The organism is Ochrobactrum sp. AN78 (genome assembly GCF_029909885.1).
GTDB lineage: Bacteria > Pseudomonadota > Alphaproteobacteria > Rhizobiales > Rhizobiaceae > Brucella > Brucella quorumnocens.
This window is the reverse complement of sequence record NZ_JASAMU010000005.1, coordinates 1-230686: the sequence shown is the minus strand read 5'-3', so window position 1 is coordinate 230686 and position 230686 is coordinate 1. Positions and strand designations below refer to the sequence as shown.

The following is a 230686-nucleotide window of genomic DNA, read 5'->3' as shown; positions in this document are numbered from 1 at the left end:
ACGCGGACAGATCGAAGCAGCACTTTCTATCGGTATGAGCCGGTTCAAGATTTTGCGCCGTATCACCCTGCCGCTGGCCTTCCGTCATTGTATGCCGGTCCTGACCAGTGATCTTATCATCCTGCTCAAATCCACTTCGCTTGCTTCCACAATTACGATCATGGAAGTGATGGGAACCGCACGCGCGTTGCAACGCAGTTCCCTGTCGATATTCGAGCCGTTGATTGCGGCAGGCATCCTCTATTTCACAGTTGTGTTCATCCTCACCCGGATCATGAATGTGATCGAACGGCGCATGAGTGGCTCACGCGCCTCGATGGTCTGATCTGTTTCAGGAGCAATTCAAAATGACTTCCATGGCACTGGCCGTCAAAAATATTCACAAGAGCTTCGCAGGCGTCGAAGTTCTCAAAGGTATCTCCTTTGAAGCGAAGAAAGGCGATGTCATATCGCTGATAGGCAGCAGTGGCTCCGGTAAGAGCACATTGCTTCGTTGCATCAACTATCTGGAAACGCCTGACGAGGGAGAGATTTCCGTTGCAGGCGAGGTGATCCGCACGAAAGTTGGGCGCGATGGAAAATCGCATGCCGCCGACCCGCGCCAGCTTGAGCATATCCGCACCCGTCTTGGTATGGTCTTCCAGAGCTTTAATCTCTGGTCCCATCGCACCATCCTCGAGAACATCGTCGAAGGACCGATCCACGTTCTGGGCATGTCGAAGGCGGAGGCGCTGGCCGAGGCTGAGGTTCTGATGGAAAAGGTGGGTATTACGCCCAAGCGCGATCAGTATCCGAGCCAGCTTTCCGGTGGTCAGCAGCAACGTGCCGCGATTGCGCGCGCGCTCGCAATGAAGCCCGAGGTTATGCTGTTCGATGAGCCGACCTCAGCACTCGATCCGGAACTTGTGACAGAAGTGCTGCAGGTTATCAAAAAGCTCGCTAGAGAAGGCCGGACAATGGTGATGGTGACGCATGAAATGGCACTCGCTCGCGAAATTTCGAGCGAAGTCATCTTTCTGCATCAGGGACTGGTTGAAGAGCGCGGTTCGCCTGATATCGTGATGCGCAATCCGCAGTCACCGCGTTTGCGCCAGTTCCTGCATATGAGTTGAGGGGGAGATCATGACGGACAATAAACTGGGTACATTCGGCGATGAACTGAGAGCTGTCCGCAGGCATCTGCACAGCATTCCTGAGTTGGGCCTGGAGGAAGTTGAGACTTCCGACTATATCGCCTCGACGCTTGAAAAATGGGGTTATGAACTCAGCCGTGGTCTTGCGAAGACTGGCATCGTTGCCTCTCTGCGTCGCGGCAATTCAAACCGTTCCATCGGTTTTCGCGCTGATTTCGATGCACTGCCAATTCTGGAAGAAACTGGCCTGCCTTATGCGAGCAAGAACGCTGGCAAGATGCATGCTTGTGGCCATGATGGCCATACGGCAATGCTGCTGGGTGCTGCGTGGTCGCTTGCGCAGGATCCTGACTTTTCTGGAACCGTTCATTTCATCTTTCAGCCCGCCGAAGAAAACTTCGGTGGTGCGCAGATCATGATCGAAGAAGGCCTGTTTGAGCGCTTCCCCTGCGATCAAGTTTTTGCTCTGCATAACTGGCCGGGTCTTCAAGCCGGCAAGTTTGCCTCGAAGGCTGGACCAATTGCGGCGTCCATCGATGCGTTGACGCTCACGGTAAGGGGCAGCGGCGGGCACGGTGCAGAGCCTGAAAAGACGATTGATCCGATTGTGGTCGCTTCAAGTATCGTCATGGCGTTGCAAACGATCGTCGCGCGTAATGTTTCGCCGCATCAGCCAAGTGTGATTACGGTCGGCGCGTTTAATTCCGGTGCGGTTTGCAACGTTATTCCCGATACCGCCAAGCTTGAAATCTCGATGCGTGCAACCGATCCGGTTATCCGCAAGACATTGCGCGATAAGCTCGAGCAAGTGGCCAAGATGCAGGCCGCAAGCTATGGCGCAGATGTGAGCTTTGAATGGATGACCGGCTATCCCGCAACCATCAATGATGCGACAGCTTTTGAGCAGGCAAAGGCAACAGTGGTTCAGCATTACGGCGAAGACGCATTTGAAGAGATGGACAAGCCGCTGATGGGCAGCGAAGATTTTTCCTTCATGCTGGAAAAGGCTTCCGGTGCTTATCTCCTAATCGGAAATGGTGAAAGCTCAGGCTTGCATACGTCAAAGTATAATTTCAACGATGAAATTCTGGAGCGCGGCGTGTCCTTCTTCCATAATTTGGCTAAGGACAGCCTCAAAGTCTAGCATTCAATGAGAGGCGCGGTATTCCCCGCGCCCCTTTTTTAGAGTGCGCGGGAATGTTGCTCAAGGTTTCCGTGCTGCTCACGACGTGACTCGCAAGAGTGAATGTCAGAGGGAAATTCGCTTCAAATCCTTGTCGAGAGCGAGAAGCTCGGGCAGCTCCGTTCCGGAGCCGAGGTTTGGTGCAGCACATCCCATCACATCGGCAGGCACGACACAGGCGGCGCGGATCGCCTCTTCAAGCGGCACGCCGACTTGTTGAACCAGATTGGCGAGACAGCCGACCATATCGATATGGGCACCAGCAAGTGAACCGGCGGCATTGACGAGGGCACCATCGCGCACTTCGATCCGTTCGCCGTAAAGCTCGAAATGATCTGGCCCGCCAATGGTGGACATAGCGTCAGACACAAGAAACATGCGATCACGCCTTGCGCGCGCGCGCCATGCAATGCCAACCATTTCCCACGTCACATGATGTCCGTCGACGATGATGCCGACGAATGCATCGCTGCCAATTGCTGTGCCAACCACGCCCGGCTCACGTGAGGTCATTGGCGGCATGGCATTGTAAAGATGGGTGAAGCAGCTGATCCCAGCTTCAAGCCCCGCTTTTGCCTCATCGGTCGTGCCATTGGTATGACCGGCGGAAACCACGACGCCCATATCGACGATCTGACGGATCGTGTCGCCAGGCACCATTTCTGGCGCGAGTGTAAGCATCACCGGCACATCCGCCTTGCGCAGAATTTTTAGCGCTTCGAGCGTGGAGGCATCCATAGGGCGGATAAATTCGACGCGATGCGTGCCCTTGCGTGCAGGGTTCAAATGCGGGCCTTCGATATGCAGGCCGAAGAAGCCGTCCATGCCCTTGCATTCGACGGCGGCGTGAGCCGCCTGAATGATACGCTCCGGCTCGCAGGTGATCAACGTTGGCAGAACCCAGCCAGTGCCGCGTTTGCGCAGTGTCGAAATGATATGCGCGATACCCTTGGCGTTGGTGTCAGAATTGAGCATGACGCCGCCCGCGCCATTGACCTGCAGATCAATACAGGCAGGCATCAGGATATGCGGGGTGAGGTCCGGGGTCTCATCTGATTTACGCGGGCGCAGGCGATCAATGCCCCTAGCCCCGATCTCGGCCACGAGACCAGTCTGAAGCCGCCCATTGAGGAATACAAAGTCTGGGGCGACAAGACGGCTCATCGGGGTTCTCCTGCTTTATTAGAGCGCATCCCGAAAACTGTGAAACGACTTTCGGATAAGATACGCGTTAAAACAAATAGTTAGAGGGTATTTGAATCTGATTCAAGCTGGTTCAAATGCGCTCTAAGTGCGTAAAGTGCAACGCCACGCGCGCCGGAACTGTCGCCGAAACGGGCTGTTCTGATCGCTGGTATGCGGGTTGGCCCGAGCTTTTGTTTTTCGAATGCTTTCGATACACGTTCGGCAACACCGTCCATGTTGGAAAGGCCTCCGCCCAGCACAATGCAATCGGGATCGACGACGAGCTGCATCGTCAGGAGCGATTCCGCCATCAGTTCTGCCCAGTCATTGAGAACCTGTTCTGCCGCCGCATCACCATTGGATGCGCGTAGTGTCAGCTCCTGATTGGAAATTGTTTCACCAAGCTTGATCTTTGAAATATCGGCAAGGCCTGTGCCGGAAACATAGCGTTCCATGCAACCGGTCTTGCCGCAACCGCAAGGGATCAAGGGCAGGTTCTGCTGGCTTAAAATACGTGCTGGCATGCCCGTATGGCCGACTTCCAGCGCCAGACCATTATAGCGTGGGGGAATATCGCCATTGATCACAAGACCTGCACCCATGCCAGTGCCGACAATGAGGCCGATCACGACGTCGCCGCCTTCGCCTGCACCGCCGTGAACTTCCGAATAAGCGAAAGCCATACAATCGTTCATCAATGGGAAACTGCGTCCGAAACGCGCCACAAGTGCTGCACCCACATCACGTCCGGTGATGGGAATGTTGGAAGCAAAGCCGTGGCCATTGGCCGGGTCGATCCAGCCGGGAAGGCTGATGCCAACGGGCAATTTCGGACTACCGGATGTTTCGCTCAGCCATTCAATCTGTGCCGCCAGCCCTTCGATGAAATCCTCGAAACTGCTCACAGGAGTTGGAATCCGCCGCGTCAGAACGGTTTCCATATTTGCGTCGAACAGGCGGCCCTCAATTTTGGTGCCGCCCAGATCAATGGCGCCGCAGATCATGCTGACCTCATGCTTCATGCGTTAAAGGGGTAAATCTTAACCCCGGAAACGACGCGTGTCAGGTTGCCTTGATCGATAAATGGATTGTCGATGTTGAGATCGAGTTCCGCGGACCAGCGGGCAGACCAGATTTGCGCCAGAAGCACATAAAGCACAGCATCCCAGCGGCTGTCACCTTGATGATTGGCAGCAGTCAATTGATGCGCAAGGTCACAGCCTTCGCCGCCAACGGTTGTGACGGTTGCGAGCGGAAATTGTTGTGCGATTTCGCGTGCGATATCGAGATCATAGCGCGCGGTATGCTGGTCTGGATGGATGAAGACCACGACGCGGGTGTTGCCAACGACTGAAGCCTTCGGACCATGACGAAAACCGAGTGTGCTGTCCCAATTGGTCATGACCTGGCCTGCGGTCAGTTCCAGCACCTTGAGTGCGCTTTCGCGCGCGACGCCGGTCAATGCGCCGGAACCAAGAAAAATGGCACGTTCAGGATGCGGTGCAGGGGTGGCGTCAAGCTGGGCGATTGCTTTAGCAGCCGCAACCGAAAGATTGCCAAGCTTTGACGCCACGTCAGCCGTAGGGTCGATGCAGGCGAGCGCCGACAGAAGCATCGTCGTATAGCTCGAAGTCATGGCAAAGGCGCGATCATGGGTTGCTTCAGGCAACACAATCACGCGTTGTTCGCCAGGCCCCTTTGCCGGGCGGACTGCCAATGCGCTTTCACCGTTGCAGGTGATGTTGAGACGATGGACCTTGGGGAAATGCTCATCCAGCAGATCGAGCGTTGCGATGGTTTCCGAGCTGTTGCCGCTGCGGCCAAACTGCACGACGAGGAGTTCTGCGTCATTGATCAATGTTTCAGATGGATTAGAAACGATGTCGGTGGTTGCAATAGATGCCAGCGAAATCGCGCCAGTCTTGGTTGAGGCTAGGGCCTGACCGATGAAGGCCGAGGTGCCGGCACCACTGAACACGATACGCTTGATACCTTTGGCGGCAATCCATTCGCGGATTTCAGCCGATTGCGCGGCAAGCGGCTCGGCCCATGCCTGCCAGATGCCGGGCTGTGCGTGAATTTCCTGCCAGGTGTGGCTCGTTTCCAGCTTAGTCATTAACGCCGTCCTCTTGAGTACTGATGAAACGCACACCACGTTCGCGGATGCGGTTGGCTATTTCATGGTTTGGCTCAAGATCGGTCACGATTGCTGAAATCCGATCCATTGCGCAAATACGATGCAGTCGTGGTTTGCTGAATTTCGTTTTGTCGGCCAGCACGATAACCCGGCCAGAAGCTTCAATCATCGCGCGGTTCTGATGGGCCTCGTCTTCGAGAAATGTGCTGACGCCGGTTTCCGGGTCGATGCTGTCGGCCCCCATGAAGAAGGTGTCGAAGCGCATTTCGGATAGAGCTGAATCAACCAGGCGTCCGGTCACGGACATGGTTTCACGACGAATATTGCCGCCGGTCAGCATCACCTGATGCTGTTTGTGGCCGAGCACGGTCCGCGCCACATCGAGGCTGCGGGTCATGATGACAAGCGGCGCAAGATTGCCAAGATGCGCTGCAAGACGCTCAGTGCTGGAACCATTGTCGAAGAGCACAGCCGTATCACCTTCAAGGAGGTGGGCTGCCTTGCGCCCGATTGTATCCTTTGCGTCGAAGTTAACGGCGCGTCGATCAACCGGATTGGATTCAACACCAAACGGGGTGAGGGCAGGTTTTTGGGCCAGTGATAAAGCAAGATCGATACGAAAATCGGCAAGACCGGCATAGCCAAAGCGCTGACAGAAACGGATAAGCGTTGGCTCCGAAGTGCCGAGTTGGCCGCACAATTCGCGCGCAGTGGAGCGTATAAAGCCAACCGGATCGCTTTCGATCAACTGACATATGCCGCGTAGCTTCGGAGTAAGCTCCGCCGCCGCTGCCTGCACAGTCTGATAGAGATCTTCGGTTTGTTGCAACTTATCCCTTTTCAAAACTGGGTCCCATTTTCGGGCGATATGCTTCAGCGTCAGGATTTTCTATTCGAAAGAAAATGTTACTTCAACACAAATATTATGTGCTGAATGTTTATTCGAACACAATTCATATTAGCTACGCTCAAGTGCCGTGCGCAATTCAGCGACTTTGTTTGCTGCTGTTCGAGTGGAACCGGCAGCGGCAAAGCCGAAATGCAAGAGTGTCTGATCGGCAATCAGCGGCGCGCTGCATGACGCGTGAATTTCGGTGATATCCGGCAGAGCCACAAGGATTGTGGATAGCGTGTCGATATTAACGCCAGAACCCGGCATGATGACGATCTCGTTCCCGGCTGCTTTCTGCATTGTCGCTAATCTTTCCAGGCCAGATACGGCCTTCTGAGCGCCGCCGGAAGACAGAATGCGGTTGATTCCAAGCTGTTTGGCAATCTCAACAGCTTCCACGACATCTGGCGTCAGATCGATTGAGCGATGCAGGGCTATATCAAGGCCATCTGCCGCTTTCACCAGTCGTTGGAGCGCGGGCTGGTCGAGCCTGCCTTCGGGTAGATTGGCACCGATCACCACACCGGCGAGACCAAGGGCGCGTGTTATTGCAACTTCGGCTTCCATGATCTGCAATTCATCGTCACTCCAGATGAAGCTTCCCGCGCGCGGGCGTATCATCGCCATGACTGGGATGGAAGCTTTTGCGGAGAGCTGCATGAGGCCAATGGATGGTGTCAGTCCGCCAATGGCAAGCGCCGAGCAGAGCTCGATACGATCGGCGCCGCCTTCGATTGCAGCGGCCAAGCCCTCTGCATCATCGACACAGACTTCCAGCAATATTCTGTTCAAGCGCATTCTCACTTTGTCAGTTTCTTTTGTGCTCGACCTTAGCCAGAACCGCTACACCAGCCAAGCCTACAATCGCACCCATGATGGTTACAGTCCCATATCCGGCAAAGCTCGTGCCGATTGCAAAAAGTGCTGTGCCAATGCCACCGGCGATGAACATGTTGATCGCGATCAGGGAAGCCGACAGACCGGGCCGGTCGTGAATGATGCCAAGCAGATAGCTGATCGGCTGGCTTACGATTGCCGCAGCTCCGATGCCGCCAATGGCCGATGCTGCGTAAATTTCCCATCGGGTGGTCAGGAATGCGAGCCAGACCAGATAGATTGCGTAAAGCAACGATGCCACGAAGAAAATGCGGATCTGGCTGGTTGTGCGTCCAATGCGGGCCCAGACCAGCATCAGCACAGCTTCAAGCGCTGCGACAAAGCCCATGACCATACCGACATCTTTAATCGTTCCGCCGCCTTGACCGGTAACGATAAGCGGTAGCGCTATGGCGTTGAGGTGGAGGACGGATGTGATGAGCGCTGTACCGATAAGCCGGGCGATGACATCGGGCGAAGCCAGACGTCGCAGGTCTGCGAGACTTGATGGTTTTGTGCTGCTGCTCTCGATGCTCACTTTGCGATCGTGCGGCATCATATAGACGATCGAGATGAAGCAGCAGAGCGAGAGCAATGTCGCAAAGGCATATGCGGTTAGCGGCGACCCAGTTCCGGACAGGATCAATCCGACAAGGCCAGGGACAAGAATCCAGGCAATTGACATTGCCATGCGAACGATGGTGATCGAGTCACCCAGTTCCAATGGCGTCATGCCGTTTGAATGATTGCGGATATTGGCAAAGAGAAGCGTGCTGATGACATTGAAAAGTGCAATGGGCCCAATCGTTGCCAGCGCGAAAATCCATGAAGAGGGAAACAGCCAGACAACACCAAAACCCAAGATACCGAGCGATGTGACGACGAGCATCGGTGCGCGATACCGACCGACCCGATCCGAGATGAGGCCGATCCCGATGCTCGCCACCAGATTGGCTATCACCGCACAGAACGCGATAAGTGAATAGGTGAAATCGCTCAGGCCGATAACGCGAATGCCGACCAGCGGCTGGTAAGGCGTGGTGGCAGCACCCGCGAAACCGTAAAATAGAATGGCAAGCGTGCTGGCGCGCACGATTGGATATTGCCGGACAAGATCAAGGCTTGAATTCGACATTGATTGCTTCGCGCTTTTGCGGGTGCCCTATTGTGATAATAGAGCATTAGACTGTATCCCGGAAAGTGCGAAACGATTTTAGTGCCGATGCGCTAAAGCATGTCGCAGTTAAATGGATTCATTTAACGTTCGCGAACATGCGACAATTAAAAGAATCTAGAGCGAGCACCATGGGTGCAATTAAACGCGACACGCTCTAGCCGAAGTTGCGCCTGTCGGATGGGTAGCTGTAATGAAGCGGAAATATCAGCCCATAGGGGATGATGGAGATTTCCGTCGCAGGTTCTTGTTCGGGGCCATTATAGGTCCCGGACCGGCTTTGTTGTCTCGCTTGGCTTTCATTGGACAGGGCAACAATGATCGATCCCCAGACAATGAAGGGAAGCAAGGCTATCGCGATATAAACATAGCTTGTGTAATCCATCCCACCATGATGACCCGGCTGATTTAGCTGAACAAGAAATTCGCTTCTCAAAGGCAGACCGTTTTTAGCTTTGTTTTCTCAAAACTTCCTATGGCCGCTATTCTGCGGCCACCATGGCAACGCCCGTGTCGATCGTGAAATGGGTTGGACGTAGCGAGACATAGCCATTGCGGATTTCAAGAACATGCGAATAGACGCTTTCGCCATTTTCCAGTGTCGGCAGCTTTTCTTCATGCATGATGCTGATAACAATCGCGTCAGGGCAACGTGTCTTGAGTGTTGTGTGGAAACGCAGCTTGGATGCAGGGTCGAGCGCGCCTGTGGCTTCATCAAGGAAGATGATCGCAGGCTTGTGGAGCAGGATACGCGCCAGCACCAGCTTCTGCTTCTGTCCGCCAGAGAGCACCATGTCCCATGGAGAGCCGTCGGCATCTGGATTGTTCATGCGCTCGATAAATTCACCAAGCCCTGCTTCATGAAGAACTACAGCGATAGACAGATCGTTGAAGTCGCTCGCGTCATCCGGGAGGCAGACAAGCTGCTTGAGCGACACGGACGGGAACTTGGCTTCCTGCGGCGCATAAACCGACTTGGCCTTCTGCGGATAGATGATATCGCCTGTGCCATAAGCCCAAAGCCCGTTGAGCGCTTTGATGAAAGAGGTTTTACCAGAACCCGATTCACCACGCATATAGACCCAGTCACCGCTGCGGATATTGATCACACCGGAACGCAGGAAAGGTGCTTCACTTTCAGGCCCCTGCATCAGTGTGAGGTTACGAACAGAAAGACCAAAACGAGGATGCTGCTTGGAGAAGGTGAAGCGGTTGACGCCAGAGCTTGCATAAAACTCGCTCGGTTCCTGAACATTGTCGATAGCTTGCGCCAGGCCCGTAACACGACCGGCGTTGGCCCGCAGATTGGCAATCGCTGGCATGACCTGAATAAACCACGAGCAGTCATTGATCATGGCTGCCACAAGTTCGGCGCCTGTAACATAATTGCGGAAACTGACTGCACCGCTCATATAGGGGACGAGACCCGGAATATAGGCGATGATGCGGTTCGACATGAAGCCATAGGCCTGCGAGAAGGCCAGATAGGCAGCATCGAAACGGTTGAGCTTGTTCCAGGTGCCATCAACATCCTTGTAAAGACGCTTGTTGACGGAACGCTGCACAGCTTCGCCTTCTGACGCTGAAATCTGGAAGCTGCGACGCAGAAGTGTCGTCCACTCGCCACGATAGGAGCCTTCTGCTTTCTGCATGCCGAGGTTGAGGCGTTCCAGCTGGCGGCCGATCTTGATCGCGATCAGTGTACCAATCGGCACATAAATAATGATTGCCGCGAAGGCGAGAATGGCACCGCCATAGGAGCCAAGGAATTCCAGTCCGGTTACTTCGGTCGAGATTTCGAGCAGCTTCTGGCCCACGAAGAATGCGGAAAGCACTACGCCGACAACACCCATGACAAGGCCAATGGCCCCGCCCGTCATGCCCTTAATGGATTCCTGCAGGCGCTGATCGACATTGTCGGGAAGGTTTGCGCCTTTCCCTTGCTGCAGATGAAAATGGGTGTGATTGCTATCAAGCAGGGCGTTGGAAAAGCTGTCATTGAGCCACTTGCGCCACTTGCGATGCAATGTCGTGGACAGGAGGTGGCGAAATCCAACCAGCATCACATCCTTGGCCAGCATCAGCAGGATCAAAAGGCCCGCATTCATGGCGATTGCCATGAGCGGATTTTGAACTGGTGCGCTTTTAACATTGACGATCGAATTCATCAGCAGGCCGGAAGCTTCAGCCACCCAAACGGTGGTCTTGCTGATGAAGGCCGTGAAGATGAAGATCGCAATCGTAAGGCCCCAGGCTTCCTTCCAGCGCTCCGATACCCAATAGGCGCGCATAAGGCCCCAGAAAGATGTCATCTGAGACACGGCAGAGCTGTTCCTTGGCTGCAAGGACTGCTGATCTATCTGCCGTGTTTTTTCCAATATGCACCTCTTATCGATAGGACCTGCCATAGCGATTGTAACGCTTTGTAACAGATTGCAACAAACTGTGGTTAACGAAGTGTTAATAGTCAACACAAATGGCGATCACATTTGCGGGCGCGTTTTGAAACACATTGCAAGGAGCTGAAATCATTGCGCTAATGAGAACGACGAATTTGTGTGAAATCCGGGTTTTGCGCTTGGTGTGGCGGGCGGGTCACGCCAATTTTGGCGTGCAATCTTGCGAATTTGCCGAAGCAGCATTTTACGAAGCAGCGCAACTCAGCTGGATTTCGTGAACGGAGGTTGAGCGCTTGTCCGGCCTCTCGCGATATCTGACTGTCATAATCAACTATATTGAATATGTTTGATCCCAATCAAAGAGTTGGAAAGCAAGTCAGGCTAAATCTCCATTAGCACGGTTTTTCGGGCACCATCGTGATGCTGCAGAAACCGGCCCATGGAGATGAGATTAAATGCGTAAGTTTGCAATCCCGTTCGCAGCATTCGGACTTTGCTTTGCGATGGCTGCTCCCGCTTTGGCCGAGAATATTGAAGTTCACATGCTCAACAAAGGCGCTGAAGGTGCAATGGTTTTTGAGCCAGCCTATATCAAGGCCAATCCCGGTGACACGATTACCTTTATTCCGGTCGATAAGGGACACAATGTCGAGTCGATCAAGGATATGATCCCTGCAGCCGCGGAAAAGTTCAAAAGCAAGATCAACGAAAACTACGTCCTGTCCGTCACTGAACCGGGTGCATATTTCGTGAAATGCACGCCGCATTACGCCATGGGCATGGTTGCCCTGATCGTTGTTGGCGACAATCCGGCCAATCTCGAAGAGATCGTTGCTGCCAAGAAGCCAAAGCCCGTTCAGGCGCGCTTGGAAAAGGCAATCGCCAGCGCGAAATGATAGGTTTCAAATATGTGGCCATACTGCATAACGCTTTATCCCCAGAGCGCAGATAAATTGCGCTTTGGCTGTGGTTCCATGATGAGGATGCCATGACAACACAGGCAGGCCTGCTTGCCACCCCCGCAGCAATGCCCTCCGAACGCCGTGGTGCGATAGCTCGCGATTTTAAAACAACTGGCCCGGCAATCTTCAGTTATGGATTTCGCCCATTCTTTCTGGGCGGTGCCATATGGGCTGTTCTGGCCATGCTGCTCTGGATACTCTCCCTCACATTCGGCCTGTCGGTCGGTGGCGCTTATGGCGCGCTCAACTGGCATGCACATGAGATGGTGTTTGGATTCTCATCAGCAATTCTTGCTGGATTTCTTCTGACCGCCGTCCCGAACTGGACTGGCCGTCTGCCCGTTTCAGGAACGCCGCTTGCCATGCTTTTCGGTGTATGGTTGGCCGGGCGACTGGTTTTTCTGGTTCCTGATCTGATTAATCTCTATGTCGCAATCGGCATCGAGAGTCTCTTTCTACCTTTGCTTCTGTTTATTGCCTCACGCGAAATAATTGCTGGTCACCAGTGGAAGAACCTCAAGGTCCTGATTGGCGTCTCCATCGTCATGCTCGCCAACTTTTGTTTCCATTGTCTGGCGATCACGAACGGCGATATTGCCGCTGCCAATCGCGCCGGGGTCAGCGCTTATGTTTTATTGGTGATGCTGATCGGTGGACGGATTATACCGAGCTTCACACGCAATTGGCTTAATCGTATGGGTGCAACGCGCTTTCCTGTTCCTTTCAATCGTTATGATGGCCTTACCATTCTTGTCGGTGCTATCGCATGCGTGAGCTGGATTGCTGCACCTGAACATTCATTGACGGCCATCATCGCAATCATTGCAGCGGTCCTGCATCTTGTGCGGCTTTATCGTTGGCGTGGATGGAGTGTGGCAAAAGACAGGCTCGTGCTCATCCTGCACATTGCCTATCTTTTCGTGCCTGCAGGTTTTGTCGCCATAGCGCTGGCAGCACTTGAACAGCTCAACCCTTTTTCAGCTCTGCATGTGATGACAGTTGGGGTCATTGGCTGCATGATGCTGGCAGTCATGACCCGTGCCACCCGTGGGCATACGGGCCGTGAACTGGTGGCTTCGCCCACGACTCAGATTGCCTATCTCTGTCTGATCCTGTCAGCTCTGATCCGCCCATTTGCGGAAATGACGCCGAATTTCTTTCATACCTTCCTAGCAGCATCGGCACTTTTGTGGATGCTGGCTTTCGGCCTGTATGTTCTCGAATATGCACCCATGCTGATGACCAAACGTCGTCAACGTGCGGAATAGCACTTGTGGAATGGGCCGTTAAACGGCCCATTCCACATCGGTTGTGAAAGCAATCGTCAGCCAACGATCGGGACCTTCGCCCCCAAGCGCATCGCCGATCTCATCGCGCAAGGCATCCCACTCTTCGAGTTTCTTGGCAGGCTGATCAGTCGGTACGATGAAATAAAGCTCAATCTGCTTGCCACGTCCAACCTTGGCGACATAGGCGCGATAAGACTTGAATCCGTTGCGTTCAACGACCTGTTTTGCGACCCGATCCACATGTTGTTTGAGATCGATGGGCGTCACCAGCAACATATCGGAAAGTGCCTGTTTGATGGTCCCGAGCGGCATGGGAATGATGACGATACAGACCAGCGCAAGCACTGCAGGATCGATATAGGGCGTTAACCAATCAAGCTCGGTTCCCTGAATCACATAGCCCACCGAAAAAGCGATGAGGAGTGCTGCCGTGATACCACCAGACATGATCCACGCTTTGGCATCAAGTGCGATAAAATCGGATTTGAGCCTACGGTTGGCACGTGTTTCAAGCCAAGCCATTCCGAGACAGGCTATAAGAGCGACGACCGCATAGAAGATCGCATAGCTGAATTCGAGATCACGCCCGCCATCCATCAGACTGCCGATGGCATTGATAAGCGCATAGATTGCAACACCGGTCAGCATGATACCGTTGAGGCCTAACACCATCGGTTCAAGATGCCAGAAGCCCATGGTGAAACGATCACGGAGCTTTCCGCGCGGCGGTTCCGCTAAGGCTGACAATGCAATTAGTCGGGCAACAACAAGTGCGAGGCCGCTCATTGCAGCGTCGGCAAGCATGTAAACACCGTCAAAGACAATAGAAAATGAGCCAGACAAAAGGCCAAATACGACACCAAAACCTGCAACAAAAATAGTAACTGCTATGGATATTTGAAGAATAGATTGTTCACTACGCAATTTTTACTCCGAATTGACACGCAGCGTGCGGCAATAGACGTCAGGAGGAGAAAAGCGATTGCCGAGCTGCAGCCGAAATCTATAGGAATATTCAGGTAGAGGCAAATCGGCCTCGGTTTAAATTATTGCGAGCAAAGGCCTCCCGGCAATTTTCCGGGAGGCTTTCGACAGAACTACTGCGACCGTTGGTCCTTGACGAAGGTGCTATCGGTTTCACCTTTGAAGAAGTCACGACCATAAATGATGAGGCAGAGAACAACGCCGGTAGCGAAGGCCCAGCCTGCACCACGCGTTGCAAGAACAGCACCTGTAACACCGGCAATGCCAAGATCGCGTTGTGAGCGAGCTTCCATCACACCGATGCGTACCGAGACGTAGCCTTGGATGAGCAAAGTCAGGGTCAGCGCAACACCGAGAATTGGCTGTACCAATGTAACAATCGGCATCAGGAACAGACCGGTATTGGTGCCCCAGCGGAAAGATCCTGCACCACCGAAGATGGAATGCATAGATTTTTTGCCCTTGGAGAAGCGCTCGCAGATAACGACCTGCATAGCTGCCCAGACCGGGCCACACATGGTGACATCGGGACCAAGCACCGACATGCCGGTGTTGCGCATACCGAAAACAAGATGTGCGCGGTCGGCATTGTAATCGATCTTTTCATCAGGACGCTGAAGCTGGGCTTCACCTAAGATCGACTTGGTTTTCAGCACGTCGCCGAAGAGAACGATGTAAGTCGCGAGAACTGTTGGCAGGGCCGTTAGGAACATCGAAAGCGGCGGCAGGCCAAGTCCGAAGATCGTGTATTCACCCCAGAGCGTGCTGAAATCAGGAGACGAAATCGTCCATTGGAATTCGGGCCATTTGGCTTCACCAAACAGCGGAGCAACGATAACGGCAAGCAGAATGCATGGCAAAACGCCCAGTTTCCCGATCAGGCCGAAAATGCCGCCATTGCGCGAAAGGCGAGCGAACTGCGGCGAGAACATCAGATAGAAGCAAAGGCCGATCGAGATAGCGATGGTGAACGGGAAAATGTCAAAGTTGCCGCCAACCTTGAACACGGAAATGACTGCTGCAAAGCCAGCACCGATGATAATGCCGGATTTGATGGCCTGTGGAATTGCCGTGATGACGCGATTGGCGATGCCCGTCGCACCTATCAATATCGATAGCAGCCCCAAGGTCATCTGGAAGGAGACAAGGGCATGCACACGCTCTGGACCTTCAGGGAAAGTGGCGCAATAAGCCATGATCAGCGGGACGGCAGGTGTAATCCAGCCCGGAACGACCGGATCGCCGAGCAGGTGATGCGTGAGGTAAAACAGGCCGTTGAGAACGACCACAGCAAGAGCAACTTCAAAAGGCATGCCCAGCAGTTCAGCCATCAGCGGGATGGCTGAAAGATCGACAGCGCACATCAGAAGGCCCTGACAATAATCAGGCCACTCGAATTTATAATGAACGAAAGGCAGACGGATTTTGAACGGTCCGGCAGGCCAATATGGCTGCTCCTGACCGTCGATGCGTTCAGTGCTCACGATTTTACTCCGAAAGGACGAAACAGAGCTTTGGAAGAGTGGCTAATCAAGCCTGCTCTTCCGGGATGTGCTCTTAAAAATGGTTGTTGGTTCAGAATGCTTCGCGATAAAGCGCGAGGGCATCCGCTTCGGTAACATCTACTGGATTGTTACCCAGCAGACGTGTCTGAAGCATCGCATCGCGTGCTAACATTTCGAGGCTTTCTTCTGTCACATCAACATCGCGCAGACGACGCGGTGCACCAGAGCGGTTCATCAGGTCTTCCATGTAATCCACGAAATTAGCCGAGCGCTCTTCTGTCGTGCCGTCCGACGTGCCGAGCAACAGGTCTGCCAGTTCTGCATAGAGATTTGCAGCGCCTGCCATGTTGAAGCGAAGGACGGGGCCAAGCATCAGAGCATTGGAGAGGCCGTGCGGCACGTGATAGTGGCCACCAAGCGGGTAAGCCAGCGCATGAACGGCACCAACCGGCGAGTTGGAGAAAGCCTGACCTGCATAGTTTGCCCCAAGCAGCATGGCTTCGCGGGCATGACGGTCTTTGCCGTTCTCGCAGGCTGCAACCAGATTGGCTGACAAGAGCTTCAGCGCTTCATGCGCAAAAGCGTCGGATAGCGGGTTTTTCTTGAGGCGGCTGGTATAGGCTTCAATGGCGTGAACCATGGCGTCGATGCCGGTGGCCGCTGTGTGGAGCGCTGGCAGACCGCAGGTCAATTCTGCATCCAGAATGACGAAATCTGCATAAAGTTGGCGGGAAACGACTCCCATCTTGGTGGTTTCGCCGGTGGTCAGGATCGTGATGTTGGTCACTTCCGAGCCGGTACCTGCTGTGGTTGGGATCTGGATCAGCGGCAGACGCGTGCCCTGCACTTTGCCAATACCATAAAGCTCCGACAGTTTCTGCTCGGAGACAATCAGCACGGCAGCAAGTTTGGCAATATCCATGGAAGAGCCGCCGCCGAGGCCCAGCACGATATCGCAGCCAACCGCCTTGGCCTGATCGACACAGTCAAACAGAACTGATTCCGGTGGGTCAGCAACGACGGCATCAAAAATGCTGATGCCGAAGCCTGCCTTTTCAAGCGAAGTAAGTGCTTCGTTGAGAACACCAGCCTTGTGCAGGCCCTTGTCGGTTACAATGAGGATTTTGCGTTCGGAGAACCGTTCGCCCAGAACTTGGCCGAGGCGCTTTGCAGCTCCCCACTCGACAAGCATCGAGCCGACCGTGTCGAACGAAAATGGCTTGATCCCTACAGTCATAATTTCCACCCTTATTCAAAGTTCCCCAGAGCTGAGGTCTCTCATTCCTCGCCGGCACACAGGCACTGGGTTTATGAGCGGACTGGCTTTCGCACGAGGGAAAGCCAGTCCGACAGTTTCCCGGTGCAGCCGATGCACCGGTCGTTTGAAGAGATGCTTGGGAGGATCTCTTCCTAATTGTTCAGTATATTGAACAATGTTCAGGATTTTATAGATCGATACAGGATATGAAGCCTGGCTGTCAATTTATCCCTTCGACCAAGACACTTGGTCTTGATCCAGAAATGGAAGGTGGACGGTTTTAGGCTGTGGCTTGTAAACTAGCTTATAACGTTCGTGCGTATCAGCTTGGGAGGGTTGTCGTGGAAGTAACAATCATAACGGGTGCATCGGATGGCATAGGTGCAGAGACAGCGCGCCAGATCGCTTCGCGGTACGGCAGCAAGGCGGCGATGGTGCTGGCGGCACGAAATTTGGATAAATTACAATTGCTTGCCATAGAGTTGCAGCAAGCGGGCAGTAAAGTCCTTGCTGTGCCTACCGATGTAACTGATCGTGATGCTTGTATTGAGCTTATCGAGAAGTCTGCTGCCGCATTCGGACAAATTGATACGCTGATCGTCAATGCAGGCATGTCGGCACACGCCAACTTCGCCGAAATCAAGCCGGAAAATCTACAATGGATGCACGATTTGATGGAGCTGAATTATTGGGGCAGTGTCTGGCCTATCCATGCGGCGCTACCATATTTAGCGAAAACAAAAGGCCGTATTGTTGCTGTTTCTTCTGTCGCAGGGCTGATAGGCGTTCCAGGGCGAACGGCCTATAGCGGCACCAAGTTTGCGCTCTCCGGGTTTTGTGAGGCGCTGCGCTCGGAGCTTGAGCCGAGCGGCATATCGGTGACAATTGTCTATCCAGGTGTGGTGAAAACTGACATTCGTAAAGTCGGATATGGCGCGAGTGGTGGTGCGCTGGGTATCAGCGGTGTTCGCGAAGATGATATGATGTCCGTCCAGCAGGCGGTTGAGATGATGCTTGAGGGAATCAGTCGTCGCAAGCGCGAGGTGTTGATGACACGGCAGATGCGATTCGGTCGCTGGCTGAAGCTGATTGCACCACATCTGGTGGATCGGATGGCATTGAAGGCCATAAAAGCTGAGTTCCGGCCAAAGCCCATCGGACCAAAGGAGTGAACCCTGATAGATATCCCTGCTATTCACAGGCGTCCTTCATTAAAGCCCATATTTAATTTTTTTGAACCGTCTATCCATTGACGACTTTTTAACTTCGGATACTATATCTTGTGTTCAAGGTTCTTGCGATTCGTGAGAATCAAAAAGCGAAGATGGGAATACGGTGCGTTGCATCCATGATGGATGTGGTTATGCCGTAGCTGCCCCCGCAACTGTAAGCGATGAGCTTTAAGTCCATATGCCACTGGTTAAAACCGGGAAGGCGGACAAAAGCGGTGAGTCGTGAGCCAGGAGACCTGCCTTGAACGTGAACGTCCACGGGCGGGGTGTCCGGTTGGTGCGTAATGGAATGTGGCAGCGTTTTGCCATGTCTGTTGCTGCCCCCGAATATCCCCTCCAAAGCTTCGGGGTGACAAGCATGTCGAGTAATTTGAGACCAACCACTTCCGGTCCGCCCTTTACGGGCTAGTACTTTTGGTTTGCCATTCGGGCGAGCCGCATTTCTCCAGTTTCCGAGTCTTTCTGCACGCATTCCATAATGCGTGAGCGTTATTTTGCGTCTTCATCCCAGTAAGTCGCAACCGATACAACCGATCCCCAGTGAGGAAAAAATGAACGTCACCGTCTATAGCAAGCCCGCCTGCGTCCAGTGCACCGCCACCACTCGCGCACTCGACCGTCAGGGCATTGAATATGATGTCATCGACATTTCCGCCAATGCCGATGCGTACGATCTCGTTCAGGGTCTCGGCTACCGTCAGGTGCCGGTTGTTGTTGTGGGTGAAACCCATTGGGCTGGTTTCCGTCCGGATATGATCAGCTCGCTCGCATAAAGCCCAATCGCTGTCGGGATTTCGCAATGGGCCAGATCGTTTATTTTTCCAGTCGTTCAGAGAACACGCATCGTTTTGTGATGCGTCTGGGAATGCGCTCAAAACGCATTCCGCTGGAAAGCTATGAAGACGATGCTGGCTTGTTACGGGTCAATGAGCCGTTTGTGCTCGTAACCCCCACCTATGGCGGCGGCGGTGCGAAAGGCGCTGTTCCCAAGCCGGTCATTCGGTTTCTCAATGATGCCGATAACCGATCCCTCATTCGCGGTGTCATCGCCGCAGGAAACAGCAATTTCGGTGAAGCCTTCGGCCTCGCCGGTAAGATCATTTCTACCAAGTGTCAGGTTCCCTACCTCTATCGTTTCGAGCTTTTGGGAACTGACGAAGACCTTGGCAATGTTAGAGACGGGATGGAACGATTTTGGACACGGCAGACACAACCTTGACCCGTGAGCGCGAGACGGTCGCCTCATCGGAAAAGCAGGAGCCATCGGCGTCGGCAGCAAGCAAGGCAGCAAAGCTGCCTGAAACCGGGCTCGATTATCACGCGCTCAATGCGATGCTGAACCTTTATGACGATGAAGGCAAAATCCAGCTTGAACGCGACCGTCAGGCCGCGCAGCAGTATTTCCTTCAGCACGTCAACCAGAACACGGTGTTCTTTCACAATCTGCGTGAAAAACTCGATTATCTGGTCACCGAAGGCTATTACGAGCGCGAAGTGCTGGACCAGTATTCCTTCAATTTCGTGCGCGATCTCTTCGATTATGCCTATGACAAGAAGTTCCGCTTTCCGACTTTCCTTGGCGCGTTCAAATATTACACCAGCTACACGCTGAAGACCTTTGATGGTCAGCGCTATCTTGAGCGCTATGAAGACCGTGTCTGCATGGTTGCGCTTGCGCTTGCGCGCGGCAATGAACAACATGCGCGTGAAATGGTCGATGAAATCATTGCGGGCCGTTATCAGCCAGCGACGCCGACCTTTCTCAATGCAGGTAAAAAGCAGCGTGGCGAACTCGTCTCGTGCTTCCTTCTGCGTGTTGAAGATAACATGGAATCGATTGGCCGCTCGATCAACTCCGCCTTGCAGCTTTCCAAGCGCGGCGGCGGCGTGGCACTGAGCCTGACCAATATCCGTGAAGCCGGTGCGCCAATCAAGCAGATCCAGAACCAGTCGTCGGGCATCATCCCTGTGATGAAGCTGCTGGAAGACAGTTTCTCTTATGCAAACCAGCTTGGTGCACGTCAGGGTGCAGGCGCCGTTTATCTGAACGCGCATCACCCCGACATCATGCGCTTCCTCGACACCAAGCGTGAAAATGCGGATGAGAAAATCCGCATCAAGACGCTGTCGCTTGGCGTCGTAATCCCGGATATCACCTTTGAACTCGCCAAGAACGATGAGGATATGTATCTCTTCTCGCCGTATGACGTTGAACGCGTCTATGGCGTGCCGATGACGGAAATCTCCGTCACCGAAAAATATCGCGAAATGGTCAATGATGGCCGTATTCGCAAGAAGAAGATCAATGCACGTGACTTCTTCCAAGTTCTGGCGGAAATTCAGTTCGAGTCCGGCTATCCTTACATCATGTTCGAAGACACGGTGAACCGCGCCAACCCGATCGATGGCCGTATTACCATGAGCAATCTCTGCTCGGAAATTCTTCAGGTCAGTGAAGCCAGCGTCTTTAATGACGATCTGTCTTATGAATATCTGGGCAAGGATATTTCCTGCAATCTCGGCTCGCTCAATATCGCAGCAGCCATGGATAGCCCCGATTTTGGCAAGACGATTGAAACCTCAATCCGCGCGCTGACGGCTGTTGCCGACATGAGCCACATCGGTTCAGTTCCATCTATTGCACGCGGCAATGACGAGAGCCATGCCATTGGCCTTGGTCAGATGAACCTGCACGGCTATCTCGCTCGGGAGCGTATTTATTACGGTTCGGATGAAGGCGTCGATTTCACCAATATCTACTTCTATACGGTGGCTTATCACGCTATCCGCGCTTCTAACCGCCTTGCCATCGAACAGGGCAGCTCGTTCAAGGGCTTTGAGAAGTCAAAATACGCCTCTGGCGAATATTTCGACAAATATACCGATCAGGTTTGGGAGCCTGCGACCGATAAGGTGCGCCAGCTCTTTGAAGATGCAGGTATTGCCATCCCGACGCAGGAAGATTGGCAGGGACTGAAGAAGGCCGTCATGGAAGGCGGACTTTATAACCAGAACCTGCAAGCCGTGCCGCCGACAGGCTCGATCTCCTACATCAATCATTCGACCTCTTCGATCCATCCGATCGTTTCCAAGATCGAAATTCGTAAGGAAGGCAAGATTGGCCGCGTTTACTACCCGGCTGCTTTCATGACGAATGATAATCTGGAATATTATCAGGACGCATACGAGATCGGACCGGAAAAGATCATCGATACCTATGCTGCGGCTACCCAGCACGTCGATCAGGGCTTGTCGCTGACGCTGTTCTTCCGTGATACCGCCACCACGCGCGATATCAACAAGGCACAGATCTATGCCTGGAAGAAGGGCATCAAGACCATTTATTACATCCGCTTGCGCCAGATGGCGCTAGAAGGGACGCAGGTTGAAGGCTGCGTATCCTGCGCCCTATGACCAAGGTGAAACCAATGAATATGCAATTCAAATCCAACCCTTCCAAAAAGCCTGGTCTCGTGCGCGCTATCAACTGGAACCGCATCGATGACGATAAGGACCTTGAGGTCTGGAACCGTCTGACCGGCAATTTCTGGTTGCCGGAAAAAGTGCCGCTGTCGAACGACATCCAGTCGTGGGAAACGTTGAAGCCGGAAGAGCAGCAGCTCACTATCCGCGTTTTCACCGGCCTAACCCTTCTTGACACGATCCAGAATGCCGTCGGCTCGGTGAAGCTTATGGATGATGCCGCGACGCCACATGAAGAGGCCGTTCTGTCGAACATCTCTTTCATGGAAGCGGTTCATGCGCGTTCCTATTCGTCGATCTTCTCGACACTGTGTCTGACGCCAGACGTTGATGACGCTTATCGCTGGTCGGAAGAAAACGAGTTCCTGCAGAAGAAGTCGCAGCTCATTCTCGATAATTATCGCTCTGACGATCCGCTGAAGAAGAAGATCGCCAGCGTGTTTCTGGAAAGCTTCCTGTTTTATTCGGGCTTTTATCTGCCGATGTATTGGTCGAGCCGTGCCAAGCTTACCAATACGGCCGATCTCATCCGTCTCATCATCCGTGATGAGGCCGTGCATGGTTATTATATCGGCTATAAGTTCCAGCGCGCCATTGAGACACTCAGCGAAGAAAAGAAGCAGGAAATCAAGGATTTTTCCTTCGATCTTTTGCTGGAGCTCTACGACAATGAAGTGCGTTACACCGAGGCACTTTATGATGGCGTTGGCCTGACCGAGGACGTGAAAAAGTTCCTGCATTATAATGCGAACAAGGCATTGATGAATCTGGGCTACGAAGCGCTGTTTCCGGCAGAGGCCTGCAAGGTCAATCCGGCGATCCTCTCAGCACTGTCACCAAACGCTGACGAAAACCATGACTTCTTCTCAGGCTCTGGTTCGTCTTACGTCATCGGCAAAGCTGTCGCGACCGAAGACGACGACTGGAATTTCTAATTTATAAAAAAGCGCGCTGTGAAAACAGCGCGCTTTAATATTTGCGATTTTATTAAGAGATCAGCCCTTTGGGCTTAGATCCATAGAGAACCATTTTTCAGACATTTTCGAGAGCGTGCCGTCGGCTTGCATCTCGCCAAGTGCCTTATTGAGCTTGGCTTTAAGTTCCGGTTCATCCTTACGCAGCCCAATGCAAACATTTGTCGCCTGAATGCCACCGACAAGCAGCGGACCGGTGATCTTGAGCGCGCCATTGCTTTTCTCCGCACGATCCCGCGCAAAGACGACGTTGTCATATTGACCGTCGAGGCGACCGGATTGCAGATCAAGCTTGACCTGTTCGGAGCCTTTGTATGAGCGGACCTGAGCGACATCGCCGAAATTCTGCTCGACAAATTGCAGCTGGCTGGTTGAAAGCGACGCGCCGAGTGTCGTGCCTTTTACCGCTTCCTTAAGGTCCGCGAGGGCTTTTTTGCCTTCTTCGGTATCGGTGTTAAGGCTCTCGCCGGAATGCGGGAGATTGGCAAGTGGACCTTCAGCGGGCACGAGGAATGTATTGGGCGTGATCACATAAGGGTCGGAGAAGTCGATAACCTTACGGCGCTCTGGATTAGGGCCCATTGTCAGGACCACATCGAATTTGCCAGCAAGAAGCGACGGGATTTGGCCGTCCCAGTCTTGTGCCACGATCGTGCAATCGAGTTCGGCGCGCTTGCAGACTTCCTTGACAACATCAAGATCAAGTCCCTGAAGTTCGCCACTGGGTGTGGTGAGGTTGAAGGGCGGAAAGGCACCTTCGACGCCAACGGTCACGGATTTCCATTCCTTAGCAAGTACGCTGCCGCTGTAAAGAACGGACAGTGTGCACAGGCTGATAGCTGCGATTTTTTTGAACATAGTTCCCTCGTTCTTGGCGCGGTTCTTGTTGAGATTGAATCCTTGGAAACCGCGTCTCAATATTTGTTTTTACGCATCATCCGACGCAAAAGCGCTCCGCACTTTTGCTGGAAATGCCTTACCCATTTTGGGATGCGCTCTTCTTCTGAGAACTAATTTTTGCACCCGTCTCACCAATCAGTGTGGACCTGCAATCTGGTGATGAAAAGCGGAATTTGGTTCACATATATGAATTGCATTCTGATTTTATTCGCGAATTCATGCTGTCGGGCAACACAGAAACACCCGGTCCGAATCCCGAACCAGGTGCAAAACTGTGACAAGAAAATACTATTCTTATCAGCTATTTAGCGTCGCATAACGCGCAATGTCGGCATGGTTTGCGAACCAGATATCCTTGTGCTGGCGAATGTGGCCAATCAACTCTTTGAGTATCCATATGCGGGAACGATGACCGATGATGTCGGGATGCATGGTCAGCTGGAAAATCCCGCCTTCTTCATAGGCCGCATCGAACTCACGAATGAATATCTGCAGAATATCATGCGGCGCAATTTGCGGACGCAAGCCACCCCAACGATCCATAACCAGATAGGCGGCATCGTCGCGAATCCATTCGACAGGTAGTTCGGTCACGCCACACGGCTCGCCGTTTAGCAATAGCTCGTAGCAATCGACATCGGCCATCAGGGACGAGTCATAAATCAAGCCCATGTCGGCTGTGATTTGCAGCGTGTTATCGCTGAAATCCCAGGATGGTGTCCGGATGCCAACAGGACGAACGCCGGTAATCTTTTCCAGCGCATCTGCAGAACGGTGCTGAAGATCGCGTTCTGTATCGCCATCAAGCAGAGCATTGCGCTCATGAATCCAGCCGTGAAGCGCAATTTCATGTCCTTCATCGATCAGCGCGCGCTGTTCTTCGGGATAATGTATCGCCGAAACCGCCGGTACAAAGAATGTCGCAGGAATGCTATTGTTGCGCAGAAGCTCGCGAATGCGTGGAATGCCTTGTCTTGGTCCAAACTGGCCTTGCGAAAGCGCTGAAATGGATTTGCCACCATCGCGTAATTCAAACGTATCGTGATCAGAATCAAACGACAGGCCCACCGCGCATTTGCCACCTTCTGGCCACGCGGATGGCTTCAGGCTGCGACCAGCGCGGGCGCGATTCATGATGGTTTGCAGCCGTTCTTCTGGCCATGTCCACGTTGGAACGAGTGCTTCGGTTGTCATGATGTAGGTCCTCCACTGACCGACAAAGTCTGGCCGGTGATCCAGCTCGCATAGGGGGAAGCGAGGAACAGCACGGCATTTGAGATATCTTCCGGCAACCCGATCCGGCGCAGCGGAATTTCATTGAGCATGGCGGCCTGACCATCTTCTCCATAAGACGCCCATTGGCGCTCATAATCTGGGCTTGTGCGCAGGAAGCCGGGTGCGACGGCATTCACATTGATGCCGAAAGGGCCAAGTTCATGGCCGAGCTGGCGTGCGAGGCTGATGAGAGCCGCCTTGGCGCTGGCATAGGCCTGAATTCCGGTCAGGCTTACGCCCAGGCCGGCACCACTTGAAATGAAGACCATTTTGCCTGCGCCACGGCTTTTCATCGCTGGAACAATGGCGCGCGCAACGAGAAACGCTCCGCGCACATTGATGTCATAAATACGATCCCAGTCTGCTGCCGGAACGTCTTCCAGCGGGCGTTTTTTCTGACCCAGAACGCCGCCTGCAACATGCACGAAAACGTCAAAACCGCCTTCGGCTTCGGCGTCAGTTGCCAGTTTGGCAATTGCGGCCTCATCGGTGACATCAAGATGAACTGCCCGGATCGATCCGCCGCGTGCAGGAAGCGCTTCGCTCACAAGGCTTGCAAGTTCGTCGTCAAGAACATCGGTTGCCGTTACAAATGCGCCATCGGCGGCAAACGCCTCGCATATTGCACGGCCAATTCCCCTTGCGGCCCCAGTGACCAGGACTCTTTTTTCTTTGAAATGAATATCCATTTTACTGCTTGTCTGTTGTGGATGGTTTGTGTCCGAGGCGCGCGCTCAATTCGGCGGCATGTTTGACCACCGCGTCGATCATGCGCTGTCGGCAGGCGGTAAAGCGCGATGAGATCGTTGCCATATTGAGTGTGGCGATAACTTCGCCGCTGGCATCAAAGACCGGCGCAGCAACGCCCGAGCCGCCAATGACTGCCTCTTCATCGCAGATTGCGTAACCAGCTTCACGCGCAGCGTCGATGATGCGGCGGATCTGCACGCGGTCGATAACCGTCTTGTCGGTCAACGGGATAATGCGCTCTTTGGCGAGATAGCTTGCAGTCTTTTCCGGCTGCCAATGTGCGAGAAGAACGCGTCCCATTGCCGTGCAGTAGGCAGGATCAGAGCCAGTAAGGTCGGAATCGAAGCGTACCACCTGATGGCTGGCACTCTTTGCCAGAAGCTTGACCCGGCCATCCTTGCGGCGCGTACCGAGAAACACCGTTTCTCCTTCGCTGTCGCGCATGGCGTCCATGATCGGCTGTGCGGTGGCTATCAGATAGGCGTCGCTGCCGCTGCACCAGCCGGGGCCGTTTCGGAAAGTATCGTGAATTTTATAGGATTCAGTGTCGTCGCGAACGACATAGGCGCGTGCCACTAGAGTTGCGAGCAGATTGAAGGTGCTGCTCTTGGGATAACCCAGCTCCGCAACGATTGCCTTCAGCGTCACCGGTTTATGGGCGCGGGCAAGGAACTCGAGGATTTCGAGAACCCGAACCGCGGATTTCACTTCGCCACTATTTTCAATGTTCATATATGTGAACCAAATTCCTGTTGTGGAATAATGTGACAGACATACCATCACATGGCAACACAAAAGGAGCACGTTTTGAAATGAACACTGAAAACAAGGTTGCCATCGTCACCGGAGGCGCACGAGGCATCGGAAAGGCTTGTGCTCTTGATCTGGCGCGTGCCGGATATCACGTCACACTGGTCGATTTGCTGGAGGCGGAACTGGCGGATACGGCCGCCGAAATCGAAAGCCTTGGCGTGCGTGCGCTGCAATGTGTTGCGGATGTCTCAAGCCATAAGCGGGCTGGCGAAGTTGTCGCCGAAACGGTGGCTGCGTTTGGTCGCGTCGATTTCCTTCTCAACAATGCCGGGCGTTCCGCGCCTGTTGGCATTCTTGATATTTCGGAAGACGAGTTCGACCGCGCCATCGCGATCAATCTGAAAAGCTGTTTCAATTACATTCAGCATAGCGCACCACATATGCTGAAGCAGGGCGGTGGCCGGATTGTTTCGATGTCGTCACTGAATGCCTATTCGGGCGGCGTGACGGCTGCAGTCAGCAAATTCGCTTATGCGGCGGCAAAGGCCGGTATCCTTGGCATGACTCGTTCCCTTGCCAAGGAGCTGGGACCAAACATTGCTGTAAATGCTATTTGCCCCGGCGTCATTCGTACCGAGATTGATACGAATGTCACTGAACGTGCAGATGAGGTTATCAGGGGTATTGCGTTGGGACGGCTCGGCTGTGCTGACGATGTTGCCCGCCTTGTAACTTTTCTGGCGACCTCCGAGCCTTGTTTCATCACGGGACAAGCATTCACGGTTGATGGCTTTCAGTTCAATGTTTGAATTTTTGCGCACGAGACATGGATGAAGCTGAGCTCGAAAGCGCTCGCCTTACCCATCGGAGGCTGTGCTGGTTCTCACCGGCGCGGCCTCCAGTCGAGGACTTATCGATCTTCCCTTACAAGAGGTTTCGAACGCGTGTTTGCGCAAATGCTTATCAATCCGGCAACTCTTGCTGGCCATAATGTCGATTATAATGAGGCTTTTGTGCAATTTCACTTATATCTGTTGCCACAAGTTTAGAGTACCTCTAGGTACAGCTCGGGAGGAGCGCTCTCTTCTGTGGCAGCAGTCAGCTTGGATTGTTTCAGCCATAAAAGCCGATAAAGCAGAAGCCAGAATGCAGGTCTTCTCTATTGTCCTTGATCTGCTTCTCCCGTCCAAAATGTTAAAACCTGAGCCGAGAGCGTGAACCCCAAGTTGAAAAACCACCACGACATCTGGGATATCGTCGACGCGAAAAGCGCCGCCTATTTCGAACTGAGCGATACGGTTTGGGACAACCCGGAAACGAACTACGAAGAATATAAATCCAGCGACGCACATGCAGCCATGTTGCAGTCGGAAGGTTTTTGCGTAGAGCGCGGCATTGCTGGCCTGCCAACCGCTGTAATGGGCGAGGCGGGCGACGAGGGGCCGGTCATCGCTATTCTGGGTGAGTTCGATGCGCTTCCAGGGTTGAGCCAGATTGCCGGTGTTGCTGAAGAACGGGCGATTGAAGCCGGTGGTAATGGTCACGGATGTGGTCATAACCTGCTCGGTTCGGGGTCTTTGCTGGCCGCTGCAGCGGTCAAGGATTACCTTGCTGCCAACGGCATCAAGGGCCGCGTGCGCTATTATGGTTGTCCTGCCGAAGAAGGCGGATCGGCCAAGGGCTTCATGGTGCGCGAAGGCCTGTTCGACGATGTCGATATTGCTTTCTGCTGGCACCCGGCACCTTTTGCAGGCGTAAACGATCCGGTTTCACTGGCCTGCAATGAAATCAATTTCCACTTTACCGGACGGGCCGCCCATGCTGCCGCTGCACCCCATCTTGGACGCAGTGCGCTTGATGCGGTCGAGCTGATGAATGTCGGCGTCAATTATATGCGGGAGCATATGCCGTCCTCGGCGCGTATTCATTATGCTGTCACTGATACGGGTGGTTTTGCGCCCAATGTCGTGCAAGCCAAAGCCAGTGTGCGTTATCTGATCCGCGCGCGAAACCTGCCGGAGATGCAGGTTCTGCTTGAGCGAGTTAAAAAGATCGCCGAAGGCGCTGCCTTGATGACGGAAACTTCGGTCAAGAGCGAGATCGTCAGCGGTGATGCCAATCTCGTTGGAAATGCGCCGCTGGAGCAGCTGATGCAGCGTGAGCTTGATCGCCTTGGACCGCCAGTTTTCGATGAGCAGGACCGCGAAACTGCGCAACGGTTTCAGTCGACACTGTCAAAAGAAGATATTTCCGACGCATTCCGCCGGTTCGGTGTTGAACCCAAGGCAGAACTTGCACTTTGCGAAGGCGTATACGAGCTTTATAAGGGCGATAACTCGCTCGTCGGTTCGACGGATGTGGGAAGTGTAAGCTGGGTTGTTCCGACTGTGCAGATGCGAGGCGCAACTTGTGCAATCGGTACGCCGCTTCATTCATGGCAGATGGTGGCGCAGGGTAAACTGCCTGCGGCGCATAAAGGCATGGCACATGCGGCAAAGATTATGGGAAGTACGGCTATCGAGCTGTTCCTGAACCCGGAGCAGATTATCGAGGCCAAAAAAGACCTTGAGAAAAAGCTTGGCGGTGCTGTTTTTGTGAATCCTATCCCCGATAGCGTTCAGCCTGCCTTGCCTGTTTCTGCTAAAACGCATCCCGAAAAGTGAATCGGCTCTCGGATAAGATGTGATTTGGATCAAAATATAGAGATGCGCCCGAAGTGAAGCACCAGCCTAAAAGAGATTTCCGGAAAACAATATGACGTTCATTTCCTTATGCCCCACAAGGCCTGATGTATCATGAAGGCCTTTCTCGATATCTTAAGCTTCGGGCCGGACGGCTGGGGCCATGTGCTGATGATGGCCGCAATGGTGAGCGTGTCGCTTGCTGTTTTGGGCTTTCTTCTTGGCGCAATCATCGGCGTGTTTGCAGCTTGGGCGAAGATTTCGGGTGGTCTCGCGCTGCGCGGTATTGCCGATGGTTACACGACAATCATCCGCGGTATTCCTGATCTGCTGGTGATCTATCTGTTTTATTTCGGTGGCAGTGCTGCTGTTACCGCGATAGGCCGGATGTTCGGCGCGCAAGGCTTTGTCGGCTTTCCGGCATTTCTTGCGGGTGTGCTGGCAATCGGCATTTCCTGTGGCGCGCATCATACGGAAGTGTTTCGCGGTGCATTCAGAGCGGTTTCCAAAGGCGAGCTTGAAGCAGCTTCCGCTTGCGGCATGGGACAAGCACTCAAGTTTCGCCGTATCATTGCACCCCTGGCACTGCGTCACGCTTTGCCGGGCCTCGGCAATGTCTGGCAGGTGGCACTCAAGGAATCTGCACTGATCTCTGTTGTCGGCGTGGTTGATATTCTGCGTCAGTCACAGATCGGTGCCGGCTCGACCGGCCTGCCGTTCAACTTCTATCTCATTGCCGGTGCGTTGTACCTGCTGATTTCATCGGTCTCAGGCACCATCCTGCAAAGAGCTGAACGCCACTTCTCGCGTGGCGTCAGGAGGGCAAAATGAACCTCGAATTTTATTCTGAAGCCTTCATGCAGATGTTGAGTGGCGTGCCACTCACGTTACAGCTCGCTGCAAGTTCGATCGTGTTTGGCGCAATTCTGGCACTGCTTTTTGCCATGATGCGTCTGTCGGGCATCACTGTCCTCGACTGGATCGCCCGTCTCTACGTGTTCGTGTTTCGCGGTACGCCGCTTCTGGTACAAATCTTCATCATCTATTACGGCCTGAGCCAGTTCCCGGTCATCCGCTACTCGTTCCTGTGGCCGATCCTGCGTGAACCTTACTGGTGTGCGATCATTGCGCTGACTTTGAATAACGCGGCTTACGCCAGCGAAATTATTCGTGGCGGCCTTCTGTCAGTACCAAGCGGTCAGATCGAAGCTGCTAAAGCCTGCGGCATGTCGCGTTTCACCTGCTTCCGCCGTATCGTTATGCCACTGGCGATCCGTCAGGCACTGCCCGGTTATGGCAATGAAATGATTTCCATGGTCAAGGCAACCTCGCTGGCCTCCATCATTACACTGATGGAAGTGACCGGCATCGCCGCCAAACTGATCGCGGAAACCTATCGTGCGATTGAGGTATTCGTCATTGCGGGTGCCATCTATCTCGCCATCAACTTCGTTCTGACGCGCGCACTGATGTTCGCGGAATACAAGCTGACGCCATATCTGCGTCAGCCCGTCGTCAAGATCACCACCGAAGGAAAAACATCGTGAGTAAAGTCGTATCTCCAAATGCCCCGGTGGCTCTGAAAGTCGAAAACCTGCGCAAGAGCTTCGGCGCGAATGAGGTGCTCAAGGGTATTTCACTTGAAGCACGTGAAGGCGAAGTGATCTCGATCCTCGGCTCTTCCGGTTCCGGCAAGTCAACCTTCCTGCGCTGCATCAATCTGTTGGAAATCCCGACTTCGGGCACTGTTACCGTCTCAGGCGAGACTATTCGCATGGCGAAGAATTCAAAGGGCGAAGCCTATCCGACAGACAAGAAGCAAGTCTCGCGCATTCGATCCGAGCTTGGCATGGTGTTCCAGAGCTTCAATCTCTGGTCCCACAAGACCATTCTCGAAAACATCATCGAAGCGCCGATCTATGTTCAGGGCCGTTCGCGCGCTGAATGCGTGGAAGAAGCGGAAGCACTTTTGGCCAAGGTCGGCATCGCAGACAAGCGTGACTTCTACCCTGCACATCTTTCCGGCGGTCAGCAGCAGCGCGCGGCAATTGCGCGTGCGCTCGCCATGAAGCCGAAAGTCATGCTTTTTGATGAACCAACATCGGCGCTCGACCCGGAACTGGTCGGCGAAGTGTTGCGCGTTATGCGCGGTCTGGCTGAAGAAGGTCGCACCATGTTGGTCGTAACCCATGAAATGGGTTTTGCACGTGATGTGTCCAATCGTGTGGTGTTTGTGCATCAGGGATTGGTCGAAGAAGACGGCGCGCCTGAAGAAGTGTTCGGAAATTCGAAATCCGAGCGTTTCCGCAAGTTTATCAGCCACGAAAATGCAGCCTGATTATTTCAAACACCGCTGATTTGTGCCACAAGGCGCGTCAGCAAATAACTGCGTAAGGTAATTCAAATGAAGACCCTGGGATTGTTCAAAGCCCTGTTCGTTTCTGCGCTGGTTCTCACGACCGCTTCTGCCCACGCAGAAGAAAAGAAGTGGACCAAGATCACTATCGCAACGGAAGGTGCTTTCCGTCCGTATAACTTCACCAAGCCAGATGGCACGCTGGATGGTTATGAAGTTGATCTCTACAAGGATCTCTGCACCCGCATGAAGGTCGAGTGCACCATGGTTGCACAGCCATTCGACGGCATCATTCCGGCACTCAATGCTGGCAAGTTCGATGCGATCATGGCTGGCCTGACCGCAACGCCAAAGCGTGAAGAAACCATCGATTTCACGGTTTCCTACGGCTTGACGCCACAGACCTTCGCAACGCTGAAGGATAGCCCGTTCGCCAAGCTGCCACACACCGGCGAGACGCTTTATCTTGCCAAGGATGAAGAAGCGAGCCAGAAGGCAATCGACGAGATCGCTGCCGAAATCAAGGGCCGCACGGTTGGTGTTCAGACCGCTTCGCTCGGCCTTTCGCTTCTCGACAAGTATTTCAAGGATTCAACCGATATCCGCGAATATAAGACCACAGACCAGCATGACCTTGACCTCAAGTCTGGTCGCGTCGATCTGATCGTTGCTTCGTTGGCCTATCTTAGCGATGCAGCCAAGAAGCCAGGCAATGAAGACATCGTCATGACCGGTCCTTACTTCAAGGGCGGCATTCTCGGACGTGGTGTTGCTGTTGGCATCCGTAAGAACGAACCTGAACTTCAGAAAATGTTCAACGAAGCCATCGAAGCAGCCAAGGCTGACGGCACGATCAAGAAGCTTTCCGAAAAGTGGTTCGGCTTCGACGTAACGCCGTAATCGCGACAGTTTTAGTCCGATTGAAACGCCGCCCATTGGGCGGCGTTTTTTTATGGCGGATAGCTTATAACGACGCCAAGCTTTTGAATTGATTTTATCTGTTATCCAACGCACAACCATTCAAAGGGTTCTGTATGCCTCTGGGCGTTGAGCAAAGAAAGAAGCTGCCGCATTGACTGACGATATTGCCCATACCGAGCTGATCGCTGTTTTGACCGCTGTCACAGGTGAGCAGCCGCGTGTCATGACTGTGCGTCAAGGGCAGGCTTTGCCGTCCGGTCCATTTGAGACGGAACACCGTTCATTGCAGGCTGGGTTGCGAGCCTGGGTGCAGACGGAAACCGCACATCCCGTCGGTTATCTGGAGCAGCTTTATACATTTGCCGATCGCGACCGTCACAGGCAGGGAGAACGCACAATTTCGATCAGTTATCTTGGCCTCGTGCGCGAGGACGATGTGGCTGGTCAGCAGGCCAGCTGGCGCGGCTGGTATGACTATCTGCCATGGGAGGACCATCGACAGGGTGTGCCGGAGGTTGTCGGCCATTTGAGCAATGGTCTGCGGGTCTGGTCACATCAGGCGGCATCTGCTGATCTGACGGCGCAGCGCTTGCGGCGCATTGCATTTTCGTTTGGACTGAATGGCGAGCGCTGGAATGAAGATCTTGTGCTTCAGCGCTATGAACTGCTCTATGAAGCCGGTCTGGTGAGCGAAGCCGGAAAGGGCGACGAAGAAAACGGTCGTCATATGTTTGCCGATCATCGCCGCATTCTTGCGACAGCCATCGCGCGGTTGCGGGCCAAGATCAAATATCGCCCCGTTGTTTTTGAATTGATGCCCGACAGTTTCACGCTTCTGCAGTTGCAGCGCACCGTTGAGGCATTGGCAGGATTGCGGCTGCATAAACAGAATTTCCGCCGTCTGATCGAACAGCAGGACCTCGTTGAAGAAACCGGTGAAAGCGACAGCGAAACCGGCGGTCGCCCGGCGAAACTGTTCCGTTTCCGCTATTCGATTGTTGAGGAACGCGCGCTTTCTGAGCGCCATCTCGCAGGAACAAAGCTCCCCATCTCTCGTGATTGACAATATACTCGAATCGAGTATAACTGCGCATCTATGAAATACTCATATTGAGTATAATCGGATATTCCGCAACAGCGGAATTTTATGCGCTGCTCGGGAGGCCGCCATGAATGAATTCGTTTCCGTATCAAAGCTTTATGATCGTGTGGCGTCGGTGCTGCCCAAAGCCGAATGGATGGGTTTCGAAGACGATGTCGCGGCAATCCTGGAGCTGAAGCGCAAGCGCAACGCGGTTATTCTCGCGCACAATTACCAGACTCCTGAAATCTTTCACTGCGTCGCGGATATTGTTGGAGACAGTCTCGCACTCGCTCGCAAGGCGATTGATGTTGAAGCTGATGTGATTGTGCTAGCCGGCGTCCATTTTATGGCCGAGACGGCCAAGCTGCTAAACCCCAAAAAGACTGTGCTGATCCCCGATATGGCCGCGGGTTGCTCGCTTGCGGATTCGATCACACCGCAAGATGTAGCACTTCTGCGCGAGGCGCATCCGGGCGTGCCAATCATCACCTATGTCAATACCTCGGCTGCGGTTAAGGCAGCGTCTGATATTTGCTGCACATCGGGCAATGCGAAAAAAGTGGTCGAGTCGCTTGGCGTACCGCGTGTGCTGATGATCCCCGACGAATATCTCGCGCAGAACATTGCGCGTGAAACCCATGTTGAAATTCTCGCTTGGCACGGCCATTGCGAGGTGCATGAGCGCTTCACCCCTGATGATATCCGACAGTTGCGTGAAAACCATCCCGGCGTGATGGTTTTGGCGCATCCTGAATGCCCGCCGGAAGTGGTAGAAGCTGCGGATTTTGCTGGGTCAACGGCTGTCATGTCTGACTTTGTCGGTGAGAAGAAGCCGCAACGTGTGGTTCTGCTTACTGAATGTTCGATGAGCGACAATGTTGCCGTCGATCATCCCGAGGTCGAATTCATCCGGCCTTGCAATCTCTGCCCACACATGAAGCGGATCACGCTTGCCAATATTCGGCAGGCGCTTGAAGAAAATCGCCATGAAGTGACAGTTGATCCTGCTATTGCCGAGCCTGCACGCTGCGCGGTCGAACGGATGCTTGCAGTATGAGCGCCACTCCTGTGATTGTTATCGGCAGTGGTCTCGCAGGATTGATGACGGCGCTGACCCTTGCGCCGCAACCTGTGATGCTGGTGACCGCGGGAACCTTTGCGTTCGATGGCTCAAGCCCTCTGGCGCAAGGCGGTATCGCAGCAAGCCTTGGTGACGATGATAGCGCAGCTCTGCATCTGGCGGATACGCTGGCAGCGGGTGCTGGTCTTTGCGACGCCGCAGTTGTAAAAGACATAATTGACGCTGCTCCCGAAGCGATTGCAGCGCTTGAACATTATGGCGTTCGCTTTGATCGAAAATCGGATGGATCTTATGCGCTTGGCCTTGAGGCAGCACACAGCCGACAACGCATCGTCCATGTTGATGGCGATGCGACGGGCGCAGGCATTATGCGCGTGCTTGCCGCTAAAGTGGGCGCCACCCCATCGATAACAATTAAAGAAAATACCCGCGCGCTGCGGCTTATCAAGCAAGATGGGCGCATCGCGGGTGTTGATCTCGAAGGCTTTGGGCCCGTTGCGGGCTGTGCTGTAGTGCTCGCAACAGGCGGTGCCGGTGGGCTTTATGAAGCGACCACCACGCCGCTTGGCAATCTCGGTCAAGGGGCAGCACTAGCCGGGCGTGCTGGTGCAGTGCTTGCCGATATGGAGTTTGTGCAGTTTCATCCGACCGCATTGGCGGTGTCCGCATCGCGCTTGCCACTGATCAGCGAGGCTGTGCGTGGTGAAGGGGCGATACTTGTCAATGATCGCGGCGAGCGCTTCATGCAGGATATTCCGGGACAGGAGCTGGCTGCGCGTGATGTGGTTGCGCGGGCAATTGGGCAGCAACTAGCGCAAGGTTGCAAAGTGTTTCTCGATGCACGCGCATCATTGGACAAAGGCTTTGCAACGCGGTTTCCCGGCATTGATGCGCTGTGCAAACAATACGGCATCAATCCGTCTTGCGACGTGATGCCGGTTCGGCCTGCCACCCATTACCATATGGGCGGTGTGGCAACTGATAGCGATGGCCGCACCAGCCTTGCGGGGCTTTGGGCTGTGGGTGAAGCCGCCTGCACCGGACTGCATGGGGCAAATCGTCTGGCGAGCAATTCGCTTTTAGAAGCTGCCGTCATGGGCCTTCGAGCAGGCCGCGCTATTGCAACTATGCTGCATGCTGCCACGCTGCCGCTTGTTTCGAAAGCCAAGTGCCCATCTTCCAGTCTGCCTTATGTGCGATCGATTGCTTCCCGGCATTTGGGTTTGTTGCGCGATGACGACGGCTTACGTTCGGCGATTACAGCACTTCTGCCACTCGCACAGACGGATGACGCGGCTGCTGTAGCACTCATTATGAGTGTCGCAGCATTTGAGCGGCGCGAGTCGCGCGGCAGTCATGCCCGAACAGATTATCCTGAGAAAAGCGCGCAACCGGAGCGCAGCTATTACACATTCGAGCAGGCTTTTTTGCTTGCACGCAAAATCGCTCTGGCTGAGCCTTTATCGAGGATCGCATGATGGATCTACCACGCCTTTCACCTTTGCTCATCGAACCGCTGGTGCGGGCCACACTTCTTGAAGACCTCGGACTTGCGGGCGACATCACCAGCAATGCGGTTGTGCCATCAGGTCATCACTCGACCATGGTGTTCAGCCTGCGTCAGCCCGGTGCCATTGCCGGCCTGGACGTTGCCGAAATGGCGTTTCGGCTTGTTGATCCTTCGGTTGCCTTTAAGCGAATGGTCAATGACGGCGATTTTCTGGCAGCAGGCACGACGCTCGCTCGCGTGTCTGGCTCGTCGCGCAGCATTCTTGCAGCCGAACGAACCGCGCTGAATTTCCTCGGCCATATGTCGGGTGTTGCCACTGCAACGGCCAATCTGGTCAAAGCCGCTCAGGGCACGAAAGCTGCAATCGTATGTACGCGCAAAACTATGCCGGGCCTGCGAGCCTTGCAGAAATATGCTGTTCGGGCAGGCGGTGGCATGAACCATCGCTTCGCGCTTTATGATGCGGTGCTTATCAAAGACAATCATATCGCAGTTGCAGGCGGCGTTGGTGAAGCCATCCAGCGCGCCAAAGCGAATGCCGGGCATATGGTCAAAATTGAAATTGAGGTCGATACACTCGAACAACTGTATGAAGCAATGGCAATTGGCGTCGATGCAGTCCTGCTCGATAATATGTCGCCCGCGCAATTGCGCGAAGCGGTGAAAATCATCGGCGGTCGTGCGATTGCTGAAGCCTCAGGTGGTATTACCCCGGATACGGTTGCAACTGTGGCCGCAAGTGGCGTCGATCTTATTTCGGTTGGCTGGACGACACACAGTGCGCCCAACCTCGATATCGGCCTCGACTTCAGCTTCGCCTGATAGCTATTCGCTCAGGTGGTGAGCGAACGTGTTGCCGGTATAGTCAGATCGCAAAAGCCCCGCTTCGCTCAACCTCGGCATCAACTCGTCAAGTGCCATATGCATTGACGATGTCGAGCCGCCGGGTGCGGTGATGAAGCCGTCAATCGCTCCAGCTTCAGACCATTGGCGGATTTGCGCAACCGCATCATCGACCGTTCCGATGATCTGCCAGTGCGCGGCACTGATAACTTCCGGTCGGCGGAGCAAATCATCAAGGTGGAGCGTCTCTTTTTGCAGAAGGCGTTGGAGCAATCCGGCGTGGGTTTTGCTGCGCACTTTTTCCGGTGGCGGCGGTAAGTCGGACGGGCGGATCAATCGATCTTCCGGCCAGTCTGTGAGATCAAGACCAGTCATATCTCGAATATAGGCAATCTTGCGGGTGCGGTCGCCACGCGCATGGGTATAGGAAAACAGCTCTTCAGCTTCCTTGCGTGTAGGCGCGAGATAGAGGCTGAGGCCGGGTAGCAGGCGCACATCATCTGCATTGCGGCCATGGGATTGTGCAAGGGAACGCAAATCTTTGCGCAGATTGATGGCCACGTCGATGTCAGGCGTTGCGGAAAAGATTGCATCGGCCACCGAGGCCGCGAAGCTGCGACCGGCAGGTGAGGCGCCAGCCTGAACAAGCGGGATTGGCACATTCTCAATAGAAGGAATGTTGAGCGGTCCTTTGACTTTGAAGAAATCGCCCTCGTGATTGATCGGCTGAATACGCGCCGTGTCTGCATAGTTTCCGCTAGCCCGGTCGCGCTTGAGGGCCGAACCGGGAAAGCTTTCCCACAAGGCGCGTACGACTTCGGTAAATTCTGCCGCTTTCGCATAGCGCTCGTTGGATGTCGGCATCTCATCAAGGCCGAAATTTACATTGCCATCAAGTGCTGTGACGATGTTCCAGCCTGCGCGCCCATTGCTCAGATGATGCAACGATGAAACCTGCCGTGCCACCGCATATGGCGGCATGAAGGTGGTCGAAATGGTCGTAAGCAACCCGATCTTTGACGTTTCGCGGGCAAGTGTTCCCATCAGCAAAGTCGCGTCCAGACTGGCAAAGCCGGGCGTTGTCTCCATGATCGGACTGTTGAGAAACAGACTGTCAGGTCGAAACACGAAGTCGAGTTTGGCAGCTTCCGCACGTTTGGCAATATCGAGATAAAAGTCTGATCCGAAGACACCTTCAATATCGCTGTTTGTATGTCGCCAGCCGTCACCACTTAGCCAGGTGGGAGCGAGTGACATGCCGATATGGAGCGTCTTGCGAGAAGCCATGATCAATTTCCGTCAGTTTTTAAGCCAAAAACCGCGAGCAAAAAGCCCACGGTTTGATTGATTGAAGTATTTGCGCCAAACGTGCGAAGCGGTTCCAACGATTCAATCTTCACTGGAGCCGCTCTAAAGCAAGAGCTCAGAAGCTGCCCTTGATGCCTATGCCGAAAGTGCGTGGCATTGTCATGCTGGCTTGCGTCGTTGCTCCGCTGATGCCGCGCGTTGCTTGCAGAGACGTTGGCGCACGTTCGTTGAAGATGTTCTTCACAAAGCCATAGAGCTGGAACTTCTCAGTGAAATCATAGCTCATGCGGGCATCGGCAATCGTATAGGCCCCGACCCAGTAAGCCTTCGTGTTCGCAACATCTGAATAATAACCGTCTGTATGGCGGACATTGCCAGAAACATTGAATTTTTCGGTCACATCCCAGCTCGCGCCGAAGCTCAGCATATAGCCGGGAGACTTTGCGAATTCATTGTCTTCATACGAAGCATTGCTGGAAATCTCATCGATCTTGGTGCGCAAAATGCCCGCACTCGATTTGAGCGTCAGATTGTCGAGCACTCGATAGTCTGCACCAATTTCAAGGCCATAGGCGTGCGCTTTTTCGGCATTGATGGTGTAGGACTGGACGATGTTATTCGGCAGGACAACTGGAATGTTATACTGCGCATTTTTCATGTCCATGTAGAACACGTTGGCGTTCAGAACGAGCTTGTTATCCAGCACTTCAGCACGCGTGAACAACTCATAGTTCCACAAAGTTTCTTCGTCGAATTTGTTCCACTTGCTCGATGCAGGGTTGGTCGTGTTCATATAGAGCGACACGCCGCCGGGATTATATCCGCGGCTCACCAGTCCGCCAACTGTCAGATCGGGCGTGATAGCGTAGGCCAGCGAGACTTTTGGTAGGAACGCCGAGAAGGTTTCGTCGAAGTTGACTGGCACATACGAATAGACGGAAACACCATCACGCTGAATGTTATCCTGCTGGTAGCGCATACCCCCGGTCAGGGTCCATTGATCATTCATGCGCCAGCTTAACTCACCGAACAGGCCGAGATTTGTCTTCTTGTCGTCGAATGTCGAGAGATAATTATTGGCGGTTTTATTGCTCGCGTTCAGCAGATAAAGCGCTTCGTCCGTTTTGGTGTGAGCGTAATAGATGCCTGCTACGCCGCTGATGACATCTTCCTGGTCGCCATAGGTAATGCGAGCTTCATTGGAAATATTGGTCTGATCGATATTGGCATCGCCACCGTTTACAATACCTGTCGAGCGTTCGACGCTGGAGTCGGAAAATTGCGTCTGGTTAAAGAACTTAAATCCATTATCGAAATCATAGCTGACGTCCAGAATGCCGGTATTGGTACGCTGATCCCATGTCGGCATACTCTGGCCGTTATAATCCAGCTCATAATAAAGAGGCGTGGCTGCCTCGTAGGTCGGGCGATTGCTCTTGTTGAAAGAGTAGGTGAGCTTTGCTTCAAGGCCGGGGATTTCGGCAGGTTGCCACAGAAGCTTTGAACGGATGTTCAGCGACTGGAAATCGTGATCAGTGCCCGACGAGTAGAAGCCTGGATTGATATAGTCGATGAAAGTATCGCGACCGGAATAATCAATCGCGAGACGGCCAGCAATCTCGTCTTTATAAAGCGGGGTATTGAGCATGATCGATGTGCGCTTGGCATTGTAATTGCCAATCTCGACCTGATAAGCGCCCTCCTGCTCGAATGTCGGGTCCTTGGTGTTGACGACAATCGCACCGGCGATTGCATTCGCACCCTGCGATGTGGTTTGCGGGCCACGGAAGACTTCGATGCTGTCGACGTCCCAGATGGGGGCAGAGCCAAAAATGAACTCATTATAGTTCAGATAATGGCCGTCGAGATTGATCGTCGCGCGGGGGACGGTGCCCGAAAAGAAGGCCGTTGCACCATTGTTTGGGCCTTGGCTGTCCTGACCTCGAATAACGGGTGCACCGACTGTATCGGAGTAAACGACGTTGGGGGTTCCGCGTACCACTTCCGCTACCGAAGAATCACCGGTTTTTTCCCGAGCAATTTCCTTGGCGGTAATCACGGTGACAGACGATGCGGTGTTTTTGATATCACGCGCGACTTTTTCACCGGTAATGACCAACGTATCGAGCACCAATGTTTTGGATTCGCCTGAAGGCTGCGCATCCTGCGCAAGGGCAGGAGATCCAGCAAGTGCCGCAAGCGTCAACGCGCTGACACTATAGAAAAAGCCACGGGTAGAACGGATATTCATAGGTCGCCCCAAACATGAGTGTGTAAGTCATGTTCTGTTATCGCTATGATTTGGATTCCGCAATAAGGAATGCGTACCGCAATACAGTATGAGTGCAAGCTGATTATCGATGTTGCACATTAGCAACGCATGGGCCACATGGCGCGCGCGAAGCACAGAGTTGTGACGCCCGTTCATGGAAATAGGTTTCATGCCAGACATGACTTTGTGTGAGCTTGACGCTAAACATCGCTCAAAGCGGAACAGAATGATCGAATGGTTTTTATAATCTGGAACCATTCTGACGGGAGGCGGAGCATTTGAAAGAACAGGATGGGTTTCCGGCTGATGAGGCTGAGGCTGCGGGAGATAAACGTTCCGGCACGATTCAGTCGGTATCAATTGCAGCACGGTTTCTGAAAATTCTGGCCAATGCCGAAAACGAGCTTCCATTGGGTGAAGTTGCGAAGCGGGCAGGAACAGGCGGATCGACAGCGCATCGCTATATGCAAAGTCTCGTGAAGGAAGGGCTTGCGAAGCAGGACCCCGTCAGCGGATTTTACGATCTCGGACCAACCGCACTTAGCATCGGCATAGGCGCGCTGAAGCGTGTCGATGCGGTGGAAATCGCAGCGCAGCATATGAAAGCTCTGGCGCAGCGTCATGCCATGAGCGGCGGCGTGGCGATCTGGACGGATAGAGGTCCAACTTTGGTGCGATGGTATCGCAGCGCCTATTTTTCGGTAAACCCACTGGCGCTTGGCGATACGCTGCCGGTCGATAATACGGCCTGTGGTCTGGTTTTTCAGTCTTTCCTGCCGAAAAGCAGCATTGATGCAGTTCGCAAGGTTCAGCCTGCCAATTTTCGTGGCACGCCGCCGACCAAAGCGCTTCTCGATAAGGTGCGTGGCGACCGCTGGTCGGAGATGACGAGCCATCTTTTGTCGAATGTTACCGGGCAGGCATCGCCTGTGCTGGATGCTCAGGGCGAAATCGTCTGCGTCATGACGACGGTCGCTGATCTTGGCCAGCTTCGCACTGATGAAGAACGCAGAGCGCTTTTTCATGAAGCCTGCATAGTCAATCAATCCACAGGCGGCCTGATTGTCGATACACAGCTTGAAATGCCGGAAAGCTAGAGCATTTCCTGTTTAAACTGAATCATTAGAAAGGCTCTAGCTCTTTGCTTTTACGCGCATTTTCTCCCGAAAACCGGTTCCCACTTTTCGGGATGCGCACTAGGCCGCGCTGCTCTTCGGAACGATGAGTGGCGTACCGGAAACCGGGTCTGGGATGATGATGGAGGTAAGGCCAAATACGTCTTCGACCAGTTTTTCCGTGACGATATCGGCAGGTCTGCCCTGGGCAATCAAGGCGCCATCGCGCATTGCGATCAGATGCGAGGCATAGCGGCAGGCATGATTGAGTTCATGCAAAACAGCGACGACTATTCGTCCCTGCTTGTTAAGCTGTGCTAGAAGATCAAGCAATTCGATCTGATGCGCGATATCGAGATAGGTCGTTGGTTCATCGAGAAGCAGGATCGGCGTGTTTTGCGCCAGCGCCAAAGCGATCCAGACGCGCTGGCGCTGTCCGCCTGAAAGTTCATCTACAGGCCGGTCTGCAAGTTCGGTGATCTTGGTCGCTTCCATGGCCTGCGCCACGGCCACTTCATCAGCTTCGGACCATTGCCGCAAGAAGGATTGATGTGGGTAACGGCCACGCGCAACGAGATCGGCAACCGTAATCCCTTCCGGTGCAATCGAGCTTTGTGGCAGCAGGCCGAGCCGGCGCGCTGTTTCCTTCGCGGGTAGGCTTGAAATGTCACCACCATCCAGAATGATCTTCCCGGACGTTGGTTTTAACAGCCGCGATAAAGCCCGGAGTAGTGTTGATTTTCCACACGCATTCGGCCCGACAATAACCGTGAAGGATGCATCAGGAATAGCCACGGACAAGTCGGTCGCGACTGTTCTCTCATCATATTTCAACGTCACGGTATCAGCGTGAAGGCGATGCATCATTTGCTTTGGGTCCAGTGGCAAGTCAGTGGAAATCGTCGGTGTGCGGCAAGTGATCTGTATTGCATTGCAGAATGCGTTCTGCAATATGGAGTGGAATAATCATATTTTAGCAGAGTGCTTTCACTTTGCCAGAACCGCAGAAAAACGATCTCAGGTAAGGGTCGACCGTGAAATCCTGGAAAATCCTCTTTTCATTCCTGATTATGCTTGCAGCCTTCGCGTTGCCTTTTAAGGTCGCACAGGCACAAGATGATCAATGGCCCCGCACGATCAGGCACTATTCTGGCGAGCTGATGCTAAAGTCAAAGCCTGTGCGGATTGTCTCGACCGCTCCAAGCCTCACCGGAATTCTGCTTGCGATCAATGCGCCGGTTATCGCAAGCACAGCGACCACACCCAGCATGTTGACCGACGACAAGGGCTTTTTCTCGCAATGGGCAAAGGTCGCGGATGAACGCGGTGTTGAGGTGCTCTATTCCAACCTCGATTTCGATATTGAAGCAATTATTGCACTGGAGCCAGATCTTGTCGTGGCATCAGCGACGGGCGCCGACAGTGTTCTTCAGCATTATCCTGAGCTGAAAGCGCAGGGCATTCCAACGATGGTCGTGAATTATTCCAATCAAAGCTGGCAGGATATTGCAGCCGAGTTTGGCAAGGCTACCGGCCTGGAAGACGAGGTTGTGGCAGCGGTTGCGCGCTTTGATGATTATGCAGCCAAAGCGGCCGCCACCATAACGCGCTCCGATGCACCCGTCAGCATTGTCGGTTATAATATCGGCAACAGCTATTCGATTGGTAAGGCAACAAGTGCGCAGGGGCAATTGCTTGAAGCGCTTGGTTTCAAGGTCGATGGGTTGCCTGAAGCGCTGGCAAAGCAGGTGACGCGCAGTTCCGATTTTGATTTCATTTCTCACGAGAACCTGTCCGCAGCTATCACCGGCAAAACCGTGTTTTTGCTGCGCGGCGTCGATGCTGATGTAACAGCCTTTTTGAATGATCCGGTTCTGGCAAATCTACCTGCTGTCAAAGAGAAACAGGTTTACCCATTGGGTGCCACGTCTTTTCGGATTGACTATTATTCAGGGATTCAGCTGATTGATATTGTCGCCGCGCATTTTCGTAAATGACGTCTGATCCGACTTCACTTTCTGATCGAAGCCGGGCTTTGCGCGTCTCGTTACGCCAGCGGCGAACGTGGGGTCTTTGTGCCGGTCTGCTTGTGCTTGGCATAGCGGTTCTCGCCAGCCTTGCGCTTGGCTCCAGGTCAATACCTCTTGGCGATACATTGCAGGCTTTGTGGTCGCCGGATATCCAAAACGACCAGCACCTGATTATTCGCGAGTTGCGTATCCCGCGCACAATTGTTGCTATCCTCGCGGGCCTTGCCTTGGGTGTCGCTGGCGCGGTGATGCAGGCGGTCACGCGCAATCCTTTGGCAGAACCGGGACTGCTTGGCATTAATGCGGGTGCGGCGGTCGCCGTCATCCTTGGTATTGTTGCCTTCAATCTGACATCGATGGTGCAATATGTCTGGTTTGCGTTTCTTGGCGCAGGTCTTGCAGGGGGTGCCGTGTTTATTCTGGGGCGAAGCAACGGAACCGGCACCAATCCGGTGAGGCTGGTTCTTGCGGGTGCTGGCGTATCCGTAGTCCTCGCATCCGTTACTGGGATCATCATTATCAATGCGCCATTGGCCGTTTTTGATCAGTTTCGCCACTGGTCTGCCGGTTCGGTCGAGGGCAGAGGCTATGATGTGATTGCAGTCCTGGCCATTTCCGTTGTGCTTGGATTGATCATTGCCTTTTCCATAGCAGGCAAACTGAATGCGATCGCTTTGGGCAAGGAGCTGGGAGCCGCACTTGGTGTCAATGTCTATTCAACGTGGCTGCTATCCTGCCTGACTGTGATGCTTCTGGCAGGTGCTGCCACTGCTGGAGCCGGGCCGATAGGTTTTGTCGGTCTTGTCGCGCCGCATCTCGCACGTGCAATCGTTGGACCGAACTATCGTTGGATTTTGCCTTACGCGGCGTTGTTTGCAGCCATTCTTTTGCTTGGTGCGGATATCATCGGACGAGTAATTGCAGCCCCTTCAGAAGTGGCGGCGGGCATCGTTTCAATGCTGATCGGTGGACCGTTCTTTATTTTCGTCGTTCGTAGATTCAGGTTGTCCAAGCTATGAGGGACGTGAAGAAATCTGTTTTGCGCATTGGCAGCTTCTCTATTCAGTGGCGGAAGAGGGCACTTATTGTCTGCGGCCTGCTACTGCTTACCGCTCTGGTACTTGGCATCCTGCATATTGGCACAGGCACAATGTCTTTCACGCCAGCCGAGATCGTCAAAAGTCTTGTGGGTGAAGGTGCCAGTCCGACAGTCGACCGTATCATCATGCGTGTGCGTCTTCCGCGTCTTGTGACCGCACTTTTTGTAGGTGCATCGTTGGGAATGGCCGGATCGATTTTTCAGTCGATATCGCGTAATGCACTCGGATCACCGGATATTATCGGTTTCACGACTGGGGCTGCGACAGGCGCAATCGTTCAGATCATCCTGTTCAATGCAGGCCCTTTTGAGACGGCCTTGGCCGCAGTTTTGTCGGGCATAGGCACAGCGCTTATTGTGTTTCTGATGTCAATGAAGGGGCGCACGACGGGCGGCTACAGGCTTATTCTGGTGGGCATTGGAATCGGAGCGGTGCTCTCGGGCATCAATACGGTTTTGTTGGTGGTGGGTGATTTGGATCAGGCGGCTTCCGCACAGCTCTGGCTGGCCGGATCGCTGAATACGAGAACGTGGTCGCATGCGATCCCGGCTATTCTGGGCTTTGTCGTCGTTGTACCGATTGCGATCTATCATGCGCAGCGCATTAACCTGCTGGAAATGGGTGACGACGCTGCGAGCCAGCTCGGCGTTCGGGTCGAAACCACCCGTCTGATTATGGTTCTGGCGGCGGTTGGACTGACATCGGTTGCGACGGCCGCCGCCGGACCAATTGCCTTTATCGCACTTGCTGCTCCGCAACTTGTGCGACGCTTGACCCGCTCATCGGCAGTGCCTTTGCTTGCCGGCGCTTTGATGGGCGCGGTTCTGCTTGTGGGAGCCGATCTCGTCAGCCAGCACTTTCCGTTCAATGTAAAAATGCCGATCGGACTGACAACAGGTTTGTTGGGCGGCGTGTATCTTCTCTGGGTGCTCGCGCGTAATCGCCGGATTTCCTGAGAACATATCTTGCAGCTGAATTGCCACTGATCAGGAATCAATAGAAATGCACTTCACGTGCAGGCTGAACTGCTCGATCATGCTTATCTTTATGATTTTTGGAAAGATCTGATCGGAAAACTGGAGCGGGCGAAGGGATTCGAACCCTCGACCCCAACCTTGGCAAGGTTGTGCTCTACCCCTGAGCTACACCCGCTCGCGCCAGTCATTTCCGTCAGGCAGGCGCTATATGGACTAACGACTTTGAGATTGCAACAGGGAAATTAGCGGAAAATGCTGTTTGTTGCGAAGAAACTACCGAATTCGATCTAATTAATTGAAATTATTATATTTATTTTCCTTTGAGGAGTTGTTGATCAAGTGCCGACGGGTAGACGGAGTGCAGCTTATGCGCTTTCTATTGGGCGACATCCACACTGGAGCGCAAGAGATTCTAGATTCTGAGTGATTCACTCATGCGAAGCGAAACCCGCCCTTTCGGCCTTTGAAAATGTCTACGATATTGCGTGTTCAGCTGGGTGCATTATGAGTGTATAAAATCACGAAACAGCGTGAGACAGTCTGACTACTTGGGGAGTAGGGTTAAGCATGCCTCTGACATCGCATGAACTTCACGACTATCTGAAAAGCCTCGATATCGAGGTTACAACAGTCGAGCATCCGCCATTGTTCACGGTTGCTGATTCACAGCATCTGCGTGGGGAAATCGCCGGTGGGCACACCAAGAACCTGTTTCTGAAAGACAAGAAAGACAATTTCTTTCTGGTGACGGTAGACGAGGAAGCGGTTGTCGATCTCAAGTCGATCCACCAAATCATTGGTGCCAGCAGCCGTGTTTCGTTCGGCAAGCCTGAAAAGCTGATGGAATATCTCGGTGTCGTGCCCGGCGGTGTGACGGTGTTTGGTGCGGTGAATGATACCGACCATAATGTTCAGATCATTCTGGATGCTGGGTTGATGGAAAACGGCATCATCAATGGCCATCCTTTGACCAATGAAGCGACGACATCAATCAAACGCGATGATCTGATCCGATTTCTTGCCGCCACGGGGCATGAGGTGCGCATATTGGCTGTATCAGAGGATGCGAAAGCGGCATCATCGGTATAGACTGCGCTTTGACGTCTCGATTGTGAAAGCGACTTGAAATTGGCCGCTGTAAATACGAACTGAAATATCGAAACCAGCTTGGTGCTGTCCTATATGCATGCTGGAAGACATAAGGAATATCAGATGACGAGCCAGAACAATCCTTATTCGAGTGCAAGCGGACAAATGACCGGCAATGTGTCGTTCGGCACCGCAACGACAGCCGTTGGTGGTGGCGATCTTATCAAGGACACCACGACTGCGGGCTTTCAGGCGGATGTTCTGGCGGAATCGCGCAATCAGCCTGTGCTTGTTGATTTTTGGGCGCCATGGTGCGGCCCTTGCAAGCAGTTGACGCCGATTATCGAAAAAGCCGTGCGTGAAGCGGGCGGGGCGGTCAAGCTGGTGAAGATGAATATTGACGATCATCCGTCAATCGCGGGCCAGCTCGGCATTCAGTCCATTCCAGCGGTCATTGCCTTCGTCAATGGCCAGCCAGCAGATGGCTTTATGGGCGCTCTGCCGGAATCCAAGGTCAAGGAATTCATCGCCAAGATTGGCGGCCCAAGCGATCAGGAAGCAGCGATTGCCGAAGCGGTGAATGCGGCCAAGGAATTGGTTGAGGCAGGCGATTTTGTTCAGGCTTCGCAGATATTCTCGTCGATCCTGCAAGTTGCACCGGATAATTTGGATGCAGTAGTCGGCCTTGCGACGTGCTTGCTTGAATCAGGTGATGCAGACAAGGCGCGGGAAATTCTGACAAGCTTGCCCGAAGACAAACATGATGCAGCGCCTGTACGCGCGCTCGAGGCCCGCCTTGCGCTTGCAGATCAGGTGAAGCTCATCGGCGATCCAATTGAACTGGAACGCCGCGTGCAGGCCGATCCAAAAGACTATCAGGCACGGTTTGATCTTGCGCAGGTGCGCAATGCGCAAGGGCGACGTGAAGATGCGGCTGATGAATTGCTGGCAATTATGAAAGCCGATCGCACCTGGGAGGACGATGGAGCGCGCAAGCAGCTTTTGCAGTTCTTTGAGGCTTGGGGCAATACTGACCCGGCAACTCTGGGCGCACGGCGCAAGCTTTCGTCGCTCCTGTTCTCCTGAACAGGCGCGGTGCAATCATTTATCGAGACGCTCCGAAACAGTTCTACCTCTTCGGAATGCGCTCTAAGGGAGAGTGTAATGCAAGTGGGCAATGCCCGTTACCGGACGGGCGCTGATATACCGGAGCTGGTGTCGATCTTCCCATTGAGAGGCGCGCTGCTTTTGCCTGGTGGACAGCTGCCGCTGAATATTTTCGAGCCTCGCTATCTGGAAATGGTGGAAGATGCGCTGGCCGGAAAGCGGATTATCGCCATGATCCAACCGCGTATTGAAGAGGGTCAGGATGACGAGGACGACAGTGTCAGATTTGACGAGACTGCGCGACCGCAGTTGAGCCAGGTCGGATGCCTCGGGCGTATCACTACATACGCAGAAACCGGAGATGGGCGTGTCCTCATTACGCTACAGGGCATATGCCGGTTCAGGGTGCTGGATGAAATCAACTGCCGCAAGCCTTATCGTCAATGCCGGATTGCACCGTTTTTGGCGGACTTGGAAAACGCACCTGATCTGGGTGAAATCGACCGTGATGCGCTGCTCCGAGCTTTCCGAGATTATCTTGAAGTGCATAGTCTGGAAGCTGATTGGGACAGCATTTCGCGTGCGGGCAACGACACATTGGTCAATGCTTTGTCGATGATGTCGCCTTTCGGACCCGCCGAAAAGCAGGCATTGCTGGAAGCGCCTGATTTGAAAACACGCGCAGCGACGCTAATCGCCATTACAGAAATGGTCCTTGCCAAGGTCAAGGATGATTACGGTTCGCGCCTGCAATGAATGCATGAGTGCTTAGAGCATGTCTCCCAAAAGTGGGAACCGCCTTCGCGGGGAAGTCAGTCCACCGGACTGATTTCTGGCCCCGCTACGATGGGATAAAGACGTGCGTAAAAACAAACAGTGAGACGCATTTCTAACGATTCTGCTTAAACAGGAAATTCTCCAGGAAAAGCCAATGACTGAAAATGAAAACACCGGCAATATCGACGTCAAGCTGCTTGAATTGCTTGTGTGCCCTTTGACCAAAGGATCACTGAAATATGATGCAGAAAACAGTGAGCTGATTTCCGAGAAAGCCAAGCTTGCCTATCCGGTTCGGGGTGGCATCCCGATCATGTTGCCGTCGGAAGCGCGTGCGCTGGAATAGGGTCTAGTCGGTCTCTGATCTCGACTCACAATTGCTGTTATATAATTTCTACATATCCTCTGTTCTTTTTCATAAATTTCACGTTGCTGGTTGTTGCTTGCCACGCGAGGGGGCTCTATAACCCTCGCGGAACTTGAAAGCACGATTTCGGAATCTGATTTCCCTGCCGTTATTGTGCGAGAAAAAACAGAGGCTTGGCATTATGGCATCCAGAAAACTCCTTCTCCTGCCCGGTGATGGCATCGGTCCTGAAGCAATGGCTGAGGTCCGCAAAATTATCGCTTTCCTCAACTCCGGTCTTAATCTCGGTTTTGAAACCGATGAAGGTCTGGTTGGCGGATCGGCATATGATGCGCATGGACAAGCTATTTCTGATGCCGATATGGAAAAGGCGCTTGCTGCGGATGCTGTGCTTTTCGGTGCCGTTGGTGGTCCGAAGTGGGACAGCGTGCCTTATGAAGTGCGCCCGGAAGCAGGCCTCCTGCGTCTGCGCAAGGATTTGGCACTCTATGCCAATTTGCGCCCGGCAATCTGCTATCCAGCGCTTGCTCACTCATCGTCGCTGAAGCCGGAAGTGATCGAAGGTCTCGACATTCTGATCCTGCGCGAACTGACCGGCGGTGTTTATTTCGGTGAGCCGAAGGAAATCATCGATCTGGGCAATGGCCAGAAGCGCGGTATCGACACACAGGTTTACGACACTTACGAAATCGAACGCATTGCCGATGTGGCTTTTGAACTTGCGCGCACCCGCCGCAACAAAGTCACGTCGATGGAAAAGCGCAATGTGATGAAGTCGGGCGTCTTGTGGAATCAGGTCGTTACGGCGCGCCACAAGGAGAAGCATTCCGATGTTGAACTTGAGCACATGCTGGCCGATGCTGGCGGTATGCAGCTCGTCCGCTGGCCAAAGCAGTTCGACGTGATTGTCACCGACAATCTGTTCGGCGATATGCTTTCTGACGTTGCAGCAATGCTGACCGGTTCGCTCGGCATGTTGCCATCGGCTTCGCTTGGCGCTGCCGATGCCAAGACCGGCAAGCGCAAGGCGCTCTATGAGCCGGTACATGGTTCCGCACCTGACATTGCAGGTCAGGGCAGTGCCAATCCGATTGCAATGATTGCCTCGCTTGCCATGTGCCTGCGCTATTCGTTCAATCTGATCGATGAAGCTGATCGTCTGGAAGCAGCAATCGCCGGTGTTCTCGATGATGGTCTGCGCACGGCCGACATCTGGTCGGAAGGCAAGACCAAGATCGGCACCGTCGAAATGGGCGATGCGATCCTCGCAAAGTTCAAGGCGCTTTCCGCTTAATTACTGGTTGAATAATTATTGACGAGCCGTCGTGTGAACACCACACGGCGGCTTTTTTGTTTTGCGCTCTAATCCAACTGCAACGTAAAATCTGCAAAGACGCCAGCGATCAGCAGCGAGATAAAGAAATACTGAAATCCTTTGCGTTTTAAGCGCATGGCAAAGAGTATGGCCGCAGTTTCAACCGCAAACAGGATGAATTCGCCCAGATAGGACTCTTTGTGGTCAATTGAGAATTGCGGACCTGTGCCATTCAAGAATTGTATCAGGTTGAGAAAGATGAAAAGCGAAAAGAGCCATATCTTTCTCGATAGAAAATAGCTCTCGTAGTCGCCATATTCTTTAATTTCGTCGGGAGTTAGTGTAACGCAGACGAAGAAGAGGCTGAAGACATAGAGCAGGTCAAGCACATAGGTGTAGACATTGTAACTCTTTGTTCCGCTTTGGAATAAATACTCCCACCAGAACTGGATGATCCAGAGAAATACAACGACGACCCACCCAATATGCATATAGGATATCTTATGCTTGTTGGGATGCTGGACGAATTTGGACGCGAAGATGAGCAGTCGTGACAGGCACAGGCTGATGCCCATGCCATTGATAATTCTCATATGAGAAAAAGCATCAGCGGCGCTGATGGTGGTTTCAACTCCAGAAGGCAATTTCCACCTGTATCTATAGCTTCACGACGATGATCAATAACTACCGTTTCTTGATGAATAGCGCGTTGTTTATTGAAAATGAAACGAATTGTTCTGTTGTGGTAAAGCGGTTGTCAGTACATGACAGTTGATTGTGTAGTGGAAAATAAACGCCCGATTTCCGGCTGCAATTTCCAGCGTAGACACTAAGAATGGTAAGTATGTTAAACACGCTTCCAAATCCGAGCGTCTTGTATGACGCATTGCTTGCCCGTGACGCTGCTTATGAGGGCAAAGCGTATGTTGGTGTCCTTTCAACTGGCATTTTCTGCCGGTTGACCTGTCCGGCAAGAAAGCCGCTCAAAGAAAATTGCAGGTTCTTTGCTTCTATTCCCGAATGCATAGCCGACGGTTTCAGGCCGTGCAAAAGATGTCATCCGTTGCAGCCAGCGGCGGAAGCAGACGCATCTGTGGAACGTTTGTTGAAGGCACTGGAGGCGCAGCCTCAACGCCGTTGGAGTGAAGATGATGTGGCGGGCATGGGGCTTGACCCATCCACGGTGCGCCGCAGTTTCAGAAGACATTTCGGTATTACGTTTCTGGAGATGGCGCGACAGGAGCGATTGCGGCAAGGATTTCAGGCTTTGGCTCAAGGTGATCGTGTCATTGATGCGCAGGTGGATGCCGGTTTTGAATCGCCCGATGCTTTCCGCAATGCCTTCGCCCGGATTTTGGGACTGCCGCCTGCGCAGTTGCAAAAAGGTGGGTTGCTGCGTGCCGACTGGATCAGAACGCCGCTCGGAACGATGATCGCGGTATGTGATCAATCGTCCCTACATCTACTGGAATTTGCCGACCGCAAAGCTCTGCCGCAAGAGCTTAAAAAGCTGCACAAGGCTTGTCATGGCGCAATCGGTATCGGGCGCTATCCCGTTCATGATCAGCTTGAGCAGCAGCTTGAAGCATTTTTCGCAGGTCGATCTGCTAAATTCGATATTCCGCTGGTCTATCACGGTAGCGAGTTTACGCGCGATGTCTGGCGCGAATTGCAGAACATCGGAGCAGGCGAGACCCGAAGCTATAGCGAGATCGCAAGGGCGGTAGACAAACCGCTTGCAGTGCGCGCCGTGGCCCGCGCGAACGGTGCCAATCAGATTGCGATCATCATTCCTTGTCATCGCGTGATTGGCGCAGACGGATCATTGACGGGCTATGGTGGCGGGCTTTGGCGCAAGCAAAAGCTGATCGAGATCGAAGCGCAATATCGCTGATAGAGCGCCGTGCGCTCTATTGGGCGCTACACAAGGTCGCTCCATCAGGCTAAATTATACAGTCGTCTTCACAAAAGAAAACGCCGCCCATGAGGCGGCGTTTCCGTGTTTTGAACACCTTACAGATTAAGCGATCTTGTTGAGATCGACATCTTTGGTTTCCTTAACGAACAGGATGCCAATAACCAGTGTGATCGTTGCAATGATGATCGGATACCAAAGACCGTAATAGATATCGCCCTTGGCGGCACTCATCGCAAAGACGGTTGCTGGCAGAAGACCACCGAACCAACCGTTGCCGATATGATATGGCAAAGACATGCCTGTATAGCGGATACGGGTCGGGAACATCTCAACAAGGATAGCTGCGATCGGACCATAGACCATCGTGACATAGATCACGAGGACAGTAAGAATTGCGATCGTCATGACCCAATTGATCTGCGATGGGTCCGCAACCATCTTGAAAGCACCGGCATTCGGGATGGTGTAGACAGCCTGCTCAGGCTGAGCTGCCGCATCGGCTTCTGCCTGCGTGATGATCTTGTTCTTGACGAGATCTGCACTCGACATGCTTGCTTTTTCGCCCGCACGAATGGCTTCCGCATTCAGTGCCAGTTCCGGATTGGCTGCGATGAATGCATCGAGCTTGGAATCTGCAACTTTTGCCGGGCTACGAACCAACGGCCAACCTGCCTTCTGCAAAGCTAGATTGATGTCGTGGGTCAAGCCAGCCTGCTTGGCAGTTGCTTCTGCACCAGCCTGGATCGCATCGAAGGACGTCACTGTTGAGTCGCCGATTTTGATGGTTGCGGGCTGTCCTGCAGGACCGGTTACGACATCATAGGGAACAGCACTGCGCGACAGGAAGCTCGTTGCGATATCGCAGGAACTGGTAAACTTCGATGTGCCGGTTGCGTTGAACTGGAAGTTACAGTCGCCCGGTGCCGCAGTAACCGTGGCGCGGATTGTTTGTTCAGCTTGAGCAAGTGCAGGATTGGCAGCCTGTGTCAGTGCCTTGAACAGCGGGAAGTAGGTGACTGCTGCAAGAAGCAGGCCCGCCATGATGATAGGCTTGCGGCCAATCTTATCCGAGAGCCAGCCGAAGACGACGAAGAAGCCGGTGCCGAGAATAAGCGCCGCCGCGACCATGATGTTTGCCGATTGGTTTTCGACTTTCAACACGTTCTGGAGGAAAAACAGTGCATAAAACTGACCGCAATACCAGACAACGGCCTGACCCATTGTAAGACCGAACAGAGCGATAAGGGCAATTTTAGCATTTTTCCACTGACCGAATGCTTCCGTAAGTGGTGCCTTGGATGTTTTTCCTTCTTCCTTCATTTTTTTGAATGCCGGGGATTCGCTCATCTGCAAGCGGATCCAGACCGAAATACCCAAAAGAACAATCGAAACCAAGAAAGGAATACGCCAACCCCAAGCCGCAAAGGACTCAGTGGTCATGACATTCTGAATGCTAAGGATGACCATCAGCGAAAGGAACAGGCCCAGTGTCGCTGTTGTCTGAATCCAAGACGTATAGAAGCCGCGACGGCCATTTGGTGCGTGTTCGGCAACATAAGTTGCAGCGCCACCATATTCACCGCCGAGCGCCAGACCCTGCAACATGCGCAGAATGATCAGGATTGCGGGTGCGACGATACCAAGAGTTGCCGATCCGGGCAAAATACCGACGAGAAAGGTCGATGCGCCCATGATGACGATGGTCACAAGGAAGGTATATTTACGACCGACGAGATCGCCGATGCGTCCGAAGACGAGCGCGCCGAACGGGCGCACGAGAAAGCCTGCTGCGAATGCGAGCAAGACGAAGATATTACGGGTTGTTTCAGGATATTCATTAAAGAACGCCGCGCCAATAAAGGCAGCCAGTGTTCCGTAGAGATAAAAGTCGTACCATTCAAATACTGTGCCGAGTGAAGAAGCGAAAATGACCTTCTTTTCTTCACGCGTCATTTTTTGCGCGCCGACCTTGGCGCTCGATTGAACTGACATAAGGTTCCTCCCAACAGCATTTTTGCTGACGTGCGTGGACGTTCTCCTCCAACTTCCGCGCACTTTTTCCACGAGAGCATGATGAACTGAATCGTTTAATCCGTTTATTATCTTTTAGTATGAGAAAGGCGCGGCCTTAACTGAAAGCCGAAAGGTCATGTGCAGCGGCTCCAAGACAAATTGGACGGGCACGGCTGTTCGCAGTAGCATTTCACTTGGGCATTATTCTGGGAGAGAAAGAAATGGACCGTTTTACAGGTGGTTGTCTGTGTGGCGATGTTCGGTTCGTCGCTTTCGGGGAACCTTATCGCGTAGGCATTTGTCACTGCCTCGATTGCCGCAAGCAACATGGAGCACTGTTTCATGCCTCAGCGATTTTTCCTGAAGCTGGGGTTACAGTGGATGGAGAGACGCGCGATTATGAAGGGCGGTTTTTCTGCCCGCGCTGTGGCTCGTCTGTTTTTTCTCGTTCAGGGGATGAGGTTGAGATTAACCTCGGCTCGCTGGATGACATTGATCAGTTTACCCCGACCTATGAGCTCTGGACTATTCGCCGTGAGTCCTGGTTGCCACCGTTTCCCCTCCAGAACCGATATGATCGCGACCGTACAACAATGAGTCGCTCCGAAGACTAGGCTGTTGAACCGGGGTTAAGGTGCATTCTGGGCACTCCGCACTACTCGTTAGCGGACAAATTGGAATGATTATCCAAATACGACGCAAATCAGCCTGTTTTCGTCGAATTGGCTTTTTTCCTCGGGCTTTGGGTGCTAAGTCGCTCTCGCGACAAATGCCGACAAACTTATATGGCGAAATCATCAACATGCCCCAAAATCTCGCGGCGACGACATTTGTGGATTGATCTGGAGCACATCCCGAAAAGTGGGAGCCGGTTTTCGGACCAATTAATCCAGAAATGATCTATGTCGCTGAGAGAGCACTGTGCCCCTGCCGCATAATCCTTAGATCCGGATCGGTTTAAGGTAGAATTACGCGGCAAATTTAAATTATTAGAGCGTCCTTTGTGCGCCCGGTAGCACACACTGCGTTCTAGGCCTGGAAGCCCCAACTATGACTGCACGTCTTTCATTCGCGCGTGAGCGTATCAATGTTCTTCTTCTCGAAGGCATCAACCAGTCTGCTGTCGATTATTTCAAATCGACTGGCTACACCAACGTCGTTCATATGCCGAAGGCGCTCGACAAGGCCGATCTGATCGAAGCGATCTCATCGGCGCATATCGTCGGCATTCGCTCGCGCACACAGCTCACCGATGAAGTGTTTGAAGCAGCGCAGCGCCTGATCGCGGTCGGTTGTTACTCGGTTGGCACCAATCAGGTTGATCTCAAGGCTGCACGCAAGCGCGGCATTCCGGTTTTCAATGCACCTTTCTCCAACACGCGCTCTGTGGCTGAGCTGGTGATTGGTGAAATCATCATGCTGATGCGCCGGATTTTGCCGCGTTCCAATGCGGCTCACACAGGTGGCTGGGACAAGAGTGCAACCGGCAGCCGGGAAGTGCGCGGCAAGACGCTGGGCATCGTTGGCTACGGCAATATCGGTTCGCAGGTCGGTAACCTCGCCGAAAGCCTCGGCATGACGGTTCGTTATTTCGACATGACCGACAAGCTGCAATACGGCAACGTAATTCCGACCGAGACACTCGACGAATTGCTCGAAATTTCGGACGTGATCAGCCTGCATGTGCCATCGACCAAGTCGACTGCCAAGATGATTACCGAAGCGAAGCTGCGCAAGATGAAGAAGGGCGCCTTCCTTATCAACAACGCGCGCGGTTCCGTGGTTGATCTGGAAGCCTTAGCGAAGGTTCTGAAAGAAGGCCATCTGGCCGGTGCCGCGATTGACGTGTTTCCGGTCGAGCCCGCTTCCAATAAGGACCCTTTCGTTTCACCATTGCAGGGCCTGGAGAATGTCATTCTCACCCCGCATATTGGCGGCTCAACCGAGGAAGCGCAGGAACGTATCGGTCTTGAAGTCACCCGCAAGCTGGTGGAATATTCCGATGTGGGCTCGACGCTTGGTGCAGTCAATTTCCCACAGGTGCAGCTGCCTGCACGCCCAAGCGGCACGCGTTTCATGCATGTGCACGAAAACCGCCCGGGTATTCTCAACAGCCTCGTGAATATTTTCTCCTCGCATAACATCAATATCGTCAGCCAGTTTTTGCAAACCGATGGCGAAGTTGGTTACGTTGTGATCGAAGGCGACGCGATGGAAGATCATGCCGAAGATGTACTTCAGGCGATGCGTGAAATTCCGGGCACCGTGCGGACGCGTCTCCTTTATTGATTTTAATCAGCTTTAATCAAAGGCCCGCGCAGCATTCACCGCGCGGGCCTTTGCGTTTCAATATCGCAACGTAATAAGCGGGATTGTTCCTGTATTTTCGAGCAGTTTTGTTGCGCTTCACTTCGAGAAATCATTGACTCTTTCTTCAAAGGGCTTAAAAGCGCAATCGGAAAAGGAGACAATCCCGTGAACGCTTCTTGCGCATCACATAGCCTGTGTGGACTGAATGGCCTCATCGCCATCGGTGCCCTCATGGCGTCCGTTTCCAAAACTACCACGGCCACTTGCATTAAAACGACCACCAAAACGGTCTGACCCCTTGGCCTGCTCGCCCTCTCTCCCCGGGTCCGGCCCAGGGAAAAGGCCCGCTGGTCGCGGGTTTTTATGGAAGCGGAGAGGACAGGAGAAGGTAAATGGGTTTTAAGATTGCAGTCGTCGGCGCCACCGGAAATGTCGGTCGCGAAATGCTCAATATCCTCGAAGAACGTGGCTTTCCGGCTGATGAAGTCGTAGCTCTCGCTTCGCGCCGCAGCCAGGGTACGGAAGTGTCCTATGGCGACAAGACGCTGAAGGTAAAGGCGCTCGACCAGTACGACTTCTCCGATACTGACATTTGCCTCATGTCCGCTGGTGGAAATATTTCCAAGGAATGGTCGCCAAAGATTGGTGCGCAGGGTTGCGTCGTTATCGATAACTCGTCCGCATGGCGTTATGACTCCAATGTGCCGCTCATTGTTCCGGAAGTGAACCCTGACGCTATTGAAGGCTTCCGCAAGAAGAACATCATTGCCAATCCGAACTGCTCCACAGCGCAGCTCGTTGTGGCACTCAAGCCTTTGCACGATGCAGCCACGATCAAGCGCGTTGTCGTTTCGACCTACCAGTCCGTCTCGGGTGCTGGCAAGGAAGGCATGGATGAGCTGTTCCAGCAATCGCGCGCTGTGTTCGTTGCTGATCCTGTGACGGCACAGAAGTTCACCAAGCGCATCGCGTTTAACGTGATCCCGCATATCGACGTCTTCATGGAAGACGGCTACACCAAAGAAGAATGGAAGATGGTGGCCGAAACCAAGAAGATGCTTGATCCGAAGATCAAGCTCACCGCGACAGCTGTACGCGTTCCGGTGTTTATTGGGCACTCTGAAGCGGTCAATATCGAGTTTGAGAACCCAATCAGCGCTGAAGAAGCTCGCGAAATTCTGCGTGATGCACCGGGTTGTCAGGTCATTGATAAGCACGAGGACGGTGGTTACATCACGCCTTATGAATCGGCAGGCGAAGACGCCACCTATATCAGCCGTATCCGCGAAGATATCACCGTCGAAAACGGTCTCGCCATGTGGATTGTTTCTGACAATCTGCGCAAGGGTGCTGCTCTCAATACGATCCAGATTGCAGAACTTCTGGTCGCTCGCGGCTTGATCACACCAAAGGCGCTGGCTGCTTAAAGCATTTCCAGCAAAAGTGGGAACCGGTTTTGCGTTCGGAAAAGCGTAAAAAGAAATAGTTACAGCGGTTCCAACGATTCAATATGAACTGGAACCGCTGTAATCAGTCATTATGATTTGAAAACAAAAGCGCCGGGAAGCCGGCGCTTTTTTGTTAGCGCGGCACACTATCCGTAAGATTGCCGCGAATATCGAGCAATCGCGCACGCATATCTTTCAGTTCTTCCAATGGTTGGCCCAGCGCGCAGAAAATCTGTTCAGGGATACTTTCCGCAGCTTCACGCAATGCTCGGCCTTCATCTGTCAATGTGATGCGCACCTGACGCTCATCCTGCGGATCGCGGCGGCGCTTGATGCGGCCCGCCGTTTCAAGGCGCTTGAGGAGCGGCGTCAATGTGCCGGAATCAAGATTAAGCTTACCGCCAATTTCCGAGACCGTCTGATCGTCCTTTTCCCAGAGGACCAGCATGACCAGAAATTGTGGATAGGTGAGGTCGAGCTTGCTCAGGATTGGCTGATAGGCGCGCGTCAGTGCGTTCGCGGTCGAATAGATCGCGAAGCAGACCATATCTGATAGGTGCAAGTGGGAATCTTTGCGGTCGCTGTTCATGATCCACCTTCCTTATCTCGACTATAGGCTATGCACAATTGAATTGCGCGTCACATAATCGTGAAAATATATTTTGCAAAATTAGATTGCGAACAATTTAATTATTTGCAACTCTGTCGGCGGAGATAAGTTCACAAACAGGAGAAGTCATATGTCCATTCTCTATACCACACAGTCGACCGCAACCGGCGGACGGACCGGCAGTGCAAAGACCGCTGACGGACGTCTTAGTGTCGTTCTTGATACACCAAAGGAACTGGGCGGTTCAGGCGGTGAGGGTACCAATCCGGAACAGCTTTTTGCTTCCGGTTATGCGGCCTGCTTTCTTGGCGCACTGAAATTTGTGGCTTCCAAGGAGAAGGTTTCGATTTCAGCTGACAGCACCGTGACCGCAACTGTTGGCATCGGCCCGCGTGAAGATGGCACGGGCTTTGGCCTTGATGTTGCTCTTGAGGTTGACCTGCCGGGTGTTGACAAGGCCAAGGCCGAAGAGCTGGTCAATGCTGCACACATCGTCTGCCCGTATTCGCACGCAACCCGCGGCAACATTGATGTTCGGTTGAGCATAGCCTGATCTGAAGAAATAAAGGCGCCCGTCGGGGCGCCTTTTGTTTTGTGATATCCTGCATATTTTTAGCAGGAAGTTATTTCGATGGGTACTCTGCCGGAGATTGATAAGTTGCGTGCTACCTGTGCGAGAATGGAGCGACGATATCTTTTGAATCAAGCAGTCGATGCGCAGCCCTTATGGCCATCAAATTTTTGATCGAAGAAGGCGTTATAAAGTCAAAAGTTTAATGCGTTGATTTTATTGAGTGCAGCTTCCACTTGCCCACGTGGCTCTGCTGCCAGTGGCCGAATGGGACGCGGCGGTTCGATCTTTGCAAGGCCAAGAAGGTCAGCAATCACATACATGACGCGGAAGCTGCCGAAGATTTTGAACAGTTCCCATAGCGGCTCAAAAGCGGCATTGAGACGCTCTGCTTCTTTGTGATTGCCGCTTTGTGAAGCGCGTGCCACCGCCAACGATTGAACCGGCAATAGCCCGGCTGCGACGCTGTAGAAAGCGTCGGCCCCTGCGAGCAGGGCAGCCTTTGCGCCCCAATCGCCGCTGTAACCGATGGCGAAATCATCGGGCGTTGCTGCCCGCAACTTCGCGATTTCTGCAGCGTAATCATCATTGGCGGGCAACGGCATTTTAATCGCCTTGATATTTTTGACATGCGCCAGTCGCACGATCAGTTCATCACTGAACACGAATTTGGTGGTGCCGGGATTGTTATAGATGCAAAGCGGCAGCGCGGTTGTCTCAGCCACCGCTTGGAAGTGTTGGAAGACTTCTTCCGGGGTCAGTGGCGTATAGGATACCGGAGCAAGCAAAAGCCCGTCTGCGCCAGCATTTTCGGCATCACGTGCTAAGGCCTGCGCATCGTCAGTGCGCAGTGCACCCACGCCAACGATAATCGGCGTCTTGCCACCGATGCATTTAACGGCTGTCTGAACCGCGTGTTGCCGCTGTTCGCGTGTGAGAAAGGCATATCCGCCAGTGCTTCCGAGAAGGCCGATTGAATCTGCGCCTGCCGCGTGAATGCGCTCAAGGAAACGGCACAGCGTCTCCTCCATGAGGTTGCCTGCTGCATCAATGGGTGTGAGCGGGAAAGCGGAAAGGCCCTTGAAAAATTCCATATAGCGTCTCGTTTCTCAAACAGTTTCAGCGTGACAGAAGCAGACGGATACCGGCCAGACCAAAGACTGCTGCCAATATACCTTCGATCCAGCGACGAGCGCTGCGATACAAACGCACCATGGGTGCCGTTGAAAACACAATGGCGTAGCCGCAGAAAATTGTGATGCTAAGCACAATACAACCGCCAAGAAAAGCAACCAAATGTGACCATGACGAATTAGTACCAAGACCGAGTGTCACTAAGGCAATCCAGGACAAAATGGATTTGGGATTGGAGAGATGCAGCAGCAATCCACGCCGGTACAGTTCGCCGCCTGAGAGAAATGCCTCACCATTGGGCGCCCGGGTCGCGATTTTCGCATCCGATGTCATGGCGGCGCGTCCGGCGTTGAAGGCTAGATAGAGCAGATAAAGACCGCCGAAGATTTTAAGAATAATCAGTGCTTCCGCGAAGCGTGTGAGGATGGCCGAAACGCCAGTCGCAGCCATCAAGCCCCAGAAGATCGAGCCGGTCACAACACCTGCGGCGAACATAAGTCCCGCCTTTCGACCCTGATTCATGGCGACTCCCATAATGCGCATATTGCTTGGGCCGGGACTGCCGGCGGCAATGACATAGGTCGTGTAAACGAGGAGAAGCTGGTAGATGGCCGGGGACACGCTCATGATCGCTACTCTTATTGCTTTGCGAGAAGCTATATCATTCCCGCCAAGCAATATCTGTACGCGATTGTATCGAAATCTACGGAAAAAACGCCGAAATTGTCACCATTTTGGTCCGATGTGACAAAACGCAGCCATTCATCACGTCCGCGTTGCTCTAATCAGCATGCGCTTCGAGCGCTTCCATATCGTCATCTGAAAGGCCGAAATGGTGGCCAATTTCGTGAATGAGCACGTGGGTGATGATATCGCCGAGCGTTTCTTCGTGCTCAGACCAGTAGTCGAGAATGGCGCGACGGAAAAGTGTGATGCGGTTAGGGCTATCACCCGTTTGCAGGCTGAAACGCTCACCAATGCCCACACCTTCAAACAGGCCAAGGAGATCGAAAGGCGTTTCCAGCCCAAGGTCTTCGATGATCTGTTCTTCAGGGAAATCAGCGATCTGAATGATGATGTCACCGCAAAGCGCGCGGAATTCCTGCGGAAGATGCGCTAACGCTTCGATCGCAATGGATTCGACTTCATCAAGCGAGGGCGAGAGACGTCCCGCCCAGTCGCCGCTTTGATCTTCTCGGGCCATTTCAGCCAACCGGGTCCTATTCAATGATTCAGGCCGCCGGGCTCTCTGGCAATGAGCTTGTAATACTAAAAGCCATTATGCCCAGGGACGCTGTTGGGCGTTCTGTGCCTCAAACGTGTCGATGCTGGTTGCCTTTTCCATGGTCAGACCGATGTCATCGAGGCCATTGAGCAGGCAGTGACGCTTGAAGTCGTCGAGGTCGAAGGAAATCGTGCCACCATCGGGGCCGTGAATTTCCTTGGCGTCAAGGTCGATCGTCAGCGTTGCGTTGGCACCGCGCGATGCATCGTCCATCAGCTTGTCGAGATCTTCCTGGCTCACCTTGATCGGCAGAATGCCGTTCTTGAAGCAGTTGTTGTAGAAGATGTCGGCGAAAGAAGTCGATATTACGCAACGAATGCCGAAATCAAGCAGTGCCCATGGCGCATGTTCACGCGAAGAGCCACAACCAAAATTATCGCCTGCTACCAGAATCTGCGCATTGCGATAGCCAGGCTTGTTCAGCACGAAATCCGGGTTTTCGGTTCCGTCTTCGTTGAAGCGCATTTCAGCAAACAGACCCTTGCTCAGACCCGTGCGCTTGATCGTCTTCAGATAATCCTTAGGGATAATCATGTCCGTATCGATATTGACGATCGGCAGGGGGGCGGCAACGCCCGTGAGCTTGGTGAACTTATCCATATCTGGAGCCTGTCAGTTTGGTATTTGCAAATTTGAAGACTGGTTTACATCAGCATGACACAGAGTCAATGTTTCTGGCCACAAGTGCCCAATAGGTCGCAACCTAGAGCATGTCGCGTTTTATCGCCCCCATCGCTCTAGATTCATTTAATTGGCGCATGCTCGCGAACGCTAAATGAGCCATTTAACTGCAACATGCTTTGGCGGCCTGTTCTTGGAACGGGCCGCCATGTGTTTAAAGCTTGAGCGCAATACCACCAGCCTCGACACCTGTGAGGCGGCGCGACTTACCGTCAGCACCCACCACAACGGTAAAGCGTCTGCGCAGCATCGACAGGTTCGGTGAAACTGCGACATTGATCGCAGGTTCAAACTGCAGTGTAATGCGCCACAAGTCACGTTTGATCGTTTCTTCCACACCAACGATGCGCGCATCGAAAGGCGTAGTGTGGAACATGCCAGAGACACGTTGTCCAACGCGATAAGGCGCTGTGTCGTCCTGAGCAGGCGTCGCTGCTTCGTTTTCGTGGCTTGTGGCAGCAAGCGTATTCCAGTCACGCGTACCCGATTGGCGGGCGACGAGGTCGAGCGCCTTTCCGTGGCTGATGGTGATACCTTCTTCGCCTAAAGCCTGACGTAATCTACGGGCCTGATGCTTGAAGTCAGTCGTCATTTGCCCAGCAGTTGCTGTGGTCATTGTTTTCGCTCCTGATTGTGAGCGGCGTTTTCATGAACGGGTGCCCGCATTGCCGTTTCTGCCGTCACCGGAACAAAAACGAAATCCAGAATGCTTTACCATGGCCTAGGGCTGCGGACGGCAGGTGCATTCCAACCGATGGCTTGAAAATAGGCGGCCATGAGGCGGAATTCAAGCCCCATGAATGTGTGGGGATGGCGCTTGCACCTTGACGCCGTTCAGTGCACAAATTGTGTATGAAAACAATTGCTCGTCCGCGTCGTTCTGTATTGTTCGTGCCTGCTTCCAATAGCCGTGCGCTTGAAAAGTCACTGACGCTTGCAGCTGATTGTGTGATTTACGATCTGGAAGATTCCGTCGCGCCCGAAGCTAAAACGACTGCACGCGACGCGCTTGCTGCGCATTTTGCAGAGCATCCGAGGGCTGGTTTCGAACGGGTTGTGCGGGTCAATGCAGCCGATACTGAATGGGGCAAGGCTGACGTGGCTGCTGCGGCTAAAATCGGGGCTGATGCTGTGCTTCTGCCGAAGGTGGAACGACCGCAGGATGTTATCGATGCGGCGAACCGGCTTGATCGCAACGATGCGGATCTCGATGTGCGTGTATGGGCAATGATCGAGACGCCCCGTGGCATTCTCAATGCAGATGAAATTGCAGTTCTCGGACATCGTTCCGCAGCAAGGCTCGGCTGCTTTGTGGTTGGGCCGAACGATATTGCGCGGGCGACTGGTGTACGCCCGCAGGCCGGGCGGCCGTATCTTATCCCATGGCTCATGCAGATCATTCTCGCGGCACGCGCTGGCGGTATTGATGTGCTTGATGGCGTTTATAACGACTTTCGCGACAGCATTGGCTATGAAGCCGAGTGCATACAGGCGGCTTCAATGGGCTTCGACGGCAAGACGCTCATTCATCCTTCGCAAATTGAAGCGGCCAACCGGGCCTTTTCACCATCAGACGAAGATGTTGCGCATGCCCGCGCAGTGATTGCCGCCTTCGCGCAGCCAGAAAATGCGGATAAGGGCGTGGTGTCGCTGGACGGACAGATGGTCGAGCGCCTGCATCTCGAAATGGCTGAGCGTCTGCTCGCGAAATCCAATTCATAATCATGACAAAGGAAGAAAGACTATGAAGCTCTATCGTTTCATCACTGGCCCGGACGATTCTGCATTCTGCCACCGCGTTACCGCAGCGCTGAACAAGGGTTGGCAGCTTTACGGCTCCCCGACCTATGCATTCAACGCGGCAACGGGGGTTCTGCATTGCGGTCAGCCAGTGGTGAAAGAAGTCGACGGCGTCGATTACACGCCAGACATCAAGCTCGGCGAATATTGATGGCCGTCCGCCGCATCGTTTCCAATATAGCCGCTGATAATCTGTCGGCCGCGAAGCGTTTCTATGGAGACGTGCTGGAACTCGATGTGGTGATGGACCACGGCTGGATCGTGACCTATGCCGCCGATGCGGAAGCGCGGGTGCAGATCAGCTTTGCCACTGAAGGCGGATCGGGCACGCCAGTGCCCGATCTTTCCATCGAAGTCGATGATGTTGATGCAGTGCTTGAGCGGATGACTGCTGCTGGGTTTGCTGTCGAATATGGACCGAGTGATGAAGAATGGGACGTGCGCCGTTTCTTTGTGCGTGATCCTTACGGGCGCCTTGTGAACATTCTCAGCCATAAGAACTGAAACGGCCAGTTTCCCGGCGTTTCCATTGAAAATGCATGTCTTTATCCCAGAACCGGTGCTCACTTTTTGGAGACATGTTCCTAATTCAATCCACGTTTTTCAATCATCGCATCGGGTGTCGGCATCTTGCCGCGGAATGCTTTGTACAGCTCTTCTGGATCGCGGCTGCCACCAGCCGAATAGATATACTGTTTGAGCTTTGCCGCCAGTTCAGGGTTGAAAGCGTCTCCGGTTTCCTCAAATGCCGCGAATGCATCAGCATCCAGCACTTCTGACCACATGTAGGAATAGTAACCGGCTGAATAGCCATCACCGGAGAAGACGTGGGTGAAGTGCGGCGTGCGGTGGCGCATGATGATGGCATCGGGCATCGACAGCTTTTTCAGCGTTGCCGCCTCAAAAGCCAGCGGATCTGCGATCTTTTCATTGCCCGTATGGAAAGCCATATCAACAAGCGCTGACGAGGTGAACTCAACCGTGTTGAAGCCCGCATTGAAGGACCGCGCTGCAAGTACCTTGTCGAGCAAGGCCTTTGGCATGGCCTCACCGGTGCGATAATGCACGGCATATTTTTCCAATACGGCTGGCACCGTCAGCCAATGCTCATAAAGCTGCGACGGCAGTTCGACAAAGTCGCGCGAAACGGCAGTGCCGGATACTGCAGGCCAGGTCACATCAGACAGAAGCCCGTGCAGCGCATGGCCGAACTCATGAAACAGTGTTCGCGCATCATCCAGTGAAAGCAGGGCAGGTTCACCAGCCTTTGGCTTTGCAAAGTTCATCACATTGTAGATGAACGGCTTCTGTCCGGCATCAAGTTTATGGCTCGATTGCAATGCGCTCATCCAGGCACCAGAACGCTTGGAGGTACGGGCAAAATAATCGCCAAGGAAAAGGCCACGTTCGCTGCCATCGGCATTCAGCACCTGAAACACCCGCACATCGGGGTGCCAGGTGGTAATGCCTTTCTTCTCTTCAAAACGAATGCCGAAAAGACGGGTGGCAACATCAAAGCTTGCTTCGATGATTTTTTCGAGCTGCAAATATGGCTTTAATTCTGCTTCATCGAAAGCAAAACGCTCGGCGCGGAGCTTTTCGGCATAAAAACGCCAGTCCCATGGCGCAACCTTGTGGTTGCCGCCATTGGTCACAATCAGCCGCTCTAGCTCGATTTCTTCTTCGTGCGCTTTGGCGCGCGCCTTGTCCCAGACGGGCTCCAGCAGGTCCATAACGGCTTTCGGTGTCTTGGCCATGGTGTCGTCGAGCTTATAGGCTGCGAAGTTGGCGTAGCCGAGCAGATGCGCCTTGCGCTCGCGCAATTCCACCATCTCGCGCACGATCTCGCGATTGTCGGTATCGCCGCCGTTTTCGCCGCGCTTGCCCCACGCATTGAAGGCCTGTTCGCGTAGTTCGCGGTTTTCCGAGAAGGAAAGGAATGGCTCAACAATCGAGCGTGACAGCGTAACCGCCCATGCGTCGGGCTGACCACGTTCAGCGGCAGCACTCTGCATCGCGTTCTTCAGAAAATCCGGAAGCCCTGCAAGGTCGGCTTCATCGGTGATGAAGAGCGCCCAACTGGATTCATCCTTCAGCACGTTCTGGCCAAAGCGCGCACCAAGCCCGGCAAGCTTTTCATTGATGCCTGCCAGTTCCTTCTTGCCAACTTCGTCAAGCTTGGCACCAGAACGGACAAAACCTTTCCACGTCTTTTCCAGCACGCGCTTGGTTTCGACATCAAGATCAAGATGGTCGCGATTGTCATAGAGCGTATCGATGCGGGCAAACAGCGCCGGGTCCATCATGATGCGCGAGTAATGACGCGACATTTTTGGTGCGATTTCGCGTTCCAGCGTCTGGATATCGTCGTTGCTATGCGCGCCAGCACGCATCCAGAAAATCGAAGATACACGGTCAAGCGATTTGCCGGTCAGTTGCAGAGCCTTGAGGGTATTTTCAATGGTTGCATCGACAGTTGCGTTGGCAATAGCCTCGACTTCGGCAAGATCTTCCGCAAGTGCTACATCAAAAGCCGGTGCGAAATCATCATCCTTGAATGCGGCGAAATCCGGCAGCCCCAGAGGTCCATTCCATTCGGTCAGTGCGTGATTGTAGGTGGGCTTGGCGGACATGAGAAAACTCCGGATCAAATGAATTCGATATGCACCAGACTTAGGAGTTCAGTGTCGTTGGGGCAAGGGTATGTCCCAAGCTTTCGGTCTGCAGATGAGCCTTTGCTTGACCGTACCCCATACAGATAATAGGGATGAAAGACATCCTGCTCCAATGAAAACGCGAGCGCTTATAAATTCCTCGAAGATTAGGCTTTCTGGTTGCGGTTTTTCGCGCTGTCGGGCCGAGAGCGATTGTTGCAATCCATGAATGTGGCGCCTGATCCTCGCAGTGCTCAAAACGCACAACCCGTGATGAGCGAATTGAGGGTCGGCGTTATCGGCGGTCTTCTGGCTGCATTGGGTCTGATGTCGATGGCGCTTTATACGCCCGCCATGACTGAAATCGTCCATGCATTCGGCACAACCGAAGCGCTGGTCAAGCTCACCATATCGGTCTATCTCGCGGGCTTCTGCTTTTCGCAGCTTGTCTGCGGGCCGCTATCCGATGGTTTTGGACGCAGGCCCATCACCATCGCTTTTATGATGATTTATCTGGCCGCAAGCATCATGGCCTTGTTCTCGACCACCATCGATATGCTGTTGGTGGCACGGTTCCTGCAAGGCGTGGGAGCGGCTGTCGGGGTCACGATTTCACGCGCAATCGTGCGCGATATTTTCACCCATGACGCATCGGCTCGCGTGATGAATCTCATCGGCATTGTGATTGCTGTGGGGCCCGCTGTCGCGCCGACACTGGGTGGTTTTACGATGGAATTTTTCGGCTGGCAGGCGATTTTCATCGTGATGGTCTGTCTGGGCATCCTGGTTGTCCTGATGGCGATCTTTATCATCAAGGAAACGGTCATTCGCGATCTTAGCCGCATTAGACCGAAGGAATTGCTGCGCTCTTACCGCACATTGCTGACCAGCCGCCAGTTCATTTATGCGAGCCTTGGGGTGGGCGGCACGACAGGCGGGCTTTATACGGCGGCGACCATTCTGCCCTTCATTCTGATGGGGCGCGTGGGCATGACGGCTACGCAATTTGGCATGGGACTTCTTCTGCAAACGAGTTGCTACTTTGCGGGCAGCCTGCTGTTTCGGCGGTTGATGCGGGTCTATCAGCCGCGCCAGCTTACAGCAGCAGGATATGTGGCTATGGTCATTGCCAGTATTCTTATCGCAACGTTGCTGCGCATTTTCGAGCCGTCCTATTTGCTTGTCATGCTGCCGATGGCGCTCTTTGCTTTTGGCGTTGCACTGGTGATGCCTGTAATGACATCAGCGGGCATGGCACCGTTTCCCAAAATGGCGGGTGCCGCGTCAGCAATGATGGGCTTCTTTCAAATGGGCGGCGGGCTCGCGGGTGGTGCAATCGCAGCTCTTATGGGTGATCCGGTGATTGCTTTTGCAACGCTGATCCCAGCTCTTGGTTTCATCGCTGCGATTGCTTTCGTGTTGTGGTTACGTTTGCAGCAGGCAAGCTGAAACGAGCATGAAAAAGCTTTCATCATTGCTTGCCGGGGGCTTGACTTTGAGGGCTGTCGGGGGCACATCACACTCGCAGCCGCATTTATCTGGCCGCATTTCAACCGGAGCTTTATTCTCTTATGCCAAGCGACAGTCACAGTCGATTGTTTCAGCCGTCAAGGCAGTTCGTGATCTGATCGCTTGAGGTCGGCTTGCACGGTCTGTCTTTGACGGCGGATCGACAGAAAGGCAAGCCCTTATGACCGACAACAACTTCGTCTCTGAAGTGCTCAATGTTGCCGACCTCCCTGCTGCAGCAATTGCCAGCCGCATCGCCGATATTCGTACAGGCGACGCGGTCGAGATCGTCAATGAACTGGATGCCGATGATGCGGTCGCAGTTATCGCCCAGCTTTCGCACGAAGATGCCATCCGACTGCTTGATCAGCCGGAACTGGAACGTGCAACCGAAATTCTGGCCACCCTTCCACCCAACATTGCTAGCCAGTTGCTGGATGGAATGTCGGCTGACCGCGCTACTGACGTCTTTCAAGAACTCGAAGATGCCGACCGCGCAAGCTTGTTTCCTATTCTCGCGCCAGAAACCAAGGCCGCGCTGAAAAAGCTGATGGGCTATCCGCCAAACACGGCTGGTAGCTTGATGACCATCGAATTCATCACTGTGCCTTCGAATTGGAATGTCGGGCAGACGCTCGATCATATCCGTAAGGTCGAGCGCACGCGTGAGACGGTTTACGCGATCTATGTGGTTGATCCGCAAAGCCGGGTTCTGATGGGTGTCGTCAGTTTGCGTCGTCTTATCATTCGCGAGCTGGACGAGCCTATCCTGTCGCTCGCTCGCGATGATGATCCAATCACGATCTCGCCGCATGCGGATCGCGAGGATGTGGCGCGCCTGTTCCGTAAACACGATCTGCTTGCTGTTCCTGTTGTCGATGACAGCCGCCACATCATCGGCATTGTCACTGTCGATGATGTGCTGGATGCCATGACAGAAGAAGCAAGCGAAGACGCTTATCGTTTCGGCGGTATGGAAGCGCTCGACAAGCCTTATATGCGTATCGGCTTTGGCGAGATGCTGAAGAAGCGCGCCGGCTGGCTCGGCATTCTGTTCCTGGGAGAAATGCTAACCGCAAGTGCCATGCAGCATTTTGAACTGGAGCTGGAAAAAGCACTCGTTCTGACACTGTTTATTCCATTGATCATGTCTTCAGGCGGTAATTCCGGCTCGCAGGCAACTTCACTGATCATCCGCGCGCTTGCACTTCAGGAAGTCAGGCTGAAGGACTGGTGGCGGGTAGCAATCCGCGAAGTGCCGACTGGTCTGGCGCTGGGCAGTTTTCTGGGCTTGATTGGTATGGTGCGTATTGCGCTATGGCAAAAGCTCGGCATTTACGATTACGGCGAACACTGGATTCTGGTGGGCGCAACTGTCGGTATGGCGCTGGTCTGCATCGTGACATTCGGCTCTGTAACGGGGTCAATGCTGCCATTCATTCTCAAACGACTTGGCTTTGATCCAGCTAGCGCATCGGCACCCTTTGTTGCCACTTTGGTCGATGTGACGGGCCTGGTGATCTATTTCAGTGTCGCGCTGGTCATTCTTTCCGGAACGCTTTTATGAGTTTCAGGCATGTGGCGAAAAAGTGGCAACCGGTTTTTCGATAACGACACGCCAAAGAAATTCAAAAAACTGTCAGAATTGCAGTGTAAAAAAGCAAATAAATCCGGCCTTTTCGGGTTAATTGAGGGGCAGTTTCGCGCTGCCCCTTTCTAAAACGCAAAAAAACCTGTAAGAGCGCCCCATTGATTTTCCGTGCATCTATCTTGGCGCGGCTCCCAACTCATATAGAAGTGATCTCCATATGGAATTGCGTAATATCGCTATTATCGCACACGTCGATCATGGCAAAACCACACTGGTCGACGAACTGCTGAAGCAGTCCGGCTCTTTCCGTGACAATCAGCGCGTTGCCGAACGCATGATGGACTCCAACGATATCGAGCGTGAGCGCGGGATCACGATTCTTGCAAAGGCGACCTCTGTTGTTTGGAAGAACACCCGTATCAACATCGTCGACACGCCAGGCCACGCCGACTTTGGCGGTGAAGTTGAGCGTATCCTTTCGATGGTGGATGGCGCTATCGTTCTCGTTGACGCTGCTGAAGGCCCAATGCCACAGACGAAGTTCGTTGTTGGTAAGGCGCTCAAGGTTGGCTTGCGTCCGATCGTTGCGATCAACAAGATCGACCGTCCGGATGGTCGTCATGAAGAAGTCATCAACGAAGTGTTCGACCTCTTCGCAAATCTTGATGCGACTGACGAACAGCTCGACTTCCCGGTTCTTTACGGTTCAGGCCGCAATGGCTGGATGGCGCTGAACCCGGAAGGTCCGCAGGACGAAGGTCTTGCTCCTTTGTTCGATCTGGTTCTTAAGCACGTTCCGCAGCCTAAGGTCGCCGAAGGCCCGTTCAGCATGATCGGTACGATCCTCGAAGCTGATCCGTTCCTCGGACGCATCATCACCGGTCGTATTCATTCGGGCTCAATCAAGTCCAACCAGGCCGTCAAGGTTCTCGGTCAGGACGGCTCGCTTCTGGAAACCGGTCGTATTTCCAAGATCCTCGCGTTCCGTGGTATCGAGCGTCAGGCGATTGATGAAGCCCATGCAGGCGACATCGTTGCAATTGCCGGTCTTTCCAAGGGTACGGTTGCTGACACGTTCTGCGATCCATCCGTAAGCGTGCCGCTTGAAGCACAGCCAATCGATCCGCCAACAGTGACCATGTCCTTTATCGTCAATGACAGCCCTTATGCTGGCACCGAAGGCGACAAGGTAACGAGCCGCGTTATCCGCGATCGTCTGCTGAAAGAAGCCGAAGGCAATGTTGCGCTCAAGATCGAAGAATCAAGCGAGAAGGATTCCTTCTTCGTTTCCGGTCGTGGCGAATTGCAGCTTGCTGTTCTGATCGAAAACATGCGCCGTGAAGGCTTCGAACTTGGCGTTTCGCGTCCGCGCGTCGTCATGAAAGAAGGCGAAAACGGCGAAATGCTAGAGCCGGTAGAAGAAGTCGTCATCGACGTTGATGAAGAATATTCTGGTACCGTTGTTCAGAAGATGTCCGAGCGCAAGGCCGAAATGGTCGAGCTGCGTCCTTCGGGCGGCAATCGCGTTCGTATGGTCTTCTACGCACCGACCCGTGGTCTTATCGGCTATCAGTCGGAACTTCTGACCGATACACGCGGTACGGCGATCATGAACCGCCTGTTCCATGATTATCAGCCATACAAGGGTGAAATCTCGGGCCGTAACAATGGCGTTCTGATTTCCAACGATCAGGGTGAAGCCGTTGCTTACGCGCTCTTCAACCTTGAAGATCGTGGTCCGATGATCATTGACGCTGGCGTCAAGGTTTATCAGGGCATGCTGATCGGCATCCACAGCCGCGATAACGATCTTGAAGTCAACGTATTGAAGGGCAAGAAGCTTACGAACGTTCGTGCCTCGGGCAAGGACGAAGCCGTGAAGCTGACGCCGCCGATCCGTATGACGCTGGAACGCGCTCTGTCTTGGATTCAGGATGACGAACTCGTCGAAGTGACACCGAAGTCGATCCGTCTTCGTAAGCTCTATCTCGATCCAAATGAGCGCAAGCGCTTTGAAAAGAGCGGTAAGTCGAGCGTTGCTTGATCCGCTTTAATTCTGCAAAAGAACGGCGCCTTTAGGCGCCGTTTTTGTTTCTAATTTTAAGTAAATTCGAGGATGGAATGAGTGGGCAATATATTAGGTAAATATAATATAAATTAGTTTTCTAATTTTATTTGCGTATTTGTGTTTTTTGTTGTTCCTTTTGATGGGTAAGGCAAAGTATTCCCCATTTATAGGAAATGCGACCCATGTGTTTAGCCTGCAATCCTGGACTGATAGCTGTATTTAAGCATACCACTTCACGACGCGACTTCCTTAAGTACATGGGCGGTGCTGCTGTTTCAGCCTTTGCTGCAACCGCCGTGGAACCAGCTATGGCCAAGGGCAACCTGTCGAGCGCCAATGCCCCGGCTGATGTGATCTTTCGTCGTGGAACCATTCTCACGCTCAATGGTGAAACACCGAAGGCCGAGGCAATCGCTGTACGTGGAAACCGTATCCTTGCAGTCGGCACGACAGATCATGTCGATAAGTTTCGCGATAAAACCACCCGTATCGTAGAACTGGATGGCAGAACGCTGATGCCGGGTCTAATCGATCCGCATATGCATTCGGTCTTTGTCGTCATGGACGACTGGATCGATGTCAGCCCTATCACCACGCCAACATTCGAACAGGTCTGGAGCACGCTACGCAGTGGCGTCAGCAAGGCCAGTGAAGGCGAATGGGTGCGGGCCAAGCAATTCGATCCAAGCATCACCAAGGGGGCGCATGTTCCGACATTGGCGGAGTTGGATGAGCTGGCACCGAACAATCCATTTTTCATGATGGAGAGCAATGGTCACATCGCTTATGCCAATAGCAAGGCCTTTGCACTTATAGGTATCTCCGATTCGACACCGAATCCTGCTGAGGCGCGCTACGTCAGAACACCTGCTGGCCAGTTGAGCGGTCGCCTTGAAGAGCCGCCTGCATTCAATGCCTTCATTGAGAAGATGCCTCTGCCAACGGCTGCTGACGTTTCGACCAGCATCCGACGTATGCTCGATAAGGCCGCATCGGTTGGCTGCACATCACTGCATGACTGCGGCGTAGGAATGATGGCACCGGCTGAGCATCTGGCATTGCTGGATCAGGTAATGTCACAGAACCCGCCGATCCGATATCGCGGCATGCTGGTCTCAACCGCGATGGACCAGTGGGAGAAAATGAACATCAAGCCGGGACGTGGCAGCGATCTCTATCGTTATGACGGTATCAAGGCCTGGGCGGACGGTTCCAATCAGGCACGCACCGGCTATCAGCGCGAAAACTATCTCGGAACCGATGATCGTGGCGCGATGAATTACACGCCTGAACAGCTGACCGCTACGATCCGCCGGGCGCATCAGGGCGGCTGGCAGGTCGGTGTTCACGCCAATGGCGATGCCGCGATCGATGCGACGATTGCGGCCTACGAAACTGTGTTGAAGGAAACGCCACGCGACGATCATCGTCATCGTATTGAGCATTGCAGCATCTTCCATCAGGAGCAGATGCAAAAGGCAAAGGAGCTGGGGCTGCAGCCGTCATTTCTCATCGGACATGTGCGTTGGTGGGGCAAGGCGTTCCGCGATGAAATTCTAGGGCCTGATCGCGCAAAATTCTACGATCCTTGCGCAACCGCACTGGCCGAAGGCTTGCGTATCTCTTTCCACTCCGATTGGAACGTGACGCCGATTGAACCGCTGCGCTATGTCGAGGACGCTGTTGCACGTGTCATGAATGACGGTGGTGAAGTGTTCTTTCCGGATGAACGTATCCCGGTCGAGCAGGCGCTGCGCGGTGTAACCATTGATGCAGCCTATCACTGCAGAATGGATGATATCGTCGGAAGTCTCGAAGAAGGCAAATGTGCCGATTTTGCAATTCTTGAGGAAGATCCGACAACGGTTGACCCGACAAAGATCAGCAAGATTAAAGTCAGTGAAACCTGGATGGATGGTCAGAAGCGCTTTAGCGCATAATATCGACGTCGCAAATAAAATGGGCGGCTGCAATTTGCAGCCGCCCATTTTATTATCTTTCGCCGCGGCGATAAGGCTGCATCAGCGCCTGTGGTACGCGTGCACGGCGTGCCATGACGATAAGCGCCACGATTGACATGATATATGGGATCATCAGGAAGAGCTGATATGGCACGGCCTTGCCATAAACCGTTTGTAAGCGCAGCTGGAACGCATCGAAGAGCGCGAAGAGCAATGCACCCAGAAGTGCGCGCGCTGGCTTCCACGAGGCAAATACGACGAGTGCAATGCATACCCAGCCGCGACCCTGCATCATGGTTGGGAAGAACGAGTTGAATGCAGAGAGTGTGAGGAACGCGCCACCCACGGCCATCAGGGCACTACCGAACATGATCGTGAAAATACGAACCCGGATCGGATTGATGCCTTGCGCTTCGGCAGCATGTGGATTTTCGCCGGTCATGCGGATAGCAAGGCCGAGCGGCGTGCGAAACAGCACATAGCCAAGCAGGAGCGCCAGCGGAATAGCAAGCCAGGTGAGCGCGGTCTGTGTGCCAAAAACCTGTCCGATAAACGGAATATCTGCAAGCCAGGACGGATTAACCGGCTGGAATGGTGTAATCGTCGGTGGGGTCGAAGAAAGGGGCACCAGAAGACGGAACAGAAAATAGCTGAGGCTCGATGCAAAAAGCGTGATGCCCAAGCCTACCACATGCTGCGACAGACCAAGCGGGACGGTGAGCGCTGCATGAAGAAGGCCGAACAACGCGCCGGAAGCCGCAGCGGCAAGCACACCCACCCAAAGGTCCGCACCATTATAGACAGTCAGCCAGCCGATCATCGCGCCAAAGGTCATGATACCTTCGATGCCGAGATTGAGAACGCCAGCGCGTTCGCAATAAAGCGCACCGAGCGTGCCGAAAATCAGTGGCGTTGCGATGCGCAGCACTGAAACCCAAAGGCCAGCGGAAAGCAGGATATCCATCAACTCGTTCATCGGGCGATCCTGTATTGGGTGAAGAACAATGCGACCAGCATGGCGAGCAGCGAAAGGGCGACGGTGACGTCGGCAATGAAGCTAGGAATGCCGATAGCACGGCTCATCCCATCAGCACCGACGAACATGGCGGCAGCAAAGAGTGCCGAAAAGATCGCGCCGATAGGGTTGAGATTAGCAAGCATGGCGACAATGATACCTGAATAGCCAAAGCCTGGCGACAGATCGGTCGTCACATAGCCCTTCACGCCCATCACCTGAATTGCGCCTGCAAGCCCTGCAAGACCACCAGAAATGCAGGCGACTTTCACCAGTGTTTTTCCAAGTGGCACACCAGCAAACCGCGCCGCGCGTGGATTAAGACCGGCGGCCTTGGTTTCAAGGCCAAAGACAGTACGCTTCTGCACATAGGCAATGATGAGTGCGAGCGCGATGGCGATCACGATGCCGATATGTAGGCGCATGCCTGTCATGATTTTCGGCAGCACGGCTGCATCGGGAACTGGTTCTGACTGCGGCCAGCCAAAGGCAAGCGGGTCTTTCATCGGTCCTTCGATCATCATCGAGACGAACAATACGGCGATGAAGTTCAGCAGCAGCGTAGTCACGACTTCATCGACACCGAAACGCAGGCGAAACCCAAGCGGGATCAGCAGAAAGATCATGCCCGCAATCGCGCCAACGATCAGCAAAAGCGGAATGAGCAAGGGGGCTGGAAGCTGCAATTGCGTACCGAACGCGACCACTGCAAGAGCGCCCATATAAAATTGGCCTTCCGCACCGATATTCCAGAGCTTGGATCGGAAAGCGACAGCTGCAGCGAGGCCGGTCAGCATCAAAGGCGTGGCGCGCGTCAATGTTTCAGTGATCGAGAGCTTGTTGCCGAATGCTCCAATGGCGATCTGGCGAAAAGATTCGAACACTGGTGCGCCAGCACAGGCAATCAACAGGCCAGCAAGCACGAAAGCAACCAGAACCGCGATAACCGGAGCGGTTGCCACCAAAGCCACGGGCCGTGTCTCGCGTCGTTCAATACGCATCAGTTGAGCCCCTTTGCTTGATTGAGCATAATCTTATCCGAAAACCGCTTCACACTTTTCGGGATCATGCTTTGCTCCACTCACCGGCCATCATCAGGCCCAGTCTTTGCGCATTGGCTTCTTCCGCATCAATCGGTGGTGAGAGTCGGCCTTTGACGATAGCCTGTACGCGATCGGCAAGTCCGATAATTTCGTCGAGATCTTCCGAGATCAGCAGCACGGCAGCACCCTTGGCGCGGGCTTCCAGAATGCGGGCATGGATGGCTGCGACGGCGCCCTCATCGAGCCCGCGTGTCGGCTGTGCGGCAATGAGGATGCGCGGCGCAGTTTCAAGATTGCGGCCCAAAATGAGCTTCTGCATATTGCCGCCGGAAAGCAGGCGAATGCGACTGTCAGGTGTTCCGCCGCGCACATCGAAATCCTTGATAATGCGGTCGGTAAATTCACGCGCAGCCGTTCGGTTGACCAGAAGCCCACTGGAGAACTGTGGATCACGCACGCGTTCAAGCACGGCATTTTCCCAAAGTGTGAGATCGCCGATTGCGCCTTCCGCATTGCGATCTTCCGGGATGCGGCCCACACCGTCCGCCACAAACTGCCGTGGATCGAACTTTTCGACCGGTTGCCCAAACATCACGAGGGTGCCCTTGGAAGGTTGACTGAGCCCCGAAACCAGACGCCCAAGCGCTGCCTGTCCATTACCGGAAACGCCGATGATGCCAAGTGTTTCGCCAGCGCGCAGGTGAAAATCGAGGTCGGTCAGGCGCGTTGCGCCGTCTTCCAAGACGGTAACAGTTTTAGCTTCAAGCAATGTTTCGCCTGGTGTTGCAGCGGCGCGCAAAGGGCGGGAAACACGGCGACCGACCATCAGTTCGGCCAGTTCTTCCTTGGATGTTTCCGTGGCCTTGCGTTCAGCCACGAGCTTGCCACCGCGCAGCACCACGACGCGGTCAGCGGCCGACATGACTTCATGCAGCTTGTGCGAAATGAAAATCAGTGACAGGCCCTGACGCGCCATCTCTTTAAGCGTCGCAAACAGACCCTCCGCTTCCTGCGTGGTCAGAACGGCGGTCGGCTCATCGAGGATGAGAATGTCGGCGTCGTTATAAAGCGCCTTGAGAATTTCCACCCGCTGCTGTTCGCCAACCGATAGGTCGCCAAGCCGCGCATCGGGATCGACCTGCAAGCCAAAGCGCTTTGCAATTTGGGCGATCTTGGCATGAGCCGCGCCTTGCGACGATTTCAGCTTCCAGAGGCTTTCGGTGCCGGTGATGATGTTTTCAAGCACTGTGAGGTTCGGTGCAAGTGTGAAATGCTGGTGTACCATGCCAACGCCCGCATCGATTGCAGCGCGTGGCTTGCCCTGTGGGATTTCGATACCTTTGACGAAAACGCGGCCTTCATCGGGCACATAATGACCGAAGAGAATGTTCATCAGCGTGGTCTTGCCAGCGCCATTTTCGCCGAGGAAAGCGAGGATTTCGCCGCGTTCAAGCTTTAGTGAAATATCGTCATTGGCGGTTAATGCGCCAAAGCGCTTGGTTATGTTTTGCAATTCAAGAACTGTTGTGGTCATGTGTTTAACCCCGCAACGGGAAATTTGTGCTGCCAGCGATGGTCCTCTTCCATCACCTCGCCAAGGTTCAAGAGAAGATTGTCCGCTCCCATTCGTCCAATCAACTGAATTGCAAGTGGCATACCATCCGCATCCGTTCCAAAAGGCATCGAAAGCGCCGGGAAGCCGGAAATATTGGCCAGTGCCGCATAAGGCGCAAAGGCGTTCATCTTATGCCAATGCGCATCCACATCGTCGTGATCCATTGGATATGAGCCGATTGGCTGCGGCGCACGCGCCAGCATGGGTGTGATGAGCACATCGATATCGTGGAAAATCTGCCAAAGTTGATAGGCGGTCATCACGCCACCATTCATGGCGTCGTAGAGTGCGACAGCGCTCATCTTGCGACCGCGTGAAGCCACCGCACGCGTCAGCCGTTCTAGCTTGTCTTCATCAATCGAAAATGCATCAATTGCCGCTGCCAGATTGGCAGAAATGATCCTGTCGAAGGCGATGGCGCTGGCATCAATAAATGGTGCGAGCGTTTCCGCGTCGATGTTACGGATCACATGGCCTTGAGCTTCGATGAAACGTGCGGCGTCAGCAACCACTTGTCTGCGTTCAGTCGTCACCGGATATTTGGCAAGATCTCCTGAAATGATGCCGATACGCAATTTTTGAGGCATGGCTCCTGATGTGAGTGCCACATCGGGAATGAAGCTTTCGCAATTTCCGGCCACGAATGGGAACAGCGTTTTTGCATCGCGAATCGAGCGGCAAAGGGCGAACTCGCTTGCTATACCTGCAAGATAATTGCCGAAATGCGGACCCGCAGGCATGGCACCACGACTTGGCTTGAGCCCGATAAGTCCGCATGTGGCGGCCGGAACGCGAATCGAGCCAGCTGCATCTGTTGCATGGGCTATCGAAACGATGCCTGCAGCAACGGCTGCTGCTGCACCACCGGAGGAACCGGCAGGGGACAGTGCCTCATCGAAAGGATGACGTGCGACAGGCCCGTCTATTGGCTCGCTTGAAAGCGCCATGCCAAACTCGGGCACTGTGGTCGTTCCGAAGAAATTGAGCCCGGCTTTGCGCAGTCGTACTGCCAGTTCTGAATCAAGCTCCGGCGATACATTCATACAGGCACGTGAGCCGAGACGGATCGGCAAACCGGCGCAAGGTCCGCCCAAATCTTTGAACAGTGATGGCACACCAGCGAAGGAGGCTTTCTCCGGATTGATATCGACGGCGGTCGCATTGCGACGCCCAAGTTCTGCATCGAGATATGTAATGGCGCCCAGAGGGCGCCATATTTCTGCGGCTTCAATGGCAGCATTCATGGCCTCTTGCGCAGTCAAAACGCCTTTCGCGATCGCATTGGCGAGCGCCGTTGCATCCTGTTGCTTCATGTCGAGTGCCACTTCTGCTGCCCTGAATGTTTATTACTTAGGCTCAGCCGGATTTGGCTCGATCTTGAAAGTGCCAGCTTTGATCTCGGCGCGGCGCGCTTCCATCTTGGCTTCGACTTCTGCAGGAGCTGCGCCCTTGACGTAAACGATATCGTTGCCGCCTTCTTTCATGAGGCTAAACGGGGTGTAATCCTTGCCGGTTGGCGTTCCTGCCTTCACATCAGCAATGGCCGCGTTGAGGATCGGGCGGAAATACCACATCGCATTGGCGAAAACGGTGTCTGGATAACGGGGCGTGTAGTCGATCAGCGAGCCAATTGCCTTGATGCCACGTTCCTTGGCTGCGTCTGCTGTACCGATACGTTCGCCAAACAGAATGTCTGCACCCGCGTCGATCTGGGCGAGACCAGCTTCGCGTGCCTTCGGCGGGTCGAAGAATGTGCCGATGAACGAGGCATTGAACTTCGCATCCGGGCGTGTTTCTTTGACGCCATCCTGGAATGCGTTGATGAGCATGTTGACTTCCGGGATAGGCACAGCGCCAACTGAACCGAATGTGCCCGACTTGCTCATGCCGCCTGCCAGCATGCCAGCGAGGTAGGCTGCTTCAAAATTCCACGTGCCAAACACGCCGAAATTATCGCCCTGTGCCTTTCCGGACGAACCCATGATAAAGGTGGTCTGCGGATAATCGCCTGCAACCTGACGCGCCTCGCGTTCAACGGCATAGGATTCACCGACGATCAGCTTGATGCCTTGTTCGGCATATTCGCGCATCGCGCGGGGATAATCGCTGGCCGAAACGCCTTCCGAGAAAACATACTCGATGACGCCTTCGTCATGAGCCTGCTTGAGCGCTTCGTGAAGACGCGAGTTCCACGCGTTTTCGACCGGCGAAGCGTGAATGCCAGCTACTTTGAGCTTCTCGTCTGCAGCAAAAACGCGCGTCGAAATTGCGGTCGCACCGAGAGCCGCAGACATCGCAAGAATGTCGCGGCGAGTGAATTTTGATGTTCTGTTCATGAGAACCCCTCTTGAGTGTTTTCAGCGCGCCGGAAAGTGCAGCCGGTTGCTTCGTTTTGTGTGAGTAGATTGACTGAGCAACGGTTCATATCTTTGCTCAATCTGCCTCGAATTCAAGCGAATTAGCTTGCGGCCTGAAAATTAGGCATGGGTTTTCCGCCGCGACTGTTCCGGTTCTTTTATCCAGCGACATGTCGGATAGGTCGAAACTCTTGATATTGTTAGCCGATGGGCGCGTATTCCGCACCGTCAACCGAAGACGGACGGCCTTCGAGGTTGAGAGTGCTGATCCGTTGTGGGGTCTCGGCGATGATCTTGCCGCGCTTGACCACCGTCAGGCGGTTGGCCTTAAGGCGCAGCGCTTCCAGCGGGTCGCGTGCCTGAAGCACCACGAAATCTGCATTGCAGCCTTTTTCAAGGCCGTAGCCTTCGAGGCCAAGCGCCTTCGCTGAATTGACAGTGAGAGAATTGAAGACCTGCTTCTTGCCTTCAATTGATGTCATCTGCGCCACATGAACGGCCATGTGTCCGACTTCGAGCATGTCACCAGAACCCATTGAATACCAAGGGTCCATAACGCAGTCGTGGCCGAAGGCGACATTCACGCCTGCCGCGATCAGTTCCGGTACACGGGTCATGCCACGACGCTTCGGATAAGTGTCGGCGCGACCCTGCAACGTGATGTTGATCAGCGGGTTCGGAATAGCGTTCATCTGAGCTTCCGCAATCAGCGGAATGAGCTTGGAGACGTAATAATTGTCCATGGAATGCATGGAAGTGAGGTGCGAGCCGGATACGCGGCCCTGAAGACCGAAACGCATTGTCTGCGCCGCCAGCGTCTCGACATGGCGTGACATTGGATCGTCGGTCTCATCGCAGTGGATATCAACGGGCAGGCCACGTTCGGCAGCAATGCGGCAGAGTTCTTCAAGTGATGCTGCGCCATCGGCCATGGTACGTTCAAAATGCGGAATACCACCCACAACATCAAGGCCCATATCGAGTGAACGATTGACCAGATCAACCGCACCCGGCGAGCGGTAATAGCCGTCCTGCGGGAAAGCCACGAGCTGGAGGTCGATATAAGGCTTCACCTTTTCGCGCACTTCGATCATCGCGGCGGCAGTGAGCAGACGCGGATCGCTAACATCGACATGGCTGCGGATGGCGAGCAAACCTTGGCTGACCGCCAGATCGCAATAGCGCAAAGCGCGCTCGACCATGGCTTCAACGGTTAGCATGGGCTTCAATTCGCCCCAAAGCGCGATGCCTTCCAGTAGCGTGCCAGAACGATTGAGGCGTGGCAGACCGAGCGACAAGGTCGCGTCCATATGGAAATGCGGATCGACGAAAGGTGGCGTCACCAGACGGTTGGAAGCATCAATTTCCTTGGCTGCCTGATGCTCGCCTTTTGATCGTACGATATCGGCAATCTTGCCGTCCTTGACGAGAATGTCTTGCTTTTCACGTCCGTCGGGAAGATTGGCGTTTCTCACAATCAATTCGAACATCGGCGGACCTTTCATATTATCGGCAGGGGTGAGCGGCAGGCAGGAAGTGCGGCTCATTTTTCATTGCCTTATACCCAAGTTTGCATGTGTGCAATGCTAACGCGGGCATAAGGGGTCGTCATCCGCAACGTAAAATGCTAGGCCCCCGAAATACCTTTTGCAGGAAAGCCATGTTCACCATCAGCCGCATTGAAACTGTCACGCAGGAGATCAAGAAGAGCCGGTTTCTGGCCATTGCTGCACCCGTGGCGAATGAGCAGGCTGCGAAGGATTTTCTGACTGAGCATTCCGATCTTGCCGCGAACCATAATTGCTGGGCCTGGCGCATCGGGCAGAATTATCGCTTCAGCGATGATGGAGAGCCGAGTGGTACGGCGGGTAAACCCATTCTGCAAGCGATTGATGGGCAACAGCTTGATAATATTGCTGTGGTCGTAACGCGTTGGTTCGGGGGCATACTGCTGGGCAGCGGCGGTTTGATGCGGGCTTATGGCGGTACGGCTGCGATGTGCCTGCGGCAAGCCGAGAAAACTGAAGTGATCCCGGTGATCGGCTTCGCGCTGGCTTGCGATTTTTCAGATCACGCACTCCTCAAGGCTCGCCTGACCGCAGTCGAGCACGTCACGATTGCGAACGAAAATTTCACAGGAACCGGTGTGGAAATGATGGGCGCCATGCCGCTCGTTGTTCACGGGGAACTGGCCCAGCTCGTCACCGATCTCACGCGTGGCAAGACGGTCATCAAGTTTGATGATGAGAGCATTTGAGCCAAAAGAGTGAACTGCTCTACAGCGGCAGCTGCGACTTTCGCAGAGCTTCCGCCGAGTAATGCTTGCGCTTGTCCTCATACATCAGAAGATCGGCGCGCTTGGCGACTGTTTCCAGTTTTTCGCCGGGCATGCTGGTGGCAGATCCCATCGAGAGTTCGATTTTCAGCTGTGAATAATACTGATTGTTGATATCGACCAGCCGACGAATATCTTCCATGACGGCCTCTGCACCGCGTTCATCGACATAGGGCAGCACGACTGCAAACTCGTCGCCGCCAATACGGGCCGCGTGGCCTGGCAGCTTGACGGCCTCATTCAGCACTTCACCGATGCGGCGCAACAAGCCGTCGCCACTCGCATGTCCAAGTTGGTCATTGGCCGCTTTCAAGCCATTGAGATCGATGATGATGATTGAGACAAGTGCGTGTCCCTTGCGCTCAAGACGGTTCAATTCATCAACATAGAAGGCACGATTATGCAGCTTGGTCAGCACATCATGCTTGCCAAGATATTCAAGATAGGCTTCGGCTTTCTTGCGTGCCGTAATGTCAGCAAGTGCGACCTGAACAAGCGACCAGTCTTCTTCATGGCCCGGTAGGACTGAAAATTGTAGAAGCAAATGCCGTTCGGTTCCGTCGAGTGCATAATTGACAACTTCACGGCGCTGAAACAGCACGCCATTCCAGAGATCAATCAGTTGCTCACGGAAATTGGTTTCCATATCGGCTTTGAAAACATTCGGCAGGTTTTGCAGAAGTGTCTTTTTGTCCGGTGCAAGAAACAGTTCGAGCGTTTCCCGATTTATATCCAAAACACGGATTTCGCTCATGCATTGGCGGACGAATTCCGGATGCACATCGGTGAAAACACGGAAATCAACAATGCCGCGCTCGCGGATATCGTTCATCAGCTGTTTGATACGGCTGAAGTCTTCCACCCAAAGCGAGACAGGCGAATGCTCAAACAGGCCTTCTGCATGCTGCTTGTGCTTGTTTTGCTGGCGTCGCGCCTCTTCACGCGCTGTCACGTCTTCGATGGACAAGAGAACGCGATCCCAGCTTTCCTCATGGCCCGGTAAAACCACGCCTTTGAGCTGGATGTCGAGACGCTTGCCGCCTAGCGAATAATTTACCGTATCGCTCATGAACGCGTTGCCGCCGTTCCAGAGCTGAACCATTTCATCAATATGCGGATCGAGCATGTCATCGCGGAACACGCGTTCCAGGTTTTCAATCAGATGATTGATGTCTCGCGCCTCATACAGAGACAGGGTCTTGCGATTGACTTTGATGACACGGATCAGGCTCGTGCAGATGCGCAAGCGGCTAGTGTCTTCTTTCAGAAAGGACTTAAGGTCCGTAACGCCGAGTGCACGCCATTGTTCGAACTGCGCGCGCAATCCGCTATAGTCCTCAAGCCACAGGGAAATTGGTGCCAGTTCGAAGACATTGGAACCGTCATTCAAGGCAGATTCAATATTCATGGTCGGCTCTAAACCTGAGGCGTTCCTGCTGTAAGCGCAGATCAAGCTGGAAAATAATCAACGCCTTATATTACGCGATGAAAAGATAGACCAGCGATTATGTAGGATGGCGCGTTTATTAACCAAAACTCGTAGCGATTGCTTAAAGGGCAGTTTGGTAGAGACAAGCCCATCAATAACAATTATCGATTGTAGAGAAGACTAATCATTGTTCATTTGTACTTTCGTCTTTTGTGTTGCCAAGGGGGCTTGGTCGACGAGAGTTGCCGGGGCGGGTTTGAGGGTAATGACGAAAAATGGATGAGCGGCTAAAGAGCCAGGAATTGCCTTTGGCGGTGGATCTCGACGGGACGCTCGTCGCTACGGATTTGCTTTGGGAGAGCGCTTTCGTTCTTCTGAAGCAGAACCCGCTTTATCTTTTTCTGATGCCGATCTGGCTCTTGTCCGGCAAGGCCTATCTCAAGCAGCAAATTGCGCGCCGCATCGTTATTGATGCTTCATTGTTGCCGTATCGTCAGGAGTTTCTTGATTATCTTCGTCAGGAACATGCCAACGGGCGCAGACTGGTTCTGGCGACCGCAGCAGCAGAGCCACTGGCGCAAGCGGTTGCTTCGGAGCTCGGTATTTTTGAGGCTGTTTTGGCCACGACAGGCAAAAACAATCTTTCTTCGCATCGCAAAGCGCAGGCTCTTACAGAACATTATGGCCCGAAAGGTTTTGACTATGCGGGTAACGACCGCGCCGATATAGCCGTCTTCGAAGCTGCACGGGACGTGATTGTCGTTGCCCCGGATCGCGCAGCTGCGCATTTTCAGAAAGCCAATGGTAGTCGGCTTTTTGAGAAAAGGGCAGCGGGCATCAAGCCGTATTTGAAAATGCTGCGAGTTCATCAATGGCTCAAAAACCTTCTGGTTTTTGTTCCCGCAATCCTCGCTCACACCATCTTCTTTCCCGAGGTGTTTCTGGCTTCTATCCTCGCGTTTATTGCGTTTTCTGCGGCTGCCTCGGCGATCTATATTCTTAATGATATCATTGATCTGCCGCTTGATCGCCAGCATGCCAGAAAGCGTTCGCGCCCCTTCGCAAGTGGTGCAATAAGCATTCCATTCGGGCTCAAGGTGTCAGCGCTGCTTTTGTTGATCGCAGCTGCAACCTGCTTTTTCCTGCCGCCGATTTTTGCGCTGGTTATCGGTCTCTACCTGGTTGCCACGACGGCCTATTCACTGGTGCTGAAGCGGGCGTTGCTGGTTGACGTCATCTGTCTTGCAGCACTTTATACTTTGCGGCTGTTGGGCGGAACAGCAGCGACCGAAATTCCACAGTCGTTCTGGCTGACGGCGTTTGCAATGTTCTTCTTCCTGTCGCTGGCGCTGGTGAAACGTTATGTCGAATTGCAGCATTCGACAGTTACAGAAAAAGACCGTATCGCTGGTCGCGGTTATCGTCCCGAAGATAGAGACATTGTTGGCCAAAGTGGCGTCGCTTCCGGCTTTACGGCTGTGGTGGTTCTGGCGCTTTACATCAACAGTGCCGCGGTTCAGGAGCTCTATACCTATCCATGGCTGATCTGGCCGCTGGTGCCCATCGTTCTTTACATCATCATCCGCGTATGGATCTTGGCGCATCGCAAGGAAATGGATGACGATCCCGTCGTGTTTCTCGCCAATGACTGGCGCAGTCAGGTAGTGATAGCCATTGGTGCAGTCTTGCTATTCGTATCCGGGATGCGATGATGGACCAATCGTTTGACAGTTTTGGACGCATAGATCGTCACAGGCGAAACGCCATTGCGTTCGATGATGTGTTTTCCAAGCTGGAAGGCCCGGAAAGTCTGCTCGCTTTTGGCAATGGCCGTTCTTATGGCGATAGCTGCCATAATGACGCAGGATTGCTTGTATCGATGCGGACCCACGCTAGGATCATAAGCTTCGATGTCCATACCGGCATTCTTGAAGCTGAATCCGGTGTGTTGTTGAGTGAAATTATCGAGGCAGTTGCTAAACAGGGTTATTTTCTGCCCGTAACCCCAGGCACGCGTTTTGTGACACTGGGCGGCGCGATTGCCAATGATGTGCATGGCAAGAACCATCATTTACGCGGCACTTTCGGTAGCCATGTGGAGAGCCTGGAGCTCCTGCGCTCTGATGGTGTGCATTACATCTGTTCGAGCGCCGAAAATGCCGAACTCTTTGCAGCAACAATTGGTGGCATGGGCCTGACCGGGCTGATCCTCAACGCCCGTATCCGTCTGATGCCGGTTGGCTCTCTCGATGTCGAGGAACGCATTACGCCGTTCCAAAACCTGTCCGAGTATTTCGCGATTGCGGAAGATTGCGACCGCCACAATGAATATGCGGTTGCCTGGGTGGATCAATTGGCGAGTGGTCGATCTGAAGGGCGTGGCGTGCTGTTGATTGGTAATCATGCGATCAACGGTAATCGTGCGGGGCAGAGCGGTGAGGCCAAACTTGGCGTGCCATTCGACTTACCGTTTTCAATGCTGAACGGGCCGAGCCTGACTGCGTTCAATAATCTTTATTACCATGCCAAACGCCGCAAACAGGCGCCACATCTGGTCAGCTTTGCGAGTTTCTTTTATCCGCTCGACGGGGTTAGGAACTGGAATAGGCTTTATGGCCCTGCAGGGCTTTACCAGCATCAGAGCGTGATACCGTTTGACCATGCTCAACGTGTTATTCCAGCCATGCTGGCTGCAAGTCGCGCGGCAGGTCAGGCGTCTTTCTTGACGGTATTGAAACGGTTTGGCGATCTGCGTTCGCCGGGACTCCTGTCGTTCCCGAAACCGGGCTATACTCTGACGATGGATTTCCCCAATCGAGGGCAGAAGACGCTCGCACTGCTTGGGCAGCTCGACAGCATGACGATTGAAGCAGGTGGGCGCGTCAATCCCTACAAAGACCAGCGCATGAGTTCTGAAACACTTAAGGCGGGCTTTCCAGAGTGGCAGCAGCTTGAAGACATGCGCGATGCGCGGTTCTGCTCCGATTTCTGGCGGCGTACCGCATTAAAAAATTAAATCACGGGACAGACGATGAAATATATCCCATTCATTCTCTTCACAGTCATGACCAACGCGGCAGCACAGCTGCTGCTCAAATATGGCATGATGTCATTTAGTAATGCCAGCTATACCGCGGATACGCTGATTTATAGGATATTTCAGATTGTCTTTAATCCGTGGGTTTTCGCTGGTCTGACCATGTTTGTGATTTCCATGGCATCACATATGTATGTGCTCTCAAAAGTCGATCTGTCTTTTGCCTATCCTTTTTTGAGCCTTGCCTATGTTGCCGTGGCAGTTTTCGCGTGGCTTTTGTTCAAGGAAGAACTGGGCGCCTACAAAATCGCGGGCATCGCTTTCATTTGCATCGGAACAGTGCTGATCGCACAGAGCGGTAAGACGCCGAATGCCGAACACAATGCGGCCGTTCACGACCGCTCACCAGTTTAGAGCGCGTTTCGATCTGATACGATCAGATCGGCGTTCTAGCTATTTGCTTTAACGCGCATCCTATCCGAAAGCCGGTTCACACTTTTCGGGATGCGCTCTAATTTTAAAGTCGGGGCAGGATTATGAGACATATTATTTTTGGTGGCGATGGCTTTGTGGGGCGCTATCTAGCTCCAATGCTTTTCGCCGATGGACATGAAGTCATTGTCGCGGATATCGTGAAAAGCGATCTTGCGCATTATAACGATGTGACATTTGTCCATACCGATGTGACTGACCCAGAGGCGATCCGCAAACTTGGCATTCGCGCCGATGACATGGTCTATAATCTGTCTGCCAAGATGCTGTCACCCCTTCAGGTGCGTGCCAAGCGTCACGATTTCTTCTTCCCGGTCAACTATTACGGTACGGAAAACATTATCAAGGCGATGGACGAAGCGGGCGCAAAACGCCTCGTGCATTTCACGACAGATATGGTCTATGGCCACACCTATGTCTGGCCGCAGAAAGAAGATCATCCCTGCAATCCGCTTGGTGAATATGGTTTGTCGAAATTCAAGACCGAGGAGCTGGCCGCTGAGTGGCGCACGCGCGGCATGAATATTTCGCTGTTCCGTCCACGTCTCATTATCGGACCGGGACGCCTTGGCATTCTCGAAAAGCTGTTCATGCTCATCGATAATAATCTGCCGGTTCCGATGATCGGCTCGGGCAAGAACCCTTATCAGTTTATTTCGGTGTTTGACTGCGCGTCGGCGGCTTATGCTGCCTATAAGGCGGGCGTTCCAAATGAGGTTTATAATCTCGGCTCGCTCAATCCGCCGCCGGTGCGTAAACTGCTCGGTGATCTGGTCAAGCATGCAGGATCAAAATCCATTCTGGTGCCGACCCCCGCATGGGCCGTGAAGCGCACGTTGGACTTCCTCGATTGGCTCAACAAGCCATTGATGGACCCGGAGCAATATCTGATTGCCGATGAAATGTGCGTTCTCGATGTTTCAAAAGGCCAACGGGAATTGGGCTGGATACCGCAATATCGTGATGAGGACATGCTGATCGCAGCCTATAGCGAATATCGCAAGAAACTTGCCGATGCATCGAAGGCGGCGTGAGGACCAAACCATGACAAAGACAGTTACGACACATGACACGGTTGCTGTTGCCAACCACACGCCCAAGCCCAAGCTTCTGACTGTAGAAGATGCCAAGGCGCTCGATCTGCCGCGCATGACCGAGCTTTTCACCGGACATCTTAACCCGGGACAGTTGCATTTCATGAAGCTGCTCGGATTTCACAAGGTGAAAATCGAACGTGCCGAAGGCATGTATTACTTTGATCAGAACGGTCGCAAGATACTTGATTTCTTCGGTGGCTTTGGCTCGCTTGCTCTTGGGCATAATCACCCACGCATTCTCGAAGCGCGCCGCAAGTTTCAGGAAGAAATGCGGCACGAAATTGCCATCGCCTTCATGTCGCAATATGCGGCCGCATTGGCTTATGACATTGCGGCCTGTTCGCCAGGCGATCTTGATATGGTCTTCTTAGGCTCGTCCGGTTCGGAAGCCATGGAAGCTGCGATCAAGGTTGCAGAACGTGCCGCAGGCCCTAAGAAGCCGAAGATTGTCTATGCTGAAAACTCTTTCCACGGAAAGACTAAGGGCGTGCTGTCGATCACCGATGGTGGGCTTTACCGCGGTGAGTTCAAGCTGGTCGATAATACGGTTCGCGTACCGTTCGGCGATATTGATGCCATTGAAAACGCGTTCCGTTCTGATCCGGAAATTGGCGTTATTGTGCTAGAAACCGTTCAGGGCGGCGGCGGAATCATTCAGGCCGATGCTGCCTTCTGGCAGAAGTTGCGTCAGCTTTGCGATCAGCATGGCGTGATCTGGGTGGCGGACGAAGTGCAGTGCGGTTTTGGCCGTACAGGCAAGTTCTATGCCTTTGAGCATTACGGCGTCATTCCCGATGTGACTGCCCTTGCCAAGTCGCTGGGAGGCGGCAAGACAGCGATGGCCGCGATGATTGCCAAGCGCGACGTCTATATGAAAGCTTACGGAACGCCGAAAACGGCGATGATCCATGCCATGGCGACCTTCGGTGGCATCGGTGAAGCCTGCATTACCTCGATTGAAACGATCAATGTGCTTTACGATGAGCATCTGATCGATAACTCGGCAGAAACCGGCGACTATCTGCTTGATCGTTTGAAAGAGCTGCACGGACGATATCCGACGCTTATCAAGGATGTCCGGGGCAAGGGCATGATGGTGGGACTTGAGTTCCATGACTTCTCTAAGGCCATGCCAATGGTACTTCGCCCTGTGCTCGCCATGCTTGACGACAAGTTGAAAGGCTCGCTACCTGGCTTTATTGGTAGCCATCTCTTGCGGGACCATGGCGTGCTGGTGGCTTTCACCGAGTATAATCGCAACGTGATCCGCCTTGAGCCGCCACTTATTTGCGGTCGCGCGCATGTTGATGAGTTCATCGCAGCGCTTGATGAGATTCTAGGGCGCGGTATCGTCGGTATCGTCAAGGATTTCGTGAAAGCGCAAATCAAGTAAAAAGAAAGGCCGGGTGGGTTCATCCGGCCTTTCGCTTTTCTTGCTCTATTTTTGCAAAATTCCGGGACGCAACAATAAGTCCCAGCATGCATCAAGTGGCACGACTTGGCGATCTTTGAGCGCGTCAGCGTAAATTTCCTGCAGGGCCAGACGGGTTGTTGTCATCGGACATTTGGGCTTTAGAACGCCGTCGGTTGCTTCGACCGCCGCTCTGGTTTCAGGCGTCATCGCGGGAACCGTGCGGAATGGATCAGCGCCGATCTGGATTTTCCGCGTGGCATCGCGGTTTAACAGCCACGGAAATGGATCGGTGAAGTCGAGTGTCATCAGCGTTTTGATATAAACGCCGGTCTTGCTCTCGAATTCTTTGAAGGCTTTGACTGCTTCATCGGCGGAGATGATCCAGTACATCTGATAATCGAGCTCTGAATAAAGCCGCCAGCTTGGCAGTTGTCCTTGCGTCGCCAATGCTTCGTAAGGCGCGGAATAATCGGCATAATGCACGGGTAGCAATTTCGCACGATCCATGATGTCCGGTCTGGCGGCCACCTGGCGCATGTTTTTAAGCTCCGTCACAGGTGGCTGGACATAGGTGGGTGCCACCGCAATTGCGCGCAAAGTCTTGTGTGTGACCTTGCTAAAGGTCGGGATAACGCAGAAGGCTGCCAGCACCAGAAACGCAATCTTAGCCTTGCCTTCAACATTTTTGACACGGTGGTAAATCATCAACAAAACCGGCCAGATGAAGATGAATTCCTGACTGCCAGTGTTTTGGGTTTCGAGAATGATGCCGCCGAGCAAAATGACTGCGAGCCATACGGAGTTGCGGTCAAAAAAATGAACAGAGGCCGCGCCGCGTGTCATTTCAATCCAGAAAAGCGCCAGAACAAGAATTGCGGTTGGCAGAATGACGTCCAGCTTACCCGATACGACCGTCAAAAATCGCGGCAGCAGCGCTCCTTCATTCAAAGCCAGAAGCTGCTCGATATCGGCAAGATAGGCCGAGATCATGTGGCCGTTTAGTTCGAGCGCAGCCAACCCGATCAGTGTTATGGCGGCAGCAATCAGAACTGTTTTCATGGACAAGCGTCCTGCAAGCAGTGCCGTCAGTCCGAATAGACCGCCAACCAGAAAGCCGGTGATCTTTGTGAGAAACAAAGCAAGCATTGCAACGGCGCAAAAGACTGCGAGCTTGCGGCCGTCGGCAATGAACATCAGACCGCATGTCAGTACATAAAGCAGTAGAGACACTTGCCGGTTATAGATGCCGAAGCCGTCGAGACCGGGATAGGACGTATAGGTTTGCACATTGGCAGGGAATATGGCGAAGGCCAGAAAAGGAATGAGAAGCGCAAAGGCGATGACGCGGTTTCTGCTTCCGACCTCGGTGAGAACTGCCGCCATGAGTGGAGCCGCCACGGCAAGCGTAGACCACTGGACAAGCAACAAGGATTGCGCTTGTGGAAATAGCTTCATGCCCCAGGAGAACAGGTAATATCCCAGCGGGCCTACCGGAGTGAAAAAATCAACCGAAGGAATCTGCCCGGTGTTGATGCGCTGTGCCGCATCAAGATAGAGATATGTATCCCAATACATAGGGCCAATTGGGACTGTCAGCGGGATGCTCAACAGGCCAATCAACGCGACAAGTACAAGCAACATCCAGAAGACTGGACCGCCGACAAAGCGGGTTCTTCTGTTCTTTATATCAGGCGCTGACGAGACTGAAACTTTCAAATTCTGCCCCCGCTCCTTTGAAATGGCTCTGTGTTATACCCTTTATAACGCGGATATGTTTAAAAACTCCGAAACACGCCTTGCGCTCACAATTTACGGCAATATGGTGCCGCAATCTTTTTAAATCGGAGTTGAATGTTGCAGAGCGTCGATGTTTTGGTGATAGGCGCTGGCGCTGCTGGCATGATGTGTGCGATCGAGGCCGCAAAGCGCGGCCGTTCGGTGGTGGTGCTGGATCACGCGAGAAAGCCCGGTGACAAGATCCGCATTTCTGGCGGCGGACGCTGTAACTTCACCAATATCTATGCAAGCCCGAAGAACTTTCTGTCGCAAAATCCGCATTTCTGCATCTCGGCATTAAGTCGTTATACGCAGCGTGATTTCATCAAGCTCGTAGACAAGCACCGTATCGCTTATCACGAGAAGACGCTTGGCCAATTGTTTTGCGATGGATCGGCCACGCAGATCATCGATATGCTGCTTGATGAAATGCACCGTTACGGCGCACGCTTATTGCTCGAAACTTCTGTCGAAAGCGTTGAGAAAACCGAGAGAGGTTTTGTTGTCCGGCATTCCGGCGGTACGGTTTCAGCGAAGTCGCTGGTCATTGCCACTGGCGGAAAATCAATTCCGAAGATGGGGGCGACGGGTTTTGGCTATGATGTTGCCACGCGTTTCGGCCTGCGTATTGTCGAAACACGCCCCGGGTTGGTACCGCTGACTTTCGAGCCGAATTTGCTCGAGCGTTTGAAGCCGCTTGCGGGTGTTGCCGTCGATGCTGTCGTTTCATGCAAGAAGACGAAATTTGCCGAGGCGATGCTGTTCACGCATCGAGGCATCAGTGGTCCCTCTATTCTGCAGATTTCATCTTACTGGCGTGAAGGCGACGAAATTGTCATTTCGATGCTGCCCAAGACAGATCTGTTTGAAGCTCTCAAAGAGCAGCGATCTAAAAACGGCAAGCAGGCACTGCAAACGGCTCTGTCGTTCTTTATTCCCAAGAAACTCGCCCAGCTTATCGCTGCAGATTTTCCCGCGACTAATCTTGCCGATCTGTCGGACGCCGTATTGCGGCGTGCTGCATCTGCGGTCAACGGCTGGCACGTGAAGCCAGCCGGTTCGGAAGGTTATCGGACGGCTGAAGTCACATTGGGTGGAGTTGATACGCGCGATCTCGATTCCAAAACCATGGAAGCCAAAAATGTACCGGGCCTTTATTTCATCGGTGAAGTGGTTGATGTCACTGGCTGGCTTGGCGGCTATAATTTCCAGTGGGCTTGGTCGTCCGGTTGGTGTGCGGGGCAGGTAGCTTAAGGTTTAACCAGACTGTCGGCGAGCTTCGGCGGATATTCGAGTTCGATTTCATTCTCGCCGTAGATGAAACTGCCGAGGCCGGGGCCTGTGATTATTGGGCGGACACGATACTTGCCGGGCATAAGGTTCGTCGGGAAGAATAAAGGATAGGCGTCCTGCCCGTCATTATCGTGATAAATCACAAATTGTCCGTCGCGCTTCTCAATCGGATTGTCGTCGAGCATATGGCTTTCGCCGGGCGTGAGCGTCGTGTCGGAGATATCGTAGAGCTTATGAGCTAGTCGCGTGCCGTTATCTCCGTTGAAGAGAAGAAAAAGCTCAGCATTCGACAATTGGATTTCCGTATCGCTGGTGTTCTTCATCGTCAGCGTGAAGAGGTTGCGATAATAATCGGGGTTTTCCGTTGTATCTTTGTAGTCGGAAAGGCCGAGGGAAGCCGTTTGCGGTTTGGTTCCGTCAGCATCATAATGGGCGACGAGGTCATAGGCTTCTTTAAGCGATACCCAGCCGCCGGGCAGGTTGTCGCTGCCTTCGCGGGCGAATTTCATGAAGTCGCCACTGAAAGCAAGGATACGAACGCTTTCGCCTTTGACAAGATGGCCAGGCGTTCTGCTTTGCAGATCAGCTGCACTATATATTTCGAGCGTAGTTACTGGGACTTCCCAGCTGTTCTCTGCTTCATCGCTGGCAATGACTGTTTCCAGAGTGATGTTGCCCTGCCGGTCATACGAGACCATGCGGGCGGGGCGGTCGAGATAGGGCCAATGCCAGATTTCTTCCTTCGGGCTCGATTGTTCCAGCAAATTTGCACCGCCGTTGGGGTCGATCCGCACAACATCGATGCGCGCATCTTCGCCCTCAAAACTACAGCTGCTTTTGATCGCTTCCCTGCTTTCGATTAACTCAATATTCCATAGAGCGCCGCAGTTAAGCCGCTCGCTGAAATCTTCCGTAAAATTGAGCGCCGCATAAGATTTTGTTGTTGGCTTATAGAGAAAAAGACCAAACCCAATATCGGGACTCTCGCTTGTACTTGCGCCAAGCGCCACATCGGGAAATCCATCGAAATTGAAATCTGCAACTGTGAAGCTTGGTTCACCGTCGAAATTTGCGGCCCATTCGGCATCAATCATCATGAGTTCCGACCCATCGGGCTGAACAATGACGTAACCATTCTCGGTTGTAGCAATTTGCGCTGCGACACCCGCCTCCGGCGTCAGTCGCGGCAATTCCTCCGCAGCGAAAGACGCGGTTATTGACCCAACAGTGAAACAAACAAGGGCAAGTCCAAACAGAGAAGGGCGGGAAAGCTGTGTCATCTTGAACGCATTTTTATCAAAGGATTAAGCCTGTTTACATGATCCCGCCATAAAGTGGGAGTGACAGCTTTCATTATCTGCATGCTGATTCAAATGTTTAAGTGTGTCGTCCGGTCGCGCTTGATGGAAGCTGCTTGTTCCCTGGGTGCGATTCGCGTATCGCCTAGAAGAACGGATGAGGATGGAGGTCGTCCGAATGCCGCAAAGAAATTCCCCCCTAGCGCCGTTTCAGTATGGAACTTTTCGCGCCTTATGGTCTGCAACGCTATTTTCAAACCTGGGCGGTCTTGTGCAGACTGTCGGTGCGGGCTGGATGATGGCCACCATTGCGCGTTCGGATGATATGGTCGCGCTGGTTCAGGCCTCCACTACTTTGCCGGTGATGATCTTCTCGGTTGCGGCAGGCGCGCTTGCGGATAACTTCGACCGCCGCCGCATCATGCTCACCGCCCAGATTCTCCTGCTCGTCATCTCGGTTGCGCTTGCAGCTTTCGCCTATCTGGGCATGCTGACACCATGGATGTTGCTCGGCTTCACCTTTCTCATCGGTTGTGGTGGTGCTTTGCATAATCCGTCGTGGCAGGCATCGATGGGCGACATTGTTCCCAGAACAGATTTGCCTGCAGCAGTTGCTCTTAATTCCATGAGTTTCAATCTGATGCGCAGCATCGGTCCGGCAATTGGTGGCGCTATTGTTGCGGCAGCGGGTGCCGCGTTTGCTTTCATCTTCAATGCCTTCAGTTACTGCGCGCTTATTCTAGCGCTTTGGCGCTGGCAACCTCAGACGACGAAATCCACGTTGCCGCGCGAAGCATTAGGGCCTGCAATGGTCGCCGGGCTGCGCTATGTGGCTATGTCGCCAAATCTTCTAAAAGTCATGTTTCGCGGCTTTCTGTTCGGTCTGTCTGCGATTGTCATTCTTGCACTGTTGCCGCTTGTGGCACGTGACCTCGTTAAAGGCACAGCGCTGACATATGGCATCATGCTCGGTTTTTTCGGGATTGGTGCGATCGGTGGCGCTCTTTCAAGCGCCCGACTGCGCGAACTTCTCGGCAATGAGTGGTTGGTGCGGGGCGCTTTTGTCGCTTTTGCGCTCAGCTGTCTTTTGCTCTCGGTGAGCCGCAGCATCTGGATGAGCTGTATTTTCCTGCTGCCTGCAGGATTGTCATGGGTTCTCGCGCTTTCCCTGTTTAACGTGACTGTGCAGCTTTCAACCCCGCGATGGGTGGTTGGCCGTGCGTTGGCACTCTACCAGACGGCCACGTTCGGTGGCATGGCGGCGGGCAGTTGGCTGTGGGGTTCGGTTGCCGATGAATTCGGCGTTCCGGGAGCCTTGTTGGCGGCAGCCGGCGTTTTGCTCTTCGGTGCGCTCGTCGGTTTTTTGCTGCCACAGCCGGAATTTGAATCGCTTAATCTCGATCCGCTCAATCGCTTCAGCGAACCGCAGTTGCGCTTAGACCTACGGTCGCGCAGTGGCCCGATCATGATCATGGTCGATTATAAAATCGCTCAGGAAGATGTGCAGGCGTTTCTTGGGGCAATGGCGCTGCGGCGACGCATTCGCATTCGCGATGGCGCACGACAATGGGCCTTGCTGCGCGATCTGGAAAATCCGGAAACATGGACGGAAAGCTATCACGTTCCGACATGGGTGGAATATGTGCGCCACAATCAGCGACGTACGCAATCTGACGCGGAAGTGTCAGAAAGACTGCTTGCTCTGCACAAGGGGACAACGCCCCCTCTGGTCCATCGCATGATCGAGCGGCAGACTGTGTCTATCCATGATGACATGCCGCTAAAGGCACATCTCGATTTGACGTGATGCGGGCATACCAAGGCGCTAAGATATAGACGCATCATGTCTGGCAAATATTCATTCTCTACAAAGGCTTACCAACATCCAATGACTTGCACGCATCGGATGTTGGTATCAGTTTCAGGCCGTTGAAAATTCGGTCTTTGCAATCTGGTTGCGACCACTCTTTTTGCTCGTGTAAAGCTGATGGTCGGCGTGCTGCAGCCAAAGTGATCCGCCCATATCAGGATGGGTGCGTGCAGATGCGATCCCCATGCTGACGGTTACGTTCGTGCTGACTTCCGAGCCGGGATGCGGAATATTTAGCGACTGGATCTGAAACTGGATTTCATGTGCTGTGGCTAAAGCGGTTTCGGGGTCCGCACCGGGCAGAACACAGGCAAATTCTTCGCCGCCATAGCGCGCCGTCATACCCGAAACCTTATGCACAGCACGGTTCAGAGCGGCCGCAACCATGGCAATGCATCGATCGCCTTCAGGATGACCATAGGTGTCATTGAAGAGCTTGAAGAAATCGATATCGAGCATGATGACCGAAAGCCATGCGCCCGCAGGCGCAAGACGCGAGATTTCTCCTGCAAGAATGACTTCCAGCTGACGGCGGTTGCTAAGACCCGTCAAAGCATCGGTAACAGCCATCTGGGCCAGCTGGTCGCGTAGACGCTTGAGCTCGATATGATTGGACACGCGCGCGCGCAACACGACCGGATTGATCGGTTTTGTTACATAATCGATGGCACCCAGCGAAAGGCCGCGAACCTCTGCTTCCTGATCATCAAGACCTGTCGTGAAGATAACCGGCACGTCAGCCAGCAGGCGATCATTCTTCAGGCGGATGCAGACTTCATAGCCATCGACACCCGGCATCATGACATCCAACAAAATCAGATCGGGTAAAACTGAGCGCGCAACTTCCAGCGCCTGTTCACCAGATGTGGCAAAACAGATTTCATAATGGTCTTCCAGCACCGCGTTCATGATCTCGATGTTTGAAACTTCGTCATCGACGATCAGGACGGTTGCACGATCAGGCATTTAATTTACTCCGGTAGTGTTTAGATCGCCGCTTGGTTTTTATGATCTGGGGCGAATTCTAGAACGTCGATCCGATTCAATCAGATCGACGTTCTAACTCTTTATTTTAACGCTCATCTTGCCCGAAAACTGCTTCGAACTTTTGCTGGAACTGTTTCAGTTTGCTGGAGGAAGTTCTTCGGCAAAGGCTTCGTCCAGACTACGCAGGGCCTGCTCATAATCGAGCTTGTCCAGCGCAGCTTTTGCCGTGCGTAAAGCTTCCGCTTTGTTGCCTTGCTCGGCGTTTGAGCCGAGCATTTGGAGCAACGCATCGAAACTGCTGCGCGCGCGCATGCTCCGGCGCGTGAGGTAGTCGCGCAGCATCGTCACTGCGGATGCAATATCTGCGGTCTGAGCGCTCGTATTTGTCTGCTGTTGCGGCGCGGTCACCTTATCCTTCAGGCTGGCTGCAGCCTTCAAGGCGGGCTTCATGGCGGAGTTGAGCGCCGAAAGCGTGGGCTCCAGACCGACCAGCTGTTCATTGGCTATTGCCAGTTCCACCTCAGCAGAAATACGCGCAATTTCTGGTAATTCCAGAGATGCTGCAACACCTTTGAGCGTATGGGCAAGGCGTCGTGCTCCAGTCAGGTCACCCTTGGCAATCTGATCCATCAGGGATTCGATGACATTCGCAAAATCATCATGGAAACTTATGATGAGGCGACGCAGAAGAGCCCGTTTTCCGTTCACCCGCACGAGTGCTCGTGTGAGGTCGAATGGCGGAAGGCGGTCAGGAAGATCGGTCTGAGTGACCTCGATCTGGCTGTCCTGCGGTTGGGCGACGGTAAGATCCACCCGGCGTGGCTTCATCCAGCGCTCAAGTGTTCCGATAAGCACGCTTGGATCGATTGGTTTGGCCACATGATCGTTCATGCCAGCTTCGGCACATCTGCGGCGCTCTTCTTCATAAGCATGTGCGGTCAGAGCGATGATTGGCAGGGCATCAGGGCTCCAGTCGCGACGAATATGACGCGTGGCTTCCAGACCGTCCATTTCGGGCATTTGAACGTCCATCAGCACGGCTGAATAGAGCGAACCAGATCGCGCAACGCTTTCGCAGGCAATACGCCCGTTCTCGGCGGTATCAACATCAAGGCCTGCATCACAAAGGAGCTGATAAGCGATTTCGCGATTGATCGCATTGTCTTCAACGAGCAAAACATGCGCGCCACGCAGCGGCTCTGCAATCAATTCTGAATCCCGTGCAGCTTCCTTGGCATCTTTCGATAGCGGGAAAAGCATATTCAGCGTTTGCAGTATCTGCTGAGCTTCGATTGGCTTTGGCAGATAGGCTGCGATACCGGCGCGCGAAGCTTTTTCCTTGAACTCATCACTACCATAGGCAGTTATCAGAACGATTTCGGGCAGTTTGGCGAGCTTTGCATTGGCATACAGGCTACCCACTGTTTCCATGCCATCCATACCGGGCATTTTCCAGTCGAGCAGCAACAGATCATAGGGCTGGCCGCGCTGGAATGCTGTTTCCAGTGCGCCAATAACCTCGGTACCTGATGCGACCAGATCGACCTGGATCGACCAGTCCGCGAATATGCTCTGTAAAATTTCGCGAGAAGCCGGATTGTCGTCCGCTACAAGTATCCGAAGCTTCTGGATATGCGCTTGTGGCTTTTCGACAATGGAATGCGCGCGATCCACATTACTCAGAGTGGTTGTAACGGTGAAGACGCTGCCCTTGCCGGGGGTGCTGAGTACGGTGATGTCACCGCCCATCTGCTCGGCAATTTGCTTGCTGATGACCAGTCCAAGTCCGGTGCCGCCAAAGCGGCGTGTGGTGGAGCTATCGGCCTGCGAGAAAGAGCTGAACAGCTTGGATTGCTGGTCAGGTGTCATGCCAATGCCGGTATCTGCAACGGCAATCTGCAGGCTGTAATCGCCACTATCCGTCGGCTTGCCGCTTACGCGCAGAGTAACGGAACCATTCTCGCTGAACTTGATGGCATTGCTCATCAAGTTGAGGAGCACTTGCCCAAGGCGCATTTCATCGCCGACAAGGCGTTCCGGTACGCCCTGATCAATATGCAGGCTCACTGCCACGTTCTTGGCGCGGGCATCGGCACTTGTAATCTGCAATTTGCGATCAAAGAGGGCACGCAATTCGAACGGCCGGTTTTCCAATGTGAGTTTGCCCGCATCGTTCTTGGAAAAATCCAGAATGTCATTGATCAGGCGCAGCAGCGAGCCACTGGCACCATTGATCTTGGAAAGGTAATCGCGCTGGCGCTCGGTCATGTCGGTGCGGAGCATCAGATGGCAAAAGCCCAAAATCGCATTGAGCGGCGTGCGGATTTCATGGCTCATATTGGCCAGGAACATGCCCTTGGCCTTGTAAGCCTGTTCAACTTGGGCAGAGCGTGTTTCAATCTCGGCATTTTTAATCATGATCTCATCGCGCATCTTGCTGATGCTGTTGACGCAAGCGACAAGCATATCGCAGAACCAGACAAGAACGGCTGCCTGAAAGGCTACAATCACAGCGTGAATCATCACTCGGCGAATATCGCTGCCCGTTGGGAAGACGAGGGATGGCAGCAGATAGTCGAGGGTCAGATGGTGCAATGCAACTGCGACGGCTGCAATGATGGTTGCTCTGCGGTCGCACCAGCCAATGGTGAGTGCGAGCATGGCAAAGAAATACATATGCATGTCCATCTGCCAGATGTGCCCACGAAGCAGATAGAGCAGAATTGCAGGCTCAGCCACGAGAGCTACAGCAGACAAAAAGCGGGTTGCGGGCGCGATATCGGCGCGCCACCACATCAGATTATAGCTTGCGGCAAGGAAAGCTCCTGCAAGCGCCCCGCCGAGGATGGAAGCACCGGTTCCATATGCGATGACCGCGAACAGCGGAACATGCAGCCAGAAAAGAATCACCAGAAAGCGCGCAAAGCGTCTGCGAATATCATCAAGCTCAATGATCATGGATTAGGCCCCGGTAACAGCAAGGTCAAAACAGCTGGACAGCTGTGTGGGTTCAAAGACGAGCCACGCGCCTGCATTGTAAAGTGCGTCGATTGCGTCAGGTCGTGCGGCATGTACAACCACAACGTTCATTCGCTCATTGAAGGAAAGGATCTGTACATCGGCTTTGCTAAGCAGCGTTGCCACTTGTGAGACATTCGCCCATGGCTGCATGAGGACGGCAAACTGACCGTTCTCGCCACTTGGGGAAAGCATCGCATAGATGAGTGCTGTGAGGCCAATCACGAAAAGGGCTATGGCTGGCAGCATGTCTAACATGCGCCATTTTGACTGCGCTAAATGGGAGCTCATGTGTCTGTATCCGCAATTCAACACGCCTTTGACGTTACCGCTTCATAGTATATAAAAAAGCGCGTGTCTTGCTGTATGTGCTAATTTAAGATTGTATTATTTGGTGATCGCCGAGGCGTAATTAACCACTCGTTTAAGAACGCACTCCGAAAAGTGTGCGACCGTTTTTTGGATAAGATTCGCGTCAGATCAAATGCGCTCTATTGGTCCTGTAACGCGGCAAGGGACGTCGTACATCGAATTTACGGCCTTTCAACATAATGCTTTGCGCTTTGTCTTTTCATTTTTGAGTGACGAGCGGTACGCTGAATATCAGCCCAAATTATGATTTGAGTATACCCTTTAGTTGAATGCCTCCAACTGTCGCCTTGCATTTTACGTGAATCGGACCGCTATTAATTGTCAATGACTTTTATGTTGTGCAGAATTTTGCTTTACGTACCTCAAAGCCGACGTTAAGGTTGCACAGTGAAGCTTTGGGAGGAGTTCACATGCAATTGGAAATTCAAACAATCAGAAGTCTCGACAGGCGCTTAAGCTTTAGTGCTTGCGCTGGTGCGCGCGTATGAACGCGAGCCGAAACGAGCATGGCGTGCCGCTTCTGGAGGCGGTTTCGCTGTCGAAATCGTTCGGACCTGTTCAGGTTCTGAAAAGTATAAATCTCAGCATTTATGGCGGCGAAGTTCACTCAATTATCGGTGAAAACGGTGCGGGTAAATCGACGCTGATGAAGCTGCTTGCGGGTAATGAGCGCCCAACCAGCGGTGAAATCCACATCGATGGCAAACCGATCTTGTTTTCGGGTCCAGTGGAAGCAGAAGCGCAGGGCATTGTTCTGGTGCATCAGGAAATCCTGTTGGCGCCTGATCTGACTGTCGCCCAGAATATTTATCTGGGACGCGAACTTTCCAAAGGCCTTGTTGTTGATGACAAATCCATGCGCGAAGGCGCACGCAAAGCTATTCATGATCTTGGTGCGGATATCAATCCCGATGCCATCGTGGGGAGCCTTTCCATCGCACAGCGCCAGCTTGTGCAGATCGCTCGCGTTTTGCTCGTGCCGCATCGTGTGGTGATCTTTGACGAGCCAACGGCTTCGCTTACTCCGGTCGAAACTGAGGCGCTTCTGAAAGTCATTTGTGACATTCGCGCCAAAGGCGTCGCGGTTCTTTATATTTCGCATAGACTGCCGGAAGTGAAAGAGATTTCGGATCGCGTGACAGTCTTGCGCGATGGTACGCTGGTGGCTGCGCATATGGCATCTGAGCTGCAGCCAAACGACATGGCCCGGCTGATGGTTGGGCGCGATGTTGCTAAGCTTTACCCTGATCGCGCTGCACGTCACGGACAGGAGCCAGTGCTCGAGGTCGATGATTTCAGCGTTCCTGGCCATGTTAAAACAGCAAGTTTTACGTTGAGCAAAGGCGAAATCCTGGGCTTTGCAGGGTTGGTCGGTGCGGGTCGAACGGAATTGATGGAAGGCATTGTTGGGCTGCGGTCTGGCAAGGGTCAGGTCCGTCATAATGGAAAGCCTGCAAATTTCCGCAATGCTCAAGAAAGTCTTTCCGCTGGCATCGCCTATCTGAGCGAAGATCGCAAAGGCAAGGGGCTGTTGCTTGCCAAGGACCTCGGGATCAATCTGACGCTCGCTTCGATCAGCAAATTCGTCCGGGGCTTGCAGATTGATCGGCGTAAAGAACGCACGGCACTCGACGATGCAATCAAAGAGTTCGATATCCGCACTGGCCGCAAGGATATTCTTGCCGGGCAGCTTTCTGGCGGCAATCAGCAAAAGCTTCTGTTGGCAAAGATGATGATGCTCAACCCGTCTATCGTCATCATTGACGAGCCGACCCGAGGCATCGACGTGGGCACCAAAGAACAAATCTATCAGTTCATTGCCAATTTGGCCGACGAGGGTAAATCGATCATCGTCGTATCGTCTGAAATGCCTGAACTCATTGGCGTATGCGACCGGATCGTCGTCATGCGCGAGGGCAGAGTTGCAGGCGAAGTGACAGGCGAACGCATGACCGAAAATGACATCGTTGTCTTAGCAACTGGCGTCAGCACAGAAGCAGCGGCTTAAATAAAAAAGGGGAGTAAATGACTGACGTAGTTACCGATAAAAGTAGAGTGCCGAAAACGTCCAAAGATTGGGATCTGAGGGCTGTTGCGCCTTTTATTGCGCTGCTTTTGCTGCTTGTTCTGGGGACAATTGCCAATCCAAATTTTATCAGCATCGACAACTTGTTGAATGTTGCGACGCGTAGCGCCTTCATTGCAATCATCGCGCTTGGTGCCACCTATGTAATCTCATCGGGTGGGCTGGATTTGTCGGTCGGTGCTATGGCGGCCTTTGTTGGCAGTATCATGATCATGTTCATGAACAGCGGCGTTATTGCCGATCCTGTGATGATGCTGATCGCAGCTGTGCTTCTGGCCGTTGTAGTGGGCGCGCTTTGCGGTCTGACAAATGGATTGATCACAACGCTTGGTGGCATAGAACCGTTTATCGCTACGCTGGGTACGATGGGTATCTACCGTGGTCTGACGACTTGGCTGTCGCAGGGCGGAGCAATCACCTTGCGCAATCCTGACATTCAGGCGCTTTACAGACCTGTCTATTTCGGTTCCGTTTTTGGTGTTCCGATCCCGGTTATTGCGATCTTTGTAACGGCAGCGATAGCGGCGTTCGTACTCTACCGCACCCGCTATGGTCGCCATGTGATTGCAGTGGGTTCCAGTGAAGATGTTGCGCGTTATTCCGGTATTTCCGTCAAGCGTGTTCGCACTATTGCCTATATTGTGCAGGGTCTTTGCGTGGCAGTTGCAGTGCTTCTTTATGTACCGCGACTGGGGTCCACATCGGCAACAACAGGCATGTTATGGGAACTGCAGGCGATCACGGCAGTCGTTGTCGGCGGTACGGCGTTGCGGGGCGGCGTGGGGCGTGTCTGGGGCACGATCTGCGGTGCATTCATTCTGGAAATTGTCGGCAATATCATGCTGCTTTCCAACTTCATCAGCGAATATCTGATCGGGGCCATTCAAGGGGCGATCATCATCATAGCCATGCTGGTGCAACGGTCGCTGTCGCGACGATAAAATCCAAGGCGTGATAGGTAACTTCATCGCGCCTTGGACAATGAGTTTGACGGGATTGAAGGGGCGGTCCGGTCACAGAGGGATAAAGCCCCCTGAACATTTGGGAGGAAATAATGCGAGGAAAACTTTTAGGCGTTGCTTTTGCAACATTGGCGGCCGGTGCGCTGGCCTTTACAGGCATTGCAGGCGCGCAGGACAAGAAGGTCACGATCGGCGTATCTATTCCAGCAGCCGACCATGGCTGGACTGCTGGTGTGGTCTATCATGCCGAACGTGTGGCCAAGCTTCTGATGCAAGAGCATCCGGGCCTCAACGTGATCGTCAAGACATCGCCGGATGCGGCCAGTCAGGCAAACGCATTGCAGGATCTTGCCGTTCAGGGCCTGGACGGTCTGGTCGTTCTGCCATCCGATCCCGATCCACTGGTAAATGCTATCAAGGAGATCAAGGATAAGGGCACGTTTGTGGCATTGGTCGATCGCGCACCAAGCAACAACGACAACTCCATCCGTGATCTTTATGTGGCGGGTAACAATCCCGCGCTTGGTCAGGTTGCTGGTGAATACATCAAGAAGACCACGCCAGACGCACAGGTCGTCGTCATTCGCGGCCTGCCGATCCCTATCGATCAGCAGCGTCAGGACGGCTTTGACAAGGGTATCGAGGGTTCGAATGTCAAGATTCTTGATCGCCAGTATGGCAACTGGAACCGCGACGATGCATTCCGTGTGATGCAGGACTTCCTGACGAAATATCCTAAGATCGATGTTGTCTGGTGTCAGGATGATGACATGGCCGTTGGCGTGCTTGAAGCAATCAAACAGGCTAACCGTGAAGATATCCAGTATGTTATCGGCGGTGCTGGTTCCAAGGATATGATCAAGAAGGTCATGGATGGCGACAAGCTAATGCCCGTCGATGTTCTTTATCCACCTGCGATGGTTTCAACTGCTATGCAGCTTGCTGCCGGTCACTTCTACGACCAGATTCCAGTAAGCGGCAACTATATCCTCGACGCCACATTGGTGACCAAGGATAACGCCGAGCAGTTCTACTTTCCGGATTCTCCGTTCTAATATTCATATACGCGTCCGCTTTGGCGGACGCGTAGTTTGTCGCTTGATTTAGAGCGCATCCCGAAAAGTGTGAAACGGTTTTCGGACAAGATGACTCTAAAACAGATACTTAGTGCGTTTCCCCTGATTCAAAGAAAATTGAAAACGCTCTAAGCCCTTATTCCCGATATCGGGTCGAATTTTCAGTTGGAGGACTTTTGATGAAGACGATCAAAGGGCCGGGGATATTTCTCGGGCAGTTTGCGGGCGATGAAGCGCCGTTTAATACATGGGACGGCATCACCAAATGGGCCGCAGAAAAGGGTTATGCCGGTGTTCAGGTGCCGACATGGGCGAGCCAGCTGATCGATCTGAAGAAGGCCTCGGAATCCAAAGATTATTGCGATGAATTTGCCGGTGTCGCGCGCGAAAATGGCGTTGAGGTGACAGAGCTTTCGACGCATCTGCAAGGCCAGCTTGTTGCCGTGCATCCGGCTTATGACGAAGCTTTTGACGGATTTGCAGTGCCAGAAGTGCGCGGCAATCCCAAAGCGCGTCAGGCATGGGCGGTTGAGCAGGTGAAGATGGCCATCAAGGCATCGCGCAATTTGGGCATTGGCGCACATGCGACCTTCTCGGGCGCTTTGGCATGGCCGTTCATCTATCCATGGCCGCAGCGCCCCGCCGGTCTGGTTGAAACGGCATTCGATGAACTCGCTCGCCGCTGGACGCCGATCCTTGATCATGCTGACGAGCATGGCGTCGATATTTGTTATGAAATTCATCCGGGCGAAGATCTTCATGATGGCGTGACATTTGAGATGTTCCTGGAGCGGGTTAAAAATCATCCGCGCGCAAACATGCTCTATGATCCGTCGCATTATGTGCTGCAATGCCTCGATTATCTTGACAATATTGATATCTATAAAGACCGCATCAAGATGTTCCACGTCAAGGATGCGGAGTTCAATCCAACCGGACGTCAGGGCGTCTATGGCGGTTATCAGGGCTGGGTTAATCGCGCTGGTCGCTTCCGTTCACTGGGCGATGGACAGGTTGATTTTGGTGCTGTGTTCTCGAAAATGGCCGCCAATGATTTCGATGGCTGGGCAGTGGTCGAATGGGAATGTGCACTGAAGCATCCGGAAGATGGAGCGCGTGAGGGCGCTGAGTTTGTTAAACACCATATCATTCGCGTGACCGACAAAGCATTCGATGATTTTGCCGCTGGCGGAACCGATGATGCAGCCAATCGGCGCATGCTGGGGCTCTGAGGGAAAACAGACACAATGACCATTGAAGCAAAAACCAAAGAAACCGCAAACCCGCGCATTCGGCTAGGCATGGTTGGCGGTGGTGCGGGGGCATTCATCGGTGGTGTTCATCGTATGGCTTCGCGGCTCGACAATCGCTTTGAATTGGTGGCGGGGGCGTTGTCTTCGTCACCTGAAAAAGCGCAAGCCTCGGGTCGCGAGCTTGGCCTTGCGGAGGATCGCACCTATTCGAGCTATAAGGAAATGGCAATTCGCGAAGCGCGCCTCAAGAATGGCATTGAGGCCGTGGCCATCGTAACGCCAAATCATGTGCATTACGATGCAGCGAAGGAATTTTTGCGCCGCGGTATTCATGTGATTTGCGACAAGCCACTGACTTCGACACTCGCTGACGCAAAGAAGCTCAAGAAAGTGGCCGACGAGAGCGGCGCGCTGTTTGTGCTGACCCATAATTATACTGGCTATCCGATGGTTCGTCAGGCACGCGAAATGATCGCGAATGGCGAGCTGGGTGATCTGCGTGTGGTTCAGGTTGAATATGCGCAGGATTGGCTGACGGAAGCGGTTGAGGAAACTGGTGCCAAGGGCGCCATTTGGCGTACCGATCCGGCCCAGTCTGGCATCGGTGGTGCAACAGGTGACATTGGCACCCATGCCTTCAATCTTGCGTCGTTCGTGACTGGTCTGACGCTCGACAGTCTCGCGGCGGATCTCGATAGCTTTGTTTCTGGGCGTAGACTTGATGACAATGCGCATGTGATGCTGCGTTTTGCTGGCGGTGCCAAGGGTATGCTGTGGTGCAGTCAGGTCGCACCGGGCAATGAGAATGCGCTGCGTCTTCGCGTTTATGGCACTAAGGGCGGCATCGAATGGGCGCAGGAAGACCCGAACCGGCTTTGGTTTACGCCGTTTGGAGAACAGAAGCGGTTGATTACCCGTGGTGGTTCAGGCGTTGGAGATGCCGCAACTCGTGTTACACGTGTGCCGGGCGGTCATCCGGAAGGCTATCTGGAAGCGTTCGCGACTATCTATGTGGAAGCCGCTAATGCCATTCAGGCGAAGCGCGATAACAGTAAACTTGACGGTGCGGTCATCTATCCAACCGTGGACGACGGTGTAAAAGGCGTCGCGTTCATCGATGCTTGCGTAAGATCTTCCAACAAAAATGGTGGGTGGGTTAGTCTCTAAAATAAATTCAAACTCGAAAACGCCGCCAATTTTGGCGGCGTTTTGTTTGTGCGTTAAGGCTTGCAAGTGGCCCAATTCGTTCGCCGTAGAAAAGCCATCATGATTTCATGTTTGACTGAGATGTGCCTGATATAGCTGACCCATCGCATCTGTCGGCCCTGTAAGGCGCAAATTCAAAGCGTTCGAAAGCGTGTGTCATGCAGAAATTTCGTCCCACAATTGCCAGCGGGCCGCTGTGCGTTTTAACAACTCTCTACATCCTCATTTTCACAAACAGGTCCTTCTGGCACGCGATCAGCACCTATTATGCTGATGCGCCGATGAGACTCGCGGGCATAGTAGCCACGCTTTTGCTGCTGCACGTGGCTCTGTTTATTCTGTTCTCGGCAAAATATATCATCAAGCCAATACTGATATTTTTCGTGATCATTGCTGCAGGTGGCTCCTATTTCACCGACACATTTGGCACCATCATCGACAAGAATGTCGTTGAGGCAGCGTTGACCACGACACAGGCTGAGTCCGGTGCATTGTTGACGTCGAGCTTCCTTTGGCACATGCTGCTTTATGGCGTTATTCCATCGTTGCTGATCGCATGGGTGCGCGTCAAACACCGCCGGTTGCTCGGAAAGCTGATGGTGAACACAGGCGTCATTCTCACCTGTCTGATTGCAGCTATCGCCATACTCGGCACGAACTATGCTGCCTATTCATCCATGTTCCGTGAGCATGGAGCCGATATCATGCAAAAGCTTATGCCAAGCACTCCGATCACCAGCACGGTCCAATATGTTTCGCACATCGTCAAAAATCGCGACATTCCGATGGAGCCGCTTGGGCTGGATGCCAAGCAAGCGCTGACGCAATTGCCAGCAGGCAAAAAGCTGGTGACAGTGGTGGTTGTAGGCGAAACAGCGCGTGCCCAGAATTTCAGCCTCAATGGCTATGCGCGGGAAACCAATCCGGAATTGAAGCAACGCGACGTTGTTGCTTTCACCGACACGACCAGCTGTGGAACCGAAACCTCGGTATCCGTGCCCTGCATGTTTTCACCTTTCACTCGCGAGGACTATTCCAACACCAAGTTCCGTGGGTCTGAAAATCTCATGGACGTTCTTAAACATGCAGGCGTTGAGGTCAGCTGGTACGAGAACAATACCGGCAGCAAGGGCGTTGCCGAACGGATCAAGCTGATTGATTTGCAGGGTGCTCAGGACAAACGCTATTGCGAAGGCGGTGAGTGCATCGACCAGATACTGGTCAACAGCCTGTCCAAGGAGCTGAACGAAGTTACTGGCAATGCAACCATCGTTCTGCATATGACCGGCAGTCATGGCCCGGCCTATTATCGCCGCTATCCGGCTGAATATGCGCGGTTCACACCGGATTGCCGTTCAAATGATTTCGCCAAATGTTCACAGGAAGAAATCGTCAACGCCTATGACAACTCGATCCTTTACACTGATCACATTCTCTCTGAGGTGATTGATCTTCTCAAAGCACATGAGAATAAATTTGCATCGGCGATGATCTATATGTCTGACCATGGCGAGTCGCTTGGTGAGGATGGTCTTTATCTTCACGCAGCACCTTATTTCATCGCGCCATCGCAGCAGACCCATATACCGTTCATCACCTGGTTTGGGACGGAATATGCAGCGGACACCGGTCTTAATCTCGATTGCCTGCGCAAGACGACAGCTGAACCATCATCCCACGACAATCTGTTTCACACAGTGCTTGGCATGATGGCGGTAAAGACTTCGGCCTATGATCAAAGTTTGGATCGTTTTGCGGCCTGTCGGATGCCGCGTAGTGTGGCGTTGAACTAAAATGAGAACCCCGCTCATTGAGCGGGGTTTTGTGTTTTGATAATAATTAAACGTAGCGATTGACCACGTTCTCCAGATATTCCTGACGACCAGATCTTGGCTGCGGATTGATGTCTTTAGTTTCGACTTCAGACGTAATCTGCTCAAGCGAAAGACCGGTCTCGACTTGTTTGCCGAAATCGCCAGACCAACCGGCGTAGCGCTCATCAAGTGGTTTGCTCAATGCGCCGTCATGCAACATGCGGGCGGCAGCTTTGAGGCCACGCGCACAGCAATCCATGCCGCCGATATGGCCGATCAGCAGGTCATGCGGGTCGATTGATTGGCGACGCAATTTGGCATCAAAGTTGGTGCCGCCATTTTTGAAGCCACCGTCGAGCAGCACCTGATAATAGGCAAGCGCCATTTCCGGCACGTTGTTCGGGAACTGATCTGTATCCCAACCCGACTGGTAGTCATTGCGGTTCATGTCAATGGAACCGAGAATGCCAAGGCTGCGGGCCAACGCCAGCTCATGCTCGAACGAGTGACCGGCAAGAATTGCATGGCCCTGTTCGATGTTGAGTTTCACCTCATTTTCCAGACCATAGCGCTTGAGGAAGCCGTAAACCGTTGCGACATCATAATCATACTGATGCTTGGTTGGTTCCTGCGGCTTTGGTTCGATCAGGATTGTTCCCTTGAAGCCGATCTTGTGCTTGTACTCAACCACGAGATTGAGGAAACGTCCCATATTGTCGAGTTCGCGGCTCAGGTCAGTATTGAGCAGGGTTTCATAGCCTTCACGACCACCCCAAAGCACGTAATTGTCACCACCAAGACGCTTGGTTGCGTCGAGACAGGTTTTGACAGTCGCTGCTGCAAAAGCAAAGACTTCCGGATCAGGATTTGTCGCAGCACCCGACATATAGCGGCGGTGCGAGAAGAGATTGGCTGTGCCCCATAGAAGCTTGATGCCGGTTTGGGCCTGCTTTTGCTCAAAAACATCGACGATGGCTTCAAGGTTCTTTGTGTTTTCAGCAAAGTTATTGCCTTCGGGGCGCACATCGGCGTCGTGGAAGCAATAGTAAGGCGCGCCAAGAAGCGAGAAGAATTCAAATGCCACATCGGCCTTCAGCTTTGCAGCTTCGAGGCTGTCCTTATACCACGGACGGTCGAAGGTACGGCCGCCAAAGGGATCGCCGCCTTCCCATGCAAATGTATGCCAATAGGCGACCGCAAAGCGCAGGTGATCTTCCAAACGCTTACCAAGAACGATCTCGTCCGGGTTATAGTGACGGAACGCCAGCGGATTGTCGCTGTCGGGGCCTTCGTAACGTATTTTCTGGATGTCGCCGAAAAATCCGGTGCTCATCATGCTCCTCCAATGTTGATGCTGGTGACGCTGTCGCTTCGCTTTTTAGGCGAGTGGGTGCAGCGCCGGATAAAGTGCGTGATAACGCTGATAGGCCTCGTCGTAAGAAGAGATCAGCGCTTGTTCGGGTTCGACGGTGCGGGCTGTGCGAGGCGGTGTGCAGATTGCAAATGGATCAACGCCGCTGGCGGCGATCAGCCCAAGGCGCGCAGCGCCGAATGCAGCACCGAAATCGCCTTCTTCAGGCAGCGAGATTGGCACATTCAATGCGGTCGCGATTGATTTCAGCCAATAGGCTGAGCGCGAGCCCCCCCCCACAGCAATGAGCGATTTGATCTCTGTGCCAGCCGATTGCAGCGCCACGAGATTGTCACGAATGGCAAATGCCACGCCTTCAAGCACGGCTTGAGTCATCGCGTTGCGGTTGGTTTCATGCTCAAGGCCGCTGAAGACACCGCGGATTTTCGCGTCATTATATGGCGTGCGTTCGCCAGAAAGATAAGGCAGGAATGTCACGCTGCCGGGTGCTTTGAGTTTGTCGCCAAGTCCCGTGTCGAGCGCATGCGGAGTTGCCCCAACAATGCGGGAAAACCAGTCGAGTGCGCTGGCCGCTGAAAGGATAACACCCATCTGGTGCCATGTGCCGGGAAGCGCATGGCAGAAGGCGTGTACGGCACTTTCAGGCTTTGGTTGATAAGCACCATTGGCTGCAAACAGAACTCCCGACGTTCCGAGTGAAACGAAGGCATGTCCGGGCTGGACTGTACCCATGCCACAGGCAGACGCGGCATTGTCACCAGCCCCACCTGCAACGACAGGCGCATTTGTAAGGCCCCAACGCGCGGTCAATTCAGCACGCAAAGTACCGGTTGCATCGCTGCCTTCAGCGAGCTTCGGCATATGGTCTTCAGTCAGGCTGGTCTTTGCGAGAAGCTCACTTGACCATTTGCGCGCGCCGGTATCAAGCCAACTGGTGCCTGCCGAATCCGACATGTCGGACACATATTCGCCGGTAAGCCAGAGCCGCAGATAATCCTTCGGCAAAAGAACCTTGCGCGTGCGTGCAAAAATATCCGGTTCATTGCGGGCAACCCAGACCAGCTTCGGCGCTGTGAAACCCGGAAAAACGATATTGCCGGTAATCGCGCGGAAGGCCGGATCAGCATCAAGTTCTGCCGCTTCCTTATAGCTGCGCGTGTCATTCCACAGGATGCATGGGCGAAGCACCTGATCGTGTTCATCAAGCAATGTCGCACCATGCATCTGGCCGGAAAGGCCAATACCTGCAACGGTTGCGAACTCTTTTGGATGCGCCGCGCGCAGACCGTCAATAGCTGTTTCGCATGCCTTGATCCACTGTGCCGGGTCCTGTTCGCTCCAGCCGGGGTGAGGGCGGGAAACATCAAGCTCACCATGGGCAGAGCCAACCAACTTCTGGTCGCTGTCGATCAGAAGCGCCTTTACGCCGGATGTTCCAAGATCAAGGCCGAGATACATAATCGCTCCTGTGGAGTTGTCGTTTCGCCTGCGCTTCAGTCGAGCTGGGGCAGGTTGTCTTTGAGAAAGATTTCGATGCGGATATGTTCCTGTCCCGGCACGATGGCCAGGCGATCCGCCGTTGCTTTGAGAACACGAATTGCACTGCGGATTTCATGGCCCGCATCTTGTGCAAGGACTGCGTGAACGAGCCCGTCTTTCAGAGCTTGCGATGTGACATCGTCACGTTCATGGGCGATGACAAGTGGCTGGTTGTCATGTCGGGAGGCTGCAAGCGCTCGTACAAGCCCACTGTTGCCCGCACCTAAACAATAAATTCCTGCGAGGTCTTTACGCTTTTCAAGCAATTCCAGAACGAGCTTTTCAACGCGTGCACCCTCATCGAAACCTTCCAGAACCGGCAGAATCTCGCGTCCGGAAAAATCGGTTTCCATGGCGCTTTTGAAACCTTCGAAGCGCTCGTGATGGTCGTGCACTTTCAATGAGCCAGCGATAACCGCAATGGCTCCATTGGTGCCGCTTGCAAAAAGGCCCAGTAAGCGCGCAGCGGTCCGTCCGGCAGCGCCGTTATCGATGCCTACATAATGCGCGCGGGATGAATTGCCGAGGTCTGAAACGAGAGTAATTGCATGAATACCTTGTTCTGCAAGCTGCAAGCAGGCGTCGCGCACTGGGTCGGTATCGACCGCAACAAACGCGACACCATCGGGTTTGCGTTCCGCACTCGCGTCCAGTGCCCTAACAAGAGCTGCTTCATCAAATGCCGGAACCAACACGAGATTGATCAGAATACGCTCGGAAAGTCCGCGCTCTGTTGCTGCTTCCAACTCTGCCCGAAGGCTCTGCATGAAGGTGTTTTCATTATCCGGCAAAATGAAATCGAACTGATAAAGCCTGCCGCGTGCAAGATTGGCGGCACCGACATCTCGCACATAGCCGAGCGTGTTCATCGCCTCCGTCACACGGTCGCGCGTCTTAGCTCTCACACCGGGGCGATCGTTCAGCACACGGTCTACCGTGGCGAGGCTGACGCCCGCAGTTCTGGCTATATCATGCACGGTGGGTTTCATTTTCACTCCTCGGAGCGGAACATAGGATCAAAAATGAGGTACGTAAATCAAAAAATGCTTGCTATTCATTTTTGTTCACGTATCAATTGCATCCGAGGATGAGATCTTGCACCTTCATGCGCAAGACTCACTGGAGTGATCTTGGTGCATAGCACCGCAGGGAGGATCAACCAGATATGAAATCAAGCAGCTTCGTTAGGGGCTGCTTTGTCGTGCCAGACTCCGGGGGCGGGTTCGTTCGGGGCGAGGATTTGTATCAACCGGCATAATGCCGGCGGTGATTGGAGGAACAGTGCATGAAACGTCGTAATTTTCTAACTGGCGCGCTGGTTGCAGCAGCTCTCGGCATTGGGGCAATGAGCGCAACACCAGCGTTTGCATCGCCGGAAAATCCGGTTATCGGTTTTTCCATTGATGATCTGCGCGTTGAGCGCTGGGCGCGCGACCGCGATTATTTCATCGCGGCTGCAGAAAAGCTGGGTGCCAAGGTCAACGTTCAGTCGGCTGACGGCAACGAAGAAAAGCAAGTCAAGCAGGTGGAAAACCTGATCTCGCAGGGCGTTGATGCCATCGTGATCGTACCAATGAATTCAAAGGTTTTTGACGCAGTGGTTGCCGATGCAAAGGCTTCCGGCATCAAAGTTCTTTCCTATGACCGCCTGATCCTCAATGCCGATATCGACGCTTACATTTCGTTCGATAATGAGCGCGTTGGTTTCATGCAGGCTGAGGCTGTGCTGAAGGCAAAGCCAGAGGGCAATTATTACCTGCTCGGCGGTTCGCCCACCGACAACAACGCGAAGCTGCTTCGCGCTGGTCAGGAACGGGCGCTGAAAGAAGCTGTTGATTCAGGTAAGGTCAAAATCGTTGGCTCGCAGTGGGTCAAGGAATGGAGCCCGACTGAAGCGCTTTCGATCATGGAAAACGCGCTGACTGCTGCGCAGAACAAGATCGATGCAGTCGTTGCTTCCAATGACGGCACCGCTGGTGGAGCAATTCAGGCACTTGCAGCGCAGGGCCTTGCGGGCAAGACTGCTGTTTCGGGTCAGGATAGCGATCTGGCCGCCGTTAAGCGTTTGGTTGATGGCACGCAGACCGTTACGGTTTACAAGCCACTCAAGCTGATCGCTGAAGAAGCTGCAAAGCTTACCGTGCAAATGGTCAAGGGCGAAAAGCCTGAGTTCAACGGCAAGATCGACAATGGTTCCAAGGAAGTTGATACGCTTCTGCTCACGCCTACGGCCGTGACCAAGGACAATATCGATATCTATGTAACTGATGGCTTCTACACCAAGGAGCAGATCGAAGGAAAATAAAGCCCTTCGGTGATGCAGACTTGAGAATAAATTGCGGGGCCAGACACTGGAAACTTATGCTTCCAGTGTCTGGCCTCACATAAGGCAAGCCAGGCATGCTTCTGACAGCGTTGTCGGCTAAAATTCTCCAGATGAGCGGCTTTCAGGAGTCGCTTCAGGGCTTAGCCCGAAGCTAATTTCCTATGTAAATACTGCAAGGTCATTGTTGATGTCCGAATATCTTTTGGAAATGCGAAACATCGGTAAAGAGTTCAACGGCGTGAAGGCGCTGGATGGCATTTACCTGAAAGTGCGCGCGGGAGAATGTGTCGGGCTCTGCGGTGAAAATGGTGCGGGCAAGTCGACGCTGATGAAGGTGCTTTCTGGCGTATATCCCTATAGCACCTGGACCGGTGAGATATTCTGGGAAGGCGAGGCGCTGAAGGCTGCTGGAATTCGCGACACGGAAGCCGCCGGCATCGTCATTATTCATCAGGAACTGATGATGGTTCCGCATCTGTCAGTGGCTGAGAACATCTTTCTGGGTTCAGAGCCAACCAATGGTGGCTTCATCGATTACGATCAGATGAATGCGCGGGCGACCGAGTTGCTCGCACGCCTTAAGATTCATGACATCAATGTTGCGCTCCCCGTTTATCATTATTCCGGCGGTAAGCAGCAACTGATCGAGATCGCAAAAGCGATCAACAAGAACGCCAAGCTTCTGATCCTTGACGAGCCAACCTCGGCGCTGACTGCATCCGAAACGCGGGTCCTGCTTGATCTGATTAAAGACTTTAAAGCGCAAGGCATGGCTTGCGTATATATCTCGCACAAGCTCGATGAAGTGGCGGAGATTTCCGACACAGTGACAGTCATTCGTGACGGCGCGCATATCGCAACGAGGCCAATGTCTGAATTGACCACACCTGACATCATCACAATGATGGTGGGACGCGAAATGAAGAACCTCTTCCCGCGCGAGCCGCATGATATTGGCGAGGTGATGTTTGAAGCCCGTAACGTGAGTTGCTGGGATGTTACCAATCCCGACCGCAAGGTGGTCGATAATGTTTCCTTCGCGCTCAGACGCGGCGAGATTTTGGGCATTGCGGGTCTTGTAGGTGCGGGGCGCACCGAACTCGTATCGAGCCTGTTTGGTGTGTGGCCTGGTGCCTATGAAGGCCAGGTCTTTCTTGACGGCAAAGAAATCAAAATCCGCACGCCGCGTGATGCCGTGCGACAGGGCATCTGTATGGTGCCGGAAGATCGCAAGCGTGACGGCATCCTTCCAATCATGCCGGTCGGTCATAATATGACGATCTCTGTGCTGGATCGCTTTTCGCTGCGCGGTCTGATCGATAAGGAATCGGAGCTCGCAACGATTCAGCGTGAAATTTTGCGGCTTAAAGTGAAAACCGCAGATCCAATGTTGGCTATTGCCTCGCTTTCAGGCGGCAATCAACAGAAAGCTGTGCTTTCTAAAATGATGTTGCCAGACCCCAAGGTTCTCATTCTCGATGAACCGACACGTGGTGTCGATGTCGGCGCAAAATATGAAATCTACAAACTGATTTTCGCGCTTGCCAAACAGGGCGTCGCGATTTTGATGGTTTCGTCGGAAATGCCTGAAGTGCTTGGCATCAGCGATCGTGTTCTGGTGATTGGCGAGGGCAAATTGCGTGGCGATTTCCCGAATGAAAATCTCACCCAGGAGAAGGTTCTTGCCGCTGCAATCGGCAAGCCGGCAACCAATGCGGCCTAGTTTCCTGGAATCTGGAGCGGCTCTAATTATTTGTTTTTACGCATTCTCCAACGCAAAAGCCGCTTGGCACTTTTGCTGGAAATGCTCAATCCGCAGCTAATCTGAACTGGTGCATGACATGACGTTGACAGGCAAAAGCCTCAGAAAATTCCTTTCAGAATACAAGATTGTGGCGCTGCTGATTGTGGTTGCCCTTATCTGGGCATTCTTTGCCGTGATGACCTATGATCCGGAAATGGGGCGGTCGCAGTTTCTGACGGCGCGCAACTTCTCCAATCTTCTGCGTCAGATGGCAATTACCGGTATGTTGGCGTCAGCCATGGTGTTTGTCATCGTCGCAGGTGAAATCGACCTGTCTGTCGGGGCACTGCTCGGGCTTCTTGGCGGCGTCGCCGCGGTGCTCGACGTGGTCTATGGCTGGCCGTTATGGGCTACAGTCAGCACGGTTCTGGTTCTCGGTGTAATATTGGGCGGCTTTAACGGCTGGCTCACAGCCTATCTCGGTATACCGTCTTTCATTGTCACGCTTGGTGGACAATTGGTGTTTCGCGGCATTGTGCTGGGCATCATGGGCGGCGTCACGATTGCGCCGATTTCGGCGGATTTCAAATATATCGGGCAGGGATATCTTCCCGGCTGGCTCGGCAATGTCTGCGCCATGGTGCTCTTTACAGTGCTCATTCTGATCACATTGCGAACCCGCGCCAGCAAACGCAAGCACAGTCTGCAAACGCTGTCACCAGCGATGGAAACGGCTCGCCTTCTTGGCACAGGCATCCTGATCCTGGGCTTTATCCTGATCCTCAACAGCTATCAGGGCGTCCCGGTGCCGGTTCTGGTGCTGCTGGTCATTCTGGGTGTTTTCACAGTCATTTCGCGCCAGACGGTTTTCGGGCGGCATATTTATGCGGTCGGATCCAACCTTGAAGCCACACGCTTTTCGGGCGTGAATGTGAACTTCGTCAAAATGGCGGTGTTTGCTTTGATGGGCTTGATGGCTGCAGTCGCCGGGTTGACGACAACGGCACGCCTTGCGGCAGGAACACCATCGGCAGGTTTCGGCGGCGAATTGGATGCCATCGCATCCTGCTTTATCGGCGGAACATCCATGCGCGGTGGTGTGGGGTCGGTCATTGGTGCGCTGGTGGGTGCGCTGATCATGTCGAGCCTCGACAACGGCATGTCGATGTTGGGCGTCGATACCTTCTGGCAGCAGATCATCAAGGGTAGCATTCTGGTGTTGGCGGTTTATCTCGATATCGTTTCGTCAGGTACGCGTCGCGCTTGATAAGAGCGGGGCGCTGGATGTCGGGCGGGGGAGTGTCGCGCAGAGCCATAACGGTTCTGCGCGACGCTATATTTAGCTTTTTTCGTCGCCGCTTAGACGACCAATGCTAAGCAGCTGATAAATGATCAGAGCTGCAAAGGTGGACGTACCAATTCCGCCCAGCGCAAAATCTCCGATATTGACGGTGAAATCACCGGCACCAAAAATCAGCGCTACGCCCACGGTGAAGAGATTACGCGGATCGGCGAAATTGACCTTGTTCACCACCCAGATGCGCGCCATCGCGGAGGCAATAAGCCCGAAAACAGAGACTGCAAGACCTGCGAGAACTGGAGCCGGGATCGTCTGCAGGATTGCACCAAACTTTGGTGACATGCCCAACGCAATGGCAACGAAAGCTGCGATTACGAAGATCAGCGTCGAATAGACTTTGGTCATGGCCATGACGCCGATGTTTTCGGCATAGGTGGTTACACCTGTGCCGCCGCCAGAACCGGAAATCATGGTTGCAAGGCCATCGCCCAGAAAGCCTCGACCGATATAACGATCCATGTTCTGACCGGTGATCGAACCAAGCGCTTTGATATGCCCGAGGTTTTCAGCAACAAGAACAATCGCAACCGGCGCGATCAGTGTGATAGCGAGCCAGGTGAAAACAGGTTTTGCAAAAGCGGGCAGACCGAACCATGGGGCTGCACTCACAGCCCCAAAATTGATACCAGGGACCATGCCCAAGCCATTGCCGAAAATCAGCACAAGGCAATAGCCAAACAAAAGTGCCAGCAGCACAGCGACACGCTTGGTGGCGAGCGGACCATAGGCCGAAATCATCGCCATGCAGAGGACCGTCAGCATTGCGATGCTCATATGCGCGCCTGTGCCCTTGAGCTGACCAACTGCCACAGGGGCGAGGTTTAGGCCAATAGCAACACCGATCGCACCCGTGACGGCAGGGGGCATGAGTTTTTCAACCCAGCCTGTGCCGATCGTCATAACCACCAGTCCAATAACGGCATAAAGCGCGCCACAGGCAATAATGCCCCCAAGTGCCAAGCCAATATTGGGATTGGGACCGCTGCCAGAATAGCCGGTCACAGCAATAACGACCGCAATGAAGGCAAAGGAAGAGCCGAGATAGCTCGGAACCCGGCCACCGGTCATCAGGAAGAACAACAATGTTCCGATACCTGAGAAGAACACCGCAACATTCGGATCAAACCCCATAAGAAGGGGTGCGACGATCGTCGAGCCGGACATTGCTAACAGATGCTGGATGCCCATCGGCACAGCCGCAGCCGTTGGAAGCCGTTCATCAGGCAAAACTACGCTGTTATTTGTAAGACGCCATTTCGGGAAGTAAGACATAGACCCCTCATACTCATATTTATCAAAGTGCATTTATCCGCATTCTATGCGGATCGCCAGTGTCTATGAGCATGCGAGAATACGACCGTTGTGATCGCACGATATTTTCTTTTGGAAACGGATTTGGGAGGCGATTTTAAGACCGTCTCCCAAATTGGTCTGTTTAAACACCAACCATCTGTCTGATCTCCCGGTTCCCTCCAATTCTGAAGCCGAAATTATCAGACATCTGACTCCGAATGACGAAGTAGATGTAATGGAAAGCATCAGCTCTTCCGCCAATCAAGCAGATGTCCTGACGGCTCCACTCCCATTCCAAGGTGTCGAGTGTTTTTTCAAATTCTGAGGATGCCGTTGCAGACCAGAAACTCGCTATACCATTGGATGTGAGGGCATTTTCAACCACAGTCAGACCATGGTCCGCGTAAATTGCGTCATTGGTGCTTCGGACCAGAAAATCCGGACCATTATCCGTATCCATCAAGATCAGATCATATGTGGCTGGGTTCTGATTTAACGTATCCATTACATCGCCGATGAGAATTTTCACGCGGCGGTCATGAAGTGGGAAACCCGCCAAGTGGCCAATACGAGAGTGATTCCACTCAACAATTTCAGGCACGAGTTCACAGACGGTGACTTCGGTATCAATTGGAAGGTAATCTAGAGCGGCCCGGAGCGTGAAACCCATGCCGAGCCCGCCAATCAATACCCTCTTCGGCGAACGGCCGAGCAGTCTTAATGAGCGTTCTGCCAGAACGGTCTCGGATTGGAAGTTGATGTTAGACATCAGTTCTAGACCATTATATCGGATCTCGAAAATGTTGTCTCTTTGACGCAAGAGGATTTCGTCGCCAGCATCATTGCTGGCACGCGCCAATTCAGTCCAGATAGCCATAAATAAATCCCAAACGTTGGAGCTACCGGTTGCCCGGCAGGACTTTTCGCATTCAGTGTGACTGGAATTTGGGGGTCGCTACGGGGTTAAACGCGCAGCAACCCGATGGCATCGTCCGATTTGGCATCCATCATCAGGGGGAAGGCCGACTGGTTATTCGAGATAACGAGTGAAAGCAGCGTATTTCGAGAGTTACCCGTCATGTCCCCAGACTGAATTGCTCACCACGATGGTATGGTTCCGGCCCAAGTCTAGGAAATAGCCGGACCTTTTGCAAGTTTGTCGAACTGCAACCTCTCACTGCTATATATTGAGACCATTGAGGTCCTCACGTCAGGGTCACATGACTGGTCACTTTTATACTTTGATCTGGATATGCGAATATAATACATGATCGCTTTTTGTTGGAACAAAGAGGACTGTTTTTCCCCGAAGAAGAAGCGGAATAAATTGCAGGAATGTCCTGTGGTCTCCTTAAACGTATGAGAATTTTGTTCTGCAGACTTAATATTTAGCTGGAGCTATATCTGCAAACTTACTGAGCGGATCAATGATGCGTTTAAGCAGAAGACTGTGCACACGATGGGTGCAATCTTTAATTCGATCTGGGGATAGCCTCCGCACTTCTGCGCGCTATCTACCTCCTTGCACTGGATTGGTTTCAAGGAGGATATGACAATGCAGCACAGAATCCACGAGAACATGGAAGTTATTGGAGCGGATGGCGTCCATGTCGGAACGGTAGATCGTCTTGATGGAAATCGCATCAAGTTGAAGAAAACTGATAACTCGGAAGCCCACCGAAATCACCATCATTACATCGAACTTGGCTTCGTTGCTGATATAGAGAGCGATGATAAGGTCAGGTTATCGGCCAATGCCGATATAGCTGTGACTCTCGAAGAAGAAGAGTCTGGGAAGCCGGTCGATCTTTGACGGTCTGATCTTCCCGGAAAATGAGGCAACATTTCCGTTGTTGGAATTGCTCGGCATTTATCGTTGCTGATAAATTGCTGTGTTGTTGCATGCGTCGTAACAGGGGTGAAAACTTCAGCGGACCCTTTGTGGTCTCGAACAGTAACATAGAGATCGCATTTCGTGACTTGCTCTCCTTCATCAGAAGGCAGATTGTGATTCACAAACATTCAGCAAAGAAGGCAGGAAACCTATGGCCATTTTCAAAGCATTTACGTCTATGGGCGTGATCGCCTTGCTGTCATTTGCTCTGTCTGGATGCGTGAGCGAATCCTATTCCTACGATGGCTATCGTGACTACGGCCCAGCATACGGCGGTTTCTATTCTGGGCCTGAAGTTATTTACCGCAGCGGACCGAGGTATAATTCAAGGTATTATAGAGATAATCGTTACTATCGCGATAGATCATACCGCGATAGAGCATATCGAGAAAGAAATCGCCCAAGACCGGAGGGGCGCGCTGATTATAACAGACCGATTAATCGCTCCGATAAACGGCTTATCGTTGTGCCGACCAATAACCAGCCAAACGGCTCTGCCGAGAACCAAGGAAGAATGCGTCTCTTCAAAAGAGAGTCTCACAACTAAAGTCCGTTTGAACATCGTTCTTGTAATTGATTGTACTTGCGGATAAATTAAGTGGAAGCCACAACTAACGGGCCAAGGTTCCCATTAGTTCGCTGAAATAAAACGGCGGCTTCTGTGCTCGTCTCAATCAATAGATCGGCGTTGAAACGCAACCCGTTTGAGACGAGAGGTGTCTGGTGGCAAATTTGCGCATGCAAGTAGTCAGATAATTCTCGCGCCTATGTATAATTCGCCTTGCGTCGATATTTTCTTGGCATAATGACGAACTATATCAAGTGAAATAGATTGAGCTGCCAAAAGCTAAAGCTTTCTATATGTGAAAACTGATAACTTTCTACTCCAATTCTGCGATAGATTCCGCACCTGGCGCGTGTTCAAGCATCAGTGGTAGTCCCGACATTTGCTCGGCACTTGTAATTGAGGGGTGTACATGCAGTAATCAGACCATTAGAATTTGATCGTTGTTTCGCGCAACTTGATTGTAGGTGTGAGCAGAATTGAACGTTGCGGTACATCGGTTCCCAGAAGTGCGACGACTGCGTTCTCGGCTATTGCCTTAACAGGTTGCACGATCGTTGATAGGCGCGGTGTGGTAAGGCGAGCCAACGGAATGTCGTCAAAGCCAATGATGGAAACATCACGGGGAATGGAGATGCCGTAATCCGACGCCCCGCGCATAATACCAATTGCCTGCTGATCGCTCGAGGCCGCGATTGCTGTCGGCAGCTCCTCGCGCTTTCGCATAAAGAGTTGTGCGGCCAGCGCCTCGCCGGAATTATAGTCGAAACCAGCTTCCAGTAGTTCAGGCATAGGCATCTCTGCCTCGCCAGACTGAATGGCGCGCTGGCAGTAATCCAGAAACCCCTTCCGTCGCTCAGCAGAAATTGTGAGGTTGGATGGACCCGAAATATAGGCAATCTTTCGGTGTCCTAGTCCAAGCAGGTGGCGCGCTGCCAATTCTCCACCTGCGTAATGATCGACGGCAACGAACGGGTGATTGCCATAGGGACGGTCAAGGGCAATTGTTCGAATTGAACCAGTCAAAGAGCTGAGAGAGTGTGCATTGACGGGAATAATAAGAAAGCCTGCAGGCAGGTGAGCTCGGAGCCCGAGTATCTGTTGTTCTTCACGTGCCGGGTCGCCATGGGTATCCGCCAAAACCACAAGATGCCCGTAGCTATAGGCGGCAGCCTCAATACGCTGGGCAAGCTCGGAGAAATATGGATTGGTTATATCCGGCAAGACAAGAGCAATCATGTTGGTGCGGTGCCGCCGCAAACCGCGTGCTAGGTTGTTGGGTCGGTATCCAAGTGCTGCGACGGCTTCGCCGACAGCTTCGCGCATTTTGGATGTGACGGAAGGATTGTTGCTCAATACGCGCGAAACTGTGCCGACCGATACGCCTGCCTGTTTCGCAACATCCTTTATCGTCGCCATTAATGCCTGCCCCACAAATTGCATTTGCCTCCCGGCAAATCCCGAGAGGCAAGAGAATAAGGCATTTCCAGCAAAAGTACGAAGCGGTTTTTTGTTGGATAATGCGTAAAAACAAATAGATAAGCCGATACCAGCGATACAACCTTAACCGGAGCCGCCTTTATCTTTATTTTTCGAACTTGATTGGCACCGGACGCTGCATCAAATCCACATAGAGATCAAAGAAGCGCTTTTTGTCGAACTCTTTTACTACTTTCATCTTTTGCAATAGTGGCGTTGGCTGCTTCTGCCAATAGCCAAGAGTGCGGCCATAGCCTGGGCCAAAAGCGATATCGACGTCCATATAGAGATCGTCCACTTTTGTTGCGTAACTTGGGTCGATGGCATAGGCTAGGGCGAGGGTATCAAAGACGCTTGCGCTGGCTTTTGGATCTTTTGCAAAGGTCTCGGCCATCCAGCTATCTGCAAAGAGTTTTTGAACTGGGCCGTCACCGGCGATCACCCGGTCAAACGTCTCTTTATCAAGTTGTGTAATATCGGTCACATCCAATGGAATCATAGCTTGTTCAACTGGCGCGCGCATGACGATACGTGCGGCTTCCGGATCGACCCAGACATTCATTTCTGCTGCAGGTGTCGTGTTGCCTTTGACATCGACAGCACCCGCCATGTAGACGATACGCTTGATAAGCGGCACGATTTCTGGGTTCTTGCGGATGGCGAGAGCGACATTCGTGACAGGTCCAATAACCAGAAGCGTTACTTCATTCGGGTTGGCCTTAACCGTATTGACTATAAAATCGACAGCGTCTTCTTTCTCGAGCTTTGCCTTCTTTGCAAAGCCATCGGGCGGAGCAATCAAGTCTTTTTCGGTTGGTTCAGGACGATGAAAAGCAGTCTTGTAGCTTTCGCCAAAACCGAACAGCGCTCGCTCGCTTTCAAAGCTGCGGGGATCATGCACCAACGGTAAGTTGGCTCCCGCATAGACGCCAACTTTGTCCTCAATGCCCAACCGCTCCACGGCGCGAAGCGCATCGGCTACTTCCTGCTTCAGCCAGTTATTGCCAGTGACAACAGTGACGCCAAGGAGATCAATTGCGCCTTGTTTGTAGAGCTGTGCGGCCATGATCAAGACCTGACCATCATCACCAATTGTGCTGAAATCGGTATCAATGATCATTTTCTCAGTGTCGGCCTGCGCCGGTAGCGCGAGTAAAGTGCTCGCAGCGATACAAACAGCGGCTAAAACTCGTTTCATCGAAAACTCCTCCTCTTCTCCCAAAGACTGAACCGCAATTTTCAGAAAAATGTTACATTATCGAAATGAAACGGTTCATCTTGGAAACGTAACAACTGACAATCCTCTTGTCCAGCCATTCAAATGGTTCATCATGGCAGGAAAAACGGGTCGTTGCGTCAGTTATGTCGCCAAAATACGGAGGCTATTTGATGAAATCACGATTGATATCAATGAACCGTTTCATATTGACTCGAAAATTCTATTCTGTTTTTGATTGAGTGTATGGTGGTCATGTTACAAGAATGGCGACCGTTGGGTAGGAGACATGTTTCTCGGGCAGGCTGCTCGAGAGACAATTATTGGGCCAATCGTCAACACCGCCGCGGATCTTGCTTAAGACGAAAGCGGCGGACGGGGAGGAAAGAATGCGCTTTAAAGCTTTTGTTGCCGCAGCGACTGTGGCGAGTGGATTGATCGTAGCTCCGGTAGCGAGTTTCGCTGCCGACAAACCTGTCGTCGGTCTTGTGATGAAATCACTCGCCAACGAATTCTTCAAGAATATGCTCGAAGGTGCCCAAGCCCACAACAAGGAAAAGGGCACTTATGAGCTTAAGGCCGTGGGTATGCAGTCCGAAACGGACATCGAAACCCAAATCAACGCAGTCGAGAATTTCATCACTCAGGGTGTGAATGCGATCGTTATTGCTCCGGCAGATTCGCGTGCATTGGTTCCCCCGCTTAAACGTGCAGTCGATGCGGGTATTGTGGTTGTGAACATCGACGTGGAACTTGATGCACAGGCCAAGAAAGACGCGGGCCTTGAGTTGGCGTTTGTCGGCCCAGACAACCGTGCTGGTGCTAAAATGTCTGGTGACGAACTGGCCAAGGCGATCGGCAAAGGTGGCAAGGTCGTGATGCTTGAGGGAAATCCCGGTGCGGATAATGCCGTGCAGCGCAAACTTGGTTTTGACGATGCCGCAAAAGAGGGCGGTCTGGACGTGCTCGACTCTCGTACGGCTCACTGGGAAACTGAGGAAGCCAATTCGGTATTTACGAATATGCTAACCGCACATCCCGATATCCAGGGCGTAATGGCAGCAAATGACTCGATGGCACTTGGTGTTGTTAAGGCACTCGATGCAGCCAAGCGGAACGATATCAAGGTCGTAGGCTTTGATAATTTGCCAGCAATCCAGCCCGAAATCAAAGCCGGAAAGGTTCTGGCGACCGTTGACCAGTTTGGATCACAGATGGCTGCCATGGGTATCGATAAGGCGCTTGAAGTGGTTGCCGGTGGCGCACCACTTACAGGTTGGGTGAAAACCGATCTGGAGCTGATCACGGCTGATAAGCTGAAGTAATCTCAGTCGATGGTGGTTCCATACGAGTGGAACCACCATCATTCAACCGGAGAAAAGCCATGGGTGAGACCAGCGCTGGCGCGCAATCTGCCCCGATCCTTTCACTCAAAGGAATTCGGAAACGCTTTGGTGGCGTTGTAGCCCTTGATGGTGTTGATCTAGAACTAACACCCGGTGAAATTCACGGGCTCGTGGGTGAAAATGGTGCAGGCAAATCAACGCTTATCAAGATCATGAGCGGGATTATCAAGCGCGATGACGGTACCATGACGTTGGATGGCCAAGCCTATGAGCCAGCTTCGCCACGCGAGGCAAAACACGCAGGCGTTCAGGTCGTTCATCAGGAATTCAGTCAGCTTCCATATATGTCTGTCGCAGAGAATATCTGCTTCGAAAATCTGCCAAGAAATGCTTTTGGAATCCTTGATCGCTCGACCTTAAAGCAAAAGGCACGTGCTGCCCTCGATACTATCGGCCTTGGTGAAGTGGATGTAGCTATACCGGTTGAGCGTCTGGGTATTGCACATCGTCAGCTCGTTGAAATTGCTCGGGCATTGATGAGCGACAGCCGTATCTTGATCCTTGATGAACCAACAGCGACTCTGACTGCACATGAAGCACGCCGACTTTTTGAACTCCTCGACCTTCTGAAAGCCCGCGGTGTGGCTATCGTCTTCGTTTCGCATCATTTGGATGAAATATTTGATCATTGTCAGCAAGTAACCGTCATGCGCAATGGCAAGACCGTGTTTACGAAGCCGATTAGTGAAACCAACAGCGACGATCTCATCCAAGGTATGGTTGGGCGCAATCTGGTCGACCCAATGCACGCGAAAGTTCCCTCCGCGGCGACTACAGACATACTGCTACGCGTGGAGAGCCTAAGACATTCAAGGTCTCCCAATCCAAATGGCGTGAGCTTCACCCTGCACAAGGGAGAAATTCTCGGTATCGGTGGACTGATTGGTGCCGGTCGTACTGAATTGCTGCGCGCGATCTTCGGGATTGATAAAGCTCTTTCAGGCGATGTGTTCATCGAAGGTGCAAAGACCCAGCTCCGCTCTCCAGCCGAAGCAATTGAAGCGGGAATAGCCTTCGTAACCGAGGACCGCAAAGACGAGGGACTGATTCTCGAGATGCCGATTGCTGCAAATATCACCCTTGCAGACATGAAAGCTGTTTCGCGGTTTGGCCTTCTGGATCGCCAGTCGGAGTTGCAACTGGCAAAAGAAAAAGCTTCTGATCTGAAACTGAAGTTCGGATCTCTTGGTGATCGGGTCGCCACATTGTCGGGCGGTAATCAGCAGAAAGTCGTTTTGGCCAAATGGCTCGCGCGCTCGCCTTCGATCCTCTTGCTTGATGAACCCACGCGGGGCGTCGACGTAGGCGCCAAAGCAGAAATATATGCGCTGCTTCGTTCGTTCGCCGCTGAGGGAAGGGGATTGCTTGTCGTGTCTTCTGAGTTGCCGGAGCTTATGGCCCTGTCAGATCGTATCCTCGTGATGGCCAACCATACAATTACTGGTGAACTGACACGCGAAGAATTCTCGGAAGAGCGGATTCTCAATCTCGCTTACAAAACTTCAAAATCTCAACAGCATGCTTCAGAACAAGGAATGGCAGCCCATGGCTAATGTCGCTCCGAACCGCTCTTCTTCAATTCGGTTCGCAAATCTCTTGCGCGATTCCGGCATTGCCCTCGCGCTTCTGTTGCTCATTGTGGTTTTCTCGCTCACCACGCAGCATTTCCTGTCGTTCAATAACATCACCAACATTCTCACACAGGTGACCATCAATCTTATTCTGGCGATAGGTATGACCTTCGTCATATTGATAGGCGGTATTGATCTGTCTGTGGGTTCGCTTCTTGCCCTTTGTGCTGTGGTCGGTGGCACGGTGATGAACTTACCCGGACTTGGGGTTGTCGAAGCCGTTGCTCTTGCCACGCTTGCGTCGATCGCTGTGGGTATTGCCTGCGGATTTGTGAATGGCTTCATAAGCGCCTATTGGGGGCTGCCATCTTTCATCGTGACATTGGGTATGCTCAACATCGCGCGAGGCGCAGCGCTACAGGTGACTGACGCGCGTGCGATCTATTCCTTTCCGCCCGCGTTCAATGCGTTTGGTTCGCAGACGCTATTCGGAATACCCTTGGCATTCCTCGTCGCTTTGGCCATGGTGGCAATCGGTTGGTTCGTGCTTAATCGAACCGTTTTCGGACGTCTTCTATATGGCATTGGCAACAATGAAGAAGCTGTGCGGTTGGCCGGGCATCCCGTATTCTGGTATAAAATTGCCGCTTTTACTATTGCTGGTGCAGCCGTTGGGATTGGTGCAATCATCTATATGGCCCGCCTGAACGTCGCGAGCCCAATCATTGGCATTGGTTTTGAATTGAACGCCATCGCTGCAGTCATCATCGGCGGTGTCAGTCTGACCGGCGGCAGAGGCTCCATTCTGGGAACACTTCTTGGCGCGGTGATTATCGGTGTGCTCGCTAATGGCCTCGTTTTGCTCGGCCTTAGCGATTTCATGCGTCAGATGATTACGGGATTTGTCATTATTCTCGCAGTCATTGTCGATAAATATCGTGAGCGTCTGTCGACTATTGGATAGTCTTAAAACATCAGATTGCGACGTCTTCTAATAGGATGCTCTGACCCTATATCTGGCCAGAGCTTTGATGAATGCGGCATATCGCGCCCTCAATATCGGGCGTCTTTCGGTTTTTTGCCATTGGGCCAGTCTTTTATCTTTCCGGCAAAATCGGGGCGCGGCATGTGGGTGAAATACTCCGATACATCGATGGCTTCTTGATCGGTCAGAACACCACCCTGACCTATCGGCAGGTGGTGGTTTTGTGCAGGGGGCATTGCATATTTTACGAACTGTGCTGCCTTATAGGTACGCGCGAGCCCGGCACCGATATTGAAACTTTCGTCACCCCAAAGCGGCGGAAAAATGTAATCGCCACCCATGTCCTTCATACCCTCTCCGTCAGTGCCGTGGCAGGTCGAACATTGCGCGGCGTAGATTTTTGCTCCGTTGGCAGGATTTGGGACAAGACTTTCATCGATAGGACCCGCATTTCGGATTGCCACTTTTGTTCCCTTAGTAACATCTTGCCGGAGCCAATCCATATAGGCGACCATCGCAGTCATATCAGGTCCCTCAGGTGGCAGAGGCTTGCCATTCATTGAACGTTGGAAGCAACCATTGATGCGCATCACTAGATCAACTTCTTTCCCCGCACGCGGCATAACGGCAGGATAGAAGTTGCTGCTGTTGATGTAAGAAGCGACGTTATCGACCTTGCCCTGTCCGATATGGCAGGAATTGCAGTTCAAACCATTTCCGACATTGTCGGGAAGCAGGCGGGCTGTTTCGTTAAGCAGCCGCTTTCCGTGCATGATTTCAGAAGCATTGGGTTGTTTCAGGATGTCACGATCCGGTGGAATGACATAGTTACCAATCTGTTTCTTATCCTTGTCCAGCACTGCATAAGTCACGGGTGCAGGAGCGTCCAAGACTGGTCGAAGATGGTTGAAGAGGAAAGCACCGCCTGTTAACGCCACTGCGAAACCTACCCCGAGAACGACAAAAGTGGTGGTTTTCATTGCTTGTTCTCCGGAACATAGTGAACAGGTTTGTGGGCAATTTCACGTCGCATTCGCGCGATATCCTGCTCTGTTATGACGCTTCCATGATTGCCCCAGCCATTGCGGACGAAATTGAGAATTTCAGCCACCTGCCAGTTAGGCAGGTTGGCGAAACCTGGCATGGTGAAAGCCATTTTATCCGCTGGGGTTTCAGGCGTTCTGCCACCAGTCAGTGTAACCTGAATGAGCGAACTTGGATCATCGGCGAAGACGATGGAGTTGCCTGCAAGTGCGGGATAAATGCGTGGAGCGCCTTTTCCGTCCATGCGGTGGCAGACAGAACACTGCTCGACATAAGACAATGCACCGGGTGCAATGAAATCACCAGCTTTGAGCGCAGCAGTTGTGACATCTTCGCTTGGCTTCCATTGTTGCTCGCGTCCCTCACTTGGAGGTAGTGATTTCAGATAGCGAGCAATCGAACGTAAATCTTCTTCCTCAATATACTGGGTTGAGTGTTGAACAACATCAGCCATAGAGCCAAATGCAGCCGTCCGGTCTGTGCGTCCCGTTTTGAGGAAGGTGATAATCTCATCTTCTGCCCAGGTCGAAAGCCCCGTGTCCTGATCGCGTAAATTTTTTGCGTACCAGCCTTCAAGCACTGATCCGGAAAGGAAGTTGCCTTTTGGGTCGTTCTTTACGGCCTTTTCTTCGTAAGCCAATCCCCGTGGCGTATGACATGCGCCGCAGTGACCAAGTCCCTCTACAAGATAGGCACCACGCGCGATGGCTGGGTCTGTCTCCGCTGCGATTTCGAATGAACGGGAATTTCCGAAAAATAGCCGCCAATAAGCCAGCGGCCAGCGCATACTCGTCGGCCAGGGCAATGTGCTAGGCTGGTTTTCCTGCTTTACGGCATCAACCTTCGACATGAAGAACGCGTAAAGCGCTTTGATATCGTCATCATTGACAACCGTGTAAGAGACGAACGGCATAGCCGGGTAAAGATGAACGTTATCCTTGCGCACACCCTGTCGTACCGCGCGTTCAAAGTCGCTATAACTATAATTTCCAATTCCCGTTTGCGCGTCGGGCGTAATGTTGGTGGAGTAGATCGTGCCAAGCGGCGTTTGCATCCCCAAGCCGCCCGCAAAGCTTTTGCCGCCGGGTGCTGTGTGACAGGCCGCGCAATCACCTGCGTGGGCCACATATTCACCTTTGGCGATTAGATTTCTGTCGCTGACATCAACGGTGTTTTCCTGCCTTGGTGTTAGCCAATAAGGTGTCGAAAGCGCAAAGAGCCATGCCGCCGCCAGCGCTCCCGCGCCCGCAACGCCCGCTTTCCAGATCAGTTTCATGTGCCTCAGCCCCCAAAGATATAGGAATAGCCAAGGGTATGCTGAAATCCGATCTCAACAGCATTGATTGGAATCAAATACTCAAAATTATGATGTGAGTAGATGTTAATTTCTAAGAATGTCGAAAGTTGCAGAAGTTGTTCCAATGCACGCATTTCGGCGTTTCCCATGGCCGTTCCATGAGCGTGTATGTTTCACAAGGCGAGAGATATTTTTACTCAGTAAGCCAGTCTGCTATTTGTTGCAAGAATGTATGCGTGAAGCCATGCCGGGTAAATAATTCCGCAGCTCGGTCTACGATCTCGGATTTTGTCGGTCTGAGCATCGACTTTCGCGACTTGATCCAAATATCAGAGGCGGTCACTTCGCGTGCCCACATCACATTTAGACTGTAAGAAATCCGGAAGCTGTGCTCGCTATGTTTGCGTCAAATCAGCGAATTAGTTCGTAATCCACAAACTAACACCTTCACTCAATGGTCCAGAAACAAGTGTTGCGCTTGATTTTTAACTTAGATGAAGGGTTTCACGTTGGCTAATATGCCAAAAGGTGAAATAAATTCAGATGAATGGTTCCTGACAACACCAAAGTGAAAGACGAAGAAGAGTATCCTACGGTTCAATGCCCTTTTAACGTGGTTTAAATGCATAATGGGGAAGAGAGCATGCAAGCCAATTTTGTGCATCTATTAGAACGCGCCAAACAAGCTGTCTTTACAAAATTCGTTTCTTTAACTGGCGCTTTTCCTTCCCACACATTGTTCCTCTCTATGACCGATGGAAAGCATCGCGCAATAACCGTGAACGCTTCTGCTGCAAGCTTAGAGGATTGCTGGAAAGCTCTCATAGAAAAAGCTAAACAAGAGCTGCTATCCAATACGCTTAAAGTTGAATGGCTTCGTATCGAGTGGCCAAACAATGTTGAAGTTCTGACGTGGCAACAGCTCAAGTCACAGATAGAAGCCACAAAACGCAACTACTTCAGATATGGTATTGCGTTCGATCAGCAGTTTGACATTGCCTTTCTTGAGGCGGAACTTAATGCAAATGCAATTCTTTATGGCGGGGGCAACGCCGCAAACGGTGTCTTTAACGCCGGAAACTTTGGTCGTTATCTAAAGCTGCGCCATGGCAAAGATAAACTTGCGCTCTCAGATGAAGACGCGGTCTTTCGCTTTTCCACGTCAGGTGTTTTTCTCACATCTAATGATTCCACAATCTACAGGATTACAGGGCATGGACCGAATTGCGGACGCCGAAATATAGAAGCACTTCAGTTAAACGATATCGATCAGTTGATCGCGGGAGGAAGCCGTTATCTCGCTTCCCAGACTTTGGAGAGTGGCCGCTTCATCTATGGCTGGCACCCTTGTTTTGATCATGAGATCAAGATTTACAATGCGTTGCGCCACGCAAGCTCGCTTTATGCGATGATCGAGGCTTATGAGGTTACGCGTGATAGTGAGCTTGGAGAAGCCATTGAACGCAGTCTTTCTTATCTGACTGATAAGCTGATTAAGACTCTGGATCATCAGGGCGAGAAAATGGCCGTTCTTGTCGACGCTCAGAATGAGGTGAAGCTAGGCGGAAATGCGGTCTGTTTGCTGGCTCTGGTTAAATATAGCGAGCTGCATCAAACGTCGCGTTATAATGTTCTTCTTGAACAATTGGCCCTCGCGATCTGCGCTATGCAGGATTCTCAAACAGGGCAGTTCGCCCATGTTCTGCAGTATCCCAAATTAGACGTGAAGGCCGGTTTCAGAACTATTTACTACGATGGTGAAGCCGCCTTTGGATTACTGCGGCTTTATGCGCAAACCAAAGACCCGAGATGGCTTCGTTGTGTTGAACGAGCCTTCGACTATTTTATCGCTGCCGATCACTGGAAAGCGCATGATCATTGGCTTGCATATGCGGTCAACGAACTCACGCGATACCGGCCCGAACGTCGCTATTACGAGTTTGGACTGAAGAATTTTGCCGACTATCTGGATTTCGTGACTGAGCGGATTACCACGTTTCCGACTTTGCTTGAGCTCATGATGGCGGCACAACAAATGATTGCGCGGCTCGAAGCGGACAGTTCACTGCGCAGCCTCATAACGATCATTGATAAGAAAAAATTCTACAATGCGCTCGAAACTCGAGCGCATTACCTCACGAACGGGCACTTCTGGCCTGAAATCGCTATGTTCTTTGCCAATCCGGCCCGAATGGTGGGAAGTTTTTTCATACGACATCACGCATTTCGCGTGCGTATTGACGATGTTGAACACTATCTTTCTGGTCTGATAGCGTATCGAGAATATCGGTTGAAGCGGCCCGATTGGAAGGCTCCATGGGAGCTGGATGGCGCAATTGTGGATGATCATCACCCGAAGGGTCCGGTCATTGCCTGGGGCGGGGACGTTAATCTTGGTCGTCGACAACATTATCGTCTTAGTGAATTGGGTGTCGAAAATGTATTGAACATCCCGGAGCTCAGAAAAGCAGATCTTCGAATTATTAATTTGGAGTGTGTTGTCTCAACCCTGGGCGAGCAAGGTGTCAATAAAGGCGAAGGCGGTCCATATTATTATCGAGCACGGCCACAGATGCTCGAACTCCTGACCCATGTGGGGATCGATGTGGTTGCCACTGCGAATAATCACAGTGGAGATTATCGGTCGCAAGCATTGCTACAGCAGGCCGAGTTTCTAAGAGAAGCGGGGATTTCATCAGTAGGCACGGGTGAAAACTTAAATGCTGCCTTTAGCCCCGTCATTAAACCAGTTGGTAATCTGAAGGTCGCGATATTCTCTATTGATGCAACCCAACATCGCTTTGCCGCAACAAAAAATACAGCAGGCTCTGCACACTTGCCTTTGAATGATCCTCAAGCATGGATCGATACGCTGGCTCCAAGGATCGCTGATGCCAGAAAGCGAGCACAAGTAGTCCTTGTTGTGGTTCATTGGGGCGAAAATCTGAGACCAGAGCCGTCATCTGATGAAATAGCGGTAGGCCACGCGATCATAGAGGCGGGTGCTGATGCCGTATTGGGTGCATCGGCTCATCTGCTTCAAGCAATTGAAATCTATAAAGGTCGCCCGATTATCCATGATGCGGGCGACTTTTTGTTTGATGCCATTCAGGGCAAAATTACGAAAACCGGGTTGTTCTCGCTAGAGGTGAGTTCCAACGGCGTAGAGACCATTATTTTTACACCGCTTATTGGAGGTTTTGGTACAACGCACCAGTTGGAGGGGCCCCGGGCACGCGAAGCCGCACAAGAGTTTGCAAAACAATGTCTTACTGCTGGCACCCAAATGCAGGTAAGCGCATCAGGGCGAGGAATAGTGTCTCTTTCACCAGAGGCGCGGTCCACTCAGAGTATTACTGCTGATTCAGATACTCAAAAGAGTGAAAACCCTGATCTGCCAAAAGCGATGATTTATCAGCTCGATAAGCGCTGGAGCCCGGACGTAGTGCCAGATGATGTGCGTATCGCTCCGGTTCAAATTGGTCCACTCACCTTACTGGGCGTTCGCGTTTCACCGCAAAAATTTACCGATCGACGCATGCTTTGGGTTGAAACGTTCTGGAGGGCTGATGGTCAACTCGATGAAGATATTCGGCTCGACATTCAAGCTGTTCCTGTAAAGCCGACACGGATGCGCGCCTGGGGTCGCTCCATGGATCATGATCCATGCGACTGGCTTGGGCCAACCAGTGCATGGAAGCCGGGACAGATTTATCGTGATTTCTACGGATTACGTCCTCCATATTTGAAGGACTGGGAAAATGTTGATCTGCAAGTATCCATTGGCATCGTGTCGAAAAGCTATGAGGCTGCTCCAGTCGTGCTGCCCTTTAATATTGAGCTGGCTGTTCCCAACCTTCCAACACCGGTCCTGAAGGAGCCTGTGGCGGCATCGCCAAAGTTAAGGGCCTACCGCCAGCAGTTTAACGATAGCATCAATGATTGCATATCCGGTCAAACATGGACGGCCGATCAGCTGGCTGCAGTCACAGGTGGTAAATGGCTCGTCGCACCTCCGCCAGGCTGGTTTGTTCGTTCCGTTATCCGTGGAATGATCCATAAAAAATTTGTCGACCAACCAACCCTGTATGTTGCATCGGAATTTGAACATCTTGCATTCCATGAACAATATTCATCCACGAAGCGATCCGGCATGGACACACATAGCTTGCTCGTTAAGAACGCGCCGGCATTCGCGGGGGCAATCGTCTCCAAGCCAGTTGCAGGCGTGTCGAGTGATTTTCCACTTTTGCAAGTCCAAGATCCCATCAAAGCATTGATAGAGTTGGGCATTGCTGCGCGTCAGCGATACAAGAATGATGTCATCGCAGTAACAGGAACTGTTGGTAAATCAACGACCGTGAGCATGATCCGCGAGATGCTCGGAAGGGACCTGCAGGTTCTCTCTAGTTACGATAATTATAATTCACGTGTCGGTGCACCGGCACTGCTTGCAAATCTTTCACCCGATCACAAAGCAGCGATTGTGGAAATTGCCCAAAGTGCCCTTTGGATGGAGAGAGGTCCGGTTACGCGGCTCATTGAGCCGACAATTGCTTTGGTGACAGAAATAGGTCTGTCTCAGTCTGATCGCCGGGTGAAATCTCTTAGCGATGTTGCAAAATGGAAATCGAGAATTTTCGACGGGCTAACTGGAAAGGCGGTCGCGATTATTGGCGATCATCTTGCGTGTTTTGACGACATCTTGGCCAAAGCCAATGCTCATGCGAAGAAAACTATTATCTTCGGCGAGAGTGAGCGCGCCACAATGCGTATCGTCGACAGGCAACTGAATGATGAGACAAGCACGATTTGGTTTCGCACACCGGAGGGATTAGAGGGAATTCTGGAAGTCCCGTTGCCAGGCAATGGCATGATTACGAATGCGATGACCGCACTTTGCGTCCTATATGCAATGGGTCATGACGTCACGAAGATGACACTTAGTCTGTCAGATCTGGCCGTTCAGACAGGCCGCCTGCAACGGTTTTCAGTACAGGTTCTTTCCACGGGTGTTGCAACGGTTATCGATGATAGCTGGAATGCGGAAGTCAGTTCGATGCTCAATGCGATATCGGTTCTCGAGAAAATCACGCCGGTGAACAAAGGCCGTAAAATCGCCGTGCTGGGGCGCATTGTGCATTTAGGAGAGATGGGCAAGCCACTTCATGAAAGCCTTGCAGAACCACTGCTTACGGCAAATCCCCAGATTGTGCTCACACACGGCGATGAAATGCGCTTTTTACGTGAGAAACTGCCTTCCAAACTTCTTGGACCACATTTTTCAACGGCTAATGAATTGGCTCAATATCTCTATCCGATATTGGAACCAGATGATGTTGTGCTCGTAAAAGGTTCTCGACGTGATTCCGATTTTGGAAGCGTATGCGAACTTTTGAGAGATGCGTCTAAACGGGTACAGAATAGCAATCCTGCCCCTTCAACGTTGGGAGAAATTAGGCACCTATTAGACCCGGATAGCGGACTGTCCCAAAACAGTGATGCGGTCGAATTTAATGCAGTGTCATTTTCGGTTGAAACGTTAAACGATCGATCGGTTGCAATTGTGCAAACAGAAGACGGTCCTATGGGACTGACACAAGCACAGTTACGAAAACACAAAGCATCTATCGTGGCAACCATAGGGGTTTCACCAGAACAGCCGCTTTCAGATATACCGCATATCCATGATAAAAAATGGTCGAGTACCACAAAGGCGCTCGCGATTATGCGTCGTGACGCATTTAAAGGTACTTGTTTCGCCGTTACAGGAAGTGCAGGAAAATCAAGCGTCAACAGCATGCTGTTGTCGACTCTTAGAGGGCTACACACAGATAAAGAAATATTGGGTACCACGGGTAATCAGAACATGTTTATGGGGGTTATGCGCACACTGACTGCGCTCAAGCCTCAGCATAGCCACCTCGTTCAGGAAGTTGCTGTCGGGCACGCAACCCGATCAGCTCCTGTGCTCAGGCCTAATATTGCGATCGTCACCAATATTTCAGAAGCGCATCTGGAAGCGTTTAATGGGATCGAGGGGATTGCAGATGCGAAATCTGCAGTTCTCCGGGCACTCGAGCCTGATGGTACTGCCGTGATCTGTCGTGATACAGCACTTTACGAACGTGTGAGGGGCCATGCCGAGCGCAAAGGCGTGAACATTGTCACCTACGGAACGCACGAAGCTTCCGATTGGAAGCTGACGGATTTTAATTCTTCGTCTGGTGAAGCCCATTATAAAATAGGAAATGAACAATTTAAGCTGATGCTCATTCCGGGGGCACGCCATCAGGCGGTCAATGTTGCGGGGACATTGGCCTGTCTGGCTGCGGCGCATGAGGATTGGCGTGCCGCGGCGAAGATACTGGAACAATGGTCTCCCCCTGCAGGTCGCGGCTTACCGTTCTATGTTTCTGCATCGTTGGGTGGCAAGGCAATGATCGTCGACGACGCCTTTAACGCCGCTCCGATCGCAATGTTGGCGGCGGCCGAGGCGCTTGCTGCAGAAATGAAAGCGTCTCGGCGTGTTCTGGTTCTTGGTGAAATGCTTGAACTTGGACAAAACTCAAAAGCCATTCATGCACGTCTTGCCCATGTGATTGCTCACCTTCCCATAGAGCAGGTCTATGCCGTAGGAGAAGCATATGGCGAATTCTGGCAAAAGCTGCCTGAGGCAAAGCGAGGACGCTATCTTGAAACACTTGAGGAGCTGCATAAAACCTTAAAGGTCGACATTCGCGATGGGGATGTCTGGTGGTTCAAAGGTGCCCACGGCAGTGGTTTGCATCACACGGTCCAGGCTCTTAGATCAGCGCAAGTGGTGAGTGGCTCTGGTTAGCCAGTTGTATCTTCATTCAAAGACCATGATTTGGGAGTGAGACAGAGGACAGCTCCAACAATCAGAGCGGCAGCCGCGACCATAAGTGAGCCGTCGAAGGATGAAGTACGCACGTATAGTGCATTAGCCATAATAGGGCCGATAATTTGTCCCGCGCCATAGGAAGCGGTCAAAATTGCAAGCATGTTGACGCGGGTTTTCGCGCTCAGATGACGAGCTGCAGGTATAGCGATTGTTACTGTTCCCATGAAAGTGCCGCCAACCAGCAATGCACTCACAATATAGGCGGCAGGCACATGCAGCAACGGCAGGGCTACACCGATTGCCTGTACGGCGAGATTGACCATAAGGCTCCTGCGACTGCCCCATCGTGTGCGTAAAAAATGCCATAAAAAGCACGAGGGCGCTGCTCCAAGGCCGAAAATCGCCCAGATATGCACCGGATCAATCGCGTCAAACGTACTGCGAACGAGTAGCGGTAGGTAGGTGGCTGTGATGATGTAACCAAAGCCCGCTAAACCATAAACAGCAACAAGCAGTGTCGGGCCAAAAGAATCAGGCTGCTTCTGGGCGGCGGCGGATGCTGCGCCGTTCTGATGGGCGGATGGTTGCTCCAAAATCCACTGCATTGCGATAGCAGTCACTGTTAGTATGAGTGCTGCGACCGCGAGTATGAACCAGATTGCATGGCTTGGTAGCGTCGCCAGATGGCTAAGCGCAATTATCTCCGCTGAAACAACAATGCCGATGCCCACGCCTGAATAAAGTACTGGGGCGCTGTCATGCAATCTTTGATCATGGATCAGCCAATGCGAAGCAGCAATCATCGAAATGGCGCTAAAAAGGCCAGCAAAGCCGCGGATGGTGATTATGAGCCATTCCGGCATAGGAAGGGCCAGCAAAGCGATAGCAATAACCGTGGTCACGGTTGCGATGGTGCATAACTTGCGGCTTGAAACACCTGAGAGTAGCACTGCTAACAACGCCCCAATCAGATATCCGGCATAGTTGGCCGACGCCGCATAAGAACCGCCTTCAATAGAAATCTGCCCATCAGCAACCATAAGCGGATAGAGACCAGTAAAAGCAAAGCGGCCAAATCCCATGCCGATGATTAGCACCAATGCAGCAGCAATTGCGGCACGGCTCTCAGGCCTGTTACGCATTGTTCTATTCCTCGATATTTGAAACGGCTTGAAGCGTTTTGCGGAATTCGGCGAAAGCCGGGGTGGAAAAGCCGGGACGGCAGGCCAAATGCGTATCCACCATCATGAGAGGATGTTCTTTGACCGCTCCAAGATGCTGTACAAGGTCCACAACGCTACGCGGCATTATGCTGATGCAGGAGCCAGCAGCGGTGCAAGCAAACATTGCATGATAGGATTTTACTTCCTGAACTGCAAAACGTTCTCTTGATGAACCAAAGCCACTCAACCATTCCTCGGCCAGCATGCGATAAGTGCAGCCGGGTGCAAAGGCCGCCAGTGCTCTGGGTTGAATGTTGTCTGCGCAACTCACGTCAGGGTGTTCTGCCGGTAGAAGAAGAATCAATTCCTCCCGAAAGATAGGCATCATATCCAGTTCTCTGGGGTCAAGCGATCGGTCCCCGGAAGGTACCGCTATCAGTGCGCCGTCGATGCGGTGGGCGAGCAACGCGTCAATGAGCTGACGCGTTGGCGCAGTTGATAGATCAAGTGTCACCTGTGGCCACTGTCGGTTGTAACTGGTGAGCGGTAACGGAAGCCTGCTTGCGACTGTGCTTTCCATCGAACCAATACGCAGTCTGCCTGCAGGCTCTGCAGGATTGACCACCTGCTGCGCTTCTTCCGCGAGATTGAGGATCCGATTCGTATAGCCAAGATAGAGCTCGCCTTCCCTGGTCAGTGACATCCGTTTTGTATCGCGCTGAAACAGCGGTACGCCGATCTCGGCCTCCAGCTGTTGAATGCGGGTCGTTACGTTTGAAGGCACGCGACCAAGCAAATCCGCGGCTCGGGTAACACTCCGCTCCTGAGCCACTGTACGGAACACTGAAAGTGTTGCCAGATCCATTGTAAAACTCTCCATTGCTAGTTTATATTCTCTTATAGAGAATAAAAGTCAATTTTATTCTCTAGTAAAGAACATAAATTGATTGCGAGAGCTTCTGATTTCGGAGCGTAATTACCAAAAGTTGGTAACAAGTTCACCGATGAAAATTCTTAAAAACAGAGAGTTAGAGCTTGTTCCAAGGTGACTAAGAGATTTCGAAAGTAGGCAATGTCGGAAAAATAGCACTGGAGGTCGTCAAACGATCTGTTCGGGTTGGAGGTTTTGAAATCCTGCCGTACTTGATAGGTCGTTGAGCGCTCATTTGCAGGGCTGGGACGATGCCGCAGATTGGTCAAAAACCTCAAGAACAGTCATTGCGCTGCATCGCAGATATCCGCTGATTTGCACGGCGGGTCGCCAGAGCCTGATATGGTTGTCTCCATTATGATTCAGGCTCTTGTCACTGCTTAAGATTACACCAGAAATAGCACAACATTTCCATAAAGTGTAATAATACATGAATATAAATTCGTTTAATTATAGATACACGTTACGAAAATACCGAAGTCTCTATTGAATAAATTATTCTCGTCGTGATAGAATTGTTCTGTTAGTTTAATAGTAGTTTGTACTTATAAGATAGTATTTAAATAATTTTTGTATAATAAATAAGGATCTTGAATCTTGCAGCGGTGTTCGAGAAAGTCACTTATTTCTGCCGTCGTTCTAGGCCATGTTGACAAAGTGGATTCACAAATCAGCTAAAGCGTGATTCAAAACTGCTTTTAGGAGGCGGGTATGGCGCGCGGCGATCTTAGCGAGCAGGAATGGATTCTGATTGAGGGCTTGTTGCCCGCTGAGCGGGGCCGAAAGTCTCGGCCTGCTTTGGATAACCGCCGTTACCTCAACGGTATGCTTCATATTCTGCGAGTTGGCTGCCCCTGGCGTGACATGCATGAACGCTATGGCAAATGGAATTCGGTCTATGTCCGATTTAGACGCTGGGCGGAGCAAGGCGTATGGGATGTACTTTTGGAAACACTCGTCGAACTGGGCTTAACTGACGACTGGCAACATATGATCGACAGCACGACTGTCCGGGGTCATTCTCAGGCAGCCGGCGCAAAAGGGGGCCTTATAACGAGGCTTTTGGTCGATCATGCGGCGGCTTTACGACAAAAGTCCACGCCCCTACAGACGGTCAGGGACGCCCTCTTGGCTTCATTCTCACAGGCGGAGAAGCTTCGAATTACAATGCAGTTGAAAACATGATGTCCATTCCTGTGAAGAGGCCCAGACTGTTGCTCGCCGAAAAGGGCTATGATGGCGACAACATTCGGAACGCTCTGCTGTGCAGTGGCATAAAGCCCGTTATTCCGCCCAAAGCGAACCGGAAAAACCCTCCAGCTTGCGACTTTCAGGCCTACAAGGATCGCAACCGCATCGAGCGTATGTTCAATAGGTTAAAGCAATTTCGTCGCATTGCCACTCGATACGACAAAACCAGAAAATCTTTCGAGGCATTCCTAGCCATCGCCGCCGTCAAAATATGGATGCCGCACTTTGTCAACATGGCCTAATCAATTTATGGGCGTTATCGTTGACGCCGATAGACGCTGAAACGCGGGACCAGCAGCGGCCAGTGCGGCGATGGAGGGGCATTAGGCGGCGCTCCGGGGTAGCCGGGGGCGGATGGTGCTAAAGTTGAGCGGCGATAAGATCGAAATCCTCGCGTCACTTTTTCCCCGCAAAACACGTTAGGTTGACACTAACACGTGGAGCGAAATAGCAGGTCTTAAATCAGTGTAGTATTAAGCATGATAGACTGACGGTGTTAGCCGACAGATTAAAGTTACAGTATCATTGGGCAATTAAGCCGCATCCTTCAAGATAGCGCGGATGGGAAGCGGCGCAGTGCCCAGATAACCCGCAATCATCCGTGTGATATGTTCCACAATATCGGCTTCATCGGCAAGGGAATGGCCGCATTCATTGAGAACGATGGCATGGGTCAACGTCTCCACGGTGGTTACACAAATAAACGCTGCCGTGTCGAGGTCTATGAGCTGAAGATCATCTTTACATTTTTCCAGATAAAGCCGAACGAGATGCAACGTATCCTTGCGGATAGCTTCCACCTCGGCGAGTTTTCCAATTCGGGGTACTTCTTCCTTAAATATGCGGTGGAGCTCAGGATCGACCCGATGTGCAGCGATCATTGCGCGAATAAGCTCCCGCATCGCGCCATTTAGATCGTCCGACGCGCATTCCTGCATCGCGTTTTCCAGCAGCGCCAGAATTTCACGATTGTGCCTTGCTACGAGCGCAGCGACAAGCGACTCCTTATTGGGAAAGTACTGATAGAGCGAGCCGATACTAACACCCGCTACTGCGGCGATGCGATTTGTGCTGGTCCGGGCGTATCCTTCACGTACCAAAACGCGAGCAGTGGCATCCAATATTGCTTCAACGGTCATTTTTGACCTGTCTTGCAAAGCCGATTTTCTTGGATTTGTGGCGCTCAGCTTGGCCATATTGTCGATTTCCTAATGCGAGTAGACAATGTGAGTTAACACTCGCATATTTGGTATAAATCGTCAATACCCATGAACGTGAGGCATAGTATCGTGATTAAATTCAGAAATTAGAATAATTATTATAAATAGACAATAGAAAGAGAGAGTTAAATAGTACAATGAAGATTATAAATTGTTATTTGCTTGTTGCCGTAATGGTTGTAGGCACTGGTTGCGTTGGTCCCGCACAGAAAAACATAGGAATTACCGCTGCAGAATGTGAACCTGCAAAGCAGAATACGACATTCAATGAAAAATGTGACCCGCCTAAACTGGGTTGGAAGGGCGCGAACGGCAGTGATTTCATCATTAGCCAATGATCGACCGCCAAGAGCGGAGAATGTCGAGACCTGCTGACTAGTCTCTTGGGAGCTGCCTCGAATCCCACTGTCCTTCGGGGATAGCCCTGCCAAGAGAATAGCTGAAATTGGTTATCTTCATCGCTTTCGTATCGACCTGACACTGGAAGTCGATCGCATACCATTTGCCCCGACTACGAAAAGCTCCGTCTCTGATCGCGAAGCTAGTCTCTGAAACAACGCCCGCGCTAGGCGCAAGCATGTCTGGAAAAGTTCCAGGTCTTTGGTGGCGAACCTGTTCCAGCGCTTCAATCCCACAAATCTGCACGATCCGATCTCGCGGAGGGAGCTTTCCGATCGCTTGTTTCACGCGCGGGTCAGAGAGAGTATCCTTTGAATAGATTTGCCGCGCCGAAGTGAGTTTGGATTTCATTGCGGCGGGCAGACCCTCGGCGTCGGTGTGCAATTCAGCGACAGACTGCGCGCTAATATCGGATTTTTGGAGGGCCGCGTTTTCAGCGTTCGATACAGGATTATGATTGTCAGGTGCTGTTTGCTGTGGCTCGGGCTTGCCCATTGCTGGCTGGGAGTCCTCCGCTGGGGAAGGTGGCTCTTTTTGCGCTGATGCAGACTCGAAAGCCTGAGGTGATCGCTGGGTAGCCGTATTCGACTTGCTATTTGGTGTGGGGTCACTTGGCTTCGGAGGAACAAGTTCCACGTTAACGCTCTGATCTTGATCAGGAGGAGATAATTCAGGCGCACGATAAAGCAGCAATAATGCCAAAGTCAGATGAAGAACGACGGATGCTGGGATTCCCCAGCCGGTTTCTTCCAGTATTTTTTTGGCTAAGTGCTGCATCTTTGAAAAGGTCAATCTCCACGCGCCAACCCTAGGGGCTTGTGCCAAAGGCAACAAGGGGGAAGAGTTAGCAACTCGCCGGAAGCCATCATGATTGACGAACTTTTGATTGTCCCAATGGTTTCTCGAACTTTCCGCAACCTACACGCGAAGGCTGACTATTTGCAGGCATTTGTGGGTAACGCTTGTCGTGATATATCAAGATCGAGTATAGATATGAGGCATTACACGCGCTAATCTGCAACACTCGCCAAAACAATATTTTTGGTCAAGAGAATGTCACTTTCTTATTTTGATTATTTTGCGTAGTTGCCTACGCCAGAAGCGGTCAGATGAGCCGCTGTGCACAGTCCGACGATAGACAATACCTGATCACATGCAGGTGTCTCGCCTAACGCGTACGAATGCCCGGCTATGCGCGACCTTTGGTCAGTGAGTATTAAAAAAATGAGCCACGGTATTGATGGTGCTGGCTTGGATAAAATTCCAGCCACAAATGATGAAAGTGACGTAAGCGCAAGCGAACTGAATGTCGGCATGCCGCCTCATGCTTCAAGCGCCTCTGCGTTGCATCAGCAGGTTTTGCTCGGCGCGGATTTTGCTCTGGCCGGTGAGCTGGGCGAGCGACTTGATATCTTTTTTGAGAGGCTTGCAGAGAAGTTTGCAGGCTCTGTCGCGGTCATTTCTGACGGACGATCTTGGACATACAAGGAGCTTGATGAGCGCGCCAATCAGTTCGCGCGACTGTTGATTGAGCATGGCGTCAAGCCCGGCGATCGCATTGGTTTGCTGCTTGATCGCTCTGCCGAGACTTACATCACCCTTCTGGCTGTTATGAAGGCGGGTGCTGCCTATGTGCCACTCGCCACAGCCTTTCCAGAAGATCGCATGGCACTCATCATTGATGATGCCGGCGTCAAGCTTGTGATTTCGCTTCGTGCCTATTTGGCACGGGTGGAACAAATGCCTGTTCCACATATATTGATCGACGCTTGTGCTGCGGAAATTTCTCAGCATTCCAGTGCTCGATTAGATGTTGCCAGAAGAGCGGCCAATCCGGACGAGATTTGCTACATTCTTTACACGTCGGGTACGACCGGACGGCCAAAAGGTGTTGCTATTCGTCATCAAAGCTTTTGCAATTTCCTGCGTGTCGCAGCAGTTTCATATGGATACAAGCCAAGCGACCGTGTTTACCACGGCATGACGATAGCCTTCGATTTCTCGGCTGAAGAATACTGGGTTCCTTTTGTGGCAGGTGCCACTGTAATCCCCGCACCAGGTCCGTTGACTCTGGTGGGCGAAGAACTGGCAGATTTTCTGCGTACGAACGACATCAATTGCATGGCGTGCAGCCCGACATTGTTGTCTTCCGTTGAAAGTGACGTCCCCAAGCTGCGTCTCCTTATGGTCGGCGGTGAAGCATGTCCGCTCAATCTGGTGACCCGTTGGACAAAGCCCGGACGTTTACTTCTGAATACCTACGGCCCGACTGAAGCAACTGTTACTGCCACCATGGGTGTGTTGACACCTGATAAACCCGTAACAATCGGCGCTCCGTTACCGACTTATTCGATTGTCATTATCGATCCGACGGAAGCAAAGCTAACTGACCCCGACGAGCTTGGTGAAATCGGTATTGCCGGCATTGGTCTTGCGGTCGGGTATCTCAACAGGCAGGACCTAACGGATCAAAAGTTCATACCTGACTTTATAGGTCTGCCAAATAATCCTTCAAAACGGATTTACCGTACGGGCGATCTTGGACGTATCAACGCACAAGGCGAAGTCGAATATCGCGGTCGTATTGATACGCAGGTGAAAATACGCGGCTATCGTATTGAGCTTGGAGAAATCGAAGCAGTTCTTCTCGACAATCCGTCAGTTTCGCAGGCAGCGGTGACGACTTGGGAGATTGAACCGGGTCGAGTGGAACTGGTTGCATATTATGCGCCAAAATCCGGAATGCCGCCCATTCAGCGCGCTGACATTGCGCGCGAACTCAAACGCCGCCTTCCGTCATATATGGTTCCGACCTATCTGGAAGAGCTTGATGCAATCCCAATGACGGTTTCTAACAAAGCCGATTTGCGTCAGTTGCCAAAGCCAACCAATGTACGTCTTTCGGCTGAACGCATTATCATTCCTCCAGCCAATGACGACCAGCGTTTCATGGCTGATGCTTTGGCGGAAGTGCTTAACCTAGATGAGGTTTCGGTCGAAGATAACTTCTTTGATGATCTTGGCGCCAATTCCTTGCTGATGGCACGTTTCTGCGCACGTCTACGTACCGCGCAAGGCTGGGAAATGGCGTCGATGCGGGACATTTATCTGCATCCGTCAATCACCGGGCTTGCGAAACATCTTCATTTACCACAGCAATCGGTGGCATCTGTCACTGAACAAAGCCTTACGCATAAGGCATCCAATTTTGCTTATTGGGCGTGTGGGGCAGCTCAGCTCGCTTTCTATGCAATATACAGCTATGTCGGGTTGCTGTTTTTCGACAAGGGCCTCGACTGGGTCTATGTCAAACTCGATGAACCTTTGCAGCTTTACTTCCGCTGTGTCGTTCTGGCTGGTGCCAGCTTTTTCGGTATGACGGGTTTTGCGATCCTCGCAAAATGGCTGCTTATTGGCCGCTGGAAAGAAGAACGGTTTCCTATCTGGGGCTTACGATATTATCGCTTCTGGGTGGTCAAAACATTAATCCGGACGGCACCTGTCGTGCTTTTCCGAGGCAATCCGCTTTATAGCCTCTATCTGCGACTGCTTGGAGCCAAGCTCGGTCGCAATACAGCCGTTGAATGTCGCGCAATACCGGTATGCACGGATCTGATTTCGATTGGCGAAAATTCGATTTTACGTCGTGAATCCAATATTCTCGGTTACCGTGCCGAAAGCGGTTATATTCACACCGGGTCGATTACTATCGGGGATGACGCTTTCGTTGGTGTCGGATCCACGTTGGACATTGATACCAGGATTGGTAATGGATCCCAACTTGGCCACGCTTCTTCGCTTCAACGCGGGCAGGCCATTCCAGATGGCGAACACTGGCATGGATCGCCTGCGACACAGACCGATGCTGACTACTGTAAAGTCCGCAATATCACGTTGTCCAAAACCCGACGCGTGACATTTGAAATGGTGCAGCTCATCGGGCTATTTACGCTTGTCACGCCTTTTCCATTGGTGTTCCATAGCTATTGGCAGAACGTGAGTGATGACTATCAGGAAACGATAGGCATCGTCGCTATCGGTACAACAGTAACGCTGTTAGGCGCGATCATTGTGTCGTTATTGGCGGCTGTATTTGTTCCACGTATCGTCAGTCTGTTTTTAAAACCAAACCGAACCTATACACTTTACGGCTTTCACTACTGGCTCCAGTCGATGGTGGAACTAAGCAGCAATTCGCGTTTGCTTAACCTGCTGTTCGGGGATAGTTCGGCAATCGTGCATTACATCCGGGCAATCGGCTGGAAGCTCAACAAGGTCGTCCAGACCGGGTCTAATTTTGGCACAAATCAGCAGCAGGAAAATCCGCTTCTTTGCGAAATAGGCACACAAACGATGGTTTCGGACGGATTGTTCATGATCAACATGCACAAATCGGCTGCGACTTTCCGACTGGAGCACACCAAAATCGGTGAGCGGAACTACTTCGGTAACAATATTTTTTATCCGCCAGATGGCCGTACAGGCGATAACTGTCTGCTCGGCACAAAGGTAATGGTACCTATCGACGGACCAGTGCGAGAGAATGTCGGTCTGTTGGGATCGCCGTCCTTTGAGATTCCACGCATCGTTAATCGCGATAAGGAACTGATTGCAAATATCGAGGAAGAAGATCGGTTACGTCGATTGTGGCGCAAAAACTTCCACAACTTGCGTACCGGATTGATGTTCCTCGCAGCACAATGGCTGATGCTGTTTGCAACCATCGCAATCTGGGATCGTGCTCTCAACTATTATGATGCGTGGGCACATAAAGCATTGTTTGTCGCTGTAGTCCTCACGTCAGCTATAGCTATTCCATTCTATATCCTTATCGAACGGCTTTCTTTGGGGTTCAAAGGATTAAAGCCGCGGATGACGACCATTTACGATGCAACTTTCTGGCGACATGAACGGCACTGGAAACTATCGGACTCGCCTATTACGCAGCTATTTGCGGGCACACCCTTCCGTCCGATAATCCTTCGTATGTTGGGCGTGAAAGTCGGCAAACGTGTTTATGACGGAGGCGCAAACCTCACGGAGCGTTCCCTTGTCGAGATTGGCGATGATGCCACTCTCAATGAAGGATCAGTTATCCAGCCGCATTCGCTGGAAGAGGGCGCATTCAAGTCGGATTTCATTCGTATTGGCAGCGGCTGTACGTTGGGGCCTGCGGCATTCGTTCATTATGGCGTGGTGATGGGCGAAGGCTCAATAGTCGATGTCGATTCTTTCGTAATGAAGGGTGAAGTGCTCGAACCATATTCCGTCTGGCGCGGGAATCCGGCAAAGCTCAATCGCTTTGTGGTTCCAGTTGATGAAAATGGTATCGTTCTGTCAGATGTCACGCATGCGGGGAAACTTCATCGCAGTGGAACCGTGGCATTGGACGCAAAGAAAGGTTTTGCTTGAAGAAGCTTCCTCTTGAGAAGATCAAGGTCGTACTTCTGCCTGTGACCGGGGAAATCCGTTCACAGGTTGAGGCATTGGAACTCGGCTCCAGTCAGACGGATCTGGTCGCAAGTAATACAGATTCCCTGCTTGAAGCCGATGAGGATGCGAACGCTAAGCCACGCGCTATTTTTGTCGCGGGAACACTTGTAGGCTTTCTCATGTATGATGCCACCAGTGAAGCGGGAATAGCTCAGCTTTACCGCTTCATGATAGACAAATCATTTCAGGGGCTGGGTTATGGCAAGGCTGCGTTGCAGGCGGTGCTTGCAGAAATCGAAACGTTGGGTCATGTCCACCAGATTTCGATTTGCTATGAGCCAGAAAATTTCGCTGCCCGACAACTTTATGCGAAAGCAGGGTTTGTCGAAGATGCAGTTGATGAAGATGGTGAGATGATCGCTTATCTTAACCTAGAAGGTTAATCTGGTTTATGTCGAGCTCCGTGGATAGCTGCAGTCTACCTTCTGAGGGTGAAGCACTAACGGAAGCTTTGTCAGCCGTTGTGCCGCGAGGAGTTTCGGTAGGCTGCTGCGCTATTCACAGCGGAGATGAAGCCCTCCTTCTTGCGGAGGAAAGACAATCAATTCAGACCAGCAATCTCAAGCGGCTCAAAGCAAGCGGCGCGGTGCGCCATATTGCGCGCGGATTGCTTGCGGAGCGGGGCAGAAACGAATTCCAGATTTTGCGCGCGCCAACTGGAGAGCCCATTTGGCCTGACGGGATCGTCGGTTCACTCGCCCATGATGACGAAGTTGCTGTTGCTGCCGTGGGAAACGCGGCTGATTTCCAAGGGCTAGGCATTGATGTTGAACCGGCAGTCCCTCTTCCTATAGATATTCAATCGCTTGTTAGAATTTCTACCGACAAGACCGGAAATGAACGCGTCTCGGACCTTTCTGATCGGGTCTTGTTTTGTGCGAAGGAGGCTATCTATAAAGCTGTCTATCCGCTCGATCGTGTGATTTTGAACTATGATGACATCAGTATCGATCTGACGACACAAACCGCAACAACAGTGACGGGCAGAGACGTGCAGCTCGTCTTTTGTATATCCCCCAGGATCATTGTCTTGGCATTTCTGTAGTTTTGATGATCCACTCACGAATAAATCGAATATTACTTGCCTTTGATCTCATTCCAGCCGTCAATAGTTGACGTAGTACTTGCTTGGGAAGTGGTCCTTTTCGCAGCAACGGGAAGCGAGGCAGCCACACTTGCGTGCTATGCCGACATCATACCAACGGTTCTATCGGTCGGGATGATGACCTTAAGCGAGAGGCCGGTGGTATCACGCTTGGCAAAGCCGTTGAGTCGCAACGATCAAGCTCACTCTTGAGGACAGGCGGAGTAAGATTAGTGTTCTTCCCGATGATTATCGTTGACCAACACCTATCCCCGCTTTTGTTGCTTGTTCAGACAAATGATGCGTGTAAGAAAAACTGTGAGGGTCGGCCGTTAAGAGGGGCGCGCCGAACTTACTCGCATCTTTTGGAGATATGCCAAATCGGATTTTAAATGCTTTGGAAAACTGCATGCTATCGTGAAATCCATAGCGATAAGCAATGTCTTTCAAGGACGCGGGTTGTCCCTTCTGCTTGATCAACATCCGGTAAGCACTATCCAGTCTTTTGTCGCGAATGACTTTGGCTACACCGCCATCCGGCTCGAAAGCGCGATAAAGGTGCGATCGGGACACGCGAAAATGACGCATGATCGTCTGCGGACCAAGCAGCGGGCTGGCAAGATTGTCATTGATGTAAGTGAGTATGCATTTACGCATTGTGAGATTGACAGCAAGATTCTCTGCTACGCCTGCTGTAACGCTGGCGCCTAACAGAGATAGCATAGCCTCCTGTGCCGAGTAGACCTCTGTAGGATCCAGCTCTCCTGCCACATCATTCAGGCCTTTCAAATAAGTGAATAGGAGGCGTGTCGTCGGTTCGTGAGCGCGCAGAACAACACCATGCAGATTCCGCCAGCCAACCACTCTTTCTAGCTCTTCGCGGGCGAGCATAACGGTTATTCGGCTTCCATCACATGCTGTGCTCTCAACAGTTTGCGTGAAGTCAATAACGACGATGTCACCAGGCTTTGCCCATAAATCGACACCATTAAAATTACCGCGCAAATCTCCAGCAGTAATTAATTGCAGAATATAGTGATCCAGACCGCCATGCGCGATGATCTTTGGTGTACGTAAGTAGTTCTGGGTATTAAAAGATGTCGAGCCAATTTGAAGCGATGCACCAACTGCTCGCCCTTTTGCAGAACCAAAAAGCTGATAATTCCGCATCTCCTTGTTCAACGTGATTTCATACAATGGCTTCAGAACTTCACGCCAGAAATCGTTGCGAAGTTCGTCTTCAATCATATCCGTTGAAAATGAAATCTGATTCATTATCGCTTATCGACACTTTCAATTCGAGAGCCAATATTCACCATAGCCGCATTCTCCGACAAGAAAAAGTTCCCAATTATCTCATTAGTACTAGTTTAATCGACATCGATTGATCGTTTCTACGCCATGCCTTAGCAATAAAGCTCACCTGAGCGAGGTTCTCATTATGATGAACGTTGAACGGTTGGTCGGGTTATGCTTGAGGTTCCGGTGCAGAAATGTTGCAATACCAAACCCGCTCGTCCATAAACTACTGCTAGGTCGAGGCATTGTACTGCGCGTTATGGTCAAGTATAAACAGTGCATTTGCGGCGCTGCTAACTGGGAGATAGGTCTCAACGTTTATGACTGGCGTTTGCATAAAGTGTTGCTTTCCACTCAAAAGATAGCCGGGTTTTGATCGGGAACTGAGCCAACGTTAATTATGGATTTTGGCTCGGGGTTCGGTCAAGTTGTTGGTTGTGTCCTTTGTTTTTCGGAGGGTGCTGAAGAGCTTGCCTTAAAACGAAAGCTGTCGTTTCCAGTTTCCAAGATGTGGTGATGGTGGGTAAGTCAATCGAGAAGTGACATTGGCATCTTTGCAACTCCAAAACGCTCGCCATTCGCTGAAGCTGAAATTGGTGGTGATACACCTGGTGCGCTCATAAAGCTTGCGGAGCAGGTGGAAAAGAAGTGTTCCGTCTGATGCACTGAATGGCAGATACTCACGTTCGTCCAGGATCACTTTTGGGCGAAAATCGACGACATGCTGTTCGTTCGATCAATCGTGAAAAACTAATGTGCCGAAAACGGATGGCCAGCCCCAACGAGCATAGGCGAAGATGCGTATATGGGAAATCGGCGCTCAGTTTAGCTGGGTTGATTCCGGCTAAAGGGCGAAATGATAAGCGCAGTGAACAGTTGAATGTGGCTCAGTGAGCCTTTCGAAAGAAGCGATTGACGTCGCAGGCACTGTTTCGTCCACGGTGGCGCGTGCCGATATCCACCATGAACCGGACTTATGCCTATATCAAGGACATGTTTACCCGCTTGCCGATGTTGCCTAATAGCCGTATCGGGAATTGCTGCCGGATCACTGGAAAACTGCCGACAAGTCTGAGGCGTCAAGGGTGTGTTCGGCGGGCGCTTACGGTCCATTGGTTTCGTTATTTGGTCTTCTTTCCTTGATCGTAATGCCACTTGATGGCGAAGAACATGCCCGTGCCTAAGACGAGGACTTTGAACGTAACGAAGACTACAATGAACCAATCCATCTGAATATTTCCAAGCTGCTACCTATCGTGAGGGGGGTATTACCCCAAAACTGCTGATTTAACAGCTTCAAATGTTGTTGAACCCACCACTTAACTGCCTTCGAGGCGGTTTTTTGATGCGGACAGGAAATACAATGGCACGGCTCATCAACGTGGCGGGCCGTGGCTTATCAATCAGTGGGAAGGCCATCAAGATGGCAGCTTAGAGGGATGTCGCTGGCATGCCGACTATCGGCTAGATGAGCAGTTATCAACATGGATGCTCGCAGGCTTTGCCATGAGCTCGGCCGTCAGTCTCGGAGGCACATTCACAGTCGTGCTGATTGCAACTTTCCGTTCCTTATCAGCTCCAATAGAGGCCCCGGTGACATTCAGCTGCACGAACGCGTTAACGGTGGGCGGGAAAAATATGTGCGCCGCGTCGATCTTGATGATCACGTTAGGTAGTTGCGGGATATTTTGTAACTAGTTGCAATCGTTGGAAATCTATTTGTAGACAAACGCGACATGAAATGTGCGCTATGAAGACCACTTTACTTCGCTAAACATTTTATTTTCTTGAAGAGAATTTTGGCTGGGGAACCTGGATTTGAACCAAGACTAACGGAGTCAGAGTCCTCGACAATTTATTGATATATAAAGATTAATTTCCAAAATGATGCGTATCATGTTCTTTGTGCATCAATAGGTTATCTGCGAAATGCAAACCAAGTTGCAGTAATTTCGCACGATGGGATCAGGTATAATTGCTGGCCTCATTTGTGGTATCTTAAATGTCAGCTTTCGACCCATTATGGCCGTTCGATGATAGGAGACGAAGACGACTTCAGCGGACCATGTAGGTCCCTGTCATCTTGAATCATATCTGTCGCAAGTTTGGGGATTTTTGCGACAAATTACGGACAGCCTTATAGCTTGGCTGGCGGAAAGCCGAAACCACCAATCTCAGCCCTCACGTTTTGTTAAGTACGAATCCATTTGATAAAATTTTAGTCTTAATGCCGCGCGTGTACGCCATTAATGGTTGACACCAAAGAAATCCCTACGCGCGGAGACTTCACATGCGACGATGTTTTCTGAAGACCCTGCTAATAGCTGTCATCGCCGTCGTCAGCGTCTCTAGTGGTCTGACGCCCACGTACGCTCAGTCGACTCCTAAAGCTCAGTTGGGAGAGGGGAGCGCATACGAGATCATCGATAGCGAAGTCTGGGATGTGCCCGATCCGGTTTCCGGTCGCGGTTACCAAGTCTTCGTCGCCTTACCACCATCCTATGCGAAGGATCCACAACGGCGCTACCCCGTGCTTTACGTCACCGATGCTGACTACGCTTTCCCGATCATCCGGCAGATCGGCCGTCGTCTGAACGTCGAAGGGCCCCGGATCGAGGAATTCGTTCTTGTCGGTTTGTCTTATGGAAAAGGTGAGGATGGCAAGGTCAGTCGTCAGCGCGACTACACCCCTACATCGAACGGTCCAAGGAGCGCACCTGCTAATGCGATCCATGGGCACGGACTGGCCTATCAACGATATTTGGGTGATCAGGTGAAACCATTTATCGCCGCCCGCTATCGGACCGATCCCGCCAGATCACTCTTCCTTGGCCACTCCTACGGCGCTTTGCTTGGCGCACAGATACTGTTCACCGAACCTGGCTTGTTTAGCGGCTATATCCTCGGTAGCCCCTCTCTATGGTACGACAAGCGCCACACCTTGAAGCTTGAAACAGCTTACGCCACGCAGAACAAGGACCTACCAGCGAAGGTCTATCTTTATGTTGGCGCCTATGAGGCGCAGCGCAAAGGCGACCGGCGCTATAATCAGACGGTAGATATGGTCGCCGACAACCGGGCTTTAGAACTAGCGTTGCAGAGTCGAAAGTATCCGAATCTGCAATTGAAGTCGGCGGTCTTGGACGACGAAGATCACCTTACCGTCGCGCCACGTGGCTTCACGCAGGGCTTAGAGTACCTTCTGAGAGTGCACTGACAAATCGCATCGAAAACTGGAACGAAGCCGTCGCACAATTCCTAAGTTTTGCGAGCGCACCAGCCGCGCTGAATTTCCGTCGTAAGGGTCAGGTGCAAAAGTCGGTCCTACGCGACCGACCTTTGCGATGCCGAATGGTCAGTTCATCCTCTGTCGGGCTGAAACGGTTACCAGTTCAATTTCGTCGTCGTATTCATTCTCTTGAACAAACGCATTCATTGTCCTGCTCCGTTAAAAGCAGACACACTCGCCGCCAGGCGTGTCTATTTAATATGACGTTCTTATTTTGTTCATGCCAACAAAAGAGTCAAGCATGTTGCATGGATTTGCCCGGGGGGGTAACCAGTTGTAATTACGAGGAATCTATTTGCAACAAGACGCAACATGAAATCCACGTTCTAACAGGCTTTCAAATCACTTAAGCATCTGATTTTTTGAAGATTTTTTTGGCTGGGGAACCTGGATTCGAACCAAGACTAACGGAGTCAGAGTCCGTCGTTCTACCATTAAACTATTCCCCAGCAGGGCTCGCGGATCAGTTATATCTGACTGAAACGCGATTGCGACAGAAGCATGAAGCTTCGTTCGTCGACGGCCTCCATCTAGCGAACTCAAACGACGAGCGCAAGCCCTTCTTTCAAAAAAATCGTGGCAAATTCAGTTATTTCGCATCAGCGCACGGAAAGACTGGCTTTGTGCCAAGGTCGCGCTGGGTTTGCACATGAAAAAAGCCCGGCAGCAGAGGTGCGGCCGGGCAAAGAGACAGGCTGGCCGAGAGGGGACCCGGCCTGTGAAGGTGGCGCCTGCCAGATGTTCGATCAGCAGATGTGGCGTGTGGCCTCAACGCGCGAGCGCGCATCTGCTAGGGCTGCCAGAACACGGGTCGGATCGTCTGCACCGCGCTGGTGAATCGCTGTATAAATATCTCCGCTCTGCAGCCCGATATCTTTTAGAAGATAATTGTCGAGCTCATTGAGGTGCATCACATGGCGCCGATTTCGGAAAAGCGTCCAGCGACGCAGAACCGACGTAAACACGGCTTGTACCATTTGCTTGAGCACGGAGGTCGGTGCACTCGTTGCAGGTAAGGGTGTTATGGTGGTTTTGCTTATCGCTGTCATTGCCGCTCTCCTTCAAGCGCGCTTGGTCAAAATGTTTCTATCGTCAGGTCATTCGCTTTCGCGTCTCCATTCTCTGCGATGTCGCCTTTATCCAATAATTGAATTGATTGTTCTAACGAATGTTTTTAATGTGATAGTTCAATAATTATGATGGATGGTTCTGATGAGCGCGCCCTTGGATCTTGACCAGTTGCAGACCTTCATTGCCATTGCGGATACGGGCAGTTTTACCAAGGCGGCGGATGCTGTTTTCAAGACCCAGTCGGCAGTATCCATGCAGATGCGTCGGCTTGAGGAACGGATCGGCAAAGCGCTGTTTGAACGTGATGGTCGCATGAATCGCCTGACCGAAGATGGCGAGAGATTGCTTCTTTATGCACGTCGTATGCTTCTGTTGAACGGCGAAACCGTCGCGGCTTTTGACGACACGCAACTCGAAGGCCATGTGCGTATCGGTACGCCGGATGATTATGCTGATCGGTTTTTGCCAGAAATCATGGCGCGGTTTGCGCGTTCCAATCCACGTGTCGAACTGTCGGTGGTTTGCGAGCCGACAGTCAATCTGGATGAAATGATCCGTCGCGGAACGCTTGATATTGCCCTTGTGACGCAATGTGATGACAAGCGGCGCTCCGAAGTGGTGCGTACTGAGCCGCTGTTATGGGTGACGTCGGCCAATCATGCGGTGCACGAGGAAGCAATGCTTCCGCTTGCAGTAGGGCGGCCGACCTGTATCTGGCGTCATGCGGCCATTGATGTTCTGGAACAGGTCGAGCGCGATTATCGCATTATCATTACCAGCTGGTCAGCGACGGTACTTGCTGCGGCCGTGCTTTCAGGGCTTGCCGTATCGGTTTTGCCGGAATGTGCGCTGCGGCCTGGAATGCGTGTTTTGAGCGAAGCGGATGGATTTGGTACTTTGCCAGAATTTGGCATCGGCATCATGCGTGGGCACACCAAGCAGAATGCGATAGTTGACGCTTTGGCACAGCATATTATTGAAAGTCTTGATAATATTTCCTCGCCGGCACCAGCATCTATGGTTTCCGCTGAAATCGCATCGTTTCCATCCGTCCGCACTCGTCGCGTGCGCAGCAACGAGTTGCTGCCAGGCTGGTGACCGTGCATAATCACAAAAGACGGCGTCTTGACCAGTTGACCGGAGGGGGTGGCTGGTTGCCTATGATGGGATGAGCATGGGTTCCGATTCTATACCAAGCGGCACCGCTTCGAATGTAGCGGAGTATAGTGTTTCCGAGATTTCCGGCGCTTTGAAGCGGACGGTCGAGGATACATTTTCGCATGTGCGCGTGCGCGGCGAGATTTCTGGTTATCGTGGTCCACATTCGTCGGGTCATGCCTATTTCGCATTGAAGGACGACCGTGCCCGGCTAGAGGCGGTGATCTGGCGCGGGTCCATGGGGCGTTTGCGCTTTCGCCCAGAAGAGGGGATGGAAGTCATTGCCACTGGCAAACTGACGACCTATCCAGGCTCTTCCAAATATCAGATCGTCATTGAGCAGATGGAGCCCGCAGGCGCAGGCGCTTTGATGGCGCTTCTCGAAGAGCGTAAGCGACGGCTTGCTGCCGAAGGTCTGTTTGATCCTGCGGCAAAGCAGCTTTTGCCTTTCATGCCGCGCGTGATTGGCGTTGTCACATCGCCCACTGGTGCGGTCATTCGCGATATTATTCATCGCATTTCGGATCGATACCCGCTGCATGTGATCGTTTGGCCAGTGCGCGTACAGGGTGATACCAGCGGTGCGGAAGTGGCCGCAGCGGTTGACGGTTTCAATGCATTGGCCGAAGACGGCGCGATAGCGCGTCCTGATGTGCTGATTGTGGCGCGTGGTGGCGGCAGCCTTGAAGACCTCTGGGGCTTTAACGATGAAATCGTCGTGCGGGCAGTAGCGGCATCGCATATTCCGGTGATTTCAGCTGTTGGCCATGAGACGGACTGGACATTGATTGATCTGGCTGCCGACGTGCGCGCACCAACGCCGACAGGTGCTGCTGAAATGGCGGTTCCTGTTAAAGCCGATCTGGTCGCAACGGTTGCAACGCAATCCGCGCGACTGGCTTCGGCCATGTCGCGGTTTATCGACTTGAAACGTCAGGCGCATCGCGCGGCAAGCCGGGCATTGCCTTCGGCTGATCAGTTGCTGGCTTTACCGCGTCGTCGTTTCGATGAAGCTGCTTCGCGGTTAACACGGGCGCTTTTTGTGAACACGCAAAAGAAGCGCGTTCATTTTGAGGGCCGCGCGCGTCAATTGTCGCCGCGCTTACTGCAACGCGGTTTCGACGAGCAAAAACGCAATATGAAGCTGCTTGGTCAGCGGCTGCCGCGCGCACTTGAGGCCTTCTTGCGTGAGCGCCGAACCGCGTTTGCAAGACGTGCCGACCGGTTGACGCCGGAACCTTTGTTGCGGCGCACCACACTTGCAAAGAATGCAATTGAGCAGCTAGATCGCCGCCGTGATCAGGCGATCAGCTTGCTGCTCGAACGTACCAGACGTCGCGGGCAGGAGCTGGAACGTCTCATGCGTACACTGTCGTATGAAAGCGTATTGGAGCGTGGCTACGCGATTGTTTTCGATGCGGAAGGCAATCCGGTCAAACAGGCGACCAGCGTTGCTGAAGGTGACGCCCTGTCGATTCGCTTCAGAGATGGCGATGTTGCGGCGACCGCGGGCGAAACTCCCGGAGCACCTTCGTCCAAAGGTACAATACGCAAACCATCCTCCTCGCGTCCCGGCGGGCAGGGATCGTTATTTTAGCAACAGTCGTCCGTGTGATTGCCCGCAGATTGTATGTAAGTTGCAGATTATGTTGTTTTCTTAAGGCTGACTTAAGTTTGGCCTCCTCTTTCTCGGCACACATTCGCCGGCGTGTATTCCAGTTTGGAAGGCATGTGGTTTCAAGTTGTGCAGATGAAAGAGTTTTTGAATGTCGCGTAAATTTTCTGAAAGCGGTGGTGGGCCGCTCTTGCCAAACGGCGTGACAAGCCGCCGGGCGTTCCTGATTGGTGCCAGTGCGATTGCACTTTCCGGCTGCGTTTCGACCGCCCAACAGGCGAGCCCTGTAAAAGTGGCCGCTGAACCGGCCCCGGTGCGCGCCGTTCCGCCAATGTATGAGGCGATGCCCTATGAGCAGTTTCCTCTGCCGGCAGTAAATGTTGCCAAGGTTGATCCGAAATTCTGGCGGCAGGAAGTTGACTATCCGACCGACGAGAAGGTCGGTACGGTTATTGTCGATACGCCGAATAAATATCTTTATCATGTTCGCAGCAATGGTCGCGCCATGCGCTATGGTATTGGCGTTGGGCGTGATGGCTTTTCGTGGGCTGGCCGTGCGATTATCGCGTATAAACGCCAATGGCCGCGCTGGACCCCGCCCGATGAAATGGTGGCACGTCAACCGGCGCTTGAACCCTACAGCATCGCCAATGGCGGTATGCCTCCCGGCTTGAAAAATCCGCTAGGCGCGCGCGCACTTTACATTCACAAGGACGGACGTGACACGATTTATCGTATTCATGGTTCAACTGAGGAATGGAGCATCGGCAAGGCAGTATCATCTGGCTGTATTCGCCTGCTCAATCAGGATGTCATCGACCTTTATAACAATGTGCGTGATGGCAGCACCATTGTCGTGATCCCTGATCCAACAAAAGGTACGCAAGTGACGAGCTGAATGTAAACAAGGGCGCGATGATCGCGCCCTTTTTCGTTTGCGGTGGATAATGCTTAAAAACAAATAGTTGCAGCGTCCCAGCAACTTAAGCTTAACTAGAGCCGCTGTAACGCTTCGATCAGACACCTGTTTGGTTACAGATCACAACGCGCCAACCGTCGGGGTCTTCATAGGTAAAACTGCGGTCAATCCAGTATGGATTCTCAGGTTCAACCGGAGCATAACCTTTTTCCTGCATACGGCAGTTCAGCCGTTCATAGGTGTTTTCGTCGATGATATAAATCACAAGCAGATTGTCTTCTGACGGAGCCCGGCAAGGGCTACCTGCCTGATGCTCGGTGAATTCCAGATGCGCGCTTTTCCCGGGTAGGCCGAGCATGATGCCATTATATCCAGCATGATCTGCAAAAGACCCCAGCTCTGGCAGGCCAAGCCCATCCCGGTAGAAGGTAACGACTTCGCTGAATTTGTCGGTTGGCCGTGCAAAGCGGATCTGTACCGGGATTGCGCCTTCGCCCAGCGTGAGAGAGGTCGATCGGGTATTCATAGTCATCTCCTTCAGTTCTGTCCGGAAGCGGCTGTAAAGGTTTGCGCAGTTCGCCAGAGCGATGGGCCTTGCATGACGATGACGCCGATGACGACAAGTGCAACGCCAACAATTCGGGAGGGGGTGATTGCCTTGCTCGCAAAGCCCACGATGCCGAAATGGTCGATAAGCACGGACGCGATGAGCTGACCGGCAATGACTGCTGTCATGAAACTTGCTGCACCGAGCTTTGGCGCGAACAGTATCGCAGCGGTTATGTAAACCACACCGGCCACACCGCCGATCCATATCCATTTTGGCTGTCCGGCAAGTCCGGCGAATGTGGGCAGTGAAACCTTCATTGCTAGTAAGACCGGAAGCACACAGATGATGCTGACGATCAACGACACGACCGTTGCCCAGAGTGGGTGGCCGAGAGTGCGCCCCAAAGCGGCATTCGCGCCAGCCTGAAACGGCACCACCGCACCCGCAATGAGGGCAGCGAAGAGAAATGTAAGTGATCCTTGAGCCTGCATGGAAAACCTTTCCTATGTTCCTTTGGCTCTGATCTAGCTATAGATATTGAGAATTTGAAATTCAGATATCCGAGGCAATCATGCACCCGACGAATAATCTGCGGAATGTTGATCTCAACCTGTTGGTGATTCTGGACGTGCTTCTGACAGAGCGTCATGTGTCGCGTGCAGCCGTGCGGCTCAATATGAGCCAGCCAGCAGTCAGTCACGCGCTGGCGCGTCTCCGTGAGTTGCTGGATGACCCACTTCTCATTCGGCAAGGTGCAGGGCTATCTCTCACAATAAAAGCAATGGAAATTACAAAACCGCTCACGGAAGTGCTCTCGGGCGTTCGAAGTGTGCTTGGCCCGCTGGGTTTCGAACCTGCAACCACGCAGCACCGCTTTCATCTTTCCATGTCCGACTATGGTGGCGGTATCGTCTTACCGGGATTGGTCAGAGAATTAAGAAAGGATGCACCGGGCATTGATCTTGCTATCAGCCAGTTCAGTCGCGAAGGCATGATCGCGCGTGTTCTGGATGGCGAGATTGATATGGGCTTTGGGGTGTTCCCGCACTTGCCTACCCAAATTGCGGCAGATGTGCTGATGAGAGACGAATATGTGTGTTTGTTGGACCGCCGCAGTCTTAAAGGGCGGCCATTCGATGCCGAGACATATTTTGAACGACCACACGCACTTGTTGCAGTGCGTGGCGATGCGACGACTGAGATTGAAGAAAGTTTGAAACTTGCGGGACGAACGCGCCATATTGCCGTGGTTGTTCCGCATTGGGGTGTTGCACCACAGCTAATCGCAGGCACAGACCTGATTTTGACCATCGCGCGTGGCGGGCTCAAAAATCTGCCGCCGGATAATAATCTTATCTTGCTGCCTGTACCTGTTGCGTTGCCGCCTATACCCTTTGTGCAGATATGGCATAAGCGCCGGGAAAGTGACCCGGCGCATCGCTGGTTACGGACGAAGATAACATCCGTTTTATGAGAAGATTAATACGCATACTCTAGGAAGATTGGTTCGACTGAACCAGTCCACACGCTGTTATAAGCCTTGAGCATGCGCTCGGCGTCAGTGATGCCTGCAGCGACGATTTCTTCCAGCGGTGCCAGGAAATGCGTTTCGTCAAATCCGTCGGCATTCAGCTTGTTGCGGTTGAGGAGGCCAAGACGCGAGATTTCGAGCGTCTTGCGAGCGATCTGCGCAACAGGCTTGCCACGGAATGAAGCATTGAGTGCCTTGGCTGGCACGTCATTGCGCAGCGCCAGCACCTCTTCATAGGCCCAGTCTTTTGTCAGATCTTCTGCGGCATCGAGCGCTTCATCATCATAGAGCAGGCCAACCCAGTAGGCGGGCAGGGCGCAGATACGACGCCAAGGGCCACCATCAGCACCGCGCATTTCGAGGAAGCGCTTGAGGCGTACTTCCGGGAACAGCGTCGACAAATGGTTGGTCCAGTCGCCCATGTTCGGCACAGGATCGCTGACTTCGCCCTTCAAAGCACCATTCATAAACTGGCGGAAGGTTACATGTGTGCAGTCATGATAACGACCATCACGCAGGATAAAATACATCGGTACATCGAGCGCCCATTCGACATAGTCGATGAAGCCGAAGTTTTCCGAGAAGACAAATGGCAACACGCCCGAGCGCTGGTTGTCGGTGTCGCGCCAGATATTGGAGCGCCACGACAGAAGATTGTTCGGCTTGCCTTCGGTGAAAGGTGAACTAGCAAAGAGCGCTGTTGCAATCGACTGCAGCTTCATCGAAACCTGCATCTTGCGGCGCATGTCGGTTTCGGAACCAAAATCGAGATTAACCTGAACGGTCGACGTGCGGTACATCATGTCGAGACCTTCATGCCCGACTTTCGGCATGTAGTTACTCATGATTTTATAGCGCGACTTCGGCATGACCGGCGTTTCAGCCAGCGTCCATTTTGGACTGCCACCAAGGCCTAGGAAGCGAATGCCGAGTGGCTCGGCAATCTCGCGTACTTGCGAAAGATGGGCGTTCACTTCACGACAGGTCTGATGAATGGTCGAAAGGGGCGCCCCGGAAAGCTCAAACTGGCCGCCAGGTTCGAGCGAAATCGCGCCCTGTCCCGTTGGCTCTACCAATCCGATGATATTGCCTTCATCCATGATTGGTTCCCAGCCCAGCTTGGCCTTCATACCCTCCAGAATGGCCTTGATGCCGCGCGTGCCTTCATAAGGAACAGGGCTGTTGTCAGCGACGTAGAAAGGAAATTTCTCGTGCTCTGTGCCGATGCGCCACGCATCTTTCGGCTTGCTGCCTTCGGCAAGATAGGCTGCGAGTTCTTCAACACCGGTCAGTGCTGTTTCATCGGTCGTGTCGCGCGCCATGCGTATTGTCCCTAGTCGGATTTATATTTGTCTGCGTGATTGGACAAATTTGTCAAATCGCGCAAGTCAATTTCATTGATGATTGGATTTTCTCATATTCATGTGTTCGCTTTCCAGTCGCCTAACACCGCTTGGACAAGCGTAAGTGCTGCAACGGCTGCCGTATCTGCACGCAGAATGCGAGGCCCCAGTGGAATGGCAGTTACAAACGGGAGGCTGTGCAATTGCTGTCGCTCAGTCTCTGAAAAACCGCCTTCAGGGCCGATAAGAACCGCATAGGGGCCGAGCTCTAAACTGCTCAGAATAGTTAGCGGGTCATTTGCTTCATGGCCTTCATCGCAGAAGATGAGGCGGCACGACTGGTCCCACTGCGCCAGAAAACGATCAAAGCGGATTGCATCGCGGCACTCGGGGATAGCAAGCACACCGCATTGTTCGGCGGCCTCGATGGCATTGGCCTTGATGCGGTCTGTCCCAAGCTTTGGCACCTGCGTGTGCTGCGTGACAACCGGCTGCAAAACGCCTGCCCCCATTTCCACGGCCTTCTGCACCATATAATCAAGCCGTCCCTGTTTCAGCGGGGCAAAGCAGTAGATCAAATCACAAGGCTCAGGCTGCGGCCGTGTTTGCTCAATGGCTTCAAGAAACAGGCGTTTCTTGCCTTCAGGCCGCAATCGCATTTTCCATTCGCCATCCTGCCCGTTGAAAGCGAGGATTTCATCGCCGTCCTTCAATCGCAGCACATGCGTTAGATAATGAGCGGCCTGCGTTGGCGCTTCCACGGTTACGCCATCGCCCAGTCTTCCATCGCCAGGGCCGGCCTCGATATAAAGTCTCTGCATTTTATAATTCGCGCGCATGATCGCATCGATGGCAGAGGGCCGGCCCCATGGTCAAGCCTTTTGGTCATTTGGGGTAAATTGAATGGGTGGCTACACAAACATTTGATGGGACTGATAAAGTAGTTGATTTGAACTAGATTGTATCCATATAGATATGAAGCTATCTATTTGAATGGAATTTAAGTGATGAACCAAGCTTGGGCCGAATTTGCACCGCTGCTGTCTGCCAATGCCCGTGGATGGCGCAAAGCCTTCGACGCAGCAATGGCCGAGCACAGCCTATCGGATGCAAAAGCTATACCGCTCATGACGCTTTTACGGCATGGCGATTGCATTCCTCAGGGCGTGCTAGCCGAAAGAGTCGGAATTGAAGGAGCAACGATTGTTCGCGTTGTGGATGAGTTGGAAAAGGAAGACCTGATCCGACGCATCCCGGACGACACGGATCGCCGGGTTAAACTCATTCAGCTGACGGATGAGGGTCGAGCCCTAGCGGCAAAAGTGGAAAAGACTGCGGCGCGCCTGCGCATGGCTTTTCTGGGCGACCTTGATCCCGATGCGGTTGATGTCGCGATGGATGTCTTGCGCAAGCTTCACGAGAAATTCCAGAACCAGCCTTCCTGACGGGGAGGTAAGCAACATCCGGCCTTCCCTTGAAGGCAGGCAACTTATTGTAATGAAAATTCTTAAAGCCGATGATTAAGCCCGCTGAAACAATGCCGCGATTTTGGGACGTGGTCTTCTCGCTGAAGACCTTCGCGGCTGCCATGCTTGCGCTGTGGATTGCCCTGATGGCTGATCTGCCCAACCCTTATTGGTCGGTGGCGGCGGTCTACATCGTTGCGCATCCGCTTTCAGGCGCGACGACATCCAAGGGCTTTTATCGTCTGATCGGTACAATTATCGGCGGTGCCGTCACGATTGTTTTCGTGCCGCATCTGGTCAACTCGCCTGAAATTCTAACGCTGGCAATCGGCCTGTGGATGGGGCTTTGTCTCGCTATCAGCCTGCTTGATGGCACACCACGCAGTTACCTTTTCATGCTTGCCGGCTATACCGTAGCGATCGCAAGTTTCGCGGTTGTCTCCGCTCCCGCCACGACTTTCGATTATGCCGTGGGCCGTGTTGAAGAAATTGCTATCGGTATCATTTGCGCGGCTGTGGTCAATCGTCTGGTATTTCCACGCCATAGTGGCCCCGTTCTGGTTGCGCGTATCGATAACTGGCTGCGTGACGGCTCCAAACTTGCTGTTGCAACGCTGCGCGGCGACGGTGACAGCCCTGAATTCAGGCGCGACCGCCAGCGGCTTGCTGCTGATGCTCTGGAACTGCGCAATCTGACGACGCATGTGGCCTATGATACGTCCTCTATCCGCAATGTCGGGACACTTTTGCATGTACTGCAGCAGCGCATGGTTGCCGTTCTACCAATCGTTTCCAGCCTGCATGATGTGTTGGTACTGAAGCCCGGTGAGGGTGAAAAGCCCTGGCATCCAGCGGTACAGAAACTTCTGGATGAAGCCTGTGACTGGCTTGAGAGTGGTGAAGCCCTGACAGAACAGCGCCGCGCAATACTTCTTGGTTATCTCGACGAAATCGAAAAGCATGGCAAGGATGCCGATAGCTGGGCTGAGTTGCTGCCGTTCAATCTGGCAGCGCGTGTGCGGGATCTTGTTCAGATTTGGAGCGACTGTATCACGCTGTGTCAGGACATCATTTCCGGTTCGCGTCATTCGCTGCGCTGGCGCCGCTACGACGCGCATCTGAAGGCGCGCCCGCAGCACCGAGATTATGGCATGGCCTTCCTCTCAGGTTTTTCGGCTTTTCTGGCGACGTGTATTGCCACAGCGTTCTGGATTGCGACCGGATGGGCGCAGGGGAGTGCCGCTGCCATGATGGCCGGGATTTTTTGCTGCATTTTTGCCGGCATGGACGATCCTGTTCCGGTGATGCGCAAGTTTAACTGGCTGCTGCTGATCGTGATTGCTGCTGCCTTCGTGTTTGAATTTGCGCTGTTGCCGCTGGTGGATGGTTTCTTCCCGTTGGTTCTCGTTCTTGGCCTGTTTCTGATCCCCGCCGGTATTTTGTTGGCCATTCCATCACAGTTTTTGCTCGGCATGGTGCTTTGCGTGAACCTGCCGAACATGCTGATGCTTCAGGGCCATCTGACACATGATTTTGTGAGCTTCGCCAATGCTAACCTCGCCACGGTTCTGGGCATCGTTATTGCCGCTGTGGTGACATCGATCGTGCGGTCAGTCGGTGCTGAATGGAGCGTGCGTCGTCTCGTCAGGGCCGGCTGGAATGATATTGTGCTTGCAACCGAACGTCAGCCGGGCCGCCATCGGCGTCAGCGTATGAACCGTTTGCTGCTCAAGATGATTGATCGCATCGGCATGATGACGCCGCGCCTTGCTTTGATACCAGCTGCCGATATTGCGAAGGTCGATCTGTTGCGTGATTTGCGCAATGGCATGAACACGATTGATTTGCAGCAATATCGGTCGAAACTGCCTGCCTCCTGTCGCGAGGCGGTGGACGTGGTGCTTGATGGCGTTGGTGCGCATTATCGGGCGCTGTCACGTGACGCCAGATCGGAAGCGCGTGAAGAAATTGATGCCCGACTATTGGCCGCTATAGATCAGGCGATCACTATCATCATCGAAAATGGTTCACCGGCTATCGCGAAGAGGCCTCGTATCGCCCTGATTGGCTTGCGCTTCAACCTATTTCCGAAAGCGCTGCCCTTTGCGCTTCCACCGCAGCCGCAACTCGAGCTGCCGCAGGCCGCATAAGGCACGTATTTCGCACGAATGGAACTTGAATAATCATGAGACCCGAGCTCGACATCTATGGGATTTATCTTCCGACTTTGGCGGTTTTGGCGCTCGGCGCTTATTTCACCAATTCCGTGCTGCAGCATCTGCTGGCGCGCGCCCGTTTCTATCGTTTTGTATGGCATCGTCCTTTGTTCGATGCCGCGATGTACTTCTGCATTCTCGGCGTAAGCGCCGTACTCTTGAATGGAATAACACTATGAAAAAGCTCTTTGCACATTCCGGCCGGGTTTTCCTCACCCTCGTCATGGTCACAATGGCAGGGCTGCTTGGCTGGCATCTATGGGACTATTACATGAACGCGCCATGGACACGTGACGGCAAGATACGTGCGGATGTCGTGCGCATCGCTCCGGACGTTTCTGGTCTGGTGAGCGAAGTTCTTGTTCATGACAATCAGACGGTCCAGCAAGGTGAGGTGATTTTCCGCATTGATCAGGCCCGCTACAAGCTTGCGCTCCAGTTGGCCGATGCGAAGCTTGCCAGCAGCAAGGCTGCACTGGATATGGCTAATCGCGATCAGATCCGCTACCGCAAGCTCAATGATACGACTGTGACCCAACAGAAAATGGAGCAGATCGAAACGACAACCCAGCAAGCGGAAGCCACCTATCGTCAGGCAGAGCTCGATCGCGATCTGGCATCGCTTAATCTTGATCGGTCTTCGGTCAAGGCTCCCGTGAATGGTGTGATCACCAATTTTTCGCTTCAACCAGGTGATTATGTGACGACGGGTTCCGCTGTCACAGCGCTGGTCGATACAGATTCATTTTATGTTTCCGGCTATTTCGAGGAAAACAAGCTTGAGCGCATCCAGATCGGCGATGCGGTTCTGGTTGATGTAATGGGTAGTAAGGTGCAGCTGAAAGGCAAGGTCGAAGGCATTGCTGGCGGCATTGAAGACCGTGAGCGCACGGATTCAACAAGCCTGCTTGCTAATGTTTCACCAACGTTCAACTGGGTTCGCCTCGCACAGCGCGTGCCGGTTAGAGTGAAACTGGAGGAAGTGCCACAAGGCGTTCATCTGGTGGCCGGTCGCACAGTCAGCGTTTTGGTCGTGAACTGAAATTGCACATGAAGAGAAATAAAGCCCGGCTATTGTCCGGGCTTTTTTCATGCTAGAGCATTTCTAGAAAAGGTGCGAAGCGGTTTTGCGTAGGATAATGCGTGAGAACAAATAGTTAGAGCGGTTCCAGTGATTAAACTTAACTGAAACCGCTCTGGAAATTTGCGTAAAGAAGTCGCTGTGGGGCTTGGGCTATGAGCGTATTGGTCATCCAGAATTATCCAGATTCGGGCCTCGGACAAATTGAGCCTATATTGCTTGAGGCGGGTCATTCGATTGATCTGCGGCATGCCTATCAGGGCGACGCTCTACCAAAAGATGACAGTGATCATCAGGCGCTTATTCTGCTTGGTGGCGAACAGAATGCACTTGCGGATGCCGAGTTCCCATATTTCCCAGATCTCCTCAATCTCATTCGCGCTTTCGGCGATAATGACAAGGCGGTACTTGGCATTTGCCTCGGTAGCCAGCTTGTTGCGCGCGCATATGGAGCCGAGAATATTCTGGATCGGCCTATGGAGTTTGGCTGGCACGAAGTGCGGCTGACCGAGAAAGGGAAAAGCGATCCGATGCTTGGTGCCGCAGGTTCTGCGTTTCCGATTTTCCATTGGCACCGCGATACGTTTTCATTGCCAGAAGGGGCTATTCACATGGCAGTCAGCGATATGACTGCCCATCAGGCCTACCGGATTGGCCGGGCAATCTATGGTACCCAGTTTCATTTTGAAGCGGACACAAAACTTGTTGTCGACTGGAATGAAACGCTTAGCGACATGATCGCTGAGTTTGATCCTGAATGGCCTTCTGAATTTCCTGCACATTTGCAACGTTCGGGGGCTGCTGCAGACAAGGCTGGCGCTGCCCTCGCACGTGCATGGACCAATCTGATCTAGCGCGGATGCCCAAAAAGTTGCCTGCAAACAACACCTCCAGCCGATAAGGCGTTGCGACTTTGCCACAGGGGGGAACCATTTGGGTTTTTCCCTTGGAAAGCGACAATTGTAGTCCCCGTGTTCAGTTGCGGGTAACTTTTTTCAGGTGTAACTGAGGCCAACTTCCGGGTGGCAAGTGATCGGACAGGGCGCAAGCCTTGCTCATTATGAAAGCTCGGTTTCCCGATCCTCCCGGTAACCCTCTAAAGAGTTTTCGATCATGACCGCTAAGCATGCCGCGCTCCTCACCGTCCTGATGATTTCTGCGATCGTGTTTATGGCAGTTGGTATTTTTACAGTCGATGCAGGTAACAGCATGACCTCGACTGACGGTTACGGCATTTCCAGCGCGCGTTAATTTTTTGGACTGGCGGCTGGGCCGATCGCTTCGAGAAAGCGTTTTTCAGAACCGTCGACCACGATGGATGACAGCTTTCCGCTCTTCCAGGCATAAGTATCGAGATTAACCCGATTGGGTTGAATGTCGATTGCACTCTGCGGCGTATGGCCGTGGATAATGACCTTTTCCAAGGGATCGGTCCATTTCAGAAACAGCGTTCTGATCCACATCAGTTCGTCGGGGTCCTGAGCGTCGAGCGGCACTGCCGGGTTAACGCCCGCATGACAGAAAAAGAAATCACCGAAACTCGCTGTATGCGGCATAGAGCGGATATAATCGATATGCGCTGGCGGTATCGCGTTTACGAGTTGCCGATATCCCGACACTGCCGAAACCGGATCGCTGAAATCCACCTCAATCCCATAAGAACGTGCGGTATCGCTGCCGCCATGATGGGCAAAAATCCCATTCGTATCTCCAGTAGCAAGATAGCGCAAAAAACCATCGTCATGGTTTCCCATCAAAGACACAATGCGTGGATCGTGTGCTGATGCATTCATCAGAAAATCAAGAACACCTTTAGAATCCGGTCCGCGGTCGATGTAATCGCCAAGATGAATAATCCGCCAGTCATGCACGGGACTGTGGTCGAGATCGGCGCGGATAAGGCCATGCATATCCTGCAAAAGATCAAGACGTCCGTGAATGTCGCCGATAGCATAAAGCCGTACGCCTTCTGGTCCTTTAGCGTCCTTCAACGTCACGCCAGTCATAAGTCGTCGCTTTCCTTTGCGTCTTTTCCAGCACGCTGACGATAGCGCAAGCGGGATACGCGCTCACGTTCATCGTTCAGTTCTCTGTCATTCGTCGCCTGTTCGACAAAGCGGATGTGCTTTTGAACCGCCTCGCGGGCAGCTTGCGGGTTGCCTGCAATGACAGCATCGTAAATGGCGCGGTGCTGTGACAGGAACATGTCAGCGACGCCGGGGTAATTGTAAATCAGACTGCGGTTGTAAAAGACCCCGTCTTTGAGCAGTTGATAGCAAGAGCGCAATGTATGCAGCAGCACGATATTATGTGCGGCTTCACCGATAGCATTGTGAAAATCGACATCAAGCCGCGCTTCCGTATCAAAATCACCGGCACCGTGCGCCGTTTCCATTGCGACGATGATTTCCTTCAAGAGCGCCTTGTCAGCAGGCGTCGCGCGCAGTGCTGCAAATTCAGCGGCAATGCCCTCTATCTCGCGGCGGTACTCCAGATAATCACCCTTTGCTTTGCGATGTTCGGCAAAAAGCTTCACCACTGGTGCACTGAAAACCTGTCCGATGACATCAGCAACGAATGTACCACCACCGTGACGCGATGTGAGAAGACCGGCATTTTCAAGCCGCTTCAGTGCATCACGCAGAATAGGACGGGAAATATCGAACTGGCGTGCAAGTTCCCGTTCACCCGGAAGCCGGTCGCCACCGCGCAAGACGCCTTCGAGAATCAGGCTCTCGATCTGGTGGACGACATCATCCGCTGTACGGCTCGCTTGAATGCGTGAAAAAATTGTCTCGGCCATGCCGTTCGAAGCCCTCTCCATATCGGCGGCAAGTTAGCCTTAAGGCGTCAGCCGAGCAACGGGGAGTTTACAGGTTAAACAAAAACCCCGGAAGGCATGCTTCCGGGGTTTGAGAAGATTGCAGCTCTGCTTCAGGCCTTCTTACGCTTTCGGCCTGAAAAGAAAGCAACGAGCCCTGCAACAAGACCATACATTGCCCATTTGATGGGAAGGGCATCGGCGGTTTCACTACGGATAGGAAGCACGGTAACTGTGCCCGGGCGGCTTTCGAAGCCAGCCTTTCCTTCGGCTTTCGCCTGTTCGATCTGCTGCGGGGAAACGACCCATTCTGCGCCGCGCGATTTGTCGTAGAACATGAAGCCGAAACCGACGATGACGGCAACGACGATTGCGAGAATAAGGCGGGTAGGTGTGTTCATCTTCATTCCTCAAAAATCGGACTGATGTGGGAGGCGGTCCATCCGATTCGCTGAATTATGGGGCTATAAGGCTATTGCTAATCAATTGCTTAGCCGACTGCATTGCGCGCTTTTAACAAAAGCGCCACGCTGTCATACGCAATCACATTGGCTTCGTCTATTTTGTGGGCATATCTTGTGGAGAACTACCGCTCTCCCAATAAGGAACGGGCCCGTAAAGATCAGCCAGATAATCTATGAACAATCGTACTTTTGCTGGTAGGAATTGTTTTGAGGGATAGACGGCGTGGATCGCGACATTGCGGGAAGCGGAATAATCAGGCAGCACCTGTACGAGCTTGCCTGCGGCTAGTTCCGGACCGACATCCCAAGTCGAGCGCTGCGCAATGCCAAGCCCCGCAAGCACTGCTTCGCGAACCATTTCGCTTGAATTGGTCTGCAATGGTCCTTGCGGGCGAATGGTGATCGGTCCTTTTGGTCCTTCCAGCCGCCAGGGGTCATTATTGTGCGGAGCAAGACAAATATGCGCTTGCAGATCCTCGATGGTTTCCGGCGTGCCCCGCTCCGCGATATAATGCGGTGAGGCAACCAGAACACGGCGCACTGGTGCCAGACGTCGCGCGACGAGTGTCGAATCCGACAATTCGCCAATGCGGATCGCGAGATCATAGCCATCGCCAACGATATCCACCATCTCGTCAGAAAGCTGCATATTGACCGTGAGGTCTGAGTTGGTCCGCATGAAAGGCACAAGATAGGGCGCGATATGCATGCGCCCGAAGGTCGTCGGGGCTGATATTTTCAGTGTCCCGCGCGCGTTTGCTGATCTGCGGGCAACGAAGGCTTCTGCCTCTTCGATATTGCTCAGAATTGCCAGAACGCGCTCATGATAACCTTGACCGGCTTCGGTCAAAGCAATCTGACGTGTGGTTCGCTGCAAAAGACGCGTGCCGAGACGTTCTTCTAGTCTTCCCAGTCTTTTGGAAACGACCGCCGGGGACAATCCAAGATCACGCGCGGCGGCTGACATGCTGCCTGTTGTGACAACACGTGCGAAAATCTCCATATCGGCCAGACTGCTCATCATGATAGTTTCAAATCCTCCCTGGCAGATATATGAACTGGCTCATCTAGCCGAGGCGGGCAAAGGACCGCAAGGCGATTATGCCGCAGCGTCACAACTGTTTCGCTATAGGCCAATTGGTAAAATAATATTACCACTTGACCCAAGCGATGCCGAATGCACTCTGGGGAGGCGGAGGATCACATGAGCGGACTGATTATGCCGGAGCCAAATGCTTCGGTTCTTGAACGGCGCGAGACGATCGTTGCTGATCTTAAGGCAATTGTACCCGGCGAGGGGGTTGTCGATACGACCAATGCCATGCGGGTGTTCGAAACCGACGGACTGACCGCGCATCGTGCGCTGCCGCTTGTTGTAGTGTTGCCCGAAACGGTTGAGCAAGTCTCAAAGATATTGCGCTATTGCCATGACAATGAAATTCGCGTCGTGCCGCGTGGTGCGGGCACGTCGCTTTCCGGCGGCTCCATGCCTCTGGTCGATGCTGTATTGCTAGGCATGTCGCGCTTTAATCGTATCCTGGAAATCGATTACCCAAACCGCGTCGCAGTCGTGCAGCCGGGCGTGACCAATCTTGGCATCACAAAGGCCGTCGAACACGAAGGTTTCTATTACGCACCTGATCCGTCGTCGCAGATTGCATGCTCCATTGGCGGCAATGTTGCAGAAAATGCGGGTGGCGTGCATTGTCTGAAATATGGGCTGACTGCCAATAATGTGCTTGGCATCGAAATGGTGTTGATTACGGGCGAAGTGTTGCGGCTTGGTGGCAAGCATCTCGATAGCGAAGGCTATGACCTGTTGGGTCTCATGACAGGATCTGAAGGCCTTTTGGGGGTGGTTACGGAAATCACCGTGCGTATTTTGCAGAAGCCGGAAACAGCGCGTGCGGTGATGGTCGGGTTCCCTTCAAGCGAGCAGGCAGGCCAGTGTGTGGCTGATATTATCGGCTGTGGAATTATTCCCGGCGGCATGGAAATGATGGATCGACCGGCCATTCAGGCAGCGGAAGATTTTGTCCGTGTGGGTTATCCGCTGGATGTTGAAGCGTTGCTGATTGTCGAACTCGACGGTCCTCCGGTAGAGGTCGATCATCTGATTGGTCAGGTGGAAGCAATCGCACTGAAAAATGGATCGACCACCTGCACACTTTCGCAATCGGAAGAGCAGCGACTGGCTTTCTGGGCTGGGAGAAAAGCTGCGTTTCCGGCAGTAGGCCGTATCTCACCTGACTATCTTTGCATGGATGGCACGATACCGCGCAAGGAATTGCCCCGTGTGCTTTCAGGTATGCGCGATCTTTCCGAAAAATACGGGCTACGTGTCGCCAATGTCTTTCACGCAGGCGATGGCAATCTCCATCCTCTCATCCTTTATGATGCGAATATTCCGGGTGAACTGGAGGCGGCCGAAGATTTCGGTGCCGACATTTTGCGGCTTTGCGTTAAGGTTGGCGGTGTGTTGACCGGTGAGCACGGCGTTGGCATCGAGAAGCGTGATCTGATGCCGGTCATGTTCAACGAGATCGATCTCGATCAGCAGATGCGGGTCAAATGTGCTTTTGATGCCAAACATCTGCTCAATCCGGGCAAGGTATTCCCACAATTGCGTCGCTGCGCCGAACTTGGCCGCATGCATGTTCATCGTGGCGAATTGGCTTTTCCGGACATTCCCCGATTTTAATAAGCGGTTTTGATGATGACTGACACAAACATAATAAAGCCGCAGGATGAGGCGGGTGTTCTGGAGGCGGTGCAATGGGCCTTGGCCAATTCAACGCCGCTTGAAATCATCGGTCGGGGCAGCAAACGCGGTATCGGACGACCGATGGCAACAGGTGCTGTGCTTGATGTGTCGAACCTGTCCGGTGTGACACTTTATGAGCCTGATGAACTGGTGCTTTCTGCAAAGGCTGGAACGCCGCTTGCCGAAATCGAGAAACTGCTGGCCGATAACAAGCAGTGTTTTCATTTTGAGCCGATGGATTACGGCCCACTTCTTTCTGGCGAGTCGGGAAGCGGCACGATTGCGGGTGCGCTTGCGGCCAATCTGTCAGGGCCGCGCCGCCTCAAAGCCGGTGCCGCACGCGACCATATATTGGGCGTGCGTGTGGTTTCGGGGCGTGGGGAGTTGTTCAAATCCGGCGGACGCGTGGTCAAAAACGTGACCGGCTACGATCTTTCAAAAGGCATGGCCAATTCTTGGGGGACGCTGGGCGTCGCCACTGAAGTGACTTTCAAGGTTTTGCCTGCGCCTGAAACAGTTGCAACGCTTGCCGTGCGCGGGCTTGATGATGAGGCCGCTAGCCGCATCATGGCCATGGCTATGGGGTCGCGAGAAGAGGTAGCTTCAAGCGCGCATTTGCCGCCAAGCGTGGCATGGCGTTTTCTGGACGGTCAATTGGGCAGTGAGGCCGCGACCATTCTGCGGATCGAGGGTTTTGCGCCTTCCGTGCGCCATCGCAGCGCGCAATTGCGGGCGTTATTGGGTTCTGTTGGAGTGATTGATCTTCTCGATGAGACACAGTCGCGTCAGCTCTGGCGCGAGGTGCGCGATGTGCTGCCGTTTGTGAAAAAGGGTGATCAGCGCGCAGTGTGGCGTGTTTCCATGGCACCTATGCAGGGCTGGAAAATGGTGGATGAACTCCGACGCCATGCTGGTGCAGATGCTTATTATGACTGGCAGGGCGGATTGATCTGGCTGCGTATGGAATCCGAGCCCGAGGCTCAGATACTCCGCACCCTTATTGCCAGATATGGCGGGGGTCATGCCACACTGGTCCGGGCACCGGAGCAGGTGCGTGCAAATACCGATGTATTTGAGCCGCAATCGGCCGCGCTTGCCGCTTTGTCGCGACGTCTCAAGCAGCAGTTTGATCCGGAGAATATTCTCAATCCGGGCCGTATTTATCCTGAGCAGGCAGGAGTGTGACGCCATGCAAACCCAATTCAGTCCTGAGCAACTGCTTGATCCCGGCGTCAATGAGGCAGAAAAAATCTTGCGCAAATGTGTGCATTGCGGCTTCTGCACGGCAACATGTCCGACATATGTGACGCTGGGCAATGAGCTGGATAGCCCGCGTGGGCGCATCTATCTTATCAAGGATATGCTGGAGAATAATCGCCCGGCTGATGAACAAGTCGTTCGGCATGTTGACCGCTGCCTGTCGTGCCTGTCGTGCATGACGACCTGTCCGTCGGGCGTCAATTATATGCATCTGATCGACCACGCGCGGTCGCATATCGAGAAGACCTATAAACGCCCATTTATGAACCGCTTTCTGCGCGGGGTTTTGGCACAGGTTCTGCCATATCCGGGTCGGTTCCGGCTGGCGCTGCAACTGGCAAAACTCGGACGCCCATTCGCTTCTCTGTTTCGTAAGAGCGACACATTAAGGCCCGTGGCTGCCATGCTCGATCTTGCACCGCAATATTTACCCGCTCGACAGCAGATCGACGCTATCAGCCCCGCGAAGGGCGAAAAGCGCGGACGGGTTGCAATCCTCAATGGCTGCGCGCAACCGGTGCTCAATCCCGGCATCAACGCTGCCACGCTGCGCTTGCTTAACCGGATCGGTGTCGAGGTGATAACGCCAAAGGGCGAGGGGTGTTGTGGCTCGCTGGTGCACCATATGGGCCGCGAGGAGCAAGCGCTCGAGCAAGCACGGCACAACGTTGATGTGTGGACCCGCGAAATCGAAGCAGGTGGCTTGGACGCCATTATCGTAACGACGTCTGGTTGCGGTACGACGATAAAGGATTACGGCTATATGCTGCGGTTGGACCCGGCATATAAGGACAAGGCAGCAAAGGTTTCCGCGCTGGCTAAGGACGTGACCGAGTATCTGACCTCAATCGAGCTGCCCGAGCCTCTACAGCCGGCAGGCCTGACTGTTGCTTATCACTCGGCGTGCTCCATGCAGCATGGTCAGAAGGTGGTGCGTCAGCCGAAGGATTTGCTCGCTAAGGCAGGCTTCACGGTGCGGGAGCCTCTGGAGGGGCATCTTTGCTGTGGCTCAGCTGGCACCTACAATATCATGCAGCCTGAAATAGCCACCAAGCTTCGTGACCGTAAGGTCAAGAACATTGAGGCCACAGGGGCAGATTTGATCGCAACCGGCAATATTGGCTGTATGACGCAAATCGCAACCGGCAGCCAGTTACCGATCGTGCATACAATCGAATTGCTCGATTGGGCATATGGCGGACCAAAACCTGCTGCTCTTTCAGGCGCCAGTCTTCACTGATCGCGCGTAATGCAAAGGGAAACCTTTGAACCCTTTCGTTTCTTTCAGAACGAAGGTGGTTTGCATCTCTTTGATGCGGGGAAGGCGACGTAAGGTCGACATGGCGAAATCCGCATAGGTATCGAGGTCATGCGATACGACTTGCAGCAGAAAATCTGCGTCGCCCGCAATGCTGTAACAGGTGATGACTTCATCAAGGCCCATCAGTTCGGCAACAAATTGCTCAGCTTCGGCTTCACTGTGGCTGTCGATCTTGATCCGCACAAAAGCCATGACGCCGAGGCCAATGGCTTTCCGGTCCAGTGTGGCGCGGTACCCTTGTATGACGCCATCTTCTTCCAGCTTGCGCATTTTACGCCAGCTTGGCGATGTCGACATGTTGACCTTTTCGGCGAGCGCCTGATTGGTCAGGCGTCCGTCCTCCTGCAATGCGTTGAGAATTTTGATGTCGGATGGTTCTAGCGGGGTCATTGGAATCTACCTGGAACACATTTAATGCAGGTAGATACTACCAAATTTTAAATTAAAACAGGGAATAAAGATAAGAAATACCTTCTTACCCGGTGTAATTCTGGCTGAAATATCAGTTCCGTCGGAGCCATCATGCAAGAAGATTTACGCCTCGCTATCATCGTTAATCCAGAGCTGTCCTTGGGATTGCTTGCCAATACGGTTGGGGCCATTTCCATAGGTCTGGGTGCGAAGCTGCCATTCATCGCAGCGCGACAACTGACCGATAAATCAGGCACTGCAATCGATATCAGTTCTGCTCGCCCGGTGCCGGTTCTGCAGGCAGATGCGGAGACTATTCGGTCTATTTTTTTGAAGGCGGCAAGCTTTGAAGAACGACAGGCTGTTGTGGCATTCCCGGCCTTTGCCCGCGCACTGCATGTCTATGCAGAATATGAAAAGACATTCCCAGATAGGGAGCTTTCATCGGAAACGATCGATGGGGTAGGCATTGCTGGCCCGGCCAAGTGGGTGCGTTCACTGACCGGAAGCTTAAAGCTTCTGCGATAAAAAAGAAGCCCGGCAGAGCCGAGCTTCTCGTTTCAATCAACCCAGCGAAAACGTGTTCGGATTTGGTCCGATACGGCCATCAGCCTTGTCGAGTTTGGTGATCGCATCGTGATCGGTGCCATTGAGGCGGAAATCGAAAATATCGAAATTTTCCTTGATGCGAGCAGGCGTAACCGACTTCGGGATGACAATATTGCCGGTCTCGATATGCCAGCGCAGGATTACCTGAGCTACTGATTTTCCGAGCTTATCAGCGATTGTTTTCAGCGTTGGATTTTCCAGAATTGTGCCTTGTCCGAGCGGGCTCCAGGCTTCTGTCGCGATGTCGTGCTTGCTGTGGAACAGACGCAACTCGTCCTGCTGGAACTGCGGATGCAGCTCAATCTGGTTCAGAACCGGAGTAACGTCGCTTTCCTTTAGAATACGCTCAAGATCGGCGGTGCGGAAATTCGACACGCCGATGGATTTCGCGCGACCTTCTTCTTTCAGCTTGATGAAAGCACGCCATGTTTCCATGAACAGGTCCTTGGAAGGGATCGGCCAATGGATCAGATAAAGATCCACATAATCGGTGCCAAGCTTCTTCAGGCTTGTGTCGAACGCCTTGAGGGTCGATTCATAGCCTTGATCGCTGTTCCAGAGTTTGGTCGTCAGGTAAATATCGTTGCGGGCAATGCCTGAATCGGTGATTGCTTTGCCGGTGCCTTCTTCGTTGCCATAAATGGCTGCGGTGTCGATGTGGCGATAGCCGACTTTCAACGCTTCACTGACCGCCGCAACGGCTTCATCGTTGCCAACTTGCCAGACACCGTAACCGAGCTGTGGAATGTGATTGCCGTCGTTCAGTTTTACCGCCGGTACGGTCATGATCTGTCCTTCCCTCTTACGTGCATACTGTTTGATGTATCTTTTCCAGCATATGGGTGTTCGCACGAAAAGTGAAAGTCATTTCCGACATGTTTGTCGGTGATCGCAGCGCTTTCTTCAAGAAAAAGCCAAAGGTTTCAATTTGATGACAAAAAAAGCCGCTGTTACGGCGATAACAGCGGCTCGATAGCTTTGTTTGAAAGGAAAGGGTCAGCGCACCACCACGCGAGTGCCCACGGGAACGCGGCCATAGAGATCAGTCACATCTTCGTTACGCATACGGAAGCAGCCTGAAGACATGGCTTTCCCAATCGTCCATGGCTGATTTGTACCGTGGATACGATAAAGGGTGGAACCGAGATAAAGTGCGCGTGCGCCAAGAGGATTGTTGATCCCGCCCTTCATCTGAGCAGGCAGAATACGTCCCTTCTTGCGCTCGCGGGCGATCATTTCCTTTGGTGGTGTCCAAGTCGGCCATTCGGCTTTGCGGCTCACGCGCTGCGTGCCTTTCCAGCCAAAGCCCTGCTTGCCAACGCCGATGCCATAACGGCGGGCCTGTCCATTGCCCTCAACGAGATAGAGAAAGCGCTTGCCGGTGTCGATCACGAGGGTGCCGGGCTTTTCGCCACCCGAATAAGAAACTGTCTGTGGCAGGAATGCGGGATCAAGTTGCTGCTTCTTGCGCACAACCTTTGCCGGATTGGCGGCAGGGCGCTGCTGACTTACATTCTGATAGCGCGGCTTTTGCGGCTGCTTCTGGCGAACAATCGCGCGCTTCTGCGACTCTGTGGCATCGAGTTGCGGCAGGATACGAACCGCCGGTCCATTGAGCTGCGCGATCCAGCGCTGCGATGTTTCATTGTCAACGCGAACCGGTGGTTGGGTTGCGTAACGATCATTGGCAAAAGCCATGCTGGTGGTCACAATGGAGACTGCGATTGCCGCGAGTGATCCTATCAAAAGCAGATGACGTGGTTTCATAAGCCAAATCCGACTGTTTTGCGTTCTGCATCTGCCCAGCATCTGCAATAACGCGGTTGCCCGTCGCACTCCTGACATCTCCTGTCAGGAGAACGGCCCCGAAATTCATGGGCCCATTGTGCCGGGGAATGGAATCATAAAGGTAAATTTTGCCGCGTGTCGGGCTTTGACTTGCTTCAAATTAAAGTTGTGGTTAGCGGCAAGTTGCGCGACATGATTAAAAATGAATGAAACTTTGGAGGGCAGAAATGAGCGACACGGTGCAAGAAAAGACCGGCTTGATCGTCAGTGCTGATGGCAAGATCCGCTGTTTCTGGCCAGGTGAGTTGCCTGATTACATCGCCTATCACGATAATGAGTGGGGCGTTCCTGTAACGAGTGACCAGCGTCTGTTCGAGAAAATCTGCCTTGAAGGTTTCCAGTCCGGCTTGTCGTGGCTGACGATCCTGCGCAAGCGTGAGAATTTTCGTGCGGCCTTTGACGGGTTCGATTTCCACCGTGTAGCCCTTTATGACGATGCGGATATCGAGCGGCTACTGGCTGACAAGGGGATCGTGCGCCATCGCGGAAAGATCGTGTCCACAATCAACAATGCCAAACGCGCCATAGAGCTGGTCAAAGAAAAAGGATCGCTCGCTGCCTATTTCTGGTCGTTTGAGCCGGGTGCGGAAGATCGTCCGGAAGTGGTGGATTATCCGACCTTGTCTGCCAATCCCACCACCGCCACATCGACCCGGATTTCAAAAGATCTCAAAAAGCGTGGCTGGTCTTTCGTGGGACCAACCACCGTTTACGCATTTATGCAGGCCATGGGGCTGGTCAATGATCACATTGAGGGCTGCCATTGCCGCTCGAATATTGAAAAACTCCGACAGGCTTTGAAGCGACCCAACTAACGAGAGGGTGCTGATTGCGCCAGTTTCCGTTTTCTGGCACAACCGCAAAGTTCGTTCTGGGAGTGCGAAAATGGATCTGACGTCGCTTGCAGTCTTTGCCGGAATTTTGATGGTTGCAGCTGGTACGCCGGGTCCGAATATTGGCGCGTTGGTCGCTCGTGTCATCAGCCGTGGCCATAAAGGCGTTTTTCCATTCATGTTTGGTCTCTGGATCGGTGATGCCGTCTGGCTGTCTCTGGCTGTTTGGGGACTTTCTACACTGGCGCAGCATTTTCACACTGTCTTCCTCGTGCTCAAATATGGTGGCCTTGTTTATCTGGTATATCTGGCATGGAGAATGTGGTTTGCGCCGGTTGGTGATCTTACCAATGAAGCGATCATCCCGCGTCGCAATGAGGCTGGCGGGCTTTTTCTGAGCGCACTGGCAATCACGCTTGGCAATCCAAAGATCATGGTTTTCTATGTCGCCATCCTGCCGACTGTGATTGATCTCACAGGTGTTTCGATCCTTGGTTGGGGCGAATTGCTGCTGGTCATGTTCATGGTTCTTGCGGTTGTTTATTACGCCTGGGTGCTGCTCGCTGTGCAGGCGCGCCGCTTTTTGCGTACACCACGCTTGGTAAAGATTGCCAATCGCACATGCGCTGGAATGATGGCTGGCGTGGCTGTTGCCATTGCCGCGCGCTGAGGATCGGTTTTTAAAGCTCTTCCTGCACTTGCCGCACCCTGTTTGATGCGTTAGGAAACCGGCAACAGATTTGCCGGTTCTTACTGGCGTAACATGAACAAAATCAGCGATCAGGCAGGAAAAATGGCCGATAAAGCGGACAAGATGAAGGCGCGGTTGCCGCGCGGGTTTGTCGATCGGGTGCCAGATGATCTGCGCGCCACCGAAAAGATGACGGCAACCATCCGTGAGGTCTACGACCTTTATGGGTTTGAGCCGGTCGAAACGCCGCTCGTTGAATATACCGACGCGCTTGGAAAGTTCCTGCCGGATCAGGATCGTCCGAATGAAGGCGTGTTCTCGTTTCAGGACGATGATGAGCAGTGGTTGTCGCTGCGCTATGATCTGACCGCACCGCTTGCGCGCTTTGTGGCTGAGAATTATGAAAGCCTGCCCAAGCCTTATCGCAGCTATCGCAATGGCTGGGTTTTCCGCAATGAAAAGCCGGGTCCGGGTCGTTTCCGCCAGTTCATGCAGTTCGATGCCGACACCGTCGGTGCCCCGAATGTCTCGGCTGATGCCGAAATGTGCATGATGATGGCTGATACGGTTGAACGCCTTGGCATTCAGCGCGGCGATTACGTGATCCGCGTCAACAACCGTAAGGTTCTCGACGGTGTTCTCGAAGCGATTGGTCTTGCAGGCGATGAGAATGCAGGCAAGCGTCTCAATGTTCTGCGCGCCATCGACAAGCTGGACAAGTTTGGTGCGGAAGGCGTGCGCCTTTTGCTCGGTAAGGGCCGTCTCGATGAGAGCGGCGATTTCACCAAGGGCGCGTTGCTCGACGATGCAGCCGTGGAAAAGGTTCTGGCCTTCACCGCTGCGGGTGGTGCAAGTGGTGCCGAAACTATTGCCAATTTGCGGGCAGTTGTTGCAGGTAACGCCAAGGGCGAAGAAGGTGTTCAGGAGCTTGCCGATATGGAAGCACTGTTCGACGCTGGCGGTTATGAAGGCCGCGTGAAGGTCGATCCATCCGTGGTTCGCGGTCTTGAATATTATACCGGTCCTGTCTTTGAAGCCGAACTTCTGTTTGATGTGACCAACGAAGACGGCCAGAAGGTTGTGTTCGGTTCAGTTGGCGGTGGCGGTCGTTATGATGGTCTGGTGTCGCGTTTCCATGGCGAACCAGTGCCTGCAACCGGCTTCTCGATTGGCGTTTCGCGCCTGATGACTGCGTTGAAGAACCTCGGCAAACTTGATGTTTCTGACGTGGTTGGCCCGGTCGTCGTGCTGGTCATGGACAAGGACGCCGCAAGCCTCGGCCGCTATCAGAAGATGGTTTCCGATTTGCGTCAGTCTGGCATTCGCGCTGAAATGTATGTCGGTGGCTCCGGCATGAAAGCGCAGATGAAATATGCGGATCGTCGCGATGCGCCATGCGTGATCATTCAGGGCTCGCAGGAGCGTGAAGCAGGCGAAGTTCAGATCAAGGATCTGATTGAAGGCAAGCGTATCTCTGCTGAAATCGAGGACAACGCGACTTGGCGCGAGAGCCGCCCGGCGCAGGTCACGGTCAAGGAAGACGGTATCGTTGAAGCAGTTCGCGAAATCCTTGCAGCGCAGGCTCGCGATCGCGCACAGCAGACAAAGTGACGGGACGATGACTGGATCACGCACATCACCGATCTTCGCCACGCTTCGTGGTCAACTTGATGCCAGCGAAGCGGAGCTTGTTGATATTCCGCTGATCCAGCCAGCCGATCCGTTTCTGGATATGGCGGGCGAGGATTTGCGCCGCCGTATCTTCCTAACCGAAAACGAGAATGGCGATAGCCTTTGCCTGCGCCCGGAATTCACCATTCCGGTCTGCCGCAATCACATCGCGCTCAATGCCGCAACGCCTAAGCGTTATGCCTATCTCGGCGAGGTTTTCCGTCAGCGTCGTGATGGCGCTGCTGAATTTCTACAGGCAGGCATTGAAGATCTCGGTGCTGCCGATGAGGCTGCATCGGATGCACGTTCGATTGGCGATGCACTTGCATGTGTGAAGTCTACTGCTGTGGACGTGAAGCTTGAAATCGTTCTGGGTGATCAAGCCGTTTTTGCAGGCATGCTCAAAGCGCTTGGTTTGCCACAGGGATGGCGCAAGAAATTGCTGCGTGCTTTTGGCGACGAACATACCATGGAAGCAGCTTTTGCCGAACTGACCGGCGAACAGCGCAATGATCCGCTACCTGAACAGCTCGCGGGCCTTGTCGCCGAAGGTGATGAGGCAGGGCTTGCGCGCATGCTGGAAACCGAAATGCTGGAAGCTGGCGTTTCACCGGGAGCAGGCCGCACGCCTGCCGAGATTGCGCGTCGCCTGATCGAGAAAGAAGATCTGGCTGCAACGCGGTTTCCATCCTCGGCCCTTGAAGTGTTGAAGCGGTTCCTCGCAACGCGTGTTTCGCTGGAAGCTGCTAGCATCACGTTGCGGGCTTTCGCTGCCGATAATGCGCTTGATTTGAATGCCGTTCTGCAAAAATTTGAAGCCCGTACCGACGCAATTATTGCAGCCGGTATTTCGGCGGAAGACATCGTTTATGACGCGTCTTTTGGTCGTCCGCTCGATTATTACACCGGCCTTGTCTACGAAATCCGTCAGGCGGGCAGCGACAAGGATATGGTTCTGGCGGGTGGCGGTCGTTACGACCGTCTGCTGACGATGCTTGGCGCATCCGAAAATATCCCCGGGGTTGGCTTTTCCATCTGGCTCGACCGGCTTCAGGCGCTGAGTGGAGAACAATCATGACTGTGACATTGGCACTTCCTTCCAAGGGACGGTTGAAGGAGCAGACGCTCACAGTTCTGGAAAAGGCGGGATACAAGGTCGTTCTGCCAGACGATTCGCGCAATTATCGCGCGCGCGTTGAAGGCGAGAATGACATCGACATTCTGTTCCTGTCGGCATCAGAAATTGCGCGTGAACTGGGTTATGGCAGCGTCGATCTTGGCGTAACGGGTGAAGACCTTGTTCGTGAGACGCTGGCTCATGCTGATGAGCGCGTCGCGATTGAAGCGGAGCTTGGCTTTGGTCATGCCGATGTTGTGGTTGCAGTGCCGGCAGTCTGGCGCGATGTGACGACTATGGCAGATCTTGATGACGTGGCTGCCGATTTCCGTCAGCGTCATGGACGCCGTTTGCGTATTGCAACCAAATACTGGCGCCTGACGCAGCAGTTCTTTTCGCAAAAGCACGGTATTCAGGTTTATCGCATTGTCGAAAGCCTTGGAGCAACTGAAGGTGCACCAGCAGCAGGCTCTGCTGATATGATCGTCGACATTACTTCAACCGGTTCGACGTTGACGGCTAATCATCTGAAGGTTCTCGAAGACGGTATCATCCTGCGCTCGCAGGCCTGTCTTGTATCTGCCCGTGGCAGTGTGACAAATACACGGGTTGCGGAAGTCGTTGCGCGTATTCGCAAGGGGCTTGCTGGCTGATAAATACTGAATTGAATTAAAAAATCCGGTCTGAAATTCAGACCGGATTTCTTTGTTTAGATCTTTGGCTTGCTGCCAATCAGACCGTAATAGGCGATATAAATGTAGCAGACGATTGGCATCAGGAATGCCAGATGAATGCCAACAGTATCGGCCAATGCGCCCTGAATGAGCGGGATAATCGCGCCGCCAACAATGGCCAGACACAGAATGCCGGAGCCCTGGCTGGTGTGTTTGCCAAGACCATGCAGCGCGAGGCTGAAGATGGTTGGGAACATGATCGAGTTGAACAGGCCGATAGCAAGTACCGACCACATGGCAACATGGCCTGTGGTAGCGACCGTGATGAGCAGCAGAACAATTGCGATTGCTGCATTGAAGGCAAGCGCCTTGCCGTCATCAATATAGCGCATTGCAACGGAGCCGATGAACCGTCCGACCATTGCGCCGCCCCAGAAATAGGTAACGTGATGTGCGGCATCGGCTTCAGTCAGTCCTGCGATTGAAGGATCGCTCAGGAAGTTGACGAGGAAGCTGCCGATGCTGACTTCCGCGCCCACATAGACGAACAGGCCGACCGCGCCGAGCACCAGATGGCGATATTGCCAGGCGGAGCCTTCTTCTTTGCTCGATACGGCAGTTTCTTCTTCCTGAACATCTGGCAATTTCAGGATCGCGAACACCACTGCGAGAACGGCGAAAGCCAGTGCCAGCAGTAGGTAAGGGAACTGAACCGCATCTGCTTCAGCGGAATTTGCAGCGTCGGTTGTGGCAGCAGAAAGAATGAGGAATGCGCCAAAGAGTGGTGCAACTGTTGTTCCAAGCGAGTTGAAAGCCTGAGTAAGTGTCAAACGGCTCGCTGCGGTTTCCGAAGTGCCCAAAACCGTGACGTATGGATTTGCTGCGACCTGAAGGATTGTGACGCCCGAAGCCAGAACGAAAAGCGCCCCGAGAAAGAGCGCGTAGACGCGATAAGATGCAGCTGGAATGAACAATGCGCAGCCGATAGCAGCTACGACCAGACCGGTTACAATGCCCCACTTATAGGAAATCCGCTTTACAAGCGCACCGGCTGGCAGCGAGACGATGAAATAAGCGCCGAAGAAGCAGAACTGGATCAGCATCGACTGGAAATAGTTGAGCTGAAAGACGCCCTTGAGATGCGGGATCAGAATGTCGTTGAGACAGGTGATGAAGCCCCACATGAAGAAGAGCATGGTGAGGCTGGCGAGCGCAAAATTGTAATTTTTGCCCGAATGGGCATCAGCACGAAGCTGACTATTCGTTGCGGGTGAAACGGCCATTTTTTCTCTACAAGCTAAGTTATGAGACACGTCTGGGAGGACGATATGTCTTTCCAAAATGAAAATAGGCGGCTGCATTATCTTACAAGATCGAAGGATGCAATCATTGCGCGTTCAAAGTAACAGTTCTGTGTATTAATAAAGCGAATACTAAAAAGCCGCGCTGTTGAGGCGCGGCTTTTTCAAAATGTATATCGAAGCTCGATCAGCCGCGCTTTGCATCGATCGAAATCGAACCCGCACCCTGAAGCGCCAGAAGGATCAGACCGCCGGCAATGGCGAGGTTTTTCTGTGCCATCATCGCGTTCATGCCTTCAGCGAAGTTCATGTGGGCAACAAGGGTTGCACCGATGGTGAAGAGAGCCACGATTGCGGCAGCAATACGGGTCTGGAAACCAACCAGAATGGCGAGGCCACCAACAAACTCAACCAGACCAACCAGAACGGCAGTCACAGTTGGGACCGGCAGGCCGAGACCGGCGAAGTAGCCAGCTGTACCGGAAATTGCAGTCAGCTTGCTGAAGCCAGCGAGAATGAACAGGATCGAAAGAAAGACGCGTGCGACGAGCGTGGCCAGGCCGTTGCTCTGAGGAGTGATAGAGGGCATCAGGGGTATCTCCAATTAAACTGAGCAATCAAATACCTACTCCACACTGTCAAGGAAAGATAGATATTCCTCGACAGTTTGTTCACCGCATATGCACAATCACTCCGGTGCGATCATTTTTTCCGCGCGTACCAAGCGGTCGTAGTCTTCTTCGGAGACGTGACCGCTCTTCAACGCTTCTTCCCGCAAAGTTGTCCCGTTCTTGTGTGCGGTCTTGGCGATCTTCGCCGCATTGTCATAGCCGATAGCTGGAGCCAGCGCTGTTACGAGCATCAGCGAGCGTTCGAGAAGATCCTTGATACGATCTTCATTCGCTTCAATGCCTTCAACGCAATGGTCGGCAAATGAAACCATGGCATCGCTCAGGATACGGATCGACTGCAGCACATTATAAGCGATGACCGGCTTGAAAACATTGAGCTCGAAGTGGCCCTGACTTGCCGCAACTGTAACTGTCGTCTGGTTGCCAAAAACCTGCGTTGCGACCATCGTCAAAGCTTCGGCCTGTGTCGGGTTGACCTTGCCGGGCATGATTGATGAGCCGGGCTCATTTTCCGGCAACGATAGTTCACCAAGACCGGAGCGAGGACCCGAACCCAGGAAGCGGATATCGTTGGCAATCTTGAACAGATCAGCAGCGAGCGCATTGAGGCTGCCGTGGAAGTTTGTAAGGGCGCCGTGGCTGGCCAGGGCTTCAAACTTGTTTGGTGCTGTCTTGAAGCTAAGACCTGTGATTTCGCTCACTGCATCGGCAAAGCCCGTGTCAAAGCCCTTAGGTGCATTAAGCCCAGTGCCGACAGCCGTCCCCCCCTGCGCCAGCAGGAACACGTCTGCGAGTGACTGTTCGATGCGGTGGCGGGCATATTCGAGTGCTGCGCGATAGCCGGAAAACTCCTGACCGAGCGTAACCGGTGTCGCATCCTGCGTATGCGTGCGGCCGATCTTGATGATGTCCTTGAACGCTTCCTCCTTGGCTTTGAGCGCTTTGGTGAGATGTGTCAGTGCCGGATAAAGACGATTTACCGCTTCAACGGCGGTCGCAATGTGAATTGCGGTTGGGAAGCTGTCGTTTGACGACTGGCTCATATTGACGTGGTCATTCGGATGGACCGGCTTTTTGGAGCCGAGTTCACCGCCAAGAAGCTCGATAGCGCGGTTCGAAATGACTTCATTGGCATTCATGTTCGACTGCGTGCCGGAACCCGTCTGCCAGACGACAAGCGGAAAATGATCGTCCAGTTTGCCTTCGATGACTTCGGATGCCGCAACAGCAATCACCTGACCGAGAACCGGATCGAGCTTGCCCAACGCGATATTGGTTTCAGCGGCTGCACGCTTGACCACGCCCAATGCATGTACGAGCGGCAGAGGCATGCGCTCGCCCCCGATCTTGAAATTATGCAGCGAGCGCTGCGTCTGCGCACCCCAATAACGGTCGGCGGCAACATCAATCGGTCCGAAAGTATCTGTTTCGGTACGCGTGGCGGTCATTTTCAGTCTCCGGCTTGTTTCAGGCGGGTGAAATGCCCGCCTGTAGAATCGAGAATAACAGCATTGGTGGATTATTGTTCACGGGAATGCTTGCACGGCACAGCTTTAGTCTCAAGCATTTGATAAAATATGACTATAAAAGTCAAATTTTATTGATCGTCTTGAGGCACTGGTGCTCAGTTATCCTCGTTGTCGTCATCGCCGTCATCGGTTTCGGAAATCCACGCGGTCGGCTCGACCTTTTGCTGGGTTTTGCTGTCGGTGAAAATCCACCAGCCAGTGTCTGTTTCATCCCAGTCGCCGCCGCCGGCCTGAAGCTTATCGAGCGAACGATACTGGCCAACCGATTCATTGCGTTGATCGTCATCATCGATCCAGACCACAGTGACTTTCCGTCCGTCTTTTGGAGCGGTCGCTATCGGTAATTCCTTACGCATATGACTATCCATCCCAATTGTCGTTCTGATAATCATAGTGCGAAAAAGCTTTGCGGCAAGCTGGGTTATGGCCGGGTTATGCAACTCATAGAGCCATTACCCGGCTTTTCATGAGGTTAATCAGCCTGCGCGAGCTGCCTTCAGGGCGTGGCCCCACCATGCAAGCTGATCCAGCATGTTTTTTGCTGCTTCTGCGAGGTGGGGGAAATCATCCAGCGTGTTTTCTTTTTTGACGACTGCCAGGTAATCCGGGAACAGGATATGTACGCCGGTTTTAACCGACATGGATGACATTTCAACGGCGATCATACGCAACTGTTCGACAGCACGCGCACCGCCGACGCCGCCGTGGCCTACAAAACCCATCGGCTTCTGGATCCAGTCACCGTAGTCAATCGCGTTCTTTAAAACGGCCGTGGGAGCGTGGTTGTATTCAGCGGCGGTGAGGATGTAAGCGTCGAACTCGCGAAGCTTGGTTTTCCACTTGTCGGCGGTCTCAGCCTGTGCGGTTGTGGTGGTCGTGTCGCCATAAAAACCCATCGGGTAATCAGCAAGGTCCAGTATTTCGACGTCAAACTCCGGGCGTTCTGCCGCAACCTTTGCGATCCATTCCGCTGATACTGGCGAGAAACGCTGTTCGCGGGTGCTGCCGACGATCACGGCCACTTTTAGCTTACTCATGGATATTTCCTTTTTGAGTGGTAACCAATAGAGACTAACGCTATACAAGTGACTATCAATATCGCGCAAGGAGGCACTTTTATGAAACCCGGTGACTTCAAGGAAACCAGCGCTTGCAAAGCAGTGACGGATATTCTGTCCCGTGTCGGCGATAAATGGTCAGTTCTGATCGTCAGCTATCTCGGCAATCGTCCGATGCGGTTTAATGAAATTCGCCGCACAGTCGATGGTATTTCACAGAAAATGCTGACCACCACGTTACGTAATCTAGAGCGCGATGGATTTGTATCGCGGACGGTGTTTCCAACCATCCCGCCGAAGGTGGAATATGAACTGACGGAGTTGGGCCGCGATCTGCTCAAGCCGGTTCGTGGTTTGGGAGAATGGGCAATTGCCAATGAGGCACAGGTCATGATGGCGCGTGCGTGCTACGATGCACGCCTGTCTGGCAGCGACGTTGCGCACGCGGATGCAGCGGAATAAATGATTGGTCGCCAAAAAGTGGAAAGGCAGGCTTGCGCCTGCCCTTCCTGTTGCCTGAGACAGGACTTCCAAAGTGCGGGGGCAAACAGGAAGTCCATCTCGTATCGCTAGCGATTGACCATGAAAGTCGCCGAAAGTAAATCAGAAAATGCTAAAATACATGCGGGCAACATAATAAAGCTTGCGATAGGTAAATTTTCCATAAATCACAAAGAGTTACACGACGTAAAAAAGGCGGCCAGAGGCCGCCTTTTCTAGATAGTTTTGGCTTTTAGACTTCTTAGAAGTCCATGCCGCAACCCGCACCGCTCTGCGGCGCAGGCTTTGTACCATGGGCGCGCTTTATGGATTTCTTAGAAATCCATGCCGCCCATGCCGCCAGGCATGCCAGCTGGAGCCGAATCCTTCTTAGGAAGTTCAGCAATCATGGCTTCCGTGGTGATCAGCAGGCCAGCAATTGAAGCTGCATTCTGCAGAGCGGTACGGACAACCTTAACTGGGTCAACGATGCCGAGTGCGATCAGATCGCCATATTCACCGTTTGCAGTGTTGTAGCCGAAGGTTTCCGAGGAGTTTTCGAGGATCTTGCCTACGATAACCGAAGCTTCTTCACCAGCATTGGTCGTGATCTGACGAGCCGGAGCCTGCAGAGCGCGACGAACGATGTTGATGCCAGCTTCCTGGTCGGAATTGATGCCCTTGACGGTGATCTTGACCGAAGCGCGGAGCAAAGCGGTACCGCCGCCTGCAACAATGCCTTCTTCAACCGCAGCGCGGGTTGCGTTCAGAGCATCGTCAACGCGATCCTTCTTTTCCTTAACTTCGATTTCCGTTGCACCGCCAACGCGGATAACTGCAACGCCACCAGCAAGCTTAGCAAGACGTTCCTGCAGCTTTTCGCGGTCGTAGTCGGAAGAGGTTTCTTCGATCTGCTGCTTGATCTGGCCAACGCGTGCGTCGATCTCAGCCTTCTTGCCAGCGCCATCAACGATGGTGGTGGTTTCCTTGTTGATCGAAACCTTCTTGGCGCGGCCGAGCATGTCGAGCGTAACGCTTTCGAGCTTGATGCCGAGGTCTTCGGAGATGACCTGACCGCCGGTGAGGATCGCGATGTCTTCGAGCATTGCCTTGCGGCGATCACCGAAGCCAGGAGCCTTAACAGCAGCAATCTTCAGGCCGCCACGCAGCTTGTTGACAACGAGGGTAGCAAGAGCTTCGCCTTCGACGTCTTCAGCAACGATGATGAGTGGCTTGGAAGTCTGAACGACAGCTTCGAGAACTGGCAGAAGAGCCTGCAGGTTCGAGAGCTTCTTTTCGTGCAGAAGGATGTATGCGTCTTCGAGATCAGCAACCATCTTGTCAGGGTTGGTGACGAAGTATGGCGACAGGTAGCCGCGGTCGAACTGCATGCCTTCAACGACTTCGAGTTCGGTTTCAGCGGTCTTGGCTTCTTCAACCGTGATGACGCCTTCGTTGCCGACTTTCTGCATCGCTTCAGCAATCATCTTGCCGATTTCGGCTTCGCCGTTAGCGGAGATCGTGCCAACCTGAGCAACTTCTTCCGAAGTGTTGATCTTCTTTGCCTTCTTGAGCAATTCGCCAACAACTTCAGTAACTGCGAGGTCGATACCGCGCTTCAGATCCATCGGGTTCATGCCAGCAGCAACAGCCTTGGCACCTTCCTGAACGATGGCCTGACCAAGAACGGTCGCGGTTGTCGTGCCGTCACCGGCAGTGTCGTTGGTCTTCGAAGCCACTTCGCGCAGCATCTGTGCGCCCATGTTTTCGAACTTGTCTTCCAGTTCGATTTCCTTGGCAACCGATACACCGTCTTTGGTGATGCGTGGAGCGCCGAAGGACTTGTCGATAACAACGTTACGACCCTTAGGGCCGAGCGTTACCTTTACAGCGTCAGCGAGGATATCGACGCCGCGCAGCATCTTTTCGCGCGCATTGCGACCGAATTTTACTTCTTTAGCAGCCATTTTACTCTCCTGGGAATATCCCGGTCAGATTATGGTGATGAATGAATTATTTACCGGCTAGTCCACCGGTTAAACGAAGGTATTAGCCGACGATACCCAAAATGTCGGATTCCTTCATGATCAGCAGGTCTTCGCCGCCGATCTTGACTTCGGTGCCCGACCACTTGCCGAACAGAACCTTGTCGCCAGCCTTAACTTCCAGAGCGATCAGCTTACCAGCTTCGTCGCGGGCGCCTGTGCCAATAGCGACGATTTCGCCTTCCTGAGGCTTTTCCTTGGCGGTTTCAGGGATGATGATGCCGCCAGCAGTCTTTGCTTCCGATTCTACGCGACGAACGACTACGCGGTCGTGAAGCGGACGGAACTTAATATCAGCCATGGTATAACCCTTGGTGTTATAGACGTTGAACCCTGATGAAGCGAACCGACCGGTTCGCGCTGTTAGCACTCTAGATGTCCGAGTGCTAACGTGCCTCTGAGATAGAAGCGGGGCCATTCTTTGTCAAGGATCGTTGCCGTTTTTTGACAGTTGGGAAGATAAATTCCGCTTATAGGCACGTGCACGGCGGAGCGCACCTGCTCCTGAGATGTGGGGACTATACAGCTGAGCCACAAGGCGAACAGGAAAATAACTGCCCTTGATGGGTTATGTTCAGGAAATGGCTTGTTTGGTTAACGGTGCCTGACTGAAAGATCCGTTGATTTCTGACGGACACAATGCGTTCATTTGGACGCAGAGGGGCTCAAGCCGGGTGACAGATCGGGCTGCTTCTTGTAGAGGAAACCGCAGGGCGTGTCAGACACTCGCTCGTTAAAGCCTGTCATTTGCGCTGATGTTGCATGATACGGGCTCCCGATTTCTCCGGTCCTTGGACCGGACAAGCATACTGAGGAAAACCATGAAGCTGCCTGAACGCCTGGATGATCTGACGGATGGATATGATGCGATCTTCTGTGATGTCTGGGGTGTTCTGCACAATGGCGAGGTTGCGTTTGCTCCAGCCGTCGCCGCTTTGAAGCGAGCACGTGCCAAGGGATTGACGGTTGTCCTCGTGACCAATGCGCCGCGCCCATATCCGAGTGTGATCGCGCAAATGACACTGCTTGGTGTACCCGAAGATGCTTATGATCGTGTCGTGACATCGGGTGATGTAACGCGTGACCTCATCATCGAGGGGCCGCGCAAGATTTTCCATATCGGCAGTGAACGTGAGACCGTCATTTATGATGGGCTTGATGTGGAACTGGTCGAGGAGTTTGAGGCTTCAGGCGTTGTCTGTACAGGTCTTTATGACGATGAAACGGAAACACCGGAAAATTATACTGAGCTGTTGCAGCGTCTGCGGTCGCGCAATCTGCCATTCATCTGTGCCAACCCGGATATCATGGTCGAACGTGGCCCGCGTCTGATCTGGTGTGCAGGTGCACTTGCGCGTGATTTTGGCCAGCTTGGCGGCCGCACACTGATTGCAGGCAAGCCGCATCGCCCAATCTATGAGGCCGCATCAAAAGCAGTCGAGGAAGTCCGTGGACATGCCGTCGACAGAAAACGCATTCTCGGCATCGGTGACGGTGTATTGACCGATGTGAAGGGCGCGGCGGATTATGGTTTGGATGTGCTCTATATTTCGGGCGGGGTCCATGCTGCTGATTATGCCGCTGACGGGAATGTTGATTTTGATAAAATGAATGCTTTTCTACAAAAGCACGGCCATTCTCCAATTGCTTCGCTTTACGCACTCGTCTGATATTTTCGAGAAACTGCTTCGACCATGACAAAACCTGTTTTCCAGCGTCTTTCAGGAACCGATGCATTGCCGCTTACGCTGCGTGACTGCGTGGTGGCGATCGGCAATTTTGATGGTGTCCATCGCGGCCATCAGGCTGTACTGGAGCGTGCGCTGGAACTCGCACACAGGGACAGTTTGCCTGCAGTCGTGCTGACTTTCGAACCGCATCCGCGCAGTTTCTTTAAGCCGAACGAGCCCATTGAACGCCTTACTGATGCGGTTGAGAAAGCCGAGATTCTGCGACTCATGGGATTTGATGCGGTTGTTGAACAGCCGTTTACTGCGGATTTCTCAGCGCAGTCGGCGGAAGATTTCGTGCGCAATATCCTTGTAGAGCGGTTGCATGCCAATCGTGTCGTCACGGGCTATGATTTCCATTTCGGAAAGGGGCGTCGGGGCACGCCTCTGTTCCTTGAGGAAGCCGGTCAATCGTCAGGGTTCAGTGTGTCTCTGGTGGATGCTTTCGGTGATGAAGGTGGAAATCTCGTTTCCTCGACGCGCGTCCGTGCGCTCTTGTGCGAAGGCGAAGTCGCGGAGGCGGCGGGTCTGCTCGGCTACCGCTACCGGGTCAGCGGTGAAGTCATCCATGGCAAGAAGCTTGGGCGCACCCTGGGTTTTCCGACCGCAAACATGACCATCGACGATCATGTCAGTTTGAAGCACGGAATTTATGCCGTCCGCTTCCGCAGGGCCGACGGCATCTTGCATGACGGTGTGGCGAGCTTCGGTCGCCGCCCGACTGTCGCAAGCGATGGCAAACCACTGCTTGAGACATTCGTTTTTGATTTTTCCGGCGATCTCTATGGAGAAGTTGCCGAAGTATCCTTCTTTGGCTATCTGCGCGGCGAAGTTAAGTTTGACCGACTCGATCCACTTATCGAGCAAATGAAGCGCGATGAAGAAGAAGCGCGCGCTCTGTTGGCAGGCGCGAAGCCGCTTTCCGAACTTGATCGCCTCTTATCGTTTCCTGCTTGAGCCTTAGGTCGTGGCGATGATTTAACTTACGGAGCGGTATGCGGGAAATCTTTCAGCTCTAGGAGCAGAACCGAAGGTGGAGTGGTTCTCCATCGAGGTTTTGCGGCGCCAAGCTGGGCGATTTTCACCATATCCTTTCAGGACGCAGCGGATTTCACCTCCGACTTTGTCGAAGTTCCCTGATGGAGGAATACTCGACTTCGGTCACGTCTCCTCGTCAGATGCAAAATCCGACATGCGCCGCTCAAAAGCTAAATCATCACCATGATCTAAAAGACGCCAGAAAGAGTTGTAGTAATTTCTACCTTAGATTTAAGTTTAATTTTACATATTCCGTTCAAACAGTGTTAAATGCCCGCAAAGTTTACGGGCCACTGTTTATCGGAGTTTCACGTGACGCGTATTGTCCCCCTTGCCTTTGTTACAGGCGCTGCATTGTTCGTAGGTCCTTTGTCGGTCGTTGCTGCGGATATGCAGCAGACGGACGTCTATGCGGCTGAGGAAGTGAAGCCTGCCCGCAAATACTTCTGGTCGGGCGACTGGTACCTCAAGGTTGGCGCTGCTGGCCTTGTTGCTCCGAAGTTCGAAGGTTCCAACAAGTATAAGTTTTCAGCGCAGCCTTTGGTGTCGCTTGGCCGTCAGGGTGAAGCAGAGCGCTTTTCTTCGCGTAATGACAACGTATCCTTTGCGGTAATCGACACGGATCGCTTCCGTGTGGGTGCAACAGGCAAGCTTCTGTTCAAACGCGATACCGATATTGATGGAATTCACGAAACCAAGTTCGGCGGTGAAGCCGGTGGCTTCGTCGATGTCTATCCAACCGACTGGCTGCGTTTCCGCGGTGAAGTACGTCAGGGTATTCGCGCCCACAAGGGCGTTGTTGCCGACGTTGCAGCCGATGCGTTCTATGATGTGACGCCGGTGGTCCGCGTTTCGGCTGGTCCACGCGCAACCTTCGCATCCAAAGACTATTTCAAAACCTATTATGGTGTAACGGCTGAGGAAGCGGTGGCATCTGGCGTCAAGGAATATAATCCAGGCGGTGGTTGGGAATCGGTTGGTGTTGGTGGCGCTATTACCTGGAAGGCAACCGACAAAATCGATACCAGCCTGTTTGGTGAATATAGCCGTCTTCAGGGCCCAGCAAAGGACTCGAGCATTGTGAAACAGCACGGCTCACGTGATCAGTTTATGGTCGGCATTGCTGCGACTTACCGCTTCGATTTCTCGCTCGACTGATCAAAACAAACCCAGAGTATTTCCAGTTTAAGATAAATCGTTGGAGGTACTCTATCCATTTGTTTCTACGCATGTCTTTGTCCCAAAACCGGTTCCCACTTTTGGGAGACATGCTCTATCTGTAAGCTTTTCGAGGGCAGGGCTGCAAGTTTATTGCGCCCTGCCTCTTTATTCCTGCGAAGGTCATTGCTAAAAGCGTGCCCATGATGACGGATTTTCGGCATATCATCGCGGCCATACGAATTATTGGCCCGGCCTTCCTCTAAGCCTTGATGGCATTGCGCAAAGTGCAATGCATGGCAGGAAGGTCCGGGAACGACCGGCTGTGCCTCGCAGCCTTTTGAGTTTTCCGGCTGTATGTTGCAGCCTCCTGAACTTTCAGCATCTTCGCCCGCCATATTGCTGTGCGGGATTGACAGGCAAGTAATAAAATGACCGAGACGACTGCCAAGATCGACTATTCCAAAACTCTCAACCTGCCACAGACCGAGTTTCCAATGCGCGCGGGACTGCCTGCGCGCGAGCCAGTGTTTGTGCAGCGCTGGGAGGAAATGAACCTCTATAAAAAGCTGCGCGAAGACGCGAAGGATCGCCCGCTTTATGTGCTGCATGATGGCCCTCCTTATGCAAATGGCAATATCCATATCGGCCATGCACTGAACAAGATCCTCAAGGATGTAATCACGCGCTCATTCCAGATGCGCGGCTTCAACTCGAATTATGTGCCGGGCTGGGATTGCCACGGCCTGCCGATCGAGTGGAAGATCGAGGAAAAATACCGCGCGCAGGGCAAAAACAAGGACGAAGTTGCAATCAACGAATTCCGCAAGGAATGCCGTGAATTTGCTGCGGGCTGGATCAAGGTTCAGTCGGAAGAGTTCAAGCGCCTCGCAATCTGTGGCGATTTTGAAAACCCATACACGACAATGAACTTCCACGCGGAAGCGCGGATCGCTGGCGAACTCCTGAAGTTTGCTGCAACTGGCCAGCTTTATCGTGGTTCAAAACCTGTCATGTGGTCGGTGGTTGAACGCACAGCCCTTGCAGAAGCCGAAGTCGAATATCACGACATCGAGTCGGATATGATCTGGGTGAAGTTCCCGGTCGCAGATGCTGGCGATCTGGTCGGCAGCTCTGTCGTTATCTGGACGACAACTCCATGGACCATTCCCGGAAACCGTGCTGTGGCCTATTCGACGCGTGTTGCGTACGGCCTTTATGAAGTCACTGCCGCTGAGAATGATTTTGGCCCACGTCCCGGCGAAAAGCTTATCTTCGCTGATAAACTGGCTGACGAATGCGCCAAGAAGGCAAAGCTTGAGTTTAATCGCCTGCGCGATGTGACGGGCGAAGAGCTTTCCAAGAATGTACTCGATCATCCGCTCAAGGGTTTCGGCGGCGGATACGAATTCGTCGTGCCATTGGTTTCTGGTGACCACGTCACCGACGATGCTGGTACCGGTTTCGTGCACACCGCCCCAAGCCACGGACGAGAAGACTTTGAAGCATGGATGGACAGCGCGCGTGAGTTGGAAGCGCGTGGCATTGATCCGAGCATTCCGTTCCCTGTTGGCGATGATGGCTATTACACCAAGGATGCGCCGGGCTTTGGTCCGGATCGCGAAGGTGGGCCTGCGCGTGTTATCGATGATAACGGCAAGAAGGGCGATGCGAATGACTCTGTCATCAAGCAGCTCATTGCAACTGACAAGCTGTTCGCACGTGGCCGTCTGAAGCATTCTTATCCGCATTCATGGCGCTCGAAGAAGCCGGTTATCTTCCGCAACACGCCGCAGTGGTTTGTCTATATGGACAAGAATCTCGGCGATGGCACCACGCTGCGTTCGCGCTCGCTGAAAGCGATTGAAGATACGCGTTTCGTGCCTGCTGCCGGTCAGAATCGTCTTCGTGCCATGATCGAAGGTCGCCCGGATTGGGTTCTTTCTCGTCAGCGCGCATGGGGTGTGCCAATCTGCGTCTTCGCTGATGAGGAAGGCAATATCCTTCAGGACGATGCCGTGAACAAGCGCATCCTTGAAGCTTTCGAGGCGGAAGGTGCCGATGCATGGTTTGCGGAAGGTGCGCGTGAGCGTTTCCTCGGCAGCCGTGCCAATGAAAACTGGACACAGGTTCGCGACATTCTCGACGTCTGGTTCGATTCTGGCTCGACACATACCTTCACGCTTGAAGACCGCCCGGACATGAAGTGGCCGGCGGATGTTTATCTCGAAGGCTCAGATCAGCATCGCGGCTGGTTCCACTCGTCACTGCTAGAAAGCTGCGGAACGCGTGGTCGCGCGCCTTACAATGCCGTCGTCACCCATGGTTTCACCATGGACGAGAACGGCAAAAAGATGTCGAAGTCGTTGGGCAATACGGTCACGCCACAGGACGTCATTAAGGATTCGGGTGCGGATATTCTTCGCCTCTGGGTGATGACGACCGATTACTGGGAAGATCAGCGCCTCGGCAAGAGCATCATCCAGACCAATATCGATGCGTATCGCAAGCTGCGTAACACCATTCGCTGGATGCTGGGCACGCTCGCCCATGATGAAGGCGAGAATGTTCCGCACGCAGAGCTGCCGGAACTCGAACGTCTGATGCTGCATCGTCTGGCGGAGCTCGATGAAGTCGTGCGTTCAGGTTATGACGCGTTTGATTTCAAGCGTATTGCACGTGCGCTGATCGATTTCATGAATGTCGAACTTTCGGCCTTCTATTTCGATATCCGCAAGGATGCGCTTTATTGCGATGCACCATCCAGCGTTCGCCGCAAGGCTGCTCTTCAGACCGTTCGCGAGATTTTTGACCGCGTAACCACTTGGCTCGCTCCGATGCTGCCTTTCACCATGGAAGAAGCTTGGCTGGATCGCTATCCGCAATCTGTTTCGGTGCATCTGGAACAGTTTCGCAAGACGCCTGCACAATGGCGCGATGATGTGCTGGCTGAAAAGTGGCGCAAGGTTCGCAATGTTCGTCGTGTTGTTACAGGGGCTTTGGAACTGGAACGCGCGGATAAGCGCATCGGTTCTTCTCTGGAGGCGGCTCCAGTTGTCTATATCGCTGACAAGAGCCTCGTCGATTCGCTTGCAGGATTGGATTTCGCTGAAATCTGCATCACAAGTGGTATTGACGTGACTGATGCTGCGGCACCTGCTGATGCCTTCACGCTGGATGACGTGAAGGGTGTTGCAGTTGTTCCTGTTCGTGCGGAAGGCGAGAAGTGCGCGCGTTCGTGGCGTTACACCACGGATGTCGGTTCTGACCCGGAATTCCCGGAAGTCTCGGCCCGCGATGCGGCAGCCCTTCACGAATTGAAGGCTCTCGGCAGACTTTCGGCATAAAATCAGAGGCCCGGTTGTGGCATGCATCCGGGCTTTTCGCTTCAGGGCTTGCCTTGTAAAGTGAGGACATGGTGAAATAGCGGTTAATATCGCGATTGCCCGTAGAGATGCTCTCATGTACAAGGCTCTCCTTGAGATAAACTTGCAATCTGCCTTGGAGTTGCCGGTTTCTTGCGGCAAGGGTTTAAAAGAAGCCTTTGACGAAGAGAAAATCGACAGGCGTAAAAGAAGTGGCGCTAATGAAGATTGAAGGACGAGTTCTGGTATTGATGACGGCAGTCGCGGGCCTCGCGCTGTCCGGTTGTGTGTCGTCGCCGACCTACGGAACCGACAAAACTGCGAGTGCGCAGCTTCTCGACGACGTGTCGAACATGGCAAGCTTTGGTCAGGGCAAGAAAAAAGACCGTATTGATTACAAGCCGCGTCCTGATCTTGTGCGTCCTGGACAGGGCGACAAGGGCGCGTTGCCTGCTCCACAGGAAAGCCTTGCAAGTGCCGGCGATCCATCATGGCCAGAATCACCGGAACAGCGCCGCAAGCGTTTGCGCGATGAAATTACCGCAAACCGCGACAATCCAAACTTCGTTTCGCCTGTTGAGCAGGACGTGCCTGTTGCAAGCAACGTTAGGGCTTCATTGCCAAGCGGTGCCAGCCGTCGCGAAGATTATGAATCGCGCACGCCAACCTTTGATCCAGCCAAGGTTGCTGAGTTGAAAAAGCAGCGTGCAGAGCAGACACAAGGTACATCGACCAATCGCCGCTATCTGAGCGAACCGCCACTTGGTTATCGTCAGCCAGCATCAACAGCAGCTGTTGGTGATATGGGTCAGGATGAGGCGCAGAAAGAACGCGAGCGCAAGAAAGCAGCTGGCGGCGGCGGCAAAAGCTGGCGCGATCTGCTGCCTTGGAACTAGCCTTTATAGTATAGATTTTAAGAATTATGGAAGCCGGAAGAAAAAATCTTCCGGCTTTTTCTTTATATCAGTATGATTTCTTCATCATAAAAAAGATGCCATTTTGCGTGAATCAATCTCTAATATTAAATATTTTTAATTTTGGCTATTCTGAACAATATTTGATTTCAATCAACGAAAGCATTCTGGCAGAGCGTATCCTGCAGCTTTTCGGGATGTAAGGTATAGTAATGCACAAAACAAACTCATTTTGGGATGGCCCCGATGGCTACGGCGTCATCAGTCGTATGCTCCATTGGTTGATGGCCGCGCTTTTTCTGTGGCAGTTCATCTCTGCTATCCTGCGCATTGTCATCAAAGAGACGCCGCTTTATAATTTCTTTTGGTCAGCGCACTTCACAATTGGCTTCTCTCTGTTGGTGCTCGTTCTGCTGCGCGGCATTTGGGGACTGCTAAACCTTTCCAGCCGACCGCATAAGCCCGGTGTGATGGGGAAGCTCGCAGGCTTCGGTCATCTGGTAATCTATGCGCTTATGTTTGCAGTGCCTGCGCTTGCGCTGCTTCGGAGCTATGGCAACGGCCGTGGCTTTTCCGTCTTCGGTATCCAGCTATTCGAACAGACAGGCGTGCAGAATGCGGCGCTAACAGCGCCCGGCAACGCGCTTCACGGCCTTCTTGGCTGGGTGTTGCTGGCCGCTATCGTCGGACATGTGCTGATGGCGCTGATCCATCATTTTGCACTGCGTGATAACACTTTGCGCCACATGACGAGGCATAGGGCAATTCATTAAGCCATGATCTATCGCTTATTGCGAAAAAAATCCCGGAGGATTTTCTGGGATTTTTCTTCGGAGAAACCCGCATAAATTTCTGGAACGTGATGGCATGTGGGTTGTGTGTAGAAGCGTGGCCCATATTCCACACCCCCTCCCTTGGGATCAGCAGCGCCATAATAAAGACGCCGGATGCGAGCAAAAGAGATAGCGGCTGCACACATTGCACAGGGTTCAAGCGTCACATAGAGATCGCAGTCGAGCAAGCGTTCGGACTTAAGTGCTTCTCCTGCCTGGCGAATTACAAGTACTTCCGCATGCGCCGTGACGTCGTTCAATTCGCGGGTACGGTTGCCTGCCCGGGCAATAATCTTGCCTTCATGCACGATGACCGCACCAATGGGCACCTCACCGCGGAGGGCTGCAGATTTCGCCTCTTCAAGCGCAATCTCCATCGGTGTTGCCACTTTTGGTGCCGAAATGTCTGCAACCTTTTTCAATCCAACCTCATTTCGTGCGCTGGACAGGGAAATTTCGCTCGCAAGCCATTGAGCGATTTGTTACTGCATAAGTCACGAAATCAAAACCGATTTGTAAACGGATTTATACAGCGTTCTTGACCGGACGGTTCTTTGCCAACCCCCAAGGTGCGAAAGACGACACGGCGGCGCTGCTGAAAGGCCAATACCAGATGAGCACTGAAGACGATAACAAGGGCGGTCGACGCCCCCCGCATGGACGTGGTGAAGGTCGGGGCGATCGCCCCGGCAGCAGTCGCGGTGAACGCGGCGAGCGAGGTTCAGGACCACGTGAGGCTGGCTCACGTAATGATCGTCCACGCGACGACAGACCTCGCCGTGACGATGATCGCGGTGGTCCGCGCAAGTTTGGCTCGCGCGAAACCCAAGAAGGTGAAGATGCCAGCGAGCGCATTGCCAAGCGTCTCGCACGCGCAGGCATTGCATCGCGTCGCGAAGCCGAGACCATGATTGCGGCTGGCCGGATCTCGGTTAACGGCAAGGTGCTTGAAAGCCCTGCGGTGAACGTGAAGCGCACCGACGTTATCACGGTTGATGGCAAGCAGTTGAAGCAGGCAGAACGCACACGTCTTTGGCTCTATAACAAGCCTGCAGGTCTTGTGACGACCAATCGTGATCCGGAAGGGCGTCCGACTGTTTTTGAAGCGTTGCCTGCGGAAATGCCGCGCGTACTTTCGGTTGGTCGTCTCGACATCAATACCGAAGGTCTGCTTCTGCTCACAAATGATGGTGGTCTGTCGCGCGTTCTGGAATTGCCTTCCACCGGCTGGCTGCGACGCTATCGCGTTCGCGCCCACGGCAAGGTCACACAGGCACAGCTTGATGAGTTGAAGAACGGCATTGCCGTCGAAGGCATTTTCTACGGCAGCATCGAAGCAACGCTTGAGCGTGAACAGGGTGCCAATGTCTGGATTTCAATCGGTCTGCGCGAAGGCAAGAACCGCGAAGTCAAGAACATCCTTGGCGCGCTTGGTCTGACGGTTGGTCGTCTGATCCGCGTGTCGTTTGGACCTTTCCAGCTCGGCGATCTTGAAGAAGGTGCGGTTCGTGAAATTCGCGGACGTATTCTGCGCGATCAGCTTGGTGAAAAACTCGTTGAGGAATCAGGTGCGGATTTCGACGCGCCAGTTCTGAACGAATTCTCTAATACCGTCGTGCAAGGCCGCACGCGTCGCGAAATGGAACAGCAAGAGCCAGAAGGCGAATATCGTCGCCAACCGCGTGAGCGTGAATGGATCTCCAGCCAGCCAGAGCGTCGCAAGCGCGAAGAAAAGAAAGAAGACAAGGTAGAGCCGCGTCGCCGTGGCAATAGCAATGTCTGGATGGCACCGGGCGCACGCCCGCATGGTGAAAAAGCTGCAGCCCAAAAAGCTGCCCGCGCTGAGAGCCGTGGCGCACGTGCAAGCCGCTCCGATGGTGATTTGCAGTCGCGTCCGCGTCGTTCTGCTGATGGCGATCAGCGTCGTGAAGCCGGCCGTGATGACCGTCCCCGCCGTTCAGAAGGGCATTTTGATAAACAGGGTTCCCATTCTGGAAATCGTCCTGAGGGACGCTCAGATAACCGTTCAGGACCTCGCGCTCCTCGTGCGGAAGGAGACTTTCAGTCTCGCCCACGTCGTTTCGGAGATGGCGATCAGCGTCGCGAAGAAGGTCGTGATGATCGTCCGCGCCGTTCTGAAGGCAGACCAGAAGCCCGTGCTCCACGTCCTGAAGGTCGCGATGATCGTAAACAAGAGCGTCGTCCGGGCAAGCGCGAGCGCGCCGAACTGAAGAACGAAGGCGGCGAAAAATCATCGGGCGGTTATGAAGGCCGTAGCTTCGGCAAGCCTTCGGGTCCGCGCAGCGAAGGTCGTTTCGGTGGTGGTAATGCCGATCGTGGTCCACGTAGCAGCGGTCCACGTTCCGGTGGTGGTGAAGGTCGCGGCCCGTCGAAGGGTCCAGGCGGCTTTGGCAAGGGTCCGGATCGTGGCGGTTCGGGCGGCAAGCCAGGCAATGGTAGATCTGGTGATGGAAAGCCACGCGGCGGCAAGCCAGGGGGCGGCGGTGCGGATCGTCGGCGGTAAATTCCGCGGGCGCGCGCTCGTCACACCGACCACAAATTCCATTCGTCCGACCACAGATCGGACGCGGGAAAGCCTATTCAATATTCTCGCACACAGCTTCCCGGACAAGGTTGAAGGCGGGCGTGTTCTGGACCTCTTTGCAGGTACCGGCGCGCTCGGTCTTGAAGCACTTTCTCGCGGTGCTCGCTATGCTGTTTTTGTCGAAGAATCAGCGGAAGGGCGTGGCATCCTCCGCCAGAACATCGAGGCCTTTGGTCTGCAGGGACAGACCAAAGTTCTGCGCCGCGATGCTTGCAAGCTTGGCGAAGCAGGAACGATGGAACCGTTCGATCTGATTTTTGCTGATCCGCCCTACGGTCGTCGCATGGGCGAAAAGGCACTTTTATCAGCACTTGAAGGTAGTTGGCTTAATCCTGACGCACTTCTCGTGCTTGAAGAAGATGCGGAAGCATCGCTGGAACTGGATGAACGATTCGTCGTTCGTGAAGAGCGGAATTATGGTGGAACCATAATTCGGCTGATACAGCTGAAAGCGGACTGAAGATTTATCCGAAACCGGATCTCCGGTTTCGGTAGCACAGTGAATTTTGAATATAGGTCTTGCCGCTCGCCAGACACTTCAAAGCTGTCAGGGCGGAATGAAACTGATTGGAGATGTCGTTTGGTGCATAACCCCTCACTCCGGCACTTTTTGTTGTCCACCGCCCTTGGTTTGGCGCTGGCTCTGCCTCTTGCAACAGGCTCGGTTCAGGCGCAGACGCCCGCACCAGCGGCTGCAACCGAAGTTGCGCAGCCTCCGGCCCAGTCTCAGGCACAAACAAATCTGCCAGAAATCACGAAATCCGAAGATATCAGCAGCTTTACCCTCGAAAACGGGTTGAAGGTCGTGGTTATTCCCGATCATCGCGCCCCGGTGGTCACGCAGATGATCTGGTATCATGTGGGGTCGGCTGATGAGGCACCGGGCAAATCCGGCATTGCGCATTTTCTTGAGCACCTGATGTTCAAGGGTACCAAGACCTATCCGGCTGGCGAGTTTTCAGCGAAAATCGCAGCCATCGGCGGGCAGGAAAACGCATTCACCTCTTATGATTACACGGCTTATTTTCAGCGTGTCGCTCCCGATGCGCTTGAAATGGTGATGGGTTATGAATCGGACCGCATGGCCAATCTAGTGCTCGACGAAGAGGCGGTAACGACTGAGCGCGAGGTTATCCTTGAAGAGCGCCGTATGCGTGTGGATTCAAATCCCGCAGCAATGCTGATGGAAAACACAGATGCTGTGCTTTTCTACAATCATCCTTATCGTGTGCCTGTGATTGGCTGGCGACAGGAAATGGAGAAACTCAGCCTCAAGGATGCGGTTGATTTCTACCAGCAATATTACACTCCGAATAATGCAACGCTGGTGATCGCCGGTGATGTGACACCTGAGCGCGTGCGCGATCTTGTCATGAAGACCTGGGCCACAATCCCCAAGCGTGCCGATGTTCTGCCGCGTGAGCGTCCGCAGGAGCCGGAAAAACACGCAGCCCGCGTTGTGACGCTGCATGATGATCGTGTGAGCACGCCGTCGTTCCGCATGTCGTGGCTGGTGCCGTCCTACTCCAATGAAAAGCGCTTCCCGAATGTGAAGGCAGGCGACGCGCCGGCACTTGATCTCCTGAGCGAGATTCTCGGTGGTTCACTACGCTCTCGTCTTTATCAGGAATTGATCGTCAAGCAGGGCATCGCATCCAACACGGGTGCGAGCTATGATGGCGACCCACTTGATGATGGAACATTCTCGGTTTACGGCTCGCCACAGAACGGTAAGACGCTGGCCGATGTGGAGAAGGCCGTTGATGCCGAAGTTGCACGTATCATTAAGGACGGCGTGACGCAGACCGAACTCGATCAGGCACGCAATCGCTTCCTCAAGGCAGTAACCTTCGCGCGCGACAGCCAGTCAGGTATGGCCCGGATTTATGGTTCCACGCTCTCTATCGGCATGAGTATCGAAGATATTCAGAAATGGCCAGATGTGATCAAGGGCGTTACCGTCGAGCAGATAAAAGATGCCGCGAACCGATATCTGGTGAAAAATCAGTCGGTGACGAGTTACTTGCTGCCGCCGGATACTGAACCTGAAAATGCACGCGAGAATCCGAATGCTGCCGCTGGCAATGCAGGTGAGAATGGCGCGGGAGGAGCAATCCAGTGAGCAAAGCTATTGTGTTGAATGTTAATCGTTCAAAGACCGCGATGATGGCGCTGGCAACATCCATGATGTTGCTGGTCATTCTGAACCTTCCGGCATACGCAATCGAGATTCAGGAGGTTGTTTCGCCAAAGGGCATCAAAGCCTGGCTGGTTGAAGATAGTTCGGTGCCGCTCATTTCTATGCGCTTCTCGTTCAAGGGGGGCACATCGCAGGACCCGGGTGGCAAGGAAGGTCTTGCCAATCTGATGACCGGCCTTTTCGATGAAGGCGCTGGCGACCTCGATTCCGACAGTTTTCAGGAACGCATCGATAACCTTGGTGCGGAGATGAGCTTCTCAGCTTCGCCTGATTCGGTATCTGGCAATATTCGTATGCTTGCCGAGAACCGTGATGCAGTGAATGGATTGCTGGCGCTTGCCGTTAACAAGCCGCGCTTTGATCAGGATGCGATTGACCGCATTCGTCAGCAGGTGGTTGCAAGTCTCGAAGCCTCGCAGCGCAATCCTTCAACCATTGCCTCGCGCAAGTTCTCCGAAGTTCTCTATGGCAACCATCCTTATGGTCGCCCGGACGAAGGCACAGTTAAGTCGCTGCAATCAATCAGCCGTGAAGACCTTGTCAATTTCCACCGCAAGAACTTTGCGCGCGATCGCCTGACGATCGGCGTTGTTGGTTCGATTAACGCCAAGGATCTTGGCGAAATGCTCGACAAGGTATTCGGCGATCTGCCTGCAAATGCTGAACTCGTCCCAGTACCTGATGCAAAACTTGCACTTGGCACGACGACAAGCCTCAGCTTTGACATGCCACAGACATCGATCAGCTTTGTCTATCCGGCAGTTCCACGTAAAGATCCGGAATTCTTCGCTTCTTACCTGATGAATCACATTCTGGGTGGCGGTTTCACCTCGCGTCTTTATGCGGAAGTGCGTGAAAAGCGCGGTCTCGCCTATTCGGTATCGTCATCGATGGCATTGCGTGATCATGTATCTGCATTGACAATTTCGACTGCGACACGGCCTGAAAAGGCGCAGGAATCGCTCAAGATCATTCGCGAGCAGGTCGCTGCAATGGCAAATGATGGTCCGACAGAAGCTGAGCTTGCTGCAGCCAAGAGCTATCTCAAAGGCTCTTATGCGGTGAACAATCTCGATTCATCGGTGTCGATTGCCGACACGCTCGTTGGTCTTCAGGAAGCAGGGCTTGATCGTGATTACATCGACAAGCGCGCCGAACTGATTGATGCGGTGACGCTCGATCAGGTGAAAGCTATTGCCAAAAAGCTTTTGGAAGCAGAACCTGCAATTCTGATTTTCGGTCCAGCTCAGTCTTAAGTTGGCCCAATCTTAGTTTGGCACAATCGTAAGCCGATATGCCGTGAGGAAAGCTTCATGGATGTAACCGTACCGACATCACCGCGTATCGCCGTCGCCTTTGGCGGCGGCGGCGCTCGCGGTATCGCACATATCCATATTATCGAAGTGTTGGACGAACTGGGCATAAAGCCGGTTGCGATTTCTGGTTCATCCATCGGTTCGATTGTCGGGGCCGGAATGGCGAACGGCATGACCGGCAAGGAAATTCATGAATATATGGCGGCGATTTTCAATCGCCGTTCGGAAGTCGCCCGCCGCATGTGGCAGGCGCGCCCGGAACGCTGGGTCGAGCTGCTGAAAGGCGGTTTCCGAGTCAGCCAGTTCAATATCGAGAAGATATTGGAAGTCTTTCTACCCGCAGCACTACCCGAAAATGTGGAAGAGCTGAAAATCCCGATGAGCATTACCGCTTCGGATTTTCATGCAGCCACGGAACTCAATATCGAACAGGGAGACCTGCGTTCAGCCATTGCCGCTTCTTGCGCTATTCCGCCGGTGTTTAGACCGGTACGTCGCAATGGGCGAATTCTGGTGGATGGTGGATTGCTCAATCCGGTGCCATTCGATCTGCTGTTCGATAAGGCGGATATTGTGATTGGAATTGATGTTGTTGGTGCCCCTGTAGGGCCTGATGATTATATGCCGACCACAATTGAAGCTGTCATGGGTGCCAACCAGCTCACCATGTGTTCGATCATCGAGAACAAGTTCCGCAATCGCCCGCCACATATTTTTCTGCGTCCAAATGTCGAACGAATAGGCTTGCTCGATTTCCTGAAGTTCGAACAGATTCTGTCGCAAAGTGCAGATATCCGCGAAGAGTTGAAACTTGCACTCGACACGGTTTTAAGCGGTAAGCCTGCCGCTGCGGCGTCCTGAGCATCCCCAGCGTAGATGCGTAGGATAGGGCGATAAAACTAACGAGTGGATTTTTCGAATTTGACGTTTGATACAGTATGGTTATCGGTCGGGGTTCAAACGTCAAATTCAATCCACTACTGCATAACTCCTTAAACTTGAATCCGTTTAAGGTAAAATTATGCTGTAAATATAAAGTGTTAGAGTGACCTTTGTGCGCCCAAGAGGGTGCACGGCGCTCTAGCGATCATTCAGCTGCAACTGCGGCCGACGCCGTACCTTCGTCGATATTGGCAACTGCATCGATGCCGTCGCCCGCTTTATCGATTCGCTGGCCTTCGCGCTGTGGTTTAACCAGAGGCTCAGGCGTGACGGGCTTGTTGAAGAGCAGATGCCGTCCTGCCATGATTCCTTCCGATGCCTGGACGTGCAGGCGGTCTTCGTCGCGTTGCCGCACGTCCTCGCGGATTGCATAAGCGTTGGCTTCCGAAAGTCCTAAACCTTCAAGCGTACGCTGACCAAACAGAAGGCCGGATTCGAAAGTTTCGCGCAGCTCATATTCCACGCCTTGTGCGCGAAGTTGCAGCGTGTGTTCACGGTCATAGGAACGCACAAAAAGACGCACATCGGGATATTCCGACTGGATCAGATTAACGATCCGGTTGGTAATTTCCTTCTTGTGCGTACACACGGCGACGATTTTGGCTTTGCGGATGCCCGCTGCTTCGAGCACATCCTTGCGGGTGCCATCGCCGAAATAGATGCGGAAACCGAATTTTCCGGCGGCACGTACGCGGTTCGGTGAGTTGTCGATCACCGTCACATCGATGCCGCCAGCAAGCAGTATTTGAGCGGAAATCTGCCCGTAACGCGAAAAGCCGATCATCAGCACATCTGCGCCAGCGCCCTCGAAATTTTCTTCGATGACGTCTTCGGTCTTGTCTTTGATCAGCAGTCTTGAGCCGATGGCCACAGAAAGCGGAGTGAGTGCCATTGAAACTGTGACGGCGGCGACAAGTTCGGAGCTTAAGGCGTTTGAAATGACGGCTGCTGCTGCGGCAGCAGAAAACAGCACAAAGGCAAACTCGCCGCCCTGTGGGAGCAGAAATGCAACGCGGATTGCATCATTATGGTTCGAGCGGAAGATGCGGCATAGAACATAGATGATGGCTGCCTTGACGATCATGAAGATCGGGACCGCCATCAGAATGGTCTTCCAATATTGCAGGATCACAGTCAGATTGAGCGAAAGACCAACAGCCACGAAAAACAGGCCGAGGAAAATTCCGCGAAAAGGTTCGATATCTGCTTCAAGCTCATGTCTGTAAGAGGATTCGGCCAGCAGCACGCCTGCAATGAATGCCCCCATTGCCATGGATAGTCCTGCCGCCTGCAAAAGACTGGCTGAACCCAGCACCACAAAAAGGGCAGCTGCGATCATCACTTCGCGTGCGCCGGTATTGGCAATGATACGGAACATCGGATTGATGAGATAGCGTCCCGCAATCACCAGAGCGACAATCGCAGCAATGGCTGTCGCCAAATGAAAGCCAGCACTGGCCTGTGAAGGCTCATTGGGGGACAGTGCAGGAATGATCGCCAGAATAGGAACGATGGCGAGGTCCTGAAACAACAGGATGGCGAAGGCACGCTGTCCGTGTTTCTGGTTGGTCTCAGCGCGGTCTTCCAACACCTGCATAGCAAATGCCGTCGAGGATAGCGCCAAGCCGAAACCGATGATGATTGCCGCATTGGTCTCCAGGCCGGCAAGATAGACACCCAAGGCGGCCAACGCGGAACCTGTGAGCAAAACCTGTGCAGCACCCAGGCCGAAAATTGCATGACGCAACGACCAGAGCCGCGATGGTTTCAGCTCAAGCCCGATGATGAACAGCAGAAAGACGACGCCCAGCTCCGAAAAATGCAGCAGTTCCTCACCTTCCGAGATAAGGCGTGCAACTGGACCAATCGCAATTCCGGCGGCCAGATAGCCCAGAACGGTGCCAAGGCCAAGGCGTTTGAATAAGGGCGCAGCGATGATCGCACCACCCAGAATCATCAGCGCCTGTAAGTAAAGACTTCCGCCTGTTGCGACCATGTTTTGCTCTTGGAATATGAAGAATGTGGCAGGCTTGCCTTGAAGCCCCCCGATTTCAGCAATATAGAAACATGATATGGCTCTAATCAGTCCGATGTCGAATAATTTGACGATATTTTTTCGCAAATTCCCATTACGGTTGGTTATATCTCGTGGTTACCAGTCTGGTGCCGTTTTGCCCCTGTAGTCTTGGATTATGTAATGATTTCAGATAATTCGTCGGATAAACTGGTCGACCGCGCAGCGCAGCTGGTGGCTGCTGCAAAGCGTGCGGGGGCTGACCATGCTGACGCGGTTGTGATCCGTACGCGCTCTGTTAGCGTCTCTGTTCGGCTTGGTAAGGTCGAGGGAACCGAATCGTCGGAGAGTGATGATTTCTCTCTTCGGGTGTTCGTTGGGCGACGTATCGCCAGTGTTTCAGCCAATGCTGGCAGCGATCCCAACAAATTGGCGGAGCGTGCTGTTGCCATGGCGCGTGTTGCTCCGGAAGATCCGTATGAGCAACTGGCCGATCCGGCTTTGCTGGTAAAAGCTCCCCGCGATCTCGATCTTTTCGACGCGATCGAAATCGATACGACGCGCCTTACCGAAGACGCACTGGCAACTGAAGCGGCAGCGCGTGCCGTGCAGGGCGTGAGCAATTCGGGTGGTGCTGGTGCATCGCGCAGCATGGGCGGGCTTGTGCTCGTTACATCATCAGGCTTTTCAGGCGAATATGCTGCAACGCGTTTTGGTCGTTCGGTGTCTGCAATCGCAGGCGAAGGCACGAAGATGGAGCGCGACTATGATTTTAGTTCGCGCCTTCACTTTGCCGATCTCGACACACCCGAAAATATCGGCAGACGCGCCGGTGAACGCGCCGTGCGTCGTCTGGGTGCACGCCAAGCCAAGACGGGTCAGGTTACGGGCGTTTTTGATCCACGGTTGGCGCGGGGTATTGCGGGCCATCTCGCGAGCGCAATCAACGGTGCCGCCGTTGCGCGCAAGACCAGCTTTCTGCGCGACAGTCTCGGCAAGCAGATTTTGAAGGCGGGGATCAATGTTACCGATGATCCGCTGCGCATTCGTGGATCGTCGTCGCGCCCGTTTGATGGCGAAGGCATCGAAGGTCAACCCTTGATGATGGTTGAAGATGGCGTGTTGCAGCAATGGCTTCTGTCAGGTTCGAGTGCACGTGAACTGGGATTGACCGGCAACGGACGCGGTGTGCGTTCGGGTTCAGGCGTCTCACCGGCTTCGACCAATTTTGCCATTGAACCAGGTGTGGAAACACCAGAATCGCTGATCCGGTCTGTCGGCACCGGCTTTTATGTAACAGAAGTGTTCGGGCAGGGCGTCGATATGATCACGGGCCAATATAGTCGTGGCGCTTCCGGGTTCTGGATTGAAAACGGGGAGCTTGCCTATCCTGTGAGTGAGGTGACGATTGCCTCTAATCTCAAGGATATGTTCCTCAATATGACGCCCGCTTCTGATATTGACCGGAATTTTGGCATGACGGCCCCAACCCTTGTGATTGAAGGCTTGACCCTTGCCGGAAATTGAGAAACGCAAAGATGTACAGAACGAACTAGAACTTCTGCGCAATGCAGCGCGCGAAGCTGGCCGTATTGCAATGCGTTATTTCGGCCAGTCGCCGGAAGTTTGGTTGAAAGATGGACAGTCGCCCGTCAGCGAAGCGGATTTCGCAGTCGATAACTATCTGAAGGAAGTGCTGCTTGAAGCACGGCCTGATTATGGCTGGATTTCAGAAGAAACTACGGATGACAGAGTGGCCGCCGCGCGCCGCCGCGCATTTGTGGTCGATCCGATTGATGGCACACGCGGTTATATCAATGGGCAAACTCAGTGGTGTGTGAGCATTGCCATCGTGGAAGACGGCAAGCCAATTGCCGGTGTGCTGCAATGCCCTGCACGCAATGAAGTGATCGAAGCTGGCAAAGGCTTTGGTGCATCGCAAAACGGCCTGCCGATTAGTACCCGTCTACCACCAAATGGCCATAAAATTGCCATGGCTTCGGCAAAAAGAATGGTCGAAACTTTGCCGGAAGGCTGGCGTGATCGCGTGATTTTGCATCCTTATGTACCCTCGCTCGCCTATCGGATTGCGATGGTTGCGCGTGGCGATATCGCCGGTACCTTCATTCGGCCAAATTCACATGATTGGGACTTGGCCGCAGCCGATCTCATCCTGAGTGAGTCGGGCGGAGCGCTCTTGACCCACGACGCTCAGCCTCTCATCTACGGTGGACCGACGCTACAACATGGTGCGCTGGTTGCGTCCAGCGGAAACCTTTTGCAGGAAATGTTGAGTGTTGTCGCGGACTGGCCATTGAGCTAATCATGCGGCGAATAAGTTTGTTTCAAGGGATATTGTCATGAGTGCCGAAGGCGACAAAAAGCAGCTTCTTCATCTGGTATTTGGCGGTGAGCTGAAAAAGCTAGGAACCGTTCAGTTCCGCGATCTCGATAATCTCGATGTCGTTGGCATCTATCCTGATTACGAGTCTGCCAAAACTGCCTGGAAGTCCAAGGCGCAGCAGACTGTCGATAATGCGCACATGCGTTATTTCATTGTTCACCTGCATCGCTTGCTTGATCCTGAAGGCGTGGACCTGAAAGCGGAATAAGCGCTTTTGTCTGCTCCGCACAAAGATCAGATGGCAAAGGAAAAAAGCGCACCGAAAGCCGGTGAACGCAGCCGCTCGGATGGATTTGCAAAGCGTATGTGGCGCCGCATTCGCGGGCCACTTGCGCGTTCGGCTTTCTTACAATCCGCGCTGGTGCAGCTCATTTCCAGCTATCTGAAATTTGTGCATCTGACCAATCCGCGTCTCAAGGGATCTGCTGATATCAAGACCCTTTTGCGCGAAAATAGCCCCTCAATCATAACGTTCTGGCACGGTCAGCACATTATGGCAGCGGCGGTGCGTCCCCATGATCTTGAAGTGGTGGCCATGTTTTCCCGCAGTGCCGATGCGGAACTCAATGCACGTATCGCTGAGAAGTTCGGCTTCATCACAGTGCGAGGCTCTGGTGGGCGCGGCGAAGGCAACTCCGCTAGAAAAGGTGGAGCGCGCGCGCTTTTAACGTTGAAAAATGCCCTGAAAAAGGGACAATCAGCGTCAATGATTGCTGATATCGCCCACGGCAAAGCGCGTGAAGCGGGCGAAGGAATTATTTTGCTGGCCAAATTATCAGGTCGACCAATAATGCCTTTTGCGTATGCTTTTTCGCGGAATCATGTTTTGCATAAGACATGGGATAAGACCACAATTCCGTTGCCATTCGGCCGCTCGATAATTGTCTGTGGAGAGCCGGTCTGGGTGGATGAAAATGCCGATGAGGCACAACTGGAAGAAAAGCGCATGGAATTGACGCGCCAACTCAATGACGCGACGACCAAGGCCTATGCCGCATTGGAGGCAGGTAAATGAGTGAACGTTGGGCACGAAACATGTTGTCGGCCTATCGTATGCTCGGCTCTGCGGCCTATCCTTTCATCGGCACTTATATTTCCTATCGTGCATCACGCGGCAAAGAAGAGCGTGCCAGGCGCGGTGAGCGTTACGGCAAAACGTCGATAGCTCGACCGCAAGGGCCTGTCATATGGGCTCATGCTGCAAGTGTTGGAGAATCGGTTGCCATGGCGCCGCTGATTGAAAGCATCGCAGCCACTGGTATCCACATCGTTATGACGACGGGAACGGTGACATCGGCGAAACTGGTTGCCGATCAGCTGGGCAGTCAGGTTATCCATCAATATGCGCCGCTCGATCTGCAACCGGCGGTCAACAATTTCCTTGATCACTGGAAGCCGGATCTGGCGATAGGCTGTGAATCCGAGATTTGGCCAGCAACAGTGCTTTCGCTTGGCGCGCGGCATATTCCGCATGTGCTGGTCAACGGCCGTCTTTCGGACCGTTCTTTTGCGGCATGGCAGAAACGACCAGAATTGGCGGAAGCGCTGTTTGAAAACTTCGCGCATGTGATTGCGCAGTCCGAGCTTGATGGCGATCGATTTCGGGCTCTTGGGGCAAGGCCGGTTAGCGTTTCGGGCAATCTCAAGGTCGATACGGCCCCGGCACCTGCCGATCCGCAGGCACTGGCAACCATGCAGCGCCAAATTGCCGGACGTCGTACATGGGCTGCAATCTCTACCCACGATGGTGAAGAAGAGATAGCGGCAGAAGTCCATCAGATGCTGAAGGTACGATATCCGCGTCTGGTCACGATCATCGTTCCGCGTCATCCCAACCGCGCTCCCGCCATTGAAGCTATGCTTGGCGAAAAGGGATTGAAAGTCGCAGCACGCAGCCGCGGAGACGTTATCGAAGCGGATACCGATATTCTGCTTGGTGATACGATTGGCGAGATGGGGCTTTATCTCCAACTCACCGAGATTGCCTTCATTGGTAATTCACTGACCAAAGAAGGTGGGCATAATCCGCTTGAACCCGCCATGATGGGCACAGCAGTGCTGACGGGCAAGAATGTTCAGAATTTCCGTGAATCCTTCCAGCGCCTTATCAAGAATGGTGGTGCGCGCGTGGTGAAGGATCGCAACATGCTCGCCGGTGCGATCAACTTTCTCTTCAATAATCCGCAGCACCTGCGCTCGATGATCACTGCCGGTGCAAACACGGTAAAGGATATGCGCGGCGCGCTGGATCGCACATTGAATTCGCTCGAGCCATTCATTCAGCCGCTAGTTTTGCAGGCGCAGTTGCCGGGAAATCGTAACGATTCGGCCTTTATCAACGGCGGCATCTAAGCATGGCGAGCGAGGCACCACCCTTCTGGTGGGAAAAGCCTGACTGGCGTGCCTGGGGGCTTGCGCCCCTGTCCTGGGTCTATGGCGCTATTGCTGGCCGACGGCTTCTTAAAGCGGAACCGCCAAAAATCGCGGCGCCCGTTCTCTGTATCGGTAATTTTACAGTGGGCGGCGCAGGCAAAACTCCGACTGCTATTGCCTTTTCAAAGGCCGCAAAAGCGCGCGGCTTACATCCCGGTATTGTTTCACGCGGTTATGGCGGCAATTACAAAGGGCTGCACATCGTTGATCCGTCCTCTGACAGCGCACGTCATGTCGGCGACGAACCGCTGCTGCTTGCGCGTCATGCGCCCGTAGCGCTTTGCCCGGATCGCTTGAAGTCGGCGCAGGAATTACATCGGCGCGGCTGCGACTTTATCATTATGGATGATGGTTTTCAGAGTGCACGACTGCATGCCGACTTTTCGCTGCTGGTGGTCGATTCGACACGCGGGATCGGCAACGGTCTGGTGATTCCTGCAGGTCCCTTGCGCGCGCCGTTGACTGACCAGATGCGCAAGACCGACGCTCTGCTGCGCATTGGCAAGGGTGGTGCGGCTGATTTTGTGGTGCGGCAGGCGTCACGTGCCGGGCGCGCCGTTTACGAGGCACGGTTGCTGCCTTCGTCGGCTTCAGCGGTTGCCGGCAATCGCTGGCTGGCTTTTGCGGGGATTGGCAACCCCGCCAAGTTCTTTGCCAGTGTGGAGGAGGCTGGCGGCGAGGTTGTGGAAAGTCAAACCTTCCCAGATCATTACAGCTATCAGCCGGATGATATTCGCAAACTCATTGTAACAGCGGACCGGCTTGGATTGGGCCTAATTACCACTGCCAAGGATCACGTTCGCCTGGTGACAATGAGTGACGTGCCGAATGAGTTTATGCGCGAATTAGCCGTACTCGATATAGATCTGCAATTTGAGCGTAAGGACGCGCTGGGCCATATTCTCGATATGGCAGTCGAGCGGTACAAAGCCCGCTCTTTATCGGCTTCTAAACCAGTTTAAGCCTTCTTGCGGCTGCGCAATTCAGGATTAAGTGCAAGCTCACGCTCGTAGGAAATCAGCCCCGACGCATAAGCTTCCTGGCGCGCTACGCTCCAATATTTCAACTCATCGAGCGGAACAGGTGCACCGGTCACGGCACAAAGCACAAAAGAGCCGTGCTTTACGATTTCAAAATCGCCGTCGAGATAACGCAGGACAGCTTCTGATGAGCGAGGTGATTCAAACTTGTTCATTGTGTAATTCCTTGATGCCAGAATCTATCAAGCAGCGAATGCTTCGTCCAGAGCGTGTCGCGTTTAATCGCACCCATGGTGCTCGCTCTAGATCCATTTAACTGCGACATGCTTTAGCCTCTGCTTAGCGCCGGCCAAACAATCGCTCAATATCGGTAAGTTTCAGCTCAATATAGGTGGGGCGTCCGTGATTGCATGTACCGGAGCCGGGTGTTGCCTCCATATCACGCAAGAGCGCATTCATTTCTTCAGGTTTAAGCCGTCGACCCGAACGCACTGAACCGTGGCAGGCCATGGTGGCAGCGACGTGGTTCAGCATCGCTTTGAGACCATCGGACGTGTCGTGCTCCGCAACTTCATCAGCCAAATCGCGGATAAGCTGCTGCACGTTCATCTCGCCTAGCATGGCAGGTGTTTCGCGCACAGCGATTGCGCCGGGGCCGAACTGTTCAATACCGAGGCCGAACCGAGACAGCGTTTCAGAATGGGCGGTGAGTCGCTCGGCATCTTCTTCCGGCAGGTCAACAATTTCGGGTATCAGCAGCATCTGCCCCGGTATCGGGCGAGAATGCAGCGCATTCTTCAACGCTTCATAGACGAGGCGCTCATGTGCTGCGTGCTGGTCTACGATGACCAGACTGTCTTCTGTCTGCGCGACGATATAATTTTCGTGAATCTGTGCACGTGCAGCGCCAAGTGGCTTCTGCATCGTTTCGACGGAGGCTTCCCCGATGGTGGCGCGTGCATCGGCTGCGGGTATTGTTGCAATCGTTGCCTGCTCGTCTTCATGAAAGGCAAGCGGGCTATCAAAACTCAGCGGCTTATGTGCCGGGTGTGCCGTTTGCGGCGACCATTCTGTACGTGGCGCGGATGGTGTCGCTGGTCGCCACGCAGGAGCCGCGTAATTGCCGGTAGAGGCGCGCGATTGAAATCCTTCAGCTCGGAACGCTTGCAGCATGGCTTCTGCGCCGCTTGTTGCCGGGCGTATGCCTGATTGTGCAAGCGCCTGCTTGATGGCACCCACAATAAGACCACGCACAAGGCCTGGATCACGGAAGCGAACATCTGCTTTGGCAGGATGCACGTTCACATCCACCAAAGATGGATCGAGTGTCAGAAACAGCACTGCCACTGGATGGCGGTCACGCGCAATGACATCGGAATATGCACCGCGCAGGGCGCCGAAAATCTGTTTATCGCGAACAGGGCGGCCATTCACATATGCAAATTGATGCAGTGCATTGCCCCGGTTAAATGATGGGATGCCGGCAAAACCCGCAAGTCTCACACCATCGCGCTCGGCATCAATATGCAGCGCATTCTCCGAAAATTCCTTGCCGAGTATCTGGCCTATACGCTCAAGCGTGGCATCGACACCGTTTCCGGTCGCGGGAAGTTCCAGCGGCGTCCGGTCCGTGCCTGCTAAGGAAAACCGAACCTGCGGGAAAGCAATGGCAATCCGTTTGACGATATCGGTGACGGCAGTGGCTTCGGCGCGATCTGTCTTCATGAATTTAAGACGCGCAGGCGTCGCATAAAAGAGGTCGCGTACTTCGGCAATGGTACCGCGATTAAGCGCCGCCGGACGTGGGCCTTCCAGATGCCCGCCGTTAACCGCCACTTCAAAGCCGGACTCGGCATCCTGCGGACGTGATTTCAGCGTGAGTTTTGAAACCGAACCGATGGACGGCAACGCTTCGCCGCGAAAACCCAGCGCGCGAATATCATTCACATCGTCAGTGAGCTTGGACGTGCAATGGCGTGAAACGGCGAGTGACAGCTCATTGGAAGGGATGCCAGAACCATTATCGGTCACGCGCAGAAGTGTCTTGCCGCCGCCAGCGGTCACAACCTCGATACGCGTTGCGCCAGCATCGATTGCATTTTCGACAAGTTCCTTGATCACGCTGGCTGGGCGTTCAATCACCTCGCCAGCGGCAATCTGGTTGATAATGGTTTCGCTTAAGTGCTGGATCGTCATGAAACGACTATAGCGGATTCGCGACTGCGAAAAACCGCCATTTGTCGATGATCCAGATCACATTTCGCGTATTCTTTATTTTATCAAGTACGACCATAAATGTCGTCGTAACGGACGATGTCATCTTCGCCGAGATATTCGCCGCTTTGCACTTCAATGAGAACGAGCGGCAGAATGCCCGGATTTTCTAGACGGTGCTTGAAGCCGCAAGGGATATAGGTCGATTGATTGTTGGTGAGCAGGATTTCCCGCTCGCCATTGACGACCTTTGCCGTGCCGGAAACCACAATCCAGTGTTCGGAACGATGATGATGCGCCTGCAAGCTCAGACGGCGACCGGGCTTGACCTCGATACGCTTGATCTTGAAACCATCGCCTTCTTCCAGAACCGTATAAGTGCCCCATGGACGGTGTGCCGTGCGGTGCAGTTTTGCCGCTTCGTGACCTTGAGCGCGCAACTTGTTGAAGACCTTGCGCACATCCTGCGCCTTATCGCGATGGGCGACAAGCAGGGCATCTGGCGTATCGACAACGAGAAGATCGTGAACGCCAACGAGGCTGACCAGACGCGTTTCCGAAAGAACAAAGCTGTCGGTTGTTTCTTCGAGGACCGTTTCCCCACGCAGACGATTGCCGTCAGCGTCCGGCTCGATCAGATCGGCCATTGCCGCCCACGAGCCAATATCGGACCAGCCACAGGAAACAGGGATGCAGGCGATGTTGTCTGCCTTTTCCATGACAGCATAGTCGATGGAAATGGCAGGCGTTGCCGCAAACTGATCCTTGGCGATTTCCAGCGTTCTGGTTTCGCCATTCACACCCCGGCGTGAGTGCTCAAGCGCTGATCTGGCACCTTCCAGGACTTCAGGAGCATGGCGCTGCATGGCGTCAATCATCGTGAGGGCCTTAAAGCAGAACATGCCGGAATTCCAATAATAGCGGCCGCTCTCAACATAGGTCTGTGCAGTCTCTGCATCCGGTTTTTCAACAAAGCGCCGAACGTCAGTGCCATCGACTTCGATGTAGCCAAAGCCTGTCTCAGGATGATCCGGAACAATGCCGAAAGTGACAATGCGGCCGGCTTCGGCAAGTTTGCGTGCTTCGACTACCGCAGCTGCGAAAGCCGCTTCATCTTCGATCAGATGGTCGGCTGGCATGATCAGCAAAGTCGCATCGGCACCATAGGTTGATGCGGCCTGAAGCGCTGCCAATGCTACAGCGGGCGCTGTATCGCGGCCGAGCGGTTCAAGAAGAAATGTATTGTCGATCTTGCGCGCGTCAGCATCAGCATAGGCATCGAGCGTCAGAAACAGGAAATCGCGGTTTGTGACCGTGAGAATTTGATCTGCATCCTGAAGGCGCGAAGCGCGCGCATAGGTCTTTCCGATCAACGTGCCGCCATCTGGCAGTTCGATGAAGGGTTTTGGGTGGGCGTCGCGTGAAAGCGGCCAGAGTCTGGAACCAGAACCGCCGCTGATGATAACCGGGATAAAGCTCATTTGCTGGTGGCATCCTTCGTTGCGTTACGGGCGATTTCGAGTCCCATTGTCAATAATTCACTGGCCTGAGCTTCGCTGGCAGATTCGACATAGCAGCGTAGTTCCGGTGCATTTCCTGACGCACGATAATGCACCGCATTACCTGATTTGAAGAACAGCTTTACGCCATCGATTGCTTCAAACCGTATAACAGGGTCAGTTGCCGGGAAAAGCTGAATACGTGCGTCTTCCTGCGTGATGACTGACAGAAATGCGGCACTTTTTTCTTGCGGCACATTCTGCAAGCGATCGCTCAATGCAATTCGAAAGCCATAGCTGTGCGCGATTTCGGAAAGAGGCGTTTGCGTTTGTTTGATCGTGCTCAGACAAGCAAGGATTGGCAGAAGCGCGTCGCGCGTTGGGAGCGCAGATAGTTGCCGACCGCCTTTGCCGATAGCGCTTCCTAGAAGCACGCCGCCATTTGCTTCAAATCCAACCACGCTCTTTGCGTTTTCGTTCAGAGCCTGCTGCATACCGGCAATCACATATGGCGAGCCGACGCGTGTACGTAAAACGCGGCCAAACTTTCCGCACTCTTCCAGCGCTGCATTGGAAGTGACTGGCGTGACGATGACATCGGCACCGACCCAGGCAGATGTGATGGCGCCCACAAGGTCGCCACGCACAAAATTTCCATGCTCGTCTGCAATAAGAGGGCGGTCTGCGTCGCCATCAGTTGAGACGATAGCATCAAATTGGTCATGCTTTGCCCATTGCGCAAGAAGATGAATATCTTCCGGGCGTAGCGCTTCGGTATCGACCGGCACAAAAACATCGGACCGGCCAAGTGCGACTGTTTCTGCACCAAGCGCGCCAAGGACATTGGTGAGAAGATCACGTGCTACCGACGAATGCTGATACACACCGACTTTCAGTCCTGTGAGGCCGTTGGCGCCGAAAAGCTGGATATAGCGCTCGGCATAGGCATTGATCGCGCTATCGCTTACTGGCAAGCCCACTGCTTTCCGTGATGCAATATCAGACGGGAGAGCAACATAAGCCGCACTTATCGCGGCTTCGTCATCCTTATCGATTTCACCATCGGCGCGATAAAATTTCAGTCCATTGCGGTCATCTGGAATATGACTGCCGGTAACCATGATACAGGGCGCATTTTGCGCCATGGCATAATAGCTCAGAGCAGGTGTGGGCAAGACCCCGCAATCAACAGGTGTGAAGCCTGCATCTTCAATCGCGCCCATGGCAAGTGCTGCGATATCAGGGCTTGATGGGCGCAAATCCTGACCGACAAACACTTTGTCGCCGGTATTCAGGTTACCTGTTGATTTCAGCATATGCACAAATGCCAGCGAATAGGCATAAGCAGGCAATCCGTTAAGCTCGGTCGCCAGTCCTCTGAGACCGCTTGTGCCGAATTTGAGGGAATTGCCTGTCATGCCGTGTCCGAACCTGTCTTCAGATGAAAATCGATCTGTTGCATATACACTGTTAGAATAGCCTTTTATGCGCCCGAAAGGGCACTCAGCGCTCTCATTCCAATATCAGGCTCTGTAAAAGCCGTTTCTCATATCGCGTATATTACGGACCGTTTCAATCGCTGCGTGTTTATGTGGTTATCGAGAGCTTTCCGCTTAAGCGGTTCCAGTTGGTATTGAACCGTTGGAACCGCTCAATCTATTTGGTTTGGCGCATTTTTTGAACGCAAAACCGGTTTGCACTTTTGGCTAAGATGCTCAAACATAGTCCCGATGAGCGGGCAAGTTGAGGTCTGGCAGACTTTCGGCCTGCATCACCGCACGGGCAATGGCATGAGCCATCACAGTTGAGGCAATAGCACCGATGGCCGTCACATCAGCTTCAACACCTTCTGCCTTGCCTGTCGAGAGCGCAAAGATCGTATCGCCATCCCACATTGTGTGGATGGGGTTGATCGAACGGGCAAAGCCGTCATGTGCCATGCCAGCGATCTTTTTGAGTTCAGCCTTGTTGAACGGAACATTGGTTGCAATCGCACCAATGGTGGTGTTGGCACCGCCGGATTTGACGACATTGCGACCCTGCATGATCGAGTCCATGATGTTGCGGAAGCCTTTGCCGTCTTCGTTACGCGCTCCCGCCAGAATCTGCTGCGAGTTGGGGGCGTAGACATCGCCAACGGCGTTTACAGCGACAATCGCGCCGACCACGACTTCGGTTCCGGGAACCTTGTAGCTTGCTGTGCCAAGGCCGCCTTTCATCGCATACTCCATACCAAACATCTTGCCGACGGTTGCACCTGCGCCTGCGCCAATATTGCCTTCGCCGGAGGCTTCGGCTTTTGCAGCCTTACACGCCAGATATCCGGCTTCTTCATCAGGACGAACGGAAAAATCTCCCACACCAAGATCCATCAGGATGGCCGCAGGCACAATCGGAACGACACCCTTGCCGATTTTGAAACCGAGATTGTTCTCTTCGAGATAGCGCATCACACCAGTCGCGGCACTGAGACCATAAGCGCTGCCACCGGATAGCAGAATAGCTTGTACTTGTTGAACATAGTTCATTGGATCGAGGAGATCGGTTTCGCGTGTGCCGGGTGCGGAGCCACGCACATCGACGCCTGCCGTTGCTCCTTCTTCGCAGAGTAGAACGGTGCAGCCGGTTGGGCGCTTGGTCAGCGTATGATGCCCGAGTTTCATTCCCGGGACATCGGTAATGCTTCCGCCCATCAATTCCAGCATGCTTGTTTCTCCCCTTTGTGCTGCTGTTGCCGAACCGACTATGAAGGGTATTGTCCCCAACCCTGCAAGCGATTTTGCGAATGTTCTTCGATCCATAGTTATGTCCTCCCCCAAGATGGATTTTTATTCAGGTAATATATTCTTTTCCCTTGCGCGACGCTGACGCAAGACATCTGCCACGAATGTTCGCGACAAGGCGTGATAGAGCGGCTCATGTGAAATAAGCCGGGCGGTGCCATATCCCAGCATCGATGCACACATCAGCGGAATGACGTTGTTGTGGTTGCCGGTCATTTCCAGAATGATGACAAAGGCAGTCATAGGGGCTTGCACTACGCCGGCAAAGTAGCCCGCCATACCCAGAACGGCTGCGAGACTGATGCTGGTTCCAAGAAGCAGCCCTATGGTGCTGCCGAGTCCCGCGCCGACGGACAAGGATGGTGCAAATATGCCGCCGGGGATGCCGGACACCATAGAGAGAAGCCCTGCAATAAATTTCTCCACGAAATAGAATGGAGACAGCGGCAGACCTTCTACTGCACTACGGGCTTGATCATATCCGGTGCCAAAAGTCGCTCCACCCGATGCAACGCCGATGATGGCGATCACCAGACCACAGGCGCCTGCTATAAGTACGGTATCCCGAAGCGGTGCCTTCTGAACGCGGCGTCGTACACGATTTGTCAGATTAAGTGCGAGCGCACTGAATGCAGCGCCGAATGCACCACCAATCACGCCACAGCCGATTACCAGAACCCAATCCATATGAGTTGTAACGGTTACAGTCGTCAGACCGAAATAGTTATAGTTGCCGACAAGGCCGAGCGAGGCGAGACCTGCGAGGATAACTGCGGAGAGAACCAGGCCGTTGGTTCTGGATGCATAGGCGCGCCCCATTTCTTCGATGGCGAAAACGATGCCCGCAAGCGGCGTATTGAAGGCTGCCGCGATGCCAGCTGCGGAGCCCGCCAGAATGAGTCCACGCGCTTGTTCCATGCTGCCGATGCGTGCCGATAACAGCATGATCGATGCGCCGATCTGCACGGTGGGACCTTCACGGCCGATGGACGCACCAGAAAAAAGACCAACAATGGTAAGGACGATCTTACCAAAAGCAATCTTCAGCGAGAGGAGCAACGTTCTGTCTTCATGATTGTTCAGGTGACGGGCAGCAATTGCCTGCGGGATGCCGCTGCCGCCAGAGCCGGGGAAACAGGCAATTGCGATCCAGGAGCACAGCATGAAGCCAAGTGGTGTGATGATGAGCGGCAACCAAGCCCGCCATGGGCTGGCAGAGCCATCGGTCAATCTCTTGAACCAGTCCTGTGCAATATCTGCAGCTTCTGCAAAGGCTACGCTGATAAGGCCGATTGCGATTGCGCCACACCAGAAGACGAGCCGAGGCTTCCACAAACGTGGAGACATCCACATTGCCCGTGAACGGCGAATGAGTGGAACGCGTTGATATGATTTACGCATTGTGCCCCCTTTGGGCCAATTACACAAAGTATGCGGGCGATTTATCACGAAAATCGTTATCAGTAACTGAAACTTGTCCGCAAAAGACTTTCCAAGTAGTCATAACCATGTTACCAGCCGGTGCCAATTCAACACGAAACCCAGTCTAGTCGCAGCTCCCGGATGCTTACCGGAGAGGCGGCTTTTCTCATTCGGTAAAACCGGTAAAGGAATTGGCAATGGCAAAAATCGTGGAATCTTCCACTGGCGCGCTCGCTCTTACTTTTGATGATGTGCTTTTGCAGCCGGGCCATTCCGAAGTGATGCCCGGACAGGTCGATCTGCGCACACGTATTGCCAAAGATATCGAGCTTAATCTGCCGCTACTCTCCGCTGCAATGGACACCGTGACGGAATCGCGTTTGGCCATCGCTATGGCGCAGTCGGGTGGCATTGGTGTTATTCATCGCAATCTGACACCTGAGCGTCAGGCCGAGGAAGTCCGGCAGGTCAAGAAGTTTGAATCCGGCATGGTGGTAAATCCTGTCACGATCGGACCAGATGCGACGCTTGCCGATGCACAGGCAATCATGAAGGCGCACCGCATTTCCGGAATTCCTGTTGTCGAAAATGCTGGCAAAGGTCCGGGCCGTCTGGTCGGCATTTTGACCAATCGTGATGTGCGGTTTGCTTCTGACCCGGCGCAGAAAATCTACGAACTGATGACGCGCGAAAACCTTATCACTGTGCGTGAAAACGTGCAGCAGGATGAAGCCAAGCGCTTGCTGCATGCTCACCGCATCGAAAAGCTGCTGGTTGTCGACGATCAGGGGCGTTGCGTAGGCCTCATTACGGTCAAGGACATTGAAAAGTCGCAGCTCAATCCAAATGCTGCCAAGGATGCACAAGGTCGTCTGCGTGCTGCTGCTGCTACGAGCGTTGGTGAAGACGGCTATGAGCGTGCCGAACGTTTGATTGATGCAGGCGTCGACCTTTTGGTTGTCGATACAGCGCATGGTCATTCGCAGCGTGTTCTCGATGCCGTTGCACGCATCAAGAAGGCTTATCCGAATGTAGCTATTCTCGCAGGTAATGTTGCTACGGCTTCAGGCACACAGGCACTGATCGATGCAGGTGCGGACTCCGTCAAGGTCGGTATCGGACCGGGTTCGATCTGCACCACGCGTATTGTTGCAGGCGTTGGTGTTCCGCAGCTTTCCGCAATCATGTCGGCGGTTGAAGCAGCTCACAAGCACAACATTCCGGTAATCGCCGATGGTGGTATCAAGTTCTCCGGCGATTTTGCCAAAGCGCTTGCTGCCGGAGCGGTTGCAGCCATGGCAGGCTCGCTACTGGCGGGTACGGAAGAAAGCCCGGGTGAAGTCTATCTGCATCAGGGTCGTTCATTCAAATCCTACCGCGGCATGGGTTCGGTCGGGGCGATGGCGCGTGGCTCGGCGGATCGTTACTTCCAAGCTGAAGTCCGTGATGAACTGAAGCTCGTCCCGGAAGGCATCGAAGGTCAGGTTGCTTACAAGGGGCCGATCTCGGCAGTTCTACACCAGCTCGCTGGTGGGCTGCGCGCTTCCATGGGCTATGTCGGCGCAAAGACGCTGGAAGAGTTCCGTGACAAGGCGACCTTCGTTCGCATTTCTAATGCGGGCCTGCGTGAAAGCCATTCACACGGTGTATCGATCACCCGTGAAAGCCCGAATTACCCGGGCGGCATGTAAGCGTTGCATTTATAGTTCTGAGAAGGCGGCTTTCGAGCCGCCTTTTTATTTTGCAAGCGAAGGCAATTCATCATCCTTGATGAGAAGATTGTTCGCACTTTCGATGATGCACTCGGCAAGTGCCTGAAAATCTTTGCGACGCTTACTTTGTCTTCGCCAGAAGAGCGCGATTTCGCGCTTTGGCTGCTCGCCTTCAAACGGGACGATGCGCATGTGATTACTGCGCGCTTCGGCACGAACAGCAATCTCAGGAATCAGCGTCAGGCCCATGCCATGGCTCACCATTTGCAGCAGTGTCGTCATGCTGGTCGCGCCATATTTCACAAGTTGCCGCTTTGATGGCAAAGAGCAGACCGCCAGCGCCTGATCGCGCATACAATGGCCTTCTTCAAGTAACAGCAAGCGATCAAGCGCCACGCTATCCTGTGTCATGGGCGACGAGAGGATCGTCCGGTCATTGCTGGACGTCGCGATCAGAAAGCGGTCGTCGAAGAGTTTTTCATGCGCAAGTCGATCATCCGTGATTGGAAGCGCTGCAACAATAGCGTCGATTTCGCCTGCATGAAGTTCATCGAGAAGCTTGGCTGTCACGCTTTCACGCAGTTGCAGCCGAAAAGACGGGTGCCGGTCTCTGAGCAGTGGAATGAGATGCGGCACGAGATAGGGCGCGACTGTCGGAATGATCCCAAGACGCAGCTGAGTTTGCAGCAAGCCTTTGCTTTGTGCCGAGATTTCCTCCAGCGCGTGCAACTCTTTGAGAATCGTTCTGATGCCGGGAAGAAGTTCACGGCCAAGCTCTGTCATGATGACTTTACGTTGTGAGCGTTCAAATAGTGACGCGCCAGCGACGGCTTCCATTTCGGCGATCTGAGCTGATAGGGCAGGCTGTGAAATATGCGCGAGCTCAGCTGCTTTTCGAAAATGAAGTGTGCTGGCAAGCGCATCGAAATAGCGCATTTGTCTAATCGTAAACATGATAGGAAAATCCTATCAATAATAACATAAAAAGCAATTGGAGATTATTATTGGAACAAGTCTAAACTGCTTTTGTTACCCAGCCAGAGCGTGTCGTAGCAGGGCTACTTCATGCCAAAAGCCAGGCTGATTGCTGGATAGACCAATTTATTTTAGGAGGGAAATTCCCATGGCAGACCGTCCGATTATGACTACAAGCGCTGGTGCGCCAATCCCGGATAACCAGAATTCCCTTACCGCTGGTGAGCGCGGTCCCGTTTTGCTGCAGGACTATCAGCTGATTGAAAAGCTGTCGCACCAGAACCGTGAGCGTATTCCTGAACGCGTTGTTCACGCCAAGGGTTGGGGTGCATTCGGCACGCTGACAATTACTGGCGATATTTCCAAATACACCAAGGCCAAGGCTCTGCAGCCTGGCGCGAAAACCCCGATGCTGGCTCGCTTCTCGACTGTTGCCGGTGAGCAGGGTGCAGCCGATGCTGAGCGCGATGTGCGCGGCTTTGCACTGAAGTTCTACACCGAAGAAGGCAACTGGGATCTGGTTGGCAACAATACGCCGGTCTTCTTCGTGCGTGATCCACTGAAGTTCCCCGATTTCATCCACACCCAGAAGCGTCACCCAAAGAGCAACCTGCGTTCGGCAACCGCCATGTGGGATTTCTGGTCGCTTTCGCCGGAGAGCCTACATCAGGTAACGATTCTGATGTCGGATCGCGGATTGCCGACTGATGTGCGTCACATCAATGGTTATGGCTCGCATACCTACTCGTTCTGGAATGATGCTGGTGAGCGTTATTGGGTCAAGTTCCACTTCAAGACCTTGCAAGGTCACAAGCACTGGACCAATGACGAAGCTGAGCGCGTGATCGGCCGTACACGTGAATCCACGCAGGAAGATCTGTTCACCTCCATTGATAAGGGCGAGTTCCCGCAGTGGAAGGTTCAGGTACAGATTATGCCCGAACTGGATGCCGACAAGACTCCTTATAACCCGTTCGATCTTACCAAGGTGTGGCCACATGCTGACTATCCGCCAATCGATATTGGCGTGATGGAGCTCAACCGCAACGCGGAAAATTACTTCACCGAGATCGAAAACGCGGCGTTTTCGCCATCAAATATCGTGCCGGGCATCAGTTATTCGCCTGACAAGATGCTACAGGCACGCCTGTTCTCTTATGCCGATGCCCATCGCCATCGCCTTGGTACGCATTATGAGAATCTTCCGGTCAACCAGCCGAAGTGCCCTGTGCATCACTACCATCGTGATGGTCAGATGAACACTTTTGGCGGCATCGCAACGGGCAACCCTGATGCCTACTACGAACCAAACTCGTTCAATGGACCTGTCGAGCAGCCAACGGCCAAGGAACCGCCACTGCGCATTACTGGTGATGCCGATCGCTACAATCACCGCATCGGCAATGATGATTATTCGCAGCCGCGTGCATTGTTTAATCTGTTTGATGATGGTGAAAAAGCGCGCCTGTTCTCGAATATTGCGGCAGCAATGACCGGCGTCCCGGGTTTTATCGTCGAGCGACAGCTCGCTCATTTCAAGCTGGCGCACCCCGATTATGAAGCCGGTGTTCGCAAAGCATTGAAAGAAGCACACGGCTATGAGGCCAACACCATCGCTCTTGAAGAAGAGTCGACCGCAGCGGCTGAATAAGCTGGCAGGTGCAGGTGTTAAAAAGCCGGAGCAACTGTCCCGGCTTTTTGCTTTTGAACTGAGTTAAAAACGTAACGAGTCCCATTTGCCGATTGCCTTTTCCCATCAAGGAAGGCTATGCCCGACGCTTAAGATGTGAAGGAGTGGTAATGCGGCTTGGCGGACGCCTTCAGGCGGCGATTGAGGTTCTGAACGATATTGAAGCGGGCAAGCGCCCAGCTTCCGACGCGCTCAAGGATTGGGGTGCCTCGCACCGCTTTGCAGGCGCTGGCGATCGTGCAGTTATCGGCAATATTGTTTATGATGCGCTTCGCCGTAAACTATCCATCGCCTGGCGCATGGATGCAGATGACGCACGTGCATTGGCCCATGGTGCGCTGATCTCCGAAGGTGGTATGGATTTCGCTGCTATTGATGCCGCGCTTGAAGGTGATAAATTTGCCCCTGAATCCCTGGACGCCGCACGTCGCGATGCGTGGACCAGCCGCGATCTTTCTGCTGCACCAGCATTTGTAAAAGCTGATGTACCCGAATGGTGCATTCCTTCGCTGGAAGCATTGTTTGGTGAGCGCTGGGTGGAAGAGGCTGCGGCCCTTGCGACACGCCCGCCCGTTGATCTCAGAGTCAATCTGCTGAAGGCCACACCGCAGGCAACGTTGGCCGCTCTCGAAAAGGCAGGTGTTGCAAAGGCGCCGCTCCTTGATCAGGCGTTACGCATTCCTCCGATTGAAGCACTTGGACGTCATCCGAATGTGCAGACTGATCAGGCGTTTCTTGACGGTTGGTTTGAGGTGCAGGATCTGGGTTCGCAGATGGCTGCCTTGTTTGCTGGTGCTAAACCCGGTGAGCAGGTGCTGGATTATTGTGCGGGCGCTGGTGGCAAGACGCTGGCGCTGGCTGCTGCTATGCAAAATAGCGGACAGGTTCACGCTTATGATGCCGAACGCGCGCGTCTCTCGCCGATGCATGACAGATTGCAAAGAGCAGGTGTGCGAAACACGCAGATTCATGGCAACCTAGATGCGCTTGCGCCACTTATTGAACGCATGGACCTTGTGCTCACCGATGCGCCATGCACGGGCTCTGGCACGTGGCGACGCAGACCGGACGCAAAATGGCGTCTGAATGATCAGCAGCTTGAACGTCGTGTGCAGGACCAGCAGGAAGTGTTGGAAGCGGCCAAGCATTATGTGAAACCGGGTGGACGACTAGTTTATGTGACCTGTTCGCTTTTTGACGAAGAAAATACACGGCAGGTTGAGCGCTTCCTCACTGAGAACAGCAATTATTCGGAAGTGGCTCCGGCGGAACTTTGGAGCAGGGTGGTTCCGGAAGCTGGTACGGTTGCGCCGGTGTATCCGGCGCGCGGCAGCGTATTTTCCCCATTGTCAACGAACACAGATGGGTTTTATGTGAGTGTCTTACAAAAGCACAGCTGAGCTCGGGGACCATTATGCCAGCGCATAGAATAGCCGAGCCCGATTTTAAGGAACGCGTTGAGGAGAGTTTCGGTCGACAGGCCGCCATGAAGTTGATCGGAGCCGAACTCACGCGCTGTGAGCCAGGCATCGTCGAAGTCGAAATGCCGTTTCGCGAAGAGCTGACACAGCAGCACGGCATTCTTCACGCCGGCATAATTTCCGCGGCATTGGACTCTGCCTGCGGTTATGCAGCCCTCAGTCTTATGCCGACTGACGCTGCAGTGCTTACAATAGAGTTCAAGGTCAATCTGCTAGCCCCCGGTAGAGGTGACCGTTTTCTGTTCCGTGGTGAGGTTACCAAGCCCGGACGGACGATTATGGTCAGTGATGGACAGGCTTTCGCTGTGACGGACACGGAAGTGCGTCTTATTGCGACCATGACAGGCACAATGATGGTTGTTCAGGATCGTAAGGGGCTACAGGGATGATCAAAAGCATTGCAGGAAAACGCCTTCTTTATGTCATGGCGACAGAAGCGGAATATGGTCCGTATCTGAGTTCGCTCTTCTTGCCACTGATGAGCGGCGTCGGTCCGGTTGAATCAGCAATCAATCTGACACGTGTTCTCACAGTATTGGAACAGCAGGGCGAATTGCCTGATCTGATCGTCTCGCTCGGTTCCGCTGGATCGGCGACACTGCCACAGGCCGATGTCTATCAGGTCTCATCAGTCGCTTACCGCGATATGGATGCTTCCCCCTTAGGCTTTGAAAAAGGCTGCACGCCATTTCTGGACTTGCCGAAGACCATTGAATTGCCATGTCTTGTGCCGGGTCTTCCAAGCGCGACACTTTCAACGGGTGCAAATATCGTCTCCGGAAAAGCCTATGAGACAATTGAAACCGATATGGTGGATATGGAGACGTATGCCTGCCTGCGCGCATGTCAGGCATATGGCATCACGCTGATTGGTCTGCGTGGAATTTCCGACGGCATACGAGAATTGCAGCATGTGGGTGACTGGACGGAATTCCTGCACATCATCGACGAGAAACTCGCAAGTGCGGTCGAAGAGCTGGAAGCGGCGATTTTTGACGGTGTCCTGATACTTCCTGGCACTTCCTGACAATGATATGTCAGTATAGGCCAAGTTTCTCTGTTTGATTGTTGAAACGTGGCACTTCGTCCATTGCATTTTGGCTGCTTTTTATCTAGATGCTCCGCATGAGCACCACGGCACATCCTGACACTATCCTTATCATCGACTTTGGCAGCCAAGTCACGCAGCTGATTGCACGCCGCGTACGCGAAGCTGGAGTCTATTCCGAAATCGTTCCGTTCCAGTTGGCGGAAGATGCCTATAAGCGCATTAATCCGAAGGCTGTGATCCTGTCGGGTAGTCCACACTCGACAACGGACATCGGCAGCCCGCGCGCTCCACAGGCAATTTTCGAGGCGGGCATCCCTGTTCTTGGCATTTGCTACGGCGAGCAGACCATGTGCGCCCAGCTGGGTGGCAAGGTCGAAAGCGGCCATGACCGCGAGTTCGGTCGCGCCTTCCTCGAAGTTCAGGAAGACAGCGCGCTGTTTGCTGGCATCTGGGCCAAGGGCACACGTCATCAGGTCTGGATGAGCCATGGCGACCGCGTCACAGCGCTCCCTGAAGGCTTCAAGGTCATCGGCACATCGCCAAATGCACCTTTTGCAGCTATTTCGGATGAGAAACGCAAGTATTTCGCGGTTCAATTCCACCCGGAAGTGGTGCATACGCCAGATGGCGCGAAGCTCATTCAGAATTTCGTTCACAACATCGTCGGTATAAAGCCTGACTGGACCATGTCTGCCTATCGCGAACAGGCTGTTGACGCCATCCGCAAACAGGTCGGTAAGGGTAAGGTCATCTGCGCTCTCTCCGGTGGCGTTGACTCGTCAGTTGCCGCTCTCCTGATTCATGAAGCAGTTGGCGATCAGCTGACTTGTATTCTTGTTGACCACGGATTGATGCGCAAGAACGAGGCTGCCGATGTGGTGGCCATGTTCAAGGAGCATTATAATCTGCCGCTGATCCTCGTGAACGCGCAGGATCGTTTCATTGGCGCTCTCGAAGGCGAAAGCGATCCGGAAAAGAAGCGCAAGACCATTGGTCGTCTGTTCATCGAAGTTTTCGAAGAAGAAGCGAACAAGCTCGGCGGCGCGGACTTCCTTGCTCAGGGTACGTTGTATCCAGACGTTATCGAAAGCGTCTCGTTTACCGGTGGCCCCTCGGTCACGATCAAGTCGCACCACAATGTTGGTGGTTTGCCAGAGCGCATGAACATGCAGCTGGTCGAGCCTTTGCGCGAACTCTTCAAGGATGAAGTGCGCGTACTCGGTAAGGAACTTGGTCTTCCTGACAGCTTCATCGGACGTCATCCATTCCCCGGCCCGGGTCTTGCGATCCGTTGCCCGGGCGGCATTACGCGCGAAAAGCTTGAAATTCTGCGCGAAGCTGACGCGATTTATCTTGATGAAATCCGCAAGGCTGGTCTTTACGATGCCATCTGGCAGGCGTTCGCAGTTCTGCTTCCGGTTCAGACCGTTGGCGTTATGGGCGATGGCCGTACCTACGAATTCGTCTGCGCACTGCGTGCAGTGACTTCAGTTGATGGTATGACTGCTGACTTCTATCACTATGACATGAACTTCCTTGGCAATGCGGCCACTCGCATTATCAATGAAGTGCGCGGTATCAACCGCGTCGTCTATGATGTCACGTCGAAGCCCCCGGGCACGATTGAGTGGGAATGATTCTGACCTATCCGAATGCCGCCGATAGCACGCGAGATCTCTCCATAAGTGATTGAAATTATTAAATAATTCTACCGTCATCTATCGCCGTCTATCGCGGGGCAAGCCTCCGGATTGACGGTATAGATGACGGTATGGCGACTCTTGTCGCATCGGCAGATTGCATATACCGTCACGGCTTAGAGAGCTTGTGACGGTATTTTTTTTGACCTTACTCGATTGAGAATAAAGGGAAATTGGCCGTTCATAGAAGCCCATTTTGGGCTGACGGTATATTTGATCGCTCTCGCGCGTTTTTTGAACGATTTTGGAGGGTCCAATGCTGACTGACGCTGGTATCAAAGCGCTGAAACCAAAGGATAAATTATATAAGGTCGTGGACCGTGACGGTATGTACGTCGTGGTGCTACCGTCGGGGTCGGTCGTGTTCCGTTACGACTACCGTATGAACGGCCGGCGTGAGACCTTGACGCTCGGTCGATATGGGCCTGCCGACCTCTCTTTGGCCCGCGCACGGGAGAAGCTGATCGACGCGCAGCGGGCCATTCAGGAAGGGCGGTCGCCTGCGCAAGAGAAGCAGCGCGAAAAGCGCCGTATCAAGGAAGCAAAGAGCTTCGGGGAGTTTGGCGAGCGGTGGTTGCAAGAGCACCGGATGGCCGACAGCACCCGCGCGATGCGCCGCACGATTTACGAGCGGGACATCCTTCCCACGTTTCGGAACCGGCTGCTGACGGAAATCAGCCCCGAGGATCTTCGGGCGATGTGTGCAAAGGTGAAGGGGCGGGGAGCCCCGGCCACGGCGGTCCACGTTCGGGACATCGTGAAGCTAGTTTACGCCTTCGCGATCCTGCACGGGGAGAAGGTGGCGAACCCGGCCGATGAGGTCGGGCCTGCCTCGATCGCAACCTTCGTTCCCAAGGACCGCTCGCTATCGCCTGCCGAAATCCGGGTCATGCTGGACTTCCCCTTCAAAAGTGGAGGGCTTCTGTTAAATAAAAGTGACAGGAGAGTTAGAATTGAAGCAGCGAGAATTTACAGAAGAGTTCAAACG

The 230686-nt window shown here is 53.1% G+C and carries 193 protein-coding genes, 2 tRNA genes, 2 pseudogenes and 1 riboswitch (1 of these 198 cut by a window edge); of the genes and pseudogenes, 113 read left to right on the top strand and 84 right to left on the bottom strand.

What is annotated here, in order from left to right:
* The 3 genes in view from QBD00_RS12020 to QBD00_RS12010 are tightly spaced (at most 22 nt apart) and all read left to right on the top strand, a layout consistent with a single transcriptional unit that may run on beyond the window.
* A protein-coding gene (locus QBD00_RS12020; RefSeq protein WP_151091155.1) for an ABC transporter permease crosses the window boundary here: on the top strand, positions 1 to 325 show its 3' portion. Its footprint begins 377 nt before the window's first position; 325 of the gene's 702 nt are visible here — the last part of the coding sequence; its start codon lies beyond the left edge, outside the window; its stop codon occupies positions 323 to 325.
* Between the two features lie 22 nt (positions 326 to 347).
* A complete protein-coding gene (locus QBD00_RS12015) occupies positions 348 to 1112 on the top strand; it encodes an ABC transporter ATP-binding protein (protein ID WP_318579597.1) in 765 nt (254 codons plus the stop codon).
* Between the two features lie 10 nt (positions 1113 to 1122).
* The gene (locus QBD00_RS12010) at positions 1123 to 2277 is read left to right on the top strand and encodes a M20 aminoacylase family protein (protein WP_318579596.1); all 1155 of its coding nucleotides are present in this window, start codon (positions 1123 to 1125) and stop codon (positions 2275 to 2277) included.
* Positions 2278 to 2382: 105 nt separating this feature from the next.
* On the opposite strand, the gene nagA is transcribed toward QBD00_RS12010, so the two are convergent.
* The 8 genes from nagA to QBD00_RS11970 all read right to left on the bottom strand — a co-directional run bounded on the left by nagA (position 2383) and on the right by QBD00_RS11970 (position 10901).
* Entirely contained in the window at positions 2383 to 3480 is a 1098-nt protein-coding gene (nagA, locus tag QBD00_RS12005; protein ID WP_318579595.1) for an N-acetylglucosamine-6-phosphate deacetylase, read from the bottom strand.
* Between the two features lie 80 nt (positions 3481 to 3560).
* Positions 3561 to 4505 carry an ROK family protein gene (locus QBD00_RS12000; protein ID WP_235901654.1) on the bottom strand — a complete coding sequence of 315 codons (945 nt, stop codon included), beginning with the start codon at positions 4503 to 4505 and terminating at the stop codon, positions 3561 to 3563.
* A gap of 14 nt (positions 4506 to 4519) precedes the next feature.
* On the bottom strand, positions 4520 to 5617 hold the full coding sequence (locus QBD00_RS11995) for an SIS domain-containing protein (protein WP_318579594.1): 1098 nt from the start codon (positions 5615 to 5617) through the stop codon (positions 4520 to 4522).
* Positions 5610 to 6482 carry a transcriptional regulator gene (locus QBD00_RS11990; protein ID WP_318579593.1) on the bottom strand — a complete coding sequence of 291 codons (873 nt, stop codon included), beginning with the start codon at positions 6480 to 6482 and terminating at the stop codon, positions 5610 to 5612. The genes QBD00_RS11995 and QBD00_RS11990 overlap by 8 nt, the downstream gene beginning before the upstream one ends.
* A 114-nt stretch (positions 6483 to 6596) precedes the next feature.
* Positions 6597 to 7322 carry a copper homeostasis protein CutC gene (locus QBD00_RS11985; RefSeq protein WP_318579592.1) on the bottom strand — a complete coding sequence of 242 codons (726 nt, stop codon included), beginning with the start codon at positions 7320 to 7322 and terminating at the stop codon, positions 6597 to 6599.
* A 16-nt stretch (positions 7323 to 7338) separates the two neighbouring features.
* A complete protein-coding gene (locus tag QBD00_RS11980) occupies positions 7339 to 8541 on the bottom strand; it encodes an MFS transporter (protein ID WP_318579591.1) in 1203 nt (400 codons plus the stop codon).
* 196 nt (positions 8542 to 8737) lie between these two features.
* Positions 8738 to 8965 (bottom strand): hypothetical protein, encoded by a 228-nt coding sequence (locus tag QBD00_RS11975; RefSeq protein ID WP_151091147.1) that lies wholly within the window; start codon positions 8963 to 8965, stop codon positions 8738 to 8740.
* Between the two features lie 97 nt (positions 8966 to 9062).
* Complete coding sequence (locus QBD00_RS11970) at positions 9063 to 10901, bottom strand: ABC transporter ATP-binding protein/permease (protein WP_318579590.1); 1839 nt, start codon at positions 10899 to 10901, stop codon at positions 9063 to 9065.
* A gap of 533 nt (positions 10902 to 11434) precedes the next feature.
* Between QBD00_RS11970 and QBD00_RS11965 the strand changes: the two genes are divergently transcribed.
* Positions 11435 to 11875 carry a pseudoazurin gene (locus tag QBD00_RS11965; protein WP_095445076.1) on the top strand — a complete coding sequence of 147 codons (441 nt, stop codon included), beginning with the start codon at positions 11435 to 11437 and terminating at the stop codon, positions 11873 to 11875.
* Between the two features lie 92 nt (positions 11876 to 11967).
* On the top strand, positions 11968 to 13209 hold the full coding sequence (locus tag QBD00_RS11960; RefSeq protein WP_318579589.1) for an NnrS family protein: 1242 nt from the start codon (positions 11968 to 11970) through the stop codon (positions 13207 to 13209).
* Between the two features lie 18 nt (positions 13210 to 13227).
* Here QBD00_RS11960 and QBD00_RS11955 read toward each other — a convergent pair whose 3' ends face one another.
* From QBD00_RS11955 to QBD00_RS11945, 3 genes are all read right to left on the bottom strand, one after another.
* Positions 13228 to 14154, bottom strand: coding sequence for a cation diffusion facilitator family transporter (locus QBD00_RS11955; RefSeq protein WP_151091144.1), 927 nt, complete (start codon positions 14152 to 14154; stop codon positions 13228 to 13230).
* Between the two features lie 173 nt (positions 14155 to 14327).
* Positions 14328 to 15698, bottom strand: a complete 1371-nt coding sequence (locus QBD00_RS11950) for a hypothetical protein (RefSeq protein WP_318579588.1) — start codon at positions 15696 to 15698, stop codon at positions 14328 to 14330.
* A 91-nt stretch (positions 15699 to 15789) separates the two neighbouring features.
* On the bottom strand, positions 15790 to 16956 hold the full coding sequence (locus tag QBD00_RS11945) for an iron-containing alcohol dehydrogenase (protein WP_318579587.1): 1167 nt from the start codon (positions 16954 to 16956) through the stop codon (positions 15790 to 15792).
* A gap of 362 nt (positions 16957 to 17318) precedes the next feature.
* On the opposite strand from QBD00_RS11945, the gene QBD00_RS11940 reads away from it, so the two are divergent.
* The 5 genes from QBD00_RS11940 to nrdF all read left to right on the top strand — a co-directional run bounded on the left by QBD00_RS11940 (position 17319) and on the right by nrdF (position 22627).
* The gene (locus QBD00_RS11940; protein WP_318579586.1) at positions 17319 to 18149 is read left to right on the top strand and encodes an SDR family oxidoreductase; all 831 of its coding nucleotides are present in this window, start codon (positions 17319 to 17321) and stop codon (positions 18147 to 18149) included.
* Between the two features lie 100 nt (positions 18150 to 18249).
* A riboswitch (cobalamin riboswitch) is annotated at positions 18250 to 18468 on the top strand.
* A gap of 292 nt (positions 18469 to 18760) precedes the next feature.
* Complete coding sequence (gene nrdH / locus QBD00_RS11935) at positions 18761 to 18982, top strand: glutaredoxin-like protein NrdH (protein ID WP_095445071.1); 222 nt, start codon at positions 18761 to 18763, stop codon at positions 18980 to 18982.
* 26 nt (positions 18983 to 19008) lie between these two features.
* The gene (nrdI, locus tag QBD00_RS11930) at positions 19009 to 19428 is read left to right on the top strand and encodes a class Ib ribonucleoside-diphosphate reductase assembly flavoprotein NrdI (protein WP_095445070.1); all 420 of its coding nucleotides are present in this window, start codon (positions 19009 to 19011) and stop codon (positions 19426 to 19428) included.
* Complete coding sequence (gene nrdE / locus QBD00_RS11925; RefSeq protein ID WP_318579585.1) at positions 19404 to 21623, top strand: class 1b ribonucleoside-diphosphate reductase subunit alpha; 2220 nt, start codon at positions 19404 to 19406, stop codon at positions 21621 to 21623. The genes nrdI and nrdE overlap by 25 nt, the downstream gene beginning before the upstream one ends.
* A 14-nt stretch (positions 21624 to 21637) precedes the next feature.
* Positions 21638 to 22627 carry a class 1b ribonucleoside-diphosphate reductase subunit beta gene (gene nrdF / locus QBD00_RS11920; protein ID WP_134156323.1) on the top strand — a complete coding sequence of 330 codons (990 nt, stop codon included), beginning with the start codon at positions 21638 to 21640 and terminating at the stop codon, positions 22625 to 22627.
* 60 nt (positions 22628 to 22687) lie between these two features.
* Here nrdF and QBD00_RS11915 read toward each other — a convergent pair whose 3' ends face one another.
* From QBD00_RS11915 to QBD00_RS11900, 4 genes are all read right to left on the bottom strand, one after another.
* Positions 22688 to 23524, bottom strand: a complete 837-nt coding sequence (locus tag QBD00_RS11915) for a transporter substrate-binding domain-containing protein (RefSeq protein WP_318579584.1) — start codon at positions 23522 to 23524, stop codon at positions 22688 to 22690.
* Positions 23525 to 23863: 339 nt separating this feature from the next.
* Positions 23864 to 24760: a polysaccharide deacetylase gene (locus QBD00_RS11910; protein WP_318579583.1), complete on the bottom strand. Its 897-nt coding sequence runs from the start codon at positions 24758 to 24760 to the stop codon at positions 23864 to 23866.
* Positions 24757 to 25530 carry an SDR family NAD(P)-dependent oxidoreductase gene (locus QBD00_RS11905; protein WP_151091138.1) on the bottom strand — a complete coding sequence of 258 codons (774 nt, stop codon included), beginning with the start codon at positions 25528 to 25530 and terminating at the stop codon, positions 24757 to 24759. Before QBD00_RS11905 ends, QBD00_RS11910 begins: the two co-directional genes overlap by 4 nt.
* A gap of 1 nt (position 25531) precedes the next feature.
* Complete coding sequence (locus QBD00_RS11900; RefSeq protein ID WP_095445067.1) at positions 25532 to 26323, bottom strand: IclR family transcriptional regulator; 792 nt, start codon at positions 26321 to 26323, stop codon at positions 25532 to 25534.
* 80 nt (positions 26324 to 26403) lie between these two features.
* Here QBD00_RS11900 and QBD00_RS11895 point away from each other — a divergent pair, with 80 nt between their 5' ends.
* From QBD00_RS11895 to nadC, 10 genes are all read left to right on the top strand, one after another.
* Positions 26404 to 27153: an SDR family NAD(P)-dependent oxidoreductase gene (locus QBD00_RS11895; protein WP_095445066.1), complete on the top strand. Its 750-nt coding sequence runs from the start codon at positions 26404 to 26406 to the stop codon at positions 27151 to 27153.
* 405 nt (positions 27154 to 27558) lie between these two features.
* Positions 27559 to 29007 (top strand): M20 family metallopeptidase, encoded by a 1449-nt coding sequence (locus tag QBD00_RS11890; protein ID WP_318579582.1) that lies wholly within the window; start codon positions 27559 to 27561, stop codon positions 29005 to 29007.
* 132 nt (positions 29008 to 29139) lie between these two features.
* Positions 29140 to 29856: an ABC transporter permease gene (locus tag QBD00_RS11885; RefSeq protein ID WP_151091135.1), complete on the top strand. Its 717-nt coding sequence runs from the start codon at positions 29140 to 29142 to the stop codon at positions 29854 to 29856.
* The gene (locus QBD00_RS11880) at positions 29853 to 30572 is read left to right on the top strand and encodes an ABC transporter permease (protein WP_151091134.1); all 720 of its coding nucleotides are present in this window, start codon (positions 29853 to 29855) and stop codon (positions 30570 to 30572) included. The genes QBD00_RS11885 and QBD00_RS11880 overlap by 4 nt, the downstream gene beginning before the upstream one ends.
* Positions 30569 to 31363, top strand: a complete 795-nt coding sequence (locus QBD00_RS11875; protein ID WP_151091133.1) for an ABC transporter ATP-binding protein — start codon at positions 30569 to 30571, stop codon at positions 31361 to 31363. Before QBD00_RS11880 ends, QBD00_RS11875 begins: the two co-directional genes overlap by 4 nt.
* Before the next feature lie 66 nt (positions 31364 to 31429).
* A complete protein-coding gene (locus QBD00_RS11870) occupies positions 31430 to 32281 on the top strand; it encodes a transporter substrate-binding domain-containing protein (RefSeq protein ID WP_151091132.1) in 852 nt (283 codons plus the stop codon).
* A gap of 172 nt (positions 32282 to 32453) precedes the next feature.
* Positions 32454 to 33365: an NUDIX hydrolase gene (locus QBD00_RS11865; RefSeq protein ID WP_264231592.1), complete on the top strand. Its 912-nt coding sequence runs from the start codon at positions 32454 to 32456 to the stop codon at positions 33363 to 33365.
* Positions 33366 to 33471: 106 nt separating this feature from the next.
* Positions 33472 to 34443 (top strand): quinolinate synthase NadA, encoded by a 972-nt coding sequence (gene nadA, locus QBD00_RS11860; protein ID WP_318579581.1) that lies wholly within the window; start codon positions 33472 to 33474, stop codon positions 34441 to 34443.
* Positions 34440 to 35945, top strand: coding sequence for an L-aspartate oxidase (locus QBD00_RS11855; protein ID WP_318579580.1), 1506 nt, complete (start codon positions 34440 to 34442; stop codon positions 35943 to 35945). The genes nadA and QBD00_RS11855 overlap by 4 nt, the downstream gene beginning before the upstream one ends.
* The gene (gene nadC / locus QBD00_RS11850) at positions 35945 to 36799 is read left to right on the top strand and encodes a carboxylating nicotinate-nucleotide diphosphorylase (protein WP_318579665.1); all 855 of its coding nucleotides are present in this window, start codon (positions 35945 to 35947) and stop codon (positions 36797 to 36799) included. The genes QBD00_RS11855 and nadC overlap by 1 nt, the downstream gene beginning before the upstream one ends.
* A gap of 3 nt (positions 36800 to 36802) precedes the next feature.
* On the opposite strand, the gene QBD00_RS11845 is transcribed toward nadC, so the two are convergent.
* A complete protein-coding gene (locus QBD00_RS11845) occupies positions 36803 to 38107 on the bottom strand; it encodes an NtaA/DmoA family FMN-dependent monooxygenase (RefSeq protein ID WP_318579579.1) in 1305 nt (434 codons plus the stop codon).
* A gap of 136 nt (positions 38108 to 38243) precedes the next feature.
* Positions 38244 to 40379, bottom strand: coding sequence for a TonB-dependent receptor (locus tag QBD00_RS11840; RefSeq protein ID WP_264231595.1), 2136 nt, complete (start codon positions 40377 to 40379; stop codon positions 38244 to 38246).
* Between the two features lie 299 nt (positions 40380 to 40678).
* On the opposite strand from QBD00_RS11840, the gene QBD00_RS11835 reads away from it, so the two are divergent.
* Positions 40679 to 41497, top strand: a complete 819-nt coding sequence (locus QBD00_RS11835; RefSeq protein ID WP_318579578.1) for an IclR family transcriptional regulator — start codon at positions 40679 to 40681, stop codon at positions 41495 to 41497.
* Between the two features lie 99 nt (positions 41498 to 41596).
* On the opposite strand, the gene QBD00_RS11830 is transcribed toward QBD00_RS11835, so the two are convergent.
* The gene (locus QBD00_RS11830) at positions 41597 to 42382 is read right to left on the bottom strand and encodes an ABC transporter ATP-binding protein (RefSeq protein WP_318579577.1); all 786 of its coding nucleotides are present in this window, start codon (positions 42380 to 42382) and stop codon (positions 41597 to 41599) included.
* A gap of 167 nt (positions 42383 to 42549) precedes the next feature.
* Between QBD00_RS11830 and fepB the strand changes: the two genes are divergently transcribed.
* The 3 genes from fepB to QBD00_RS11815 are packed head-to-tail and all read left to right on the top strand — an operon-like array spanning position 42550 to position 45601.
* Positions 42550 to 43512: a Fe2+-enterobactin ABC transporter substrate-binding protein gene (gene fepB, locus QBD00_RS11825; RefSeq protein ID WP_318579576.1), complete on the top strand. Its 963-nt coding sequence runs from the start codon at positions 42550 to 42552 to the stop codon at positions 43510 to 43512.
* Positions 43509 to 44564 carry an iron ABC transporter permease gene (locus tag QBD00_RS11820; protein WP_318579575.1) on the top strand — a complete coding sequence of 352 codons (1056 nt, stop codon included), beginning with the start codon at positions 43509 to 43511 and terminating at the stop codon, positions 44562 to 44564. Before fepB ends, QBD00_RS11820 begins: the two co-directional genes overlap by 4 nt.
* Entirely contained in the window at positions 44561 to 45601 is a 1041-nt protein-coding gene (locus QBD00_RS11815) for a FecCD family ABC transporter permease (RefSeq protein ID WP_412535014.1), read from the top strand. Before QBD00_RS11820 ends, QBD00_RS11815 begins: the two co-directional genes overlap by 4 nt.
* A gap of 121 nt (positions 45602 to 45722) precedes the next feature.
* Here the strand turns inward: QBD00_RS11815 and QBD00_RS11810 are convergent.
* Positions 45723 to 45797 (bottom strand) — tRNA-Gly (locus tag QBD00_RS11810).
* 392 nt (positions 45798 to 46189) lie between these two features.
* Here QBD00_RS11810 and QBD00_RS11805 point away from each other — a divergent pair.
* From QBD00_RS11805 to leuB, 5 genes are all read left to right on the top strand, one after another.
* Positions 46190 to 46711: a prolyl-tRNA synthetase associated domain-containing protein gene (locus QBD00_RS11805; RefSeq protein WP_151091124.1), complete on the top strand. Its 522-nt coding sequence runs from the start codon at positions 46190 to 46192 to the stop codon at positions 46709 to 46711.
* Between the two features lie 123 nt (positions 46712 to 46834).
* Positions 46835 to 47797, top strand: a complete 963-nt coding sequence (gene trxA, locus QBD00_RS11800) for a thioredoxin (RefSeq protein ID WP_151091123.1) — start codon at positions 46835 to 46837, stop codon at positions 47795 to 47797.
* 78 nt (positions 47798 to 47875) lie between these two features.
* On the top strand, positions 47876 to 48574 hold the full coding sequence (locus QBD00_RS11795) for an LON peptidase substrate-binding domain-containing protein (RefSeq protein ID WP_318579573.1): 699 nt from the start codon (positions 47876 to 47878) through the stop codon (positions 48572 to 48574).
* Between the two features lie 175 nt (positions 48575 to 48749).
* Positions 48750 to 48941, top strand: coding sequence for a Trm112 family protein (locus QBD00_RS11790; protein WP_151091121.1), 192 nt, complete (start codon positions 48750 to 48752; stop codon positions 48939 to 48941).
* A 202-nt stretch (positions 48942 to 49143) separates the two neighbouring features.
* On the top strand, positions 49144 to 50256 hold the full coding sequence (gene leuB / locus QBD00_RS11785) for a 3-isopropylmalate dehydrogenase (RefSeq protein WP_024897614.1): 1113 nt from the start codon (positions 49144 to 49146) through the stop codon (positions 50254 to 50256).
* A gap of 68 nt (positions 50257 to 50324) precedes the next feature.
* Here the strand turns inward: leuB and QBD00_RS11780 are convergent, their stop codons facing one another.
* Positions 50325 to 50870: a hypothetical protein gene (locus QBD00_RS11780; protein WP_318579572.1), complete on the bottom strand. Its 546-nt coding sequence runs from the start codon at positions 50868 to 50870 to the stop codon at positions 50325 to 50327.
* A gap of 251 nt (positions 50871 to 51121) precedes the next feature.
* Between QBD00_RS11780 and QBD00_RS11775 the strand changes: the two genes are divergently transcribed.
* Positions 51122 to 52171, top strand: a complete 1050-nt coding sequence (locus QBD00_RS11775) for a trifunctional transcriptional activator/DNA repair protein Ada/methylated-DNA--[protein]-cysteine S-methyltransferase (RefSeq protein ID WP_318579664.1) — start codon at positions 51122 to 51124, stop codon at positions 52169 to 52171.
* 126 nt (positions 52172 to 52297) lie between these two features.
* Here QBD00_RS11775 and QBD00_RS11770 read toward each other — a convergent pair whose 3' ends face one another.
* The gene (locus tag QBD00_RS11770; RefSeq protein ID WP_151091118.1) at positions 52298 to 54187 is read right to left on the bottom strand and encodes an MFS transporter; all 1890 of its coding nucleotides are present in this window, start codon (positions 54185 to 54187) and stop codon (positions 52298 to 52300) included.
* 242 nt (positions 54188 to 54429) lie between these two features.
* Here QBD00_RS11770 and QBD00_RS11765 point away from each other — a divergent pair, with 242 nt between their 5' ends.
* From QBD00_RS11765 to QBD00_RS11755, 3 genes are all read left to right on the top strand, one after another.
* A complete protein-coding gene (locus QBD00_RS11765; protein WP_191793357.1) occupies positions 54430 to 54822 on the top strand; it encodes a GFA family protein in 393 nt (130 codons plus the stop codon).
* A 436-nt stretch (positions 54823 to 55258) separates the two neighbouring features.
* Entirely contained in the window at positions 55259 to 56497 is a 1239-nt protein-coding gene (serA, locus tag QBD00_RS11760; RefSeq protein WP_151091116.1) for a phosphoglycerate dehydrogenase, read from the top strand.
* Positions 56498 to 56910: 413 nt separating this feature from the next.
* A complete protein-coding gene (locus tag QBD00_RS11755; protein ID WP_151091115.1) occupies positions 56911 to 57945 on the top strand; it encodes an aspartate-semialdehyde dehydrogenase in 1035 nt (344 codons plus the stop codon).
* Between the two features lie 154 nt (positions 57946 to 58099).
* Here the strand turns inward: QBD00_RS11755 and QBD00_RS11750 are convergent, their stop codons facing one another.
* Positions 58100 to 58555 carry a MarR family winged helix-turn-helix transcriptional regulator gene (locus tag QBD00_RS11750; protein WP_151091114.1) on the bottom strand — a complete coding sequence of 152 codons (456 nt, stop codon included), beginning with the start codon at positions 58553 to 58555 and terminating at the stop codon, positions 58100 to 58102.
* 151 nt (positions 58556 to 58706) lie between these two features.
* On the opposite strand from QBD00_RS11750, the gene QBD00_RS11745 reads away from it, so the two are divergent.
* Positions 58707 to 59129, top strand: coding sequence for an organic hydroperoxide resistance protein (locus tag QBD00_RS11745; protein ID WP_264231602.1), 423 nt, complete (start codon positions 58707 to 58709; stop codon positions 59127 to 59129).
* A gap of 212 nt (positions 59130 to 59341) precedes the next feature.
* Here the strand turns inward: QBD00_RS11745 and QBD00_RS11740 are convergent, their stop codons facing one another.
* From QBD00_RS11740 to QBD00_RS11720, 5 genes are all read right to left on the bottom strand, one after another.
* Positions 59342 to 60241: a dihydrodipicolinate synthase family protein gene (locus QBD00_RS11740; protein WP_318579571.1), complete on the bottom strand. Its 900-nt coding sequence runs from the start codon at positions 60239 to 60241 to the stop codon at positions 59342 to 59344.
* Between the two features lie 25 nt (positions 60242 to 60266).
* Positions 60267 to 60908 (bottom strand): LysE family translocator, encoded by a 642-nt coding sequence (locus QBD00_RS11735; protein WP_318579570.1) that lies wholly within the window; start codon positions 60906 to 60908, stop codon positions 60267 to 60269.
* A gap of 154 nt (positions 60909 to 61062) precedes the next feature.
* Positions 61063 to 61485 (bottom strand): metallopeptidase family protein, encoded by a 423-nt coding sequence (locus tag QBD00_RS11730; RefSeq protein ID WP_095445036.1) that lies wholly within the window; start codon positions 61483 to 61485, stop codon positions 61063 to 61065.
* A gap of 75 nt (positions 61486 to 61560) precedes the next feature.
* Positions 61561 to 62166 (bottom strand): 3-isopropylmalate dehydratase small subunit, encoded by a 606-nt coding sequence (gene leuD, locus QBD00_RS11725; protein WP_095445035.1) that lies wholly within the window; start codon positions 62164 to 62166, stop codon positions 61561 to 61563.
* Between the two features lie 235 nt (positions 62167 to 62401).
* Complete coding sequence (locus QBD00_RS11720) at positions 62402 to 62863, bottom strand: glyoxalase superfamily protein (RefSeq protein WP_151091111.1); 462 nt, start codon at positions 62861 to 62863, stop codon at positions 62402 to 62404.
* A 236-nt stretch (positions 62864 to 63099) separates the two neighbouring features.
* Here QBD00_RS11720 and QBD00_RS11715 point away from each other — a divergent pair, with 236 nt between their 5' ends.
* From QBD00_RS11715 to QBD00_RS11705, 3 genes are read left to right on the top strand one after another with little or no spacing between them, the layout of a single operon-like run.
* Positions 63100 to 63969, top strand: a complete 870-nt coding sequence (locus QBD00_RS11715; protein ID WP_318579569.1) for a CoA ester lyase — start codon at positions 63100 to 63102, stop codon at positions 63967 to 63969.
* 22 nt (positions 63970 to 63991) lie between these two features.
* Positions 63992 to 64198 carry a DUF1737 domain-containing protein gene (locus QBD00_RS11710; protein WP_007877777.1) on the top strand — a complete coding sequence of 69 codons (207 nt, stop codon included), beginning with the start codon at positions 63992 to 63994 and terminating at the stop codon, positions 64196 to 64198.
* Positions 64198 to 64551: a VOC family protein gene (locus tag QBD00_RS11705; RefSeq protein WP_151091109.1), complete on the top strand. Its 354-nt coding sequence runs from the start codon at positions 64198 to 64200 to the stop codon at positions 64549 to 64551. Before QBD00_RS11710 ends, QBD00_RS11705 begins: the two co-directional genes overlap by 1 nt.
* 80 nt (positions 64552 to 64631) lie before the next feature.
* Here QBD00_RS11705 and QBD00_RS11700 read toward each other — a convergent pair whose 3' ends face one another.
* Positions 64632 to 66680 (bottom strand): M3 family metallopeptidase, encoded by a 2049-nt coding sequence (locus QBD00_RS11700; RefSeq protein WP_318579568.1) that lies wholly within the window; start codon positions 66678 to 66680, stop codon positions 64632 to 64634.
* Between the two features lie 294 nt (positions 66681 to 66974).
* Here QBD00_RS11700 and QBD00_RS11695 point away from each other — a divergent pair, with 294 nt between their 5' ends.
* From QBD00_RS11695 to QBD00_RS11680, 4 genes are all read left to right on the top strand, one after another.
* The gene (locus QBD00_RS11695; RefSeq protein WP_318579567.1) at positions 66975 to 68150 is read left to right on the top strand and encodes a multidrug effflux MFS transporter; all 1176 of its coding nucleotides are present in this window, start codon (positions 66975 to 66977) and stop codon (positions 68148 to 68150) included.
* 241 nt (positions 68151 to 68391) lie between these two features.
* Entirely contained in the window at positions 68392 to 69777 is a 1386-nt protein-coding gene (gene mgtE, locus QBD00_RS11690) for a magnesium transporter (protein ID WP_151091106.1), read from the top strand.
* Between the two features lie 241 nt (positions 69778 to 70018).
* Positions 70019 to 71845 (top strand): translational GTPase TypA, encoded by a 1827-nt coding sequence (typA, locus tag QBD00_RS11685; protein WP_318579566.1) that lies wholly within the window; start codon positions 70019 to 70021, stop codon positions 71843 to 71845.
* A gap of 206 nt (positions 71846 to 72051) precedes the next feature.
* Positions 72052 to 73809 (top strand): amidohydrolase, encoded by a 1758-nt coding sequence (locus QBD00_RS11680; protein ID WP_412535013.1) that lies wholly within the window; start codon positions 72052 to 72054, stop codon positions 73807 to 73809.
* Positions 73810 to 73861: 52 nt separating this feature from the next.
* Here the strand turns inward: QBD00_RS11680 and QBD00_RS11675 are convergent, their stop codons facing one another.
* The 6 genes from QBD00_RS11675 to QBD00_RS11650 form a co-directional block, all read right to left on the bottom strand.
* Positions 73862 to 74806, bottom strand: coding sequence for an ABC transporter permease (locus QBD00_RS11675; RefSeq protein WP_151091103.1), 945 nt, complete (start codon positions 74804 to 74806; stop codon positions 73862 to 73864).
* On the bottom strand, positions 74803 to 75846 hold the full coding sequence (locus QBD00_RS11670) for an ABC transporter permease (RefSeq protein WP_151091102.1): 1044 nt from the start codon (positions 75844 to 75846) through the stop codon (positions 74803 to 74805). Before QBD00_RS11670 ends, QBD00_RS11675 begins: the two co-directional genes overlap by 4 nt.
* 64 nt (positions 75847 to 75910) lie before the next feature.
* Positions 75911 to 77422, bottom strand: coding sequence for an ABC transporter ATP-binding protein (locus QBD00_RS11665; protein ID WP_318579564.1), 1512 nt, complete (start codon positions 77420 to 77422; stop codon positions 75911 to 75913).
* A complete protein-coding gene (locus QBD00_RS11660) occupies positions 77419 to 78816 on the bottom strand; it encodes an amidase (protein ID WP_318579563.1) in 1398 nt (465 codons plus the stop codon). Before QBD00_RS11660 ends, QBD00_RS11665 begins: the two co-directional genes overlap by 4 nt.
* 33 nt (positions 78817 to 78849) lie before the next feature.
* Positions 78850 to 79839, bottom strand: a complete 990-nt coding sequence (locus QBD00_RS11655; RefSeq protein ID WP_264231612.1) for a BMP family protein — start codon at positions 79837 to 79839, stop codon at positions 78850 to 78852.
* 221 nt (positions 79840 to 80060) lie between these two features.
* The gene (locus tag QBD00_RS11650; protein WP_318579663.1) at positions 80061 to 81350 is read right to left on the bottom strand and encodes an amidohydrolase family protein; all 1290 of its coding nucleotides are present in this window, start codon (positions 81348 to 81350) and stop codon (positions 80061 to 80063) included.
* A 170-nt stretch (positions 81351 to 81520) separates the two neighbouring features.
* Here QBD00_RS11650 and QBD00_RS11645 point away from each other — a divergent pair, with 170 nt between their 5' ends.
* Positions 81521 to 82117 carry a YigZ family protein gene (locus QBD00_RS11645; protein WP_318579562.1) on the top strand — a complete coding sequence of 199 codons (597 nt, stop codon included), beginning with the start codon at positions 81521 to 81523 and terminating at the stop codon, positions 82115 to 82117.
* Positions 82118 to 82136: 19 nt separating this feature from the next.
* Here QBD00_RS11645 and QBD00_RS11640 read toward each other — a convergent pair whose 3' ends face one another.
* A complete protein-coding gene (locus tag QBD00_RS11640) occupies positions 82137 to 83603 on the bottom strand; it encodes a GGDEF domain-containing protein (protein ID WP_151091097.1) in 1467 nt (488 codons plus the stop codon).
* Between the two features lie 296 nt (positions 83604 to 83899).
* Between QBD00_RS11640 and QBD00_RS11635 the strand changes: the two genes are divergently transcribed.
* The 5 genes from QBD00_RS11635 (at position 83900) to QBD00_RS11615 (ending at position 89643) form a co-directional block, all read left to right on the top strand.
* Entirely contained in the window at positions 83900 to 85336 is a 1437-nt protein-coding gene (locus QBD00_RS11635; protein WP_318579561.1) for a UbiA family prenyltransferase, read from the top strand.
* A complete protein-coding gene (locus tag QBD00_RS11630) occupies positions 85336 to 86640 on the top strand; it encodes an FAD-binding oxidoreductase (RefSeq protein ID WP_151091306.1) in 1305 nt (434 codons plus the stop codon). Before QBD00_RS11635 ends, QBD00_RS11630 begins: the two co-directional genes overlap by 1 nt.
* A 15-nt stretch (positions 86641 to 86655) precedes the next feature.
* On the top strand, positions 86656 to 87075 hold the full coding sequence (locus tag QBD00_RS11625) for an EamA family transporter (protein WP_151091095.1): 420 nt from the start codon (positions 86656 to 86658) through the stop codon (positions 87073 to 87075).
* Positions 87076 to 87197: 122 nt separating this feature from the next.
* Positions 87198 to 88187, top strand: coding sequence for an NAD(P)-dependent oxidoreductase (locus QBD00_RS11620; protein WP_318579560.1), 990 nt, complete (start codon positions 87198 to 87200; stop codon positions 88185 to 88187).
* Positions 88188 to 88197: 10 nt separating this feature from the next.
* Positions 88198 to 89643: an aspartate aminotransferase family protein gene (locus tag QBD00_RS11615; RefSeq protein ID WP_318579559.1), complete on the top strand. Its 1446-nt coding sequence runs from the start codon at positions 88198 to 88200 to the stop codon at positions 89641 to 89643.
* Between the two features lie 45 nt (positions 89644 to 89688).
* Here QBD00_RS11615 and QBD00_RS11610 read toward each other — a convergent pair whose 3' ends face one another.
* Complete coding sequence (locus QBD00_RS11610; protein WP_412535019.1) at positions 89689 to 91350, bottom strand: hypothetical protein; 1662 nt, start codon at positions 91348 to 91350, stop codon at positions 89689 to 89691.
* A 168-nt stretch (positions 91351 to 91518) separates the two neighbouring features.
* On the opposite strand from QBD00_RS11610, the gene QBD00_RS11605 reads away from it, so the two are divergent.
* Entirely contained in the window at positions 91519 to 92694 is a 1176-nt protein-coding gene (locus QBD00_RS11605; RefSeq protein ID WP_318579661.1) for an NAD(P)/FAD-dependent oxidoreductase, read from the top strand.
* Here QBD00_RS11605 and QBD00_RS11600 read toward each other — a convergent pair.
* Positions 92691 to 94013, bottom strand: a complete 1323-nt coding sequence (locus tag QBD00_RS11600) for a hypothetical protein (RefSeq protein WP_318579558.1) — start codon at positions 94011 to 94013, stop codon at positions 92691 to 92693. The genes QBD00_RS11605 and QBD00_RS11600 overlap by 4 nt on opposite strands.
* 196 nt (positions 94014 to 94209) lie before the next feature.
* On the opposite strand from QBD00_RS11600, the gene QBD00_RS11595 reads away from it, so the two are divergent.
* The gene (locus QBD00_RS11595; RefSeq protein WP_151091092.1) at positions 94210 to 95838 is read left to right on the top strand and encodes an MFS transporter; all 1629 of its coding nucleotides are present in this window, start codon (positions 94210 to 94212) and stop codon (positions 95836 to 95838) included.
* A 114-nt stretch (positions 95839 to 95952) separates the two neighbouring features.
* On the opposite strand, the gene QBD00_RS11590 is transcribed toward QBD00_RS11595, so the two are convergent.
* The 3 genes from QBD00_RS11590 to QBD00_RS11580 all read right to left on the bottom strand — a co-directional run bounded on the left by QBD00_RS11590 (position 95953) and on the right by QBD00_RS11580 (position 100197).
* Positions 95953 to 96867, bottom strand: coding sequence for a diguanylate cyclase (locus QBD00_RS11590; protein WP_151091091.1), 915 nt, complete (start codon positions 96865 to 96867; stop codon positions 95953 to 95955).
* 156 nt (positions 96868 to 97023) lie between these two features.
* Positions 97024 to 99846 (bottom strand): response regulator, encoded by a 2823-nt coding sequence (locus tag QBD00_RS11585; RefSeq protein WP_318579557.1) that lies wholly within the window; start codon positions 99844 to 99846, stop codon positions 97024 to 97026.
* A gap of 3 nt (positions 99847 to 99849) precedes the next feature.
* Entirely contained in the window at positions 99850 to 100197 is a 348-nt protein-coding gene (locus QBD00_RS11580) for a hypothetical protein (RefSeq protein ID WP_318579556.1), read from the bottom strand.
* A 565-nt stretch (positions 100198 to 100762) separates the two neighbouring features.
* Between QBD00_RS11580 and QBD00_RS11575 the strand changes: the two genes are divergently transcribed.
* The 6 genes from QBD00_RS11575 (at position 100763) to QBD00_RS11550 (ending at position 108654) form a co-directional block, all read left to right on the top strand.
* Complete coding sequence (locus QBD00_RS11575; protein WP_318579555.1) at positions 100763 to 102286, top strand: sugar ABC transporter ATP-binding protein; 1524 nt, start codon at positions 100763 to 100765, stop codon at positions 102284 to 102286.
* A gap of 17 nt (positions 102287 to 102303) precedes the next feature.
* Positions 102304 to 103305, top strand: a complete 1002-nt coding sequence (locus QBD00_RS11570) for an ABC transporter permease (RefSeq protein ID WP_095445010.1) — start codon at positions 102304 to 102306, stop codon at positions 103303 to 103305.
* 113 nt (positions 103306 to 103418) lie between these two features.
* The gene (locus QBD00_RS11565) at positions 103419 to 104381 is read left to right on the top strand and encodes a substrate-binding domain-containing protein (protein WP_151091087.1); all 963 of its coding nucleotides are present in this window, start codon (positions 103419 to 103421) and stop codon (positions 104379 to 104381) included.
* 200 nt (positions 104382 to 104581) lie between these two features.
* Positions 104582 to 105634 (top strand): sugar phosphate isomerase/epimerase, encoded by a 1053-nt coding sequence (locus QBD00_RS11560; protein ID WP_318579554.1) that lies wholly within the window; start codon positions 104582 to 104584, stop codon positions 105632 to 105634.
* Positions 105635 to 105649: 15 nt separating this feature from the next.
* Positions 105650 to 106822, top strand: a complete 1173-nt coding sequence (locus QBD00_RS11555; protein WP_264231623.1) for a Gfo/Idh/MocA family protein — start codon at positions 105650 to 105652, stop codon at positions 106820 to 106822.
* Between the two features lie 197 nt (positions 106823 to 107019).
* Positions 107020 to 108654, top strand: coding sequence for a phosphoethanolamine transferase (locus QBD00_RS11550; RefSeq protein ID WP_151091084.1), 1635 nt, complete (start codon positions 107020 to 107022; stop codon positions 108652 to 108654).
* Positions 108655 to 108700: 46 nt separating this feature from the next.
* Here QBD00_RS11550 and xylA read toward each other — a convergent pair whose 3' ends face one another.
* From xylA to QBD00_RS11535, 3 genes are read right to left on the bottom strand one after another with little or no spacing between them, the layout of a single operon-like run.
* Positions 108701 to 110008, bottom strand: a complete 1308-nt coding sequence (xylA, locus tag QBD00_RS11545; RefSeq protein WP_318579553.1) for a xylose isomerase — start codon at positions 110006 to 110008, stop codon at positions 108701 to 108703.
* Positions 110009 to 110053: 45 nt separating this feature from the next.
* The gene (gene xylB, locus QBD00_RS11540) at positions 110054 to 111505 is read right to left on the bottom strand and encodes a xylulokinase (protein ID WP_318579552.1); all 1452 of its coding nucleotides are present in this window, start codon (positions 111503 to 111505) and stop codon (positions 110054 to 110056) included.
* 35 nt (positions 111506 to 111540) lie between these two features.
* Positions 111541 to 112575, bottom strand: coding sequence for a LacI family DNA-binding transcriptional regulator (locus QBD00_RS11535; protein WP_318579551.1), 1035 nt, complete (start codon positions 112573 to 112575; stop codon positions 111541 to 111543).
* A 296-nt stretch (positions 112576 to 112871) separates the two neighbouring features.
* Here QBD00_RS11535 and xylF point away from each other — a divergent pair, with 296 nt between their 5' ends.
* The 3 genes from xylF to QBD00_RS11520 all read left to right on the top strand — a co-directional run bounded on the left by xylF (position 112872) and on the right by QBD00_RS11520 (position 116923).
* Positions 112872 to 113891, top strand: coding sequence for a D-xylose ABC transporter substrate-binding protein (gene xylF, locus QBD00_RS11530; RefSeq protein WP_151091080.1), 1020 nt, complete (start codon positions 112872 to 112874; stop codon positions 113889 to 113891).
* Positions 113892 to 114099: 208 nt separating this feature from the next.
* A complete protein-coding gene (locus QBD00_RS11525) occupies positions 114100 to 115635 on the top strand; it encodes a xylose ABC transporter ATP-binding protein (RefSeq protein WP_318579550.1) in 1536 nt (511 codons plus the stop codon).
* Positions 115636 to 115753: 118 nt separating this feature from the next.
* A complete protein-coding gene (locus tag QBD00_RS11520) occupies positions 115754 to 116923 on the top strand; it encodes a sugar ABC transporter permease (RefSeq protein ID WP_134156116.1) in 1170 nt (389 codons plus the stop codon).
* A 72-nt stretch (positions 116924 to 116995) separates the two neighbouring features.
* Here the strand turns inward: QBD00_RS11520 and QBD00_RS11515 are convergent, their stop codons facing one another.
* Together QBD00_RS11515 and QBD00_RS11510 are read right to left on the bottom strand one after the other, a co-directional pair.
* Positions 116996 to 118288 carry a solute carrier family 23 protein gene (locus QBD00_RS11515; protein ID WP_318579549.1) on the bottom strand — a complete coding sequence of 431 codons (1293 nt, stop codon included), beginning with the start codon at positions 118286 to 118288 and terminating at the stop codon, positions 116996 to 116998.
* Positions 118289 to 118451: 163 nt separating this feature from the next.
* The gene (locus QBD00_RS11510; protein ID WP_318579548.1) at positions 118452 to 119186 is read right to left on the bottom strand and encodes a hypothetical protein; all 735 of its coding nucleotides are present in this window, start codon (positions 119184 to 119186) and stop codon (positions 118452 to 118454) included.
* Positions 119187 to 119864: 678 nt separating this feature from the next.
* Here QBD00_RS11510 and QBD00_RS11505 point away from each other — a divergent pair.
* Positions 119865 to 120122 carry a DUF2171 domain-containing protein gene (locus QBD00_RS11505; protein WP_318579547.1) on the top strand — a complete coding sequence of 86 codons (258 nt, stop codon included), beginning with the start codon at positions 119865 to 119867 and terminating at the stop codon, positions 120120 to 120122.
* 1075 nt (positions 120123 to 121197) lie between these two features.
* Here QBD00_RS11505 and QBD00_RS11500 read toward each other — a convergent pair.
* Together QBD00_RS11500 and QBD00_RS11495 are read right to left on the bottom strand one after the other, a co-directional pair.
* On the bottom strand, positions 121198 to 122187 hold the full coding sequence (locus QBD00_RS11500; protein WP_318579546.1) for a LacI family DNA-binding transcriptional regulator: 990 nt from the start codon (positions 122185 to 122187) through the stop codon (positions 121198 to 121200).
* A 166-nt stretch (positions 122188 to 122353) separates the two neighbouring features.
* Positions 122354 to 123445 carry a nucleoside hydrolase gene (locus QBD00_RS11495; protein ID WP_318579545.1) on the bottom strand — a complete coding sequence of 364 codons (1092 nt, stop codon included), beginning with the start codon at positions 123443 to 123445 and terminating at the stop codon, positions 122354 to 122356.
* A gap of 407 nt (positions 123446 to 123852) precedes the next feature.
* Here QBD00_RS11495 and QBD00_RS11490 point away from each other — a divergent pair, with 407 nt between their 5' ends.
* From QBD00_RS11490 to QBD00_RS11480, 3 genes are read left to right on the top strand one after another with little or no spacing between them, the layout of a single operon-like run.
* Entirely contained in the window at positions 123853 to 124788 is a 936-nt protein-coding gene (locus tag QBD00_RS11490; protein ID WP_151091073.1) for a sugar ABC transporter substrate-binding protein, read from the top strand.
* A gap of 59 nt (positions 124789 to 124847) precedes the next feature.
* Positions 124848 to 126422 carry a sugar ABC transporter ATP-binding protein gene (locus QBD00_RS11485; protein WP_318579544.1) on the top strand — a complete coding sequence of 525 codons (1575 nt, stop codon included), beginning with the start codon at positions 124848 to 124850 and terminating at the stop codon, positions 126420 to 126422.
* Entirely contained in the window at positions 126415 to 127404 is a 990-nt protein-coding gene (locus QBD00_RS11480; protein WP_151091071.1) for an ABC transporter permease, read from the top strand. Before QBD00_RS11485 ends, QBD00_RS11480 begins: the two co-directional genes overlap by 8 nt.
* An 89-nt stretch (positions 127405 to 127493) precedes the next feature.
* On the opposite strand, the gene QBD00_RS11475 is transcribed toward QBD00_RS11480, so the two are convergent.
* On the bottom strand, positions 127494 to 128405 hold the full coding sequence (locus QBD00_RS11475; protein WP_318579543.1) for a c-type cytochrome: 912 nt from the start codon (positions 128403 to 128405) through the stop codon (positions 127494 to 127496).
* Complete coding sequence (locus QBD00_RS11470; RefSeq protein ID WP_318579542.1) at positions 128402 to 129745, bottom strand: cytochrome c; 1344 nt, start codon at positions 129743 to 129745, stop codon at positions 128402 to 128404. Before QBD00_RS11470 ends, QBD00_RS11475 begins: the two co-directional genes overlap by 4 nt.
* Positions 129746 to 130409: 664 nt before the next feature.
* On the opposite strand from QBD00_RS11470, the gene QBD00_RS11465 reads away from it, so the two are divergent.
* Entirely contained in the window at positions 130410 to 136607 is a 6198-nt protein-coding gene (locus QBD00_RS11465) for a CapA family protein (protein ID WP_318579541.1), read from the top strand.
* Here QBD00_RS11465 and QBD00_RS11460 read toward each other — a convergent pair.
* Complete coding sequence (locus QBD00_RS11460) at positions 136604 to 137773, bottom strand: YbfB/YjiJ family MFS transporter (protein ID WP_318579540.1); 1170 nt, start codon at positions 137771 to 137773, stop codon at positions 136604 to 136606. The two genes, QBD00_RS11465 and QBD00_RS11460, sit on opposite strands and share 4 nt — an antisense overlap.
* Before the next feature lie 4 nt (positions 137774 to 137777).
* On the bottom strand, positions 137778 to 138659 hold the full coding sequence (locus tag QBD00_RS11455) for a LysR substrate-binding domain-containing protein (RefSeq protein WP_151091066.1): 882 nt from the start codon (positions 138657 to 138659) through the stop codon (positions 137778 to 137780).
* 777 nt (positions 138660 to 139436) lie between these two features.
* On the opposite strand from QBD00_RS11455, the pseudogene QBD00_RS11445 reads away from it, so the two are divergent.
* Positions 139437 to 140218: pseudogene (locus QBD00_RS11445) on the top strand (IS5 family transposase).
* Positions 140219 to 140509: 291 nt separating this feature from the next.
* Here QBD00_RS11445 and QBD00_RS11440 read toward each other — a convergent pair.
* Entirely contained in the window at positions 140510 to 141172 is a 663-nt protein-coding gene (locus QBD00_RS11440; RefSeq protein WP_318579539.1) for a TetR/AcrR family transcriptional regulator, read from the bottom strand.
* Positions 141173 to 141571: 399 nt separating this feature from the next.
* Positions 141572 to 142387 carry a DUF930 domain-containing protein gene (locus QBD00_RS11435; RefSeq protein WP_318285380.1) on the bottom strand — a complete coding sequence of 272 codons (816 nt, stop codon included), beginning with the start codon at positions 142385 to 142387 and terminating at the stop codon, positions 141572 to 141574.
* 522 nt (positions 142388 to 142909) lie between these two features.
* On the opposite strand from QBD00_RS11435, the gene QBD00_RS11430 reads away from it, so the two are divergent.
* The 3 genes from QBD00_RS11430 to QBD00_RS11420 all read left to right on the top strand — a co-directional run bounded on the left by QBD00_RS11430 (position 142910) and on the right by QBD00_RS11420 (position 148133).
* Positions 142910 to 147007, top strand: coding sequence for a Pls/PosA family non-ribosomal peptide synthetase (locus QBD00_RS11430; protein WP_412535018.1), 4098 nt, complete (start codon positions 142910 to 142912; stop codon positions 147005 to 147007).
* A complete protein-coding gene (locus QBD00_RS11425; RefSeq protein ID WP_318579537.1) occupies positions 147004 to 147471 on the top strand; it encodes a GNAT family N-acetyltransferase in 468 nt (155 codons plus the stop codon). The genes QBD00_RS11430 and QBD00_RS11425 overlap by 4 nt, the downstream gene beginning before the upstream one ends.
* A gap of 68 nt (positions 147472 to 147539) precedes the next feature.
* Complete coding sequence (locus QBD00_RS11420) at positions 147540 to 148133, top strand: 4'-phosphopantetheinyl transferase family protein (RefSeq protein ID WP_318579536.1); 594 nt, start codon at positions 147540 to 147542, stop codon at positions 148131 to 148133.
* Between the two features lie 288 nt (positions 148134 to 148421).
* Here the strand turns inward: QBD00_RS11420 and QBD00_RS11415 are convergent, their stop codons facing one another.
* The gene (locus tag QBD00_RS11415) at positions 148422 to 149450 is read right to left on the bottom strand and encodes a helix-turn-helix domain-containing protein (RefSeq protein WP_412535017.1); all 1029 of its coding nucleotides are present in this window, start codon (positions 149448 to 149450) and stop codon (positions 148422 to 148424) included.
* Positions 149451 to 149894: 444 nt separating this feature from the next.
* Positions 149895 to 150171, bottom strand: a pseudogene (locus QBD00_RS11410) (ATP-binding protein); the annotation flags it as partial.
* A 1590-nt stretch (positions 150172 to 151761) separates the two neighbouring features.
* Between QBD00_RS11410 and QBD00_RS11405 the strand changes: the two are divergent.
* On the top strand, positions 151762 to 152688 hold the full coding sequence (locus tag QBD00_RS11405) for an alpha/beta hydrolase (RefSeq protein ID WP_318579534.1): 927 nt from the start codon (positions 151762 to 151764) through the stop codon (positions 152686 to 152688).
* Between the two features lie 447 nt (positions 152689 to 153135).
* Here QBD00_RS11405 and QBD00_RS11400 read toward each other — a convergent pair.
* Together QBD00_RS11400 and QBD00_RS11395 are read right to left on the bottom strand one after the other, a co-directional pair.
* A tRNA-Gln gene (locus QBD00_RS11400) sits at positions 153136 to 153209 on the bottom strand.
* A gap of 297 nt (positions 153210 to 153506) precedes the next feature.
* Positions 153507 to 153809, bottom strand: coding sequence for a DUF1127 domain-containing protein (locus QBD00_RS11395; RefSeq protein WP_318579533.1), 303 nt, complete (start codon positions 153807 to 153809; stop codon positions 153507 to 153509).
* Between the two features lie 163 nt (positions 153810 to 153972).
* Here QBD00_RS11395 and QBD00_RS11390 point away from each other — a divergent pair, with 163 nt between their 5' ends.
* From QBD00_RS11390 to QBD00_RS11380, 3 genes are all read left to right on the top strand, one after another.
* Positions 153973 to 154929: a LysR substrate-binding domain-containing protein gene (locus QBD00_RS11390; protein WP_151091045.1), complete on the top strand. Its 957-nt coding sequence runs from the start codon at positions 153973 to 153975 to the stop codon at positions 154927 to 154929.
* Positions 154930 to 155005: 76 nt separating this feature from the next.
* Positions 155006 to 156586, top strand: coding sequence for an exodeoxyribonuclease VII large subunit (gene xseA, locus QBD00_RS11385; protein WP_318579532.1), 1581 nt, complete (start codon positions 155006 to 155008; stop codon positions 156584 to 156586).
* A 169-nt stretch (positions 156587 to 156755) separates the two neighbouring features.
* The gene (locus tag QBD00_RS11380) at positions 156756 to 157502 is read left to right on the top strand and encodes a L,D-transpeptidase (protein ID WP_151091043.1); all 747 of its coding nucleotides are present in this window, start codon (positions 156756 to 156758) and stop codon (positions 157500 to 157502) included.
* A 118-nt stretch (positions 157503 to 157620) separates the two neighbouring features.
* Here QBD00_RS11380 and QBD00_RS11375 read toward each other — a convergent pair whose 3' ends face one another.
* Together QBD00_RS11375 and QBD00_RS11370 are read right to left on the bottom strand one after the other, a co-directional pair.
* Positions 157621 to 158049 carry a VOC family protein gene (locus QBD00_RS11375; protein ID WP_318579531.1) on the bottom strand — a complete coding sequence of 143 codons (429 nt, stop codon included), beginning with the start codon at positions 158047 to 158049 and terminating at the stop codon, positions 157621 to 157623.
* Between the two features lie 11 nt (positions 158050 to 158060).
* Entirely contained in the window at positions 158061 to 158564 is a 504-nt protein-coding gene (locus QBD00_RS11370) for a DMT family transporter (protein WP_191793387.1), read from the bottom strand.
* Between the two features lie 80 nt (positions 158565 to 158644).
* Here QBD00_RS11370 and QBD00_RS11365 point away from each other — a divergent pair, with 80 nt between their 5' ends.
* Entirely contained in the window at positions 158645 to 159547 is a 903-nt protein-coding gene (locus QBD00_RS11365) for a LysR family transcriptional regulator (RefSeq protein ID WP_191793388.1), read from the top strand.
* A gap of 5 nt (positions 159548 to 159552) precedes the next feature.
* On the opposite strand, the gene QBD00_RS11360 is transcribed toward QBD00_RS11365, so the two are convergent.
* Together QBD00_RS11360 and QBD00_RS11355 are read right to left on the bottom strand one after the other, a co-directional pair.
* Positions 159553 to 160926, bottom strand: coding sequence for a glutamate--cysteine ligase (locus tag QBD00_RS11360; RefSeq protein WP_318579530.1), 1374 nt, complete (start codon positions 160924 to 160926; stop codon positions 159553 to 159555).
* A gap of 98 nt (positions 160927 to 161024) precedes the next feature.
* On the bottom strand, positions 161025 to 161786 hold the full coding sequence (locus QBD00_RS11355; RefSeq protein ID WP_318579529.1) for a 16S rRNA (uracil(1498)-N(3))-methyltransferase: 762 nt from the start codon (positions 161784 to 161786) through the stop codon (positions 161025 to 161027).
* Positions 161787 to 161954: 168 nt separating this feature from the next.
* Here QBD00_RS11355 and QBD00_RS11350 point away from each other — a divergent pair, with 168 nt between their 5' ends.
* The 6 genes from QBD00_RS11350 (at position 161955) to QBD00_RS11325 (ending at position 166961) form a co-directional block, all read left to right on the top strand.
* On the top strand, positions 161955 to 162392 hold the full coding sequence (locus QBD00_RS11350; RefSeq protein ID WP_191793391.1) for a MarR family winged helix-turn-helix transcriptional regulator: 438 nt from the start codon (positions 161955 to 161957) through the stop codon (positions 162390 to 162392).
* A 71-nt stretch (positions 162393 to 162463) separates the two neighbouring features.
* Positions 162464 to 164563 carry an FUSC family protein gene (locus QBD00_RS11345; protein WP_318579528.1) on the top strand — a complete coding sequence of 700 codons (2100 nt, stop codon included), beginning with the start codon at positions 162464 to 162466 and terminating at the stop codon, positions 164561 to 164563.
* A 35-nt stretch (positions 164564 to 164598) separates the two neighbouring features.
* Entirely contained in the window at positions 164599 to 164808 is a 210-nt protein-coding gene (locus tag QBD00_RS11340) for a DUF1656 domain-containing protein (RefSeq protein WP_318579527.1), read from the top strand.
* A complete protein-coding gene (locus tag QBD00_RS11335) occupies positions 164805 to 165671 on the top strand; it encodes an HlyD family secretion protein (protein WP_318579526.1) in 867 nt (288 codons plus the stop codon). The genes QBD00_RS11340 and QBD00_RS11335 overlap by 4 nt, the downstream gene beginning before the upstream one ends.
* Before the next feature lie 194 nt (positions 165672 to 165865).
* A complete protein-coding gene (locus QBD00_RS11330) occupies positions 165866 to 166564 on the top strand; it encodes a type 1 glutamine amidotransferase (RefSeq protein ID WP_191793394.1) in 699 nt (232 codons plus the stop codon).
* A gap of 259 nt (positions 166565 to 166823) precedes the next feature.
* Positions 166824 to 166961, top strand: coding sequence for a hypothetical protein (locus QBD00_RS11325; protein ID WP_007877997.1), 138 nt, complete (start codon positions 166824 to 166826; stop codon positions 166959 to 166961).
* Here QBD00_RS11325 and QBD00_RS11320 read toward each other — a convergent pair.
* The 4 genes from QBD00_RS11320 to QBD00_RS11305 form a co-directional block, all read right to left on the bottom strand.
* On the bottom strand, positions 166958 to 167716 hold the full coding sequence (locus QBD00_RS11320) for a metallophosphoesterase family protein (RefSeq protein WP_151091021.1): 759 nt from the start codon (positions 167714 to 167716) through the stop codon (positions 166958 to 166960). The two genes, QBD00_RS11325 and QBD00_RS11320, sit on opposite strands and share 4 nt — an antisense overlap.
* Positions 167713 to 168513: an FCD domain-containing protein gene (locus QBD00_RS11315; protein WP_151091019.1), complete on the bottom strand. Its 801-nt coding sequence runs from the start codon at positions 168511 to 168513 to the stop codon at positions 167713 to 167715. Before QBD00_RS11315 ends, QBD00_RS11320 begins: the two co-directional genes overlap by 4 nt.
* 131 nt (positions 168514 to 168644) lie before the next feature.
* The gene (locus QBD00_RS11310) at positions 168645 to 168932 is read right to left on the bottom strand and encodes a hypothetical protein (RefSeq protein WP_151091017.1); all 288 of its coding nucleotides are present in this window, start codon (positions 168930 to 168932) and stop codon (positions 168645 to 168647) included.
* Between the two features lie 157 nt (positions 168933 to 169089).
* Positions 169090 to 170019, bottom strand: coding sequence for a LysR family transcriptional regulator (locus tag QBD00_RS11305; protein ID WP_151091015.1), 930 nt, complete (start codon positions 170017 to 170019; stop codon positions 169090 to 169092).
* 180 nt (positions 170020 to 170199) lie between these two features.
* Between QBD00_RS11305 and QBD00_RS11300 the strand changes: the two genes are divergently transcribed.
* Genes QBD00_RS11300 through glcF form a run of 3 tightly spaced genes read left to right on the top strand, consistent with a single transcriptional unit; the run spans position 170200 to position 174259 of the window.
* Complete coding sequence (locus QBD00_RS11300; RefSeq protein WP_191793395.1) at positions 170200 to 171696, top strand: FAD-linked oxidase C-terminal domain-containing protein; 1497 nt, start codon at positions 170200 to 170202, stop codon at positions 171694 to 171696.
* A gap of 15 nt (positions 171697 to 171711) precedes the next feature.
* Positions 171712 to 172944: a glycolate oxidase subunit GlcE gene (gene glcE / locus QBD00_RS11295; protein WP_191793417.1), complete on the top strand. Its 1233-nt coding sequence runs from the start codon at positions 171712 to 171714 to the stop codon at positions 172942 to 172944.
* A 4-nt stretch (positions 172945 to 172948) separates the two neighbouring features.
* The gene (gene glcF / locus QBD00_RS11290) at positions 172949 to 174259 is read left to right on the top strand and encodes a glycolate oxidase subunit GlcF (protein ID WP_191793396.1); all 1311 of its coding nucleotides are present in this window, start codon (positions 172949 to 172951) and stop codon (positions 174257 to 174259) included.
* On the opposite strand, the gene QBD00_RS11285 is transcribed toward glcF, so the two are convergent.
* Entirely contained in the window at positions 174239 to 174730 is a 492-nt protein-coding gene (locus QBD00_RS11285) for an Lrp/AsnC family transcriptional regulator (RefSeq protein ID WP_318579525.1), read from the bottom strand. The two genes, glcF and QBD00_RS11285, sit on opposite strands and share 21 nt — an antisense overlap.
* 132 nt (positions 174731 to 174862) lie before the next feature.
* On the opposite strand from QBD00_RS11285, the gene QBD00_RS11280 reads away from it, so the two are divergent.
* A complete protein-coding gene (locus tag QBD00_RS11280) occupies positions 174863 to 175279 on the top strand; it encodes a DUF2000 domain-containing protein (RefSeq protein ID WP_318579524.1) in 417 nt (138 codons plus the stop codon).
* A 36-nt stretch (positions 175280 to 175315) separates the two neighbouring features.
* Here the strand turns inward: QBD00_RS11280 and QBD00_RS11275 are convergent, their stop codons facing one another.
* Both QBD00_RS11275 and QBD00_RS11270 read right to left on the bottom strand, forming a co-directional pair.
* Positions 175316 to 176146, bottom strand: a complete 831-nt coding sequence (locus tag QBD00_RS11275; RefSeq protein WP_151091005.1) for an aldo/keto reductase — start codon at positions 176144 to 176146, stop codon at positions 175316 to 175318.
* A gap of 210 nt (positions 176147 to 176356) precedes the next feature.
* A complete protein-coding gene (locus QBD00_RS11270; RefSeq protein ID WP_151091003.1) occupies positions 176357 to 177127 on the bottom strand; it encodes a L,D-transpeptidase in 771 nt (256 codons plus the stop codon).
* Positions 177128 to 177375: 248 nt separating this feature from the next.
* On the opposite strand from QBD00_RS11270, the gene QBD00_RS11265 reads away from it, so the two are divergent.
* The 5 genes from QBD00_RS11265 (at position 177376) to hisG (ending at position 182173) form a co-directional block, all read left to right on the top strand.
* Positions 177376 to 178023: a DNA-3-methyladenine glycosylase I gene (locus tag QBD00_RS11265; protein ID WP_318579523.1), complete on the top strand. Its 648-nt coding sequence runs from the start codon at positions 177376 to 177378 to the stop codon at positions 178021 to 178023.
* A 70-nt stretch (positions 178024 to 178093) separates the two neighbouring features.
* Positions 178094 to 178711, top strand: a complete 618-nt coding sequence (locus tag QBD00_RS11260) for a LysE family translocator (RefSeq protein WP_264232189.1) — start codon at positions 178094 to 178096, stop codon at positions 178709 to 178711.
* Positions 178712 to 178834: 123 nt separating this feature from the next.
* Positions 178835 to 180343 carry a histidine--tRNA ligase gene (hisS, locus tag QBD00_RS11255; RefSeq protein ID WP_318579522.1) on the top strand — a complete coding sequence of 503 codons (1509 nt, stop codon included), beginning with the start codon at positions 178835 to 178837 and terminating at the stop codon, positions 180341 to 180343.
* Positions 180344 to 180350: 7 nt separating this feature from the next.
* Positions 180351 to 181481, top strand: a complete 1131-nt coding sequence (locus QBD00_RS11250; protein WP_318579521.1) for an ATP phosphoribosyltransferase regulatory subunit — start codon at positions 180351 to 180353, stop codon at positions 181479 to 181481.
* A complete protein-coding gene (hisG, locus tag QBD00_RS11245) occupies positions 181478 to 182173 on the top strand; it encodes an ATP phosphoribosyltransferase (protein ID WP_318579520.1) in 696 nt (231 codons plus the stop codon). The genes QBD00_RS11250 and hisG overlap by 4 nt, the downstream gene beginning before the upstream one ends.
* Before the next feature lie 56 nt (positions 182174 to 182229).
* On the opposite strand, the gene QBD00_RS11240 is transcribed toward hisG, so the two are convergent.
* From QBD00_RS11240 to QBD00_RS11220, 5 genes are all read right to left on the bottom strand, one after another.
* Complete coding sequence (locus QBD00_RS11240; protein ID WP_151090993.1) at positions 182230 to 183477, bottom strand: sugar MFS transporter; 1248 nt, start codon at positions 183475 to 183477, stop codon at positions 182230 to 182232.
* Between the two features lie 205 nt (positions 183478 to 183682).
* Complete coding sequence (locus tag QBD00_RS11235; RefSeq protein WP_264232187.1) at positions 183683 to 184084, bottom strand: DoxX family protein; 402 nt, start codon at positions 184082 to 184084, stop codon at positions 183683 to 183685.
* 99 nt (positions 184085 to 184183) lie between these two features.
* Positions 184184 to 185575 carry a class II fumarate hydratase gene (gene fumC, locus QBD00_RS11230; RefSeq protein WP_264232186.1) on the bottom strand — a complete coding sequence of 464 codons (1392 nt, stop codon included), beginning with the start codon at positions 185573 to 185575 and terminating at the stop codon, positions 184184 to 184186.
* Between the two features lie 176 nt (positions 185576 to 185751).
* Positions 185752 to 186012, bottom strand: a complete 261-nt coding sequence (locus QBD00_RS11225; RefSeq protein ID WP_151090989.1) for a hypothetical protein — start codon at positions 186010 to 186012, stop codon at positions 185752 to 185754.
* Between the two features lie 120 nt (positions 186013 to 186132).
* Complete coding sequence (locus QBD00_RS11220; RefSeq protein ID WP_151090987.1) at positions 186133 to 186693, bottom strand: NADPH-dependent FMN reductase; 561 nt, start codon at positions 186691 to 186693, stop codon at positions 186133 to 186135.
* Positions 186694 to 186774: 81 nt separating this feature from the next.
* Between QBD00_RS11220 and QBD00_RS11215 the strand changes: the two genes are divergently transcribed.
* Complete coding sequence (locus QBD00_RS11215; RefSeq protein ID WP_318579519.1) at positions 186775 to 187176, top strand: helix-turn-helix domain-containing protein; 402 nt, start codon at positions 186775 to 186777, stop codon at positions 187174 to 187176.
* Between the two features lie 353 nt (positions 187177 to 187529).
* On the opposite strand, the gene groL is transcribed toward QBD00_RS11215, so the two are convergent.
* Positions 187530 to 189161 carry a chaperonin GroEL gene (gene groL, locus QBD00_RS11210; RefSeq protein WP_318579518.1) on the bottom strand — a complete coding sequence of 544 codons (1632 nt, stop codon included), beginning with the start codon at positions 189159 to 189161 and terminating at the stop codon, positions 187530 to 187532.
* 82 nt (positions 189162 to 189243) lie between these two features.
* The gene (gene groES / locus QBD00_RS11205) at positions 189244 to 189540 is read right to left on the bottom strand and encodes a co-chaperone GroES (RefSeq protein ID WP_318579517.1); all 297 of its coding nucleotides are present in this window, start codon (positions 189538 to 189540) and stop codon (positions 189244 to 189246) included.
* A gap of 520 nt (positions 189541 to 190060) precedes the next feature.
* Between groES and QBD00_RS11200 the strand changes: the two genes are divergently transcribed.
* The 7 genes from QBD00_RS11200 (at position 190061) to QBD00_RS11170 (ending at position 198217) form a co-directional block, all read left to right on the top strand.
* Positions 190061 to 190909: a TIGR01459 family HAD-type hydrolase gene (locus QBD00_RS11200; RefSeq protein ID WP_151090981.1), complete on the top strand. Its 849-nt coding sequence runs from the start codon at positions 190061 to 190063 to the stop codon at positions 190907 to 190909.
* A gap of 24 nt (positions 190910 to 190933) precedes the next feature.
* Positions 190934 to 191926, top strand: coding sequence for a bifunctional riboflavin kinase/FAD synthetase (locus QBD00_RS11195; protein ID WP_318579516.1), 993 nt, complete (start codon positions 190934 to 190936; stop codon positions 191924 to 191926).
* 393 nt (positions 191927 to 192319) lie between these two features.
* On the top strand, positions 192320 to 193165 hold the full coding sequence (locus QBD00_RS11190) for a MipA/OmpV family protein (protein ID WP_235901636.1): 846 nt from the start codon (positions 192320 to 192322) through the stop codon (positions 193163 to 193165).
* A 431-nt stretch (positions 193166 to 193596) separates the two neighbouring features.
* Complete coding sequence (gene ileS, locus QBD00_RS11185; protein WP_318579515.1) at positions 193597 to 196512, top strand: isoleucine--tRNA ligase; 2916 nt, start codon at positions 193597 to 193599, stop codon at positions 196510 to 196512.
* A gap of 115 nt (positions 196513 to 196627) precedes the next feature.
* Positions 196628 to 196762, top strand: a complete 135-nt coding sequence (locus tag QBD00_RS11180) for a hypothetical protein (protein WP_264232183.1) — start codon at positions 196628 to 196630, stop codon at positions 196760 to 196762.
* A complete protein-coding gene (locus QBD00_RS11175; RefSeq protein ID WP_095444877.1) occupies positions 196752 to 197426 on the top strand; it encodes a hypothetical protein in 675 nt (224 codons plus the stop codon). Before QBD00_RS11180 ends, QBD00_RS11175 begins: the two co-directional genes overlap by 11 nt.
* A 230-nt stretch (positions 197427 to 197656) precedes the next feature.
* Complete coding sequence (locus QBD00_RS11170; protein ID WP_318579514.1) at positions 197657 to 198217, top strand: cytochrome b; 561 nt, start codon at positions 197657 to 197659, stop codon at positions 198215 to 198217.
* 8 nt (positions 198218 to 198225) lie between these two features.
* Here QBD00_RS11170 and QBD00_RS11165 read toward each other — a convergent pair whose 3' ends face one another.
* Positions 198226 to 198654, bottom strand: a complete 429-nt coding sequence (locus QBD00_RS11165) for a nucleoside deaminase (protein ID WP_412535016.1) — start codon at positions 198652 to 198654, stop codon at positions 198226 to 198228.
* Between the two features lie 236 nt (positions 198655 to 198890).
* Here QBD00_RS11165 and QBD00_RS11160 point away from each other — a divergent pair, with 236 nt between their 5' ends.
* The 5 genes from QBD00_RS11160 to QBD00_RS11140 all read left to right on the top strand — a co-directional run bounded on the left by QBD00_RS11160 (position 198891) and on the right by QBD00_RS11140 (position 205259).
* Positions 198891 to 200801 (top strand): pseudouridine synthase, encoded by a 1911-nt coding sequence (locus QBD00_RS11160; RefSeq protein ID WP_318579512.1) that lies wholly within the window; start codon positions 198891 to 198893, stop codon positions 200799 to 200801.
* Complete coding sequence (rsmD, locus tag QBD00_RS11155; RefSeq protein WP_235901679.1) at positions 200782 to 201342, top strand: 16S rRNA (guanine(966)-N(2))-methyltransferase RsmD; 561 nt, start codon at positions 200782 to 200784, stop codon at positions 201340 to 201342. The genes QBD00_RS11160 and rsmD overlap by 20 nt, the downstream gene beginning before the upstream one ends.
* Before the next feature lie 123 nt (positions 201343 to 201465).
* Positions 201466 to 203004, top strand: coding sequence for a pitrilysin family protein (locus QBD00_RS11150; RefSeq protein ID WP_318579660.1), 1539 nt, complete (start codon positions 201466 to 201468; stop codon positions 203002 to 203004).
* A gap of 41 nt (positions 203005 to 203045) precedes the next feature.
* Positions 203046 to 204338 carry a M16 family metallopeptidase gene (locus QBD00_RS11145; protein WP_210318355.1) on the top strand — a complete coding sequence of 431 codons (1293 nt, stop codon included), beginning with the start codon at positions 203046 to 203048 and terminating at the stop codon, positions 204336 to 204338.
* 57 nt (positions 204339 to 204395) lie between these two features.
* Positions 204396 to 205259 (top strand): patatin-like phospholipase family protein, encoded by an 864-nt coding sequence (locus QBD00_RS11140; RefSeq protein ID WP_318579511.1) that lies wholly within the window; start codon positions 204396 to 204398, stop codon positions 205257 to 205259.
* 226 nt (positions 205260 to 205485) lie between these two features.
* Here QBD00_RS11140 and QBD00_RS11135 read toward each other — a convergent pair whose 3' ends face one another.
* Entirely contained in the window at positions 205486 to 207336 is a 1851-nt protein-coding gene (locus QBD00_RS11135; protein WP_151090967.1) for a monovalent cation:proton antiporter-2 (CPA2) family protein, read from the bottom strand.
* A gap of 201 nt (positions 207337 to 207537) precedes the next feature.
* On the opposite strand from QBD00_RS11135, the gene QBD00_RS11130 reads away from it, so the two are divergent.
* From QBD00_RS11130 to lpxK, 6 genes are read left to right on the top strand one after another with little or no spacing between them, the layout of a single operon-like run.
* Positions 207538 to 208881 (top strand): TldD/PmbA family protein, encoded by a 1344-nt coding sequence (locus tag QBD00_RS11130; RefSeq protein WP_318579510.1) that lies wholly within the window; start codon positions 207538 to 207540, stop codon positions 208879 to 208881.
* The gene (locus QBD00_RS11125) at positions 208868 to 209677 is read left to right on the top strand and encodes a 3'(2'),5'-bisphosphate nucleotidase CysQ (RefSeq protein WP_151090963.1); all 810 of its coding nucleotides are present in this window, start codon (positions 208868 to 208870) and stop codon (positions 209675 to 209677) included. The genes QBD00_RS11130 and QBD00_RS11125 overlap by 14 nt, the downstream gene beginning before the upstream one ends.
* A gap of 37 nt (positions 209678 to 209714) precedes the next feature.
* Entirely contained in the window at positions 209715 to 209966 is a 252-nt protein-coding gene (locus QBD00_RS11120) for a DUF4170 domain-containing protein (protein WP_095444868.1), read from the top strand.
* A gap of 30 nt (positions 209967 to 209996) precedes the next feature.
* Positions 209997 to 210773, top strand: coding sequence for a lysophospholipid acyltransferase family protein (locus tag QBD00_RS11115; protein ID WP_095444867.1), 777 nt, complete (start codon positions 209997 to 209999; stop codon positions 210771 to 210773).
* Positions 210770 to 212110 carry a lipid IV(A) 3-deoxy-D-manno-octulosonic acid transferase gene (gene waaA / locus QBD00_RS11110; RefSeq protein ID WP_151090961.1) on the top strand — a complete coding sequence of 447 codons (1341 nt, stop codon included), beginning with the start codon at positions 210770 to 210772 and terminating at the stop codon, positions 212108 to 212110. The genes QBD00_RS11115 and waaA overlap by 4 nt, the downstream gene beginning before the upstream one ends.
* Positions 212111 to 212112: 2 nt before the next feature.
* On the top strand, positions 212113 to 213153 hold the full coding sequence (gene lpxK / locus QBD00_RS11105) for a tetraacyldisaccharide 4'-kinase (protein WP_191793400.1): 1041 nt from the start codon (positions 212113 to 212115) through the stop codon (positions 213151 to 213153).
* Here lpxK and QBD00_RS11100 read toward each other — a convergent pair.
* From QBD00_RS11100 to QBD00_RS11075, 6 genes are all read right to left on the bottom strand, one after another.
* Entirely contained in the window at positions 213150 to 213386 is a 237-nt protein-coding gene (locus QBD00_RS11100) for a DUF2093 domain-containing protein (protein ID WP_095444864.1), read from the bottom strand. The two genes, lpxK and QBD00_RS11100, sit on opposite strands and share 4 nt — an antisense overlap.
* Positions 213387 to 213510: 124 nt before the next feature.
* Positions 213511 to 215367, bottom strand: a complete 1857-nt coding sequence (gene mutL / locus QBD00_RS11095) for a DNA mismatch repair endonuclease MutL (RefSeq protein WP_191793401.1) — start codon at positions 215365 to 215367, stop codon at positions 213511 to 213513.
* 83 nt (positions 215368 to 215450) lie between these two features.
* Positions 215451 to 216866 carry a mannose-1-phosphate guanylyltransferase/mannose-6-phosphate isomerase gene (locus QBD00_RS11090; protein WP_191793402.1) on the bottom strand — a complete coding sequence of 472 codons (1416 nt, stop codon included), beginning with the start codon at positions 216864 to 216866 and terminating at the stop codon, positions 215451 to 215453.
* Positions 216863 to 218302: a phosphomannomutase gene (locus QBD00_RS11085; RefSeq protein WP_318579509.1), complete on the bottom strand. Its 1440-nt coding sequence runs from the start codon at positions 218300 to 218302 to the stop codon at positions 216863 to 216865. Before QBD00_RS11085 ends, QBD00_RS11090 begins: the two co-directional genes overlap by 4 nt.
* 297 nt (positions 218303 to 218599) lie before the next feature.
* Positions 218600 to 219685 carry a P1 family peptidase gene (locus QBD00_RS11080; RefSeq protein WP_191793404.1) on the bottom strand — a complete coding sequence of 362 codons (1086 nt, stop codon included), beginning with the start codon at positions 219683 to 219685 and terminating at the stop codon, positions 218600 to 218602.
* A gap of 27 nt (positions 219686 to 219712) precedes the next feature.
* Positions 219713 to 221068, bottom strand: coding sequence for a chloride channel protein (locus tag QBD00_RS11075; protein WP_318579508.1), 1356 nt, complete (start codon positions 221066 to 221068; stop codon positions 219713 to 219715).
* A gap of 218 nt (positions 221069 to 221286) precedes the next feature.
* Here QBD00_RS11075 and guaB point away from each other — a divergent pair, with 218 nt between their 5' ends.
* Positions 221287 to 222780: an IMP dehydrogenase gene (gene guaB, locus QBD00_RS11070; RefSeq protein ID WP_151090947.1), complete on the top strand. Its 1494-nt coding sequence runs from the start codon at positions 221287 to 221289 to the stop codon at positions 222778 to 222780.
* Between the two features lie 45 nt (positions 222781 to 222825).
* On the opposite strand, the gene QBD00_RS11065 is transcribed toward guaB, so the two are convergent.
* Positions 222826 to 223755 (bottom strand): hydrogen peroxide-inducible genes activator, encoded by a 930-nt coding sequence (locus QBD00_RS11065; RefSeq protein WP_151090945.1) that lies wholly within the window; start codon positions 223753 to 223755, stop codon positions 222826 to 222828.
* A 169-nt stretch (positions 223756 to 223924) separates the two neighbouring features.
* Between QBD00_RS11065 and katA the strand changes: the two genes are divergently transcribed.
* From katA to QBD00_RS11035, 6 genes are all read left to right on the top strand, one after another.
* A complete protein-coding gene (gene katA / locus QBD00_RS11060; protein ID WP_191793406.1) occupies positions 223925 to 225427 on the top strand; it encodes a catalase KatA in 1503 nt (500 codons plus the stop codon).
* Positions 225428 to 225576: 149 nt separating this feature from the next.
* On the top strand, positions 225577 to 226866 hold the full coding sequence (locus QBD00_RS11055; protein WP_151090941.1) for an RsmB/NOP family class I SAM-dependent RNA methyltransferase: 1290 nt from the start codon (positions 225577 to 225579) through the stop codon (positions 226864 to 226866).
* Between the two features lie 14 nt (positions 226867 to 226880).
* Entirely contained in the window at positions 226881 to 227336 is a 456-nt protein-coding gene (locus QBD00_RS11050) for a PaaI family thioesterase (RefSeq protein ID WP_095444854.1), read from the top strand.
* The gene (locus tag QBD00_RS11045; protein WP_151090939.1) at positions 227333 to 227974 is read left to right on the top strand and encodes a 5'-methylthioadenosine/S-adenosylhomocysteine nucleosidase; all 642 of its coding nucleotides are present in this window, start codon (positions 227333 to 227335) and stop codon (positions 227972 to 227974) included. Before QBD00_RS11050 ends, QBD00_RS11045 begins: the two co-directional genes overlap by 4 nt.
* 98 nt (positions 227975 to 228072) lie before the next feature.
* Complete coding sequence (guaA, locus tag QBD00_RS11040; protein ID WP_151090937.1) at positions 228073 to 229635, top strand: glutamine-hydrolyzing GMP synthase; 1563 nt, start codon at positions 228073 to 228075, stop codon at positions 229633 to 229635.
* Between the two features lie 319 nt (positions 229636 to 229954).
* On the top strand, positions 229955 to 230686 hold a 732-nt coding region (locus tag QBD00_RS11035; RefSeq protein WP_318579507.1), incomplete at its 3' end, for a tyrosine-type recombinase/integrase.

Bases quoted from the DNA above. Each gene is read 5' to 3' on its own strand.
- QBD00_RS12015 (WP_318579597.1), top strand. From the start codon at position 348: ATGACTTCCATGGCACTGGCCGTCAAAAATATTCACAAGAGCTTCGCA.
- QBD00_RS12010 (WP_318579596.1), top strand. From the start codon at position 1,123: ATGACGGACAATAAACTGGGTACATTCGGCGATGAACTGAGAGCTGTC.
- nagA (WP_318579595.1), bottom strand. From the start codon at position 3,480: ATGAGCCGTCTTGTCGCCCCAGACTTTGTATTCCTCAATGGGCGGCTT.
- QBD00_RS12000 (WP_235901654.1), bottom strand. From the start codon at position 4,505: ATGATCTGCGGCGCCATTGATCTGGGCGGCACCAAAATTGAGGGCCGC.
- QBD00_RS11995 (WP_318579594.1), bottom strand. From the start codon at position 5,617: ATGACTAAGCTGGAAACGAGCCACACCTGGCAGGAAATTCACGCACAG.
- QBD00_RS11980 (WP_318579591.1), bottom strand. From the start codon at position 8,541: ATGTCGAATTCAAGCCTTGATCTTGTCCGGCAATATCCAATCGTGCGC.
- QBD00_RS11975 (WP_151091147.1), bottom strand. From the start codon at position 8,965: ATGGATTACACAAGCTATGTTTATATCGCGATAGCCTTGCTTCCCTTC.
- QBD00_RS11965 (WP_095445076.1), top strand. From the start codon at position 11,435: ATGCGTAAGTTTGCAATCCCGTTCGCAGCATTCGGACTTTGCTTTGCG.
- QBD00_RS11960 (WP_318579589.1), top strand. From the start codon at position 11,968: ATGACAACACAGGCAGGCCTGCTTGCCACCCCCGCAGCAATGCCCTCC.
- QBD00_RS11945 (WP_318579587.1), bottom strand. From the start codon at position 16,956: ATGACTGTAGGGATCAAGCCATTTTCGTTCGACACGGTCGGCTCGATG.
- nrdH (WP_095445071.1), top strand. From the start codon at position 18,761: ATGAACGTCACCGTCTATAGCAAGCCCGCCTGCGTCCAGTGCACCGCC.
- nrdI (WP_095445070.1), top strand. From the start codon at position 19,009: ATGGGCCAGATCGTTTATTTTTCCAGTCGTTCAGAGAACACGCATCGT.
- nrdF (WP_134156323.1), top strand. From the start codon at position 21,638: ATGAATATGCAATTCAAATCCAACCCTTCCAAAAAGCCTGGTCTCGTG.
- QBD00_RS11915 (WP_318579584.1), bottom strand. From the start codon at position 23,524: ATGTTCAAAAAAATCGCAGCTATCAGCCTGTGCACACTGTCCGTTCTT.
- QBD00_RS11910 (WP_318579583.1), bottom strand. From the start codon at position 24,760: ATGACAACCGAAGCACTCGTTCCAACGTGGACATGGCCAGAAGAACGG.
- QBD00_RS11905 (WP_151091138.1), bottom strand. From the start codon at position 25,530: ATGGATATTCATTTCAAAGAAAAAAGAGTCCTGGTCACTGGGGCCGCA.
- QBD00_RS11900 (WP_095445067.1), bottom strand. From the start codon at position 26,323: ATGAACATTGAAAATAGTGGCGAAGTGAAATCCGCGGTTCGGGTTCTC.
- QBD00_RS11895 (WP_095445066.1), top strand. From the start codon at position 26,404: ATGAACACTGAAAACAAGGTTGCCATCGTCACCGGAGGCGCACGAGGC.
- QBD00_RS11885 (WP_151091135.1), top strand. From the start codon at position 29,140: ATGAAGGCCTTTCTCGATATCTTAAGCTTCGGGCCGGACGGCTGGGGC.
- QBD00_RS11880 (WP_151091134.1), top strand. From the start codon at position 29,853: ATGAACCTCGAATTTTATTCTGAAGCCTTCATGCAGATGTTGAGTGGC.
- QBD00_RS11870 (WP_151091132.1), top strand. From the start codon at position 31,430: ATGAAGACCCTGGGATTGTTCAAAGCCCTGTTCGTTTCTGCGCTGGTT.
- nadA (WP_318579581.1), top strand. From the start codon at position 33,472: ATGAATGAATTCGTTTCCGTATCAAAGCTTTATGATCGTGTGGCGTCG.
- QBD00_RS11855 (WP_318579580.1), top strand. From the start codon at position 34,440: ATGAGCGCCACTCCTGTGATTGTTATCGGCAGTGGTCTCGCAGGATTG.
- nadC (WP_318579665.1), top strand. From the start codon at position 35,945: ATGGATCTACCACGCCTTTCACCTTTGCTCATCGAACCGCTGGTGCGG.
- QBD00_RS11845 (WP_318579579.1), bottom strand. From the start codon at position 38,107: ATGGCTTCTCGCAAGACGCTCCATATCGGCATGTCACTCGCTCCCACC.
- QBD00_RS11840 (WP_264231595.1), bottom strand. From the start codon at position 40,379: ATGAATATCCGTTCTACCCGTGGCTTTTTCTATAGTGTCAGCGCGTTG.
- QBD00_RS11830 (WP_318579577.1), bottom strand. From the start codon at position 42,382: ATGATGCATCGCCTTCACGCTGATACCGTGACGTTGAAATATGATGAG.
- QBD00_RS11820 (WP_318579575.1), top strand. From the start codon at position 43,509: ATGACGTCTGATCCGACTTCACTTTCTGATCGAAGCCGGGCTTTGCGC.
- QBD00_RS11815 (WP_412535014.1), top strand. From the start codon at position 44,561: ATGAGGGACGTGAAGAAATCTGTTTTGCGCATTGGCAGCTTCTCTATT.
- QBD00_RS11805 (WP_151091124.1), top strand. From the start codon at position 46,190: ATGCCTCTGACATCGCATGAACTTCACGACTATCTGAAAAGCCTCGAT.
- trxA (WP_151091123.1), top strand. From the start codon at position 46,835: ATGACGAGCCAGAACAATCCTTATTCGAGTGCAAGCGGACAAATGACC.
- QBD00_RS11795 (WP_318579573.1), top strand. From the start codon at position 47,876: ATGCAAGTGGGCAATGCCCGTTACCGGACGGGCGCTGATATACCGGAG.
- QBD00_RS11790 (WP_151091121.1), top strand. From the start codon at position 48,750: ATGACTGAAAATGAAAACACCGGCAATATCGACGTCAAGCTGCTTGAA.
- leuB (WP_024897614.1), top strand. From the start codon at position 49,144: ATGGCATCCAGAAAACTCCTTCTCCTGCCCGGTGATGGCATCGGTCCT.
- QBD00_RS11780 (WP_318579572.1), bottom strand. From the start codon at position 50,870: ATGAGAATTATCAATGGCATGGGCATCAGCCTGTGCCTGTCACGACTG.
- QBD00_RS11775 (WP_318579664.1), top strand. From the start codon at position 51,122: ATGTTAAACACGCTTCCAAATCCGAGCGTCTTGTATGACGCATTGCTT.
- QBD00_RS11770 (WP_151091118.1), bottom strand. From the start codon at position 54,187: ATGTCAGTTCAATCGAGCGCCAAGGTCGGCGCGCAAAAAATGACGCGT.
- QBD00_RS11765 (WP_191793357.1), top strand. From the start codon at position 54,430: ATGGACCGTTTTACAGGTGGTTGTCTGTGTGGCGATGTTCGGTTCGTC.
- serA (WP_151091116.1), top strand. From the start codon at position 55,259: ATGACTGCACGTCTTTCATTCGCGCGTGAGCGTATCAATGTTCTTCTT.
- QBD00_RS11755 (WP_151091115.1), top strand. From the start codon at position 56,911: ATGGGTTTTAAGATTGCAGTCGTCGGCGCCACCGGAAATGTCGGTCGC.
- QBD00_RS11750 (WP_151091114.1), bottom strand. From the start codon at position 58,555: ATGAACAGCGACCGCAAAGATTCCCACTTGCACCTATCAGATATGGTC.
- QBD00_RS11745 (WP_264231602.1), top strand. From the start codon at position 58,707: ATGTCCATTCTCTATACCACACAGTCGACCGCAACCGGCGGACGGACC.
- QBD00_RS11740 (WP_318579571.1), bottom strand. From the start codon at position 60,241: ATGGAATTTTTCAAGGGCCTTTCCGCTTTCCCGCTCACACCCATTGAT.
- QBD00_RS11735 (WP_318579570.1), bottom strand. From the start codon at position 60,908: ATGAGCGTGTCCCCGGCCATCTACCAGCTTCTCCTCGTTTACACGACC.
- QBD00_RS11730 (WP_095445036.1), bottom strand. From the start codon at position 61,485: ATGGCCCGAGAAGATCAAAGCGGCGACTGGGCGGGACGTCTCTCGCCC.
- leuD (WP_095445035.1), bottom strand. From the start codon at position 62,166: ATGGATAAGTTCACCAAGCTCACGGGCGTTGCCGCCCCCCTGCCGATC.
- QBD00_RS11720 (WP_151091111.1), bottom strand. From the start codon at position 62,863: ATGACCACAGCAACTGCTGGGCAAATGACGACTGACTTCAAGCATCAG.
- QBD00_RS11715 (WP_318579569.1), top strand. From the start codon at position 63,100: ATGAAAACAATTGCTCGTCCGCGTCGTTCTGTATTGTTCGTGCCTGCT.
- QBD00_RS11710 (WP_007877777.1), top strand. From the start codon at position 63,992: ATGAAGCTCTATCGTTTCATCACTGGCCCGGACGATTCTGCATTCTGC.
- QBD00_RS11705 (WP_151091109.1), top strand. From the start codon at position 64,198: ATGGCCGTCCGCCGCATCGTTTCCAATATAGCCGCTGATAATCTGTCG.
- QBD00_RS11700 (WP_318579568.1), bottom strand. From the start codon at position 66,680: ATGTCCGCCAAGCCCACCTACAATCACGCACTGACCGAATGGAATGGA.
- QBD00_RS11695 (WP_318579567.1), top strand. From the start codon at position 66,975: ATGAGCGAATTGAGGGTCGGCGTTATCGGCGGTCTTCTGGCTGCATTG.
- mgtE (WP_151091106.1), top strand. From the start codon at position 68,392: ATGACCGACAACAACTTCGTCTCTGAAGTGCTCAATGTTGCCGACCTC.
- typA (WP_318579566.1), top strand. From the start codon at position 70,019: ATGGAATTGCGTAATATCGCTATTATCGCACACGTCGATCATGGCAAA.
- QBD00_RS11680 (WP_412535013.1), top strand. From the start codon at position 72,052: ATGTGTTTAGCCTGCAATCCTGGACTGATAGCTGTATTTAAGCATACC.
- QBD00_RS11675 (WP_151091103.1), bottom strand. From the start codon at position 74,806: ATGAACGAGTTGATGGATATCCTGCTTTCCGCTGGCCTTTGGGTTTCA.
- QBD00_RS11670 (WP_151091102.1), bottom strand. From the start codon at position 75,846: ATGCGTATTGAACGACGCGAGACACGGCCCGTGGCTTTGGTGGCAACC.
- QBD00_RS11665 (WP_318579564.1), bottom strand. From the start codon at position 77,422: ATGACCACAACAGTTCTTGAATTGCAAAACATAACCAAGCGCTTTGGC.
- QBD00_RS11660 (WP_318579563.1), bottom strand. From the start codon at position 78,816: ATGAAGCAACAGGATGCAACGGCGCTCGCCAATGCGATCGCGAAAGGC.
- QBD00_RS11655 (WP_264231612.1), bottom strand. From the start codon at position 79,839: ATGAACAGAACATCAAAATTCACTCGCCGCGACATTCTTGCGATGTCT.
- QBD00_RS11650 (WP_318579663.1), bottom strand. From the start codon at position 81,350: ATGTTCGAATTGATTGTGAGAAACGCCAATCTTCCCGACGGACGTGAA.
- QBD00_RS11645 (WP_318579562.1), top strand. From the start codon at position 81,521: ATGTTCACCATCAGCCGCATTGAAACTGTCACGCAGGAGATCAAGAAG.
- QBD00_RS11640 (WP_151091097.1), bottom strand. From the start codon at position 83,603: ATGAATATTGAATCTGCCTTGAATGACGGTTCCAATGTCTTCGAACTG.
- QBD00_RS11635 (WP_318579561.1), top strand. From the start codon at position 83,900: ATGGATGAGCGGCTAAAGAGCCAGGAATTGCCTTTGGCGGTGGATCTC.
- QBD00_RS11630 (WP_151091306.1), top strand. From the start codon at position 85,336: ATGGACCAATCGTTTGACAGTTTTGGACGCATAGATCGTCACAGGCGA.
- QBD00_RS11625 (WP_151091095.1), top strand. From the start codon at position 86,656: ATGAAATATATCCCATTCATTCTCTTCACAGTCATGACCAACGCGGCA.
- QBD00_RS11620 (WP_318579560.1), top strand. From the start codon at position 87,198: ATGAGACATATTATTTTTGGTGGCGATGGCTTTGTGGGGCGCTATCTA.
- QBD00_RS11615 (WP_318579559.1), top strand. From the start codon at position 88,198: ATGACAAAGACAGTTACGACACATGACACGGTTGCTGTTGCCAACCAC.
- QBD00_RS11600 (WP_318579558.1), bottom strand. From the start codon at position 94,013: ATGACACAGCTTTCCCGCCCTTCTCTGTTTGGACTTGCCCTTGTTTGT.
- QBD00_RS11595 (WP_151091092.1), top strand. From the start codon at position 94,210: ATGCCGCAAAGAAATTCCCCCCTAGCGCCGTTTCAGTATGGAACTTTT.
- QBD00_RS11590 (WP_151091091.1), bottom strand. From the start codon at position 96,867: ATGCCTGATCGTGCAACCGTCCTGATCGTCGATGACGAAGTTTCAAAC.
- QBD00_RS11585 (WP_318579557.1), bottom strand. From the start codon at position 99,846: ATGATCATTGAGCTTGATGATATTCGCAGACGCTTTGCGCGCTTTCTG.
- QBD00_RS11580 (WP_318579556.1), bottom strand. From the start codon at position 100,197: ATGAGCTCCCATTTAGCGCAGTCAAAATGGCGCATGTTAGACATGCTG.
- QBD00_RS11575 (WP_318579555.1), top strand. From the start codon at position 100,763: ATGAACGCGAGCCGAAACGAGCATGGCGTGCCGCTTCTGGAGGCGGTT.
- QBD00_RS11570 (WP_095445010.1), top strand. From the start codon at position 102,304: ATGACTGACGTAGTTACCGATAAAAGTAGAGTGCCGAAAACGTCCAAA.
- QBD00_RS11565 (WP_151091087.1), top strand. From the start codon at position 103,419: ATGCGAGGAAAACTTTTAGGCGTTGCTTTTGCAACATTGGCGGCCGGT.
- QBD00_RS11560 (WP_318579554.1), top strand. From the start codon at position 104,582: ATGAAGACGATCAAAGGGCCGGGGATATTTCTCGGGCAGTTTGCGGGC.
- QBD00_RS11555 (WP_264231623.1), top strand. From the start codon at position 105,650: ATGACCATTGAAGCAAAAACCAAAGAAACCGCAAACCCGCGCATTCGG.
- QBD00_RS11550 (WP_151091084.1), top strand. From the start codon at position 107,020: ATGCAGAAATTTCGTCCCACAATTGCCAGCGGGCCGCTGTGCGTTTTA.
- xylA (WP_318579553.1), bottom strand. From the start codon at position 110,008: ATGAGCACCGGATTTTTCGGCGACATCCAGAAAATACGTTACGAAGGC.
- xylB (WP_318579552.1), bottom strand. From the start codon at position 111,505: ATGTATCTCGGCCTTGATCTTGGAACATCCGGCGTAAAGGCGCTTCTG.
- QBD00_RS11535 (WP_318579551.1), bottom strand. From the start codon at position 112,575: ATGAAACCCACCGTGCATGATATAGCCAGAACTGCGGGCGTCAGCCTC.
- xylF (WP_151091080.1), top strand. From the start codon at position 112,872: ATGAAACGTCGTAATTTTCTAACTGGCGCGCTGGTTGCAGCAGCTCTC.
- QBD00_RS11525 (WP_318579550.1), top strand. From the start codon at position 114,100: ATGTCCGAATATCTTTTGGAAATGCGAAACATCGGTAAAGAGTTCAAC.
- QBD00_RS11520 (WP_134156116.1), top strand. From the start codon at position 115,754: ATGACGTTGACAGGCAAAAGCCTCAGAAAATTCCTTTCAGAATACAAG.
- QBD00_RS11515 (WP_318579549.1), bottom strand. From the start codon at position 118,288: ATGTCTTACTTCCCGAAATGGCGTCTTACAAATAACAGCGTAGTTTTG.
- QBD00_RS11510 (WP_318579548.1), bottom strand. From the start codon at position 119,186: ATGGCTATCTGGACTGAATTGGCGCGTGCCAGCAATGATGCTGGCGAC.
- QBD00_RS11505 (WP_318579547.1), top strand. From the start codon at position 119,865: ATGCAGCACAGAATCCACGAGAACATGGAAGTTATTGGAGCGGATGGC.
- QBD00_RS11500 (WP_318579546.1), bottom strand. From the start codon at position 122,187: ATGGCGACGATAAAGGATGTTGCGAAACAGGCAGGCGTATCGGTCGGC.
- QBD00_RS11495 (WP_318579545.1), bottom strand. From the start codon at position 123,445: ATGAAACGAGTTTTAGCCGCTGTTTGTATCGCTGCGAGCACTTTACTC.
- QBD00_RS11490 (WP_151091073.1), top strand. From the start codon at position 123,853: ATGCGCTTTAAAGCTTTTGTTGCCGCAGCGACTGTGGCGAGTGGATTG.
- QBD00_RS11485 (WP_318579544.1), top strand. From the start codon at position 124,848: ATGGGTGAGACCAGCGCTGGCGCGCAATCTGCCCCGATCCTTTCACTC.
- QBD00_RS11480 (WP_151091071.1), top strand. From the start codon at position 126,415: ATGGCTAATGTCGCTCCGAACCGCTCTTCTTCAATTCGGTTCGCAAAT.
- QBD00_RS11475 (WP_318579543.1), bottom strand. From the start codon at position 128,405: ATGAAAACCACCACTTTTGTCGTTCTCGGGGTAGGTTTCGCAGTGGCG.
- QBD00_RS11470 (WP_318579542.1), bottom strand. From the start codon at position 129,745: ATGAAACTGATCTGGAAAGCGGGCGTTGCGGGCGCGGGAGCGCTGGCG.
- QBD00_RS11465 (WP_318579541.1), top strand. From the start codon at position 130,410: ATGCAAGCCAATTTTGTGCATCTATTAGAACGCGCCAAACAAGCTGTC.
- QBD00_RS11460 (WP_318579540.1), bottom strand. From the start codon at position 137,773: ATGCGTAACAGGCCTGAGAGCCGTGCCGCAATTGCTGCTGCATTGGTG.
- QBD00_RS11455 (WP_151091066.1), bottom strand. From the start codon at position 138,659: ATGGATCTGGCAACACTTTCAGTGTTCCGTACAGTGGCTCAGGAGCGG.
- QBD00_RS11440 (WP_318579539.1), bottom strand. From the start codon at position 141,172: ATGGCCAAGCTGAGCGCCACAAATCCAAGAAAATCGGCTTTGCAAGAC.
- QBD00_RS11430 (WP_412535018.1), top strand. From the start codon at position 142,910: ATGCCGCCTCATGCTTCAAGCGCCTCTGCGTTGCATCAGCAGGTTTTG.
- QBD00_RS11405 (WP_318579534.1), top strand. From the start codon at position 151,762: ATGCGACGATGTTTTCTGAAGACCCTGCTAATAGCTGTCATCGCCGTC.
- QBD00_RS11395 (WP_318579533.1), bottom strand. From the start codon at position 153,809: ATGACAGCGATAAGCAAAACCACCATAACACCCTTACCTGCAACGAGT.
- QBD00_RS11390 (WP_151091045.1), top strand. From the start codon at position 153,973: ATGAGCGCGCCCTTGGATCTTGACCAGTTGCAGACCTTCATTGCCATT.
- xseA (WP_318579532.1), top strand. From the start codon at position 155,006: ATGGGTTCCGATTCTATACCAAGCGGCACCGCTTCGAATGTAGCGGAG.
- QBD00_RS11380 (WP_151091043.1), top strand. From the start codon at position 156,756: ATGTCGCGTAAATTTTCTGAAAGCGGTGGTGGGCCGCTCTTGCCAAAC.
- QBD00_RS11375 (WP_318579531.1), bottom strand. From the start codon at position 158,049: ATGAATACCCGATCGACCTCTCTCACGCTGGGCGAAGGCGCAATCCCG.
- QBD00_RS11370 (WP_191793387.1), bottom strand. From the start codon at position 158,564: ATGCAGGCTCAAGGATCACTTACATTTCTCTTCGCTGCCCTCATTGCG.
- QBD00_RS11365 (WP_191793388.1), top strand. From the start codon at position 158,645: ATGCACCCGACGAATAATCTGCGGAATGTTGATCTCAACCTGTTGGTG.
- QBD00_RS11360 (WP_318579530.1), bottom strand. From the start codon at position 160,926: ATGGCGCGCGACACGACCGATGAAACAGCACTGACCGGTGTTGAAGAA.
- QBD00_RS11355 (WP_318579529.1), bottom strand. From the start codon at position 161,786: ATGCGCGCGAATTATAAAATGCAGAGACTTTATATCGAGGCCGGCCCT.
- QBD00_RS11350 (WP_191793391.1), top strand. From the start codon at position 161,955: ATGAACCAAGCTTGGGCCGAATTTGCACCGCTGCTGTCTGCCAATGCC.
- QBD00_RS11345 (WP_318579528.1), top strand. From the start codon at position 162,464: ATGATTAAGCCCGCTGAAACAATGCCGCGATTTTGGGACGTGGTCTTC.
- QBD00_RS11340 (WP_318579527.1), top strand. From the start codon at position 164,599: ATGAGACCCGAGCTCGACATCTATGGGATTTATCTTCCGACTTTGGCG.
- QBD00_RS11335 (WP_318579526.1), top strand. From the start codon at position 164,805: ATGAAAAAGCTCTTTGCACATTCCGGCCGGGTTTTCCTCACCCTCGTC.
- QBD00_RS11330 (WP_191793394.1), top strand. From the start codon at position 165,866: ATGAGCGTATTGGTCATCCAGAATTATCCAGATTCGGGCCTCGGACAA.
- QBD00_RS11325 (WP_007877997.1), top strand. From the start codon at position 166,824: ATGACCGCTAAGCATGCCGCGCTCCTCACCGTCCTGATGATTTCTGCG.
- QBD00_RS11320 (WP_151091021.1), bottom strand. From the start codon at position 167,716: ATGACTGGCGTGACGTTGAAGGACGCTAAAGGACCAGAAGGCGTACGG.
- QBD00_RS11315 (WP_151091019.1), bottom strand. From the start codon at position 168,513: ATGGCCGAGACAATTTTTTCACGCATTCAAGCGAGCCGTACAGCGGAT.
- QBD00_RS11310 (WP_151091017.1), bottom strand. From the start codon at position 168,932: ATGAACACACCTACCCGCCTTATTCTCGCAATCGTCGTTGCCGTCATC.
- QBD00_RS11305 (WP_151091015.1), bottom strand. From the start codon at position 170,019: ATGATGAGCAGTCTGGCCGATATGGAGATTTTCGCACGTGTTGTCACA.
- QBD00_RS11300 (WP_191793395.1), top strand. From the start codon at position 170,200: ATGAGCGGACTGATTATGCCGGAGCCAAATGCTTCGGTTCTTGAACGG.
- glcE (WP_191793417.1), top strand. From the start codon at position 171,712: ATGACTGACACAAACATAATAAAGCCGCAGGATGAGGCGGGTGTTCTG.
- glcF (WP_191793396.1), top strand. From the start codon at position 172,949: ATGCAAACCCAATTCAGTCCTGAGCAACTGCTTGATCCCGGCGTCAAT.
- QBD00_RS11285 (WP_318579525.1), bottom strand. From the start codon at position 174,730: ATGACCCCGCTAGAACCATCCGACATCAAAATTCTCAACGCATTGCAG.
- QBD00_RS11280 (WP_318579524.1), top strand. From the start codon at position 174,863: ATGCAAGAAGATTTACGCCTCGCTATCATCGTTAATCCAGAGCTGTCC.
- QBD00_RS11275 (WP_151091005.1), bottom strand. From the start codon at position 176,146: ATGACCGTACCGGCGGTAAAACTGAACGACGGCAATCACATTCCACAG.
- QBD00_RS11270 (WP_151091003.1), bottom strand. From the start codon at position 177,127: ATGAAACCACGTCATCTGCTTTTGATAGGATCACTCGCGGCAATCGCA.
- QBD00_RS11265 (WP_318579523.1), top strand. From the start codon at position 177,376: ATGAGCGACACGGTGCAAGAAAAGACCGGCTTGATCGTCAGTGCTGAT.
- QBD00_RS11260 (WP_264232189.1), top strand. From the start codon at position 178,094: ATGGATCTGACGTCGCTTGCAGTCTTTGCCGGAATTTTGATGGTTGCA.
- hisS (WP_318579522.1), top strand. From the start codon at position 178,835: ATGGCCGATAAAGCGGACAAGATGAAGGCGCGGTTGCCGCGCGGGTTT.
- QBD00_RS11250 (WP_318579521.1), top strand. From the start codon at position 180,351: ATGACTGGATCACGCACATCACCGATCTTCGCCACGCTTCGTGGTCAA.
- hisG (WP_318579520.1), top strand. From the start codon at position 181,478: ATGACTGTGACATTGGCACTTCCTTCCAAGGGACGGTTGAAGGAGCAG.
- QBD00_RS11240 (WP_151090993.1), bottom strand. From the start codon at position 183,477: ATGGCCGTTTCACCCGCAACGAATAGTCAGCTTCGTGCTGATGCCCAT.
- QBD00_RS11235 (WP_264232187.1), bottom strand. From the start codon at position 184,084: ATGCCCTCTATCACTCCTCAGAGCAACGGCCTGGCCACGCTCGTCGCA.
- fumC (WP_264232186.1), bottom strand. From the start codon at position 185,575: ATGACCGCCACGCGTACCGAAACAGATACTTTCGGACCGATTGATGTT.
- QBD00_RS11225 (WP_151090989.1), bottom strand. From the start codon at position 186,012: ATGCGTAAGGAATTACCGATAGCGACCGCTCCAAAAGACGGACGGAAA.
- QBD00_RS11220 (WP_151090987.1), bottom strand. From the start codon at position 186,693: ATGAGTAAGCTAAAAGTGGCCGTGATCGTCGGCAGCACCCGCGAACAG.
- QBD00_RS11215 (WP_318579519.1), top strand. From the start codon at position 186,775: ATGAAACCCGGTGACTTCAAGGAAACCAGCGCTTGCAAAGCAGTGACG.
- groL (WP_318579518.1), bottom strand. From the start codon at position 189,161: ATGGCTGCTAAAGAAGTAAAATTCGGTCGCAATGCGCGCGAAAAGATG.
- groES (WP_318579517.1), bottom strand. From the start codon at position 189,540: ATGGCTGATATTAAGTTCCGTCCGCTTCACGACCGCGTAGTCGTTCGT.
- QBD00_RS11200 (WP_151090981.1), top strand. From the start codon at position 190,061: ATGAAGCTGCCTGAACGCCTGGATGATCTGACGGATGGATATGATGCG.
- QBD00_RS11195 (WP_318579516.1), top strand. From the start codon at position 190,934: ATGACAAAACCTGTTTTCCAGCGTCTTTCAGGAACCGATGCATTGCCG.
- ileS (WP_318579515.1), top strand. From the start codon at position 193,597: ATGACCGAGACGACTGCCAAGATCGACTATTCCAAAACTCTCAACCTG.
- QBD00_RS11180 (WP_264232183.1), top strand. From the start codon at position 196,628: ATGTACAAGGCTCTCCTTGAGATAAACTTGCAATCTGCCTTGGAGTTG.
- QBD00_RS11175 (WP_095444877.1), top strand. From the start codon at position 196,752: ATGAAGATTGAAGGACGAGTTCTGGTATTGATGACGGCAGTCGCGGGC.
- QBD00_RS11170 (WP_318579514.1), top strand. From the start codon at position 197,657: ATGCACAAAACAAACTCATTTTGGGATGGCCCCGATGGCTACGGCGTC.
- QBD00_RS11165 (WP_412535016.1), bottom strand. From the start codon at position 198,654: ATGGAGATTGCGCTTGAAGAGGCGAAATCTGCAGCCCTCCGCGGTGAG.
- QBD00_RS11160 (WP_318579512.1), top strand. From the start codon at position 198,891: ATGAGCACTGAAGACGATAACAAGGGCGGTCGACGCCCCCCGCATGGA.
- QBD00_RS11145 (WP_210318355.1), top strand. From the start codon at position 203,046: ATGATGGCGCTGGCAACATCCATGATGTTGCTGGTCATTCTGAACCTT.
- QBD00_RS11140 (WP_318579511.1), top strand. From the start codon at position 204,396: ATGGATGTAACCGTACCGACATCACCGCGTATCGCCGTCGCCTTTGGC.
- QBD00_RS11135 (WP_151090967.1), bottom strand. From the start codon at position 207,336: ATGGTCGCAACAGGCGGAAGTCTTTACTTACAGGCGCTGATGATTCTG.
- QBD00_RS11130 (WP_318579510.1), top strand. From the start codon at position 207,538: ATGATTTCAGATAATTCGTCGGATAAACTGGTCGACCGCGCAGCGCAG.
- QBD00_RS11120 (WP_095444868.1), top strand. From the start codon at position 209,715: ATGAGTGCCGAAGGCGACAAAAAGCAGCTTCTTCATCTGGTATTTGGC.
- QBD00_RS11115 (WP_095444867.1), top strand. From the start codon at position 209,997: ATGGCAAAGGAAAAAAGCGCACCGAAAGCCGGTGAACGCAGCCGCTCG.
- waaA (WP_151090961.1), top strand. From the start codon at position 210,770: ATGAGTGAACGTTGGGCACGAAACATGTTGTCGGCCTATCGTATGCTC.
- lpxK (WP_191793400.1), top strand. From the start codon at position 212,113: ATGGCGAGCGAGGCACCACCCTTCTGGTGGGAAAAGCCTGACTGGCGT.
- QBD00_RS11100 (WP_095444864.1), bottom strand. From the start codon at position 213,386: ATGAACAAGTTTGAATCACCTCGCTCATCAGAAGCTGTCCTGCGTTAT.
- mutL (WP_191793401.1), bottom strand. From the start codon at position 215,367: ATGACGATCCAGCACTTAAGCGAAACCATTATCAACCAGATTGCCGCT.
- QBD00_RS11090 (WP_191793402.1), bottom strand. From the start codon at position 216,866: ATGAGCTTTATCCCGGTTATCATCAGCGGCGGTTCTGGTTCCAGACTC.
- QBD00_RS11085 (WP_318579509.1), bottom strand. From the start codon at position 218,302: ATGACAGGCAATTCCCTCAAATTCGGCACAAGCGGTCTCAGAGGACTG.
- QBD00_RS11080 (WP_191793404.1), bottom strand. From the start codon at position 219,685: ATGGATCGAAGAACATTCGCAAAATCGCTTGCAGGGTTGGGGACAATA.
- QBD00_RS11075 (WP_318579508.1), bottom strand. From the start codon at position 221,068: ATGCGTAAATCATATCAACGCGTTCCACTCATTCGCCGTTCACGGGCA.
- guaB (WP_151090947.1), top strand. From the start codon at position 221,287: ATGGCAAAAATCGTGGAATCTTCCACTGGCGCGCTCGCTCTTACTTTT.
- QBD00_RS11065 (WP_151090945.1), bottom strand. From the start codon at position 223,755: ATGTTTACGATTAGACAAATGCGCTATTTCGATGCGCTTGCCAGCACA.
- katA (WP_191793406.1), top strand. From the start codon at position 223,925: ATGGCAGACCGTCCGATTATGACTACAAGCGCTGGTGCGCCAATCCCG.
- QBD00_RS11055 (WP_151090941.1), top strand. From the start codon at position 225,577: ATGCGGCTTGGCGGACGCCTTCAGGCGGCGATTGAGGTTCTGAACGAT.
- QBD00_RS11050 (WP_095444854.1), top strand. From the start codon at position 226,881: ATGCCAGCGCATAGAATAGCCGAGCCCGATTTTAAGGAACGCGTTGAG.
- QBD00_RS11045 (WP_151090939.1), top strand. From the start codon at position 227,333: ATGATCAAAAGCATTGCAGGAAAACGCCTTCTTTATGTCATGGCGACA.
- guaA (WP_151090937.1), top strand. From the start codon at position 228,073: ATGAGCACCACGGCACATCCTGACACTATCCTTATCATCGACTTTGGC.